Source organism: Achromobacter deleyi, from assembly GCF_902859705.1.
Lineage (GTDB): Bacteria > Pseudomonadota > Gammaproteobacteria > Burkholderiales > Burkholderiaceae_B > Achromobacter > Achromobacter deleyi.
In genome coordinates this window covers 109219-297100 of record NZ_CADIJO010000006.1, presented here as the reverse complement: position 1 = coordinate 297100, position 187882 = coordinate 109219, and the positions used below count along the sequence as shown (strand labels likewise).

General features: G+C 66.9%; 167 protein-coding genes, 1 tRNA gene and 1 pseudogene (1 of these 169 cut by a window edge). 100 read left to right on the top strand and 69 right to left on the bottom strand.

Annotated elements, in window-relative coordinates; all coding sequences use genetic code 11:
• Together HV798_RS12020 and HV798_RS12015 are read left to right on the top strand one after the other, a co-directional pair.
• Positions 1-107, top strand: a pseudogene (locus HV798_RS12020) (amino acid ABC transporter ATP-binding protein); the annotation flags it as partial.
• A 166-nt stretch (positions 108-273) separates the two neighbouring features.
• On the top strand, positions 274-1290 hold the full coding sequence (locus HV798_RS12015; RefSeq protein ID WP_175196279.1) for a Bug family tripartite tricarboxylate transporter substrate binding protein: 1017 nt from the start codon (positions 274-276) through the stop codon (positions 1288-1290).
• Between the two features lie 126 nt (positions 1291-1416).
• Here HV798_RS12015 and HV798_RS12010 read toward each other — a convergent pair whose 3' ends face one another.
• Positions 1417-1776, bottom strand: coding sequence for a hypothetical protein (locus tag HV798_RS12010; protein ID WP_175196277.1), 360 nt, complete (start codon positions 1774-1776; stop codon positions 1417-1419).
• Positions 1777-1870: 94 nt separating this feature from the next.
• Between HV798_RS12010 and HV798_RS12005 the strand changes: the two genes are divergently transcribed.
• Positions 1871-2233, top strand: coding sequence for a glyoxalase superfamily protein (locus HV798_RS12005; RefSeq protein ID WP_175196274.1), 363 nt, complete (start codon positions 1871-1873; stop codon positions 2231-2233).
• 3 nt (positions 2234-2236) lie between these two features.
• On the opposite strand, the gene HV798_RS12000 is transcribed toward HV798_RS12005, so the two are convergent.
• The 8 genes from HV798_RS12000 to gtdA form a co-directional block, all read right to left on the bottom strand.
• Positions 2237-3412, bottom strand: coding sequence for an ABC transporter substrate-binding protein (locus tag HV798_RS12000; protein ID WP_175196272.1), 1176 nt, complete (start codon positions 3410-3412; stop codon positions 2237-2239).
• Positions 3413-3440: 28 nt separating this feature from the next.
• Positions 3441-4664 (bottom strand): 3-hydroxybenzoate 6-monooxygenase, encoded by a 1224-nt coding sequence (locus HV798_RS11995; RefSeq protein WP_175196270.1) that lies wholly within the window; start codon positions 4662-4664, stop codon positions 3441-3443.
• Between the two features lie 19 nt (positions 4665-4683).
• The gene (locus tag HV798_RS11990) at positions 4684-6036 is read right to left on the bottom strand and encodes an FAD-dependent oxidoreductase (RefSeq protein WP_175196268.1); all 1353 of its coding nucleotides are present in this window, start codon (positions 6034-6036) and stop codon (positions 4684-4686) included.
• Between the two features lie 20 nt (positions 6037-6056).
• Positions 6057-7061 carry a Bug family tripartite tricarboxylate transporter substrate binding protein gene (locus HV798_RS11985; protein WP_175196266.1) on the bottom strand — a complete coding sequence of 335 codons (1005 nt, stop codon included), beginning with the start codon at positions 7059-7061 and terminating at the stop codon, positions 6057-6059.
• A complete protein-coding gene (locus HV798_RS11980) occupies positions 7054-7452 on the bottom strand; it encodes a chorismate mutase (protein ID WP_175196264.1) in 399 nt (132 codons plus the stop codon). Before HV798_RS11980 ends, HV798_RS11985 begins: the two co-directional genes overlap by 8 nt.
• Positions 7449-8087 carry a maleylacetoacetate isomerase gene (maiA, locus tag HV798_RS11975; protein ID WP_175196262.1) on the bottom strand — a complete coding sequence of 213 codons (639 nt, stop codon included), beginning with the start codon at positions 8085-8087 and terminating at the stop codon, positions 7449-7451. The genes HV798_RS11980 and maiA overlap by 4 nt, the downstream gene beginning before the upstream one ends.
• Positions 8088-8099: 12 nt before the next feature.
• Positions 8100-8798, bottom strand: coding sequence for a fumarylacetoacetate hydrolase family protein (locus HV798_RS11970; RefSeq protein ID WP_175196260.1), 699 nt, complete (start codon positions 8796-8798; stop codon positions 8100-8102).
• A 74-nt stretch (positions 8799-8872) separates the two neighbouring features.
• Positions 8873-9925 (bottom strand): gentisate 1,2-dioxygenase, encoded by a 1053-nt coding sequence (gene gtdA, locus HV798_RS11965; RefSeq protein ID WP_175196257.1) that lies wholly within the window; start codon positions 9923-9925, stop codon positions 8873-8875.
• 212 nt (positions 9926-10137) lie between these two features.
• Between gtdA and HV798_RS11960 the strand changes: the two genes are divergently transcribed.
• Complete coding sequence (locus HV798_RS11960) at positions 10138-11073, top strand: LysR family transcriptional regulator (RefSeq protein ID WP_025137213.1); 936 nt, start codon at positions 10138-10140, stop codon at positions 11071-11073.
• Positions 11073-11663, top strand: coding sequence for a hypothetical protein (locus HV798_RS11955; RefSeq protein ID WP_175196255.1), 591 nt, complete (start codon positions 11073-11075; stop codon positions 11661-11663). Before HV798_RS11960 ends, HV798_RS11955 begins: the two co-directional genes overlap by 1 nt.
• Before the next feature lie 16 nt (positions 11664-11679).
• Here the strand turns inward: HV798_RS11955 and glpK are convergent, their stop codons facing one another.
• Both glpK and HV798_RS11945 read right to left on the bottom strand, forming a co-directional pair.
• Positions 11680-13203, bottom strand: a complete 1524-nt coding sequence (gene glpK / locus HV798_RS11950) for a glycerol kinase GlpK (protein ID WP_175216411.1) — start codon at positions 13201-13203, stop codon at positions 11680-11682.
• Positions 13190-14644 (bottom strand): DHA2 family efflux MFS transporter permease subunit, encoded by a 1455-nt coding sequence (locus HV798_RS11945; RefSeq protein ID WP_175196251.1) that lies wholly within the window; start codon positions 14642-14644, stop codon positions 13190-13192. The genes glpK and HV798_RS11945 overlap by 14 nt, the downstream gene beginning before the upstream one ends.
• 98 nt (positions 14645-14742) lie before the next feature.
• Here HV798_RS11945 and HV798_RS11940 point away from each other — a divergent pair, with 98 nt between their 5' ends.
• The 4 genes from HV798_RS11940 to HV798_RS31840 all read left to right on the top strand — a co-directional run bounded on the left by HV798_RS11940 (position 14743) and on the right by HV798_RS31840 (position 17422).
• Positions 14743-14931, top strand: coding sequence for a DUF3460 family protein (locus tag HV798_RS11940; RefSeq protein WP_025137217.1), 189 nt, complete (start codon positions 14743-14745; stop codon positions 14929-14931).
• A gap of 16 nt (positions 14932-14947) precedes the next feature.
• Positions 14948-15838, top strand: a complete 891-nt coding sequence (locus HV798_RS11935; RefSeq protein WP_025137218.1) for a segregation and condensation protein A — start codon at positions 14948-14950, stop codon at positions 15836-15838.
• Between the two features lie 63 nt (positions 15839-15901).
• Positions 15902-16756 carry a pantoate--beta-alanine ligase gene (gene panC, locus HV798_RS11930; RefSeq protein ID WP_175196249.1) on the top strand — a complete coding sequence of 285 codons (855 nt, stop codon included), beginning with the start codon at positions 15902-15904 and terminating at the stop codon, positions 16754-16756.
• A 108-nt stretch (positions 16757-16864) separates the two neighbouring features.
• Complete coding sequence (locus tag HV798_RS31840; RefSeq protein WP_281360852.1) at positions 16865-17422, top strand: response regulator transcription factor; 558 nt, start codon at positions 16865-16867, stop codon at positions 17420-17422.
• 140 nt (positions 17423-17562) lie between these two features.
• On the opposite strand, the gene HV798_RS11920 is transcribed toward HV798_RS31840, so the two are convergent.
• Positions 17563-18351: a copper resistance protein NlpE N-terminal domain-containing protein gene (locus tag HV798_RS11920; RefSeq protein ID WP_175196247.1), complete on the bottom strand. Its 789-nt coding sequence runs from the start codon at positions 18349-18351 to the stop codon at positions 17563-17565.
• A gap of 193 nt (positions 18352-18544) precedes the next feature.
• On the opposite strand from HV798_RS11920, the gene HV798_RS11915 reads away from it, so the two are divergent.
• The 8 genes from HV798_RS11915 to HV798_RS11880 all read left to right on the top strand — a co-directional run bounded on the left by HV798_RS11915 (position 18545) and on the right by HV798_RS11880 (position 31433).
• Entirely contained in the window at positions 18545-19402 is an 858-nt protein-coding gene (locus HV798_RS11915) for a prepilin peptidase (protein ID WP_175196245.1), read from the top strand.
• 106 nt (positions 19403-19508) lie between these two features.
• The gene (gene coaE / locus HV798_RS11910; protein ID WP_175196243.1) at positions 19509-20156 is read left to right on the top strand and encodes a dephospho-CoA kinase; all 648 of its coding nucleotides are present in this window, start codon (positions 19509-19511) and stop codon (positions 20154-20156) included.
• 42 nt (positions 20157-20198) lie between these two features.
• Entirely contained in the window at positions 20199-20951 is a 753-nt protein-coding gene (zapD, locus tag HV798_RS11905) for a cell division protein ZapD (RefSeq protein WP_025137224.1), read from the top strand.
• A gap of 165 nt (positions 20952-21116) precedes the next feature.
• On the top strand, positions 21117-22385 hold the full coding sequence (locus HV798_RS11900) for an MdtA/MuxA family multidrug efflux RND transporter periplasmic adaptor subunit (RefSeq protein ID WP_025137225.1): 1269 nt from the start codon (positions 21117-21119) through the stop codon (positions 22383-22385).
• 15 nt (positions 22386-22400) lie between these two features.
• Positions 22401-25499 carry an MdtB/MuxB family multidrug efflux RND transporter permease subunit gene (locus tag HV798_RS11895; protein WP_175196241.1) on the top strand — a complete coding sequence of 1033 codons (3099 nt, stop codon included), beginning with the start codon at positions 22401-22403 and terminating at the stop codon, positions 25497-25499.
• The gene (locus HV798_RS11890; protein ID WP_175196239.1) at positions 25496-28609 is read left to right on the top strand and encodes a multidrug efflux RND transporter permease subunit; all 3114 of its coding nucleotides are present in this window, start codon (positions 25496-25498) and stop codon (positions 28607-28609) included. The genes HV798_RS11895 and HV798_RS11890 overlap by 4 nt, the downstream gene beginning before the upstream one ends.
• Positions 28606-30219 carry an efflux transporter outer membrane subunit gene (locus HV798_RS11885; RefSeq protein WP_175196237.1) on the top strand — a complete coding sequence of 538 codons (1614 nt, stop codon included), beginning with the start codon at positions 28606-28608 and terminating at the stop codon, positions 30217-30219. Before HV798_RS11890 ends, HV798_RS11885 begins: the two co-directional genes overlap by 4 nt.
• A gap of 203 nt (positions 30220-30422) precedes the next feature.
• Positions 30423-31433, top strand: a complete 1011-nt coding sequence (locus HV798_RS11880; protein ID WP_246288716.1) for a Bug family tripartite tricarboxylate transporter substrate binding protein — start codon at positions 30423-30425, stop codon at positions 31431-31433.
• 33 nt (positions 31434-31466) lie between these two features.
• Here the strand turns inward: HV798_RS11880 and HV798_RS11875 are convergent, their stop codons facing one another.
• From HV798_RS11875 to HV798_RS11815, 13 genes are all read right to left on the bottom strand, one after another.
• Entirely contained in the window at positions 31467-32720 is a 1254-nt protein-coding gene (locus HV798_RS11875; protein ID WP_175196235.1) for a D-amino acid dehydrogenase, read from the bottom strand.
• An 85-nt stretch (positions 32721-32805) separates the two neighbouring features.
• The gene (locus tag HV798_RS11870) at positions 32806-34341 is read right to left on the bottom strand and encodes an N-acyl-D-amino-acid deacylase family protein (RefSeq protein ID WP_175196233.1); all 1536 of its coding nucleotides are present in this window, start codon (positions 34339-34341) and stop codon (positions 32806-32808) included.
• Positions 34342-34349: 8 nt separating this feature from the next.
• Entirely contained in the window at positions 34350-35015 is a 666-nt protein-coding gene (locus HV798_RS11865; protein ID WP_175196230.1) for a TetR/AcrR family transcriptional regulator, read from the bottom strand.
• Positions 35002-35931 (bottom strand): DUF6963 family protein, encoded by a 930-nt coding sequence (locus HV798_RS11860; RefSeq protein WP_175196228.1) that lies wholly within the window; start codon positions 35929-35931, stop codon positions 35002-35004. The genes HV798_RS11865 and HV798_RS11860 overlap by 14 nt, the downstream gene beginning before the upstream one ends.
• Positions 35932-35958: 27 nt before the next feature.
• Positions 35959-36858 (bottom strand): carbohydrate ABC transporter permease, encoded by a 900-nt coding sequence (locus HV798_RS11855; protein ID WP_175196226.1) that lies wholly within the window; start codon positions 36856-36858, stop codon positions 35959-35961.
• Positions 36851-37792, bottom strand: coding sequence for a carbohydrate ABC transporter permease (locus HV798_RS11850; RefSeq protein ID WP_246288714.1), 942 nt, complete (start codon positions 37790-37792; stop codon positions 36851-36853). The genes HV798_RS11855 and HV798_RS11850 overlap by 8 nt, the downstream gene beginning before the upstream one ends.
• Positions 37789-38910 (bottom strand): ABC transporter ATP-binding protein, encoded by a 1122-nt coding sequence (locus HV798_RS11845; protein ID WP_175196224.1) that lies wholly within the window; start codon positions 38908-38910, stop codon positions 37789-37791. Before HV798_RS11845 ends, HV798_RS11850 begins: the two co-directional genes overlap by 4 nt.
• 1 nt (position 38911) lies before the next feature.
• Positions 38912-40363 (bottom strand): ABC transporter substrate-binding protein, encoded by a 1452-nt coding sequence (locus tag HV798_RS11840; RefSeq protein ID WP_175216410.1) that lies wholly within the window; start codon positions 40361-40363, stop codon positions 38912-38914.
• A 304-nt stretch (positions 40364-40667) separates the two neighbouring features.
• Positions 40668-41630 (bottom strand): Nudix family hydrolase, encoded by a 963-nt coding sequence (locus HV798_RS11835; RefSeq protein ID WP_175193450.1) that lies wholly within the window; start codon positions 41628-41630, stop codon positions 40668-40670.
• Entirely contained in the window at positions 41623-42489 is an 867-nt protein-coding gene (locus HV798_RS11830; RefSeq protein ID WP_025137239.1) for an ATP-binding protein, read from the bottom strand. Before HV798_RS11830 ends, HV798_RS11835 begins: the two co-directional genes overlap by 8 nt.
• A 264-nt stretch (positions 42490-42753) precedes the next feature.
• Positions 42754-43980, bottom strand: coding sequence for a bifunctional glutamate N-acetyltransferase/amino-acid acetyltransferase ArgJ (argJ, locus tag HV798_RS11825; protein ID WP_175193449.1), 1227 nt, complete (start codon positions 43978-43980; stop codon positions 42754-42756).
• Between the two features lie 121 nt (positions 43981-44101).
• A complete protein-coding gene (locus HV798_RS11820) occupies positions 44102-45142 on the bottom strand; it encodes a hypothetical protein (RefSeq protein ID WP_175193448.1) in 1041 nt (346 codons plus the stop codon).
• A 106-nt stretch (positions 45143-45248) separates the two neighbouring features.
• On the bottom strand, positions 45249-45743 hold the full coding sequence (locus tag HV798_RS11815; RefSeq protein ID WP_025137242.1) for a MarR family winged helix-turn-helix transcriptional regulator: 495 nt from the start codon (positions 45741-45743) through the stop codon (positions 45249-45251).
• 307 nt (positions 45744-46050) lie between these two features.
• Here HV798_RS11815 and HV798_RS11810 point away from each other — a divergent pair, with 307 nt between their 5' ends.
• The 18 genes from HV798_RS11810 to HV798_RS11725 all read left to right on the top strand — a co-directional run bounded on the left by HV798_RS11810 (position 46051) and on the right by HV798_RS11725 (position 66320).
• Positions 46051-47214: an ABC transporter substrate-binding protein gene (locus HV798_RS11810; protein ID WP_025137243.1), complete on the top strand. Its 1164-nt coding sequence runs from the start codon at positions 46051-46053 to the stop codon at positions 47212-47214.
• 169 nt (positions 47215-47383) lie between these two features.
• A complete protein-coding gene (locus HV798_RS11805; protein WP_025137244.1) occupies positions 47384-48304 on the top strand; it encodes a branched-chain amino acid ABC transporter permease in 921 nt (306 codons plus the stop codon).
• A gap of 2 nt (positions 48305-48306) precedes the next feature.
• On the top strand, positions 48307-49275 hold the full coding sequence (locus HV798_RS11800; protein WP_029953742.1) for a branched-chain amino acid ABC transporter permease: 969 nt from the start codon (positions 48307-48309) through the stop codon (positions 49273-49275).
• Positions 49272-50078: an ABC transporter ATP-binding protein gene (locus HV798_RS11795; RefSeq protein ID WP_175193447.1), complete on the top strand. Its 807-nt coding sequence runs from the start codon at positions 49272-49274 to the stop codon at positions 50076-50078. The genes HV798_RS11800 and HV798_RS11795 overlap by 4 nt, the downstream gene beginning before the upstream one ends.
• Positions 50078-50782 (top strand): ABC transporter ATP-binding protein, encoded by a 705-nt coding sequence (locus HV798_RS11790; protein ID WP_025137247.1) that lies wholly within the window; start codon positions 50078-50080, stop codon positions 50780-50782. The genes HV798_RS11795 and HV798_RS11790 overlap by 1 nt, the downstream gene beginning before the upstream one ends.
• Positions 50783-51024: 242 nt before the next feature.
• Positions 51025-53019: a biofilm regulation protein phosphatase SiaA gene (gene siaA, locus HV798_RS11785; RefSeq protein WP_217481165.1), complete on the top strand. Its 1995-nt coding sequence runs from the start codon at positions 51025-51027 to the stop codon at positions 53017-53019.
• A gap of 23 nt (positions 53020-53042) precedes the next feature.
• The gene (siaB, locus tag HV798_RS11780; protein ID WP_025137249.1) at positions 53043-53582 is read left to right on the top strand and encodes a biofilm regulation protein kinase SiaB; all 540 of its coding nucleotides are present in this window, start codon (positions 53043-53045) and stop codon (positions 53580-53582) included.
• Between the two features lie 36 nt (positions 53583-53618).
• Entirely contained in the window at positions 53619-53996 is a 378-nt protein-coding gene (gene siaC / locus HV798_RS11775; protein ID WP_025137250.1) for a biofilm regulation phosphoprotein SiaC, read from the top strand.
• Entirely contained in the window at positions 53993-54790 is a 798-nt protein-coding gene (gene siaD, locus HV798_RS11770; protein WP_025137251.1) for a biofilm regulation diguanylate cyclase SiaD, read from the top strand. The genes siaC and siaD overlap by 4 nt, the downstream gene beginning before the upstream one ends.
• Before the next feature lie 40 nt (positions 54791-54830).
• The gene (locus HV798_RS11765) at positions 54831-57407 is read left to right on the top strand and encodes a sensor domain-containing protein (protein ID WP_175193446.1); all 2577 of its coding nucleotides are present in this window, start codon (positions 54831-54833) and stop codon (positions 57405-57407) included.
• 424 nt (positions 57408-57831) lie between these two features.
• The gene (locus HV798_RS11760; RefSeq protein ID WP_175193445.1) at positions 57832-57993 is read left to right on the top strand and encodes a hypothetical protein; all 162 of its coding nucleotides are present in this window, start codon (positions 57832-57834) and stop codon (positions 57991-57993) included.
• A gap of 514 nt (positions 57994-58507) precedes the next feature.
• Positions 58508-60859: a bifunctional salicylyl-CoA 5-hydroxylase/oxidoreductase gene (locus HV798_RS11755; RefSeq protein ID WP_175193444.1), complete on the top strand. Its 2352-nt coding sequence runs from the start codon at positions 58508-58510 to the stop codon at positions 60857-60859.
• A complete protein-coding gene (locus tag HV798_RS11750; RefSeq protein WP_175193443.1) occupies positions 60856-61647 on the top strand; it encodes an SDR family NAD(P)-dependent oxidoreductase in 792 nt (263 codons plus the stop codon). Before HV798_RS11755 ends, HV798_RS11750 begins: the two co-directional genes overlap by 4 nt.
• A 38-nt stretch (positions 61648-61685) precedes the next feature.
• Positions 61686-62543, top strand: a complete 858-nt coding sequence (locus HV798_RS11745) for an enoyl-CoA hydratase family protein (protein WP_175193442.1) — start codon at positions 61686-61688, stop codon at positions 62541-62543.
• Between the two features lie 2 nt (positions 62544-62545).
• Positions 62546-63715, top strand: a complete 1170-nt coding sequence (locus tag HV798_RS11740; protein WP_175193441.1) for an acyl-CoA dehydrogenase family protein — start codon at positions 62546-62548, stop codon at positions 63713-63715.
• 63 nt (positions 63716-63778) lie between these two features.
• On the top strand, positions 63779-65419 hold the full coding sequence (locus HV798_RS11735; protein WP_175193440.1) for an AMP-binding protein: 1641 nt from the start codon (positions 63779-63781) through the stop codon (positions 65417-65419).
• 30 nt (positions 65420-65449) lie between these two features.
• Positions 65450-65875 (top strand): acyl-CoA thioesterase, encoded by a 426-nt coding sequence (locus HV798_RS11730; RefSeq protein ID WP_025137258.1) that lies wholly within the window; start codon positions 65450-65452, stop codon positions 65873-65875.
• A 40-nt stretch (positions 65876-65915) separates the two neighbouring features.
• Positions 65916-66320 carry a RidA family protein gene (locus HV798_RS11725; protein ID WP_175193439.1) on the top strand — a complete coding sequence of 135 codons (405 nt, stop codon included), beginning with the start codon at positions 65916-65918 and terminating at the stop codon, positions 66318-66320.
• An 868-nt stretch (positions 66321-67188) separates the two neighbouring features.
• Here the strand turns inward: HV798_RS11725 and HV798_RS11720 are convergent.
• A complete protein-coding gene (locus tag HV798_RS11720) occupies positions 67189-68175 on the bottom strand; it encodes an AraC family transcriptional regulator (RefSeq protein WP_175193438.1) in 987 nt (328 codons plus the stop codon).
• A 262-nt stretch (positions 68176-68437) separates the two neighbouring features.
• On the opposite strand from HV798_RS11720, the gene HV798_RS11715 reads away from it, so the two are divergent.
• Genes HV798_RS11715 through HV798_RS11690 form a run of 6 tightly spaced genes read left to right on the top strand, consistent with a single transcriptional unit; the run spans position 68438 to position 74197 of the window.
• Positions 68438-69616: an ABC transporter substrate-binding protein gene (locus HV798_RS11715; protein WP_025137947.1), complete on the top strand. Its 1179-nt coding sequence runs from the start codon at positions 68438-68440 to the stop codon at positions 69614-69616.
• 31 nt (positions 69617-69647) lie between these two features.
• Positions 69648-70892, top strand: a complete 1245-nt coding sequence (locus tag HV798_RS11710; protein ID WP_175193437.1) for a dienelactone hydrolase family protein — start codon at positions 69648-69650, stop codon at positions 70890-70892.
• Positions 70893-70901: 9 nt separating this feature from the next.
• The gene (locus tag HV798_RS11705; protein ID WP_175193436.1) at positions 70902-72245 is read left to right on the top strand and encodes an aromatic ring-hydroxylating dioxygenase subunit alpha; all 1344 of its coding nucleotides are present in this window, start codon (positions 70902-70904) and stop codon (positions 72243-72245) included.
• Positions 72236-72769 (top strand): aromatic-ring-hydroxylating dioxygenase subunit beta, encoded by a 534-nt coding sequence (locus tag HV798_RS11700; protein ID WP_175193435.1) that lies wholly within the window; start codon positions 72236-72238, stop codon positions 72767-72769. Before HV798_RS11705 ends, HV798_RS11700 begins: the two co-directional genes overlap by 10 nt.
• Positions 72766-73377, top strand: a complete 612-nt coding sequence (locus HV798_RS11695; protein WP_175193434.1) for a cysteine hydrolase family protein — start codon at positions 72766-72768, stop codon at positions 73375-73377. Before HV798_RS11700 ends, HV798_RS11695 begins: the two co-directional genes overlap by 4 nt.
• A 13-nt stretch (positions 73378-73390) precedes the next feature.
• Complete coding sequence (locus HV798_RS11690) at positions 73391-74197, top strand: SDR family oxidoreductase (protein ID WP_175193433.1); 807 nt, start codon at positions 73391-73393, stop codon at positions 74195-74197.
• A 109-nt stretch (positions 74198-74306) separates the two neighbouring features.
• Here HV798_RS11690 and HV798_RS11685 read toward each other — a convergent pair whose 3' ends face one another.
• Positions 74307-76046 (bottom strand): flagellar assembly protein A, encoded by a 1740-nt coding sequence (locus tag HV798_RS11685; protein WP_175193432.1) that lies wholly within the window; start codon positions 76044-76046, stop codon positions 74307-74309.
• Between the two features lie 303 nt (positions 76047-76349).
• Between HV798_RS11685 and HV798_RS11680 the strand changes: the two genes are divergently transcribed.
• Positions 76350-77096 (top strand): lytic transglycosylase domain-containing protein, encoded by a 747-nt coding sequence (locus HV798_RS11680; RefSeq protein ID WP_025137954.1) that lies wholly within the window; start codon positions 76350-76352, stop codon positions 77094-77096.
• 75 nt (positions 77097-77171) lie between these two features.
• Here HV798_RS11680 and hemL read toward each other — a convergent pair whose 3' ends face one another.
• Genes hemL through HV798_RS11665 form a run of 3 tightly spaced genes read right to left on the bottom strand, consistent with a single transcriptional unit; the run spans position 77172 to position 79926 of the window.
• The gene (gene hemL, locus HV798_RS11675) at positions 77172-78449 is read right to left on the bottom strand and encodes a glutamate-1-semialdehyde 2,1-aminomutase (RefSeq protein WP_175193431.1); all 1278 of its coding nucleotides are present in this window, start codon (positions 78447-78449) and stop codon (positions 77172-77174) included.
• A gap of 5 nt (positions 78450-78454) precedes the next feature.
• Positions 78455-79120: a thiamine phosphate synthase gene (thiE, locus tag HV798_RS11670; protein WP_175193430.1), complete on the bottom strand. Its 666-nt coding sequence runs from the start codon at positions 79118-79120 to the stop codon at positions 78455-78457.
• Positions 79117-79926 carry a bifunctional hydroxymethylpyrimidine kinase/phosphomethylpyrimidine kinase gene (locus HV798_RS11665; RefSeq protein WP_175193429.1) on the bottom strand — a complete coding sequence of 270 codons (810 nt, stop codon included), beginning with the start codon at positions 79924-79926 and terminating at the stop codon, positions 79117-79119. Before HV798_RS11665 ends, thiE begins: the two co-directional genes overlap by 4 nt.
• Positions 79927-80083: 157 nt before the next feature.
• On the opposite strand from HV798_RS11665, the gene HV798_RS11660 reads away from it, so the two are divergent.
• Genes HV798_RS11660 through HV798_RS11635 form a run of 6 tightly spaced genes read left to right on the top strand, consistent with a single transcriptional unit; the run spans position 80084 to position 84372 of the window.
• The gene (locus HV798_RS11660) at positions 80084-80248 is read left to right on the top strand and encodes a rubredoxin (RefSeq protein WP_003814980.1); all 165 of its coding nucleotides are present in this window, start codon (positions 80084-80086) and stop codon (positions 80246-80248) included.
• A gap of 39 nt (positions 80249-80287) precedes the next feature.
• Entirely contained in the window at positions 80288-80875 is a 588-nt protein-coding gene (locus HV798_RS11655) for a YqgE/AlgH family protein (RefSeq protein WP_025137958.1), read from the top strand.
• Entirely contained in the window at positions 80868-81269 is a 402-nt protein-coding gene (ruvX, locus tag HV798_RS11650) for a Holliday junction resolvase RuvX (RefSeq protein WP_025137959.1), read from the top strand. Before HV798_RS11655 ends, ruvX begins: the two co-directional genes overlap by 8 nt.
• A 21-nt stretch (positions 81270-81290) precedes the next feature.
• Positions 81291-82265, top strand: coding sequence for an aspartate carbamoyltransferase (locus tag HV798_RS11645; protein WP_175193428.1), 975 nt, complete (start codon positions 81291-81293; stop codon positions 82263-82265).
• The gene (locus tag HV798_RS11640; protein WP_175193427.1) at positions 82262-83635 is read left to right on the top strand and encodes a dihydroorotase; all 1374 of its coding nucleotides are present in this window, start codon (positions 82262-82264) and stop codon (positions 83633-83635) included. Before HV798_RS11645 ends, HV798_RS11640 begins: the two co-directional genes overlap by 4 nt.
• Entirely contained in the window at positions 83632-84372 is a 741-nt protein-coding gene (locus HV798_RS11635) for a lysophospholipid acyltransferase family protein (protein WP_175193426.1), read from the top strand. The genes HV798_RS11640 and HV798_RS11635 overlap by 4 nt, the downstream gene beginning before the upstream one ends.
• Before the next feature lie 895 nt (positions 84373-85267).
• Here the strand turns inward: HV798_RS11635 and HV798_RS11630 are convergent.
• Entirely contained in the window at positions 85268-86167 is a 900-nt protein-coding gene (locus HV798_RS11630; RefSeq protein WP_175193425.1) for a LysR family transcriptional regulator, read from the bottom strand.
• A gap of 166 nt (positions 86168-86333) precedes the next feature.
• On the opposite strand from HV798_RS11630, the gene HV798_RS11625 reads away from it, so the two are divergent.
• The 6 genes from HV798_RS11625 (at position 86334) to HV798_RS11600 (ending at position 91622) form a co-directional block, all read left to right on the top strand.
• On the top strand, positions 86334-87008 hold the full coding sequence (locus tag HV798_RS11625) for an RraA family protein (RefSeq protein WP_175193424.1): 675 nt from the start codon (positions 86334-86336) through the stop codon (positions 87006-87008).
• A complete protein-coding gene (locus tag HV798_RS11620) occupies positions 87005-88222 on the top strand; it encodes an aminotransferase class I/II-fold pyridoxal phosphate-dependent enzyme (RefSeq protein WP_175193423.1) in 1218 nt (405 codons plus the stop codon). Before HV798_RS11625 ends, HV798_RS11620 begins: the two co-directional genes overlap by 4 nt.
• A 404-nt stretch (positions 88223-88626) precedes the next feature.
• The gene (locus HV798_RS11615; RefSeq protein ID WP_175193422.1) at positions 88627-89454 is read left to right on the top strand and encodes an ABC transporter substrate-binding protein; all 828 of its coding nucleotides are present in this window, start codon (positions 88627-88629) and stop codon (positions 89452-89454) included.
• 27 nt (positions 89455-89481) lie between these two features.
• Positions 89482-90183: an amino acid ABC transporter permease gene (locus HV798_RS11610; RefSeq protein ID WP_175193421.1), complete on the top strand. Its 702-nt coding sequence runs from the start codon at positions 89482-89484 to the stop codon at positions 90181-90183.
• Positions 90184-90900, top strand: a complete 717-nt coding sequence (locus HV798_RS11605) for an amino acid ABC transporter permease (RefSeq protein ID WP_175193420.1) — start codon at positions 90184-90186, stop codon at positions 90898-90900. It begins immediately after the preceding gene.
• The gene (locus tag HV798_RS11600; protein WP_175193419.1) at positions 90897-91622 is read left to right on the top strand and encodes an amino acid ABC transporter ATP-binding protein; all 726 of its coding nucleotides are present in this window, start codon (positions 90897-90899) and stop codon (positions 91620-91622) included. The genes HV798_RS11605 and HV798_RS11600 overlap by 4 nt, the downstream gene beginning before the upstream one ends.
• Before the next feature lie 934 nt (positions 91623-92556).
• On the opposite strand, the gene HV798_RS11595 is transcribed toward HV798_RS11600, so the two are convergent.
• From HV798_RS11595 to mpl, 13 genes are all read right to left on the bottom strand, one after another.
• Positions 92557-93390, bottom strand: a complete 834-nt coding sequence (locus tag HV798_RS11595) for a symmetrical bis(5'-nucleosyl)-tetraphosphatase (protein WP_175193418.1) — start codon at positions 93388-93390, stop codon at positions 92557-92559.
• Positions 93387-94565 carry an LPS export ABC transporter permease LptG gene (gene lptG / locus HV798_RS11590; protein ID WP_175193417.1) on the bottom strand — a complete coding sequence of 393 codons (1179 nt, stop codon included), beginning with the start codon at positions 94563-94565 and terminating at the stop codon, positions 93387-93389. The genes HV798_RS11595 and lptG overlap by 4 nt, the downstream gene beginning before the upstream one ends.
• Before the next feature lie 93 nt (positions 94566-94658).
• Positions 94659-95393, bottom strand: a complete 735-nt coding sequence (gene mtgA, locus HV798_RS11585; protein WP_175193416.1) for a monofunctional biosynthetic peptidoglycan transglycosylase — start codon at positions 95391-95393, stop codon at positions 94659-94661.
• Between the two features lie 4 nt (positions 95394-95397).
• A complete protein-coding gene (gene aroE / locus HV798_RS11580) occupies positions 95398-96261 on the bottom strand; it encodes a shikimate dehydrogenase (protein WP_175193415.1) in 864 nt (287 codons plus the stop codon).
• Complete coding sequence (locus HV798_RS11575) at positions 96258-97157, bottom strand: TonB family protein (RefSeq protein ID WP_175193414.1); 900 nt, start codon at positions 97155-97157, stop codon at positions 96258-96260. The genes aroE and HV798_RS11575 overlap by 4 nt, the downstream gene beginning before the upstream one ends.
• 56 nt (positions 97158-97213) lie before the next feature.
• Complete coding sequence (locus HV798_RS11570; protein ID WP_175193413.1) at positions 97214-98302, bottom strand: ABC transporter ATP-binding protein; 1089 nt, start codon at positions 98300-98302, stop codon at positions 97214-97216.
• The gene (locus HV798_RS11565) at positions 98295-100073 is read right to left on the bottom strand and encodes an ABC transporter permease (RefSeq protein WP_175193412.1); all 1779 of its coding nucleotides are present in this window, start codon (positions 100071-100073) and stop codon (positions 98295-98297) included. The genes HV798_RS11570 and HV798_RS11565 overlap by 8 nt, the downstream gene beginning before the upstream one ends.
• Positions 100074-100235: 162 nt before the next feature.
• Positions 100236-101333, bottom strand: coding sequence for an ABC transporter substrate-binding protein (locus HV798_RS11560; RefSeq protein ID WP_175193411.1), 1098 nt, complete (start codon positions 101331-101333; stop codon positions 100236-100238).
• Positions 101334-101505: 172 nt separating this feature from the next.
• Complete coding sequence (locus tag HV798_RS11555; protein ID WP_175193410.1) at positions 101506-104001, bottom strand: sensor histidine kinase; 2496 nt, start codon at positions 103999-104001, stop codon at positions 101506-101508.
• Positions 103988-104659 (bottom strand): response regulator transcription factor, encoded by a 672-nt coding sequence (locus tag HV798_RS11550; protein WP_025137632.1) that lies wholly within the window; start codon positions 104657-104659, stop codon positions 103988-103990. Before HV798_RS11550 ends, HV798_RS11555 begins: the two co-directional genes overlap by 14 nt.
• A gap of 1124 nt (positions 104660-105783) precedes the next feature.
• Entirely contained in the window at positions 105784-107712 is a 1929-nt protein-coding gene (locus HV798_RS11545; protein WP_175193409.1) for a ribonuclease catalytic domain-containing protein, read from the bottom strand.
• Positions 107713-107784: 72 nt separating this feature from the next.
• Positions 107785-108387: a YqiA/YcfP family alpha/beta fold hydrolase gene (locus tag HV798_RS11540; RefSeq protein ID WP_175193408.1), complete on the bottom strand. Its 603-nt coding sequence runs from the start codon at positions 108385-108387 to the stop codon at positions 107785-107787.
• A 32-nt stretch (positions 108388-108419) separates the two neighbouring features.
• Positions 108420-109790: a UDP-N-acetylmuramate:L-alanyl-gamma-D-glutamyl-meso-diaminopimelate ligase gene (mpl, locus tag HV798_RS11535; protein ID WP_175193407.1), complete on the bottom strand. Its 1371-nt coding sequence runs from the start codon at positions 109788-109790 to the stop codon at positions 108420-108422.
• A gap of 109 nt (positions 109791-109899) precedes the next feature.
• Between mpl and HV798_RS11530 the strand changes: the two genes are divergently transcribed.
• The 13 genes from HV798_RS11530 (at position 109900) to HV798_RS11470 (ending at position 121549) form a co-directional block, all read left to right on the top strand.
• A complete protein-coding gene (locus tag HV798_RS11530) occupies positions 109900-110433 on the top strand; it encodes a TlpA family protein disulfide reductase (protein WP_025137628.1) in 534 nt (177 codons plus the stop codon).
• 89 nt (positions 110434-110522) lie between these two features.
• Positions 110523-110957 (top strand): type II 3-dehydroquinate dehydratase, encoded by a 435-nt coding sequence (gene aroQ, locus HV798_RS11525; RefSeq protein ID WP_025137627.1) that lies wholly within the window; start codon positions 110523-110525, stop codon positions 110955-110957.
• An 88-nt stretch (positions 110958-111045) separates the two neighbouring features.
• On the top strand, positions 111046-111504 hold the full coding sequence (gene accB, locus HV798_RS11520) for an acetyl-CoA carboxylase biotin carboxyl carrier protein (protein ID WP_025137626.1): 459 nt from the start codon (positions 111046-111048) through the stop codon (positions 111502-111504).
• A 9-nt stretch (positions 111505-111513) separates the two neighbouring features.
• Entirely contained in the window at positions 111514-112860 is a 1347-nt protein-coding gene (accC, locus tag HV798_RS11515) for an acetyl-CoA carboxylase biotin carboxylase subunit (protein WP_025137625.1), read from the top strand.
• A 114-nt stretch (positions 112861-112974) separates the two neighbouring features.
• Positions 112975-113901 carry a 50S ribosomal protein L11 methyltransferase gene (gene prmA, locus HV798_RS11510; RefSeq protein ID WP_175193406.1) on the top strand — a complete coding sequence of 309 codons (927 nt, stop codon included), beginning with the start codon at positions 112975-112977 and terminating at the stop codon, positions 113899-113901.
• 23 nt (positions 113902-113924) lie between these two features.
• Complete coding sequence (locus HV798_RS11505; protein ID WP_175193405.1) at positions 113925-115259, top strand: DUF3426 domain-containing protein; 1335 nt, start codon at positions 113925-113927, stop codon at positions 115257-115259.
• A 12-nt stretch (positions 115260-115271) separates the two neighbouring features.
• Positions 115272-116213 carry a carbohydrate kinase family protein gene (locus HV798_RS11500; RefSeq protein ID WP_175193404.1) on the top strand — a complete coding sequence of 314 codons (942 nt, stop codon included), beginning with the start codon at positions 115272-115274 and terminating at the stop codon, positions 116211-116213.
• A 224-nt stretch (positions 116214-116437) separates the two neighbouring features.
• A complete protein-coding gene (locus tag HV798_RS11495; protein WP_025137621.1) occupies positions 116438-116941 on the top strand; it encodes an outer membrane lipoprotein in 504 nt (167 codons plus the stop codon).
• Between the two features lie 409 nt (positions 116942-117350).
• Positions 117351-117590 (top strand): acyl carrier protein, encoded by a 240-nt coding sequence (locus tag HV798_RS11490; protein ID WP_025137620.1) that lies wholly within the window; start codon positions 117351-117353, stop codon positions 117588-117590.
• Complete coding sequence (locus HV798_RS11485; protein WP_175193403.1) at positions 117568-118746, top strand: D-alanyl-lipoteichoic acid biosynthesis protein DltD; 1179 nt, start codon at positions 117568-117570, stop codon at positions 118744-118746. The genes HV798_RS11490 and HV798_RS11485 overlap by 23 nt, the downstream gene beginning before the upstream one ends.
• Positions 118743-118949 (top strand): hypothetical protein, encoded by a 207-nt coding sequence (locus HV798_RS11480; RefSeq protein WP_025137618.1) that lies wholly within the window; start codon positions 118743-118745, stop codon positions 118947-118949. Before HV798_RS11485 ends, HV798_RS11480 begins: the two co-directional genes overlap by 4 nt.
• A gap of 7 nt (positions 118950-118956) precedes the next feature.
• A complete protein-coding gene (locus HV798_RS11475; RefSeq protein WP_025137617.1) occupies positions 118957-120084 on the top strand; it encodes an MBOAT family O-acyltransferase in 1128 nt (375 codons plus the stop codon).
• A gap of 16 nt (positions 120085-120100) precedes the next feature.
• Complete coding sequence (locus HV798_RS11470; RefSeq protein WP_175193402.1) at positions 120101-121549, top strand: D-alanine--poly(phosphoribitol) ligase; 1449 nt, start codon at positions 120101-120103, stop codon at positions 121547-121549.
• 124 nt (positions 121550-121673) lie between these two features.
• On the opposite strand, the gene HV798_RS11465 is transcribed toward HV798_RS11470, so the two are convergent.
• The 5 genes from HV798_RS11465 to HV798_RS11445 all read right to left on the bottom strand — a co-directional run bounded on the left by HV798_RS11465 (position 121674) and on the right by HV798_RS11445 (position 131378).
• Positions 121674-122234: a YggT family protein gene (locus HV798_RS11465; protein WP_175193401.1), complete on the bottom strand. Its 561-nt coding sequence runs from the start codon at positions 122232-122234 to the stop codon at positions 121674-121676.
• A gap of 181 nt (positions 122235-122415) precedes the next feature.
• Positions 122416-123075: a histone H1-like DNA-binding protein gene (locus HV798_RS11460; RefSeq protein WP_025137614.1), complete on the bottom strand. Its 660-nt coding sequence runs from the start codon at positions 123073-123075 to the stop codon at positions 122416-122418.
• Positions 123076-123416: 341 nt separating this feature from the next.
• Positions 123417-124616: a ribonucleotide-diphosphate reductase subunit beta gene (locus HV798_RS11455; protein WP_175193400.1), complete on the bottom strand. Its 1200-nt coding sequence runs from the start codon at positions 124614-124616 to the stop codon at positions 123417-123419.
• Positions 124617-124637: 21 nt separating this feature from the next.
• Positions 124638-127568: a ribonucleoside-diphosphate reductase subunit alpha gene (locus HV798_RS11450; protein ID WP_175193399.1), complete on the bottom strand. Its 2931-nt coding sequence runs from the start codon at positions 127566-127568 to the stop codon at positions 124638-124640.
• Between the two features lie 303 nt (positions 127569-127871).
• Complete coding sequence (locus HV798_RS11445) at positions 127872-131378, bottom strand: indolepyruvate ferredoxin oxidoreductase family protein (RefSeq protein ID WP_175193398.1); 3507 nt, start codon at positions 131376-131378, stop codon at positions 127872-127874.
• Positions 131379-131516: 138 nt separating this feature from the next.
• On the opposite strand from HV798_RS11445, the gene HV798_RS11440 reads away from it, so the two are divergent.
• A complete protein-coding gene (locus HV798_RS11440) occupies positions 131517-131966 on the top strand; it encodes an Lrp/AsnC family transcriptional regulator (RefSeq protein ID WP_025137610.1) in 450 nt (149 codons plus the stop codon).
• 480 nt (positions 131967-132446) lie between these two features.
• On the opposite strand, the gene HV798_RS11435 is transcribed toward HV798_RS11440, so the two are convergent.
• Both HV798_RS11435 and HV798_RS11430 read right to left on the bottom strand, forming a co-directional pair.
• Complete coding sequence (locus tag HV798_RS11435) at positions 132447-133445, bottom strand: Bug family tripartite tricarboxylate transporter substrate binding protein (RefSeq protein ID WP_246288710.1); 999 nt, start codon at positions 133443-133445, stop codon at positions 132447-132449.
• 130 nt (positions 133446-133575) lie between these two features.
• Positions 133576-134502 carry an alpha/beta fold hydrolase gene (locus HV798_RS11430; protein WP_246288707.1) on the bottom strand — a complete coding sequence of 309 codons (927 nt, stop codon included), beginning with the start codon at positions 134500-134502 and terminating at the stop codon, positions 133576-133578.
• Positions 134503-134586: 84 nt separating this feature from the next.
• Between HV798_RS11430 and HV798_RS11425 the strand changes: the two genes are divergently transcribed.
• The 3 genes from HV798_RS11425 to HV798_RS11415 all read left to right on the top strand — a co-directional run bounded on the left by HV798_RS11425 (position 134587) and on the right by HV798_RS11415 (position 137440).
• Entirely contained in the window at positions 134587-135486 is a 900-nt protein-coding gene (locus tag HV798_RS11425) for a LysR family transcriptional regulator (protein WP_175193396.1), read from the top strand.
• Between the two features lie 189 nt (positions 135487-135675).
• On the top strand, positions 135676-136182 hold the full coding sequence (locus tag HV798_RS11420) for a hypothetical protein (RefSeq protein ID WP_025137607.1): 507 nt from the start codon (positions 135676-135678) through the stop codon (positions 136180-136182).
• Positions 136183-136246: 64 nt separating this feature from the next.
• Positions 136247-137440, top strand: coding sequence for an MFS transporter (locus tag HV798_RS11415; protein ID WP_175193395.1), 1194 nt, complete (start codon positions 136247-136249; stop codon positions 137438-137440).
• A 99-nt stretch (positions 137441-137539) separates the two neighbouring features.
• Here HV798_RS11415 and gltX read toward each other — a convergent pair whose 3' ends face one another.
• On the bottom strand, positions 137540-138946 hold the full coding sequence (gene gltX / locus HV798_RS11410; protein ID WP_025137605.1) for a glutamate--tRNA ligase: 1407 nt from the start codon (positions 138944-138946) through the stop codon (positions 137540-137542).
• Positions 138947-139066: 120 nt separating this feature from the next.
• On the opposite strand from gltX, the gene HV798_RS11405 reads away from it, so the two are divergent.
• The gene (locus HV798_RS11405; RefSeq protein WP_175193394.1) at positions 139067-141508 is read left to right on the top strand and encodes a bifunctional acetate--CoA ligase family protein/GNAT family N-acetyltransferase; all 2442 of its coding nucleotides are present in this window, start codon (positions 139067-139069) and stop codon (positions 141506-141508) included.
• A 46-nt stretch (positions 141509-141554) separates the two neighbouring features.
• On the opposite strand, the gene HV798_RS11400 is transcribed toward HV798_RS11405, so the two are convergent.
• From HV798_RS11400 to yjgA, 6 genes are all read right to left on the bottom strand, one after another.
• The gene (locus HV798_RS11400) at positions 141555-142247 is read right to left on the bottom strand and encodes a cysteine hydrolase family protein (protein WP_175193393.1); all 693 of its coding nucleotides are present in this window, start codon (positions 142245-142247) and stop codon (positions 141555-141557) included.
• A gap of 9 nt (positions 142248-142256) precedes the next feature.
• A complete protein-coding gene (locus HV798_RS11395) occupies positions 142257-143093 on the bottom strand; it encodes an ABC transporter permease (RefSeq protein ID WP_175193392.1) in 837 nt (278 codons plus the stop codon).
• Positions 143094-143096: 3 nt separating this feature from the next.
• Positions 143097-143909 (bottom strand): ABC transporter ATP-binding protein, encoded by an 813-nt coding sequence (locus tag HV798_RS11390; protein WP_025137601.1) that lies wholly within the window; start codon positions 143907-143909, stop codon positions 143097-143099.
• Positions 143909-144925, bottom strand: coding sequence for an ABC transporter substrate-binding protein (locus HV798_RS11385; RefSeq protein ID WP_175193391.1), 1017 nt, complete (start codon positions 144923-144925; stop codon positions 143909-143911). The genes HV798_RS11390 and HV798_RS11385 overlap by 1 nt, the downstream gene beginning before the upstream one ends.
• 304 nt (positions 144926-145229) lie before the next feature.
• Complete coding sequence (locus tag HV798_RS11380) at positions 145230-145910, bottom strand: alpha/beta hydrolase (RefSeq protein WP_175193390.1); 681 nt, start codon at positions 145908-145910, stop codon at positions 145230-145232.
• A 16-nt stretch (positions 145911-145926) separates the two neighbouring features.
• On the bottom strand, positions 145927-146478 hold the full coding sequence (yjgA, locus tag HV798_RS11375) for a ribosome biogenesis factor YjgA (RefSeq protein WP_175193389.1): 552 nt from the start codon (positions 146476-146478) through the stop codon (positions 145927-145929).
• A gap of 58 nt (positions 146479-146536) precedes the next feature.
• Between yjgA and pmbA the strand changes: the two genes are divergently transcribed.
• The 14 genes from pmbA (at position 146537) to erpA (ending at position 158514) form a co-directional block, all read left to right on the top strand.
• Positions 146537-147901, top strand: a complete 1365-nt coding sequence (gene pmbA, locus HV798_RS11370) for a metalloprotease PmbA (RefSeq protein WP_175193388.1) — start codon at positions 146537-146539, stop codon at positions 147899-147901.
• Positions 147902-148087: 186 nt separating this feature from the next.
• Positions 148088-149185, top strand: a complete 1098-nt coding sequence (locus HV798_RS11365) for a twin-arginine translocation signal domain-containing protein (RefSeq protein WP_025137596.1) — start codon at positions 148088-148090, stop codon at positions 149183-149185.
• A gap of 266 nt (positions 149186-149451) precedes the next feature.
• Positions 149452-150606 carry an ABC transporter substrate-binding protein gene (locus HV798_RS11360; RefSeq protein WP_175193387.1) on the top strand — a complete coding sequence of 385 codons (1155 nt, stop codon included), beginning with the start codon at positions 149452-149454 and terminating at the stop codon, positions 150604-150606.
• Positions 150607-150690: 84 nt separating this feature from the next.
• Positions 150691-151572 carry a branched-chain amino acid ABC transporter permease gene (locus HV798_RS11355; protein WP_025137594.1) on the top strand — a complete coding sequence of 294 codons (882 nt, stop codon included), beginning with the start codon at positions 150691-150693 and terminating at the stop codon, positions 151570-151572.
• A gap of 3 nt (positions 151573-151575) precedes the next feature.
• Positions 151576-152451, top strand: coding sequence for a branched-chain amino acid ABC transporter permease (locus HV798_RS11350; RefSeq protein ID WP_175193386.1), 876 nt, complete (start codon positions 151576-151578; stop codon positions 152449-152451).
• The gene (locus HV798_RS11345) at positions 152444-153232 is read left to right on the top strand and encodes an ABC transporter ATP-binding protein (protein WP_025137592.1); all 789 of its coding nucleotides are present in this window, start codon (positions 152444-152446) and stop codon (positions 153230-153232) included. The genes HV798_RS11350 and HV798_RS11345 overlap by 8 nt, the downstream gene beginning before the upstream one ends.
• A complete protein-coding gene (locus tag HV798_RS11340) occupies positions 153229-153942 on the top strand; it encodes an ABC transporter ATP-binding protein (RefSeq protein WP_025137591.1) in 714 nt (237 codons plus the stop codon). The genes HV798_RS11345 and HV798_RS11340 overlap by 4 nt, the downstream gene beginning before the upstream one ends.
• Before the next feature lie 329 nt (positions 153943-154271).
• Positions 154272-154700 (top strand): 50S ribosomal protein L13, encoded by a 429-nt coding sequence (gene rplM / locus HV798_RS11335; protein WP_006217309.1) that lies wholly within the window; start codon positions 154272-154274, stop codon positions 154698-154700.
• A gap of 9 nt (positions 154701-154709) precedes the next feature.
• A complete protein-coding gene (gene rpsI / locus HV798_RS11330; RefSeq protein WP_006388641.1) occupies positions 154710-155102 on the top strand; it encodes a 30S ribosomal protein S9 in 393 nt (130 codons plus the stop codon).
• A 135-nt stretch (positions 155103-155237) separates the two neighbouring features.
• Positions 155238-155534, top strand: a complete 297-nt coding sequence (locus HV798_RS11325; protein WP_175193385.1) for a hypothetical protein — start codon at positions 155238-155240, stop codon at positions 155532-155534.
• 7 nt (positions 155535-155541) lie between these two features.
• The gene (locus HV798_RS11320; RefSeq protein WP_175193384.1) at positions 155542-156156 is read left to right on the top strand and encodes a hypothetical protein; all 615 of its coding nucleotides are present in this window, start codon (positions 155542-155544) and stop codon (positions 156154-156156) included.
• A 48-nt stretch (positions 156157-156204) separates the two neighbouring features.
• Positions 156205-157269, top strand: coding sequence for an N-acetyl-gamma-glutamyl-phosphate reductase (gene argC / locus HV798_RS11315; protein WP_175193383.1), 1065 nt, complete (start codon positions 156205-156207; stop codon positions 157267-157269).
• Positions 157270-157309: 40 nt separating this feature from the next.
• Positions 157310-158056, top strand: a complete 747-nt coding sequence (locus HV798_RS11310) for a DUF6776 family protein (RefSeq protein WP_175193382.1) — start codon at positions 157310-157312, stop codon at positions 158054-158056.
• Positions 158057-158142: 86 nt separating this feature from the next.
• On the top strand, positions 158143-158514 hold the full coding sequence (erpA, locus tag HV798_RS11305) for an iron-sulfur cluster insertion protein ErpA (protein ID WP_006388644.1): 372 nt from the start codon (positions 158143-158145) through the stop codon (positions 158512-158514).
• Positions 158515-158647: 133 nt separating this feature from the next.
• Here the strand turns inward: erpA and HV798_RS11300 are convergent, their stop codons facing one another.
• Together HV798_RS11300 and HV798_RS11295 are read right to left on the bottom strand one after the other, a co-directional pair.
• The gene (locus HV798_RS11300; protein WP_175193381.1) at positions 158648-159820 is read right to left on the bottom strand and encodes an anhydro-N-acetylmuramic acid kinase; all 1173 of its coding nucleotides are present in this window, start codon (positions 159818-159820) and stop codon (positions 158648-158650) included.
• Positions 159821-159902: 82 nt separating this feature from the next.
• Positions 159903-161312: a M23 family metallopeptidase gene (locus HV798_RS11295; RefSeq protein WP_175193380.1), complete on the bottom strand. Its 1410-nt coding sequence runs from the start codon at positions 161310-161312 to the stop codon at positions 159903-159905.
• Between the two features lie 260 nt (positions 161313-161572).
• On the opposite strand from HV798_RS11295, the gene tyrS reads away from it, so the two are divergent.
• Both tyrS and HV798_RS11285 read left to right on the top strand, forming a co-directional pair.
• Entirely contained in the window at positions 161573-162802 is a 1230-nt protein-coding gene (gene tyrS, locus HV798_RS11290) for a tyrosine--tRNA ligase (protein WP_175193379.1), read from the top strand.
• Between the two features lie 97 nt (positions 162803-162899).
• A complete protein-coding gene (locus HV798_RS11285; protein WP_175193378.1) occupies positions 162900-163556 on the top strand; it encodes a YbhB/YbcL family Raf kinase inhibitor-like protein in 657 nt (218 codons plus the stop codon).
• Between the two features lie 71 nt (positions 163557-163627).
• Here the strand turns inward: HV798_RS11285 and HV798_RS11280 are convergent, their stop codons facing one another.
• Positions 163628-164266: a LysE family translocator gene (locus tag HV798_RS11280; protein ID WP_175193377.1), complete on the bottom strand. Its 639-nt coding sequence runs from the start codon at positions 164264-164266 to the stop codon at positions 163628-163630.
• 206 nt (positions 164267-164472) lie between these two features.
• Between HV798_RS11280 and glyA the strand changes: the two genes are divergently transcribed.
• Complete coding sequence (glyA, locus tag HV798_RS11275) at positions 164473-165723, top strand: serine hydroxymethyltransferase (RefSeq protein ID WP_175193376.1); 1251 nt, start codon at positions 164473-164475, stop codon at positions 165721-165723.
• Between the two features lie 129 nt (positions 165724-165852).
• Positions 165853-166332 (top strand): transcriptional regulator NrdR, encoded by a 480-nt coding sequence (gene nrdR / locus HV798_RS11270; protein ID WP_025137582.1) that lies wholly within the window; start codon positions 165853-165855, stop codon positions 166330-166332.
• A 13-nt stretch (positions 166333-166345) separates the two neighbouring features.
• Here the strand turns inward: nrdR and HV798_RS11265 are convergent, their stop codons facing one another.
• Both HV798_RS11265 and HV798_RS11260 read right to left on the bottom strand, forming a co-directional pair.
• Complete coding sequence (locus HV798_RS11265) at positions 166346-167305, bottom strand: GlxA family transcriptional regulator (RefSeq protein WP_175193375.1); 960 nt, start codon at positions 167303-167305, stop codon at positions 166346-166348.
• Positions 167306-167331: 26 nt separating this feature from the next.
• Positions 167332-167898 (bottom strand): cysteine hydrolase family protein, encoded by a 567-nt coding sequence (locus HV798_RS11260; protein WP_175193374.1) that lies wholly within the window; start codon positions 167896-167898, stop codon positions 167332-167334.
• Between the two features lie 214 nt (positions 167899-168112).
• Here HV798_RS11260 and ribD point away from each other — a divergent pair, with 214 nt between their 5' ends.
• On the top strand, positions 168113-169264 hold the full coding sequence (ribD, locus tag HV798_RS11255; protein ID WP_281360846.1) for a bifunctional diaminohydroxyphosphoribosylaminopyrimidine deaminase/5-amino-6-(5-phosphoribosylamino)uracil reductase RibD: 1152 nt from the start codon (positions 168113-168115) through the stop codon (positions 169262-169264).
• A gap of 72 nt (positions 169265-169336) precedes the next feature.
• Here ribD and HV798_RS11250 read toward each other — a convergent pair whose 3' ends face one another.
• Together HV798_RS11250 and HV798_RS11245 are read right to left on the bottom strand one after the other, a co-directional pair.
• On the bottom strand, positions 169337-171853 hold the full coding sequence (locus tag HV798_RS11250; protein ID WP_175193373.1) for a hypothetical protein: 2517 nt from the start codon (positions 171851-171853) through the stop codon (positions 169337-169339).
• The gene (locus HV798_RS11245; RefSeq protein WP_246288703.1) at positions 171840-172916 is read right to left on the bottom strand and encodes a DUF3142 domain-containing protein; all 1077 of its coding nucleotides are present in this window, start codon (positions 172914-172916) and stop codon (positions 171840-171842) included. Before HV798_RS11245 ends, HV798_RS11250 begins: the two co-directional genes overlap by 14 nt.
• 1023 nt (positions 172917-173939) lie before the next feature.
• Between HV798_RS11245 and HV798_RS11240 the strand changes: the two genes are divergently transcribed.
• The 4 genes from HV798_RS11240 (at position 173940) to HV798_RS11225 (ending at position 178928) form a co-directional block, all read left to right on the top strand.
• The gene (locus tag HV798_RS11240; protein WP_369797668.1) at positions 173940-175856 is read left to right on the top strand and encodes a PrkA family serine protein kinase; all 1917 of its coding nucleotides are present in this window, start codon (positions 173940-173942) and stop codon (positions 175854-175856) included.
• A gap of 12 nt (positions 175857-175868) precedes the next feature.
• Positions 175869-177128, top strand: a complete 1260-nt coding sequence (locus HV798_RS11235) for a YeaH/YhbH family protein (protein WP_025137575.1) — start codon at positions 175869-175871, stop codon at positions 177126-177128.
• A complete protein-coding gene (locus tag HV798_RS11230; RefSeq protein WP_175193371.1) occupies positions 177125-178678 on the top strand; it encodes a SpoVR family protein in 1554 nt (517 codons plus the stop codon). Before HV798_RS11235 ends, HV798_RS11230 begins: the two co-directional genes overlap by 4 nt.
• 159 nt (positions 178679-178837) lie before the next feature.
• Positions 178838-178928: transfer RNA gene (locus HV798_RS11225), tRNA-Ser, on the top strand.
• Between the two features lie 136 nt (positions 178929-179064).
• Here HV798_RS11225 and HV798_RS11220 read toward each other — a convergent pair.
• A complete protein-coding gene (locus HV798_RS11220) occupies positions 179065-179559 on the bottom strand; it encodes a hypothetical protein (protein WP_175193370.1) in 495 nt (164 codons plus the stop codon).
• Between the two features lie 213 nt (positions 179560-179772).
• Between HV798_RS11220 and HV798_RS11215 the strand changes: the two genes are divergently transcribed.
• Positions 179773-180549: a putative nucleotide-diphospho-sugar transferase gene (locus tag HV798_RS11215; RefSeq protein WP_025137573.1), complete on the top strand. Its 777-nt coding sequence runs from the start codon at positions 179773-179775 to the stop codon at positions 180547-180549.
• Here the strand turns inward: HV798_RS11215 and HV798_RS11210 are convergent.
• Entirely contained in the window at positions 180509-181246 is a 738-nt protein-coding gene (locus tag HV798_RS11210) for a GNAT family N-acetyltransferase (protein ID WP_175193369.1), read from the bottom strand. The two genes, HV798_RS11215 and HV798_RS11210, sit on opposite strands and share 41 nt — an antisense overlap.
• Positions 181247-181379: 133 nt before the next feature.
• Here HV798_RS11210 and HV798_RS11205 point away from each other — a divergent pair, with 133 nt between their 5' ends.
• Both HV798_RS11205 and HV798_RS11200 read left to right on the top strand, forming a co-directional pair.
• Complete coding sequence (locus HV798_RS11205) at positions 181380-182345, top strand: GlxA family transcriptional regulator (RefSeq protein WP_175193368.1); 966 nt, start codon at positions 181380-181382, stop codon at positions 182343-182345.
• A 78-nt stretch (positions 182346-182423) separates the two neighbouring features.
• The gene (locus HV798_RS11200; RefSeq protein WP_175193367.1) at positions 182424-183074 is read left to right on the top strand and encodes a DsbA family oxidoreductase; all 651 of its coding nucleotides are present in this window, start codon (positions 182424-182426) and stop codon (positions 183072-183074) included.
• Positions 183075-183161: 87 nt separating this feature from the next.
• On the opposite strand, the gene HV798_RS11195 is transcribed toward HV798_RS11200, so the two are convergent.
• Positions 183162-184436, bottom strand: coding sequence for a hypothetical protein (locus tag HV798_RS11195; RefSeq protein ID WP_175193366.1), 1275 nt, complete (start codon positions 184434-184436; stop codon positions 183162-183164).
• Between the two features lie 23 nt (positions 184437-184459).
• The gene (locus HV798_RS11190; RefSeq protein ID WP_175193365.1) at positions 184460-185452 is read right to left on the bottom strand and encodes a Bug family tripartite tricarboxylate transporter substrate binding protein; all 993 of its coding nucleotides are present in this window, start codon (positions 185450-185452) and stop codon (positions 184460-184462) included.
• Between the two features lie 141 nt (positions 185453-185593).
• Between HV798_RS11190 and HV798_RS11185 the strand changes: the two genes are divergently transcribed.
• On the top strand, positions 185594-186499 hold the full coding sequence (locus HV798_RS11185; protein WP_175193364.1) for a LysR substrate-binding domain-containing protein: 906 nt from the start codon (positions 185594-185596) through the stop codon (positions 186497-186499).
• 90 nt (positions 186500-186589) lie between these two features.
• On the top strand, positions 186590-187882 hold the 5' portion of the coding sequence (locus HV798_RS11180) for a glutamate-cysteine ligase family protein (protein ID WP_175193363.1). It continues 180 nt past the right edge of the window; the window shows 1293 of its 1473 coding nt (coding positions 1-1293); it begins with the start codon at positions 186590-186592; the stop codon falls past the right edge of the window.

The following is a 187882-nucleotide window of genomic DNA, read 5'->3' as shown; positions in this document are numbered from 1 at the left end:
TCTTCATGGACCGCGGCGAGATCATCGAGCAGAACAGCCCGGACGAGTTCTTCGACAATCCGCAGAACGAACGCACCAAGCTGTTCCTGAGCCAGATCCTGCATTGATCTGAATCGCGGGCGCTGCACCGTCGATCCCAGGCCGCCTTCCTCTGAAGGCGGCTTTTCTTTTGGTCGAATTCGAGCCGCTTTCGGCGGTAGCCCTTTGTTACGCTGTTCTTCTCGCTGCGGTATGCTACCGACCGCCAATGATGCATCGAGAGGAGAACACGAGATGAAACAGACCCCCCGTAGCGCCCTGCGCCGCGCCTTGCTGGGCGGCGCCGCAGCCCTGGCCGCCACGCTGGCCTTTTCCGCGCCCGTGCTGGCCCAGGCCACCGATTTCCCCACCAAGCCGCTGCGCTTCGTGGTGCCTTACCCGCCCGGCGGCCCGCTGGACACCATGGCCCGCATGCTGGCCGAAAAGGTGCGCGGCTCGCTTGGCCAGCCCGTGATCGTGGAAAACCGCTCGGGCGCGGGCGGCAACATCGGCGCCGACCTGGTGGCCAAGGCCCCGCCCGACGGCTACACCCTGGTGATGGGCGCCGTGGCCACCCACGCCATCAATCCCTGGCTGTTCGCCAACCTGCCTTATGACCCGGTGAAGGACTTCGCGCCCATCACCATCGTGACGTCGGTGCCGAACGTGCTGGTCATGAACGTCGAATTCGCCACCAAGAACAAGATCCAGACGCTGGCCGACCTGATCGACTACGCCAAGAAGAACCCGGGCAAGCTGAACTACGGTTCGGGCGGCAACGGCAGCGCGGGCCATCTGTCGGGCGAACTGCTCAAGGCGCGCGCCGGCATCAACGTCGAGCACATCCCCTACCAGGGCGCCGCACCCGCACAGCTGGCGCTGCTGTCGGGCCAGTCGGACTTCATGTTCGACAACCTGGCGGCCTCGGCACCGCTGATCAAGGACGGCAAGGTCAAGGCGCTGGCCGTGACCACGGCCAAGCGCTCGTCGCTGCTGGCCGATGTGCCCACCGTGGAAGAGTCCGGCATCAAGGGCTTTGACCTGGGCACCTGGTTCGGCGTGTTCGCCACGGGCGGCACGCCCGCGCCGGTGGTGGCCAAGCTGCACAAGGCCTTCGCCGACGCGATGGAACTGCCGGATGTGAAGCAGCGCTCGCTGCTGATGGGCTCGGAAGTGGGTCCGATGACGCCCGAAGCGTTCGCCGAATTCGTCAAGAACGAAAAGGCCAAGTACCAGGAGATCGTGAAGATCTCCGGCGCCAGCCTGAATTGAACGCAGGCGCCTGACGCGTGCGTGCCGGCGATAGGCCGTCGGCTACGTGAGCCTGATGCAAGCCGCGCCCCAGGGCGCGGCTTTTTCCTGGACCGGCCAGATTGCATACGTGGCCGGCCGATGGCGTTACGCCACGGGCGCGGCCAGCAGGTTGTCGACCAGCCGCAGCAGCAGCTTGCGGTCGGTTTCCAGGTCGGTGCAGCCGTACTGGTCGGTCTCGCGATTGACCCAGGCATTGCTCGCGTGCCATTGCTCGCCTTGCGGCTGCAAGGTCACGGCGTAGATCCAGATGCCGGTCCAGCTGCGGTGAAAGCGCAGCACGCCGTCTTCCAGGTAGATGAACCACTTGTCTTCCATTTCCTGCGGTATTCGGCCTTGGCGCAGGCGGGCGTACTGTTCGGCTGTATAGACGGCATCAAAGGGCAGGGCAGTGCGCTTTTTCGGCGCGGGCAGGTGCTTCCAGGAAGCGGCTTGGGCGTCGGGCATGGGGGAGATTTGATTTATGCTTGGGCAGGCGCGTGCGGTTTTCGCGGCGCACCGGTAGTCCTGTGCGCGACCCTTCGTATACTAAGGCCAGACCATGCATTTGTCCCCCGCCATTCCCATCCTGCGTATCTTTTCGGAAGAAAAGGCGCGCGAGTTCTATCTGGATTTTCTGGGCTTTGAATGGGACTGGGAACACCGCTTTGAACCCGGCCTGCCGCTGTACGCGCAGGTGCACCGCGGTGACCTGGTGCTGCACCTCAGCGAGCATCATGGCGACGCCACGCCCGGCTCTGCGATCTTCGTGCGTACGCAGGGCGTGGATGCCTACCAGGCCGAATTGATCGCCAAGCAATACGGCTATGCGCGCCCCGGCATCGAAGACGCGCCCTGGGGCCGGCTGCTGCAGGTCACCGACCCCTTCGGCAACCGGCTGACGTTCTGCGAATCGCGGGATTAGGGCCTACATCTTGCAGTCGGCCGCATGCACGTCGGTGTGGTCGCGCGCAATCACCTTGAGGTTCTTGTAGACCAGCTTGCCGTCGGGGCCGGTCTCGATGTGCAGCAGGTACCAGTCCTGCACGGGATGCTGGTTGGGGCCGAACTTGAACTTGCCGCGCACGCTGGGGAAGTCGGCGCGGCGCAGTGCGTCGCGGAAGGCGTCGGGCTTGCCGGCGATGTCGCCGCCCGCGGCCTTCAGGGCCGTGCCGATCAGGTTGGCGGTGTCGTAGGCCTGCGCGGCATAGGCGGTGGGCGCGCGGTTGTAGGCCTGGGTGAAGGCCTGGACGAAATGCTTGTTCTGCGGGTTGTCCAGGTCTGCGCTCCACAGCGAACTCAGGTAAAAGCCCTTGCCCGCGGTGCCGGTGGCGGCCAGCATGCGCTCGTCCATCGAATAGATCGGGGTGATCATCTTGATCTTGCCGTCCAGCCCGGAATTGGCGAACTGCTTGGTCAGGTTGATGCCCGCGCCGCCCGGGTGGAACTGGAAGATGGCGTCGGGCGCCAGCGACCGTACGCGCGCCAGTTCGACCGAGAAATCGGCCTGGTCCAGCTTGGTGTAGATCTCTTCGGCGATCTCGCCCTTGTAGGTGCGCTTGAAGCCCGCCACGGCGTCGCGCCCGGCCTGGTAGTTGGGCGCCATGACGACGACGCGCTTGGCGCCCAATTCGTTGGCGGCCATGCCGGCGGTGTCGGCGTACGAATCGTTCTGGAACGACACCGAGAAGTAGTTGGGGTTGCAGGCCTTGCCGGCGTAGTTGGATGGCCCGGCGTTCAGGCTGACATAGAAGCCGCCGGCGTTGAGCACGGTGGGTGCCACCGCGGCCAGCACGTTGGAGAAATTGACGCCTGTGAACAGGCGCACGCCGCCCTGCACCATCTTGTCGGCGATCTGCTTGGCATTGGCCGGCTTGAGCGCGTCGTCTTCGACCCGCACGTTTACCGGCACGCCGCCCAGCTTGCCGCCGCCTTCCTTGACGGCCAGCATGAAGGCGTCGCGCTCGTCCTCGCCGATATAGCCGGCGGGCGTGGACAGCGTGCCGATGAAGCCGATGTCCACGGGCTTTTGCTGGGCCTGGGCGGCCAGGGCTGCCGTTGCCAGCAGCGCCGCGGCGGCGCCGCGGATGGTGGGGTGTGTCATGGTTGTCTCCTCCTTGCCTGCCGTTTTTCTACGGCTCGATGGGTCCCGCGAGACAGTTCTCCACTTTCCAGCCATAGAGCCACTGCAACGCGTCGTAGAACTGGGACTGGCTGCGGCCGGTCCACAGCATGTTGCGCACGGTGCGTTCGACGCCCCGCGCGTGATACAGGCGGCCCATTTCGCGGGTCGACCAGACCACGCGCGCGCTGCGCGGAATGCGCACCGATTCGTACAGGCGGAAAGCGGCTTCCAGATCGTGATCGCAGCGCTTGACGGCTTCGCCCAGCGTCACCGCATCTTCCAGCGCCATGCAGGCGCCCTGGGCCATGTATTGCGTCATCGGATGGGCGGCGTCGCCCAGGATCGTGACGCGGCCCTGGCCCCAGTGTTCGACCGGCTCGCGGTCGGCGGTGGCCCAGCGTTTCCATGACGTGGGGCGGTCCAGCATCTGGTGCGGCCGCGGGTGGATGCCCTGGAAGTACGACAGCACTTCTTCCTTGCTGCCTTCGCGCACGCCCCATTGTTCTTCTTCGCGGCTGTGGAAGGTCACGACCAGGTTGTATTGCTGGCCGCCGCGCAAGGGGTAGTGCACCAGATGGCAGTGCGGCCCGGCCCACAGCACCGGCGCGTTGATGCGCAGTTCCTCGGGCATGTTGTCGCGTTCCACCACGGCGCGGTAGACCACGTGGCCGGTCACGCGCGCCGGATCGCCGATCAGGCGTTCGCGGATGACGGACTTCACGCCATCGGCGCCCACCACGGCATCGGCCTGGTAGCGGTTGCCGTCGGTGTCGACCACTTCGACCCGCCGGCCGTCCTGGGACACGCTGGATATCTGGGTCGAGGTGCGAAAGCGGATCAGCGGATTCTGCTGCACGGCTTCCAGGATGGACAGGTGGATGTCCGCGCGGTGAATCACGGCATAGGGGCCGTTGAAGCGCTCGCGAAACGCCGCGCCGGTGTCGATGCGCACCACTTCGCGGGCATCGACCGCGTCCATCATGATGATGTGGTCGGTGAATACCGCCCGCTGGCGCGCGGTGGCGCCCACGCCCAGCGCGTCCAGCGCGGCAAAGGCGTTGGGGCCCAGCTGGATGCCGGCGCCGATTTCGCCGATGTGCGCGGCTTGTTCCAGCAACTGCACCGCGATGCCCTGGCGGGTCAGCGCCAGCGCGGCGGCCAGGCCGCCGATGCCGCCGCCCACGACGATCACGGATTGCGGGGAAGTAGAGACTGCCGGTGTTGCGTTCATTGCCAAGTTCCTTGCAGGTTCATTCCTGGCGGCCCAGGAAGGCGCCCTGGCTTTCCAGCTGCGTCTGCAGCGCCGCCACGGGCACGTCGGCCGGCGCGATGCCGGCGCGCAGCGCCATCGCCGATGCCGTGCCGGCCGCTTCGCCCATGACGAAGCAGCTGCCGCTGACACGCGCCGCCGACTGGCCTTCGTGCGTCATCGAGGCGCAGCGCCCGGCCACCAGCACGTTGCCGGCCACGCCCGCGCCGCGGCGCGGCACCATCATGCGAAACGGCAGCTGGTTGTAGCCGCGCGATTCGGGAATGGGCGGCCACATCCATTGCACGTCGCCGGCCGTGTGCATTTCCAGCGGCCAGCCGTTCACGCCGATGCTGTCTTCGAAATCGGCGCAGCCGAGGACGTCCTCCTTGGTCAGCACGGCTTCGCCGACGATACGGCGGGTTTCGCGGATGCCCAGTTGCGGGGCGATGTCCAGCACATAGGCCTGCTCGAAACCCGGCACCTTGGCGCGCAGGAAGGCCAGGTACTGCGTGATCTGGCGGCGGCCTTCCAGTTCGCCGGCCGACAGCGACGCGGCGTCGGTGCCGTCGGCCGCGCTGCCGTCGGCGTTGGCCAGTTGCGTGACGTTGACGCGCCATTCGTAGTCATGCTTTTGCGGCCGCACGATGGCGCCGCGCCGCGGAAAGGTGAACTCGCCGCTGGCCGCGGCCTGGTCCATCAGCAGCGGAATCGTCTTCCAGGCTTCCTGGGCGCGGACGCCGTCGACGTTGCCGACCTTGAACATCAGCGTGGGGTAGAGCATGTGCCCCTGGGCATCGCCTTTCTCGAAGGGCAGGCCGCCCCACTGGGCGATGTCGGCATCGCCCGAGCAGTCGATGAAGACCTTGCCGCGCACCGCGCAGCGGCCCGACTTGGTTTCCAGGAACAGCGCGTCGACATTGCCCGCCGCGTCGCGCGTCAGGCCGGTGGCCAGGGCGTGGAACAGGATCTGCGCGCCGCTGTCCTGCACCATGCCGTCGGCCGCGCACTTGAAGGCCGAGATGTCGTAGGCCTGGGCGTGGATCTTGCCCAGGATCAGGTGCGGGTCGTTCAGGCCGTCCAGCGCGCGCATGCGGTCCAGCAGCTCGTCGGTCATGCCGTGCACCACCTGGCGGATGTCGCCGTGGATGTTGGCATGCAGGCCGCAGAAGTTGGACACCCCCGCGGCCGTGCCCATGCCGCCCAGAAAGCCGTAGCGCTCCACCAGCAGCACGCGGGCGCCGTTGCGGGCGGCGCTGGCGGCCGCGAGAATGCCGGCGGGGCCGCCGCCCAGCACCACGACGTCGTATTCGCCGTACAGCGGGATCTGGCGGGCGGGTTCGGTAATGCTCATGCTTGTCTCCTTGCGCAACGCTATTGGCCCTTGATGCCGAGCTTCTTGATCAGGGGCTCCCAGCGCTTGAGTTCGTCGTCCATGTAGGCGCGGAATTCAGCCGGGCTGCTGCCCACGGGGTCCATGAATTGCGCTTGCAGGCGCTTGACGACTTCCGGGTCGCGGATCGCCTGGATCAGCGCGTCGGACAGCTTTTTCTGGATGTCGGCCGGCACCTTGGACGAGATCACGAAACCGATCCAGGCCGAGCCTTCGATGCCCGGCACGCCGGCTTCGGCCAGCGTGGGAATCTCGGGCAAGAGGCCCGAGCGCTTGGACGACGTGACGGCCAGCGCCTTCAGGCGGCCATCCTTGACCATCGGCATCACGGCGATGGGCGGCAGCGCGGCGAACTGCGTGTCGCCCGACAGCAGCGAGGTCAGCGCGGCGGGCGACGACGGATAGGGCACGTGCGTGGCGCGCGCGCCGATCTGCTGCAGCAGCAGTTCCACGGCCAGGTGCGACACGGTGCCGGCGCCCGGCGAGGGGAAGTTGTACTTGTCCGGGTTCTTCTTCAGTGCCTCCAGCAATTGGCCGACGTTGGCAATGCCGGCGGTGGCCGGCACCACCAGCACGTTGGGCTGGTGCACCGCCAGCGTCAGGGGCGCCAGGTCGGTGGCCGGCGCATAGGGCAGCTTGTCGAACAGCAGCGTGTTGTTCACCAGGGGGCCGGTGATGGACACGCCGAAGGTGTAGCCGTCGGGCTTGGCGTTGGCGATGGCGAAGGTGCCGATGTTGCCGCTGGCGCCGGGCTTGTTTTCCACCACCACGGTCTGGCCCAGGATGGCGCCGGCCTTCTCGCCGACGATGCGCGCCACCTGGTCGGGGCTGGAGCCCGGGCCGAACGGCACGATGGCCTTGAGCGGCTGCGTCGGCCAGGCATCGGCGGCCTGCGCCGCGCCCAGCGGCGCCAGCGCGATCAGGCCCAGGGCCAGGGCGCGTGCCGCGGCACCGCGCGCTCGGGTCAGGGGGGTGAAATCACGCATGCTTGTCTCCCACGATTCTCATGGTGTTGAAATAGGTTTGTTCATTGGCGATGAAGGCCGCGACCATCGCGCGGTAGGCGGCGTCCACCACCTGGTCCAGGTTCTCGAAGCCGCGGTCGTGGCGTTCGGCCAGGCGCCGCACCTTCTCGAAGACCTCGGCCTGGCGGGCCGGGGCGCTGACCTGGAAGGCGTCGCGCTTGAAGCGCGCGGCGTCTTTCACGTACATGGCGCGTTCGGCCATCAGCCGCACGATCTCGTCATCGAGCCGATCGATGTTGGCGCGTACCTCGGACAGGGTCGCGCACAGGGGCCGGTAGGCGGGGTCGGTGTACTCGCGCAGCGGTGCGCCCTGGGGGTCGGGCTCCTGGCCCGGGGTGGCTTGGCGGCTCATTTGACGTAGTCCGGCTGGTTGGCGGGCGCGGCCTGCTGGAAGGCGGGCTGGGCGGTGCAATGCGCATAGACGCGCAGCGCGTTCGGGTAGGCCGACAGGTCGCAGCCCATGCGCTGGGCGTTGGCCACTTGCGGCACCAGGCAGCAGTCGGCCAGCGTCGGCGCATCGCCAAAGCAATAGGCGCCGTGGCCGTGGCGGGCCAGCAGGGTCTCGACCGCCGTCAGGCCTTCGCGGATCCAGTGGTGGTACCAGGCGTTCTTCTGGGCCTCGGTGGCGCCCAGTTCTTCCTGCAGGTAGCGCAGGATGCGCATGTTGTTGACCGGATGGATATCGCAGGCAATGGCGTCGGACAGTTCCAGCACGCGGGCGCGCTCGCGCGCATCCTGCGGAATCAGGCGCGGGGTGGGGTGCGTGGCGTCCAGGTAGTCGATGATGGCCAGCGACTGCGACAGCGAGAAATCGCCGTCGGTCAAGAGCGGCACGCCGGCCGACGGGTTGATGGCGACGTAGTCGGCGGCGCGCTGTTCCTGCTTGCGCAGGTTGATGGGCAGCACCTCGAACGCCACGCCCTTCAGGGCCAGCGCGATGCGCACGCGGTACGAGGTGGAGCTGTTGAAGAAGCTGTGCAGTTGCATGGGGCCTCCGGCTCAGTCGATGCGCACGCTGAGCGTGCCCAGGCCGTCCACGCCGCCGACCATCGTGTCGCCGCGCACCACCGGGCCCACGCCTTCGGGGGTGCCGGTGTAGATCAGGTCGCCGGCTTCCAGGCGGAAGTACCTGGACAGGTAGGCGATGGTTTCGGCGACCGACCAGATCAGCTTGCCGATGTCGCTGCGTTGCTTGTCCTTGCCGTTGACCTGCAGCCAGATGGCCGCCTGGTGTATGCCGGCGACGTCGGCCGCGCGGTGCAGCGGGCCGATCGGGGCGCTTTGGTCGAAGGCCTTGCCCAGTTCCCACGGGCGGCCGGCTTCGCGCATCTTCATCTGCAGGTCGCGGCGGGTCATGTCCAGGCCGACGGCATAGCCCCACACGTGTTGCAGTGCCGCTTCGACGGCAATGTTCGCGCCGCCTTGGCCGATGGCCGCGACCAGTTCGATCTCGTAGTGCAGGTTGGCGGTTTCGGGCGGGTAGGGCAGCGACAGCGTGGTGTCCGGGGCCACCGGCACCACGGCGTCGGCCGGCTTGCAGAAGAAGAAGGGCGGTTCGCGGTCGGGGTCGAAGCCCATCTCGCGGGCATGGGCGGCGTAGTTGCGGCCCACGCAGTAGACGCGGCGCACGGGGAAGCGGTCGGCGCTGCCGGCGACGGGCACGGCAACGGGAGCGGCGGGATCAAAGACAAAAGACATGGGTCACCTTGTAGGAATGCGGGGCCGGCGCCCGCGCGGGTGCCGGCCGAAATGAGGCGGGGAACGCGGGGCGTTCAGGCGATGCGTTCTTCGCGCCACAGGCCCAGGGCGTCCTGCACCGGGCGGTCGGAATAGCTGAACAGCGTGGCGTCGTCCAGCGCCGCCAGCTGCACCGGCAGCCACGACGGCGCCACGAACACGTCGCGCGGGCCGAAGTGGAATTCGGCGTCGCCGATGCGCGCCGTGCCACGGCCTTCGACCACGCTGTAGACGGTGGAGTCGGTGCTGCGAAATGGCTTGCCCTGAAAGCCCGCGGGCAGCAGCTGCATGAAGGTGGCCATGGTGGGCATGGGGTAGCCGCCGGTGCCCGGGTTCAGGTAGCGCAGCTTCACGCCATCCCAGGGGTCGAGCTCGCCGTGGCGGTAGAGCGAATCCAGGGCTTCGCGGCTGCGCTCGTAGGGGTAGTTGAAGATCGGCGAGGTGCCGCCGGCCGCGCGATGCCGCACGGGCGCCATGTTGTGGCCAAAGCGCGCCATGCTGTCGCCTTCGGGGCGCGTGACGGGCTGCGTGGCCGACGGGTAGTTCTCGGCAAAGCCCGCGTCCAGGAAGCGCAGCAGCGGAATGTCCAGGCCGTCCAGCCACACCACGGGTTCGCCGCCGTCGACCGTTTCGGCGTTGCCGTGGTCGTGCCAGGTCCAGGACGGCGTGATGATGAAGTCGCCCGGGTGCATGGTGGTGCGTTCGCCGTTGACCGCGGTGTAGGCGCCGCGGCCTTCGACGATGAAACGCAGGGCCGACTGGGTGTGGCGATGGCTGGGCGCGATTTCGCCGGGCAGGATCAGCTGCAGGCCGGCGTACAGGCTTTGCGTGATGCTGGCCTGGCCGGGCAGGCCGGGGTTCTCCAGGATCAGCACGCGGCGCACGGCCTCTTCGGCGGTGATGAGCGAGCCCGAGGCCAGCACGTCATCGCGCACGTCGTCGTATTTCCAGATGGCGGGCACGCAGCGCGGCGCTGGGTGGCGCGGCACCAGGTTGTGCAGCGATTCCCACAGGGGAGCCATGTGTTTCTGCGCGATGCGCGCGTAATAGGCGGCGCGGTCCGCGCCGGTGGAATGGCTGTCGGGCATGCTTGTCTCCTGTGGAGCCGGCATCGAGGCCAACTCTCTTCTAGGCATGGCCCGCCGCTGCAAGGGGCGCGGCGGGTCCTGATGTGGAGACGATTATGCGGAACGAGCTATGTGTTTAATAATGAAATTATCTTATTATCCATACCAATAACCATATACGTACGGCGCCGCCCGGCCCACGTACGACACCTCACAAGAGACAAGAGGGCGCCATGGACTGGACCCACCGCCTGCGCCTGCGCAACCTGAAAATGTTGCTCAGCCTGGCCCAGACCCGCAACATCAGCCACTCGGCCGCCATGCTCAACACGACCCAGCCGGGCCTGTCGAAATGGCTGAAGGACCTGGAAGACGATATCGGCCTGCCGCTGTTCGAGCGCCATGCGCGCGGCCTGCGGCCCACGCCGCATGGCGACGTGCTGATCGCGCATGCGCAGCGGGTCGAGGCGCAGCTGGACCGCGCCAGCGCCGACATGGCCGCGCTGCGCGAAGGCGGCGGCGGTCGGGTGGTGATCGGCGCGTCGGGCGCTTCCGCGTCCGACACCGTGCCGCTGGCGGTGATGAAACTGTTGGAACGCATGCCGCAGGCGCGCGTGAAGCTGGTGGAAGGCACCACCGACCGCCTGTTGGCGCAACTGGCCCAGGGCGACCTGGACATCGTGGTGGGCCGTTCGGCGCCCGAGCACCACGACCCCGCCATCCGCTTCGAAGCCCTGTACCTTGAACCGATCCACCTGGTGGCGCGGCCGCGCCATCCGCTGTTCGCGCTGGAACAGCCGGGCTGGCCGGACCTGCTGTCGTACCGCTGGATCCTCTGGCCCAAGGGCACTCCCATCCGCAACGCGGTCGACGCCGCGCTGGCCGCGGCCGGGCAGGCGCCGCCCGCGGATCACGTGGAATCCAACTCGGTCACCATCAACCTCACCTTGATCAACAACAGCGACATGATCGGCGTGGCCTCGCATCGCGCCGCGCTGCGCTTCGCGCAGATGAAGGCGATGCGCATCATCCCGGTGCGGCTGTCGGGCTTCGGTTCCGTGGCGATGTACTGGCGCGAAGACGCCTTTCGCCCGGCCGCCGTGCAGGAAGCCATGGCGGCGCTGCGCAAGACGGTGGCCGAACACGCCCCGGGCGTGACGAGGCTGTGATGGCCGCCAGCCCGGGCCTGAACGCGCTGATCGCGCAGTGCCGCAAGCTGGAAGCGGCGCTGCGGGACGAGGCCGGGCGCGAGGATGGCGCGGCGCCGGAACGGGAGCGCCGCGCTGCCGCCACGTCCACCGCCATGCATCGCTTCATCGCCGACATGGACGCGCGCCAGACGCCGCCCGGTCTGTGGTCGCCGCTGGTGCTGGCGGTGTTGACGATGGTCGGGGGCATCGGCGTGGGCATCGGCCTGTTGAGCCTGCTGCTGCGCCCCGCGGGGCCGGCGTTGGCGGCCTTTGCGCTGGTGCTGGCCTGCGCGGTCACCGCGCTGGCGCTGGCCATCGGCGTGGTGGCTTTCATGGGCGGCCACGCGTTCGGTCTGGTGCTGCTCAAGCGCACCGCACTGACCCTGGCGGCCAGCGGCACCCTGGGGCTGATCGCCTGGTCGCAGGGGGATATGCGGGCCGTGGGCCCGGTGGTCGCCTTGCTCGGCGGCGCGGGCGCCTGGCTGCTGATGAACAGCAATGCGTTCTATGTGTTCGCGGGCTACCAGATGGCGCGGCGCGTGATGCAGGCGCAGGCGCGGCGGCGTTAGCCGCCGTCCGGCTGACCTAGTTGGCGGTGTTGGACCAGCCCTTGGACAGTTCCACCGCCTGGCGCCAGCGTTTCATGCGGGCGTCGCGCACCGATTGCGGCCAGGACGGTTCGAACGTGCGTTCGGCCTGCCACTTGGAGGCGAATTCGTCCTGATCGGACCAGAAGCCGACCGCCAGCCCGGCCAGGCCGGCCGCGCCCAGCGCGGTGGATTCCGGCACCCGCGGGCGCACCACGGGCACGCCCAGCAGGTCGGCCTGCATCTGCATCAGCAGGTCGTTGCGGGCGGCGCCGCCGTCCACCCGTAGCTCGGTCAGCGCGATGCCGCTGTCGCCGTTCATGCAGGTGAGCAGTTCGGCGCTTTGCAGCGCGATGGATTCGAGCGTGGCGCGGGCGATGTGGGCGCGGGTGGTGCCGCGCGTCAGGCCCACCAGCGTGCCTCGGGCGTAAGGGTCCCAGTGCGGCGCGCCCAGGCCGGCAAAGGCCGGCACCATGAAGACGTCGTCGGTGTCGGCCACGCTGGCGGCCAGCGATTCGATTTCCTCGGACCGCTGGATGATGCCCAGCCCGTCGCGCAGCCACTGCACCGCGGCGCCGGCCACGAACACGCCGCCTTCCAGCATGTAGGTGGGGCGCCAGGCGTCCTGGCCCTGGGCCGGCAGGCCCCAGCCGACGGTGGACAGGAGGTGGTTATGCGACTGCACCGGCTGGTCGCCGACGTTCATCAGCATGAAGCACCCGGTGCCGTAGGTGTTCTTGGCCATGCCCGGCTTGAAGCAGGCCTGGCCGAAGGTGGCGGCCTGCTGGTCGCCCGCCACGCCGGCGATGGGAATGGACCCGCCCAGCCATTCGGGCAGCGCCTCGCCCACCACCGCGCTGCTGGGCGCGATGGCCGGCAGCACGCTGCGCGGAATGTTGAGCAGCGCCAGGATCTCGTCGTTCCAGTCTTGCGTATGCAGGTCGAACAGCATCGTGCGCGACGCGTTGCTGGGGTCGGTGCTGTGTACCGCGCCGCCCGTCAGCTGCCACACCAGCCAGGTGTCGACGGTGCCGAAGGCCAGTTCGCCGCGCTCGGCCTTCTGGCGCGCGCCGGGCACGTGGTCCAGCAGCCAGGCCAGCTTGGTGCCCGAGAAATAGGCGTCCAGCACCAGGCCCGTGCGTGCCTGCAGGAAGTCGGCGTGGCCGTCCGCGCGCAGCTGGTCGCACAGCGGCGCCGTGCGGCGGTCCTGCCAGACGATGGCGCGGGCCAGCGGGCGGCCGGTGGCGCGTTCCCAGATCAGGGTGGTTTCACGCTGGTTGGTGATGCCGATGGCGGCCACGTCGGCGGCGCTGGCGGCGGCGTTGCGCAAGGCTTCGCGGGCCACGTCCAGCTGGCTGTGCCAGATTTCGCCGGGGTCGTGCTCGACCCAGCCCGGCCGCGGGTAGTGCTGGCGGAATTCGCGTTGGCCGATGCCGCGCACCACGCCGTCGCGATCGAACACGATGGCGCGGGAGCTGGTGGTGCCCTGGTCCAGGGCTAGGACAAATTCATTCGTCGTCACTTTGTTTGGCGCCGTTCAGGTGTGCCCCGGCCAGAGGATCGAGGCGTCTAAAGGAAAAGACCGAGGCCGCGCACAGCAGGCCGATGACGATGAAGCCGGCGATGACGTCGCCGACCGCCAGTGTTTCGGCGCCGCGCAGCGTCATGCTGATGTTCAGCGTGACGGCGGCCACACCCACGCCAAGGCTGATGCCCAGTTGCTGCGCCATGGCGGCGAAGCTGCTGGCGCGGCTCATCTTGGCAGGGGGGATGTCGGCATAGGTTAGCGTATTTACCCCGGTGAACTGCAGCGACCGGAAGAAGCCGCCGACCAGCAGGATGGCGATCAGCAGCCACACCGGCGTGGCGGGCGTGAACGTGGCGCACACCATGATGAAGGTGCCGGTCAGCACCGCGTTCACGGTCAGCACCCGGCGAAAGCCGAAGTGGCGCACGATGGGCGTGGCGACGAATTTCATCAGCAGGGCGCCGGCCGCGCTGGCAAAGGTGATCAGGCCGGCCGAGAACGGCGACAGGCCGAAGCCCACCTGCAGCAGCATCGCCAGCAGGAAGGGCGTGGCGCCCACGGCGAAGCGGCACAGATTGCCGCCCAGGGTCGAGATGGCGAAGGTGGGAATGCGCATCAGCGACAGGTCGATGATGGCGTAGTCGATGCGCCGCGCGTGCCAGGCATAGGCCAGGCCGCAGGCCGCGCCCAGCGCGATCAGGCCCAGCAGGGCGGGCAGCGGCATCACGTCGCGGCCGATGGCCTCGAAGCCGCTGACCAGCGCGGCCAGGCACACGGCGCTGAGCAGAAAGCCCAGCCAGTCCAGGCGCGGCGCGGTCTCTTCCTTGATTTCGGCCACGAAGCGCAGCACCAGGGCGATGCCCAGCACGCCGATGGGGATGTTGATCAGGAAGATCCAGTGCCACGACATGTAGGTGACCATGAAGCCGCCCAGCGGCGGCCCGATCACCGGCCCCAGCAGCGCCGGGATCGACAGGAACGACATGGCCTTGAGCAGGTCCTGCTTGGGCACGGTGCGCAGGAGGATGATGCGCCCCACCGGCACCATCATGGCCCCGGCCATGCCCTGGATGACCCGGGCGATGACCAGCTGGGGCAGGTCCTGCGACAGGGCGCAGGCCACCGAACTGAGCGTGAACAGGCCGATCGCGGCCACGAACACCCGGCGCGCGCCGTAGCGGTCGGCCGCCCAGCCGCTGACCGGCACGAACACGGCCACCGACAGCAGGTAGGAGGTAATGGCCACGTTCAGGCGCACCGGGGTCGATCCCAGGGCCCGGGCCATGGCCGGCAGGGCGGTGGCCACGACGGTGGCGTCCAGCATCTGCATGAACAGCGCGCAGCCCACGATGAAGGGGATCATTCGCGCCGCGCGTGCCGCGTCCGGGGTCGAGGGGGGAGCGGGATTGGCTGCGGCTGCGGATTCTGCGGACATGGCGGGAGGGGGCGTTGGGAGCCAAAAGATTGTAACGCCGGGGCCCGGTCCCGCGTGAAGTAAACTCCGGGTATCCGAAACCCAATGAAATTGGTGCCATGGCGACCAACTACGAATCCGAGATCACCCTTTTCCTGAAAGACTTCAAGCAGTCGCATCCTGGCACCGAAGAACGCCAGCGCGAAGGCCGTGCCCGTCTTTGGGACAAGCCGCAAGACGCGGAGCTGCTGGAAGGCTTCCGCGCGGCCCGCGTGCCGCAAAAGCCGTACGTGTATCAGGCCGACTGATCTCGTTGCGGCAACCATGGCCCACCCCCCCTCCGTCCCGGGCGATGCCCTGGCCGCGCTAGTGGAACCGCCCGTCGACAGCACCCCCGACACGATAGACAGCGTCGCTTTCGCGCGTCTGTACGGCGAGCCGCTGTTCCAGATGCCGACGGACCTGTACATTCCGCCGGACGCGCTGGAGATCTTCCTCGAGGCGTTCGAGGGGCCGCTGGACCTCTTGCTCTACCTGATCCGCAAACAGAACTTCAATGTGCTGGACATCCCCATGGCGGATGTCACGCGGCAGTATCTGTCCTATGTCGACCAGATCCGCATCCACAACCTTGAGCTGGCGGCTGAATACCTGCTCATGGCGGCGATGCTGATCGAGATCAAGTCGCGCATGCTGCTGCCGGTGAAAAAGACCGACACCGGCGAAGAACCCGAAGATCCGCGCGCCGAACTCGTGCGCCGCCTGCTCGAATACGAGCAGATGAAGCTGGCCGCCCAGAAGCTGGACGCCATGCCCCAGCTGGGCCGCGACTTCGTCAGCAGCCACGCCGTGGCCGACCTGAGCGTCGAGCGCATGCTGCCCGAAGTCAGTGTCGATGACCTGCGCGAAGCCTGGGCCGACATCATGAAGCGGGCCAAGCTCAACCAGCACCACCACATCACGCGCGAGCAATTGTCGGTGCGCGACCACATGACGCACATCCTGCGGCGCCTGAATGACGTGCGCTTCATGGAATTCGGCGACCTGTTCATGGAACGCGTGCGCGAAGGCGCGCCCGCCGCCGTCGTCGTGGTGCACTTCATCGCCATGCTGGAACTGGCCCGTGAATCCTTGCTGGAAATCACGCAGGCCGAACCCTATGCTCCCATCTACGTGCGCCTGGCCTATACCAGCGTCGCGGCGGTCGCGGCCTAGGCCCAGCCTTTCGTCAACAGGCCCTGAACCTGACCGGGCTGCCGCCATCCCCGGAGAATTCCCTTGAAAGTCGTACACACCATCCAGGAATTGCGCGATCAACTGCGCGGCCAGAACCGCGTGTCGTTCGTGCCCACCATGGGCAACCTGCACGAAGGCCATCTGGCGCTGATGAAACTGGCGCGCCAGCATGGCGACCCGGTCGTGGCCAGCATCTTCGTGAACCGCCTGCAATTCGGGCCCAACGAAGACTTCGACCAGTATCCGCGCACCCTGGCGGCCGACATCGAAAAGCTGGAACGCGAGCGCGACGTCTATGTGCTGTTCGCGCCCAACGAGCGCGAGATGTATCCCGAGCCGCAGAATTACCGCGTGCAGCCGCCCGACGACCTGGGCGACATCCTGGAAGGCGAGTTCCGCCCGGGCTTTTTCGCTGGCGTCAGCACCGTGGTGCTCAAGCTGTTTTCCTGCGTGCAGCCGCGCGTGGCCGTGTTCGGCAAGAAGGACTACCAACAGCTGATGGTGGTGCGCAACATGTGCCGCCAGTTCCAGCTGCCCGTCGAGGTGCTGGCGCACGAAACGGTGCGCGCCGACGACGGTCTGGCCCTGTCGTCGCGCAACCGCTACCTGACCGAGGGCGAACGCGCCGAAGCCCCGGCGTTGTACGCGCAATTGCAGACGATCGGCCAGCGCCTGGCCGCGGGCGAACGCGATGCGGCCGCCCTGGAACGCGATGCCACCCAGGCCCTGACTGCCCGTGGCTGGCAGGTGGACTACATTGCCCTGCGCCGCCAGCGCGACCTCAAGCGCCCGGAAGCCGCCGACCTGCAGGCCGGCGAGCCGGTGGTGGTGCTGGCCGCCGCCAAGCTCGGCGCAACCCGCCTGATCGACAATCTGGAACTGTCCTACGCCGCGTAGGGCACTGCCTGGGAGGGGCGGGCACCCCTATCAGAATTGCCAGCTTACGGTGCCGTCGGGCGCGGGGCAGACTCACTGCAATCCTTCATTGCAGAGTTGAGTCTTCCCATGCAGACACCCCGTCCCGACCTCGATGCCGTCCTGTCCGCCCTGACCCCGCGCGAGCGGCAAATCGTCGCCTACGTCGCGGCGGGCCGCCCCAACAAGGTCATCGCCATCGACCTGGGCATTTCCCTGCGCACCGTGGAATCCCACCGCGCCCGCATTTTCACCAAGCTGCGGGCGCGCAATGCCATGCAACTGGCCTGCCGCTTGTGCGCCCATGGCCGTTCGGGCGCATCGCCGGTGCTGGGCATCACACGCGAAGACCCCCTGGCGCCGTCCTTGCCGCCAAGGCCCGGGTCACTGTCCAGGCCACTTCACCAGGCATCCCCGGAGTTCCCCCATGGTTGGGCCGCGGCTCAATCGGCGGCGTACCAACTGCATGAACCGCAAGACGCGACAGCGGGGTACGCCACCCGGCCAGCGCCGGCGGCGGTTGACACGGAGGCGGGTGGCACAAAAGGTGCCGGCATAGATGCCGGTGGCATGGACGCCGATGATGCAGAGAATGGTGATGCAGAGAACGGTGATGCAGAGCCCGGTCATTTCCCTGAGCCCTTCTAAATCGGTGCTTTGGAAGTAAGTGTGTGCTTACATACAAACGGCGTCTGCCCAAAATTCAGGGCCTGGCGAACACAAGGTTCGGCAGGCCCTGGATGGGAACCGCTCTGCTCAGGCCGGGGCGAACCCCCCGCCCGTCAGGTTCAGGGGCACTGGGGCGCGTTGGCCTTGGCCAGTTCGTCGATCGGGTCCAGATCCGGCTGGCGGGTCAGGTTGTAGTTCAGGTTGGGCGTCTGGCCGCCGATGGAACGCACGCGCAGCACGTTGTTGGCGGCCACCAGGAATTCCACCCGCACATTGCCCTGGCCGTCCAGCAGGATGACGCGCGGCGGGCGTTCGTCGGTGGCGTCCCAGCAGCCTTGTTCCACCACCGGGGCGGCCTTCTTGGCGGCGTCTTCCAGGTAGGCCGTGCGGCCGCGCCAGCGGCCGTTGGGCGCCAGGGTCAGCGTGACGCGCTGCGCCGTGCATTGCATGGCGGGCGAGAAACACGGCAGGGTGCCCATATAGGTTTGCGGTTGCGGCACCAGGCTGTTGGCCGTGGCGCTTTGGGTCGCACCGCCCGCGGGAGCGGTGACCGGTGCGGGCGCCGAACCGGCCGACGATGCCGAAGCGCTTTCCGTGCCTTCCGGCACGGCCTGGCCGTCTTCGGTGATGCTGCCGCCCTGGGCGGGCTGGCCGGATTGGGCCTGAGTTTTCTTCTGGTCGGGCTTGAGCGCGATCTGCACTTGCGAAGGCGCGCGCAGCACGGTGCGGTAGCCGGCGCCCGAACCCTGGTATTGGGCGTCGGTAACCGTGCTTTCGACCGGCGGGTCGTAGTAGCCTTCGGTGCGTTGCTGGGCGCAGCCGGCAGCGCCCAGTACCGTGCCCGCTAACAGCAGCCCCACGATGCTGAGTTTGCGGGGGCGGGAGAGGATATCGACGCGCGCGGCCATGGCAGCTGATCCGTAAGTTGAGTCTGTCTCCGATTTTACGCACTTATGCGAAGATTCGATACGTTCCCCCACACCCCGAAAGACACTGTTCGCCCTTTATGCACAAATTACGACACGGTCCCTGGCGGCAAGCCTGCCGTTTTGCCGAAAATGCCGGATGTTCGGCAGGGCAGGCCGCGTCGCGGGGCCCCGCATGACCTCCTTGTGGCATGTCTTTCCGATCCCCCTGGCGGGGTTCATCGGCCTGGCGGCGCTGGTCGGCCTGTTCGTGGGCGGCTGGCTGACCCGGCTGACCTACCGGCTGCCGCGCATGATGGAACGCGAATGGCAGGCGCAGTGCCTGGACGCCGTGGGCAAGGCCCGGCCGCCGGCCGATTACGGCTTGCTGGCCCCGCCTTCGCACTGCCCGCATTGCGAAGCTCCCGTGGCCGGCTGGCGGCGGCTGCCGCTCGTGGGCTGGCTGGCGCTGCGGGGCCGCTGCGGCGCCTGTCATGGCGCAATCGGCTGGCGCTATCCCGCCATTGAACTGACCACGTGCGTGCTGTTTGCCGCGTGCGCCTGGCGCTTCGGCGCCACGCCCATCGCGCTGTGCGCCATGGGCCTGTCGGCTGCGCTGGTGGCGTTGGCCTGGATCGACCTGGAATCCACCCTGCTGCCCGATTCGATCACGCTGCCGCTGGCCTGGGCCGGCTTGCTGGTGAACCTGTTCGACGCCTTCACCACGTTGCAGCTGGCGGTGGTGGGCGCGGTGGCCGGCTATCTGTTCCTGTGGGTTATCTTTCATGCATTCCGCCTGCTGACCGGGCGCGAGGGCATGGGCTTTGGCGATTTCAAGCTGCTGGCCGCGCTGGGCGCCTGGTTTGGCGTGGGCGCCTTGCCGATGCTGCTGCTGGGCGCGTCGGTGGTGGGCGTGGTGATCGGCGGCGCGCAAACGCTCAGCGGCCGCGCCAGCCGCGGGCAGGCCCTGCCGTTCGGGCCATACCTGGCGCTGGCTGGCGTGGTGGTGTTGTTGCTGGGCGGCGAGCAGGGCATGGGATGGTTGCTGCGCTGAGGCCCGCCGCAAGGCGTACGCCGGTCGCCCGGTCGATGTCGGCCCCGTCGATGCCATCCGCGGCCGTTGCAGGCCCTATCGTTCAAGTAAGCAAGGAATGACGCACATGTTCAATATCGGCCTGACAGGCGGCATCGGTTCCGGCAAATCGCGCGTGGCCGACATGCTGGGGGAGTGGGGCGCATCGGTGGTCGACACCGACGAGATCGCACGCGCATTGACGGCGGCTGGCGGCGCCGCGATGCCCGCCATCGAACGCGAATTCGGCCCGGGCGCATTGACGGCCGACGGCGCCTTGAACCGCGACTGGATGCGCGAGCGCGCCTTTGCCGATCCGCAGGTTCGCCTGCGCCTGGAAGCCTTGCTGCACCCGGTCATCGGCCAGGAAACCGAACGCCAGGCCGCGGCCGCGCAAGGACCTTACCTGGTGTTCGTGGTGCCGCTGCTGGTCGAGTCGATCGACCGTTGGCGCAGCCGCGTCGACCGCATCTGCGTGGTCGATTGCGACCCGGAAACCCAAGTGGCGCGCGTGCGTTCGCGCAGCGGGCTGACGGACTCTGCCATCAGGCGTATCATGGCGGCACAGGCTGCGCGGGCAAGCCGGTTGGCCGTCGCCGATGACGTCATCAATAACGACGGTGCGACATCACCGGAACAATTGCGCGCGCAGGCGAAGACCCTGCATGATCGCTGGCTGGCACTGGCGGCCACGACGGGCCGGCAAGCCCAGGGCTTGGCCGGCACCCCTGAATAATCTCGGCCTTCAGGCCGACCTCTGATGGGCCTGTTTACAAGCGTGATTGTTTACGAATATCCCTTCAATGAGCGCATCCGCGCTTACCTGCGGCTTGAATACCTGTTCGACAGGTTGTTCTTCTTTGCCCGCGAGGGAGACTCACGCCAGCACCAGGTCGCCGTCACCTCGTTGTTCGATCTGCTCGACGCGTGCGAACGCACCGACGTCAAGGGCGCCGTGCTGCAAGACCTGGAACGCCAACGCGTGGCCCTGATGGGCCTGCGCGACCACCCCGGCGTGGCGCAGGATGCGCTGGAAGGCATGCTGCGCGAACTTGAAAAAGTCTCTGCGGCCCTGGCCGCGCCCGGCAAGACCGGCCAATCGCTGCGCGAAAACGAGTGGCTGACCAGCCTGCGCGGCCGCCTGTCGGTGCCCGGTGGCGCCACGCAGGTCGACATGCCGTCCTACTACGCCTGGCAGCACAAGTCCGAAGCCGCGCGCTGCGCCGACCTGCAAGCCTGGCTGGCGCCTTTCGGACCGCTCTACGACGGCCTGACGCTGGCGCTGCGGCTGTTGCGCGAGTCCGGCCGCAAGACCGACATCGTGGCCGAACAGGGCGCCTACCAGCAGATGCTGGCCGGCAAGCAGTTCCAGCTGCTGCGCGTGTGGGTCGACCCGACCCAGGGCGCGTTCCCCGAGATCAGCGCCAATAAGTACATGATCTGGATCCGCTTTTCGACGCAGGACGGCGAATTCAAGCCCCAGCAGGTCGCCCGCGACGTCCCGTTCCAGATGACGCTCTGCAATTCCTGACCTGAAGGGCCGGCCCCGGATGGCCGTACCCCGGATGGCCGGACCCTAGCCCCATCGTGCCCCGATTCCTGTTGCGCTCTATTTCAGTCGTAACGGCCAATCGCTGAAAAGACGCCTGTCTAGTACACAATACGGCTTTCTCCGTCAGTGCCGGAACCGTTTCCCATGTCCGATAGCCGTCCCGTTTCCCCGACCTCCCGCTGGACCCGCCGCAGAATCATCGGTTTAGGGGTGCTTTTGCTGGTGGTGGCCGGCATTGCCTGGGTGGCGCTGCGGCCGGCGGCCAAGCCGGGCGGCGCGGGCGGCGGACGCCCCGGCGGCGGGCGGCCCAACATGGCGGCGGCCATGGCCAACCTGGCCGTGCCGGTGCGGGTAGCCACCGCTGTCACGCAGGACATCGACATCTTCCTGAAGTCGCTGGGCACCGTGACCGCCTACAACACCGTCACCGTGCGCAGCCGCGTCAGCGGCGAACTGGTGGACGTGCCGTTCCAGGAAGGCCAGATGGTCAAGGCCGGCGACCTGCTGGCGCAGGTGGACCCGCGTGCATTCCAGGTGGCGCTGGATCAGGCCCGCGGCACCCAGATGCAGAACCTGGCGCTGCTCGAGAACGCGCGCCGCGACCTGCAACGCTACCAGGCCCTGTTCAAGCAGGATTCCATCGCCAAGCAGCAGGTCGACACCCAGGCCGCGCTGGTGCGCCAATACGAGGGCACCATCAAGAGCGACCAGGCCAATGTCGACAATGCGCGCCTGCAGCTGGATTACGCCCGCATCACCGCGCCCATCAGCGGCCGCCTGGGCCTGCGCCAGGTCGATCGCGGCAATCTGGTGTCCAGCTCGGACACCAACGGCCTGGTGGTGATTACCCAGACCCAGCCGATTTCGGTGGTGTTCACGCTGCCCGAAACCCAGCTGCCCGAAGTGCGCGCCGAACTGGCCCAGGGCAAGACGCTGGCGGTCGAGGCCTATGACCGCGCCGACACCCGGCGCATTGCGGCCGGCAAGCTGGAAACGCTGGACAACCAGATCGACGTCACGACCGGCACGCTCAAGCTGAAGGCCAAGTTCGACAACCAGGACGACGCGCTGTTTCCCAACCAGTTCGTCAATGTGCGCCTGCACGTGCTGACGCGCAAGGACGTCACCGCGATTCCCACGGCGGCGATCCAGCAGGGATCGGCCGGCGCCTTCGTGTTCCAGGTGCAGGCCGACAACACCGTGCAGGTCAAGCAGGTCAAGCTGGGCGCGATCAACAATGGCATGGTGGCCGTGAACGAAGGGCTGCAGCCCGGCGACCGCGTCGTGACCGAGGGCACTGACCGTCTGCGCGCTGGCGCCAAGGTCGAGGTCGTGGGCGGCGCCGAGGTGATTCCCAAGGACAAGTCGCTGGGCGGCGGCGCCCCGGCGGGCACCACGCCGGCCACCCGGTAAGCCAGGGATATCGCCGTGAGCCCGTCGCGCCTGTTCATCCTGCGGCCCGTGGCCACCACGCTGTCGATGGTGGCCATCCTGATCGCCGGCTTCATCGCCTACCGCCTGCTGCCGGTCTCGGCCCTGCCCGAAGTCGATTACCCCACCATCCAGGTGACCACGCTGTACCCGGGCGCCAGCCCGGACGTGATGACCTCGCTGGTGACCTCGCCACTGGAACGGCAATTCGGCCAGATGCCGGGGCTGAACCAGATGTCGTCCACCAGTTCGGGCGGCGCGTCGGTCATCACCATGCAGTTCAACCTGACGCTGCCGCTGGACGTGGCCGAGCAGCAGGTGCAGGCGGCCATCAATGCCGCGTCGAACCTGCTGCCCAGCGACCTGCCGGTGCCGCCGACCTACAACAAGGTCAACCCGGCCGATGCCGCGGTGCTGACCCTGGCGATCACCTCGCCGACCATGCCGCTGCCGCAGGTGCGCGACCTGGTCGATACGCGGGTGGCGCAGAAGCTGTCGCAGATTCCCGGCGTGGGGCTGGTCAGCGTGGCGGGCGGTCAGCGCCCGGCGGTGCGGGTGCAGGTCAATCCGCAGGCGCTGGCGGCCAACGGCCTGGGGCTGACGGACCTGCGCACCGCGGTGGTGGGCGCCAACGTCAACCAGCCCAAGGGCAACCTGGACGGGCCGCTGCGCTCGACCACCATCAACGCCAATGACCAGCTCAAGTCGCCCACCGACTACAACGACCTGATCATTGCCTACAAAAACAACGCGCCCCTGCGCCTGTCGGATGTGGCGCGCGCCGTGGAAGGCGCCGAAGACACGCGCCAGGCGGCCTGGGCGGGCGACAAGCCGGCCATCTTGCTGAACATCCAGCGCCAGCCGGGCGCCAACGTCATCGACGTGGTCAATCGCATCCAGACGCTGCTGCCGCAGCTGCGCGCCGCGCTGCCGGCCACGCTGGATGTGACGGTGGTGTCTGACCGCACCCAGACCATCCGCGATTCGGTGGCCGACGTGCAGTTCGAAATGCTGCTGGCCGTGGCGCTGGTGGTGATGGTGACCTTCGTTTTCCTGCGCAGCCTGACGGCCACGTTGATTCCCAGCGTGGTGGTGCCGCTGTCGTTGGTGGGCACGTTCGGCATCATGTACCTGGCCGGGTTCTCGATCAACAACCTGACGCTGATGGCGCTGACGATTGCCACCGGCTTCGTGGTGGACGACGCCATCGTCATGATCGAGAACATCGCGCGCCACATCGAAGAAGGCGAAACGCCGCTGCAGGCCGCGCTCAAGGGTGCCTCGCAGATCGGTTTCACGCTGATCTCGCTGACGTTCTCGCTGATCGCGGTGCTGATTCCGCTGCTGTTCATGACCGAGGTCGTGGGGCGGCTGTTCCGCGAGTTCGCCATCACGCTGGCGGTGTCGATCCTGATTTCGCTGGTGGTCTCGCTGACGTTGACGCCGATGATGTGCGCACGCCTGCTGCGCGCCGAGTCCGAGCAGAAGCACGGCCGTTTCCACCAGGCCACCGGCGCCTTCATCGACCGCATCATCGCCGCCTACGACCGCATGCTGCAGAAGGTGCTGCGCCACCAGCCGCTGACCCTGCTGGTGGCCCTGGCGACCTTCGCGCTGACGGTGCTGCTGTATATCCTGGTGCCCAAGGGCTTTTTCCCGCAGCAGGACACCGGCCTGATCCAGGCCATCACCCAGGCGCCGCAATCCATTTCGTTCACCGCCATGGCCGACCGCCAGCAGGCCGCCGCGCGGTTGGCGCTGGAAGATCCGGACGTGCAGGCGGTGTCCTCGTTCATCGGCGTGGATGGCAGCAACGCCACGCTCAGCGCGGGCCGCATGCAGATCGCGCTCAAGCCGCAGGCCGAGCGCAATGGCGACCTGGCCACCGTGATGGCGCGGTTGCAGCAGTCGTTTGCCAAGCAGGACGGCCTGACGGTGTACATGCAGCCGGTGCAGGACCTGACGATCGAAGACCGGGTCAGCCGCACGCAGTACCAGATGACGGTGTCCAACCCCGACCTGGCGGTGCTGAGCGAATGGACCCCCAAGCTGATCGACCGCCTGCGCCAGGTGCCGGGCTTGAAAGACGTGACCGACGACCTGCAGGACGACGGCCTGCAGACCTGGGTCGAGATCGACCGCGATGCGGCCTCGCGCCTGGGCATCACGGCGGCGGTAGTGGACGAGGCGCTGTACGACGCCTTTGGCCAGCGCCTGATCTCCACCATCTTCACCCAGTCCAACCAGTACCGCGTGGTGCTGGAAGTGCAGCCGCAATTCCAGATGAACCCGGCCTCGCTGGGGCAGATCCACGTGCCGACCTCGACCGGGGCGCAGGTGCCGCTGTCGTCGATTGCGCGCATCACGGAAGGCAAGACGGTGCTGGCCGTGAACCGGCTGGATCAGTTCCCGATGGTGACGGTGTCGTTCAACCTGGCGCGCGGCGCATCGCTGTCGGCGGCGGTCGAGGCCATCACGGCGGCCGAGGCCGAGATCGGCATGCCGGCCAGCGTCGAGACGCGCTTCCAGGGCGCCGCGCTGGCGTTCCAGAATTCGCTGACCAGCACGCTGTGGCTGATCCTGGCGGCGATCGTCACCATGTACATCGTGCTGGGCGTGCTGTACGAAAGCTACATCCATCCCATCACCATCCTGTCGACGCTGCCGTCGGCCGGCGTGGGGGCGTTGCTGGCGCTGTTGATCAGCGGCACCGAGCTGGACATGATCGGCATCATCGGCATCATCCTGCTGATCGGTATCGTCAAGAAGAACGCGATCATGATGATCGACTTCGCGCTGGACGCCGAGCGCAAGCGCGGCCTGTCGCCGCGCGCGGCGATCCATGAGGCGGCGCTGCTGCGGTTCCGGCCCATTCTGATGACCACGCTGGCCGCGCTGTTCGGCGCGCTGCCGCTGATGCTGTCGTCGGGCACCGGCGCTGAACTGCGCCAGCCGCTGGGTCTGGTGATGGTGGGCGGCCTGCTGCTCAGCCAGGTGCTGACGCTGTTCACCACGCCCGTGATCTACCTGATGTTCGACCGCATGTCGCGGCGCTGGCGCGGCATGCGCGAGGCCCGCGCCGGGGACGCGCGATGATCCTGTCGGCCCCCTTCATCGTCCGGCCGGTAGCGACCACGCTGCTGTCGCTGGCGGTCGTGCTGGCGGGCATGCTGTCGTTTTTCCTGCTGCCGGTGGCGCCGCTGCCGCAGGTGGATATTCCCACCATCTCGGTGTCGGCCAGCCTGCCGGGGGCCAGCCCCGAGACCATGGCGTCCAGCGTGGCCACGCCGCTGGAACGTTCGCTGGGCAGCATCGCGGGCGTGACCGAAATGACCTCCAGCAGTACGCAGGGCTCGACCCGCGTGACGCTGCAGTTCGATCTGTCGCGCGACATCAACGGCGCGGCGCGCGACGTGCAGGCAGCCATCAACGCCGCCCGTTCGCTGTTGCCCACCAGCCTGCGCAGCAACCCCACGTATCACAAGTCCAACCCGTCGGACGCGCCCATCATGACCCTGGCGCTGACGTCCGACACGCTCAGCCAGGGCAAGATGTACGACCTGGCATCCACCATCGTGGCGCAGAAGCTGTCGCAGGTGGACGGCGTGGGCGAAGTGACGGTGGGCGGCAGTTCGCTGCCGGCGGTGCGCGTGACCGTGCTGCCGGGCGCGCTGGCCAACCGCGGCGTGTCGCTGGACGACGTGCGTACCGCGCTGGCCAATGCCAACGCCAACCGGCCCAAGGGCGTGCTGGAAAACGACCGCTATCACTGGCAGGTCATGGTCAACGACCAGCTCAGCCGCGCCGAGCAATATCGGCCGCTGATCGTGGCCTGGCGTGACGGCGCGCCGGTGCGCGTGTCGGACGTCGCCAAGGTCGAGGATTCGGTCGAAGACCTGTACCAGACCGGCTTCTACAACGAACGCAATGCCATCCTGATGATCGTGCGGCGCCAGGCCGACGCCAACATCATCGAGACGGTGGACGCGGTGCGGGCGCAACTGCCCGTGCTGCTGGCGCTGATGCCGGCCGACGTGCAACTGACCGTGGCCCAGGACCGCACGCCCAGCATCCGCGCGTCGCTGCACGAGGCCGAGCTGACGCTGATCATCGCGGTGGGCCTGGTGGTGCTGGTGGTGCTGCTGTTCCTGCGGCGCTGGCGGGCGGCCATCATTCCCAGCATTGCGGTGCCGGTATCGTTGATCGGCACCTTCTGCATCATGTACCTGTGTGGGTTCACGCTGAACACCATTTCGCTGATGGCGCTGATTGTCGCCACCGGCTTCGTGGTGGACGATGCCATCGTGGTGCTCGAAAACATCATGCGCCACGTCGAGAACGGCATGTCGCCCATGCGGGCGGCGCTGCGCGGTTCGCGCGAGGTCGGCTTTACCGTGCTGTCGATGAGCCTGTCGCTGGTGGCGGTGTTCATTCCCATCCTGTTGATGGGCGGGGTGGTGGGGCGGCTGTTCCGCGAGTTCGCCGTGACGCTGTCGGCGTCCATCATGGTGTCGCTGGTGGTGTCGCTGACCTTGACGCCCATGATGTGCGCCCGCCTGCTCAAACCCGAACCCAAGGAACCCGAGCCGCCCGGCCGGCTGGCGCGCTGGGCCGAAAGCGGCTTTGCCTGGATGCAGGACGGCTACCGCCGCAGCCTGGCCTGGGCGCTGGCGCACAGCCGCCTGATGATGGTGATACTGGCCGCGGCGGTGGGCCTGAACGTCTACCTGTACACCGTCGTGCCCAAGGGCTTTTTCCCGCAGCAGGACACCGGCCAGCTGCTGGGCTTTTTCCGGGTCGACCAGGGCACGTCGTTCCAGGCCACGATCCCGAAACTGGATGCGCTGCGCAAGATCGTGCTGGCGGACCCGGCCGTGCAAAGCATGACCGGCTATGCCGGCGGCCGCGGCGGCAGCAACAGCAGCTTCATGCAGATCCAGCTCAAGCCGCTGGGCGAACGCCAGGTGTCGGCCGACCAGGTCATCAACCGCCTGCGCGCCCGGCTGCAGAACATGCCCGGGGCGCGCATGTTCCTGGTGTCGCAGCAGGACATCCGCATCGGCGGGCGCCAGAGCCAGGGCTCGTACGACTACACGCTGATGTCGGGCGACCTGCAACTGCTGCGCACCTGGATGCCCAAGGTGCAGCTGGCGATGTCGAAGGTGCCCGAGATCACCGACGTGGATACCGACGTCGAGGACAAGGGCCGCGAGATCAACCTGGTGATCGACCGCGAGGCCGCCACGCGGCTGGGCGTGAGCATGTCGACGATTTCGACGGTGCTGAACAATTCGTTCAGCCAGCGCCAGGTGTCGGTGATGTACGGGCCGCTGAACCAGTACCACGTGGTGCTGGGGGTGGATGCGAAATTCGCGCAGGACATCGAATCGCTCAAGCAGGTGGAAGTGATCACCTCGACCGGCGCGCGCGTGCCGATGGCGGCGTTTGCCCGCTTCGAGAACGCCAATGCGCCGCTGAGCGTGCAGCACCAGGGGCTGTTCGTGGCCGACACGGTGTCGTTCAGCCTGGCGCCCGGCGTGTCGCTGGGGCAGGCCACGGCGGCCATCGATGCGGCCGTGGCGCGCATCGGCCTGCCGTCGGACCAGATCCAGGCCGGCTTCCAGGGGACGGCGGCGGCGTTGCAGCAGACGCTGGCGCAGCAGCCGTGGCTGATCCTGGCCGCGCTGGTCACCATGTACATCGTGCTGGGCATCCTGTACGAAAGCTTCGTGCATCCGCTGACGATTCTGTCGACCTTGCCGTCGGCAGGGCTGGGCGCGCTGCTGGCGCTGCTGCTGGTGCGCACCGACTTCACCTTGATCGCGCTGATCGGGGTGTTTCTGTTGATCGGCATCGTCAAGAAGAACGCCATCATGATGGTGGACTTTGCGCTGGATGCCGAGCGCAACCAGGGCATGGCGCCGCGCGAGGCCATCTTCCAGGCCTGCCTGACGCGTTTTCGCCCGATCATGATGACCACCATGGCGGCGATCTTCGGCGCGCTGCCGCTGGTGGTGGCCACCGGCGCCGGCGTCGAGATGCGCCAGCCGCTGGGCATTACCATCGTGGGCGGGCTGGTGCTGAGCCAGATCCTGACGCTGTACACCACCCCCGTGGTTTATCTTTACCTAGACCGTTTCCGTCTCTGGGCCGCGCGCGGGCGCACCCGGCGATCGGGCGGCGACGCTTCCATAGAACAAATATGATCCGCAACGCCAAGCCTTCTTCTTACGCAATCCTGCCGCGCGCGGGCGTGGTGCTGGCGCTGTGCGCCGTGCTGAGCGCCTGCGCCGTCGGCCCCGATTACCAGCGCCCCGCGCTGGACGTGGGCGCGACCTACAAGGAAGGGCAGGTCGAGGTGCCGGGCTGGAAGCTGGCCCAGCCGCGCGACGACGCCGACCGCGGCCAGTGGTGGCGCGTGTACGACGATGCCACGCTGAACGACCTGGTGACGCGCCTGAACGCGTCGAACCAGACCATCGCGCAGGCCGAGGCCAATTACCGGCAGGCGCTGGGCCTGGTGCGCGGGGCGCGCGCGGGCTTCTTCCCGACGGTGGGCGCGGGCGCGGGCCTGACGCGCTCGGGCAGCGGCGGGGGCAGCGGTTCGTCTTCGTCGTCATCGGGGGGCAACGGCGGCAGCAATGTGTCGAACCAGTATTCGCTGACCGGCAATGTCAGCTGGGAGCTGGACGTGTGGGGCCGCGTGCGCCGCAGCGTCGAGTCGTCCGAGGCCAGCGCCGCGGCCAGCCTGGCTGACCTGGCTGCCACGCGCCTGAGCGCGCAGGCCGCGCTGGTGCAGGCCTACCTGCAACTGCGCGTGCTGGATGAACAGAAACGCCTGCTCGATGCCACCGTGGCGGCCTACGAGAAATCGCTGCAGCTGACGCAGAACCGCTACAACGTCGGCGTGGTGGGGCAGTCGGACGTGGCCGTGGCCCGCACGCAGGTGGAAAGCACCCGCGCGCAGTCCATCGACCTGGACTGGCAGCGTGGCCAATACGAGCACGCCATTGCCGTGCTGATGGGCCAGGCGCCGTCGCATTTCACGTTGCCGCCCGCGACCTTCAACGTGCAGCTGCCGCAGATTCCGGTGGGCCTGCCGTCCGAACTGCTCGAGCGCCGGCCCGACGTGGCCGCCGCCGAGCGCCGTGCGGCCGCGGCCAATGCGCAGATCGGCGTGGCGCAGGCGGCCTGGTTCCCCAGCCTGACCCTGTCGGCCGATGGCGGTTTCCGCAACGGCCAGTTTGCCGAGCTGCTGACGGCGCCGGCACGCTTCTGGTCCTTGGGTCCGGCGCTGGCGCTGACCATTTTCGACGGCGGCGCGCGCGAGGCCCAAGTCGAACAGGCACGGGCCTCGTACGACGCCCAGGCGGCGGCTTATCGGCAGGCCGCGCTGGTCGGGCTGCGCGAGGTCGAGGACTACCTGATCCAGCTGCGCGTGATGGAAAGCGAGCAGACGGTGCAGCGCCGTGCGCTGGAATCGGCGCGCGAATCGCTGCGCCTGATCCAGAACCAGTACAAGGCCGGCCTGGTCGACTACCTGAGCGTGGCGGTGGTGGATGCCACCGCGCTCAGCAACGAGCGCAGCGCGCTGAGCCTGTACGGCAACCGCCTGGTGGCCAGCGTGAACCTGATCGTGGCGCTGGGCGGCGGGTGGGACGGGCTGGGGGCGGTGTCCGGCACGGCCACAGCACCCGCGTCGCCGGGCGCGACGGCCACTGACGCCACTGCGCCCGCTGCGGGGGCCAGCCCGGCGCCTGTGCCCGCGGCAACTCCCGCGACTATCCCCGCAACTACCCCCGCAGCCCAGCCCTAGGGATAACGCCTAACCTCTCCTTCCCCCGATTGACAAGCCAGGGCCGCGGGTTCCTAATGCGTCAAAAGTGACCAACTGGTCACGCTGGGCTTGCCGCCCGGGACGCGCTTTGTGCCACGCCTGGCCGGCCCGTCCGCATCGCGAAGTACCGTGGCGCCGGATTCCGTTTGATCAATCGAACACTTCTTGTGAAGGGGAAGAGGATGGGCAGGTTTTTTCGTGCAAATGCGGGCGGCGCGTCCGCTCGCCTGGCCGTCGCCGGCATGGCCGTGGCGGCAGGCGCCATGGCGGTCTGCGCACCCGCGGCCGCGGCCTGGCCCGAGCGGCCCATCACCCTGATCGTGCCGTTCCCGCCGGGCGGCACCACCGACATCTTCGCCCGCACCATCGCGGAGCACATGCGGCCGGCGCTGGGCCAGTCCATCGTGGTCGAGAACAAGCCGGGCGCGGCCGGCAACCTGGGCGTGGCCGCGGCAACGCGCGCGCAGCCGGACGGCTACACCATCGTGCTGGGCTCGGTGGGTACCCAGAGCGTCAATCAATTCCTGTACAGCAACATCGGTTTCAACCCCGCCACCGACCTGGTGCCGCTGGGCATGATCGCATCCACGCCCAATGTGATGGCGGTGGCGGCGGGTTCGCCCTGGCGCACGCTGGACGACGTGATGAAGGCGGTGAAGAAGGACCCGGGCAAGTATTCGTATGCGTCGCCGGGCATCGGCTCGTCGGTGCACCTGACCGGCGCGTATTTCGAGTCGATGGCGGGTCTGCAGATGCTGCACGTGCCGTTCAAGGGCTCGTCGGCCGCGATCCCCGCGGTGATCGGCGGGCAGGTCGATATCCTGATGGACAACCTGCCCAGCTCGATGGCGGCGCTGAAGGCGGGCGACCGGCTGCGCGGCATTGCGGTCACGTCGGCCGAACGCAGCCCCGCCGCCCCTGATCTGCCCACCATGGCCGAGGCCGGGCTGCCGGGCTTCGAGGTCACCGCGTGGTCCGGCTTGTATGCGCCGCGCGGCACGCCCGCGCCGGTGGTGGACAAGCTGATCGCGGCGATGAAAGAGGCGCTGCAATCGCCCGCGCTGAAGCAGTCGCTGGCGCAAGGCGGCGCCACGCCCGGCAACCTGTTCGGCGCGGATCTCGCGGCCTTCGAGGTGAAGGAACGCGACAAGTGGGGCAAGCTGATCCAGAGCCGGGGGATCAAGGCCGATTGAGGTCGGGCGGGGCCGGCAATCGGCCCCGCGCCGTCATGCCGCCAGCGCGAACGCCGCCGGATCGACCGCCGGACGGCGGCCCCGCATCAAGTCCGCCAGCATGCGCGCACTGCCCGCGGCCAGCGTGAAGCCCAGGCCGCCATGGCCCGCGTTCAGCCATAGATTGCGCCACGGGGTCGCGCCGATGAGCGGCTTGCCGTCGGGCCGCGCGGGGCGCAGGCCCGCCCAGGCCTGGGGCGCACCCGCAGGATTCAAGCGGGGAAAGAACCGCGCCACGTCGTCGCGCAGGCTTTGCACGCGGCGCGGGTCGATATGCGCGTCTTGCGCGCCAATGTCGACCATGCCGGCCACGCGCAGGCGCTGGCCCAGCCGCGCATACACCACCTTGCGGCCGATATCGCTGATGCTGGAAACGGGCGCGACACTGTCGGGCGTCAGGTCGTAGGTCAGGCTGTAGCCCTTGAGCGGATAGATGCGCAGGTCCAGCCCGATGCGCCGCGCCAGTGCCTGCGCGCCGGTGCCGCCGGCCAGCACGTAGTGATCGGCCTGCAGGTCGCCGTCGGGCGTGGACAGCGCGACGATACGGCCGTTCTCGGTGCGCAGGGCCGACACCGGGGTATTGAAGTGAAAGCGCGCCGGGCCGGGCGCGGCGCGCAGGATGCGGGCCAGTTCATCGCACAGCCGCAGGCAGTCGCCGGCATCTTCGGTGGGCGTATAGATGGCGCCGGCGATGCTGGCGCCGATGTCGGCCAGCGCGGGTTCCAGGTCCAGGCAGGCCTGGCGGTCCAGCGCACGCTGCTCGCAGCCCAGCGACGCCTGGTAGTCCATCTGCGCCAGCGCGCGGCTGTAGCTGGCGGCATCCTGGTAGACCAGCAGCTTGCCGGCCGAACTGAAATCGAACGCCGGCCGTTCCTGGCCGACCAGCTCATGCACGCACAAGCGGCTGTACAGGCCCAGCGCCAGCAGCTCGCGCGTGGTGGCGCGGCTTTGGGCGCGGGTGCAGGCGCGCAGGAAGTCCAGGCACCAGCGCCATTGCGCCGGGTCCAGCCGCGGACGCCAGCGCAGGGGCGTGTCGCGGCCCAGCAGCCAGGCGGGCAGCTTGGGCAGCACGGCGGGGTCGGCCAGCGGCGCCACGAAGCTGTAGCTGAGCTGGGCGCCGTTGGCCCGGCTGGTGCCCAGGCCCGGGCCGGGGCCGGCGTCCACCACGCTGACCTGGTGGCCTTCGCGATGCAGGGTGTAGGCAGTGGCCATGCCGACCACGCCCGCGCCGATGACGATAGTGTGCATGATGCTCCGGGGAAAGGGCGCCGCCCGCGGGGTGGCGCCGGATGGCAGGGAGGCCGCGCGGCGGCGCCGCGCGATGCAAAAGGGATCAGGCGGCAGGCCGGTCCGAAGAGGCTGGCGTGCCGGGGCCGGCCCAGGCGGGCGTGTCAAAGCCCGGCGCCGCGCGATCGTCGCCGCGCAACAGGCGGCCTGGCCGTGCCCCGGTGGGCGCGCCGTGTTCTTCGACCAGCTGGCCGTTGACCAGCACCGCCTGGATACCGGCGGACGGCTGCAAGGGGTCGGCGAAGGTGGCCAGGTCGACCACGGCGGCCGGGTCGAACACCACCACGTCGGCGTAGCAGCCGGCGCGCAGCACGCCGCGGTCGCGCAAGCCGAATTGCGCGGCGGTCAGGCTGGTCATGCGGCGGATGGCCTGTTCCATGCCCAGCACGCGCATTTCGCGCACATAACGGCCCAGCACCCGCGAAAACGCGCCCCACAGCCGCGGGTGCGGCCGCTGGTCATGCGGCAGGCCGTCGGACCCGATCATCACGTTGTCGTGGCCGATGACGCGCTTGACGTCGTCTTCGTCCATCGAGAAATAGATGGCGCCGCCCGGCGACAGTTCTTCGGCCAGGCGCTGCGGGTCCTTGCCTTCGCGGGCGGCCAGTTCGCGCAGGTCCACGCCCTGGATCTCGGGCCGCGTCTGCGACCAGGTGACGATGATCTTTTCACCGGCCGGCACCCGGCGCGGCTCCAGAATGGTGGACGAGGCCGCATAGGGATACACATCCATGCCCACCGGCTGGTCGGCGCGCACGCGGTCGTACAGCGCCAGCGTCTCGGCGGTGCGGCCGTGGTTGTGCTTGCCGGTGACCTTGTGGTGCGACAGGATGGCCGGCACGTCGGCCGCGCGGCCGATCAGAAAGGCCTCTTCCATGGACTCGCAGACGTGGTCGGCCTCGTCGCGCAGGTGGGTGGTGTACAGGCCCTGCCAGGCGGCCAGCGGTGCCGCCACGCCGATCACCTCTTCGGTGCTGGCGTGCATGGCGGTGGGGTAGTACAGGCCGGTGGACAGGCCCGCCGCGCCCGCGGCCATGGCCTGGTCCAGCGCATGGCGCATGGCGGCGATTTCCTTCTTGTCGGCGGGCCGGTCCAGCCGGTCCATGGCCGACACGCGCAGGCTGGAATGGCCGACCAGCGCCAGGCTGTTGACGGCGGCGGGGTTGGCGTCCAGCGCGGCGGCGTAGTCCTGCATGCGGGCATACAGCTCGCCGGTGTGCTGGGCCAGCAGGTTCAGCGGCGGGGGCACGATGTTGCCTGGCGCACGCACCGGCGCCAGGCTGATGCCGCAGTTGCCCGTCACCACGGTGGTGACGCCCTGGCTGACCTTGGGGCGCATCAGCGGCGACCCCAGCAGGGCGCGGTCATCGTGGGTGTGGCAGTCGATGAAGCCCGGCGCCACCACCTTGCCGGTGGCGTCCAGGCGGCGCGGGGCGGTCCAGCCGGCGCCGTCGCCGATGGCGGCGATGCGTTGGCCCGTGATGGCCAGGTCGGCGCGGCGGGCCGGGCCGCCCAGGCCGTCGGCGATCAGGCCGCCGCTGATGATGAGGTCGTAGTCCTGCGGGTGGGGATGCGCTGGCATAGAGGGGTTCAGGTGTCGGTGTCGGCGGGCGGCCGGGTTTTCTTGCGGCGCGCCTCCAGGGTGGCGAGGGATTCGGTATTGAGCGGTTCGGGAAAGCCGTGCTTGACCAGGTGTTCCAGCGCGCCGTTGATGCGGTCCCAGCCTTCCGGGGTACGCAGCGGCACGCCCAGGAAGTGGCTTTCGGTCTTGGCGCGCAGCATCAGGTACAGCACGCCGGCCAGCATCACACTGACGACGGCGGGGGCGTCCATGTCGGCGGTCAGGCCGTCGACGCGGTCGATGAAGCCGCGTGCGGCGCGCTCGCGGCGCTCGGCCAGCGGGGCGGACACGTCGTTGCGTTCGATCAGTTCCCAGCGGCGCACTTCACGCAGCGACTCGTTGCCGGCCAGCGCGTCGATCTGGGCGCGCAGCATGGACAGCACCAGGTCGCCGGGGCTGCGCTGGCTGGATTCGTCGGCCGCCAGCAGGTCGGGGTTGCGGGTCCAGAAGTCCTGTTCCTGCATCCAGGCCAGCATCAGGCCGGGCATGCCGTCGAAATAGCGGTAGATGAGTTCCTTGCTGACCCCGGCGCGCTTGGCGATGGCGTTGATGCCCACGCCCTGCATGCCGGTTTCCTTGATCTGGTCTTCCAGGGCTTGCAGGATCTGGCGCTCGGTGTTTTCACGTCGGGACATGGGCCGATTCCTTCATGAGGATGAGGGAGCGGGCGGGGTCCGGCAGACCGAACACCCGGCCGTCGGCCATGTCGACGACTAGCTCGCTGACGGTATGGCCGATATGCCTGCCATCTTGCCAGACTTCGCTGCCCAGGTAGACGGCATTGGCGCGTCTGCGGGCGGTGGGAAACGACGGATCGGCCTGCTCGATGGCGGTGACGCGCAGGCGGGCATCGACGTGCACCCGGTCGTGCGGCCCCGGCTGGATCGCCACCGGCGCCCGCAGGCTCAGGGCCCGCCAGGCGCAGGCCTCCCCCGTCAGTGCATGCCAGGCCAGGTCGGCCATGGCCTGGGCCAGCGGCGGGCAGGGAAAGATCGAGTTGTGCAGCAGCGCCAGCCGGCAGGCGCCGTTGTCGCGGGCGGCCTGGCCCTGGTCGGGGCGGCGTGCCACCCGGTCGGTGTTGCCCCAGGCCAGGCGCCCATCGGCGGACAGGGCGATCAGGCCGGCGTCGATTTCAGGGTGCGCCCGCAGCACCTCGGCCACGGCGGTGTCTGGCGCCTGCCCGGCGGCCAGGCGCCGCAGCACCGCCTGGTTCAGCGGCGCGCCGTCCGCGCCGGGCCGGTTGGGCAGGCGGTGCCCGGTCACCAGCCCCACGCCGTCGGCGCCCGGCAGGAATTGCACCAGCGGCTCGGGGCGGTCGGGGCCGCTTTCGATCAGGGCCGCGTGGCGCGCGCGCAGCCAGGCCGGCGGCAGGTCCAGCGCCGTCACGCCGCCGCGCTGAATGGTGGCATGCTGCACCCGGCCATCGTCGTCCAGCACGGCGAACACCGCGAAGCCGCCGATGGCGCCGTGGCCCAGCAGTTCGGCGGCCAGAGCGGCGGCGCGCACGGCAGCGCCGGCATGGGGGCCGTGGGCAGCAACGCCGATGGTCATGCGGGATTCCTGGTTGCGGGCATGGCGTCAGTCCGTGTTGCTCGTCACCGGGTCGACGATGTTCAGGTTGGTGATGAAGCGCTGGAACAGCATGGCCAGCGCCAGCGGTGGCAGGGCGGCCAGCATGCTGGCCGCGGCGAACAGGCCCAGGTCGGCCCGAAAGCCCGGCATCAGCGGCGACAGCCCCAGCAGCGCCGCCGACAGCGTCTGCGCCGCCGTGCCGCCCGTCAGCACGATGGCGAACAGCAGGTCGTTCCAGCCCACCAGGAAGGCGATGATGAAGGCCGCGGCAATGCCGGGCAGCGCCATCGGCAGGGTCACGTGGCGCAGCATCTGCCAGCGGGTGCAGCCGTCCATCCGCGCGGCGCGTTCGATTTCCACCGGCAGCGATGCGAAGTAGCCCATCAACACCCACGACAGCAGCGGAATGACGGCGGTCAGGTAGACGATCCACAGCCCGAACAGGCTGCCGGCCAGGCCGATGGCGGCAAAGAACACGTAGTACGGAATCAGCAGGGCAATCGGCGGCAGCGTGCGCGAGGCCAGCAGCACATACAGCAGCGGCCCCTTGAACGGAAACTCGAAACGCCCCAGCACGTAGCCCGCCAGCGTGGCGATGGCGGTGCCGGCCGCCGCCGCGGGCAACGCCACCAGCGCGCTGTTGACGAAGCCGGCCATGATGGCGCGGGTCTGTCCGCCGAAGATCGAATCGGAACTGGATAGGCCGAGCACGCGCAGGTAGTTGTCGACGGTATAGCCGCCCGCGTTGTGCGCCACGCCCATGATGATGGCCGACTCGTCCATGAACGAGGCCTTCAGCGTCCAGTACAGCGGGAACAGGCACCAGAACGCCACGGCTGCCACGCCGGCCCCGACCAGCCAGGGGCGCCAGCCTTCGCCGGCCGCTCGTGCGGTTTCACTACGCATGGCTGGCTCCTTGCGGACGCTTCTTGCGGATCAACATGAAGTACGCCGTGGCCAGCAGCAGCGACAGCACCGTCAGCAGGAAGGCGGCGGCCGACGCCAGGCCGTACTTCGAGAATTCGAAGTTGTAGCGGAAGATCAAGAGCGGCAGGATCTGTGTGGACGTGCCGGGTCCGCCGCGCGTCAGCGAGAACAGCAGGTCGAACTGGCGGACGGCTTCTACCGTCATCACCACCAGCACGATCAGCGTGGTGTGCTTCAAGTGGGGCAGCGTGATGTGGCGAAAGCGCGCCAGGGGGCCGGCGCCGTCTACCCGCGCGGCGCGGTACAGGTCGCGCGGAATGGTCTGCAAGGCAGCCAGGTAGAAGAAGCTGCCCAGCGGCGCGATGTGCCACACGAAGGCCAGCGCCACCCAGAACAGCGCCCAGTCGCTGCCCAGCCAGACCGTGCTCGGGCCGGCCAGCCCCAACGGCGTCAACAGGCCCGTCAGTGCGCCGAAGCTGGGATTGAGCAGGAAGGAAAACACCGTGGCCGTCACCACCTGCGACATGGCCCAGGGCAGCAATGCCAAGCCGCGCACCAGGCCGCGCAGCGGCATTTCTTCGTTCAGTACCAGCGCAATGCCCAGCGCCGCCACGAACGACCCCACCACGCACATCGCCACGAAACCCAGGCTGCGCCAGATGGCGTCGGTGACGGCGGGGTCGGTCAGCACTTCGCCGTAGAGATCGGCGCCGACGAATTCCTCTGTGCGCAGGATGGCATTGGTGTCGTGCAGGCTGAGCCAGAACGAATAGCCCAGCGGCACGCCGATGATGAGCGTGTTCAGCGCATACACGGCGATGATGACCGTCAGCGCAAAGCTCAGGTCCGACATCTCTTTGCCGCCGGGGGCGGCGCGCGGCGCGGACGCCTGCGGCAGGCTGGCGGCGCTCATGTGCGCGGCTCCTCGCCGCCATGCACGCGCAGGCCGGCGGCGTCGAACAGGTACAGGCGGGCTTCGGGCAGGGCCAGCGCGATGGGGGCGCCGACCTCGTAGCGACGCTCCGGCGGCAGGCGGGCGCGCAGCCGCGGGCCGTCTTCGCCGGCCGTGGCCACGTCCACGAACTGATCCGGGCCCACCGGTTCCACCGCCCAGATCTGGCCTTGCAGCAGCAGGCCGTTGCCGGCCAGCGGCGCGGGCGCCATGGCTTCGGGGCGGATGCCCAGGGCCGCCTGGCTGCCGGTGGGCAATGCGCGTGCGGCAGCGGCCAGCGCGGGCGGCAGCGCATAGACGCCGCCCGCGGTGCGCAGGGCCGGCGCGCCGTCCTGGGGCTCCAGCGTGCCGCGCAGGAAGTTCATGCCGGGGTTGCCGATGAAGTCCGCCACTTCCATGCTGGCCGGGCGGCGATAGATGGTGTCAGGGTCGGCGAACTGCAACAGGTTGCCGCCCGACATCACCGCGATGCGGTCGGCCAGCGTCATGGCCTCGACTTGGTCGTGGGTGACGTAGATGAAGGTTGCGTTCAGGCTGCGGTGCAGGCGCTTGAGTTCGACCCGCATGTCGGTGCGCAGCTTGGCGTCCAGGCTGGACAGCGGCTCGTCGAACAGGAACAGGTCGGGGTCGCGCACCACGGCGCGGCCGATGGCCACGCGCTGGCGCTGGCCGCCCGACAATTGGTAGGGCTTGCGGTCCAGCATCGATTCGACCCGCAGCAGCGCGGCCGCGCGGTCGACCCGGCTGCGCACCTCGGCCGCCGGCATCTTCTGCATGCGCAGCGGAAAGCCGATGTTCTCGCGCACGGTCATGTGCGGATACAGCGCGATGCTCTGGAACACCATGGCCACGTTGCGCCGGTGCGGCGGCACCTGGTCCACCCGCCGGTCGTCGATGCGGATCTGGCCCCCGGTGGGCGTGTCCAGCCCGGCGATCATGTTCAGCGTGGTGGTCTTGCCGCAGCCCGACGGCCCCAGCAGCACCACGAATTCGCCATCGCGGATGTCCAGGTCCAGCGAGCGCACCGCCGTGAAGCGCGTGTACGACTTCTGTATGCCTTGCAGGGAAACGCTGGCCATGTCAGCTCCGCTTCAAGATCTTGGCGTACTTCTTGTACAGGCCGTCCCAACGGGCCCGCAGCTCGGTGGCGACCTGCACGGGCGTGCGGGTGCCTTTGATCAGCATGTCCTGCGCGATCATCTCGTGCATGCCGGTGTCCCATTCCTGGTACCAGGGCGCCTTCAGGATGTTGGCGGCCACGGCTTTCTCGCGGCCTTCGAACAGCCACTGGTAGACCTGTTCCTTGTAGGCCGGGTACATCCATTTCATGATGGCGGCGCGGCTGTCGGCATCGCGGTACAGCTCGGGAAACGGCACTTCCAGGTTGGCCTTGGCGATCCAGTTCTTGTGCGTGGTCAGCTGGCCCGCGCGGTCGCGGTAGCCGAAGTACTTCACCAGTTCCCACAGCGCGGCCTGCTCGGCGTCGCTGCGCTTGCGGGTCGACATGCACAGCAAGGCATGGCCCACCAGCACCGTGTCGTGGGTGGCGCCGGGCACCACCGGGTTGTAGCTGGAATACTCGGCGATCTGGCTCTTGGCCGGATCGTTGTAGTTGAAGCTGTAGTAGTCGATGTTCAGGTGGAAGGCGTGCTGGCCTTTCATCCACGAGCTGGACGTCTCGGTGCCTGACCAGGTCAGCACGGCGCGTTGCACCAGCTCGTCGTCCCACCAGCGCTTCCAGTCGGACAGCACCTTCACCAGCGGCGTGTCGGGGCCGAAGGTGGCGCGCAGTTCGCCGTCGACAAAGCGTTCGCCTTCGGCAAAGCACTGCGCGATCAGCGCCCACGGCAGGCCGGTCCACGCGTTGTACCAGGGCATCAGCATGGGGTGCTCGGCCAGGCCCTTTTTCTTGATCTCGCGCGCCTGCTTCTCGACCGTGGCCCAGTCCTGCGGGTAGTCGGCGGCGTTGGCGGTGCCGCCGAAGCCCGCCTCGCCCAGCATCTTTTCATTGCGGAACAGCGCGTAGGGGCCGCCGTTGTAATAGGTCAGGCCCAGATAGCGGCCGTCGGTGGCGCGGGCGTCTTCGACGATGCCGGGAAACATCTGCTTCTGGATGTCGGCCAGGCCGGGCATGTCGTCGATCGGCCGGATCCACCCCGCCGCGTACCAGCGCGATGCCTGGCCGCGCTGGGCGTAGAACAGGTCCAGCGGCGCCTTGGCGGCCAGCTGGGTTTCCAGCACCGCGGCGTAGTCGCCGGGAATGGGCGACAGGTTCACCGGCACGCCGCTTTCCTGGGTGAAGCGCGCCGCGCCTTGCTGCACGATTTCGCTGCCCCAGGGCCAGAAGGCGAAGGTCAGCGGCGCAGCCTGCTGCGCCAGCGCCCGCAGCGGCCAGCCGCCGGCTGCCAGCCCGGCCGCGCCGGCCAGGCCCGCGGCGCCGCGCAGGAGAAAGTCGCGGCGGTCCAGGCCGGCGCGGCCGGACGACGCCAGGCCCGGGTGGGGGCGGCCATCAGGAAAGGGGGGCAGGGGCATGCTGGACTTCCTTGTTGTGGGAACGACGACAAAGAAACGGTGCAGCAAAAGCGGGTGCAGCAAAAGCGGGTGCAGCAAAAGCGGGTGCAGCAAAGGCGGTGGGGCAAAAGCGATGTGACTGCATGGTCACATCAGGGATGAAGATATTGCTTTCGCGTCCGGGGCAGCAAGGGGGGAGTTTCCCTAACGGGAGGCGCTGGCGCCTTGGCCTGTACGCGACGGGTGTTATGCCATGGAGGTTTTGCGGGCGGGCGCGCAGCCCGGCAGGAATGGCCGGCGCGCCGCGGCGCCGGCCCTGGGGCCGTCAGATCAGCCCGCGAATCCCGGCGATGCCATGCGCGCCATGGCGCAAGGCCTGCGACACGGTCTGGGTGGATTGCCCGCCCAGCGCGAACACCGGAATGCCGGCGTCGCGGTTGCCTTCGACAAAGCCTTCCCAACCCAGCGTCGGGGCGCCGGGGTGGCTGGGGGTGTCCAGCACCGGACCCAGCACGGCAAAGTCGGCGCCCAGTTCACGCGCATGCACCACCTGCGCGTTGTCGTGGGCGGACACGCCGACCAGCGCGCCGGCCGGCAGCTCGGGGCGGGCCGTCAGGCGGGCAGCATCCGCGCTGCGCAGATGCACGCCGTCGGCCTCGCGCCACCACGCGGCCGGGTGGGCGCTGTTGACCAGCACGCGTGCGCCCGCGGCGCGGCAGCGCTTGACGATCTGCTGCAATGCCTCGTGCAGCGAGGCCGAGGCCACGCCGTCCGGCCATTGCGGCTCGCGCAGCTGCACCAGCTTGACGCCGCGCGCCAGCGCCGCATCCAGCCGGCCCAGGAAGGCCGCAAGCCCCGCCCGCGAGCCGATGGAACTGATGCCGTAGGCCGTGGGCAGTTGCAGCCAGCGCAGGGGCGGCAGCGTGGCGGGCAAAAGGTCGCCCACCGACGCGGCGTTGGCCGGGTCGACCCATTCCAGGCGCTGGTTTTCCAGGCTGCGTGGTTCGCCTTCCCACGCCGTGACGTGGCAGAACGCCAGGCGCACCGTGGTGTGGGGGTAGACGTGCACGTAGGTCACCCACGGACGTGATTGCGTCACGCGGATGCCGATTTCTTCCTGCAATTCGCGCGCCAGAGCCTGCAGCACGGTTTCGCCGGGTTCCAGCTTGCCGCCCGGCAGTTCCCACCAGCCCGACCAGGGCTTGCCTTCGGGGCGCTGCCCCAACAGCAGCATGCCGTCCGGGCGCAGGATGAGGCCGGCGGCGACGTCGATGATCTTGTCAGACATGGCGGGCCGCCCAGTCGCGCGCGAATTGGTAGGCGACGCGGCCCGAACGCGAGCCGCGTTCGATGGTCCATTGCAGCGCTTCGGTGCGCGACGGCTCGATCTGCGCCTCGGGGCAGCCCAGCTCGCGCAGCCAGTGGTAGACGATGTCCAGGTAGTCGTCCTGCTTGAAGGGGTAGAACGACAGCCACAGGCCGAAGCGCTCGGACAGCGAAATCTTTTCTTCCACGGTTTCGCCGGGGTGGATCTCGCCGTCGGGCTGGTGCTTGGCCTGCAGGTTCTCGCTCATGTATTCCGGCATCAGGTGGCGCCGGTTGGACGTGGCGTAGATCAGCACGTTGTCGCCCGACGCGGATACCGAGCCGTCCAGTACCGACTTCAGCGCCTTGTAGCCCGCTTCGCCTTCCTCGAACGACAGGTCGTCGCAGAACACGATGAAGCGTTCGGGGCGCGAGGCCACCAGTTCGACGATGTCGGCCAGGTCGCCCAGGTCGGACTTGTCGACTTCGATCAGGCGCAGGCCGCGGTCGCCGTAGGCAGCCAGCATGGCCTTGACCAGCGAGCTCTTGCCGGTGCCGCGCGCACCGGTCATCAGCACGTTGTTGGCCGGCTTCTTGTCGATGAACTGCTGGGTGTTGCGGTCGATGATGCCCTTCTGGCGCTCGATGTGCTGCAGGTCCTGCAGGTCGATGGTGGCCACGTGGCGCACGGCGTCCAGCCAGCCGCGCGAGCCGCGCTTGCGCCAGCGGAACGCATGCGCGCTCCAGTTGATTTCGGGCGGGGCCGGGGGCAGCCAGGCTTCAAGCTGCGCCAGCACGCGTTCGGCGCGCTGGATGAGGGTGGTGAATTCGTTTGCGGTCACGGTGTAGTCCTGGGAGAGCGAACGGGCGGGCCCTGGCGTCGGGCCCGCAGCGCATTCGCGGGCATCGTCGGATGAGGGGGCGCGTTCCGCCGCAAGGCGTCCTGGAACACGCGCCGCTCAACGGTTGTCACCGGCCGGGGCCGCAGTGATGCCGCGGGCCGCCGGGGGGGCAGTGACAGGCGATGGGTAAGGCACAGCCACTGGAGTTCACTGCTGCCGCCTGCCGCACCGGGGTCAGCCGGGCGGCGGGCGAGGGTCAAGCGATCAGGAACGATAGTCGGCGTTGATCGTCACGTACTCGTGCGAGAAGTCGCAGGTGTAGACGGTGTCGCTGACCTGGCCGCGGCCCAGCGCGATGCGGACCGTGATCTCGGCCTGCTTCATGACGCGTTGGCCATCGGCTTCCTGGTAGTCGGGGTTGCGGCCGCCGCCCGTGGCCACCAGCACGTCGTCCAGCCACAGGCGGATGCGCGACACGTCCATGTCGTCGATGCCGGCGTAGCCCACGGCGGCCAGGATGCGGCCCAGGTTGGGGTCCGACGCGAAGAAGGCGGTCTTGACCAGCGGCGAGTGCGCCACGGCGTAGGCCACCTTCAGGGCTTCTTCGGTGCTGCCGGCTTCTTCGACGCGTACCGTCATGAACTTGGTGGCGCCTTCGGCGTCGCGCACGATCTTCTGTGCCAGTTCCAGGGCGGCGGCCGACAGGGCCTCGCGTACGGCGGCGTAGTCGGCGTCGGTTTCGGCGTTGATTTCCACGCCCGACTTGCCGGTGGCGGCGATGATGAACGAGTCGTTGGTGGAAGTGTCGCCGTCAACCGTGATGCGGTTGAACGAGGCGTCGGCGATTTCGACGGCCAGCTTGCGCAACAGCGGCTGGGCGATGCCGGCGTCGGTGGCCAGGAAGCTGAGCATGGTCGCCATGTTGGGGCGGATCATGCCGGCGCCCTTGCTGATGCCGGTGAAGGTGACGGTCTTGCCGCCGATCTGGACGCGGCGCGACGAGATCTTGGGCAGGGTGTCGGTGGTCATGATGCCGTGCGCGGCGCTGGACCAGTGGTCGGCGCCCAGGTCGGCGATGGCGCCGGGCAGGCCGGCGAACAGGCGGTCCAGGGGCAGCGGCTCGAGAATCACGCCGGTCGAGAAGGGCAGCACCTGCGCGGCGGGCACGCCCAGCAGGCGGCCGAGTTCGACGCAGGTGTCCTGGGCTTTCTTCAGGCCTTCGGCGCCGGTGCCGGCGTTGGCATTGCCGGTGTTGATGACCAGGGCGCTGATCGGGCCGCCGGCGGCCAGGTGGGCCTGGCAGACCTGCACGGGCGCGGCGCAGAAGCGGTTGCGGGTGAACACGCCGGCGACGCTGGTGCCTTCGGCCAGGCGGAAGACCGTCAGGTCGCGTCGGTTGGCTTTGCGGATGCCGGCCTCGGTGACGCCGATTTCAACGCCGGCAACAGGGAAAATTTCGGACTCGGAGGGGATCTGCAGGTTAACGGCCATGACTTCGTCTCATGAATGAGAAGGACGGAATCGCCGCCTGGGCCAGGCGGCGCGCGAGGGAAAGCTTCGTATTATCCCACTGCTTTGCGACAGGCCAAGGCGGGCGGCTGAAAGCCGGCTGTCAGGGAGCGGTCCGCATGGCCGCCACGTCCAGCACGCCGGCATCGCGGTTGGACAGGATGCTGCGCACGGTGCCGTCCGGCGCCTGCAGCACCGACATGCCGGCGGCGATTTCGCGGCCGTCGGCCTGGCGCGCCGAGCGGCCGCGCGACGGCGAAAACAGCAGGTCGCCGGCCTGCACGCCGGGCACGCGCGGGCCGGCGGTCAGCATGCGGGTGCCGGTGGGGTAGGTGATGCCGCCCAGCGCGCTTTCGCGCGCCAGCAGGCCTTCGAATGCCAGCAGGCGGCGCTGGGCGTCCAGCGTCATGTCCACCTTCAAGAGCGGCATGCCGGCCACGGTCAGGGGTTCGCTGCCTTCGGCGCTCAGCCGCCAGCGCGGCGCCGGGCTGGCCGGGTCGGGGGCGTTGCCGCGGGCGGCCTCGTCGACCTTGATCCAGGCGCCCGCGGGCACCGGCTGCTGGTTCAGGGTGTTGCCGATGGCCAGGTGGCAGCTGGCAAAGCGCGGCTGGCCACCCAGCATCACGAATTCCAGGCGGTGGCCGTGGGCACAGAGCCAGCCGTCCTGGGCCTGGTCGCGGGCGATCTCGACCGACAGGGTTTCGGGCTGGCGGGCGGTGGCGGGGTAATGGAACAGGCGGGTCGCGCTGACCCCCTGCACCGAGGCCAGGTGGCCCTCGGGAAAGGTGGCGCGGTCGAACGAGGCCGGGTCGCCCGGGGCGGTGACGCGCAGCACCGTGCCGGCGGGCATGTCCACCCCGGCCAGCCGGGTGGGCTGGGGCAGCGTCATGTTCAGGCTGGCGTTCTGGCGGGCTTCACGCTGGGCGGCCAGCCATTGGCTCAGTTGCTGGTAGGGGAAGATGCCGCCGATTACGGCCAAGAGCGCCATCAGGATCGCGCCGCCGCGCCGGTGTTCGCCCAGCCACAGCCTGGCGCCGCGGCTGGTGGCCAGCACGGCCAGCCAGGTGAGCAGCGTGGACAGGCAGGCCAGCGAGACCACCATCAACACGTAGAAATTACCGCCAGGAAGAGATACCGGAATCATGGCGGCAATTATGCGCCAAACCGATGCCGTTTTCCGGCGCGGGCGTGGGGATTTCGAGCCGGAGAAAACGGCTGTGCGGATGGCGCCTGCCGCCCGTGGCCGTTGCCTAGTCCTTGGCCGCGGCCGAACGCGTGGCCACCACCTGCAGCTTCAGTTCGCCCAGCGCCTGAAAGAGCGCATTGCGGCTGGCCTCGGGCAGCTCGCCGAACATGGATTTCACCCAGGACTCGTGCGCCCGCGCCATCTTGGCGAAGCTTTTCTTGCCCTGCGGCGTCAGCTTGATGAGCGAACTGCGGCGGTCGGATTCGACCTTGGTGCGCACCACCAGGCCTTCTTTTTCGAGCTGGTCGGTGATGCCGGTGATATTGCCGTTGGTCACCATCATGTGGCGCGACAGTTCGCCCATCTTCATGCCCTTGGGGGCGCGCTGCAATTGCGCCATCAGGTCGAAACGGGGCAGGGTGGTGTCGAATTCGTTGCGCAGCCGGCTGCGGATCTCGCCTTCGATGAGATTGGCGCAGGTCAGCATGCGCAGCCACAGGCGCAGCGCATGGTGGTCGTCGGGCGCGGCGCGGGATTCCAGGTCGGGAGCGTCTGTCATGGTCGGGAAGGTTACCGGGAATACAGGGTGAAGGTCGGTTTTCGACGGGCGGATTTCTTGAGTATCCGCCGGATGTCGGGTAATGTCCGCGCGGGGCTGGTGAAAACCCTAGACTTGTTTTGGCGAATACTTTAAACCTAAACTATGAACCACGCCAGTTCTCCCCATGCCGCATCACGGGATCGGCTGCTGCGGGCGCCGGTCTGACGGCCGCCTAACCAGGCCGGCGGGCCGGGCATAGAAGTCCTTCGAATCGCAATTCCAAAAACAACACCCTCTGCGCGGCTCGCGCACGGAGCACACCACCATGCGTTTGATCACTTCCCTCGTTGCCGCCGCCGCGCTGGTTCCGGCACTGGCTTGCGCCGACCCGGTCAAGGTCGGCATCGCAAACGATATTTCCGGCCCGTTCTCGGCGCTGGGCGCCGAAGCCCGCGACGGCTTCAACCTGGCCATCAAGCAGCTGGGCAGCAAGCTGGGCGGCCAGCCCGCCGAATTCCTGCAGACCGACATGGGCGGCAACCCCGACCAGGCCCGCCAGCTGGTCACGCGCTACATCCAGCGCGACAAGGTCGATTTCTTCACTGGCCCGATCGGCTCGAACGTGGCGCTGGCCGTCGGCCCCGCGCTGTTCGCCGCCAAGGTGCCGTACCTGTCGAACAACCCTGGCCCCAGCCAGTTCGCCGGCGCCCAGTGCAATAACTACTGGTTCGGTTCGTCGTACCAGAACGACGCTTTCCACGAGGCCGCCGGCAAGGTCGCCGCCGACCGCGGTTTCAAGAAGATGTTCATCATGGCGCCGGACTACCCGGCGGGCAAGGACGCCCTGACCGGCTTCAAGCGCGGCTACAAGACCGCCCCGGGCGATGAGGTCTACACCAAGCTCGGCCAGATCGACTACGCCGCCGAAATCGCCCAGATCCGCGCCGCCAAGCCGGACGCCGTCTATATCTTCCTGCCGGGCGGCATGGGCATCAACTTCGTCAAGCAGTTCGTCTCGGCCGGCCTGTCGCAAAGCGTCAAGCTGATCGGTCCGGGCTTCTCGGCCGACGAAGACGTGATCCAGGCCGTGGGCGAACCCATGCTGGGCATGTACAACACCGCGCAGTGGGCGCACGACCTGGACGTGCCGCAGAACAAGGCCTTCGTCGAGGCCTTCCGCAAGGAATACAACGGCCGCTACCCGTCGGTGTATGCCGCCCAGGCCTATGACGTCATCATGGCCATGGACGCCGCCGTCAAGCAGGCCGGTGGCAAGGCCGCCGACCGCGATGCCATCGTCAAGGCCCTGGAAAAGGCCGACTACCCCTCGGTGCGCGGCAGCTACACCTACGGCAAGAACCACTACCCGATCCAGGCCTACTACCTGCGCGTCGTCGACAAGGACGCCAGCGGCCGCATCACCAACAAGCTGGTGGGCAAGGTCTTCGACAAGTATCAAGACGTCTACGTCGGCGACTGCAAGCTTTAAAACGTACGGCCACACGATAAAGCCCGGCCCCGCTGCGTCGCAGGGGGCCGGCATTGCCGGTTCGATGCCTGACCCAGCTGGGTCGCACGCATCCGGCTTTGCTGGTCCGTAGCGATGTCCCTTTCAGGGGGAGCAGCACTTCGGGGTGGGCACACAGCAGGGGATTTTCATGACGTTCACGCTCATCGTCGAGCAATTGCTGAACGGTCTGCAGTTTGGGTTGATGTTGTTTCTGATCGCGGCCGGGCTGACCCTGGTGTTCGGCATCATGGACATCATGAATCTGGCGCACGGCTCGCTCTATATGGCAGGCGCCTATGTCGCCGCCGAAACCATGCAACGCACGGGCTCGTTCACGGCCGCGGTGCTGGTCGCAGCGGTCGCCACCGGCCTGGTCGGCGTGGCGCTGGAACTCACGCTGATCCGCCGCCTGGCGCTGCGCGACCACCTGGCCCAGGTACTGGGCACCTACGCCATCATTCTCATCGCCAACGACCTGGTCAAGATGATCTGGGGCCCGGCCCCCGTCATGCTCAACATGCCTGCGGTGCTGTCCGGCCCGGTGCGGCTCCTGCCCGACCTGCTCTATCCCGCCTACCGCCTGATGATCATCGTCTTCGGCGTGGCCTCGGCCGTGGGCTTGTACTGGTTCGTCACGCGCACCCGTGCCGGCGTGCTGGTGCGGGCCGGCGCCTCGAATCGCCAGATGGCCACGCTGATGGGCGTGCGCGTGCCGCTGTTGTTCCTGGGCGTGTTCGTGCTGGGCGCCATGCTGGCGGCCGTGGCCGGCGCGCTGCTGGGCCCGATCACTTCGGTGCAGGTCGGCATGGGCGAGGAAATCCTGATCCTGGTGCTGGTGTGCATCGTCATCGGCGGCATCGGCTCGATCCGCGGCGCCTTTGTCGGGGCGCTGCTGGTGGGCATGGTGGATACCGCCGGGCGGGCCTTCCTGCCGATGCTGCTGCGCCAGGTGTTTTCGCCTGCCGTGGCTTCCAGCGTCGGCCCCACGCTGGCCGCGATCGCCATCTATGTGCTGATGGCGGCGGTGCTGGTGTTCCGGCCTTCCGGCCTGTTTCCGGCGCGAGGCTGAGCATGCGAATTTCGTCGACTCTCTGGACCGTGGCCCTGCTGGCCCTGCTGGCGGCGTTTCCGCTGGTGGCGCCGGCGCTGGGCCTGGACTTCTATATTTCCTTCGTGCGCCGTGTGCTGATCTACGCGCTGGCCGCGACCAGCCTGAACCTGATCCTGGGCTATGGCGGCATGGTGGCGCTGGGCCACGCGGCCTTCTTCGGCGCGGGCGCCTACGCGGTGGGCATCCTGGCCATGTCGGGCGTGACCTCGGCGCTGGTGTCCTGGCCGGTGGCGATGGGGCTGGCGGGGCTGCTGGCCTGCATCACGGGCGCGATCTCGCTGCGCACCCGCGGTGTGTACTTCATCATGATCACGCTGGCGTTCGCCCAGATGCTGTTCTACATCTTCATCTCGCTGCGCCAGTATGGCGGTGAAGACGGCCTGAACCTGCCGGGCTATTCCACGCTGCCCGGCATCGACCTGGCCAACGACGTGTCGTTCTATTACCTGGTGCTGGCGCTGTTCGCGGTGGCGATGTGGCTGTTCGGCCGGGTGGTGGCCTCGCGGTTCGGCACGGCGCTGCAAGGCATCCGCGAAAACGAGTCGCGCATGGAATCGCTGGGCTACCCCGTCTACCGCATCAAGCTCACGGCGTTCACGCTGAGCGGCGCGGCGGCCGGGCTGGCGGGCGCGCTGCTGGCCAACCACAACCTGTTCATCTCGCCCAGCCTGATGCACTGGACCCAGTCGGCCAACCTGCTGATCATGGTGCTGGTGGGCGGCATCGGCCTGCGCTACGGCGGCGTGGCCGGCGCCGTGGTGATGCTGGTGCTGGAAGAAGTGCTGCGCCAATGGACCGAATATTGGCATCTGCCCCTGGGCGTGCTGCTGCTGTGCGTGGTGTTCGGCGCGCCGCGCGGCCTGGTGGGCCTGTTCGGCCCGCTGTTCGGCGGCGCCAAGGCAGCATCAACCGGCAAGGCGGGATCATGAGCCAACCCCAATCCCCATCGCAGTCCAACGCGCCTGCGCTGCAGGCGAGCAACCTGGTGCGCCGCTTTGGCGCGCTGGTCGCCACCGACAATGTCTCGATCTCGCTGAACCCTGGCGAAATCCACGCCCTGATCGGCCCCAACGGCGCCGGCAAGTCCACACTGATCCACCTGCTGTCCGGCACCCTGGCGGCAGACTCGGGCACGCTGGCCGTGGGCGGGCGTGACGTCACTGCCCTGAACGCGCACCAGCGCGTGGCGGCGGGCCTGTCGCGTTCGTACCAGATCACCAACATCTTCAAGCAGTCCAGCGTGCTGGACAACCTGGTGCTGGCCGTGCAGGCGCACGCCGGCAGCAGCTTCCGCTTCTGGCGGCCGCGCGCCGCCGAAGCGGCCCTGTACGAGCAGGCCCGCGAACTGGCGCACGAATGCGCCATCGACCCGGCGCTGCTGGGGCGCGCCGCCGGCACGCTGCCGCACGGCGAGCAGCGCAAGGTGGAATTCGCGCTGGCCCTGGCCGCGCGGCCCAGCGTGCTGCTGCTGGACGAACCCATGGCCGGCATGGGGCCCGACGAGACCCTGCGCCTGACCGAACTGATCGAAGCCCTGCGCGGCCGCGCCGCGATGCTGCTGGTCGAACACGACATGCAGGCCGTGTTCCGGCTGGCCGACCGCATCTCGGTGCTGGTCTATGGCCGCGTGATCGCCACCGGCACGCCCGACGAGATCCGCGCCAATCCGGACGTGCGCCAGGCCTACCTGGGCGATGACGAGACGGCGCCCGCGCGCCAGGAGACAGCCTGATGCTCAGCATTGAATCGGCCCAGAGCGGCTACGGCGCCAGCCAGGTGCTGTTCGGCGTGGACCTGCAGATCGGCGCCGGCCAGGTGGTGACCTTGCTGGGCCGCAACGGCATGGGCAAGACCACGCTGCTGCGCACGCTGTTCGGCCAGTTGCCGCTGCGCGGCGGCAAGATCAGCTTCGCCGGCCAGGACATCAGCGGCTGGAGCCCCGACCGCATCGCGCGCACCGGCATGGCGATCGTGCCGGAAGGGCGCCAGTGTTTTCCCAACCTGACCGTGCGCGAGCACCTGACGGCCTTCGTGGCCGCGCGCAACCCGTCCATCGGCGAGCCCTGGACGCCCGAACGCGTGTTCGAACTGTTTCCCCGGCTGGGCGAACGCGCCCGCAACATGGGCAACCAGCTGTCGGGCGGCGAACAGCAGATGCTGGCCATCGGCCGCGCGCTGGTCACCAACCCGCGCCTGTTGATCCTGGACGAGGCCACCGAAGGCCTGGCGCCCAAGATCCGCGAGGAAATCTGGCACTGCCTGGCGCGCCTGCGGCAGGCCGGCCAGACGATCCTGGTGATCGACAAATACGTCGAACGCCTGCTCAGCCTGGCCGACCGGCACGTCATCCTGGAACGCGGCAAGGTGGTCTGGAACGGCGACTCCGCCGCGCTGGACGCCGACCGCGGCCTGTGGGAACGCTACCTGGGCGTGTAGCGCGAAAGCCGCAGCCCCGGTGCGGGCGGCGGCTTTTCTTTCGATATAAAACGCAATAAACCTGTCGATCGGCGCGGCCTGTGCAAAACAGGCTGACCTTTGGCAAATTCGCGCGTTTACGCCTGTTTCAATTCATCCCGCTGTTCTCTACACTTAGCGCGCCGTGCGATCCCGCGTGGATGCGTCACGTCTCAAACAGGGCCTTAGGCATCGGCAGGCCCGGACTGTCAGGAAGACTTCGCATGGCGAAATGGGGTTTGCGCAAAAAATCATTGATGGCGCTGTTGCTGGCGTGCCTGGTCGCCTTGGCGCCGGCTGCGCTGATAGGTTGGCAGGTGCTGGATGGGGTTCGCGACCACTTCGGCCGCGCGTTCTCCGACAATTTCACGCAGTTGAACCGCCAGCGCATCCTGGCGCCCGTGTCGCGCGAACTGGCACTGTCGCAGCGCCTGGCCGACAGCGAAGTCACGCGCCGCTGGCTACGCAACGAAAGCGATCCGGCCGCACGCGAGCTGTTTTTCCGCGAGGCCGACGGCTACCGGCGCGACCTCCTGGGCCGCGCCTATTTCATCGCCAGCGCCGCCACCGGCCACTACTACTTCAACGATGACCAGCCCCTGTCCGAGGCGCCGCGTTATACGCTCAGCCGCGAGGCCGCCGACGACGGCTGGTTCTACAGCACGCTCAAGTCGCCCAACCGTTACAACATCAACGTCAATCCTGACCTGAAGCTCAAGACCACGCGCGTCTGGATCAACGTGCAGGTGCGCGACGGCGACAAGGTCATCGGCCTGACCGGCGCCGGCCTGGACGTGGGCGGCTTCCTGCGCGACTTCGTCAACAGCGGCCAGCCGGGCGTAACCCCCATCATCGTCGACGAAGACGGCGCCATCCAGGCGCACATGGACCCCACCCTGATCGCCTACAACTCGGGCGCGGGCGGGGCCGGCGGCAAGGACGGCCATGGCCTGGTGTTCAACCTGGTCGACGCCGGCCACGGCCGCGACGAGCTGCGCGCGGCGCTGCACGCCGCCCAGGCCGACCCGCAGTCGGTGCAGTCGGCGTGGGTGGCCATCGACGGCGTGCGCCAGCTGGTGTCGGTGGCCTACATGCCCGAGTTGCGCTGGCACGTGCTGACCGTGGTGGACCTGGGCGCCGCCCGGGTGCTGGACACCGACTGGCTGTGGCCCGCGGCCATCGGCCTGGTGCTGCTGTTTGCCGCGCTGCTGCTCTGTTTCGGCTACGCCATCGAACGCCTGATGCTGCGGCCGCTGCGCCGCCTGCAGCAGTCCGCTCGCGCCATTGCCAACGGCAGCTACGACGTGCGCCTGCCGCCTGGCGGCCAGGACGAGATCGGCGACCTGAGCCGCGCCTTCGGCGTGATGGCCGACAAGGTGCGCCAGCACACCGCCGAACTCGAGACCAAGGTGCGCGAACGCACCTCCGAGCTGGAAGACGCCAACCGCGCCATGGCCGCGGCCCACAAGAAGATCGGCGATTCCATCGACTACGCCAGCCTGATCCAGCGCGCCATCCTGCCCGACCGCCAGCTGACCCAGTCGCTGGGCGCACACCACTTCGTGCTGTGGAAGCCGCGCGACGTGGTCGGCGGCGATTTCTACGTGTTCCGTTCCGATGGCAACAATTGCCTGCTGGGCATCATGGACTGCGCCGGCCACGGCGTGCCGGGCGCGCTGATGACCATGCTGGCCCGCGCCGCCATCGACCTGGCCATCACCGAGGCCGGCCCGGCCGATCCGGCCGGCATCCTGGCGCGCACCGACAGCGCGATCCGGGCCATGCTTGCGGATGCGCAACTGCCTCGCGCCCTGGCCACCAATACTGACGCGGGCCTGGTATATATTGACCGCGAATCCGGCAGCTTGCGGTATGCCGGCGCCAAGATCAGCCTGTACGCCAGCGACGGCCGGACCCTGCGCGAAGTGCCCGGCGGCAAGCGCGCGTTGGGCGACAAGCGCACCGGGGTTTACCAGAACATCGAACTGCGCATGGAGCCCGGCTGGACCTATTACCTGGCCACCGACGGCTTCCTGGACCAGGCGGGCGGCGAGCACGGTTTCGGTTTTGGCAACACGCGTTTTGCCGAAATGCTCAAGAGACACGCGCAGCAGCCGTTAACCGACCAGGCGGCCGCTTTTTCCGAAGCCTTGGCCCAGTATCAAGGCGGACGGCCGCAGCGCGACGACATTACCTTGCTGTCTTTCCGTTTCGAATAATCGTTATCAGGGCGGTAACTCCCATGAATGCCTCCGATCTCTACGCATTGGGCGAGCGGTTCGACCAGAACCGCACCCTGCTGTGCTTCAACGGGCCGATCTCCCGTAGCCTGATCGAGGAAATCGGCAATGCGCTGAAGAACTACCTGAACGCCGAGCATGCCCGGCCGGCGGAAGCCATGGACGTGTTCTCGGTCTATATCGAGATGATCCAGAACATCCGCCAGTACGCCGCGCAGAACGGCGATGCCGATGCCGCCGCCACGGTCGTGATCGGCCGCCGCGACGAAAGCCGCTACGTCGTGTCGGCCGGCAACCTGGTCAAGGCCGAAGACGGCCGCCACCTGGTGGACCGCATCCAGCAACTGGCCGCGCTGGACAAGGCGGCCCTGAAAGCCGAATACAAGGCCCAGCTGCACAAGCCGCGCACCCCGGGCACTGCCTCGGGCGCCGGCCTGGGGCTGATCGACATCGCGCGCCGGGCGGGCGCACCGCTGGAAGCCAGCCTGACGCCCGCAGCGGGCGAGGGCAAGGCGTTCTTCAGCCTGAGCGTCGTGATCTGACCGCCGCCCGCGCACAGACCCTTTTCGGAGTGATTGATGAAAGACCTGAATATTCCCGGGACCCAGTCCACGCCCGCCATCACCGCCGACTTCGCTGCCGGCGTGCTGGCGATGCGCGGCGATTCCTACCCCGAGAATTCCTTCGAGCTGTTCGGCCCGGTCATCGAGTGGGTCGAGGCCTACCTGCAAAGCGGCGCCGCGCCGCTGAACCTGGAGCTTGAGCTGCTGTACCTGAACACCAGCAGCATCAAGTCCGTCATGGACATCTTCGACCTGCTCGAAGCCGCCCATGGCAAGGGCCGCAACGTCAGCGTGACCTGGTTCTACGACATGCGCAACGAGCGCGTGGGCGAGCTGGCCGAGGAATTCAAGGAAGACTGCACCTTCCCGTTCTCGGTCGTCGGCCGCCAATGAAGCCCGGCAACGCCGAGCTGGACGAACGCATCGGCCGCCTGCTGGCGGACCCGGCCTACGCCGGACACCCCCTGCGCGAGGCGCTCCAGGACCTGTGGCGGCACACGGCCGAGCAGATGGCGCGGATCGAGCGCGTCACGCACCTGTCCGACGCCTACCAGTCCATGGCGCACCAGCGCGAAATGGGCCTGTGCGAACAGTTCGACCGGCAGTTGCGCCGCCTTGCCCGCATCGCCCGTATCTCCGACCATTACCAGAGCATGATGCGCGACCTGAACGCGGCGCTGGAAGAGACCTCCAGCCGCGATCCCCTGACGGGCCTCTTGAACCGGCGCGCCCTGATGGAAATGATCAAGCAGGAAGTCCAGCGCGCCGCCCGCGGCGGCCAGGCCTTCGTCGTCGCCATGCTGGACGTGGATCACTTCAAGTCGGTCAACGACCGCTATGGCCACGAAATCGGCGACCGCGCCCTGGTCGAGCTGGCCGGCGCCATGCGCGACAGCGTGCGTGAATACGACCTGTGCGGCCGCTGGGGGGGCGAAGAATTCCTGGTGCTGCTGCCCGCGACCCCGCCGGAAACGGCACAAGGCGTGATGGACCGCCTGGTGGGCGCGGTGCGCGGCCTGGCGATCGATGTCGGCGCGGACGTGCTGCGCCTGACCGTCAGCATCGGCATGGCGTATCACCAGCTCGGAGAAACTTTTTCAGAAACGCTCAGCCGGGCGGACCAGGCGCTGTACCTGGCCAAGCAGGACGGACGCGATCGCGTCGCGCTTGGATTCCCCCGGCCCTGAAATGACCCCGGAATCGCAGTCTTCCGGTATGGAGCCCCTTATGCTTGATTCTCATCCAGGTGGTTCAAGCGCGGCCCCGCAGGGCGCCGCGTGGCAGGTGGACAACTACCTGGCGTCGATGGACCGGGCGCTGCTGCTGTTCGATTTCGACGCGGCTGGCTCCCTCTTGCACGCGAATGACAACTTCCTGGCCGCCGTGGGCTATACCCGCGACGACATCGCCGGCCTGCGCCACGACCTGCTGTGCGACAGCATGGACGAAGGCAAGGGCATCGCCAGCGCCGAACACCTCTGGGCCCGGCTGCGCCGCGGCGACTTCTTTTCCGGCACCTGCCGCTACCGCAGGCAGGATGGTGGGTCCCTCTGGATCGAAGCCACCTACCTGCCGATGCGCGACGACACCGGCGAGGTGCGCCGCATTTCGGTCATTTCCCGCAAATCCATCGCCGATGCCGAACGCCAGGAAGAAATCCGCCTGCTGCTGCTGGGCATCAACGAAACCGGCAACGCCGTGGCGGTCTCGGGCCGCGACGGCCGCATCGTCTACGTCAACGACGGCTTCCAGCGCATGCTGGGCTTTGCCCGCGGCGACGCGCTGAACCAGGAACTGGGCGAACTGCTGGCCGGCGGCCGCCCCGACGGCGGCACCCGCGAAGAACTCGACCGCCGCATCGCCTGCCGCGAGGGCTACCACAAGGACGTACTGGTCTACGACCGCGGCGGCAAGCCGCTGTGGGTCTCGGTGATGGCCAACTCCGTGTTCGATGAGCGCGGCTCGCTGGTCAACATCGTCGACGTGCTGACCGACATCACGCCCACCAAGGTGCACGAGGTGCTGCAGCGCCGGGTGCTGCAGGCCATGGTGAACGAGGCCTCGGTGGTGGAAGTGATGAACATGGTGTGCCGCGAGGTCGAGCGCCTGGCGCCCGAAGTGGCGGCGACCGTACTGCGTGTGGACGAGGCCGGCAAGCTGCGCCCGCTGGCAGCCCCCAGCCTGCCGTCGGCCTACGCCGACGCGCTGGACGGCGAAGCCATCGGCCCGCAATCCGGCGCCTGCGGCACCGCCGCCTTCCTGGGCCGCCCGGTGATCGTGCCGGACATCGCCACCGATCCGCTGTGGGACGGCTACCGCCACCTGCCGCTGCCGGAAGACATCAAGGCCTGCTGGTCCTCGCCCATCAAGTCCAGCGACGGCCGGGTGATCGGCACGTTCGGCTTCTATTTCCGCGAACGCCGCCTGCCCGACGATTTTCACCACCGCCTGGTCGACGTCTGCGTCTACCTGTGCGCGCTGGCGCTGGAACGCGAAGAAGCCCGCGCCCGCATCCGCCAGCTGGCGTTCTATGACGAGCTGACGGGCCTGCCCAACCGCAACCTGCTGCTGGCCCAGGCCGAACAGGCCATCGCCCGCGCCGAACCCGAACGCAAGCGCGTGGCGGTGCTGTTCCTGGACCTGGACCGCTTCAAACAGGTCAACGACACGCTAGGCCACCCCATCGGCGACGCGCTGCTGCGCGACATCGCCCAGCGCCTGCGCCGCCTGGCCCGCGCCACCGACATCGTCGGCCGCCTGTCGGGCGACGAGTTCGTGATGTTGATGCCCGATTTCGAGCACGGCCGCCTGACCGCCGCCGCCGAACACATCCTGGTGGCCCTGGCGCAACCCTTCGTGGTGGGCGGCATCACGCTGAACCCGTCGGTGAGCATCGGCATCAGCGTGTTCCCGGAAAACGGCCGCGACATGGATACGCTGCTGCGCCATGCGGACATGGCGATGTACCAGGCCAAGACCGCGGGCCGCAACCGCATTTCCTTCTTCAGCGCCGAAATGAACCGCCAGGCCCAGGAACGCCTGGCCCTGGAAGCCGCCCTGCGCGACGCCCTGGAAGGCCGCGCGCTGCGCCTGCACTACCAACCCCAGGTCGGCCTGAAGAACGGCAGCCTGTACGGGGTCGAGGCGCTGGCCCGCTGGCGCCACCCCACGCTGGGCGACATTTCCCCCGCGCGTTTCGTGCCCCTGGCCGAAGAATGCGGCCTGATCGGCGACCTGGGCGACTGGGCGGTGCGCGAAGCCTGCTCGCAACTCTCGATCTGGCGCCACAACGGCCTGCGCGTCCCTTCGGTATCGGTGAACCTGTCAGCCACCAATTTCCACAACCTGAACCTGCCCCGCATGATCGCGGCGACCCTGGCCGAGTTCGGCCTGGCCGCCCAGGACCTGATGCTGGAAATCACGGAAGGCGTGGTCCTGGACGCCACGGCCGGCACGCTGCGCACGATCGCTGAACTCCACCGCCTGGGCGTACGCCTGTCGATGGACGATTTCGGGACGGGCTATTCAAGCCTGGGGCATTTGAGGCGCTTGATCGTCGATGAACTGAAGCTGGATCGCAGTTTCGTTCAGGGGCTGGAGAGCGACGATGCGGCTCGGGCGCTGACAAGCGCTGTGATTCGGATCGGGGAGAGTCTGAGCTTGCCGGTTGTTGCGGAGGGGATCGAGAATGAGGAGCAGCGGCGGTTTTTGATCGAGCAAGGGTGTGCAGCAGGACAAGGGTTCTTGTTTTCGCCGCCGTTGCCGGCGGGGGATCTTGAGGAATGGTTGAGAGCTAGGGGGTGATTGTTTTTGTTTTCGTGCGGGCGGTTGTCGTTCTTTAGCCGCGCTTGGCGGTGTCGGCGGGCATAGGGCGGGGCTACGATTGCGGTCCGGAGCCTTCGCTCCGGACTGCCCCGTCGTCATCGTCGTCCGCCTTCGGCTCCCTTCCGATTCCCTCGGGCGCATCTAACGCCCCGCCCTATGCCCGCCGACACCGCCAAGCGCTCACGATGAGGATTCGCCTCGGTCGTCGGGGAGGGCGGTGTGCTTGGCGTGATAGCGACGGTCGGAGTGGGGTGGGCGGGGTAGGGCGTTGCCCGCTTCGTGCCGGCCGCGCGGGCGGCCTTACGAAGCTTACGCGGCGTCTTGCGTGCGCCGATGCCGCTCTCGCGTGTGGGTGGCGGTGCTGGTGGCGCCAAGATGTCGCTCTTGCGTGTGAGCGAAGCAGATGGCATCAGAATCGCTGGTGGTCTGTAGCGGCGCGGATGCCGTGGCGTTCGACATGAATGTGCAGCGCCCGATGGGCGGCGCGCGAGACAGTCAGCATGCGCAAGCAGGACCCCGCCGCGCCGCCCATCACCGCCCCACCCCCAACATGACGGACCACTAGAAAGCCGATCTCCAACAGCGCGCAGCGCACCCGCAACACATTCCAGCAACGCAATGCCAAACGTGGCCGCCCGCGCGGCCGCGGCTTGGCGACCCTGTAGATCTCATGCCCTGACCACAGGTCTAACAGCGCGACGAACCCAGACGCGCGTAGTCCCTCGCGGCGGTGGCATGCGGGGCGGGCAACCTCGATGCGCCCGAGGGAATCTGAAGGAGGGGCCGTAGGCCCGGACGAAGATGACGAAGGGGAAGTCCGGAGCGAACGCTCCGGACCGCAATCGTGGGCGCCCGCCCCGCATGCCACCGCCGCGAGGGACGACCCACGAAGACCACCCTCCGCCAGCCCCCAAACCAACCCCCGCAAAAAACCCAAACACCCCGTCCCCATTTCAACTAAACGTTTCCCCCATTTGCGATCCTCCCCATCCAGGTATATATTTCAAGCCTAAACTATCAAGACCTAAAAAGCCGCGATCCCGTCATTCGCAGATCGCCCTTCATGGAGCATTACGGCAATGAAAATAGTCTGCATTGGTGGGGGTCCCGCCGGCTTGTATTTTGGTCTGCTCATGAAGTTGCAAGACCCCGCCAACGAAGTTACCGTCATCGAGCGCAACCGGCCGTATGACACCTTTGGTTGGGGCGTCGTGTTTTCCGATGCCACCATGCAGAACCTGCGCGAAGCGGACCCGGTTTCCGCGCAGACCATTGGCGATGCCTTCAATCATTGGGATGATATTGACATCCACTTCAAGGGCCGCAGCATTCGCAGCGGCGGCCACGGCTTCATCGGCATTGGCCGCAAGAAGCTGTTGAATATTTTGCAGGCGCGCTGCGAAGACGTCGGCGTCAAGCTGGTCTTCGAGAACTTCGTCCAGGACGACCAGGCCATTGCCCGTGAATACGATGCCGATCTCGTCATCGCGTCCGACGGCATCAACAGCCAGATTCGCACCCGCTACACCGACACCTTCCATCCCGACATCGACCAGCGCCGCTGCCGCTTCGTCTGGCTGGGCACCAAGAAAGTCTTCGACGCCTTCACCTTTGCCTTTGTCCAGACCGAGCATGGCTGGTTCCAGGCCCATGCCTATCGGTATGAAGACGGCATGTCGACCTTTATCGTCGAAACGCCCGAAGAAACCTGGCAGGCCGCCGGCATCGAACAGATGAGCCAGGAAGAGGGCATCGCCTACTGCGAAAAGCTGTTCGCGCCCTGGCTGGATGGCAATGCGCTCATCAGCAACGCCTCGCACCTGCGCGGCTCGGCCATCTGGATTCGCTTTCCGCGCGTCATCTGCAACACCTGGGTGCATTGGAACCAGCTTGAAACCGCCCGCGGCAAGCGCGCCGTCCCCGTCGTGCTGATGGGCGATGCCGCCCATACCGCCCACTTCTCCATCGGCTCCGGCACCAAGCTCGCGCTGGAAGACGCCATCGAACTGGCGCGCTGCCTGAGCGGCGCCGAAGGCAGTGTCGAGCGCGGCCTCAAGCACTACGAAGACGTGCGCAGCGTGGAAGTGCTGAAAATCCAGAACGCCGCTCGCAACTCCACCGAGTGGTTCGAAAACGTCGAGCGTTATGCAGAACTCGAACCCGAACAATTCGCCTACTCGCTGCTCACCCGTTCGCAGCGCATCTCGCACGAAAACCTGCGCCTGCGCGATCCGGCCTGGCTCGAAGGCTTCGAGCGCTGGATCGCCGAACATGCCGGCACCCCGGCACCGGCCGGCCAGCGGCCCCCGCTGCCCATGCTGACGCCCTACCAGGCGCGCGGCGTGCGGCTCAAGAACCGCATCCTGGTGTCGCCCATGGCCATGTACTCGTGCACCGACGGCGTGCCGGGCGACTTCCACCTGGTGCACCTGGGCGCGCGCGCCATGGGTGGCGCCGGGCTGGTCATGGTCGAAATGACCTGCGTGTCGCCTGACGCCCGCATCACCCCGGGGTGCCCGGGGCTGTGGAACGACGCGCAGCAGCAGGCCTTTGCCCGCATCGTCGGCTTCGTGCATGGCAACAGCGATGCGCGCATTGGCGTGCAGATCGGCCATGCTGGCCGCAAGGGTTCCACCCAGCTGGGCTGGCAGAAGATCGACCACCCGCTGGCCGAAGGCAACTGGCCGCTGCTGTCGGCGTCGGCCTTGCCTTATATCGAAGGCGTGTCGGACACGCCGCGCGCCATGACGCGCGCCGATATGGATCAGGTGCGCGATAACTTCGTGGCCGCCGCCCGCCGTGCGCAGGCCGCCGGTTTCGACTGGCTGGAACTGCACTGCGCCCACGGCTACCTGTTGTCCAGCTTCATCTCGCCGCTGACCAACCTGCGCGACGACGAATACGGCGGCAGCCTGGAAAACCGCCTGCGCTTCCCGCTGGAAGTGTTCCACGCCGTGCGCGCCGTCTGGCCCGAAGACAAGCCCATGTCGGTGCGTATCTCGGCCAGCGACTGGGTCGAGGGCGGCATCACCGCCGACGACGCCGTCGAGATCGCCCGCCACTTCAAGGCCGCCGGCGCCGACATGATCGACTGCTCGTCGGGCCAGGTCAGCAAGGAAGAAAAGCCCGTCTACGGCCGCATGTTCCAGACCCCGTTCGCCGACCGCGTGCGCAACGAAGCCGGCATTCCCACCATCGCGGTGGGCGCCATCTTCGAGGCCGACCACGCCAACGCCATCATCGCCTCGGGTCGCGCCGACCTGTGCGCCCTGGCGCGGCCGCACCTGGCCGACGCTTCGTGGACGCTGCGCGAATCGGCGCGCGTGGGCTACCGCGACGTGGCCTGGCCCAGCCAGTACTTCGCCGGCAAGCGCCAGCTGGAAACCAACTTCGAGCGCGCCGCCGCCATGGCGCAACTGGACATCAAATGAGTACGTCCGCACTCCCCCTGGCAGGCCGCCACGCCCTGGTGACGGGTGGCGCCCGCGGCATTGGCCTGGCCAGTGCCCGCGCGCTGCTGGCGCGCGGTGCCCGCGTCACGCTGCTGGGCCGCGACGGCGGTGCGCTGGAAGCCGCCGTCGACAGCCTGGCCAGCCTGGGCCAGGTGCAGGCGGTCAGCGCCGACATCGCCGACGAGGCCTCGGTCCGCCAGGCCTTCGCCCAGGCCGAGGCCGAACTCGGCCCCGTGCTGGTGCTGGTCAACAACGCCGGCCAGGCCGTCAGCCAGCGCTTTGACCGCACCGACGCCGCCCTGTGGCAGTCGATGCTGGCAGTCAACCTGACCGGCACTTTCCATTGCATCCAGGCCGCCTTGCCCGGCATGCTGGCCGCCAGGTGGGGCCGCGTCATCAACGTGGCCAGCACCGCGGGCCTGATCGGCTATGCCTACGTCAGCGCCTATTGCGCGGCCAAGCACGGCGTCATCGGCCTGACCCGCTCGCTGGCGCTGGAAACCGCGCAGAAGGGCGTCACCGTCAACGCCGTCTGCCCCGGCTATACCGAAACCGACATCGTGCGCGGCGCGGTGGCCAATATCGTCGACAAGACCGGCATGACGCCGGAAGCCGCGCGCGCCAAGCTGGCCGAACGCAACCCGCAGGGCCGCCTGGTGCAGCCCGAAGAAGTGGCCGAGACGGTCGCCTGGCTGGCCTTGCCGGCATCGGCATCGATCAACGGCCAGGCCATCGCCGTGGACGGCGGTGAAGTGATGACCGGCTGAGCCGGCCCCCATCCCCAGCATTCATGAACGGAGACACCATGAGCACCCAGCCCGAAGAGCACACCATGAAACACCACAAGCGCCCGCTGGCCGGTTACCAGGCCCGGACGTTCCTGTGGCAGGTGTCGGCCGACGGCAAGATCGGCACCATCACGCTCAACCGCCCCGAGCGCAAGAACCCGCTGACCTTCGATTCCTACGCCGAGCTGCGCGACCTGTTCCGCGCCCTGGTGTACGCGACCGACATCAAGGTGGTGGTGGTGACGGGCGCTGGCGGCAACTTCTGCTCGGGCGGCGACGTGCACGAGATCATCGGGCCGCTCACCAAGATGAGCATGCCTGAACTGCTGGACTTCACCCGCATGACGGGCGACCTGGTCAAGGCCATGCGCGCCTGCCCGCAGCCCATCGTGGCAGCGGTGGACGGCATCTGCGCCGGCGCTGGCGCGATGGTGGCGCTGGCGTCCGACATGCGCCTGGGCACGCCGGCCTCGCGCACCGCGTTCCTGTTCACGCGGGTGGGCCTGGCGGGCGCCGACATGGGCGCCTGCACGCTGCTGCCGCGCATGATCGGCCAGGGCCGCGCCTCTGAATTGCTGTACACCGGCCGCGCCATGACGGCTGAAGAGGGCGCCAGCTGGGGCTTCTTCAACGCGCTGCATGAGTCCGGCGAACTGATGGAAGCCGCCGCCAAGCTGGCCGCGCAACTGGCCGCCGGCCCCACCTTTGCCCACGGCGTGACCAAGAAGCTGCTGCACCAGGAATGGAACATGGGCGTGGACGAGGCCATCGAGGCCGAAGCCGAGGCCCAGGCCATCTGCATGCAGACGCGCGACTTCCATCGCGCCTACGAGGCCTTCGTGGCCAAGCAAAAGCCCGTTTTCGAAGGGAATTGATGATGCGCGACGCAAGCTGGCTGGTCTGGCCCTTTTTCGACGAGACCCATCGCCAGTTGGCGCACGAGGTCGACGCCTGGTGCGAGGGCGCGCTGGGCGACGTGGACCACCACGATGCCGACGCGGCCTGCAAGAAGCTGGTCAAGGCCATGGGCCAGGCCGGCTGGCTGCGCTACGCGGTGGCGGGCGGCCCGGGCGGCGCCTGGGGCGGCGCTTTGCCGGAAGTCGATTCGCGCGCGGTCTGCATCCTGCGCGAAACCCTGGCACGCCACGAAGGCCTGGCCGACTTCGCTTTCGCCATGCAAGGCCTGGGCAGCGGCGCGATTTCGCTGATGGGCTCTGACGAATTGCGCCAGCGCTACCTGCCGCGCGTGGCCCGCGGCGAGGCCATCGCCGCCTTTGCGCTATCCGAACCCGATGCCGGTTCCGACGTGGCCGCGCTGGCCTGCGAGGCCCGCCTGGATGGCGACGCCTATGTGCTGAACGGCGCCAAGACCTGGATTTCCAACGGCGGCATCGCCGACTTCTATTGCGTCTTCGCCCGCACCGGCGAGGCCCCGGGCGCGCGCGGCATCAGCGCCTTCGTGGTGGATGCCGATACTCCGGGCTTCGAGGTCTCGGAGCGCATCGAGCTGATCGCGCCGCACCCGCTGGCCACCATCACGTTCGACAACTGCCGCGTGCCGGTGTCGCACCGGCTGGGCGATGCGGGGCAGGGCTTCAAGCTGGCCATGATGACGCTGGACATCTTCCGCGCCTCGGTGGCCGCCGCCGCGCTGGGCTTTGCCCGCCGCGCGCTGGACGAAGGCCTGGCGCGTTCGAAGTCGCGCCGCATGTTCGGCCAGACGCTGGCCGACCTGCAACTGACGCAGGCCGCGCTGGGCGACATGGCCACCGCCATCGATGCCTCGGCGCTGTTGACGTACCGCGCCGCGTGGATGCGCGACGTGCAGAAAGTACGCACCACGCGCGAAGCGGCCATGGCCAAGATGACGGCCACCGAATCGGCGCAGACCGTGATCGACCGCGCGTTGCAGATGTTCGGCGGCGCGGGCGTGGTGTCGGGGATGCCGGTGGAGAAGCTTTACAGGGAAATCAGAGCGCTGCGTATCTACGAAGGCGCCACCGAAGTGCAGAAGTTGATCATCGCCCGCGAACTGCTGAAGGCGTAAAGAGGCCATCGAGCCTTCCGCCTTCCGCATAGTCAACCACACCGCAGCAGCAAGGGGAATTTCATGGAAGTATCCGCCCACATCGACACCTTTGCCCGGGACAACCTGCCCCCGGGCGAACAATGGCCAGAATTCCTGCTGGACGGCCCCGACGTGGCCTATCCCAAGCGCTTCAATTGCGCGGTGGAACTGGTGGACGCCATGGTCGAGCGCGGCCATGGCGAGCGCATCGCGCTGCGCTGGCCGCAGGACGGCAAGCAGGCCACCATGACCTATCGCGAATTGGCGGCGCTGACCAACCGCATTGCCCGCGTGCTGGCCGAAGACATGAAGTTGGTGCCCGGCAACCGTCTGCTGCTGCGCGGCCCCAACAACCCCATGATGGCCGCTGCCTGGCTGGCCGCCATCAAGGCGGGCCTGGTCACCGTGCCGACCATGCCGCTGCTGCGTGCCAAGGAACTCAAGCAGATCATCGAAAAGGCGCAGATCCAGGCGGTGCTGTGCGATGCGCGCCTGAAAGAAGAAGCCGAGTTCTGCGCCCAGCCCGGCCACGAACATCACTGCGCCGAACTGGCGCAGATCATGTACTTCAATGACACCGCGCCCGATGCGCTGGACGCGCTGGCCGCGGCCAAACCCGACGACTTCACGGCCTGCGACACGGCCGCCGACGACGTCTGCCTGATCGCCTTCACCAGCGGCACGACGGGCGCGCCCAAGGGATGCATGCACTTTCACCGCGACGTGCTGGCGATGTGCGACCTGTTCCCCAAGCACGTCATCAAGCCGGGCCCGGACGACATCTTCTGCGGCACGCCGCCGCTGGCGTTCACGTTCGGGCTGGGCGGGCTGCTGTGCTTTCCGCTGCGCGTGGGCGCCAGCACCGTGCTGGCCGAACGCCTGACGCCGGAAAGCCTGTTGCAGCTGATCCAGGACTTCCGCGCCACCATCGTGTTCACCGCGCCCACGTTCTACCGCCAGATGTCGGCGCTGGTCGGCAAGTTCGACCTGTCGTCGCTGAAGAAAAGCGTGTCGGCCGGCGAAGCCCTGCCCGACGCCACCCGCCAACTCTGGAAGGAAGCGAGCGGCATCGAGATGATCGACGGCATCGGCGGCACGGAAATGATCCACGTGTTCGTGTCCAGCCCGCCCGAGTCGGTGCGCCGCGGCGCCATCGGCCGCGTGGTGCCCGGCTACATCGCGCAGATCGTGGACGACGACATGAACCCGGTGCCCAACGGCACGGTGGGCCGCCTGGCGATCAAGGGCCCCACCGGCTGCCGCTACCTGGCCGACGAGCGCCAGCGCCGTTTCGTGCAGAAGGGCTGGAACCTGCCGGGCGATACGTTCCTGCAGGACGACGAAGGCTACCTTTTCTACCAGGCCCGCAACGACGACATGATTGTGTCGGCCGGCTACAACATCGCGGGCCCCGAGGTCGAGGACGCGCTGCTGCGCCACGAGGCGGTGGCCGAGTGCGGGGTGGTGGGCGCGGCGGACGAGGAGCGCGGCCAGCTGGTGAAGGCGTTCGTGGTGCTCAAGCCGGGTTTCGAACCGGGCGACGCGCTGGTGGCGGCGCTGCAGCAGTTCGTCAAGGCCAGCATCGCACCCTACAAGTATCCCCGCGCCATCGAGTTCGTGTCGGCATTGCCGCGCACGGAAACGGGCAAGCTGCAACGCTTTGCGCTGCGCAAGATGGCGTGAGCCCGTATTAAGGAATCACAAGGAAATCCCATGGCAGCCCCTTTCATCAGCCAGGTCGAAGTCCGCTTTCGTCATTGCGACCCGGCGGGCATCGTTTTCTATCCTCGCTATTTCGAGATGATCAATGACTTTGTCGAGGAATGGTTCGACAAGGGCATGGGGTTGCCTTTTCATGCACTGCACGTGGACCGCCATATCGGCACGCCGATGGCGTCGGTGACGTGCGATTTCAGCGCACCGAGCCGTTGGCACGAGAAGCTGCGCCAGACGTTGCAGGTGCAGCGTATCGGCGGGGCGTCGTTCAAGGCGCTGGTGCGTTTCGAGGGGCCGGACGGCCAATTGCGGCTGTCGGCGACGCTGACGATCGTGACGGTGGATCTGCGGACGATGAAGTCGATGCCGCTGCCGGACGATCTGCGTGAACGGATGCAGGCTTATCTGGTCGCCGCGGAGTGACTCCGCGCTATTTGTTTTTTTGATAATAGGATGAGACGTTATGAAGATTCTGCAACCGCCGGATTGGATGGCGCCGCGGGGCTATTCGAATGGAATCCTGACCGAGATGACGGTGGGGAGCAAGCTGGTGTTCGTGGGGGGGCAGGTCGGCTGGAACGGGCAGCAGCAGTTTGAATCGGATGATCTGGCTGATCAGGTTCGGCAGACGTTGGCCAATATCGTTGCGATTTTGGCTGAGGGTGGGGCGAAGCCTGAGCATATTGTGCGGATGACTTGGTATGTGACCGACAAGGATGCTTATGTGGCGGCTTATCCGGAGATCGGGAAGCATTATCGGGAGCTGATTGGAAGGCATTTTCCGGCTATGACGGCGGTGGAGGTGGCTGATCTGGTTGAGGATCGGGCTAAGGTTGAGATTGAAGTTACGGCTGTTGTGCCGGGGTAGGTTTTGATTGCTGCGGGTTGAGTTCTTTAGCCGCGCTTGGCGGTGTCGGCGGGCATAGGGCGGGGCTACGATTGCGGTCCGGAGCCTTCGCTCCGGACTGCCCCTTCGTCATCGTCGTCCGCCTTCGGCTCCCTTCCGATTCCCTCGGGCGCATCTAACGCCCCGCCCTATGCCCACCGACACCGCCAAGCGCTCATGATTAGGATCAATCTCGGGCGCTGGGGCGGGCGGTGTGCTTGGCGTTTTTCTCACGGTCGGTGGGGGTGGGCGGGGTAGGGCGTTGCCCGCCTCGTGCCGGCCGCGCGGGCGGCCTTACGAGGCTTACGCGGCGTCTTGCGTGCGTCGATGACGCTCTCGCGTGTAGGTGAGGATGTTGTTTTCTAGCGGCGCGGATGCCGTGGCGTTTCACGTCAGTGTGCAGCGCCTGATGGGCGGCGCGCGAGACGGTCAGCATGCGCAAGCAAGAGTCTGCCGCGCCGCCCATCACCGCCCCTCCCTCTTGACTGCGAACCATTAGAAAACCAGTCTTCATCAGCGCGAAGCGCACTCGCAACACTTTCCAGCAACGCAATGCCAAACGTGGCCGCCCGCGCGGCCGCGGCTTGGCGGCCCTGTAGATTCCATTCCCTGAACACGGGTCCAGCAGCGCGACAAACCTCGAAAACCGTAGCCCGGTGCGGGGGTGGCTTGCGGAGTGGGCAACCTCGATGCGCCCGAGGGAATCTGAAGGCAGTCGCCGAAGGCGACAACGAAGATGACGAAGGGGGAGTCCGGAGCGAAGGCTCCGGACCGCAATCGTGGGCGCCCACTCCGCAAGCCACCCCCGCGCCGGGCGACCTACGAAGAACAATAAACGCCAACGAGCCGCTCAACTCCGATGCTGAAACGTCTCTCGCGGCAGTTCACCGAAACGTTCTCGGTAGTACTCCGAGAATCTTCCCAGGTGTCCGATTCCTACGGATACCGCTACTTCCGTCACGCTTGCGCAGGAGCCTTGCTGTAAGCGTTCTCGTGCGGCGTCCAGGCGTAGCGTTCTCAGCGCTTGCATCGGGGTTGTGCCGCGATGTTCCTGGAACAGCCGTGTCAGCGCGCTTGCGCTGGCGCCTGCGCCGCGGGCGATTTCTGTCAGCGTTAGCGGGGCTGACAGGTTCTTTCTCATGTATGACTCGGCTTGGGCCAGCCTGCGCGGTTGCGCTGGGGCTTGCGTCGCGCCGCTTTGCCAAGTGTTCGGCTGGTTGTACAGCAGGTGCAGCACCAACGTGTCTTCCAGGTGTTCCAGCCATGCCGCAGGCGGGCGGGGGGCGCCGTCGTCCAGGGTGGGGAGCAGGTGGATCAGGCCGGTGACCATGCTGCGCCAGGCGGCGCCGATGGGGGTGTCCAGGCGTAGCGCGGGGGTGAAGTCCAGGGGGCGGGTGGCGGCGTCGCCGAAGATGCGGCGGCCGATGGTTTCCAGTTTGCCGCGGGGGATCTTCAACAGCAGTTGTTCGCAGCCGGCTTCCCAGTGCAGTTTCAGGGCGCGGTTGGGGGCGATGACGGCGGCGCAGTCGGGGTGGGTGTCTACGCTGTCGGCGCCGCATTCGATGCGGGCGCGGCCGTGCAGGGGGACCTGGACCAGCATGAAGTCTTGCAGGCGGTCGGGTTCGATGTGGACTTCGGCGCCGTAGCGCAGTGTACAGACGCTGAGGGCGCCGAAGCGGCCGCGGTTCAGTTCGGCGTCGACGCGGCCGCCTTTCCAGGTCAGGCGGTGTTCTTTCAGCGCTTCGGACACGCGTTCGCGCGTTTCCGCCGGCTGGGTGGAACTGAACACGCGCCTTTTGAGCAATGGCGCCAGCTCGATGCGGGACCAGCCGTGCATGGGAGTCTCCGGGACGGGAACGCTCCCGTATTGCCGACCAGCGTAAAGCAATCGGCCTGCCGTGGGAATTAAGTGAATCCCGGATAAGCGTGGGCGGAATCGGATAGAGCGGCGGGGCGGGCGGGCCTACTCTGGGGGTTGTTGGAAGGCGGCGCCGCGGCGCGTAAGCTGGCGATTTTCAGGGCGGCTTGCGGTAACCGACGGCAGACGGATTCTGTCAGCATCGCGCCGGCGGCGTCGGCGGACACATACGGGGTGGCTCATGAATGGAAAACAATGGGGTCGGCGCGCGCTGGCGGCGCTGGTTTGCATGACGGCTGCGGCCGGGGTGTCGGCCGAGGAAAAGATCAAGGTCGGGCTGTTGACGACGCTGTCCGGGCCGGGCGCGGCGCTGGGCAATGAAATCCGTGATGGTTTCAATCTTGCGTTGCAGCATACCGGTGGCAAGCTGGGCGGACTGCCCGCCGAAGTGGTGGTGGCCGATGACCAGCAGAAGGCCGACACCGGCCGCCAGGCGGTCGAGCGCCTGCTCAAGCGCGACAAGGTCGACATCATGACCGGCATCGTGTTTTCCAATGTGCTGCTGCCGGTGATGCCGGCCATTTTGCAGTCGGGCACTATCTATCTCAGCACCAATACCGGGCCCGAGAATTATGCGGGCGTGGGCTGTAATCCGAATTTCTTCGCGGTGGCCTGGCAGAACGAGGATATTCCCGCCGCCATGGGAAAGTACGCCGCGGACCAGGGTTTCAAGCGCGTGGCGCTGATCGCGCCGGATTATCCGGGCGGACGCGAGTCGCTCAACGGCTTCAAGCGCCTGTACAAGGGCGGCCTGTCCGAAGAGATCTATACCCAGCTGGGCCAGCTGGACTATGGCGTGGAAATCACGCGGCTGCGCGCCAGCAAGCCGGATGCGGTGTTCTTCTTTCTGCCGGGCGGCATGGGCGTGAATTTCATCAAGCAGTTCAACGGCGCGGGCCTGGGCAAGGACATCGTGCTGCTGGCGCCGGGCTTCTCGGGCGATGAAGACACCATCGGCGCCGTGGGCGCGCCGATCGAGGGCCTGCGCAATACCTCGCAGTGGGCGGTGGATCTGGACAATCCGGCCAACCGCCAATTCGTGGCCGACTTCAAGAAGGCCTACAACCGCAGCCCCACGCTATATGCGTCGCAGGGCTACGACGCCGCCATGCTGCTGGACAGCGCAGTGCGCCAGACGGGCGGCAAGCTCGGCGCCGATGCGTTGCGGCCGGCGTTGCGCCGCGCGGACTTCAAGTCGGTGCGTGGCGATTTCAAATTCAATCGCAACCAATATCCCATCCAGAACTACTACCTGCGCACCATCGAGAAGGGCGCGGACGGCAAGCTGGCCAACAAGTTGTCGGGCACGGTGCTGACGCAGTACCAGGACCCGTTCGCCGCCGCCTGCCAGATGAAGTAGGCGCGGCAACGACCGCAAAGGAGCTTTACGCATGACAGCGACTATCTCGACCCGCGAGGTCACCATTGCCTCGCACGACGGCCAGTCTTTCGGCGCCTACCTGGCCGTGCCGGCCGCGGGCCACGGACCGGGCCTGGTGCTGTGCCAGGAAATCTTCGGCATCAACGATTTCATGCGCCGCACGGCGCAGGCCCTGGCCGAGGAAGGCTATGTGGTGCTGGCGCCCGATCTGTTCTGGCGCCAGCAGCCCGGCATCCAGCTGACCGACGGCCCGGCCGACATGCCGCGCGCCTTCGAGCTGTACCAGCGCTTTGACGTGGACCTGGGCATCAAGGACATCGCCTCGACCCTCGCGGCGCTGCGAGCGCTGCCCGAGCAGCAGGGCGGCGCCGGCGTGCTGGGCTATTGCCTGGGCGGCAAGCTGGCCTATCTGGCCGCCTGCCGTACCGATGCGGACGTGGCCATCGGCTACTACGGCGTGGGCATCGAAGACAGCCTGGACGAAGCCGCGAACCTGCGCGGCCGGCTGGTGCTGCACATCGCCGAGCAGGATGGCTTCTGTCCGCCGCCCGCGCGCCAGCGCATTCTCGAGGCGCTGGGCGGCAAGCCGGGCGTCGAGCTGTACGTCTACCCCGGCATGGATCACGCCTTTGCCCGCACGGGCGGCGCGCATTACGACAAGCCGTCGGCGCTGATGGCGCACCAGCGCAGCATGGCCGCGCTGCAACGCGTGATCGGCCCGCAGTTCGACTATTCGTACCTGTGGGACAAGCACTGCGAATACGAATTCGGCACCCGCGACGTGGCCGCCACCATGGCCACCATGGTGGCCGAGCCTTACGTCAACCACATTCCCACCATGACGGGCGGGGTGGGCTACCGCGAGTTGTCGCGCTTCTACCAGCATCATTTCGTCAACAGCAATCCGCCCGACACCCGGCTGGTGCCGCTGTCGCGCACCGTGGGGGCCACGCAGATCGTGGACGAAGTGCTGTTCTGCTTCACCCACACCACCGAAATCGACTGGATGCTGCCGGGCGTGCCGCCCACGGGCAAGTATGTCGAGATTCCGCTGGTGGCCATCGTGAAGTTCCGCGGCGACAAGCTCTGCCACGAACACATCTATTGGGACCAGGCCAGCGTGCTGGTGCAGATCGGCGTGCTGGACCCCAAGGGCCTGCCGGTGGCCGGCCGTGACACCGCGCGCAAGCTGCTGGACGAGACGCTGCCGTCCAACACGCTGATGGCGCGCTGGCAAGACAGCGAGAACAAGTAGGAGACCGCCATGTCGTACAGCGATCAACAATTGGGCCAGATGGTGCGCGGCGACAGCGTGCACCGCAGCCTGTATACCGACCCGGCCATTTTCGACCTGGAGATGCAGCGCATCTACGGTCGCGCCTGGGTCTATGTGGGCCATGAAAGCCAGGTGCCCAAGACGGGCGACTATCACACCACCCGCCTGGGCGACCAGGACGTGCTGATGGTGCGCGCCACCGATGGCCGCGTGCACGTGCTGTACAACCGCTGCCCGCACAAGGGCGCCAAGGTGGTGGCCGACGGCGACGGCTGCGTGGGCAAGTTCTTCCGCTGCCCGTATCACGCCTGGACCTTCAAGCTGGACGGCAGCCACCTGGGCGTGCCGCTCAAGCAAGGGCTTGAAGGCACGTCCTATGACCCCACCGATCCCAGCTTTTCGATGCGGCGCCTGCCGCGCGTGGAAAGCTATCGCGGCTTCGTGTTCGCCAGCCAGGCGCGCGATGGCCAGGGCCTGGAAGCGTTCCTGGGTGGTGCGCGCTCGTCCATCGACAACCTCTGCGACCGTTCGCCGGTGGGCGAGGTGGAAGTGGCCGGCGGCATCTTCCGCGTGATGCAGCGGTCAAACTGGAAGGTGTTCTACGAGAACCTGCACGACACCATGCATGCCCGCGTGACGCATGAATCGTCGTTCGCCGCGGCCCGCGACGAGGCCAAGGAAATCGGCGAGATGCCGTTCGAGCTGCACATCATGGATGGCAACGGCGAGCCCTACGAGTTCTGGGAAAAGCTGGAACTGCGCGCCTACGACAACGGCCATGGCTACATGGAGGGCATCTTCAACCCCGGCGCGGCCGAGCGCGATCCGATCTCGCGCGAGCACTTCGAGACGCTGTCCGCCGCCTACGGGCCGGACCGCGCCCGCGAGATCCTGGGCATGAACCGCCACAACACCGTCATCTACGGCAGCGGCTCGCCCCACACCGTGTTCCAGCAGTTCCGCGTCATACGTCCGATCGCTGTTGACCGCACGCTGATCGAGATCCAGACGTTCCGCTGCAAGGGCGCGCCCGACGGCGTGTTCAAGCGCGCCATGCTGTATGCCAACGTGATCAACTCGCCGTCGTCCAACGTCATGCCGGACGATATCGAACTCTACAACCGCTGCCAGGAAGGCAACGCCACGCGCGGCGGTGAATGGGTCAGCATGCACCGCTACCACGGCACCGACCGCAGCGATGCCGACGGCATGGTGTCGGTCAACGGCACCAGCGAACTGCCGATGCGCAACCAGTTCCGCGCCTGGAAGCAATACATGGAAGCGGGCGCGGTGGCGCAGGCCCCGGCCCAAGGAGAAGGCGCATGCTGCTAGACCTGGAATTCGACGTCTCGACCGATCAACTGGCGCCGGCCGACGTGCCGGCCGAGGCCTACCACCGCATCGCCCAGTTCCTGTACCGCGAGGCCCGCCTGCTGGACGAACGCCGCTACGACGACTGGCAGTCGCTGTGGACCGACGACGGCATGTACTGGATGCCGCGCGAACCGGGCCAGGCCAACCCCTACGACCACATCTCGCTGTTCTGGGAAGACCGCATGCTGCGCGACGTGCGCATCCGCCGCCTTGAGCACCCGCGCAACTGGTCGCAGCAGCCGCCCACGCGCAGCGTGCGGCTGGTGGGCGGCGTGCAGGTCGAAGGCGTGGACGCGGGCGGCAACCTGGTCGTGCATTCCGCGTTTCAGATGACCGAATGGCGGAAGCGCCAGCCGCGCCAGCTGGCCGGGCGCTACACCCACAAGCTGGCGGCCGACGGCGACAGCTGGCGCATCCGCATGAAGCGCGTGGACCTGGTCAATTGCGACGATGCCCACGACGTGTTCGAGGTGTTCGTGTGAGCGCGGCCGACGCCGCGGTGCTGGCGCTGCACTACCAGAACGACGTGCTGCATCCGGAAGGCAAGATCCGCGTCGGGCTGGATGCCGACGGCGGCGTGCGCCAGCGGCTGCTGCGCGGCGCTGCGACGCTGCTGGACAGCGCCCGCGCCCAGGGGCTGCCCATCGTGCACGTGCGCATTGCCTTTCGGCCCGACTACGCGGACCTGCTGCCTAACTGCGATATCTTTCGCAACGTGGCCAGCATCGGCGCGGTGGCCGAAGGGCAGTGGGGCAGCGATTTCTACGAAGGGCTGCAACCGCTGGCCGGCAGCACGCGCGAGTTCGTGGTCAAGCACACCCGCATCAGCGCGTTCTACGGCACGCCGCTGGAGGAAACGCTGCGGGTGCTGGGCGCGCGTCGCCTGGTGGTGGCGGGCGTGGCTACGCATTCGGTGGTCGAAGGCACGGTGCGGCACGCGGCCGATATCGGCTTTCACGTGATGGTGGCTGAAGATGCCTGCGCCTCGGCCGACCCGGCCGTGCACGACGCCTCGCTGGCCAGCATGCGCCTGATTGCGCAGACCGGTTCGGTGGCGCAAGCTGTGCGCTGGGCCACGGCGCCGCACTGATCAAGGATTTTCCATGGATTTTTCAGGCTTTCCCGGCTTGGCCGGCAAGACCGCCATCATTACCGGCAGCACGCAGGGCCTGGGCGCCGACATCGCACGCGGCCTGGCCGCGGCCGGCGCCAACGTGGTGCTGGTGGGGCGCAACGCGCAGGCCGGCCTGGCGCTGGCCGCTGAACTGGGCGACGCGGCGCTGTTCTGCGAAACCGACATCGGCCAGGACAGCCAGATCCAGCGCTGCCTGGACGCGGCGCAGGCGCGCTTCGGCCGGGTCGACATCCTGGTCAACAACGCCTGCCAGTACGCCGACCGCGGCCTGGCATCCACCCGCGAAGAATGGCATGCCACGCTGGACACCAACCTGGTGTCGGCGGCGATCTTCACGCAGATGGCGGCGCCGCGGATGCCGCGCGGCGGCGCGGTGATCAACCTGGGCAGTACCGGCGGCAAGTTCGGCGCGGCCGGGCGTGCGCTGTATCCGGCGTCCAAGGCGGCGTTGTTGCAGATCACCAAGAATTTCGCGGTGGAACTGGCGCCCGCCGGCATCCGCGTGCTGGCGGTGTCGCCCGCCTGGACCTGGTCGCCGTCGGTCGAACAACTGGCGGGCGGCTCGCGCGAAGCCGCCGATGCCGTGGGCGCGCATTTCCATCCGCTGGGGCGGGTGGGGTCGGGCGAAGAGATCGCCGCGGCGGTGTGCTTTGCGTGTTCGGACGCGGCGTCCTGGATGACCGGGGTGGATATTCCGGTGGACGGCGGCTTTTCGATCCTGGGCCCGGACCGCGGTATTTCGCCGCGCGAGTGGTTCAAGCAACTGGCGCCCTGACGCGGGTGTCCTGGTCCGGGCGCGGGGGCCAGGCTGGCACCGCGCTGCGTGCATCGGCATGGGCCAGCGCAGACGCACACGGCGCCCGGCGAGACGCCGCCGCCCGTCGTCAGCGAATGACGATCTGGCCTTCTTCCAGTGCGGCCTTGCCGCCCACCTGGTCTTCCAGGAATTCCTGCTGCTTGTTGCCCACCTGAATCTTCGCGCCGCCGCAAAAGCGTCGCGCGGCGATGATGGTGGCTTCGTGCAGGGGTTGCAGGTCGCGGATCAGTTGGGCTTCTTCCTCGTCCAGCTGGATCAGGTCGCGGCCCAGCTTGGTGTGGGTGTTGCGGGCACGCTCGACCACGTCGCCGGTGGCGCGTTCGGGGTGCGAGTGCAGGAACAGCAGCAGTTGTTCCAGCTTGGCCTTTTCCTCGTTCATCTTCAGCCGCTTGCGCGTCAGCGCCGACCGCTTGATGTCGGCATGCGGGTCCAGCCCGGCCTGCACCAGCGTGGGTACGCCGGCCGGCGAGCCGATGGTGCCGGCGCGCACCGACTTCAGGGCGCGGGTGTGGCCGCCGGTGATGGCGGTCTGCTGGCTGTTGGGCGCGCCGACGTTGACGCTGCCGCCCGCGGCGATGCTGCTCTGGCGAATTTCGCGTTCCACCTCGACGTTCTGGCCGGCGCTGATGATCGAGTTCGCGATGAAGCGGGCCTTCAGGTCGCCGCCACAGACGATGTGCGCGGTGCGTGCGGTGGCGGCCGCGGCGCCGGCGTTGTCCTGCATGGCCTCGGCCATGCCGATGATGCCGCCCTTGACCGTGACGTTGCCGCCGGCCTCGACCAGCGCGGCTTCCATGGTGCCGTTGACGACCACGTCGCCCGTCACCCGCACTTCCATGGTGGCGCTGATGTCGCCGCGCACCTGCAGCGAGCCTTCGAAGTTGATGTTGCCCGTGGACAGGTCCACGGCGTCCACCTCGACCACCGGATTGACCTGGGCGCCTTGGTGGATCAGCTTGGGCGAACCGGCGATGCTGGCGCGCAGCAGGTTCGGGTCTTCGGGGTCGACTTCGACGCCGGACATGTCCTTGGAAAACGGGGTGTCGGGCAGTTCGTCCGGCAGCACCGGCTGGCCCAGCACGTCACAGCCGTCGATGCCCGGCAACGGCGGCACCCGGCGCATCAGCGGCGTGCCGGCCGTGACCAGCAAGAGGCTGCCCAGGTCGCGGTAGTCCACCTGGGCGAGTTCGTCGATTTCCTGGGCGCGGGGCTTCAGGCGGTCCAGCAGGCTTTCGAAGCGGGTGGGGGTGCCGCGGGTGGGCGGCGTACCCTGGGCGATCAGCACCGTCTGGCTGCCGCCGCGTTCCACGGCGTCGGCCAGTTCCTGTTCTAGTACGCCATGCACGATGCCCTGGTCGGCCACGGCCTGGCGCAGCACGGCCAGCGCTACCGGCTTGCCGCCCTTGGGCGGGTGCAGGGTCACCAGGGCCGACATGCAGCTGGCGTCCACTTCCAGGTCGAACGAACCGTCCACCACCTTGCCCACGGGGGCCTCCACGGGTTCCGTGGCCTCGCGGCACAGGTCGATGAAGGTGATGACGGCGTGGTTGTCCAGCGCCTCGGTGGACCAGCCCTGGGCCGCGGCCAGCGCGGCCAGGGAATCCCAGCTGGGCAGGTCGGTGCGGGTGGGGGCGGGGGCCAGGGCGGTGTCGCCTTGCTGCGCGGCGGCGTCGGCGTCCTGGGCCGTATCGATGGCGGGCGCCATGGCGTTATCGGCGGCGTCGGGAACGGGCGGCGGTACGTACACCGCCGTCAGGACGTTGGTATTCGCATCCAGCACTAGCTGGAGCTTGTGGTCTGCGCCCATCTGTCGCCTCTCCCGCCCGGCGATCTCCGCCGAGTTCATTCATTTAGTAATTAAACGAAATATTGCGACATATGTTAACCCATGAACCTTGGGCTACTGCGTAGTAGCGACAGGGAAACTCAACCAAAAGTTGTAATGCCGTCCCTTATTTCAGCCCGGGAACCTGTAACGAATGGGATACACGCCGGCGGGCAGCGTAATGGGATAGGTCTTAGGACATAGGCACGAGCGACAAAGCGTCGCGGCCGGCTCAGCATAGGCGTTCGATTACGCGTCTCTGGACGCCGCCGGAGCGCCCACCCCATGTTCCGCCTTGCCTACTTCCTGCCCCCCGCGCCTGGCGCCGCCTGGGCGCGTGCAGCCGGCCTGGCGCTGGCCGTTGCCCTGGCCGGGATCGCGGGCACGCTGCTACCTGCCGGCGCCGCTCATGCCGACGAGATCTACCGTTACAAAGACCCGTTCGGCGTCTGGCGCGCCATGAAGGTGCCCAACGGCTACGCCAAGTACTACAAGCGGGCCCAGGTGCGCACCGCGCTGCGCGGCAATCGCATCAAGGTCTGCCTGGATTGCGAGCCGCAGTCGGGCGATGGCGCCAGCGTGCTGGCGCTGGGCAACCGGGTGCTGCGCTGGGGCCCGGTGCCGCCATCCACGGCGCACGACGGGCTGATCGCGCAGGCGGCCAAGGATTCTGGGGTGGACCAGGCGCTGATCACCGCGGTCATCGCGGTGGAGTCGGGTTTTCGCAGCGATGCGCGCTCGCCCAAGGGCGCGCTGGGTCTGATGCAGCTGATGCCGGCCACGGCCGCCACGCTGCTGGCGTCCGACGATATCGAACGCGCGCTGGTGGACCCGGCGACCAATGTGAAGGCGGGTTCCAGCCTGCTGCGCCGGCTGATCGACCAGTATCCCGGCCGGCTCGACCTGGCACTGGCGGCCTACAACGCGGGCGAGGGGGCGGTGCGCAAGTACGACGCCGTGCCGCCCTATGCGGAAACGCAGCAGTACGTGCGTGATGTGACGGCGCTGTACAAGCACTACAAGGCGCCCTGAGGGGGAGCGGGCTGCCGGATCGTCCCTCTGGGGCGGTCCGGCGGGTGCCGCCTGGCGGCAGCTCTTACGCTGGCCTCAGATCGAGGCGAAGACCTTTTCGGCGATGTCCAGCGTCGACTGGATGACGGCGTCGTCGTGGGTGGCCGAGACGAAGCCGGCCTCGAAGGCCGACGGCGCGAAATGCACGCCATGGTCCAGCATGGCATGGAAGAAGCGGTTGAAGCGCGCAGTGTCGCAGGTCGAGACCTCGGCGAACGACGCCGGCACCGTGTCGCTGAAGTAGATGCCGAACATGCCGCCCACCGAGTCGGCCGAGAAGGCCAGGCCGGCTGCGCGGGCGCGTTCCTGCAGGCCCTGGGCCAGCTTGGCGGTTTGGGCCGACAGCTTCTCGTAGAAGCCGGGCGCGGCGATGAGACGCAGCGTGGCCAGGCCCGCGGCCACGGCCACCGGGTTGCCCGACAGCGTGCCTGCCTGGTACACGCCGCCCAGCGGGGCGATGTGCTTCATGATCTCGGCGCTGCCGCCGAAGGCGCCCACCGGCATGCCGCCGCCGATCACCTTGGCCAGCGTGGTCAGGTCGGGCTTGACGCCCGACAGGCCCTGCACGCCCTGCGGACCCACGCGGAAACCGGTCATGACTTCGTCGAAGATCAGCAGCGCGCCGTGCTGCGTGCAGACCTCGCGCAGGCCTTCCAGGAAGCCGGGGGCGGGCTTGATCAGGTTCATGTTGCCGGCGATCGGCTCGACGATGATGCAGGCGATGTCGGCGCCGTGCTGGGCGAAGGCTTCGCGCACGGCGTCCAGGTTGTTGTATTCCAGGGTCAGCGTGTGCGAGACGAATTCGGGTGGCACACCTGCCGAGCTGGGGTTGCCGAACGTCAGCAGGCCCGAGCCGGCCTTGACCAGCAGGCTGTCGGAATGGCCGTGGTAGCAACCTTCGAATTTCACGATCTTGGCGCGGCCGGTGGCGCCGCGCGCCAGCCGGATGGCCGTCATGGTGGCCTCGGTGCCCGAGCTGACCAGGCGCACCTGTTCCAGCGACGGCAGGCGGGCGATCAGCGTTTCGGCCAGTTCGATCTCGGCTTCGGTGGGGGCGCCGAACGACAGGCCGTTGACGGCGGCTTCCTGCACCGCGCGCACCACTTCCGGGTGCGAGTGGCCCAGGATGGCGGGGCCCCACGAACCGACGTAGTCGATGTACTGCTTCTCTTCGGCGTCCCAGACGTACGGGCCTTGCGCGCGCTTGATGAAGCGCGGCGTGCCGCCCACGGAGCGGAAGGCGCGGACGGGCGAATTGACGCCGCCGGGAATGCTGCGGCAGGCGCGTTCGAAAAGCTGAGCGTTACGGGACATGGCGGTCAAGGCTTCTGGTTGCGGTTAACGGAGTAAGGCGCCGAGCAGGCGGCCGCGGCGGCGCGGATAGCGGGCGCCTCGAACAGGCCGGTGATCACGGCGATGGAATCGGCGCCGGCGGCAGCGACCAGCGCCGCGTTGTCGGGCGTGATGCCGCCGATGGCGACCACGGCCGGACGGGGCGCGTCGCGCTCTTCGACCAGCGCGCGGGCTTCGGTCAGCACCGACAGCGGCGCACGCACCGTGTCGGGTTTGACCTGCGAGGCGAACATCGCGCCGAAGGCGATGTAGTCGGCGCCGGCGTCCAGCAGTTCGCGGGCGCGGGCCAGGTCGTCGTAGCTGGAGCCGCCCAGGATCAGGTCGGGGCCGACTTCGGCGCGGATGCGGGCCAGGCTGTCGTCGTCGCGGCCGACGTGGGCGCCGTCGGCGCCGACCTCGAGCGCCAGGCGCCAGTCGTCATTGATGAGAAACACCACGCCCAGTTCGCGGCACAGCGGCGCCAGGGCGCGTGCCTGCTCGGCGCGCACGGCGTCGGGCACGTTCTTGCGGCGCAGCTGCAGCGCCCGCATGCCGCCGTCGGCGGCCTGGCGCACCGCGCGCATCAGGCGCTCGGTGTCGTCCCATTCGGGGGTGACGCCGTACAGGCCGGCGGGAAAACGCAGGGCTTTCATTGCGGTTGGATCCGGTTGGGAATGCGCCGGCCCATGCCGGGCAGGAAGCTGGCAGCCACCGCCGAATCGGCGTGCGCCAGGCCCTGGCGCACGGCCTCGGGCATTTCCAGGCCGCGGGCCAGCAAGGCGGTGATGGCGGTGGCGGCCAGGCCGCCGGCATCGCCGTTGCGGTCGGGCGGCGCCTGCCAGGGCAGGGTGGTGGTCTGGCCGTTGGGGCCCAGCAGCACGTTGGCGTAGTGGCCAGGGCGTTGCGGGCTGCCCAGCACCAGCACCCATTCGGCGCCGGCCGCGACCAGGGCGTGCATGGGCGACGGTGCGTCCCCGATATCGATGTCGCCGTCGGCGTGCCACTGCGCCAGGCGCAGGTGCTCGATGACCAGCAGGTCGGTCTGCGGCAGCACCAGTTCCAGCGTGGCGGCCAGCAGGTCGTCGGCGTCGTCCTCGTCGGCGGCGTCGGCCGGCACCTGGGCGCGCTGGCCCAGGTGCAGCACCAGCGGCACCTGGCTGTAATCGGCGGCCACCTGGGCGGCTACGCTTGCCGTTTCGGCGGTGTATAGTCCGCCCACCTTGATTGCCTGCACGGACATGTCTTCGAGCAGGCAGCGCGCCTGGTCGTCCAGCAGGTCAGGCGATACGGGATGGATTTCTTCGATGCCGGCGGTGTCCTGCACGGTCAGCGCCGTGACGGCCGCCAGGCCATGACAGCCCAGCCGGGCGCAGGTAACGGCGTCCGCGGGCAAACCGTCGGCGCCCGAGGGGTCGAGCGGGCCGAAGACCAAAACGAGAGGGGGAGTAACGGAGGCCACGTGGACAGCGCTTGAGTGAGGGCGCCCCGTGACTCATTTGCGGTGAATCAGGGGAACCCCTATTGGGTTTCGGTAAGATTGTCCCCATTCTAATGGATGCCTTCCGCCTTTGCCCCATCACGGGGAAGACGGCGGGGAATTGATGTAAGAGAGAACTATGCGTACTTGGATGTGTCTGATTTGTGGCTGGGTCTACGACGAAGAAGCCGGCCTGCCCGACGAAGGCATCGCACCCGGCACCCGCTGGGAAGATGTGCCCCCGAACTGGGTCTGTCCTGAATGCGGCGCCCGCAAAGAGGACTTCGAGCTGATGGAAATCTGATCGGTCGCACCGACCCGTTCCGCCAATAAAGGGGTTGCCATGACGGAAAAACACCACGAAGACCCCAAGACCCAGTCGGCCAACTTCGCCAACCAGTTCCTGATCGCCATGCCCGGCATGGTCGAAGGCAGCCTGGCGGGTTCGGTCATCTACGTCTGCGAACACACCGAGCGCGGCGCGCTGGGCCTGGTCATCAACCGCCCCACCGACCTGACGCTGGGCACGCTGTTCGAACGCATCGACCTGGCGCTGGAAATCGGCCCGGTCAAGGACACGCTGGTGTTCTTTGGCGGCCCGGTCCAGACCGACCGCGGCTTCGTGCTGCACGCGCCTGCCGGTGACTACAGCTCGAGCATCAAGCTGGGCGGCATGGCGCTGACCACCTCGCGCGACGTGCTGCAGGCCGTGGCCGACGGCAACGGCCCCGCCCGCATGCTGGTCACGCTGGGCTACGCCGGCTGGGGCGCCGGCCAGCTCGAAAGCGAAATGGGCCAGAACGCCTGGCTGTCGGTCGGCGCCGACGATCACATCATCTTCGACGTGCCGCCCGAAGATCGCTACCCCGCGGCCCTCAAGCTGCTGGGCATCGATCCCGTGATGCTGGCCGGTGATGCGGGCCATGCCTGAAGAAACCCTGCTTGCCTTCGATTTCGGCGAGAAAAAGCTCGGCATCGCCATCGGCAATACGCTGACGCGCCACGCGCGGCCCCTGGAAATCATTTTCAGCGAGGTCCGCGACGTGCGCTTCTCGCGCATCGCCGCGCTGCTTGCGGAATGGCAGCCGCACCGCGTGGTGGTCGGCCTGGCGCTGGACGCCGATGGCGGCGAACAGCCCGCCACCGCGCGCTGCCGCCGCTTCGCCAACCAACTGCACGGCCGCTTCGGTGTCACCGTCGAGCTGGTCGACGAACGCGGGTCCAGCATGGAAGCCCAGCGCCTGCTGGGCACCCACGAGGCCGACGACGCCATGGCCGCCGCCGTCATCCTGCAACGCTACCTGGATAAACTGCCGGCGCCCTGACGCCCGCCCTCCGGTCCGCCCATGCTCAATCCCCAACTCGACCGCCGCGGCGAACTCATCCACCTGCTCACCACGGAAGGGCTGCCGCGCCGCCACGTCGAACGGCTGCTGGACGCGGCCGCGGGGTTTGCGCAGGAGGATGGGGCGGCCGCCAATGCCAGCGCCGCAACACCCGCTACGACGTCAGGAACCTTCGTGGCATCGTCCGCCGCGCCTCTGGACCTGCCGTTGTATCTGGGCGTGCCTGCCGATGACGCCGATCTGCGCCGGGCCTACGAGTCCGCCGGCCAGCGGCTGGGCTTGCGGCCGATCCCGCTGGATGACGACCTGCCTGCGGGGAATCTCCCCGCGCCCGCCGCCGGCCTGCCTCCCGGCATCCTGGTACTGCGCCACGCCGCCAGCGGCGCCGCCGTCAGCGCGGCGGCGGCTGCGCCGTCCGGCCTGCGCATTCTCAATGCCGGCGACGGCATCCATGCCGATCCCTTGCCCGCCCTGGCGCGGGTGGCGGCGATGCTGCGCGCCAAGCAAGACCTGACCAACCTGGCGGTCGCCCTGGTCGGCGACATCCGCCATAGCGCCGTCGCCCGCAGCCTGATCCACGCATTCACCACGCTGGGCGTGCCCGAAGTGCGCGCCGCCGCGCCGCGCACCTTGCTGCCCGACGGCCTGCCGCAACTGGGGGTGCGCGCCTGCGCCACCTTGCAGGAATGCCTGGCCGACGCCGACGTGGTGATCGTCCTGCCGCTGCATATCGAATCCTTGAGCGGCGCGCTGCTGCCCTCGGCCCGCGAATACACCGCCGTCTACGGCCTGACGCCGGCCCGCCTGGCCGCCGCCAAGCCCGACGCGCTGCTGCTGCCCGCGGGCCGCTTGACCCCCGGCATCGAGGTCGACGGCGATCTGGCCGCCGGCCTGACTGCCGTCGATGCGCAACTGGCCGACACCGAACAGCATCTGCGCCTGGCGGCGCTGACCGTTCTGGGGGCCGCGCCATGAGACTGCACATCGCCAACGGCCGCGTGATCGATCCGGCCAGCGGCCACGACGGCCCGCAAGACCTCTACATCGCCGACGGCCGCATCGTCGCCGCCGGCCAGTCCCCGGACGGCTTCCAGGCCGATCGCCGGCTGGACGCCACGGGCCTGGCCGTGCTGCCCGGCCTGGTGGACCTGTCGGCCCGGGTGTTGCGGGATCCGGCGGCCAGCCATGGCGCGGCCGCGATGGCCGCTGCGCCCGCGCATGCCGACCCGCTTGCGCCAGGGTCGCGCATCGCCCCATCCGACCCGCAGTTCGCCCCGGCCGAACTGCGCGCCGCGCTGGCCGGGGGCGTGACCACGCTGGTCCTGCCGCCGCAGCCCGACACGCCGCTGGACGAACCCGCCAAGCTCGACGCATTGCTGCGCCAGGCCCTGGCCGGCCAGCCCCGCATCCTGCCGCTGGGCGCGCTGACGGTCGGCCTGCGCGGTGACACCCTGGCCGAGATGGCGCTCTTGTCCCAGGCCGGCGCCATCGCGTTTTCGCAAGGCAACGCCGGCATTGCCGACACCCGCGTGCTGTGGGGCGCTATGCGCTACGCCAGCGGGCAGGGCCTGACGCTATGGCTGCACCCGCAAGACCCCTGGCTGGCCCAGGGCGCAGTGGTGGCGGCCGGCGCCTACGCCGACCGCCTGGGCCTGCCAGGCCTGCCGCCGCAGGCTGAAACATTGGCATTGCAGACGATCTTCGAGCTGCAACGCGCCACGGGCGCCCGTGTGCACCTGTCGCGCCTGTCGACCGCCGCGGGCCTGGAGCTGCTGCGCGCCGCACGCCGCGAAGGCCTGCCGGTCAGCGCCGACGTGTCGGCGCACAGCCTGCTGCTGACGGATGTGGACATCGGCTATTTCGATACGAATTTCCACCTGACGCCGCCGCTGCGCGGCCAACGCGACCGCGAGGCGATCCAGGCGGCGCTGCGCGACGGACTGGTGGACGCGCTGTGCTCGGACCACACGCCGGTGGACGCCGCCGGCAAGGCCGCGCCATTCCCGCTGTCCCAACCCGGCGCCACGGGGCTGGAACTATTGCTGTCGCTGACGCTGAAATGGGCCCGCGACAGCCGGATTCCGCTGTCGCAGGCGCTGGCCCGCGTCACGACCGGCCCGGCGGCGGTGCTGCGCGGCCTGTCGCCGTCGCAGTCCGCCCGAGGTGACCTGGCGGTGGGCGCCCCGGCAGACCTGTGTCTGGTGGACCTGGAAGCGGAATGGCTGGTGGCCCCGCCGGCGCTGCAAAGCCACAGCCGCCATACGCCGTTCGCGGGTATGATGCTGCCCGGTCGTGTCCGCGCCACCCTGGTGGGTGGCAGCCCGGCCTGGGAGACCCCTGCTTGAAGCTGCTGCGCTTTGTCCTCCGGCTTTTTCTCGTCGTGCCTTTGATCCTCTTCGGCCTGTTGTGCGTGGGCCTGGTGTATCCGCTGCTGCGTCCCAAGTCGCGCGCCTGGCTGAACCGGACGTGGTCACGCTGCCTGATGGCGGCCTGTGGGCTGCGGGTCGTCTTCAAGGGCGAACCGCGCATGACAGGCCCGGTGCTGCTGGTGGCGAACCACGTCTCCTGGATCGACATTTTCGTACTCAACTCGGCCCGCGCGACGTCGTTCGTGGCCAAGAGCGAGATCCGCAGCTGGCCGGTGATCGGCTGGCTGGTGGCGGGCGCGGGCACACTCTTCATCGAACGCGGCCAACGCCACGCAGTCCACGCAATGGGCGAGTCGATGCAAGCCCGCTTCAAGCTGGGCGACGCGGTGGGCCTGTTCCCCGAAGGCACCACCAGCGAAGGCTTCGACCTGCGCCCCTTCCACGCGAGCCTGTTCGAACCGGCCAGGTCAGCCGCGATCGAAATCCAACCGGTAGCCCTACGCTTTCTAAAAGACGGCGAACGCAGCGGCTTCGCAGCATTTGTGGGCGAGGAGACGCTGGTGGCTAATCTTTGGAAGGTGATGGGGTCTACGGGGTTGGCTGTGGAAGTGGTGTTTTTGCCGGCTTTGGCGGCTAAGCATGCTGATGGGACGTTGCCTACTCGGTTGGAGTTGTCGCATCAGGCTCGGGATGCTATTCGGGCTGTGCTTTGATTCTTTGATTCTTTGATTCTTTGATCGGTTGATCAGTTGATCGGGTGAGCTGTGCTTCGTAGGTCGTCCCTCGCGGCGGTGGCATGCGGGGCGGGCGCCCACGATTGCGGTCCGGAGCGTTCGCTCCGGACTTCCCCGTCGTCATCTTCGTCCGCCTTCGGCTCCCTTCAGATTCCCTCGGGCGCATCGAGGTTGCCCGCCCCGCATGCCACCGCCGCGAGGGACTACGCGTGTCTCGGGTCGTTGCGCTGTTAGACCTGTGGTCAGGGCATGAGATCTACAGGGTCGCCAAGCCGCGGCCGCGCGGGCGGCCACGTTTGGCGTTCGTGTTGTTGACAGTGTTGCTGTGGCGCTTCGCGCTGTTGTAGATGGGTTTTCTAATGGGTCGCACATCGTGGGGGTGGGGCGGTGATGGGCGGCGCGGCAGACTCTTGCTTGCGCATGTAAACCATCTCGCGCGCCGCCCATCAGGCGCTGCACACTGACGTGAAACGCCACGGCATCCGCGCCGCTAGAAAACAGCACCGCTACCTACACGCGAGAGCGGCATCGGTGCACGCAAGACGCCGCGTAAGCTTCGTAAGGCCGCCCGCGCGGCCGGCACGAAGCGGGCACCGTCCCACCCCGCCCCCCCCACTGACCGTGAGAAAAACGCCAAACACACCACTCGTCCCAGCGCCCGAGATTGATCCTAATCGTGAGCGCTTGGCGGTGTCGGCGGGTGGAGGGCGGGGCGTGTAGATGCGCCCGACGGAATCCGTAGGGAAGGCCGAAGGCCTGGACGAGGATGAGGACGGGGAAGTCCGGAGCGAAGGCTCCGGACCGCAATCGTAGCCCCGCCCTCCACCCGCCGACCCCGCCAAGCGCGGCTTAAGAATGACGCCTCCCGCACACTTCAATGCCTCCCCCCAGAAGCAGAAAAATCACAACAACTCAACGCCAACTCCGCAACACTCTCACAAAACGCCACATCAGCATCACGTCTGAACATCGCGCAATACACTGATTGCGGCGCCGCAATGCTCGTCCGAGCAATCACCAACTGCCGCCCGCTCACCATCTCCGCAAAATAATCTCGCGGCAGACAACTCACCCCGAATCCGGCTGCGGTCAGGCCGGCCATGGCGATCAGGCTGTTGATCGTGAACAGGTTGTTTGCGGGGGTGTGGGGCTTTAGCCAGCCGTCGTAGATCATGTTCAGGCCCGACTCGCGGCTTTGGCGCAGGAGCGGTAGTGCGGCGATGTCGGCGGGCGTGTATACGCGGCTCGGGTCGATCAGGTCGGGGCTGCCCATCCAGGCGAATTCCAGGCGTTGCAGCGCCACCACTTGCAGGCCGGGTTCCGCGAACTCGCCGTGCAGGAAGGCCATGTCCAGTTGGCCCGCCTGCAAGCGCTTTTGCAGGTCTGCGCCCAGGTCGATGTGCGGCTCCAGCGTAATGCGGGGGTAGTGGGCGCGCAGCAGGCGGATCAGGGCTGGCAGCCACGTCATCGCCGTGATTTCCGTGATGCCGAATCGGAACGTGCCGGTCAGCGTGTGCTGGCCCTTCAGCCTTACCAGCAGGCGGTCGCGGTGGCCCAGCATTTCTTCGGCCAGCGCGTAGACCTCGTGGCCGCGCGCCGTCAGTTCCGCGCGGTGGCCCGAGCGGTCGAACAGCGCCACGTCGAAGTCTGCCTCCAGTTCCTGGATGCGCTTGGTGATGGCCGATTGTGTCGTGTGCAGCTTCTGCGCCGACGCTGCAAACGTGCCCAGGCGCACCGTCCAGTACAGCGCCTCGATCTGTTTGAACGTCAGCATGGCGGCAGGGGATAGGCAGGTAAGTTCATTCCGAAATTTCCTTTAAGGGCTAACCCTTATATTCCTGAAAGAGATGAAGTTCGTGGAAATTTAATCCCTTTTTCCCGGCGCGGAAAGCGCCCACCATGCGGTCTGACCCATTTGACTCAGGACTACGCAGATCGCCATGGCCACCCTTACTACCGGCGCCCGCCTCTTGCCCGCCGCGCCCGTTGCCGACGCTGCCTTGCTGCAAGCGCTGGCCGGCATCGTCACCCCGCACCTCAGCGACAACCTGGCGCGCCGCGAAGGCATTGCCGGCCTGCATCGCTACAACCGCAGCGGCAAGCTGGTCGGCACCGCGCTCACCGTCAAGACCCGGCCGGGCGACAACCTCATGATCTACAAGGCCATGATGCAGGTGCAGCCGGGCCACGTGCTGGTGGTGGACGCGGGCGGTGACCTTACCAATGCCGTGCTGGGCGAGATCATGAAGCGCTACCTGCAGGCGCACGGCTGCGCCGGCGTGGTGGTGGACGGCGCCATCCGCGACGTCGGCGCGTTCGAGGCCGATACCTTTCCCTGCTATGCGCGCGGCCACATCCATCGCGGCCCGTACAAGGACGGCCCGGGCGAGGTCAACGTGCCCGTGTCCATCGGCGGCCAGGTGATTCATCCCGGCGACATCATCGTTGGCGACGAAGACGGCCTGGTCAGCTTTGCAGCCGATGAGGCGCCGGCCCTGATCGCCGCGGCGCGTGCCCATGCCGAGAAAGAAGCACGCATCATGGCCGAGATCGATCGCGGCGACAGGACCCAGAGCTGGATGCAGGCCGCCTTTGCCGCCAAGGGGCTGGCATGAGCGCCGTCGACACCGCCTTCCTGGCGGCGCGTGCCCGCGCCATCAAGCCCTCGCCCAGCATGGCGGCCAAGAGCCGGGTCGACCAGTTGCGCGCCGAGGGGCGCGACATCATCGACTTCACTGTGGGCGAACCCGATCTGCCCACACCCGCCCACATCGTGCAGGCCGGCATCGATGCGCTGCGCAGCGGCGACATCCGCTACACGGCATCCACCGGCGCCCGCCCGCTGCTCGACGCCGTGCGCGCCAAGTTCGCGCGTGAAAATGGCCTGGACTATGCGCTGGACGAACTGATCGTCGGCGTGGGCGCCAAGCAGATTCTCTACACCGCCCTGGCCGCCACCGTGCAGGCCGGCGACGAAGTCATCATTCCCGCGCCCTACTGGGTCTCGTACCCGGACATGGTGCTGGTCAACGACGGCGTGCCCGTGGTGGTGCCGTGTCCCGAGGCCGATGGCTTCAAGCTCACGCCGCACGCGCTGGAACGCGCCATCACGCCGCGCACCAAGTGGCTGTTGCTGAACAGCCCCAGCAATCCCACCGGCGCCATGTACAGCGCCGCCGAGCTGCGTGCCCTGGGCGAGGTACTGACGCGCCATCCGCACGTCTGGCTGATGACCGACGAGATCTACGAACACCTGGCTTATGGCGACCAACGCCACGTCTCGCCGGCCGCCGCCGTGCCCGAGCTGGCCGGCCGCACGCTGACCGTCAATGGCGTTTCCAAGGCCTATGCCATGACCGGCTGGCGGCTGGGCTATGCCGGCGGCCCCAAGGCTCTGATCAAGGCCATGGCCACGTTGATCTCGCAAAGCACCAGCTGCGTCAGCGCCATCAGCCAGGCCGCCGCACGCGTCGCGCTGACCGCCGACCAGACCTGCGTGGCCGAAGCCGCGGCCCTGTTCCATGCGCGCCGCGACCGCATCGTGGCGGGCCTGAACGAGGCGCCCGGCATCCGCTGCCCGCAACCACAGGGCGCGTTCTACGTGTATCCCAGCGTCGCCGGCCTGCTGGGCCGCCGCAGCCCCGCCGGCCACCTGCTGCAAAGCGACCTGGACGTCGTCCTGTTCCTGCTCGACGAAGCCGGCGTGGCCGTGCTGGACGGCGCGGCCTACGGCCTGTCGCCGTACCTGCGGCTGAGTTTCGCGACCTCGATGGAGAACATCGAAGAAGGCTGCCGGCGCATCTTCCAGGCTTGTGGCCGGCTGACGTGACGTTGCGCCCGTCGTGAGCCTGCCGCGCGCACGGGCGTCATACCTGAGACGCCCGTGTGTGCCGTGAGCGACACGCCATCAGGCAGCGAGCACCCAGCAACGAGCATCAAGCAGCGAGGACCAAGCAGCTAGCACCAAGCAGCTAGCACCAAGCAGCGAACAGCAAGAAGCGAACAGCAAGAAGCGAACACCAAGCAAGTTCAAGCAACAGGCAACCCGCAGCAGATAGCACCCCGCAGGCATTTGGCAGCACGCATCAAGCAGCACGCATCAAGCAGCACCCATCAAGCAGCACCCAACAAGCAGCATCCAACAAGCAGTACCCCATAAGCAGCACCCCACAAGCGGCACCGCCGATGTCTCGCCGGATAAGCCGCCTCATACCGATATTTCAAGGGAACGACATGAAGCAACGCCTCCTCACTTTCACGGCCGCCCTCGGCCTGGTCGCCGCCTTGGCGCCGGCCGCCCACGCCGACACGCTGCAAGACATCAAGGCGCGCGGCAAATTCATCTGCGGCACCATGGGCACCGCCGAGCCCTTCAGTTTCCAGGACCCCAAGACGCGCGCCATCGTCGGCTACGAAGTCGACATGTGCCAGGCCGTGGCCGACAGCCTGGGCGTGCCGCTCGAACTCAAGCTCATCGCCGTCGAAGCCCGCATTCCCGAGCTGATCGCCGGCCGCGTCGACGTCGTTGCCGCCAACCTGGGCTGGAGCCCCGAACGGGCCCAGCAGATCGACTATTCCCACCAGCACTTCGTGAGCCTGCAGAAAGTGCTGGCACGCGACTCGGACAAGGACCTGAAGGCCCCCGCCGACCTGGCCGGCAAGCGCGTGAGCGCCGTGCGCGGCTCGTCGTCGGAGCAGGGCGCCCGCAAGTTCATCCCCAATGTCGAACCCGTCACCTTCAAAGACCCCAGCGGCGCCTTCCTGGCCCTGCAACAGGGCAAGGTCGCCGGCTTCGTCGGATCGGAACTGATGCTGGTCAAGCTCAAGCAGCAGGCCGCCGCCAGCGCCGTGCCCGCCAAGATCCTGGAGCCTGCGCTGTTCGTCGAACCCTGGGGCATGGGCGTGCGCCGTGGCGACAGCGCCATGCTGGGCCAGGTCAATAAAGTGCTGGACGGGCTGGAAGCCTCGGGCAAGGCCGCGCAGATCTTCGACAAGTGGTTCGGCGCCGGCACGCCGTTCAACATGAAGCGCGACTTCCGCATCGAAGCGATCAAGGGCTGACGCCCCGCGCGCCGGAGCCTGTCGCCGATGCATTACGTCTTCGACTTCTCTGCCATCTTCCAGGGCGAATATCCGGCCTGGCTGCTCCGGGGGGTCATCACCACCCTGGCGCTGGCCGGCTTCGCCTGGCTGCTGGCCTTCCTGGTGGGCAGCCTGCTGGCGGTCATCCGCCTGACCGGCTCGCCCGTGGCCAACGCGGTGATCGCCCTGTACGTGGCCTTTCACCGCAACGTGCCCATGCTGGTGCACATCCTGTTCTGGTATTTCGGCGTGCCGGCCCTGCTGCCGCAGGCCGCCACCGACTGGCTCAACAGCCACGGCAGCGAATTCATCCTGTCGTGCATCGCCATCGGCCTGGTGATGTCCGCCTACGTCTGCGAAGACCTGCGCAGCGCCATCCGCGCCATCCCGCCCGGCCAGGTCGAGGCCGCGCGGGCGCTGGGCCTGGGCTTCCTGCGCACCATGCGCTGCGTCGTCCTGCCGCAGGCTTTTCGCATCGCCATCCCGCCGCTGCTCAACCAGACCCTGCTGCTGGTCAAGAACACCAGCCTGGCCATGGCCATCGGCGTGGCGGAACTGACGGCCGCGGGCCGCGAAATAGAGAACTACACGTTCCGCACCTTCGAGGCCTACGCCGTGGTGACGGCGATCTACCTGGCGCTGTCGTGCCTGATCATGGGCGGCGGCGCGCTGCTGCAGCGGCGCTACCGGCCGCTGGGAGGCCATTGAATGTGGGACATCCTGAAAGACAACTGGCTGCTGCTGCTCATCGGCCAATACCCGCACGGCCCCATCGGCGGCCTGGCCGCCACGCTGGGCCTGGCGGCCATCAGCCTGGCGCTGGCCCTGCCGTGCGGCATCCTGCTGGCACTGGGCCGCATCAGTCCCTACAGGCTGCTGCGCTGGCCCGCCTCGGCCATGGTGTACCTGGTGCGCGGCCTGCCGCTCTTGATGTTCATCTTCTGGGCCTACTTCTTCGTGCCGCTCATCATCGGCCGCCCGGTGGCCGGCACCACCACGATGGTGGTGGCCCTGGTCTGCTACGAAAGCGCCTATCTGGCCGAAATCATCCGCGCCGGCATCCAGGCGCTGCCCCCCGGCCAGCAAGAGGCCAGCCGCGCGCTGGGCTTGTCTTACCTGCAGACCATGCGCCGCGTGATCCTGCCACAAGCGCTCTACAACATGCTGCCCAGCATGCTCAGCCAGTTCGTTTCCACGGTCAAGGAAACGTCGCTGGCCTACGTGATCAGCGTGCAGGAACTGACCTACGCCGCCAACCAGATCAACAGCGTGCTGCTGACGCGTCCCTTCGAGGTCTTCGCGCTGCTGGCGCTGACCTATTTCATCCTGAACTTTGGCCTGAGTTCGCTGGTGCACCTGACCGAGCGACGCATCGGCAGACGCCGCGCCGGACTCGCGCCCGCAACCAAGGTGGTGCCCACATGATCCGATTCACCGACGTCCAGAAGTGGTACGGCGACTACCAGGCTCTGGCCGACGTCTCGGCCCAGGTGAAGCAGGGCGAAGTCGTCGTGGTCTGCGGCCCGTCAGGCTCAGGCAAATCGACCCTGATCCGCACCGTGAACCGCCTGGAACCGATCCAGCAAGGCAAGATCGAGGTAGACGGCCAGGACATCTACGGCAGCAAGATCCACCTGGACACGCTGCGCAGCCACATCGGTTTCGTGTTCCAGCAGTTCAACCTGTTCCCCCACCTGTCCGTCCTGGAAAACCTGACCCTGGCCCCCCTGCAACTCAAGCGCGCCCGCCGCCCCGAAGCCCGCGACCGCGCCCTGCAACTGCTGGACAGGGTCGGCCTGTCCCACAAGGCCGACGCCTACCCCGCCCAACTCTCCGGCGGCCAACAACAACGCGTGGCCATCGCCCGCGCCCTGGCAATGAACCCGCCCGTCATGCTGTTCGACGAACCGACCAGCGCGCTGGACCCCGAAATGGTAGGCGAGGTCCTGCAAGTGATGAAGACGCTGGCCAAGGACGGCATGACCATGGTCTGCGTCACCCACGAAATGGGTTTCGCGAGGGAGGTAGCTGACACTGTTTGGTTTATGGATGCCGGGAGGATTGTGGAGGTGGGGGGGCCGGAGGATTTCTTTTGTCGGCCTGGGAGTGAGAGGGCGAAGAAGTTCTTGGCGGAGATACGGAGGTAGAGGGGGTCGTGGTTTGGTTGGCGGGTGGAGTTCTTGAGCCGCGCTTGGCGGTGTCGGTGTGGGGTGGGCGGGGCTACGATTGCGGTCCGGAGCCTTCGCTCCGGACTTGCCTAGGCGGCCCCCCCCTTCGTCATCGTCGTCCGCCTTCGGCTCCCTTCCGATTCCCTCGGGCGCATCTAACGCCCCGCCCACCCCACACCGACACCGCCAAGCGCTCATGATGAAGATTAGTCACGGGCGCTGGGGCGGGCGGTGTGCTTGGCGTTTTTCTCACGGTCAGTGGGGGTGGGCGGGGTAGGGCGTTGCCCGCTTCGTGCCGGCCGCGCGGGCGGCCTTACGAAGCTTACGCGGCGTCTTGCGTGCGCCGATGCCGCTCTCGCGTGTAGGTGAAGATGCAGTTTTTTCTAGCGGCGCGGATGCCGTGGCGTTCGACAGGAATGTGCAGCGCCCGATGGGCGGCGCGCGAGATGGTCAACATGCGCAAGCAGGACTCTGCCGCGCCGCCCATCACCGCCCCACCCCCACGATGTGCGACCCAATAGAAAACCCATCTACAACAGCGCGAAGCGCACCCGCAACACTGTCAGCAACACGAATGCCAAACGTGGCCGCCCGCGCGGCCGCGGCTTGGCGACCCTGTAGATCTCATGCCCAGACCACAGGTCTAGCAGCGCGACAAATCTCAAAGGACGTAGCTTGGCGCGGGGGGCACTTGTGGAGTGGGCAACCTCGATGCGCCCGAGGGAATCTGAAGGGAGCCGAAGGCGGACGAAGATGACGAAGGGGAAGGCCGGAGCGAAGGCTCCGGACCGCAATCGTGGGCGCCCACTCCACAAGTGCCCCCCGCGCCGAGCGACCTACGAAGCCCAACCGCCGCAAGCAAGCAAACGGCAAGCAACACCCAGTCAGCCACCCTCAAAAATCAGAAGAAACTTCACTCCGACATCGGATCCTGAAACTGCGAACACTTGATCTGCACCAGCTTCCGATCCTGCAACCGCAACGCCGTCAACGCCCCACCCCATACGCAACCCGTATCCAGGCAGATCACATCCGGCCGCTGCATCAGCCCCAGCGTAGACCAATGTCCGAATACCGTCGTGATATTGCGCGTCGCCCTGTTAGGGACATCGAACCACGGGACTAGTCCGGCCGGCCATGCGCCCGGCGTTACCTTCGTGGCGAACTCCATGTGGCCGTTCGGCGTGCACAGGCGGATGCGCGTCAGTGCGTTGATGATCACCCGCATCCGCTTGCTGCCCTTGTGGTCTTCCTTCCACGTCGACGGCTCGTTGCCGTACATCTTTTGCAGTGCCTTCTGCCAGTTCGGGCCGCGCAGCGCGTCCTGTACCTCGGCCGCCAGCGACAGCGTCTTGGCCACGTCCCATTTTGCCAACGTGCCTGCGTGCACCATCAGGTGATCGTGCTCGAAATGGGCCAGCGGGCGCGAGCGCAGCCAGTCGATCAGCGCGGCCGAATCCGGCGCGCGAAGAATCTCGTCGAGCGTGTCTGATTTTGACGGCTTGCGTACGCCCGCGGCCGCTGCCAAGAGGTGCAGGTCATGGTTGCCCAGCACCACCGTGGCGCGGTCGTCCAGGTCGATGATGCGGCGCAGCGTTGCCAGCGACTGCGGGCCGCGGTTGACCAGATCCCCGGCGAACCAGAAACGCGACTTCGGGTCGCCGACCAGTTCGGGATGGGACAGCAAGCGATCCAGCGGCGAGCAGCAACCTTGCACGTCGCCGATCATCCAGATACTGCTGTTCATGCGGGACTCTTACTCCAGGGCCAACGTTGTTGGACGATACGGGTAATGGTGTGGCGGTATTCCATGTAGCTCATGGCGCCCAGCGCCAAGGCCATGGCCCCGATATTCGGGCCCAGGGCCGTCAGCCAGGGCGGCCACTTGCCCAGCATGCCTACGTTCAGCGCCAGCTGGTTCAGCATGAAAAAGCCCACGCCCAGCAGGATGCCGATAAAGACCTTGGCGCCCACGCCGCCGCGGCGCGTCTGCATCAGCCCGATGGGGGCCGCGATGGTGATCATCACCAGCAGCGTGAACGGATATGCCAGTTTGCGCCACAACGCGACAACCTGTCGACCATATTGCAGCTGGTTGTTGCGCAAATAATCCACATAGTCGAGCAGCGTCACGATCGACATGCGCTCGGGGGTCAGCACCCGGGCCAGCAGGCGTTCGGCGCTGAGCGTGGTGTCCACCGTGCGTTCGGGCACCTTCACTACCGTGGCGGGGGGATTCTTCGGCGGGCGGGCGTTGGCCAGCGCCTCGGCGGCCTCGTCGTCCAGGCGGGTTTCGGCCACGTCTTTCAGCACCAGGTCGCCGTGGGCGAACAGGCCCGTGGGCGCCGTAGACAGCACCGACAGCGTCAGGTCTTTCTTGAACTCGTACAGCGTCACGCCCGTGACCTGGCCGTCGCCCTTGAGTTCAGCGATATTGATGATGCGGGTGCCGCCGTTGGCCGTGGGTTCCTTGAACCAGTAGCCGCTGTTCAGGCGGTCGCCGCCGGCCCGGCCGCGAAATTGCAGGTTGGCTTCGCCAGACTTGATTTCGGCCCAGGGCGTGACGTATTCGGACAGCAGGGCCGCGCCGATCATCAGCGGAATGGTCACGATCCAGAGCATGCGCAGCAGCCGCATGCCGCTGACGCCCGAAACCCGCAAGATGACCAGTTCGTTACGCTGGGCCAGGCCCGCCAGCGCCAGGATCGCGCCGATCAGAAGGCCGATCGGCAGCAGGTCGTACAGGCGGGTGGGAATGGCCAACGCCTGCATGTACAGCAGGGCCAGCATGGAGAACTTGTCGCCCACGTTGTCCAGGTCGTCCACCAGCGCGAAAAACGTGAAAAGGCCCAGCAGGGCCATAAGGACCACTGCACAAGAGCGATAGATCTCGCGGGCCAGGTAGCGACGTGCGGTACGCATGAAAAGGGACGAGTGAGCGCGTAAACGTGAAAGCTTAACAAATCCCGCCGTTCAAGGTGGGCGCAAGCCTTGGAAATCAGTCGGTTTCTGGTGTCAGGGGATGTCCACCATCTGCATCCGGCGGGTCAGGGTGTAGACGCGGGAGTTCAGGTAGTTGGAATTGCGGTGGCTGTCATAGAAGCGCGGGTTGGGCAGCATGGCCGCCAGCCGGGCCGACTGGCTGGCCCCCAGGTTGGCCGCCGGCACATTGAAATAATGCTTGGCCGCCGCCTGGGCGCCGAAGACGCCCACGCCCCATTCCGCCACGTTCAGGTACAGCTCCAGGATGCGTTCCTTGGTCATGACGTGTTCGATCATGTAGGTCAGCACCAGTTCCTGGCCCTTGCGCACGTAGCTGCGGGAACTGGACAGGAACAGGTTCTTGGCCAGCTGCTGGGTGATGGTCGAGCCGCCGCGCATCTTGCTGCGGCCGGCTTCTTCCTGTTTCTGGTTGTATTCCCAGGCCTTGCGGATGGCGTCCCATTCGACGCCGTCATGTTCGGTGAAATTGGAGTCTTCGGATGCCACCACCGCCAGCTTCAGGCTGCGGTTGATCTTGTCGTAGGGCACCCATTCGTATTTCAGGCGGAAATCGACATTGCCGTCCTGCAGGCGGGCCAGTTCCTCGCGCATCACGGCGCTACTGCCCGGGTTCTGGTACTTGTACCAGACCACCAGCCCGAACAGCCAGAACTGGTACAGCAGCACCGCGCACACCAGCGCCATCAGCACGCCGGTGATGATCCGGAACCAGGAACGGCGCTTGCCGCTCTTGCCGCGGGCGGCCATCGGGTCAGCTTCCGGCCATCAGCGCCTCGCGCAGCGCCGCCAGCACGGGGGCCGGATCGGGCCGTACGCCGTGCCAGATGAAGAAACTTTCAGCCGCCTGGCCCACCAGCATGCCCAGGCCGTCGGCGGTCAGGGCGGCGCCATCCCGGCGGGCCTGCCGCATGAAGGCGGTGGGCTGGGCGCCGTACATCATGTCGTAGCCAGCCGCGCCCTCGGCGTACAGGCCGGCGGGCAGGTCGGGGGCGGCGTCCTGCAGGCCGCTGGCCGTGGCGTTGACCACCAGGTTCCAGCCGCCCGGCTGGGCGGCGTCGGCCAGGCCCCCGGCGGTGACGCGGGTCTGGGGTTCGGCGCCGGTTTCGCGCCAGCCTTCGGCCAGCTCCAGCGCCCGGGCGGCGGTGCGGTTGACGATGTGGATGCGGGCGCAGCCGGCCTGGGCCAGCGGTTGCAGTACCCCGCGGGCGGCGCCGCCCGCGCCCACCAGCAGGACGGACGCGCCGGTCAGGCGCACGCCCAGGCGCAGCAGGTCGGACACCAGGCCGACGCCGTCGGTGTTGCAGCCGTGCCAGGCGCCGTCGCGCCACGACAGGGTGTTGACCGCCCCGGCCAGCCGGGCGCGGCTGGACAGGTGGCCCGAGGCCAGCGCGTAGGCGTCCTGCTTGAACGGCACCGTGACATTCAGGCCCAGCCCGCCCTCGGCGGCAAAGGCGGCCACCGCGGCGCCGAAACCGTCCACCGGCGCCAGCAGGCGCTCGTAGGTCAGCGGCTTGCCGGTCTGCTGCGAGAACAGGGCGTGGATCTGGGGCGAACGGCTGTGCGCAATGGGGTTGCCGATGACGGCGTAGCGGGCAAGAGGAGGCGCCTCGGTCATGGGGCTTCGGTTTCCAGGGTGTCGTTGACGAAATGCCAGGTGCGGGTGATGACCAGCACGTCGGTGTCGCGGGCGATGTCGGGCGGGAACGGCGGGAACGGCGCGGCCAGCTGCACGATGCGGCGGGCGGCCTGGTTCAGCACGGCGTGGGGCGAGGGCTGGTCGATGTCGACCGCCGCGATGCTGCCGTCGGCGCGCACCGACACGGTGATGCGCAGCGACCCATAGATGCGGCCGCGGGCTTCGTCCGGGTAATGCTGGGTGCCGACGGATTCGATGCGGGTGCGCCAGGCATCCAGATAGGCGGCAAAGCGCGAGGCCTCGGCCGAGGGCGCCACGAACTGCTTGCGCGGCTCGGCGCTGTATTGCTGGACCTTGGCGGCCAGGGCTGCGACCTGGGCGTTCTGGATGACGCTGGCCTGGTCCTGGGCGTCCTGGCCGCGGTCGTTGCCGTCGGGCCAGGGGTTGACCGCCTGGCGCTCGGCGCCGGCCTTGTCGGCCGCGCGCAGCTGGGTCATCAGGCGGGCCTGTTCGGCTTCCAGCTGCACCTGGCGGCGGCGCATGGCTTCCAGCACGATGGTCTCGGCCGACGCGCCGGTCTGGGGCAGGGGGGTGGTGGACAGGCCGCGTTCGGCGTTGCCGCCGCCGCTCATCTGGTTCTGCGCCTGGGCCCGGGGGGTATCGGGCGGCGTTTCGCTGCGGGCGTTCAGCAGCACCACTTCGAGGCTGGTCGCCGGGGGGCGGGACAGCGCGGGCGCACCGAAGCGCCACGCCAGGGCGCCGGCGTGCACCAACAGCGAAATCGCGATGCCGATGCGCAGGTAGTGCTGGGCGGGGGCGCCCAGCCACCACAGCAGACGGCTCAGCGGAGAGGGGGAATCAGCAAGGCGTTGCACGCACGCATTGTAGAGCCAGTCCGCCCGCCGCCGTCACCTGTGGCTGCCCGCGGGGCTTACTTCGAGGGCCGGGGGAAGACCCAGACCTTGCTGGCCGGCAGGGCCAGGCGGCAGGGGCCGGGCTCACGGCCTTCGGGGCCGTAGGCGCGCAGCGCCAGCGTGTTGGCCGGGTCCGCGTCCGGGGTGCGGAACAGGTATTCCCAGCGGTCGCCCAGGTACATGCTGGTCAGAAGCGGCATGTCCAGGTGGTTGCCGTCGGGATCGTCCGCCAGGCGGACCTGTTCGACCCGGATCACCGCAGTGGCGTCCTGGCCCTGGGTCACGCCCTCGCCAGCCTTGCCCCACAGTGCCCAGCCGTGGCCCTCGATGCGGGCGCGGCCATCGCGCACTTCCGTGACCTTGCCGTCCAGCCGGTTGTTGCTGCCCATGAACTCGGCGGTGAACAGCGTGGACGGCGAGCCGTACATTTCCTGTGGCGTGCCTTGCTGCTCGATCTTGCCGTTGTTCAGCAGCAGGATGCGGTCGGAAATGGCCATGGCTTCGCTCTGGTCATGCGTCACCATCAAGGCCGACAGCCCCAGGCGGATGATCAGTTCGCGCAGGAAGGCGCGGGCCTCTTCGCGCAGCTTGGCATCCAGGTTGGACAGCGGCTCGTCCAGCAGGATGACGGGCGGGCTGTACACCAGCGCCCGGCCGATGGCCACGCGCTGCTGCTGGCCGCCGGACAGCGCGTGCGGATGGCGCTGGCCCAGCTTGCCCAGGCCCAGCTGGTCCAGCACGGCCTGCACGCGTTCGCGCACTTCGGTGGACGGCACCTTGCGCAGCTTCAGCGGGTAGGCGACGTTCTCGAACACGGTCTTGTGCGGCCACAGGGCATACGACTGGAACACCAGGCCCAGGTTGCGCTCTTCGGCCGGGATTTCCTTGCGGGCCCCGCCGTCGTAGACCACGCGGTCGCCGATGGTGATGCGGCCGCGCTTGGGGCCTTCCAGGCCCGCCACGGCGCGCAGCAGCGTGGTCTTGCCGCTGCCCGACGGGCCCAGCAGGGACACCACTTCGCCTTGGCGCAGTTGCATGGACACGCCCTTGAGCACCGGGTTGTCGCCGTAATCCAGGTGCAGGTCTTCTACAGAAAGCTCAATCATGAAGTTTGACTCCGAATCGCAGGGCGATGCCCAGGCCGATCACGACCAGAACGATATTGATGAAGGAAAGCGCGGCCACGATGTCGATGGCGCCGGACGCCCACAGCGACACCAGCATGGACCCGATGGTCTCGGTGCCGGGCGACAGCAGGTAGACGCCGGTGGAGTATTCGCGCTCGAAGATCAGGAACATCAGCAACCACGAACCGATCAGGCCGTACTTGGCCAGCGGCACGGTGACGTGGCGGGTGACCTGGCCGCGGCGCGCGCCGGCGCTGCGGGCGGCCTCTTCCAGTTCAGGCCCCACCTGCAGCAGCGTCGACGAGATCAGGCGCAGGCCGTAGGCCATCCAGACCACCGTGTAGGCCAGCCACACGCTGAAGATGGTGCTGCGCATGGCACGCAGCCATTCGATGAAGTTCTCGCGCAGCCATTCGGCGAACGGCAGGCCCGACAGCCAGCCGCCCAGGTCCGGATCCAGCGCGTTGTCCAGCCACATCGGCACGAACAGGAACACCCACAGGAACGCCAGGCCTGCCAGCAGGCCGGGCACCGCGCGCGGCACCAGCACGCTGTAGTCCATGAAGCGGGTGACGTTGTCCGGCTTGCGGTGCATCGCCAGGCCCACGAACATGTAGCACATCACGGCCAGCGCACCGCCGAACACGCCGATGGCAACCGAGTTGACGATGGCGCGCATCAGGTTCGGTTGCGCGAACACGGTGCGGAAGGCGTCCAGCGACAGCACGTCGAACAGCGACACGCCCATGCCCCAGTTGGACACGAACGCGCGCAGCAGCACGCCCATCAGCGGCACCACGATGGTGACCAGCAGCCAGAACGCCACCACGCCGCCCGCCACCCAGCGCCACTTGCCCAGCGGCAGCGGACGGGCGCGCGAGGCCTTGCCCTTGACGGTGACGAAACGGTTGGCGGTACGCATCAGGCGGCGCTGCAGCATCACCAGCGGAATCGTCATGCAGATCAGCACCACGGCCACGGCGGCCATCAGGTGGTACGACGGAATGCCGAGCTTGTTGGTCAGCTTGTACAGATAGGTGGCCAACACCAGGTTGCCTTCCGGATCGCCCAGCACCAGCACCAGGCCGAACACTTCCAGGCCCAGGAAGAACAGCAGCACGGTGGCGTACAGCATGGCCGGGCGCACCATCGGCAGGCTCACCGACACCATCACGCGCAGCGGCGAGGCGCCGGTGACGCGGGCCGCTTCTTCCACGTCCGAACCCATGCTGCGCAGGGCCGACGAGATGTACAGGTAGGCGTGCGGCACGTGCGTGAGGCCGGCGATGATGACGATGCTGGTCAGCGAATACACGTTCCAGGGCACGAAGCCCAGGATGTTCTGCGCCCAGATCGAGAAGAAGCCGACCGGGCCGGCCGCCACCACGTAGCCAAAGCCCAGCACCATCGGCGACACGAACACCGGCACCAGGATCAGGGGCTCGATCCAGCGCCGGCCGGGCAGGTCGGTGCGGATCATCAGGAAAGCCAGCATGCCGCCCAGAGGGATGGCGATGACGGCCAGCCCGAAGGCCAGGATGAAGCCGCTTTTCAGCGCCTTGTAGAAATCAGGGTCCGCGAAGATGAAGCGGAACGCGTCCAGGCTGAAGACCTTGGACGGCGAAAAGAAGGGCGCGGACAGGAAGCTCTGGATGATGATGAACGACAGCGGCACGTAGATGGCCAAGGCTGTGATCAGCACCACCACGCCGCGCGGCAGGGACTGCCATTTTCTGCGCAATGACTGCATGGGGAAATCCTGTTGATTCGATAGACGCGGGGGGCGCCCGCTGGCGATCACCCGCCGGCATTCACCCGCAGGTGAATGTCCGGCCGGCGGGTGGGGGGCATGCCGCCCTCCCGCGTGCTGGCGGCCGGGGGCGGATGCGTTGCCCCCGTGGCGCCGTCAGCCTTACTTGCCTGCGGCAGCGCGCCAGTCCTTGATGAACTGCAGGCGCTTGTTCTGCTCCAGGTAGTCCAGCAGCGTCTCGTTGACCGGAATCGGCTTGAGCGAGGCGCCCAGCTTCTTGGTCATGCCGTCCACATCGTTGTCGCCTTCGATGTCGTCGCGCACCGAGGCCAGGTCAGCCTGGTTGGCCATGATTTCCTGGCCCTTCTGCGACAGCAGGTAGTCCATCCACAGCTTGGCCGCATTGCGGTTCTTGGCCTTCTTGCTGATGAACGCCACGCGCGAGAGCACCAGCGCGTAGTCGGTCGGGTACGCCACGCCCAGCGACGGATCGGTCTTGGCGCGGGTTTCGGCGTACGAGCCCAGGATGTTGTAGCCGATCAGGTTTTCACCCGACGACACGCGTTCCATCATGGTGCCGGTGGACGACTGCACGATCAGGCCGCCCTTGGCGATGTCCTTGAGCGTGTCGAAGTACTTGGGGTCGTTGGCCTTGTCCTGCACGGCCAGCATGAAGCCCACGGCCGACTTCTCGATGTCGTAGGTGGTGACCTTGTTCTTGAATTTGTCCGGCTGGCTGGCGATCAGCTTGGCCAGGGCGCCGTGCGTGGTCGGCACTTCGTTGGCCGGAATCAGGCGCTTGTTGTAGATGAACACGGCCGGCTCGTAGGTCGTGCCGTAGGCCGAGTCCTTCCATACGGCCCAGGCCGGCAGCTTGGCGATCTCGGGCGACTTGTACTGCAGCGCGTAGTCGGTGGCCAGCTTCAGGGCCGAGTCCATCGACGAGCTCCAGACGATGTCGCCGCTGCTGCCACCGGCTGCCTGTTCGCTGATGTAGCGGTTGTACAGCTCGGTGCTGTTCATGTCGTTGTATTCGACCTTGACGCCCGGGTACAGCGCTTCGAAGCCCTTGATGATGGGGCCGGCGGCCTTGGTGTCGGTGGTCGAATAGATCACGACCTTGCCTTCCTTCTTGGCGCCGTCGAGAATCTTCTGGTAATCGGCCGGGTAGCCCGCGGGTACGGATTGGGCGTAGGCGCTGCCGGCGGCGATGGCGAATGCGGCGGCGCAGGCGGCCGCCAGTCTGGACTTGGCAAGCATGGGTCTTGTCTCCGTTGGAATTAGTATCGACAGGCGTCAAGCCTGTTCGCCCGCATCTTAGGGGCCGGCGTCTGTCGTCGTCCTGTCATGGGGGGCGGGGTGGGATAGGGGTAATCCCGGTATCGGGGACAAGGCCACCGGCGCAGCCAGGCTTCAGGCCACGCCGGTTTTCTCAGGGACGTTCCGGCGTATCGGTGACCAGCCGAATCCAGTTCTGCACGAAGCGCGAATGGCGCCGCTGGTCCAGCCCCACCAGCAGCGCGGGCGACAGCACCACCGGCTGCACGATGCCCTGCGAACGCGCCAGCACGGCTTCCGAGGTCCAGCGCCCCGGCGTGTCTTCCATGATCGAGCCCAGCGCCGCGTGGCTGGATGCCACCTGCTGTCCAGCCGGCGACAGCAGCCAGTCGACCAGCGCGCGGCCCAGGTCCGGATTGGGGGCCTTGCGGGCGATCAGCACCGAACGCGCCAGCACCAGCACGTAGTCCTGCGGAAACACGATGCCGATCTTGCTGCCTGCCGCCTGGCGCGACAGCGCATAGGACCCCAGGATGTTGTAGCCCAGGTCCATCTCGTCGTTCTCGATCGCGTCCAGCAGTTCCGCGCTGGTGGCCGACAGCCGTACGCCGACCTGGCCGAAGGCGTTGGCCAGCCCCCAGAAATTCGACGACACCAGCTCGTCCTGCTCGGCCATCAGGTAGCCCACGCTGCTGCGCGAAATGTCGTAGGTGCCCACCCGGCCATGCAGCCGCACGCGGTCGTGTTCCAGCGTGCGCAGCAGGTCCTGGCGCGAGCGCGGCACGGTGGCTTCGGTGTAGCGCTTGGGGTTGTAGACGATCACCGCTGGCTCGAAGGTGAAGCCGTAGACCTCGTTGCGCCACACCGCCCACGACGGCAGCTTGGCCGCATAGGGCGAGGTATAGCGCTGCGCGTAGCCGTCGTTGGCCAGCCGGATCTGCAGGTCCGAGGCCGAGCTCATCAGCACGTCCACGTCCTTCAGCTGGTTCTCGATGGCCGCCTCGTACAGTTCGCGGCTGCCCATCTCCCGGTACACCACCGTGACGTCGGGCCGCTGCGCCTGAAAGCCCAGGATCAGCGGCGCCACCACCGGCGTGTCGGTCGGCCCGGCGATGGTCAGCACGCGCGACGACGGCTGCGGCGCCGGATAGCGGGTGACGATCTCGGGAATGTCGGCGGCACGCACGTCGGCCGGGGCAGCCACCAGCAACAGGGCCGCCGCGAACGCGGCGCCCAGCCAGCCGGCCAGCGTGCGCCCGCCGGCCCCGCTGCGCTGGCGCGCGAGCGGCAGGATCACCCGCGCCGACAGGCCGCCGCCGGGGCGGTCCTGCAGCCACAGCGACCCGCCATGCGCCACCGCCACCGACCGCACGATGGCCAGGCCCAGCCCGGAACCGGGCTGCGATTCGCCGGTTCGTCCGCGTATGAAGCGCTGCTGCACGGCATCCTTTTCGTCATCGGCAATGCCCGGCCCGCGGTCGGACACGGTCAGCGCCACCCGGAATCCCGCCACGGGCGTGGCCTGGATGTCCACGGTGCCGTCCGGCGCATAGCGCAGCGCGTTGTCCACCAGGTTGCGCAGCATTTCACGCAAGGCCACGCGATCGCCCGCGATGCGCGCCCGCCGCACCTGCGGCGCGATCTCGATGCGCAGCCGCTGGGCCTCCAGCGGTCCGATGCGGCGCCGCGTTTCATTGATGGTCTCGGCCACGCCCACCGGCGCCCGCGACCCCTTGCCCAGCCGGTGCGTGATGGTGGCGTCCATCAGCAACTGATTGATGAGCTGGCTGGCATGCATGGCGTTCAAGTGGATGCGCCCCAGTCGCTCGTGCAGGCGCTTGGGATCGGTTTCGTCCAGCGCCACCTCGGCCTGCGCCCGCAGCGAAGCCAGCGGTGTGCGCACCTGGTGCGCCGCGTCGGCGACCAGCGTGTTCAGCGTATCCATCAGCCCGGACAGCCGCTGCATGAACGCATTGAGCGCCTCGACCAGCCGCCGCACTTCGGTGGGCACGGGCGTGACCAGCGGCGCCAGGTCATCCGGCGCCCGCCGCCGCAGCTCGCGTTCCACCACGGCCAGCGGCGCAAAGGCCCGCTGCACCCCAAACCACAAGAGGCCCAGCGCCACCAGTGACACCACGATCAACGGCAACACGCTGCGCCCCAATATCTCGTCGGCCAGTTCTTCGCGCGACCCAAGCGTTTCCGCCACCCGCACGGTCACCCAACCCGCATGCTGGCTGGCCGACACCAGCCGCCCCACCGTCGCTACGCGCACGGGTTCATCGTGATAGCTCAGATACGTGAAGACAGGCGTGGCCGACTGCGCCAGCGGCAGCCCCGGCGCCAGGTCTGCATACCCGGTGATGAGCCGGCCGTTGGACGTGCGGGCTTCGTAGAACACCCGCTCGCTGCCCGACAGCATGGCCAGCGACGACACCGGCGGCTCAACGGTGACGCCGTTGTCCTCGATCTGCACCGACCCCGCAATCGTCAACGCCGACGCCGCCAGCAACCGGTCAAACGCCTGCTCGGCGGCCCGCTGCGCATAGCCGCGCAAAAAGAAGACCAGCCCCAACAAGGCGCAGGCCAGCAAGACGGCGCCCAACGTGAAGACGCGCCGCCGAATCGAGAAGCTGTCAGGAAGGCTCATGGCTGCGGGCCTGATACCCCACGCCCCGTACGGTGACGATATCGATGGACGCGCCCGCCAATTTCTTGCGTAGCCGCGAAATCAGCAATTCCAGCGCATTGAGCGACCCATCATCCAGGTCGAACAACTGGTTCATCAACCGCTCCTTGGCCACGGTCTGCCCCAATTTGCCGAGCAGAATCTCCAGCAACCGAAATTCACGCCGCCCCAGTTCCAGCGGCGTCCCGGCCAACACGACATGCCGATTGGCCATGTCCAGGCTCAGGTTGCCATAGGTGGTGACGCTGGTGGTCTGCCCCGCGGGCCGCCGCAGCAAGGCCCGCAACCGCGCCTCAAGCTCGCGCAGGTCAAAGGGCTTGACGAGATAATCATCAGCGCCCAGGTCCAGCATGTCGATCTTGTCTTCAATCTCGGACCGCGCAGTGACGACGAGCACGGGCGCTTCGAGCCCGGCGGCCCGCAATTCCCGAATAACGGTAAACCCATCTTTGCCAGGCAGGTTGATGTCGAGCACCAAGGCATCCCAAGTCTCGTCCAACCCCCACCGCAACGCCTCCACCCCATTACGCACCCACTGCACGCTATGGCCGGCCGAGCGCAGTTTGCTCTCCACGGCATCGCCCAGGTCAAGGTTGTCCTCGACGAGCAAAATGCGCATGTTTGTTCTCCAATGTTGTTGTGGTTTTTTGGGGGAGTTTAACGGGAGGCTGTGCGTTTTAGTGGGCGGTCAGATCTTCGACGGCCGCCCGCGGCGTTGGCGGTCTCCCGTGCGCGGGGCAACGATTGCGGTCCGGAGCCTTCGCTCCGGACTTGCCTAGGCGGCCCCCCCCCTCGTCATCTTCGTTGTCGCCTTCGGCGACTGCCTTCAGATTCCCTCGGGCGCATCGACGCCCCGCGCACGGGAGACCGCCAACGCCGCGGGCTCCACTGCAGCATCTTGACCGCCGCTGGGGCGGGCAGTGTGCTTGGCGTTCTTGGGAAACGCTTCCTCGGCAATGGAAGATCTTGCGGGGACGCCAAAAGCGGCCGCGCGGGCGGCCTTCTTTGGCTTATGGGGAGTGGTCGGTTGAAGGGGGGAGGAGAGTTGTAGGAAAGGGGGAGTGCGACTCGGGGTGGGGGGAAGAGAAAAACAAGCGCGGTCGGTGGAGGGGTGCGCGATGAACCGACGGCCCTTCAAACGAGCATTGGTAGGTACGAACGTCGGCCCGTTGAAAGAGCGCCAGTGGCAAGAATCGTCGCTGCGACATGAACCGATGCGGCAAAAGCGACCTGGTCTGTCAAAAACCGATGTGGCAAATGCCCAGTTCCAAAAGAACCCTATTCGGCAAGAACCCCAGCCCCCACAAAGATGGGCGGCGCGCCACCGCCCGTCAAACGCAAACCACCCGCCACCGCGCCGCCCATCACCGCCCACCCCAAAGTGGGGGAGGCCCCCAAGCAAGCAACTGACAAAACGCGCGCAAGCGTCATCAAGCAAACCAAGACACCGCGTAAGCCGCTGGCGGCCGCCCGCGCGGCCGTCATCGGCGGGCAGCAGCAACGTCATCCCTGACCACAGGTCTAGCAGCGCAACGACCCAAGACGCACGTAGCCCCTGGCGGGGGTGGCATGCGGAGTGGGCAACCTCGATGCGCCCGAGGGAATCTGAAGGAGGGGCCGTAGGCCCGGACGAAGATGACGAAGGGGAAGTCCGGAGCGAAGGCTCCGGACCGCAATCGTGGGCGCCCACTCCGCATGCCACCCCCGCCAGGGGCGACCTACGAAGAAGACGCGAAGAAACAATCAGCTACCCGAACCCTCAGCAGCAGAATCAGCAGAAGAAGCAGAAATACTGACCTCCCCCACATACCGGCAATCGAGTTCCAGAGACAACTCATCCATCCCCAGAATCTCGACTTCCACCGCCGTCCCCCGCTCCAACTCAGGCATCCCCCCAATCCGAGTCACCAACGGACAATTCGCAAACCGGATCAAATCCTCGCGCAGCACATGCGCCACCGTCCGCGTAATGTGGTTCTGCTTCAACCAGCGCAGGCACCAGTAACGCTCCATCGCGCTCTGGAACTCCGCCCATGCCGCATACTGCGCGTCGAACGCCCCGATGATCGCGAACAGGTCTGCGTCGCGTGGCTTGAATGGGGCCACCAGGCGGGCCGATACCCCGTGCTCCACCGCGGCAATCAGCTGCCATTGGTTCACCAGGTCAACATAGCGGCGCAGCGGCGACGTGCTCCACGCGTATTGGGGGACCCCGATCGCTTCGTGCGGCAGCGCCTGCGTGCTCATGCGCACCCGGCCGGCCTGTTGCGAACGGTAGATTCCCGGAACGCCGTGCTGGTTCAGCAGGCCGCCCCACAGATTGTTCGCCAGGATCATGTATTCGGCCACCATCCGGTCCAGCGGCGCATTGCGCTGGCGCGGCACCAGGCGTACCGGCGTGTCCGGGTCGTCCGGATTGCCGTCCAGGTAGAAGCTGTACTCCACCCGTGAATTGTTTTCCGGCTTGCCGCGCACGTTTTCGCGTTGCGCCGACAGCGCCTGCGCCAGCTTCCACAGCGGGCGCAGCCAGTGGCCGTACGGCAGGTCCGCCGCCGGATCGGACAGGCTTTCTTCCGTGACTTGCGTGTCCAGCATGTTGTGGCGCAGGTTTTCGCGCACCACCACGCGTTCCAGACGCGTTTCGGACTCAATCACCTCGCCCGTTTCCGGGTTGGCCGTCACGTACAGCGACAGCACCGGCACCTCGCGGCCCGCGTCCAGCGAGAACGCGCGGATCACGTTGTCCGGCTGCATCGGGATCTTGTCGCCCGGCATGTACACCGTCGACAGGCGGGCGCGCGCCAGCTTGTCGAACTCGCTGTCGCGGGTCACCGACAGGCCGGGGGCCGCCACGTGCACGCCGACTCGCAGATTGCCGTCAGGCAGCGTCGACACCGACAGCGCGTCGTCGATTTCCGTCGTGGTCACGTCGTCCACCGAATAGATCTCGGCGTCGGACAGCGGCAGGTCGCGGTCGATCGGCGGCAGTTCCAGGTCGGGGAAGGCCAGTCCGCGCGGGAAATTCACCGCCAGGAAGCGGCGCTTGTGCAGCGCCAGCGCGTGCGGCCACGCGCCCAGTTCCAGCAGCAGGCGGTCCGGGCTTTTGCCCAGTTTGGCGCAGGCGGCGTCCAGCGCCTTCCATTGCTGCGAATTCTTGTCCGGGCGGATCAGCAGCGACTCGGCGGCCTGGGCGATCGGCTCGGGCAGGCGGCCCGCGGCCATTTCGTCGACCCATTCCTGCTGCTGCTCGGCCTGGCGCTGTTTCTTGTCCAGCGCGGCCAGCGCGGCGGCCAGGATATCGGGCGGGGCAGGGCGGTAGCGGCCCTTGCCGCGGCGGTGGAAATAGGCCGGCGCGCCGTGCAGGCGCATCAGCAGCGCGGCCTGCTCGACCGGGGTGGGGGCGTGACCGAAATAGTCCGCCGCCAGCGTCGGCGTGTCGAACTCTTCCTGCGGCGCGCATTCCCACAGGAATTGCAGGTCCAGGGTGTCGGCGGTCGCGGCCGCCTGGCTCATCAGCGCCGCCGGTTCGGGCGCGGCGAAGTTGAACAGGGTGTTGGCGCGCTTGATCTTGCTGCGCTTGCCCGATTCCGATTCCACCTGCAGGCTGGCGTCGGTTTCAGACAGGATATGGCCGGCCTTGAAGCTGCCGTCGTCTTCGTAAAACACATACATGGTGAGGGTCATCCTGGGCGGCGCGCACGCGCCGCCTTGCGCAGCTATATATAGAGTGTTGAGTACTGGGGACTATCTGGGGCCATCCGGCTGGGGGCCAAGGGCGAAATCAAGCACCTCGGGCAGCCAGGTGGCAAAGTCGGACAAGCCGTGGTCGCTGCCTTGCACGATACGCTGGCGGCAGCCCGCATAGCGATCGCGCATTTCCTGCCAATCCAGCACCTCGTCGCCCGTGGCCGCCACCAGGAAGTAGCGGTCCGGCCGGATGATGCGGGGCACGTGCAGGGCGGCCAGTTCGTCGACATAGGCGGGCAGGAACACGAACGGCGCGTCGGAATGATACATGCGGTGCTCGCCCACCTGGGTCGCCAGGTCGCGCGCCGCCTCGACGGCGGGGTTCAGCAGCACGGCCTTGCAGCCCAGCTGTTCGGCCAGCCAGGTGGCGTAGAACCCGCCCAGCGACGAGCCCACCACGGTCAGCGCCAGGGGATCGGCCGCCTGGGCCAATTGGCGGCGGGCGATGCCCAGCGCCAGCTCGGCGGCTTCGCGCGGGCTGGCCGGCAGTTGCGGGCAGGCCCAGTCCGCTGCCAGGCCGCGTTCGGCCATGGCGTCGGCCATCATGCGGGCCTTGAACGAGGTCGGCGACGAACGGAAACCGTGCAGATAGAGAATCATGGGGTGCCTTTCTGTAGCCGGTAGGCGGGGCCTCAGCCGCGCGGCTCCAGGGCGGCGAGCAGCTTGCCGTGGATGCCGCCGAACCCGCCGTTGCTCATGACCAGCACCTGGTCGCCGGGCCGGGCGGCCTGCGCCACGGCCGCCACCAGGGCGTCGATGTCATCGTAACTGGAAGCGCGCTCGCCCAGGGGCGCCAGCACTTCGGCCGGGTTCCAGCCCAGGGCGTGCTTGCCGGCGCGGGCGCCAAAGCAGAACACCAGGTCGGCATCAGCCAGCGATTCGGGCAGGCGGGCCGCCATGGCGCCCAGCTTCATGGTGTTGGAACGCGGTTCCAGCACGGCCAGGATGCGGGCCGATCCCACCTGGCGGCGCAGGCCTTCCAGGGTGGTGGCGATGGCGGTCGGGTGGTGCGCGAAATCGTCGTAGACCTTGACGCCGTTGACCGTGCCGCGCAGTTCCATGCGGCGCTTGACGCCGCCAAAGCGGCCCAGCGCCTCGATGCCTTGGGCGGGCGGCACGCCGATATGCTCGGCTGCAGCCAGCGCCGCCAGCGCGTTCATGCGATTGTGCTCGCCGGTCAGCGCCCAGCGCACGGTGCCCAGGGGGGCGCCGCCCCGCAGCACCTCGAAGGCGCCATCGGCATCGGGGGCGCCGGCCTGCCAGGCGCCATCGGGGCCGAACGTGACGGTTTCCGACCAGCATCCGCGCGCAATCACGCGATCCAGCGCATCGGAATGGGCCGGGCGCAGAATGCGCCCCGACGCCGGAATCGTACGCACGAGGTGATGGAATTGGGTTTCGATGGCCGCCAGATCCGGGAAGATGTCGGCGTGATCGTATTCCAGGTTGTTCAGGATGGCCGTGCGGGGGCGGTAATGCACGAACTTGGACCGCTTGTCGAAGAACGCAGTGTCGTATTCGTCCGCCTCGATCACGAAGGGGCGGCGCGCCGGGTCGTAGCGGGCCGATACCTGCAGGTCGGGGGCCACGCCGCCGATCAGGAAGTTGGGCGCCATGCCCGCGGCTTCCAGGATCCAGGCCAGCATCGAGCTGGTGGTGGTCTTGCCATGGGTGCCGGCTACCGCCAGCACGTGCGCGCCGGGCAGGATGTTGTCGCCCAGCCATTGCGGACCGGACACATAGCGGGCGCCGGACTCCAGAATGGCTTCCATCAGCGGATTGCCGCGGCTGACCACGTTGCCGATCACGTACAGGTCGGGCTTGAGCGCCATCTGTTCGGGGCCGAAGCCCTCGATCAGCTCGATTCCCTGTTCGGACAGCTGGGTGCTCATCGGCGGGTAGACGCCCGCGTCGCAACCGGTGACCTTGTGGCCGGCAGCGCGCGCGATCAACGCCAGGCCGCCCATGAACGTACCGCAGATGCCAAGAATGTGCAGGTGCATTGAAAACTCTCCTGCCCTGCATTGTATATATAGGCAGCGGCTGTATCGGCGCGCCGGGCCGCCCGGCGCGGTTGCGGCGCAAACCGGCCGCAACGGTTATGATCGCGCCATGAATCGACGCCTACTCCTTTCCGCCGGCGTGGCCATAGCCGCCACGGTCGCGGGCGGCTACACGCTTCTGGGCCGCAACAAGCCCCAGCCCGCTCCGGCACCCGCCGCCGACGATCCCGTCGCCGGGCTGATGCAGCTGCAACTGCCCGACCTGAACGGCGCGACCCATTCGCTGGCCGCCTGGAAGGGCCAGCCCATCGTGGTCAATTTCTGGGCAACCTGGTGCGCCCCGTGCGTCAAGGAAATGCCCGAACTCGACGCCTTGCAGAAAAAATATCCGCAAATCCGCTTTGTCGGCATCGGCGTCGATTCCGCCGCCAACATGCAAAAATTTGTCGAGAAAGTACAGGTTTCCTATCCGCTGTGGGTCATCGGGGCGGGTGCCATCGATACCCTGCGTAAACTGGGTAATCCCAGCGGCGGCCTGCCATTTACCATCGTTTTCAATGCAGATGGCAGCATTAACCGGAAAATACTGGGTGAAATCCAGCCCGACGACCTGAATCAAACGCTATCCGGCCTCAAGGCGTAAGTCTGTTGGACAAATAATAGGAATTGGCGTAAAAAGCTGGTTTATCGGCTGTTTTGCCAACAATTGGCAATCCACTCATTGGCAAGCGCATGGCGCAAAACATACTGGTATTGCATGGCCCGAATCTGAACCTGCTAGGCACCCGGGAACCTCACATCTACGGCAGCCTCACGCTGTCCCAGATCAATGAGGGGCTTGAGTTGCTGGCGGGCGAATTGGGCGCCACGCTGACGGCGTGGCAAGGCAATCACGAAGGTGCGCTGGTTGACCGCATCCAGGCGGCCCGGCAAGACGGCACGGACTTCATCATCATCAACGCGGCGGCATATACGCACACCAGCGTCGCGATCCGCGATGCGCTGGCCGGGGTCGCGATCCCATTTATTGAAGTACATTTGTCCAACCTGTATAAGCGAGAGCCCTTCAGGCATCACTCATATCTGTCCGACTTGGCAGTAGGCCTTATCAGTGGCCTGGGCGCGGACGGCTACGAAGCGGCTCTGCGTTACGCAGTGCGGCACTGATCTCGCACCAACTCACCGCTTTTACATCTTATATGGCGCGAACCCGAACACCGGGACGTTGCCGACACTATCTCGGGAAGCAGCTTCTATGGACCTCCGAAAACTCAAAACCCTGATCGACCTGGTGGCTGAATCGGGTATCGCCGAGCTGGAAATCACCGAAGGCGAAGGCAAGGTTCGCATCGTCAAGTTCTCGCAGACCTTGCAGCCGGTGGCCTACCACCAGCCCGAAGCCGGCGTGCACGCCGCGCCGGTGGCTGCCGCCGCCCCGGCCGCCGCAGCCCCGGCTGCCGAAGCCGCGCCGGTGATCCAGGGCCACGTGGTCAAGGCCCCCATGGTCGGCACGTTCTACCGTTCGCCGAACCCGGGCGCCGCGCCCTTCATCGACGTGGGTTCCACCGTCAAGGAAGGCGACCCCCTCTGCATCATTGAAGCCATGAAGCTGCTCAATGAAATCGAAGCCGACAAGTCCGGCGTCATCAAAGAAATCCTGGTCGAAAACGGTGAGCCCGTCGAGTACGGTCAACCCCTGTTCGTCATTGGCTGATAGCTGAAAATGTTCGAAAAAATCCTGATCGCCAATCGGGGCGAAATCGCCCTGCGCATTCAGCGCGCTTGCCGCGAGCTGGGCATCAAAACCGTGGTGGTGCACTCCGAGGCCGACCGCGAAGCCAAGTACGTGCGCCTGGCCGATGAATCCGTGTGCATCGGGCCTGCGCCGTCTCGCGACAGCTACCTGAACATGCCCGCCATCATTTCGGCGGCTGAAGTCACGGATTCCGAGGCCATTCACCCGGGTTACGGGTTCTTGTCCGAAAATGCCGACTTTGCCGATCGCGTCGAAAAGAGCGGCTTCGTGTTCATCGGCCCGCGCCCCGACACCATTCGCCTGATGGGCGACAAGGTCAGCGCCAAGCGCGCCATGATCGAAGCCGGCGTGCCGGTGGTGCCGGGTTCCGAGGGCGCGTTGCCCGACGATCCGCAGGAAATCATCCGCACCGCGCGCGAAGTGGGCTACCCGGTCATCATCAAGGCCGCTGGCGGCGGTGGTGGCCGCGGCATGCGCGTGGTGTACACCGAGGCCGCGCTGCTGAACGCCGTCACCATGACGCGTTCGGAAGCGGGCGCCGCGTTCAACAACCCCGAAGTCTATATGGAGAAGTTCCTCGAGAACCCGCGCCATGTGGAAATCCAGGTGCTGGCCGACGGCGGACGCAACGCCGTGTGGCTGGGCGAACGCGACTGCTCCATGCAGCGCCGTCACCAGAAGGTCATCGAAGAAGCGCCGGCCCCGGGCATCGCCCGCCGCCTGATCGAGCGCATCGGCGACCGCTGCGCCGACGCCTGCCGCAAGATGGGCTACCGCGGCGCCGGCACGTTCGAATTCCTGTATGAAAACGGCGAGTTCTATTTCATCGAAATGAACACCCGCATCCAGGTCGAACACCCGGTCACCGAACTGATCACCGGCATCGACCTGGTGCAGCAGCAGATCCTGATCGCCGCGGGCGAGAAGTTCACGTTGCGCCAGCGCGATATCGTCTTCAAGGGCCATGCGATCGAATGCCGCATCAACGCCGAAGATCCGTTCCGCTTCGTGCCCAGCCCCGGTCGCATCACCAACTGGCACACCCCGGGCGGTCCGGGCGTGCGCATCGATTCGCACGCGTTCAACGGCTATTTCGTGCCGCCGAACTATGATTCGATGATTGCCAAGGTCATTACCTATGGCGACACGCGCGACCAGGCGCTGGCCCGCATGCGCACGGCGCTGTCGGAAATGGTGGTGGAAGGCATTTCCACCAACATCCCGCTGCACCGCGAGCTGCTGCAGGATGCCCGCTTCGTCGAAGGCGGCACCAGCATCCACTATCTGGAAAACAAGCTGGCGCAGCGTCCCTGACCAGCAGAAGGGGCCTCGCGCCCCTTTTTTACCGCCTTGAACAAGGCGTTGCCTTAACCGGCTGACCGGGCCGCGGCTTTTGCCGCGGCCCGTTGGCCAGATGGAAGAATCATCATGCGTGAACTCGTGCTCCACTGCCAGGAGGCGCAAGCCGAGGCCCTGTCCGACGCGCTGCTTGAAGCCGGCGTGCTGTCGGTGTCCGTCGAAGATGCCGACCTGGGCACCGACGACGAGCGGCCCCTGTTCGGCGAGCCGGGCACCGAGCCCGACGTGCAGGCCTGGGAGCGCAATCGCGTCGTGGCCCTGCTGCCCGACGGAGCCGATCCCACGCAGATCATGGAAGAAGCCACCGCCGCGGGCGAACTGGATCCGGCGCTGTTCGCCGGCTGGAGCCTGCGCGACGTGCCGGACGCCGACTGGGTGCGCCTGACGCAATCGCAATTCGGTCCGATCCACATCGCCGAGCGCCTCTGGATCGTGCCCAGCTGGCACCGCGACAGCCCGGATGTGCCGGGGCTGCAAACGCCTGCGGCCGATGATGGCGCCATCCATATCGAACTCGATCCGGGCCTGGCCTTCGGCACCGGCAGCCATCCCACCACGCACCTGTGCCTGGCCTGGCTGGAAGCCGAACTGCCGCGCGGCGCGACCGTGCTGGATTACGGCTGCGGTTCGGGCATCCTGGCCATCGCCGCGCGCAAGCTCGGCGCCGGCCCCACGCAGGCGGTCGACATCGACGCGCAGGCCGTGCAAAGCACGGTCTTCAACGCCGACGTCAACCACGTCCAATTGCAGGCCATGCTGCCCGACGGCCTGGCCGACGGCACCTTCCAGGTGGTCGTGGCCAACATCCTGTCCAACCCGCTCAAGGTGCTGGCGCCGATGCTGGCCGGCCGCGTCGCCGCGGGCGGCCATCTGGTGCTGTCCGGCGTGCTGGAACGCCAGGCTGAAGAAGTGGCCGCCGCCTACGCGCCCTGGATCGCCATGTCGGTCTGGCGCGCCCGCGACGGCTGGGTCTGCCTGCACGGCCAGAAGGCCTGAGCCGGGTTGCGCAGGATCGCACCATGGCCCTGACCACCCGCTGCCCGCAATGCGGCACGTCATTCAAGGTCGTGCCCGACCAACTGCGCGTCCGTAACGGCCTGGTCCGTTGCGGCGCCTGCGCCACGGTGTTCGATGGCCGCGCCTGCCTGTTGCCCGAATCGGGCGCGGCGCCAGCGGATGTATCCGCGGTCGCGCCGCCTCAGCCTGCGGGGGCCACGCCCTCGGTGACCGTGCCCGCCATGGCGGTGCCGTCGGCACCGGCGCCGTTCTCGGCCAACGCGGTCGCCGCGCCTGTATTGGCGACCCCCGTTGCGCCGCCGCCCCTGGCACGCGCCGACGAGGCGCCCGTGGTGCAGCGGCCGTCCACCGAACCTGCGTCGCCGCCTGCCGTGCTGCGCGGTCGCGACGACATTCGCCGCCGCATCGAACCCGACGCCGTCCTGGCGGAAGAGGGCGATGACGACGAAGACGAAAACGAAGACCTGGACCGGTACGACGACGCGCCCGCGCCGCGCAGGCAGGAACCGGCTGCACCGCCCTGGTGCGACGAACCCATCGTGGCGGTTCGCGACAATCCGCCCGCCGCGCGGTGGAATGCCCCGCGCAGTCCGGCGCCCGCCGAGCCGGTTTTCGTGGTGCGGGATGACCTGCGAGATGACCCGTACGACGACCCGCACGACGACCTGCGCCATGATTCGCACGATGGCCACGCCATCGACGCCGACCTCGACGCACAAGACGATCCGGATGCCGATCCCCGCGAGCCGATCCTGGGTGACGCGCGCACCCGCTACTCCAGCGCGACCGACGTCGGCCGCGCGCCGCCCGAATTTCTCGACCAGGACCGGCAGGAACGCCGCGGCCTCATGCGCAAGGTCTGGGGCTACGCCTGCCTGGCCGGCTTGATCTTGCTGGGCCTGCAACTGCTGTACGTGTACCGCGTGGACATCGCCAATTCCGTGCCCGTGCTGCGGCCGGCGCTCGAAGCCGTCTGCAAGCCCATGGGCTGCACGGTCGGTTACGCCCGCCGCCTCGAACGCATCGCCATTTCATCGTCGTCGCTGCAGCCGCCCACGGGCGCCGCTGCCATCGACGACGGCCGCACGCGGCTCGTCCTGAACCTGGTGCTGCGCAATCGCTACGACAAGCCGCAGCATTGGCCCGCGCTGGTGCTGGACCTGACCGACCTGTCGGACACGGTGGTGGTGCGCCGCGTGCTCATGCCCGAGAACTACCTGACGCCTGAGCAGTTGCAGGGCCCCTTCGGCCCTGCGGGCGAACTCAAGATTTCCGTGCCGATTGAAGTGACCGGTGTTCAAGTCAACGGCTACCAACTCGACAAATTCTTTCCGTAAAGGATGACATTCATGGTGACCCCCGTTCTGGTCTGCGGTTCGATGGCGTTCGACACCATCGCGGTGTTCGAAGGCCGCTTCAAAGAGCACATCCTGGCCGATCGCATCCAATCGCTGAGCGTCTCGTTCCTGGTGCCCAGCATGCGCAAGGAATACGGCGGTTGCTCGGGCAACATCGCCTACAACATGAACCTGCTGGGCGGCAAGCCGGTGCCGGTGGCCACCGTGGGCGAAGACGCCGGTGAATACCTGGAACGCCTGACGGGCCTGGGCATCGACGTCAGCCGCGTCAAGGTCGTGAAAGACACCTTCACCGCCCAGTGCTTCATCACCACCGACCTGGACGACAACCAGATCACCGCCTTCCACCCGGGCGCCATGTCGTTCTCGGCCACCAACGACCTGAGCGACGCCGACGCGGCCTGGGGCATCGTGGCCCCGGACGCCAAGGAAGGCATGTTCGCCCACGCCGAGCGCCTGCATAAGCGTGGCATTCCGTTCATTTTCGACCTGGGCCAGGCCATGCCGCTGTTCGACGGCGCCGACCTGGAACGCATGCTGGGCCTGGCCCAGGCGCTGACCGTCAACGACTACGAAGCCGGCGTGGTGGAACAACGCACGGGCCGCAGCATGGCCGACATCGCCACCAAGCTGCAGGCTGTCGTCGTCACGCGCGGCGCCGAAGGCGCCACGCTGTTGACCGAAGGCAAGACCATCCAGATCGCGCCGGTGCGCGCCACCCAGGTGGTCGATCCCACCGGCTGCGGCGATGCACAGCGCGGCGGCCTGCTCTATGGCCTGACCAGCGGCTGGAGCTGGGAAGACAGCTGCCGCCTGGGCAACGTCATGGGCGCCATCAAGATCGCCTCACGCGGTCCGCAGAACCACGCGCCGTCGCGCGCCGAAATCGACGCCGTGCTGCATGCCACCTACGGCATTCACCTGCCGGTCTGAACGCCGTTCGAGCGGGCCCGGGGACCTTCGGGAACCTGAGCGCGCCAGCACGGTCGAATAGCCGTCTATTCACCCGGCCGCCGCGGCTTTTTTCCGCCGCGGCCGGTTTCGCAAGTGGCTTTTCCGCCCGTGGCGGTGCGTTTCAGTGTGTTGCACGTTAGGCTTTCGCCCTATGTGGGCGGAGTATGATCAGTTCGTCGGCAGTGCCCGAACGAGGAGTCCAAATGAACCAAAGCAAAACCCTTTCCCTGTTGACGCCGCGTACTGGCCGGTGGCTGGCCGTGGCTGCTGTCGTGACCTCGATGGCCGTCTTGGGCGGTTGCGCCAATCCCAGCGCCTCCAGCGGCGTCTATAGCTATGACCAGGCCCAGCGCGAGCAGATCGTTCGCACGGGTACGGTTACGGGCGTGCGCCCGATCGTCATCCAGAACGACAAGTCCAGCGGTGTCGGCATGCTTGCCGGCGGTGCGCTGGGCGGCGTGGCTGGCAATGCGGTCGGCGGCGGCACGGGCCGCACCATCGCCACCGTCGGCGGCGCCATCCTGGGCGCCCTGGCAGGCAATGCAGTGGAAAACCGCGTGGGCAAGAATTCCGGCTACGAAATCACGGTGCGCCTGGATAACGGCGAAACCCGCGTCGTGGCCCAGGAAGCCGATGTGCCGATCAGCGTCGGCCAGCGCGTCCAGGTCATCAGCGGCGCCGGCCCGACCCGCGTCACGCCGATGTAAGCCGGTTGGCATGCCCCTGGCAGCAAAAAGCCCGCGCAAGCGGGCTTTTTTTCGTCTCGGCGGCGGGTTCAGCAACCGGGGGCGGATTTAGCCCCTGGTCAGGAAGGTAAGAATCTGTCGCTCCGCTGCAACGCAGCACCCGGTATTTACCCGCAGGCGTAACGTTTACGAGCCTTTTATAGCGAATTGGTCTGTAAGTTTCATGGCGATTCAACGTTTGAAGTGCCATGATTGCACCCGTGAGCGATCTCGACGCGCAATTTTCATGTAACCAAGTGCGTCGGCGGGTCGGTCCAAGTGGCGGTAGAAGTCAGTCGATTTTCAACCGTTTTTTTGTATACTCGCCGTCCTATATCTCGGGGCGGGGAATATTTTGCCGACGAGGCAACGCGTAACGCCGCACTTATTTATGCATACCGAGCAAGAACTCCACACCAAGATCGGCGAGATCGTCGAGTCGATCGTCCTGAAGAAAGTCACTCCCGACACTCAACTGATTGCCACCGGCCTGGTCGACTCGCTCGCCGCCGTGGACATCACGCTGGCGGTCGAGGCGGAGTACGGCTGCAGCATTCCGGCTCCCGAGATCGCAGAGCATCTGCAGTCGGTCCGCACGCTCGCCGGCTATGTCGCTGCCAATCTTTCGTAATACCCGCCTGCTGTCCCACGTTGCGGCCGCCACCACGGCGGTGGCCCTGGCGTACGGAGCCTACTGCGGCGCGGATGACCTGCTGACCCGCATCGTCCACCCGGTATCGACGGTGGCGTCGGACAAAAGCAACTATCTGCCCAATCTGGGGCCGGATTGGGGCACGCAGCACGTCAACCTGACCCGGCTGGGCAATGCGCTCAGCGACGGCACACTGGTCGTGCTGGGGTCGTCCGAATTGTCCAGCCACGACCTGCGTTTCGTGCCTTACCGCTTCTTCCCCGAAGAGCTCAAGGTGCCGACGCTGGCCTATGGCCACGCCATGTTCCAGTCGTACGGCATCGTCAGCGTGCTGGAATCGGTGGCGGATTCGCTCACGCCGAACACGCGGCTGGTGATCATGGTGTCGCCGGCCTGGTTCGCCTCGGGCGGGCAGCTGCCGCGCAGCGCATTTGCCGAACACGTGACCGGCCCGGTCTGGGACCGCCTCTGGGAAAAACCCAGCACGCGCGAGCAGATGCAGAACTGGATCACCGACAACGCCAATTGGGGCTTGCTGTGGCTGATCGCCAATGGCCAGGTCTCCGAGCTGAAAGACAAGCTGTCGCTGTGGTGGAACACGCGCAAGGAACCCGCGCCCGATCGCCCGCGCAGCAAGCTGTCGGTCCCGGCGCACCGTTTCGTGTCATGGCCATCGTCGGCGCGGCTGAATTCCGGGCAGTGGTCGCGCCTGACGCATGAGGCGCGCGAGGTCGAGCACGAACTGGGCAGCAACAATCCCTACGACGTGCGCGACGACTACTACAAGCAGTACCTGGCGTCGCTGTATTCGCCGGCCCGCAACGAATTCGCCAACGTCGACCCGATCACCCGCACCGAGCTGGGCGACCTGTCGCGCGTCATGGCCTTGCTGCAAAAGCGCAAGGTCAAGGCCTACTTCGTGATCCAGCCGTTCAACCCCAAGCTCATCCTCGACGTCGAACGCTTCGACCCGGTGGTGGCCGCCATTACCGGCATGTGCACGCGCTACCAGATGGGTTGCCTGGACCTGTACAGCATTCCCTTCGAACCCGGCATGGTGCGTGATGACATGCATTTGGCCGAGCTCGGTTGGGCGATGGCGGACCAAGGCATTGCGGAGTACTTTTCCCGATGAAACTCTTTCGTAAAGCCGATCCGGCTGCCGGCGACGGCGCCCAGGATCAGGGCGCCCGCAAGTCGGGCATGGCATGGGGCCGGCGTTTCTTCTGGCATCTGTGCCTGTATATCGGGGTGATCCTGGTGTTCGTGCTGCAAGCGCAGCCCACCACGGGTAGCGGCGGACCTATCAAGGTCGAATTCCAATACCAACAGTTCTGACCGCAGCATGGAATTGTTCGCAAGCTTGAGCTTTTTCGGCGGCGCCCTGTGCGGCGGGCTGGGTCTTTTGGCCTACCGTTCCTTCGGCATGCCGCTGCGCATCGGCTATCGCCACGTCATCGGCGTGATCTGCCTGGGCGTCTGGATGGCGGTGTTCTGGGCGCGCCCCTACCAGCCGCTGGCGCTGCTGGCCATTTCGGGCACGGCGTTGTGGGCCGTACGCCGCAACTACATCCCCACCTGGCTGGCCGTCATCATCACGATGACGCCGCTGCTGCTGGTCAAGACCGGGGTATCGCACCTGGGCGCCATGCTGGGGCTGTCGTTCGCCACCTTCCGCGCCATCGACGTGCTGCTGTTTGCCCAGCGCAACGAACGCATCTCGCCGCTCGACTATTTCATCTACCTGTTCTTCCCGCTGACGCTGCTGGCCGGGCCGATGTATCGCTGGCGCAGTTTCCAGGCCGATTTGAAACGCGGTTATGAAGGCGTGAATCTCAATACCTGGCTGACCGGCCTGGAATTGATCATGCTGGGCGTGATCCAGAAATTCGGCCTGGCCGAATTGATCTGGCGCTACGGCCTGGCGACGCTGGATGCGCACGATTATTCGTTCACCGGCGTGGCGCTCAACGCCTCGCTCTACAGTGCCTACCTGTTCTTCGATTTCGCCGGCTATTCCACCATGGCCATCGGTATCGGCATGCTGTTCGGCTTCACGCTGCCGATCAACTTCCGCAACCCGCTGGCCACGCTCAATCCGCAGGACTTCTGGCGCCGTTGGCACATCAGCCTGTCCGAGTGGCTGCGCGACGTCGTGTTCATGCCGATCTACAAGGCGCTGAGCAAGACCCCGTTCTTCGCGCGCCACCGCATGGCGGCGCAGAACATCGGCATCTTTGCCACGCTGCTGGCCATGGGCGTCTGGAACGGGCTGTCGGTGCACTACATCGTCAGCGGCCTGATGTTCGGGGCGTATTCGGTGGGCCATAACCTGCTGATCAACGCTGCCCGCACGCGGCCGGCGCTGCAGGCCACGCTGGCGCGTCCCGTCATGCGCTTTCTCGGGCGCGTTCTCACCCTGATTCTCGCTGCCCTGGCGCTGTACGTGTTCAGCGGCCGCAGCCCCATCTGATGCCCGGAGTTTCGGCATGCGTTTCGACCTGAAGACCTTCCAGTTCGTTGACTCTGCCCGCGCGCCCGACGCGCTGGCGGTGGTCGCGGCCGACCGCAGCCTGACCTGGGCGCAGTTGCGCGACGAAGCCGTGGCGTGGGCCGACCAGGCCCGCGAGCACGGCGCGGCTCCCGATGTGCCCGTGGCCATCTACGGCCACAAAGAGGCCTCTTTCTTCGTCGCCATGGTGGGCGCTTTGCTGATCGGCGCGCCGTTCGTGCCGGTCGACACCATCTACCCGCCCGAACGCCTGCGCCGCATCGTCGAGATCGTGCGCGCCGCCGCGGTGTACGACACCGCGGCCCGGGGCTTCGAACCGGGTGACGGCGCCGAGCTGGCCGAGCGCGGCCTGGCCTACGTCATGTTCACGTCCGGCAGCACGGGCGACCCCAAGGGCGTGCAGATCGGCCGCGAAAGCGTCGGCCTGCTCGGCGACTGGATGCTGGGCAGCTTCGGCCTGGGCGATGCGCCAGTCTTCATGAACCAGGCGCCGTTCAGCTTCGACCTGTCGATGTACGAAGTGTTCGCCACGCTGGCCGCCGGCGGCACCTGCGTGCTGAATTCGCGCGAACAGATCGGCGCGGCGGCCACCTGGATGCCGCGGCTGGCGGCCAATGGCATCACGGTATGGGTGTCGACGCCGTCGTTTGCGCACCAGCAGCTGGCCAACCGCGATTTCTCGCCGGCCACGTTGCCCACGCTGCGCACTTTCCTGTTCTGCGGCGAGCCCTTGCCCGCGGCGCTGGCCAAGAAGCTGCGCCAGCGCTTCCCGGACGCCGTGATCCTGAACACCTACGGCCCGACCGAAGCCACCGTGGCCACGACCTGGATCGACATCACCGACGCCGTGCTGGCGGTGCACGATCCGCTGCCGGTGGGCTACGCCAAGCCCGATTGCGAACTGCGGGTGCAGGACGGCGAAATCTGCATCGTGGGCGACCACGTCATGCGCGGCTACCTGAACCGCCCGGACCTGAACGAGGCCAAGCTGTTCGTGGCCGAAGACGGCCGCCGCGGCTTTCGCACGGGCGATCTGGGCCAGATGGAGGCCGACGGGCTGCTGTTCTGCCGCGGCCGCATGGACGACCAGATCAAGCTGAATGGCTATCGCATCGAGCTGGCCGAGATCGACGAAGCGCTGCATGGCTTGCCGGGCGTGGAAGGCGGCGCCTGCGCGGTCCTGCGCCGGCCGGATGGCACGGCAGTGCGCCTGATCGGCTTCGTGGCGGGCGGCGAAACGGGCGAGGCCGATGCACGCTTTCTGCAGCCGGATGCGCTGTCGGGCTGGAAAGACCGGCTGGCCCAGCGCCTGCCGCCCTACATGGTGCCGTCCGAGCTGGTGGCCTGCCCCGCGCTGCCGATGTCGAACAATCACAAGATCGACCGCAAGAAGCTGATCGACATCTACGCCACGATTCCGGCGTGATGACGAGCGGGCAGGGCGCGAGCCTGCAGCCCGCTCGGAACCAAAAAAAGCCCAGGCGGAAATGCCTGGGCTTTTTTGTCAGTGCCCGCTGGCGCCTTGCCAGCGGCTGTCTATCGGGTGCGCGTCAGACGCCCACCACGTTGTAGCTCAGGCGGGCCAGCACCATCAGCACGATCTGGGCCACGATCAAGAGCACCAGCGGCGAGAAGTCGATCGAGGTGCGCGGCAGCAGCCGGCGAACCGGGTCCAGCAGCGGGGCGGTCAGGGCCTGCAGCAGCGGCATCATGGGGGCCATCGGGTTGACCCAGGACAGCACGGCCTGGATCAGGGTCAGCCACACGACCAGGTTCAACGCCCACTTGGCCGCCATGAACACGGCGCCCAGCAGGAACTTGGGCAGCAGCACGGCCGGCAGCAGGGCGCCCAGCGCGACCATCCAGATCAGCACCAGATAGGCCAGCGCCGCCAGCCAGGCGGCCACGATGCTGGTCCAGTCGATCTTGTTGCCGGCGGGGATGATCTTGCGCAGCGGCAGCACCAGCCAGTTGGTGGCCTGGTAGATGACGCGTGCCAGCGGATTGAAGGGGTGCAGTCGTATCGCGTGCATCCAGGCGCGGGCGATCAGGGCCGCGCCGAACAGCGTGAATGCGATTTCGAGCAGGAAGCGAAGGATTTCACCGAGCATGGACGCGATCTACCAAATAAAGACGGCTTTTATTGTCTCACGCCAATGGCGCTACGGTAGTGTCCGGATGAGGCGATCGCCGGGGCGGACGGCGCAAAAGGGGGAACCCTCGGGGCAATAAAAAACCGCCTGGCCAGGGCCAGGCGGCTTGAGGTGCTGCTACCGATGTGGACCGGTCCGATTACGGACGGCCACCCGTCGGGAACGGCCACGACGCGGCGGGGTTCAGCGCGGTCTTCGCGCCCGGCGCAGCAGCCGTGGACGGCGGCGTAGCGGGCTTCTTCGGAGCGGCTTTCTTCGCAGCGGGCTTCTTGGCAGCGGCGGGCTTCTTGGCAGCAGCCGGCTTGGCAGCGGCAGGCTTTGCAGCAGCGGGCTTCTTGGCAGCCGGAGCCTTCTTGGCTACGACTTTCTTGGCAACCGCCTTCTTGGCAGCGGGGGCCTTCTTGGCAACCGCCTTCTTGGCGACGGCCTTCTTGGCTACCGCTTTCTTGGCGACGACCTTCTTGGCTACCGCTTTCTTGGCGACGGCCTTTTTGGCGACGGCCTTCTTGGCAACCGCCTTCTTGGCGACGACCTTCTTGGCCACTGCCTTCTTGGCTACCGGCTTCTTGGCCGCGACTTTCTTGGCGACGGCCTTCTTGGCTACCGCTTTCTTTGCGACCTTCTTGGCTGCCGGCTTCTTGGCGGCAACCTTCTTCACTGCAGGTTTCTTGGCGGCGACTTTCTTGACTGCTACCTTCTTGACAGCGGCTTTCTTGGCCGGAGCGGCCTTCTTCGCTACTGCCTTCTTGGCGGCGGGCTTCTTCACCGCTTTCTTTACGGCTTTCTTGGCTGTTGCCATGGTCATGCTCCTTAGGTTCAGGGGTCCCAGAACTTAAACCCGTGCCCCGACTCGCCAACAAGGCGAACCGTGCCCGGGCTATTCATCGGCGCATGCCGCTGTTCTGTGCGAGCAACAGCTACTACGGTTTGCGCTAATGAATTCGGCACAGCCATTTGATATGGCCCCCGCTCCTTTGGCGCGAGCCATTTCAAATGGCGCCGGTGGGCAGTCTGATCACAGACCGCCTACCGCTTGTTCTACGTGTTCGAAAACACCCTGACCTGGGAGATCGCCGTCAGGCCTGGCGCGAACGCGACGCTCTTTGAGCGTGCCCGCGCCGGACCTGATGGCGAACTACGTTACTCCCAGCTCAGCGTGCCACCAGTTTGGTATTCGATCACGCGAGTTTCAAAAAAGTTGCGTTCCTTCTTAAGATCGATCATTTCCGCCATCCACGGGAAGGGATTTTCTTCCTGCGGGTACAGCGGTTCGATACCGATTTGCTGGCAACGACGGTTGGCGATGAAGCGCAGGTAGGATTTGAACATGGGTGCGTTCAAGCCCAACACGCCGCGCGGCATCGTGTCTTCGGCGTAAGCGTATTCGAGTTCGACCGCTTTGCGGAAGAGTTCTCGTATTTCTTCGCGGAATTCCGGCGTCCAGAGGTGCGGATTCTCGAGTTTGACGGTGTTGATCAGGTCGATGCCGAAATTGCAGTGCATGGATTCATCGCGCAGGATGTACATGTACTGCTCGGCCGCGCCGGTCATCTTGTTCTGGCGGCCCAGCGCCAGGATCTGCGTAAAGCCAACGTAGAAGAACAGGCCTTCCATCAGGCAAGCGAAGACGATCAGGGACTTGAGCAGCGTCTGGTCGGCTTCGGGCGTGCCCGTCTTGAAGTTGGGGTCCGCGATCGCGTCGATGAACGGGATCAGGAACTCGTCCTTGGCGCGGATGGACGGCACTTCGTTGTAAGCGTTGAAGATCTCCGCTTCGTCCAGGTCCAGGCTTTCGACGATGTATTGATAGGCGTGCGTGTGGATGGCTTCTTCGAAGGCCTGGCGCAGCAGGAACTGGCGGCATTCAGGCGCCGTGATGTGGCGGTAGGTGCCCAGCACGATGTTGTTCGCGGCCAGCGAGTCGGCCGTGACGAAGAAACCCAGGTTGCGCTTGACGATGCGGCGCTCGTCCTCGGTGAGCCCGTTGGGGTTCTTCCAGAGGGCGATGTCGCGCGACATGTTGATTTCTTGCGGCATCCAGTGGTTGGCGCAAGTGGCCAGGTACTTTTCCCAAGCCCACTTGTACTTGAACGGCACCAGCTGGTTGACGTCGGTTTCGCCGTTGATGATGCGCTTGTCTGCAACCTTCACGCGCTGCGAGGTGGCGGCGCCGCTGGCCGCCAGGCCTGCCGCGTGTTCAGGCGCGGCGGGCGTGGGCAGGGCGGTGTCGCCGAACACGCCGGTCGCCGCCCGGACTTCGGGCGCAGCCTGCCCACCCGCCGCGGGTGCGGGGGCTTGTGCAGGTTGCGTGGCGAGGGTGTCGTCTTCCCAATTAATCATGATTCATTCTCCGGAGGCGGTTTATTGGCAGGCTTCGCACTCTTCGAAGCCGGGGTCACCCGGCCGCATGGTGCAAACCGCCCCGAGAACTTCGGGTTCCGGCAAAACAGGTGCAGCGGACACGGGGGCGGCGGTGGATTGACCGCCAGCAGTGACGGCGTTCAGTTCGCCGCCGCGTCCCGTGGACTTCTCGGCGCTGGTGGCGCCAAGGGTACGCAGGTAGTAGGTCGTCTTCAGGCCACGCTTCCAAGCCAGCTTGTAGGTGTCGTCGAGTTTCTTGCCCGATGCGCCAGCCATGTAGATGTTCAGGGACTGTGCCTGGTCGATCCACTTCTGGCGACGCGACGCGCATTCAACCAGCCAGCTCGGTTCGACTTCGAACGCGGTGGCGTAGAGTTCGCGGAGTTCGGAAGGTACGCGATCGATGCGGGACAGGCTGCCGTCGAAGTACTTGAGGTCGGCGACCATGACTTCGTCCCAGAGACCGAGTTTCTTCAGGTCACGCACGAGGTAATCGTTAACGACCGTGAACTCGCCGGAGAGATTCGATTTAACGTACAAGTTCTGGAAAGTGGGTTCGATGCACGCAGATACACCAATGATATTGGAAATAGTCGCGGTTGGGGCGATTGCGATGCAATTGGAGTTGCGCATGCCGTGTTGTTTGATGCGCGCGCGCAACGTATCCCAATCGAGCGTGCTCGATTCATCGACCTCGACATGACCACCGCGTTCATCACGCAGCATCTTCAACGTGTCTTGCGGCAAGATGCCACGCGACCACAGCGAGCCTTCGTACGATTGATAGCGACCGCGCTCTTCAGCCAGCAGGCTCGAGGCCCAGTAGGCGTGATAGCACACCGCTTCCATCGAGCGATCCGCGAATTCAACGGCGTCTTGCGAGGCGTACGGCACGCGCATCATCTGCAGGCAATCCTGGAAGCCCATGATGCCCATGCCCACCGGACGGTGGCGCGCATTGGAGTTGCGGGCCTTCTCGACGGCGTAGTAGTTGATGTCGATGACGTTGTCGAGCATGCGCATGGCGATGCTGACCGTGCGCTTGATCTTGTCGTGGTCGAGTTCGAAACCGCCGCCGGCTGCCGGCTTCATGTGGGCGACCAGGTTCACGGAACCCAGGTTGCACACCGCGATTTCGGATTCGTTGGTGTTCAGGGTGATCTCGGTGCACAGGTTCGAGCTGTGGACCACGCCGACGTGCTGCTGCGGCGAACGGATGTTGCAAGGATCCTTGAACGTGATCCAGGGGTGGCCGGTTTCGAACAGCATCGACAGCATCTTGCGCCACAGGTTCAGCGCAGGCATCTTCTTGAACAGCTTCAGTTCGCCGCTGGCAACGCGTGCTTCGTAGCCGACGTAGGCTTCTTCGAATGCGCGGCCGTACTTGTCGTGCAGGTCGGGGCAGTCGGACGGCGAGAACAGCGTCCATTCACCGCCTTCCATGACGCGCTTCATGAACAGGTCGGGAATCCAGTTCGCCGTGTTCATGTCGTGCGTGCGGCGGCGTTCGTCGCCGGTGTTCTTGCGCAGTTCCAGGAATTCTTCGATGTCCAGGTGCCACGATTCCAGGTACGTGCAGACCGCGCCCTTGCGCTTGCCGCCCTGGTTCACCGCCACGGCGGTGTCGTTGACGACCTTCAGGAACGGGACCACGCCCTGGCTTTCGCCGTTGGTGCCCTTGATGTGGCTGCGCAGCGCGCGCACCGGGGTCCAGTCGTTGCCCAGGCCGCCGGCGTACTTGGCCAGCAGTGCGTTTTCCTTGATGGCGTCGTAGATGCCTTCCAGATCGTCGGAGACGGTGGTCAGGTAGCACGACGACAGCTGCGAGTGCAGGGTGCCCGAGTTGAACAGCGTCGGGGTCGAGCTCATGAAGTCGAACGACGACAGGATCTCGTAGAACTCGATCGCGCGGGTTTCGCGGTCGGTTTCGCGCAGCGCCAGGCCCATGGCCACGCGCATGAAGAACACCTGCGGCAGTTCGATGCGGGTGCCGCGGATGTGCAGGAAGTAGCGGTCGTACAGGGTCTGCAGGCCGAGGTAGCCGAATTGCAGGTCGCGCTTGGCGTTCAGCGCCTTGCCGAGCTTGGTCAGGTCATAGCTGGCCAGGTCGGGCGACAGCAGGCCGCCTTCGATGCCGCGGGCGATGAACGTGGGGAAGTATTCGGCGTAGCGAGCGCCCATGCCGTCTTGCGAGACTTCTTCGCCCAGCACTTCCTTGCGGATCGTGTGCAGCAGGAGGCGAGCGGTGACCTGGCTGTAGGCCGGGTCCTTTTCGACCAGCGCGCGCGCCGACAGGATGGCGGACTTGTAGACCTCGTCGACGGGGATGCCGTCGTACAGGTTCTTGACCGTTTCCTTCAGGATGGCTTCCGAATCGATGAATTCGGCCAGGCCCTCGCCAGCGGCGACGATGGTGGCGCGCAGTTCGGCGATGTCCAGCGGACGGCGGACACCCGCGTCCGTGACGTTCAGCACGTGTTCCTGCGGCGCGGCGTCAGCCTTCTGCTGGCCTTCGGCAGCAGCAGCGGCGGCGCGTTCCTGGGTGCGCTTTTCGCGGTAGAGCACATAGGCGCGGGCAACGTCGTGCTGGCCCGAGCGCATCAGGGCCAGTTCGACCTGGTCCTGGATGTCTTCAATATGGAAGGTGCCGCCACCGGGGCGGTTGCGCACCAGCGCGTTGACGGCCTGGGACGTCAGCTGTTCCACCAGTTCGCGCACGCGGGCCGAGGCTGCGCCCTGGCCGCCGTTGACGGCCAGGAAGGCCTTGGTCATGGCGATGGCGATCTTGCTGGGTTCGAACCCGACCACCGAGCCATTGCGGCGAATGATGTTGTAGCTGGCCCATTGCCCGCCATTGGCGTCGGCCGGGGAATCGGTTTGAGAGGGCGGCACGGCCGAGGGCCGGGTCACAGAGGCGATCGTAGTCTGCATGGAAGCTCCTGTGCGAAAAGCGCGTAGATAGCGACATGACGACGTCATGTCAGGTACGAAATTGGATCTTATTGAGGGGGTCGCAACGCTTGGACGGACGTATCCGTGTGGCGTGGCCGACGAGAATCAGCGGTTAGGCGACCACAACATATAGTGTAGCACCCCTCGTTGGACACTAATTCTAGTGATCGAGTACGACACCCACAAGAAGAAGATAGGACCAAGTTCCCAAAAGATTGTTACCAAATGCACCGGGCGCGCCTGCTAAGGCGCGCCCGGGACAGGACCGCTCAACGCGAGTGTTTATGCGGTTTTCCGCAGGGGTACATCGCGCGGGGCAGGCGCCGTATAGCTTTGCATCAAGCGAGCCAACTCTGTCCGGTACTTCTCGACGTTGGCTGCCTTGACGTGGCCGAAGCCGCGTATGGTTTCTGCAAGGGCGGCGATTGTAGCCGCTTGGGCGAGCGTGTCGCGATTCAACCCTGCGAGCAACCGGTCTATGGTCTGGCGGTACTCGCCGACCAGGGCGCGCTCCATCTTGCGCTCGGCCGTGTGGCCGAACGGATCGAACCAGGTGCCGCGCAGGCGCTTGAAGCGGGTCAGCAGCTTCAGTGCCGTCATGGTGCGCGGGCCCAGCGTGACCTTGCGCGGTATGCCGGTGCGCGGGTCCTTGCGGGCGAAGATCGGCGGGGCCATGTGAAAGCGCAGGCTGTAGTCGCCTTCGAACTGGCCTTGCAGCTGCGCCTGGAAGGCCTCGCCGGTGTAGAGCCGCGCAACTTCGTATTCGTCCTTGTAGGCCATCAGCTTGAACAGGCTGCGCGCCACGGCCAGGGCCAGGCGCGGGGTCTTGGCATCGGGGGCCAGCTCGCGTTCGCGGGCCGCGACGCGTTCGACGACGTCGCGGTACTGGCTGGCGTAGGCGGCGTCCTGGTAGGCGGTCAGGTCGTCGACGCGGCGGGCCACGGCGCGCTCGAACGTTTCGGGCACATGCAGTTGCACGACTTGAGCGCGGGGGCGCAGCGCGCCGTCCAGGGCGTCGGGCTGGTGCGCGGCCAGGCGGCCGCTGTCGAAGGCGGCCCGGTTGGCGGCCACCGCCACGCCGTTCAGTTCGATGGCGCGGTTGATAGCGGCCTGCGACAGCGGCACGCCGCCGCGCTGCCAGGCATAGCCCAGCATGAACATGTTGGACAGGATGCTGTCGCCGAACAGGGCCAGCGCGGCCTCGTGCGCGTCGATGGCGGCAGTGTTGGCCTCGCCCGCGGCGTGGCGGATCTTGGCCAGCAGGGCCTCGGGGCGCATGGCGGCGTCGGGGTTGCGGGTGAAGTCGGACACCGGCGCGACGTAGGTGTTGACGGTGACGCGGGTGTGGCCGCGGCGCAGCGCGCCCAGCGAATCCGGCGCGACGGAGGCGACCGGGTCGCACAGGATCGCGGCGTCGGCCTGCTGCCAGTCCAGCCGCACGGGGCCGGCGGCAGCGCCAGCCGGCGCCAGCCGGATATGGCTGACGACGGTGCCGCCTTTTTGCGCCAGGCCGGTCAGGTCCAGCACGGCGGCCGACAGGCCTTCCAGGTGGGCGGCCATCGAGACGATCGCGCCGATGGTGATGACGCCGGTGCCGCCCATGCCCGCGACCAGCAGGCGATAGGGGCGGTCCAGCGCGGGCAACTGCGGCAACGGCAGTTGCTGGATCAGTTGCTGCAGGTGTTCCTGGTCGGCCTTGGGGGCGGCGCTCTTGCGAGGTTTGCCGCCCATGACGGACACAAAGCTGGGGCAGAAGCCTTCGGCGCAGGAATAGTCCTTGTTGCAGCTGGATTGGTCGATGGCGCGCTTGCGGCCGTAGGGCGTTTCCAGCGGCACCACCGACAGGCAGTTCGATTTCACGCCGCAGTCGCCGCAGCCTTCGCAGACCGCGCTGTTGATCAGCATGCGGCGCGCCGGGTCGGGGAACTGGTTCTTCTTGCGGCGGCGGCGCTTTTCGGCGGCGCAGGTCTGGTCGTGGATGAGCACGGTGACGCCGGCGATCTCGCGCAGTTCGCGTTGCAGGGCGTCAAGCTCGCGGCGATGGTGCACCTTGATGCCGGGGCCCAGGTCCACGCCCTGGTACTTTTCGGGCTCGTCGCTGGTGACGACGATGCGGGCGACGTTCTCGCCGCGCAGCTGCTGGCAGATCTGCGGCACCGAGATCGGGCCGTCCACCGGCTGGCCGCCCGTCATGGCGACCGCGTCGTTGAACAGGATCTTGTAGGTGATGTTGGCCTTGGCGGCCACGGCCTGGCGAATGGCCAGGTAGCCGGAGTGGTAGTAGGTGCCTTCTCCCATGTTCTGGAAGATGTGCGGCATCTTGGTATAGCGCGACAGGCCGATCCAGTCGACCCCTTCGCCGCCCATCTGGGTCAGGCCGCCGGTGTCGCGGTCCATCCAGGCGGCCATGTAGTGGCAGCCCACGCCGGACAGCGCCTGGCTGCCTTCTGGCACCTTGGTCGAGGTGCTGTGCGGACAGCCCGAACAGAAGTAGGGGCGGCGGCGCATGCCGTCGGCATCGTTGGACAGGGTGTCCTGGCACTCGAAGCCGGTCAGGTCGGTGCCGGTCTGCAAGCCGGCGGTGCGCGACAGCCAGGCGGCCAGCGGGCGGGCCAGCAGCGAGGGCCGCAATTGGCCGGCCGACGGCACCACGAGTTCGCCGTCAAAGCCCTTCTTGCCGATGACGGTGGCGCGCTCGGGCAGGTTGAACAGCAGGTCCTTGAGCTGGGTCTCGACGACGGCGCCTTTTTCCTCGATGACGAGGATGTGCGACAGGCCGCGCGCGAATTCCAGCATGCGTTCGGCATCGAGCGGCCAGGTCAGGCCGGGCTTGTAGATGCGCACGGGCGCGTTGGCGGTGACGGTGTCCACGCCCAGCCGCGTCAGCGCTTCCATGGCGTCCAGGTGGGCCTTGCCGACGGTGACGATGCCGACGGTGGCGCGCGGCGCCGGACAGGTCAGGCGGTCGATGCTGTGGCGGCGTGCGAAGGCGGTGACGGCCTTCATGCGCAGGTTCATGCGGGTTTCGACGGCCAGCGACAGGAAGTCGCGGGCGGAATATTCCAGCGCTTCGGGCGGCAGGTCGGGGTCGGCCGGCATGTCGTAGGCGACGACGGGCGCGGGCGTGAAGGAATGGCCGCTTTCGATGGTTTCGGAGACCGCCTTGAAGGCGACCCAGGTGCCGGCATGGCGCGACAGGGCCCAGCCCCACAGGGCGAAGGTTTCGTATTCGTCGATGGAGGACGGATGCACGATGGGCATCTGCCAGCCGATGAGGGACGCTTCGCTGGCGTGCGGAATGGACGAGGACACGGCGGTGTGGTCGTCGCCGACGACGACCAGCACGCCGCCGTTTCGCGACGCGCCGGCGGCGTTGCCGTGGTGCAGGGCGTCGCCCGCGCGGTCGACGCCGGGGCCTTTGCCGTACCACATGGCGAATACGCCATCGACATTGCGGTCGGCGCGCACGCCGGCCTGCTGGGTGCCCATGACGGCGGTGGCGGCCATGTCTTCGTTGATGCCGGGCAGGAACGAGATCTGGTTGGCGTCCAGCGCTTTCTGCGCTTTCCACATGGCCATGTCGACGCCGCCCAGGGGCGAGCCGCGGTAGCCGGACACGAAGCCGGCGGTGTTCAGGCCGCGCTCGCGGTCGATGCGGCGCTGGGTGAGCATGATGCGCACCAGGGCCTGGGTGCCGGTGAGAAAGATGCGGCCGGTCTCGCGAGTGAGGTTGTCGGCGAGCTGGTAGTCAAGGTCCAGCTGGGGCTCGGCGGCGGGGGTACCGTCCATCGTGAATACTCCTGTAGTCGGCACCATGATAGGTTCGCGCAGCATCAGGTTTATTGCGTTTTTGGATCGTGCTATCCCTATAATTCGCAATGAATATTTCGTGTTCGCGGAATTTCGACCCAAACAGGAGACAAAACGATGGACAAGACCGATATCGGCATCCTCAAGGCCCTGCAGGAGGACGGCCGGGCTTCGGCGCAGCAGTTGTCTGAAAAGGTGGGGCTGTCGGCGGCGCCGGTGTGGCGGCGGGTGAAGGCGCTGGAGGCGAGCGGGGTGATCCAGGGCTATAGCGCGCAGGTGGATCGCAGCAAGGTGGGGCTGGGGTGCATGTTCGCGCAGATCAGCCTGGAGCGGCATTCGGCGAATACGGTGGAAAACTTCGAGCGGTCAGTGCGGGATGCGCCGGAGATTCTTGAGTGCTATGCGGTGACGGGGGATTCTGATTTTCTGTTGAAGATCCTGGTTGAGAGTCCTGAGGCCTATGATCGGTTTTTGCATCGGTTTTTGTTCAATATGCCAGGGATTCGGCAGACTCGGACGATTGTGGCTTTGCGTGAGATTAAGCATGAGTTGAGGTTGCCGCTTTGAGTTCTTAAGGCGCGCGTGACGGGGCAGGCGGGTGAGGGCGGGGCTACGATTGCGGTCCGGAGCCTTCGCTCCGGACTGCCCCGTTGTCATCCTCGTACAGGCCTTCGGCCTTCCCTACGGATTCCCTCGGGCGCAATCTACACGCCCCGCCCTCACCCGCCTGCCCCGTCACGCGCTCTTGATGTGCATTACTGCCGGCCGTTGGGGCGGGCGGTGTGCTTGGCGTGGTGGCCACGATCGTTTTGGGGGAGGAGGAGGGGGCGGGGTCGCCAAAGCGGCCGCGCGGGCGGCCTTCTTTGGCGTTGGGGTGTCTTGCGAGCGGCGATGCCGCTGCGCGCTTGCGCGGGGTAGGCGTTGCGCTGGGGCGGTGGTGTCGCTGCGCGCTTGCGTGGGCGTTGCTTGTGTTGGGCCAACTGCTTTTGGGGCAGTTGGCCTTTCTTTTTGGATCGTCTCTATATAGAGAGCGTTTTTTGTGCGTCTTTATTGGGGTTGTATGCCCGAGATCTTGATCCATTCCTTCCAGCGGGCGGTGTCTTCCTTGACGAAGGTGTCGAAGCGGGGGGTGTCCATGGCTTCGGGGGTCAGGCCCAGGGCGCGGAGTTTGTCGGCGGTGGGGGTGTCTTTTACCGCGGCTTGGGTGGCGGCGTTCATTTTGGCGACGATGTCGGGCGGGGTGCCTGCGGGGGCGGAGATGCCTAGCCAGCCGGCGACGATGAAGTCGGGGTAGTAGGTGGACATGGTGGGGACGTCGGGCCAGGCGGGGTGGCGTTTGTCGGCGGTGACGGCCAGGGGGGCGAGGCCTTTGCCGTCGATCTGGCCCATGGCGGTGAGGTAGTCGACGAAGGCGAAGCCGATCTGTTTGCCGCGCAGGTCGGTGATGATCTGGGTGATGTTCTTGTAGCCGGCGGCGCCGATGTCGATGCCGGCGCGTTTCTTGAAGAGTTCGGCGGGGACCTGGGAGGACGAGCTGTAGTAGCCGAAGAAGACTTCGCCGGGGTGTTTCTTGGCGTAGTCGACGAGTTCGGGAACGGTGCGGTAGGGGCTGTCGGGGGCGACGATGCCGACGGTGCCGAAGGTGCCGAGCATGCCGATCTGGACGAAGTCTTTCTGGGCGTCGTAGGGCAGGCTCTTGTACAGGAACTGGTTGGCGGCGTGGGTGGAGTTGGTGGACAAGAGGAAGGTGTAGCCGTCGGCGGCAGCGTTCTTGGCGGCGTTGGTGCCGACGATGCCGCCAGCGCCGGGGCGGTCTTCGACGATGACGGTCTGGCCGGTCTGCTTGCCCAGGAACTGGGCGAAGGTGCGGGCGGTGAGGTCGGCGGCGCCGCCTGCTGCGGACGGGACGATGAGGGTGATGGGTTTTTCGGGCCAGCCGGCAGCGTGGGCGGCGCCGGCCAGCAGCAGGGTGGCGCTGGCGAGCAGGGCGCGCAGGGCGGGGCGGCGCAGTGTGGCCGTGGCGGGATGGGATGGGGTGCGGGTCATGCTTGTCTCCTGGCGGCGCCGATGGGCGCCGTTATTGTTTTGTGCTGGGGCGGTGAGGCTGTGCTGCGGGCGGGTTGGGCTTTGGGGCTTGGTGGGGGAGGTGTCAGTGGCGTCGGCGCCTTGTTCGGGGTTAGCCGAATTGCTGGCGGTGCCAGTCCAGGACGGCCGCGGCGCTGGCTTGCCAGTGGTCGCCGTACATCATGCAGTGCGGCTGCCCGGCAAGGACGGCGTGGGCGAAGCCATACAGGCGGGCGATGGCTTGGTCTTGTCCGGGCGGGTGGCGGTCGTGCGAGTCCAGGCCGGCTTCCAGGCACAGGCCGGGGGCGGTGATGGCGGCGGGGTCGACGGGCACGCGCAGCAGGTAGCGGTCGTTGAGCACCTGGGGGCTTTCGGGGCTGAGGCGGCGCATCACGGCGCTGACGTCGCGGTCGGGTGCGGTGGCGAGAAATCGGGCGCGGACTTCGGTGTCGGCGGGCGGCTGGCGGACGACGCCTTCGGGGACGGGGGGCAGCGCCCGCGCACCGGGCAGGTTGCCGGGCGGGGAGGGCGCCATGAGGATGATGCCGGCGACGGATCGCCGGGTGGCGGCGAGCAGGGTGGGCAGGGCGCCCACGCTGTGGCCGACGACGACGGTGGGGCCGTCCAGCGCATCGAGCGCGGCGATGACGTCCTGGGCCAGGTCGGCGATGTGGGCGTGGATGAAATCGGCGCCTTGCGGCAGCGGGCCGTGGCCGCGGACATCCACGGCGGCGCAGGGCAGGCCGGCGCGAGCGAAGTAATCCAGGTAGTGCGCGTAGCACCAGGCGCCGTGGTAGCCGCCCGGCACGAACAACAGGCCGGGGCGAGCAGGTGATTGTGATGCGGCAGCGTCGCCCAGGCGCGTGGCCGGGGCGGATGCGGCGGCCGAGTGTGGCTTGGCAGGGATGCCGGATGCGGCGGCCGGGCCGATCAGCAGCCGGCCTCTTCCGACGGAACGGGTGGCAAGACGGTCGGCCAGGCTGAAGTCCAGCGGATCGACATCGTAGGAAGCAGCGGGGGCAAGGGTCGCGGTAGTCATTGCGGCCATGTTACGGGGCGGCCTATGATGAGAAAACTTTATTTTTCCTATAAATCGATAAGTTCTACAAAATCAGACTGATCCATGCCCGCGCTGCCCGAACTGTCGATCACGCACTACCGCCACTTCCTGCTGGTGGCCGAATTGCGCAGCTTCCGCGCGGCGGCGGCGCGGGCGTTCCGCTCGCAGCCGGCGCTGTCGCTGTCGATCCGCGAGATGGAGCAGCGCCTGGGCCAGCCGCTGTTCGAGCGCGGCAACGGCAACGCGTTGACGCGGTTCGGGCAGGACTGCCTGCCGCTGGCGCGTGAACTGGTCGAGCACCATGACCGGGTGGCCGGCACCTTGTCGGGGCTGGCCAGCAACCAGGCCGGCACGCTGACGATGGCGTCGGTAGCGACGGTGGCGACGCATTGGCTGCCCGAACTGGTGGCGACGTACCGCGAACGCTATCCGGCGGTGGCGCTGCGCCTGTTCGACGACAACTCGGAAGGTGTGGAACGCATGGTGCTGGCGGGCGAGGTGGAACTGGGCGTGTGCAGCCCGGTGCTGCGCGACCGGCGCCTGTCGTTCGAGCCGCTGTTGCGCGATGCGTTCGGGCTGGTCTGCCATCGCGGCCATCCGCTGGCGAGCCGCAAGTCGGTGACCTGGCGCGAGATCGCCACCCTGCCGCTGGTGGGCACGGTGGCCCATCGGCAATTGGCCGATTACCCGCAGGCGGCCTTCATGATGGAGCGGCAGGTGTTCGTGTCCAACATGATGTCGCTGCTGGCGATGCTGGAACGCGGCGTGGGCGTGACGGTGCTGGCGCAGCTGGGCGTGCCGCCGGATTCCCCGGAACTGGCCTTCGTGCCGCTGGCGCGGCCGCGCATCGAACGCGAGCTGGGTATCACGCGATTGGCGGGCCGCAGCCTGTCGCCGGCGGCGGCGCGCATGGAAGAAATGCTGCGCGAAAAGGCCGCGCGCGGCGGCCGCACTGTCGTGTGAAACCAACGCATTTTTGCGTGTTAGCGCGGTAAAGCGGGCGCTTTGCACGACGGACTGTTGCGCAATTGCACTTGGCGCGGATCGTCGTTGATTCTTCATGGACGCCTCTTTAGAGTGCGTGATGTTTGCTGCGCGAGGGGCGCGCCGATCTGAGCGGCGCGACGCGTCGACAGACGTGTTGAGGAAGTCATGAGCAGTGTGTATTTGCGTACGGCGGGCGTGGTCTGCGCCGTTCTGATCCTGGGCGGCTGTGTCGCCCGCAAACCCGCCTCCATTACCGAGGCTCAGCCGGAAGGGCCGCCCAAGCCGATGGCCTGCGTGCCGGCCAAGAGCGGCGATCCCATGGTCGGCACCTGGTATTCGAATTCGAAGCCGCGCGGCGTCAGCGGCGATTTCCAGGCCTTGACCGTGCTGTACGCCGACGGCCGCATGGCCTACGAAACGCAGCTCAAGATCGGCCGCAAGACGCGTCCGGCCCTGCGTGAAACCGGCTGCTGGAGCGTCGTCGACGGCATCTACACCATGCAGACCACGCAATCGAACGGCGAAATCGTCGACGCCGCCGACCCGATCTACGTCAACCGCTACCGCGTCGAAAAGGTCGAGCAGGCCAAGCTGACGCTGCGCGAACTGAAAAGCGGCGGCCAGGTCGTGACCGCGCGCCGCATGCCGCAGGGTTACCGCCTGCCGTATTGATGACGGCTTCTGGCCGGGTAGGGTAAGGTGCGAACTTCGCCTTCCCTCCCGCCGCCGGTCTTTCATGCCTGCCCTTTCCTCTGAAGCGCGAGCCATCGCGCTCCTGGCCCTGGCCGCTTTCGTCAGCGCCAGCGCCTTTCGCATCTGTGATCCCATGTTGCCGCAACTGGCGGCCGAATTCGGCGCCACCACCGGGCAGGCCGCGCGCGCGGTGACCGCGTTCGCCGTGGCCTACGGCGTGCTGCAGATGTTCTTCGGGCCGGTCGGCGACCGCTATGGCAAATACCGCGTTGTCAGCGTGGCGACCTTTGCCTGTGCGGTGGGCAGCGCCGGGGCCGTCGCGGCCGAGACGCTGGACATGCTGGTGGTCTGCCGCGCCCTGTCCGGGGCGGCGGGGGCGGGCATCGTGCCGCTGTCGATGGCCTGGATCGGCGACACCGTGCCCTACGAGCGGCGCCAGGCGACGCTGGCGCGTTTTCTGACGGGCACCATCCTGGGCATGGCGACAGGCCAGTTGGCCGGCGGCCTGTTCGCCGACACGCTGGGCTGGCGCTGGGCCTTTGCCGCCCTGGTGTGCGGCTATCTGGCGGTGGGCGTGCTGCTGCACCTGGAAGTGCGGCGCCAGCGCCGCGCCGGGATGGGCGTGGTGGATCCGAACGCGCCCCGCCAGGGTTTCGTGGCGCAGGCGCGCCAGGTGCTGGGCACGCCCTGGGCGCGGGTGGTGCTGGCCACGGTGTTCATCGAAGGCCTGCTGGTCTTTGGCGCGTTGGCCTTCGCGCCCTCGTATCTGCACGAACGCTTCGATATCTCGCTGACCGCCGCCGGTGCGCTGGTGGCGGTGTATGCGGTGGGCGGGCTGCTCTACACGGTGGTGGCGGGCCGCATTCTCAAGCGCCTGGGCGAACGCGGCCTGGCGGTCGCGGGCGGGCTGGTGCTGGGCGTGGCCTTCCTGTCGTACCTGCTGGGGCCGGTGTGGCTCTGGAGCCTGCTGGCCAGCGTGCTGGCCGGCTTTGGCTACTACCTGCTGCACGCCACCTTGCAGACCAACGCCACGCAGATGGTGCCGTCCGCGCGCGGCACGGCGGTGGCATGGTTCGCGTCGTGCCTGTTCATGGGCCAGGCGGCCGGCGTGGCGCTGGCCGGCGCGGTGGTGGACGAGGTCGGCGCGGCGGTGCTGTTCGGCGGCTCGGCCGTGCTGCTGCCGCTGTTGGGCGCGTTTTTCTCGCGTGCGTTGAAATCCCGGCCCCAGGCGGCGTAGCGGCGCCGAGGCCTCGCGCCATGGAAAAAGCCCCGTCCGGCTACGCCGTTCGGGGCTTTTTTTTGGGGCCTGTGCCCGGCACGGGGCCGGGCGCGGCGATCAGATCGCGGCCAGGCGCTTTTGCACGGTGTCCTTGCCCAGCAGCGCCAGCACGGCGTCCACGGCCGGCGTCTGGGTCTGGCCCGTCACGGCCACGCGCAGCGGAATCGCCAGTTGCGGCATTTTCAGGCCGCGGTCGGCCAGCACGGCCTTGATCAGCGCCGAGATGGCTTCGCGGGTCCAGTCGGTGCCGGCGGCGCGCTGGGCGAAGTCGGCCAGTGCCTCGCGGGCGGCGGCGGTCAGGTGCTGCTCGACCAGTTCGGGGGCGGCCGGCTTGAATTCGCCGCAGAACAGCATGGCGCCGTCGGCCAGCTGCTCAAGCGTTTCGGCACGGTCTTTCAAGAGGCCCATGACGCCCGGCAGGTCGATCTTTTCCGGATGGCCGCCGCGGTTGGCCACGCGCGGGGCCACGCGTTCGGCCAGCTCGGCGTTGTCCATCTGCTTGATGTAGTGGGCGTTGACCCAGTTCAGCTTCTTGGGGTCCCACTGCGAAGCGGACTTGGACAGGTGGCGGGTGTCGAACCACTGCACCAGCTGTTCGCGGCTGAAGAGTTCGTCGTCGCCGTGGCTCCAGCCCAGGCGGGCCAGGTAGTTGATCATGGCCTCGGGCAGGTAGCCCTCGTTGTCGTATTCCATGACGTTGACCGCGCCGTGGCGCTTGGACAGCTTTTCGCCGTCCGGGCCGAGAATCATGGGCACGTGGCCGTATTCGGGCAGGGTGGCGCCCAGCGCGCGCAGGATGTTGATCTGGCGCGGGGTGTTGTTGACGTGGTCATCGCCGCGCAGCACGTGGGTGATGCCCATGTCCCAGTCGTCGACCACCACGCAGAAGTTGTAGGTGGGGGTGCCGTCCGGGCGGGCGATGATCAGGTCGTCGAGCTCGGTGTTGTCAAAGCTGATGGTGCCCTTGACCATGTCGTTCCAGGACGTGGCGCCTTCCTGCGGGTTCTTGAAGCGCACCACGGGCTGGCGGCCGGCCGGGATGGCGGGCAGCGTCTTGCCGGGCTCGGGGCGCCAGGTGCCGTCGTAGCGCGGCTTGTCGCCGCGGGCGCGGGCGGCCTCGCGCATGGCTTCCACTTCCTCGGGCGAGCTGTAGCAGTGGTAGGCGGTACCGGCGGCCAGCATCTGCGCCACGACCTCGCGGTAGCGGTCCATGCGCTGCATCTGGTAGAAGGGGCCTTCGTCGGGCTGCATGCCCAGCCAGTCCATGCTGTCCAGGATGGCCTGCACCGCTTCCGGCGTGGAGCGTTCGACGTCGGTGTCTTCGATGCGCAGGACGAAGGTGCCCTGGTGGTGGCGCGCGAAGGCCCAGGAGAACAGCGCGGTACGGGCGCCGCCCAGGTGCAGGAAGCCCGTCGGCGAAGGCGCGAAGCGGGTACGGATGGGGGAAGAGGCGTTGGAAGTCATAGGTGGCAATGATAGCGGCTGCGGCGCCACAAAGCGGCGTCGGGCAGGGTCCGCGTCAAGCGGACGGCGGGGTTGTCTTGTTACGATGAACGGTATTTTAGATTAGCGCCCGCCCACGACATGCTGCGACACGCTCTTGCCCCGATGTTCGAACCCAGTTCGCTGGTGATCGTTGCCGACCGGCCCCTGCCGGCGGCGGGCTCGTTGTCGCCAGCGCTCAAGGCCCGCACCACCGTCGTGGCTTGCGAAACCGGCGCCGCACCCGACCTGCCCGAGGCCCTGCAAGGCCTGGCCGCGGGTGAACGCCCCGATCTGGCCCTGGTTTGCGTGTCGCCGGCCGTGCTACCCGAAACCCTGCGCCGCCTGTCGCCGCTGGCGCCGCGTTCGGTCATCCTGCTGCCGCACGAACTGCCCGATCCGTATCCGCGCGGCACGTTGGCGCTGTGCCGCGCCTGGGCCGAAGAAAACCGCTGCGAACTGCTGGGCCCGCGCTCGTTCGGCGCCCAGCGGCCCCATGCCGGCCTGAATCTCAGCCAGCATCCGGTGCTGGCGCGCGCCGGCCGGGTGGCGCTGCTGGCGCAGTCGCGGTCCATCATGGCAGCCGTGATGGACTGGGCCGAAGACGTGCACATCGGTTTTTCCACCGCCGTGTCGCTGGGCGACGAGGCGGTGGTGGGCCTGTCCAAGGTGCTGGACTACCTGGCCAGCGACCCGCGCACCGACAGCATCGTGCTCTACCTGGAAGACGTCGGGCCGGCGCGCGAATTCATGAGCACCCTGCGGGCCGCGGCCAGCGTCAAGCCGGTCATCGTGCTCAAGGCGGGCCGGGCGGACACCGACAGCGCCGACGCCATCTTCGACGCCGCCCTGCGCCGTGCCGGCGCCGTGCGGGTGCGCTACTTCGTGCAGTTGTTCTCGGCCGTGAAGGTGCTGGGCTATACCCGTCGCCCCAAGGGCCGGCGGGTGGCGCTGATCTCCAACGGCAGCGGCCCCCCGCAATTGGCCATGGACCTGATCGGCCCGGACGCCGCCGTGCTGCGCGCCGACCTGGCGCCGGCTACGCAGCGTGCGCTGGCGGCGATGCTGGAACCCGACGCGGCCAGCGCCAACCCGGTCATCACCTACACCCCGCTGACGCCGGAGCGCATCCGCGCCATCCTGGACACCGTGCTGGACGATGCCGGCGTGGACGGCGTGCTGGTGCTGCTGGCGCCCGATGCGCTGGCCGACATGCCCGCCGTGGCGCGGGAACTGGCGCTGATCGCGCCCAAGGCCAAGAAGCCTGTGGTCACGTGTTTCATGGGCGACGCCGGCATGCGGCCGCTGCGGCGCATGCTGGACGATGCCGGCACGTCCGCGTTCCGTACGCCCGAATCGGCCGCCGACGCCTTCGGCGTGCTGGCCTCGCACCATTACAACCAGCAGCTGCTGCTGCAGACCCAGCCGCCCGAACCGGCCACCCACGTGCCCGACCTGGCCGCCGCGCGCGACATCCTGGCGCGGGTGCGGGCCGATTGCCGGCGCGAACTCAATACGTCCGAAGTCCGCGCGCTGCTGGCCCTGTTCTACGTGCCGCTGCGCGACATGCCGGTGGACGTGGCGCTGGGCGAACCGGAATCCCGTCCCATGGCGATCCGGGTGCGGCGCGATCCGCAGTTCGGCCCGGTCGTGCGTTTTGGCGCGGGCGGCCCGGACGCCGTGCTGTCGCAGTCCGACCGCGGCATGGACCTGCCGCCGCTGAACGGCTTCCTGGCGCGCCAGCTGATCGAACGCAGCCGCCTGTGGCGCAAGGTGCTGGCGCCGCGCGTCGGCCACCTGGCCGCCGAAGCCTTGCAGCAGGCGCTGGTGCTGGTGTCTGAACTGGTGTCCGAACTGCCCGACATCGAAACGCTGGACATCGATCCGCTCTACGCCGGTGAAACCCATCTGCGCGCCGGTGGCCTGCGCATGACGCTGACCGAAAAGCCGGGCTGCGAATCACCACAGACCGCCGGCTATCCGCACATGGCGATTCACCCGTATCCGGCGCGCCTGGTGCAGGTGCGCCGCTTTGCCGACGGCATTCCGTGGGTGCTGCGGCCGATCCGCCCCGAAGACGCGCAGCCCTTGCAGGAATTCATCCGCGGCCTGTCCGAACGCTCGCGCTACATGCGCTTCGTGTCGATGATGCGCGAGCTGACTCCGCGCATGGTGTCGCGCTACACCCAGGTGGACTACCACCGCGAGCTGGCCCTGGTGGCCGCCACGCAGGTGCCCAACCCGGCCAACCGCGGCCATCCGCGCGAGGTCCTGGTCGGTTTCGCGCATTATTTGCGCAACCCGGACGGGCGCGGCGCGGAATACGCGCTGGTGATCGGCGACGACTGGCAGCGCCGCGGCCTGGGCCGCCAGCTGATGACGGCGCTGATCGACGCGGCGCGCGAGCAGGGGCTGGAATACATCGACGGGCTGGTGCTGTCGACCAACCGGCCCATGCTGTCGCTGATGACCAGCCTGGGCTTCACCAACGACGCCGACCCCGAAGACCCAACCATGCGGCGGGTCTGGCTGAACCTGGACTGACGCACGGGGGCTGCCCCCGTACGCAGGCCGGGTGGGTGCGGCTTCGTCAGGCGGTCTTGCGCGCCGCCTGCGCAGGCTTGAGCCGCGCCACCGTTTCATCCACCGACAGCACGTCGCCAAAGAACAGCAGCCAGCCGTGCAGCGCGTGCTCGTGCTCGGCCGGCGTCACCGCGGCCAGCGCGTCGTCGACCATGATGGTGCGAAAGTCGCGCATCATCGCGTCGCGGGCGGTGGACTCGCAGCACACGTTGGTGACCGTGCCGGCGATCAGCAAGGTATCCACGCCACGCCCGCGCAGCAGCGGTTCCAGTTCGGACGAACCCGGCGCCATGGCGCTGTAGAAGCGCTTGGTCACCCGCAGGTCGCCGGCATCGGGCCGCAGGTCCGGATGCAGCGCGTAGCCGGGCGAATCGCGCCGCAGGGTTTCCAGGCGCCGCGCGCTGCGCTCGGGCGTCAGCATCACGCCGTGGTGGTGCGACCAGAAGGCGTCGGCGTTGTCGGACGCGGTCTGCACCCACACCACCGTGCCGCCGGCCGCGCGCACTGCGTCGCACAGGCGGTTCACCGGCTCGATGATGCCGCGCGCGGCGGCGCATTCGCCCTGGTAGCCGGGCAGGGTGAAATACTGCTGCATGTCGATCACCACCACGGCGCAGCGCGCGCCCGGCAGCGTGTCATAGGGGTGCAGGCAGCCCTGGCGAGCAATGACGCGGTCCTGGACCCATTGCGGAATCTGCATGGCGGCTCCTTATCCGTAGCGCCGCGCCACCGCGGCTTCGATGCGGTACACCACCAGGTACATCACGCTGGAAATCAGCGCCAGCATGGTGATGGCGGTCATGACGATATTCAGCTTGAAGACCTGGCTGCCGTTCATGATGAGAAAGCCCAGGCCCGAATCGGCCGACTGGAATTCGCCCACGATGACGCCCACCAGCGCCAGGCCGATGTTCATCTTCACCGCGGCGATCAACGTCGGTACGCTGCCGGGCAGCACCACCTTGACCAGCACCTGCCAGCGGCTGGCCCCGAAAGTGCGCGCCAGCTTGACCTTGTTGAGGTCGATGCCCCGAAAGCCCGCATACACCACCATGATGGTCACGAACACGGCGATCGCCACGGCCATGCCGTACACCGCATAGTCCGAGCCCAGCCACAGGTAGAAGATGGGCACGAAGGCGATCTTGGGCATGGCGTTGGCCACCACCAGGAACGGGTCCAGCACCTTGTACAGGAAGTCCGACCACCACAGCGCCGCGGCCACCACGATGCCGATCACCATGCTGAGCGTAAAGCCCACCAGCGTGGCCGACAGCGTGGTCAGGATGTGGTGCGCCAGGTTGCCGTTGGCCCACAGGTCGATGAACGTGGGCCACAGCGCGCTGGGGTAGCTGGTCAAGAGCGGGTTCAGGATGTGCATCCGCGGCAGGATCTCCCAGGCGCACAGGAATACGACGAGCAGCAGCGCCTGGGCCAGGCGGATATTGCGGCGGCGGGCGCGGTCGCGCCGCAGGTAGTCCTGGTATTTCTGGCTGGGCGCGGGCACGGCGCGCAGCGGCACGGTGTTGGCGATGGGTGCATTCATGGCTCAACCCTCCACGTGGACGTCCAGCTCGTCCCAGAGCTGTTTGAAGTAGGCGTTGAATTCCGGCCGCGAACGCGCCTGGAATGGCGTGGGGCGCGCGCCGTCGCCGTAATGGATGCGGTACTGGCTTTTCAGGCGGCCGGGCCGACGCGACAGCACGATCACTCGGTCGGTCATCGCGATGGCCTCGCCGATGTCGTGCGTCACCAGCACCACCGTCTTGCCTTCGCGCCGCAGAATGTCGACCACCTCGTCGGAAATGGCCAGCCGGGTCTGCGAATCCAGCGCGGAAAAGGGTTCGTCCAGCAAGATCACATCGGGCTCGGTGACCAGCGTGCGCGCCAGCGCGGCGCGTTGCCGCATGCCGCCGGACAGCTGGCGCGGCGTGTGCGTCAGAAAGGCGCCCAGCCCGCATTTTTCCAGCAGATGCACGGCGCGCGCTTCGCTGCGGGCATCGCGCCGGCCCTGTATTTCGGCGCCCAGCATCACGTTGTCCAGAATGGTGCGCCATTCAAACAGGTAGTCCTGCTGCAGCATGTAGCCGATCCGCGGGTTCGGCTCGGTGACCGCCTGGCCGTCGATCATCACGGCGCCCGAGGTCGGCGTGATCAGGCCGGCAATCAACGACAGCAGCGTGCTCTTGCCGCAACCGCTTTGCCCGATCAGGCTGACGAATTCGCCTGGCGCCAGCGCGAACGACACCTGCGACAGGGCCTCGGTCTCGCCTTCCGGCGTGAAATAGCTGAGACAGACGTCGCGCAGCTCGATCTTCGCCGTGGCCGCTTCCGGTTTCAGGTTATGGACGACGGCGCTCATCACGGGGCCTTCCTGGCAAAGTCGGCCACCACCACGTCTTCGTATTTGACGCGGGCGCCTTCCTTCATGACCGCGCTGGCGATCAGCATGTCCTGCAGCTGGTTCATCGCGTCGGCCGTGACCAGCGGCGAGGTCTTCCAGATCTGGTATTGCTTGTAGCGGTCGATCGCATCAGTCACGGCCGCCGCGTCCATGCCGGGAAAGTACGTCATGATCTGCGGCGCCAGCGTGGCGGCCGGTGTGTCCTTCACGTACTTCTCGGCGCGCGCCACCACGTCGGTCCAGGCCTGGATCACCTTGGGGTTGTCGCGAATGTATTTGTCGGTGGCGGTGAATACCGTGTAGTCCACCTGGCCCACTTCATGGCCCACCGAGGCCACGATGTAGCCCTTGCCGTTGCGTACCAGCTCGCCGGCCTCGGGCTCCAGGAAGATGCCGTATTCGCCCTGGCCGGCCATCCAGGCGCCGGCGCGCGCCGGAATGCCGATGTTGTTCAGCAGCTTCACGTCCTTCTGCGGGTCCAGCCCGTGCTTGCGCAGCGCGGTTTCCAGGAACACGATGGGATTGGACCCGGGCCGAAAGCCGATCACCTCTTTGCCCTTGAGCATGCTCCAGTCGAATTTCTCGACCGGCTTGCGCGCCAGCAGGAAAAAGCCGTCGGTGGCCGTCAAGCCGGCAAAGATCTTCGGCTTGACCGGCGATTCGCTGTTCTGCACATAGATCGACGCCTCGGGGCCGATCAGCACGATGTCCGCGCTGCCCGACAGCAGGGCGGTCATGCCCTTGTCGGTGCCTTGGGAGGTCTTCATCGAGACGTCCAGCCCGGCGTCCTTGAAGTAGCCCTGCGACAGGGCCACGTACTTGGGCACGTAGAGAATGGAGCGCACCACCTCTTCGTAGCGGACCTTCACGGGGGGATTGAGCGCTTCGCCGTGGGCGGCGAAAGGGATGAGCGCGGGCGCCAGCGCGACAAGCAGCGCCGCGACTGCCCGGCGGGGCAATGGCAAGGGCTTCACGGGACTTTCTCCTGCGTCTGTATGCCTCGCCGAAACCCGGCGCGACACGGCCAATGGGATGGATCGACTGCAACAACAGGGAAGCCCGAACAGAGATCGCCCGGGCCGATACGGCGTGGTTTGAATACTATATTCAATACCAAGGGGCGACAAGGATTTTGGGATTGGCGTTTTTCCCTAGGAAAGGGCGCCTGTCAGCTTCCGAAGAACCGGAGCTGGAATACCACTTGGTATACAGAAAAGGGATGGCGGCCTGGGGATGGCAGCCGGGCAATCCCGGCGGATCGCCCGCGGCGGGCGGGCGTTATCCCGCCAGCACGTCGTTCAAAAAGCGCGAGATATCCGCCACTTCTTCCGCGCAGACCGAGTGCGGCATCGGGTACGTGTGCCAGCGCACGTCGTAACCCAGGCGTTCCAGTTCGGCCAGCGAGGCCTGGGCGCGCGGCAGCGACACCACCGGGTCGTATTGGCCGTGGGCCAGGAAGATGGGCGTGCGCTGGTTGGCCGGGGCGCGTTCGGCCTCGGCGGTGCCCAGCAGGGGCAGGTAACCCGACAGCCCGATCATGCCAGCCAGCTTTTCCTGCAGGCGCAGGCCTGTGTGCAGGGTCATGGCGCAACCCTGCGAAAACCCCGCCAGCACGATGTTGGAGGTGGGAATGCCACGCGCGTTCTCACGGGCGATGAGCTTTTTGATGGCGGCTTCGGACGCGCGGATGCCGTTGGCGTCCTCGACCCGCACCAGGTCCATGACCAGGATGTCGTACCACGACCGCATCGCCATGCCGTTGTTGATGGTGACGCGCTGCACCGGGGCGTTCGGGAAGACGAAGCGCACCGCGGCGCCGGCCGGCAGGTCCAGTTCGGGCACGATGGGCGCGAAATCGTTGCCGTCCGCGCCCAGGCCGTGCAGCCAGATGACGGCGTGCGTGGGGGTGGGGGCGGTTTCGATCTCGATGCAATCGAGCAGGTCGGTCGGTGCGTTCATGGACGGCGGGGGGAAATCAGAGGGTTAGGGTCTTGAGCGCCTGGAACAGCGCGCGATAGTGCTTCTTTTGCGGATCCTGGCCTTGCAGCAGGGCGGCGTTGGCCGTTTTTTCCTTGCGGGCGGCGCGGATCAGGGCGCGCAATTGCTGCACGTCGGCCTGCGGATTGTCGTGCAGCAGCTTGGTCAGGGCGTCGTCGTCGTCCAGCAGGCGATCGCGCAGGGTTTCCAGGCGGTGCATGGCGGCGGTTTCTTCGCGCGAGCCGTTTTCCCAGACATCGAGCTGGGCGCGGATTTCGTCCGCGGGGGCGTCGCGCATCAGCTTGCCCACGAAGTGCACCTGGCGGCGCAGGCCTTCGCGGCCGGTGGTGCGCTGCGCCATGCGAATGGCTTCGTACAGGCGTTCAGCCAGGGGCAACTGCTTGAGGCGTTCGGGAGACAGGGCGATCAACTGCTTGCCCAGGTCCAGCAGCGCATGCATTTCGCGCTTGATCTGGGACTTGCTGGGGCGGTCGTAGCCGTTCTCGTCGTAGCCTTCGTCGACGGATTCTTCTTCGGTATGGGAATTCATGGAAAACTGCGCAATGACAGACTTGGCTATGATAACCGTCTCTGCAAATTGGACAGCAATGGTCAAATCCTCCTCCTCCTTGCCGCTGGCGGCCAATCACGCGCGTTTTTCCGAATTGGTCGAGCAAACGCTGGCGTACGCCCGCCAGATTGGCGCCTCGGACGCCGCGGCCGAAGTCTCTGAAAGCCTGGGCCTGTCGGTATCGGTGCGCAAGAACGACATCGAAACCGTCGAACAGACCCGCGACCGCTCGCTGGACCTCACCGTCTACGCCGGCCAGAGCCGCGGGTCCGCCTCGACCTCCGACTTTTCTGAGGCGGCCCTGCGCCAGACCGTCGAAGCGGCCTGGCACATCGCACGCCACACCGCCGCCGACCCGGCCGCCGGCCTGCCCGACGCCGACCAGCTGGCCACCGAATTCCCCGACCTGGACCTGCATCGGGCCTGGACGGTCTCGACCGAAGAAGCCGCCGAGCTGGCCCTGCGCGCCGAACGCGCGGCCCGCGAGGTCGATTCGCGCATCACCAATACCGATGGCGCCACGGTGGGCACCTACGAAGGCCAGTTCGTCATGGGCAACACCCGCGGCTTCCTGGGCGGCTATCCGTATTCGCGCCACAGCCTGTCGGTGGCGCCGATCGCCGGCCGCGGCAACGGCATGCAGCGCGACTACTGGTACACGTCCGAGCGCGATCCGGGCAAGATGGCCTCGCCCGAGGCCGTGGGCCGCTACGCCGCCGAACGCACGCTGTCGCGCCTGTCGGCCCGCCGCATCCGCACCGGCAAGTTCCCGGTGCTGTTCGAGGCTCCGCTGGCCCTGGGCCTGGTTGGCGCCCTGACGCAGGCCGCCAACGGCGGCGCGCTGTACCGCAAGGCCAGCTTCCTGCTCGACGCCCTGGGCAAGCCCATCTTCCCGGACCACATCAACCTGACCGAAGACCCGCACATCCGCGGCGGCATGGGCAGTTCGCCGTTCGACGACGAAGGCGTGCGCACCCGCAAGCGCAGCGTGGTCACCGCGGGCGTGCTCGAAGGCTACTTCCTGTCTTCGTACACCGCCCGCAAGCTGGGCATGCAGACCACCGGCAACGCCGGCGGCTCGCACAACCTGACCTTCTCGTCCACGCTCACCCGCCGCGGCGACGACTTCGAAGCCATGCTCAAGAAAATGGGCACGGGCTTCCTGGTCACCGAGCTCATCGGCCAGGGCGTGAACTACGTCACGGGCGATTATTCCCGCGGCGCGTTCGGTTACTGGGTCGAAAACGGCCAGATCCAGCACGCCGTGCAGGAAATCACCATCGCCGGCAACCTGGCGGACATGTTCCGCCAGATCGTCGCGGTGGGCGCGGACACCATCTCGCGCGGCACCAAGACCACCGGCTCGATCCTGATCGAGCAAATGGCCATCGCGGGCACCTGATCCGCCGCGACGCCATGCGACGCCCGCCGGGGCGGGGCCCTGCAAGGCCCTGGCCGGCGGGCGTCGCCGTTTGTGTCTTTGCAATCCTTGATCGCTGGGGATTTCCTCTAGCCGTCCCGGGCCATGCCAGCGTGTAATATCCGGCGGGTATTGCTCAAACTAGTATCGCGGCAGAGGAGCAAAGAGATGCAACGACGTTCATTCTTGAAGCAGGCCGGCCTGGGCGCCGTGGCGGCGGGCGCGGCGGTCAGTGCGCCGGCCCTGGCGCAGGATTCCCCCTCTCTCAGCTGGCGCCTGGCGTCCGGCTTTCCCGGCGCGCTGGACCTGCGGGTCGGCGCTGGCCAGGCGTTCTGCAAATTCGTGTCCGACGCCACCGGCGGCAAGTTCACCATCCGCCAGCAGGCCGATGGCGAGATCGCGCCCGCGGCCGACCTGATGGACGCCGTCGGCGCCGCCAAGGTCGAATGCGCCCACGTGTCATCCAGCCTGTACTTCGCCAAAAACCCCGCCTTCTGCTTCGATTCGGCCGTGCCGTTCGGGCTGGACGCCAGCCGCATGAACGCCTGGATGCTCGAAGGCGACGGCCTGCGCCTGACGCGCGAGCTGTTCAAGGCGCAGAAGATCGTCAACTTCCCGCTGGGCAACACCGGCCCGCAGATGGGCGGCTGGTCCAAGCGCGAAATCAAGCGCGCCACCGACCTGAAAGACCTGAAGATGCGGGTCGACGGCCTGGCCGGGCAGGTGCTGGCCCACCTGGGCGTGGCGCCGCAGCAGGCTGACCTGGCCAAGCTGGCCGAAGCCGTCGAGAAAGACGGACTGGAAGCTGTGGCCGGCACCGGCGCCGCCGAGGACGCCAAGCTGGGCCTGAACAAGGTCGGCAAGTTCTATTACGGCCCCAGCTGGTGGGCCGCCAGCGAACAGTTGTCGCTCTACATCAACGAAGACGCCTGGACCAAGCTGCCCAAGCACTACCAGGCGGTGGTCGAGGCCGCCGCCCTGGCCGTGCACGTCAAGACCACGGCGGCCTTCGATGCCCGCAACCCCGCCGCGCTGGCCCAATTGGCCGCTGCTGGCGCGCAGGTGCGCGCTTTCCCGCGGTCGGTCATGGACGCCGCCTTCGAGGCCGCCCAGCAGGTCTACAAGGAATTGAACGAGAAAGACGCCAAGTTCAAGGCCATCCACGACAGCTATATGGGCTTTCGCGACAACGGCATGCCGTGGTTCCGGCTGACCGAAGGCGCCTACGACCAGTATCTGGGCGTGGCGCTGTCCGCCCGTAGCTAGCTTCCCGAAGGCAGGATCCGGATGCCGAATGGCATTCGGCTGGAGGTGGGGTTTTCGCTGATAACCCCGGTTTTTTTACAAAAAAGTGGGCGGTTTTGATCCTTTTGTTGAACGGCATTCGAGTTTCCGCCTGATACAAAGGAGTAATATCCCGGGTCTTGACGCGCAAACATGACGCCTTCAGGCGGCATTGGACGTCAATCCGGCGGGATCACTCCAGCCCGGATAACCAACATTCCGAGACAGACTTTAAGGTGGTATCAACCATGCAATCCAAGACCAAGAAGCTGCTGGCCGCGCTGATCGCTGCCGGCATCGTCCCGGCTGCGCACGCGGCTGACATCAAGCTGGGCGTGGCTGAAGCCCTGTCCGGCGGCGCCGCCCAGTACGGCGTCTCGATCCGCAACGGCTTCCAGCTGGCGGCCGACGAGATCAACGCCGCAGGCGGGATCAACGGCAACAAGATCGTGCTCGTGGTCGAGGACGAACAAGGCAAGAAAGAAGAAGCGATCAACGTCTTCAAGAAGCTGATCTTCAAGGACAACGTCCTGATGGTCTTCGGCCCGACGCTGTCGAACTCGGCCCAGGCCGCCGACCCGATTGCCCAGGCTGCCAAGACGGTCGCCTTCGGCACGTCCAACACCGCGGACGGCATCACGTCCATCGGCAACTACGTGTTCCGCAACTCGGTCACCGAAGCCGACGTGCTGCCGGCCACCATCTCCACCGTCAAGGCCAAGACCGGCCTGAAGAACGTGGCGGTGCTCTATGGCAACGACGACGTCTTCACCAAGAGCGGCTACGACAACTTCAAGAAGGCCCTGGAAGACCAGAAGATCCCGGTCACCACCACGGAAACCTTCGCCAAGGGCGACGTCGACTTCAAGGCTCAGCTGACCAAGATCAAGGGCACCAACCCCGACGCCATCGTGCTGTCCGCACTGCTGGCCGAAGGCGCCCCGATCATGGTGCAGGCTCGCCAACTGGGCATCAACGTGCCCGTCATCGGCGGCAACGGCATGAACTCGGTCAAGATTTTCGACCTGGCCCCTGGCGGCGCGTCGAACAATCTCTGGATCGGCAGCCCGTGGTCGATCGAGAACAAGGCCCCTGAGAACGTCAAGTTCATCGACGCCTACAAGGCCAAGTTCAACGGTTCGCCCGACCAGTTCGCCGCCCAGTCCTACGACGCCATGTACATCGTCGCCCAGGGCCTGAAGAACACCAAGCTCTCCGGCGACCTCACCAAGGACCGCGCTGCCCTGCGCGACGCCTTGCCCGCCGTGACGTGGACCGGCGCCACCGGCGCCTTCAAGTTCCGTCAGGCCACCGACCGTGCTGGCAAGCCCGCCGGCTACGACGCCGACCAGGCGCCGATCGTCAGCGTGACCAAAGACGGCAAGTACGTCATCGAGAAGTAAGCGCTACGCATCCCCGCGCGGGGGGATGCGCCTTGCGGACGGCCCGGCCGTCCGCAGGGCGCTTTTGATTTGGAAAGTCCCATCATGTTCGAACAACAATTCGTCAATGCCTTGTCGCTGGGCTGTGTGTATGCACTGTTCGCGCTGGGCTTCACGCTGATCTTCGGCGTGCTCGGGGTGATCAACCTGGCGCATGGCGCCGTCTTCATGGTTGGCGCCTACGCGGCACTGTTCGTGGTCCAGCAATTCGGCCTGCCCCTGTGGGCGGCGCTGATGGTCGCCTTTTTCGTGGCCGGCTTCACCGGGGTCATCATCGACTACCTGGTGCTCAAGCCGCTGCGCAAGCGCAACGCGCCCCACCTGATCCCCATGATCGCCACGATTGGCGTGGGCATCATCCTGAACAACGGCGCCCAGAGCATCTTCGGCGCCAGCAACCTGCGCTTCCCGCACGGCACCGTGCCTGAAGATGTCATCGAAATCGCCGGGTTGCACCTGACCGTCATCGAACTGGGCATCATCTTCCTGTCGTTCGCCCTGATGGCCGTGCTGATGTTCGTCATGCGCCGCACGCAGTTCGGCCGCGCCCTGCGCGCCATCGCCGAATCGCCCAAGGCCGCCTGGCTGCTGGGGATCAACGTCGAAAAGTTGTTCGTCACGACCTCGTTCGCCGCCGCCGCCCTGGGGGGTGTTGCCGGCGTGCTGATCGGCCTGTACTCGAACGCGCTGTTCCCGCTGATGGGCCAGCCGATGCTGCACAAGGGCATCGCGGTCATCATCCTGGGCGGCATGGGCGACATTCGCGGCGCCATGCTGGGCGGTCTCTTCCTGGGGTTCGCGGAAGTGCTGTCGGTGGCCTACATCGGCTCCACCATGCGAGACGCGGTGGCTTTCGGCCTGCTGTTCCTGATCCTGCTGGTGCGCCCGCAAGGTCTGTTCGGCAAAGTGGTTCAACGCAAGGCTTAAAGAATGAGCGGATTCGAAAACTTCTGGGCCATCTACGGCAACCTGGTGCTCACGCTGGGCACCAACGCGTTGCTGGCCCTCTCCATCTGGCTGACCCTGGCCTGCGGCATGCTGGCCATGGCCAACGCCGCCTTCATGGGCATCGGGGCGTACACCGCCGCGCTGCTCACCATGAACTACGACGTCTCGTTCCCGGTCGCGATCGCCGGCGGCATGGCGGCGCCCGCCCTGGTGGCGGCGCTGATCGGATTGCCGACCTTGCGCTTGTCGGGGGTCTATCTGGCCATGGCCACGCTGGGCTTTGGCGAAGTCGTCCGCGTGACCATCCTGAACACCGAGTCCCTCACCGGCGGCGCGCTGGGCCTTAACGGCATCCCGCAACTGACGCAGTGGTGGCACGTGGTGCTGGCGGTCGTCATCGTCCTGTTCGTGCTGTGGCGTGTCCGTGCCTCCAAGATCGGACGCTCGTTCGACGCCATTCGCGGCGACGAAACGGCGGCCGGCCTGATGGGCATCGACGTGCGTGCCAACAAGATGCTGGCCTTCGTGGCCGGCGCGATGATCGCGGGCCTGGCCGGCGCCTTGAATGCGCACCTGACCTTTTTCATCGGCCCCAACGAATACGGCTTTGATCGTGGCGTTGAAATCCTGACCATGGCGATCCTGGGCGGCATCGGCGGTTTGGCCGGTCCCGTGCTGGGCAGCTTCATCATTACCGTGCTGCCCGAATTGCTGCGCGGTTTTGCGGACCTGCGCCTGATCGCGAACGGAGTGATCCTGGTGGTGATTGTGTTGTTCCTGCCGCAAGGCATCTGGGATCCGGCGCGCTTCAAGCGCTGGATGCGTCAAGGTCGCCAAGGAGGCAAGCGCCATGCTTGAACTTTCCTCCGTCTCCAAGAGCTTCGGCGGCCTGCATGTGCTGCATGACGTCAGCCTGTCCGTGCCCCAAGGTTCCATCTTCGGCCTGATCGGCCCGAACGGCGCCGGCAAGACCACGGTGTTCAACCTGATCACCGGGCTGCTGCCGCCCAGCGGCGGCACCATCACGTTCAACGGCGAAAGCGTCCTGAACAGGAAGCCGCACGCGATCACCCGCATGGGCATCGCCCGCACCTTCCAGAACATCCGTCTTTTCAAGGAAATGACGCTGCTGGAAAACGTGGTGGTGGGCGCCTATCGCCACATGAACTACGGCTTCCCCAGCCTGCTGCTGGGCCTGCCGGGTTACCGCGAGCACGAAAAGCGGGCCCGCGAACGCGCTCACGAGCTCCTGACCTGGATGCGCCTGGACCACAAGGCTAACGACCTGGCCGACAACCTGTCCTACGGCGAACAGCGCCGCCTGGAGCTGGCGCGCGCGCTGGCCACCGAGCCCAAGCTGCTGCTGCTGGACGAACCCGTGGCGGGCATGAACACCGGCGAACGCGCCGAGCTCATGCGCGAAATCCTGGCCATCCGCGACCGCGGCTACACCATCCTCATGATCGAGCACGACATGCGCTTCGTCATGGGGTTGTGCGAGCGCATCGCGGTGCTCAACTTCGGCAAGATCATCGCCTGCGGCGGACCTGAAGAGATCCGCAACAACGAGCAGGTCATCGAGGCCTACCTGGGTCGCGAAGACGAAGACGACACCGAACAAGCGGAGGCCGCAAAATGAGCAGCGCCATGCTGGAAGTCCGCGGACTCGAGGTCAACTACGGCCACATCGAAGCTGTCCGCGGCATCGACCTGGACCTGGAAGCCAAGGAAATCACCGCCCTGGTCGGCGCCAACGGCGCCGGCAAGTCGACCACGCTGCTGGCGCTGTCGGGCCTGTTGCCCAAGGCGCGCGGCAAGATCCTCTTCGAAGGCGAAGACATCACCAACCTGGCGCCGCACCAGCTGGTCGCGCGCGGCATCGTCCAGGTGCCGGAAGGCCGGGCCATCCTCACCACCATGACCGTGCTGGAAAACCTCGAGCTGGGCGCCTACCGCCGCGGCTTGAAGAACGTCGGCAACGATCTGGAATACGTGTTCAACCTGTTCCCGCGCCTGAAAGAACGCATCACGGGCATCGCCGGCAACCTGTCGGGCGGCGAACAGCAGATGCTGGCGATCGGCCGGGCCTTGATGGCCAAGCCGCGCCTGTTGCTGCTGGACGAGCCGTCGATGGGCCTGGCGCCCATCGTGGTGCAGGAAATCTTCCGGTCGCTGCGCGCCATCAATGCCGACGGCCTGACCCTGTTCCTGGTCGAACAGAACGTGCGCCAGGCGCTGAAGATCGCCCAGCACGGTTACGTGCTGGAAAACGGCGCCATGGCGCTGGCCGGCACCGGCCGCGGCCTGCTCGGCCACCCGCGCGTGCTCGAAGCCTACCTGGGCGCCTGATCGGCGCCGCCAGGGCAGGGGGCGGAAAACAGGGCCGGCAGGCTTGTTTTGCGTCCCCGATTAAAAATGCAACGGCTGTCCCCTGGGGCGGCCGTCGTCCAGCCTGAAATCTGCCCGGTCTGCCCAATTTTTGAGCATCCGTGGTAGAATTTCAGGCTTTCCCTCATTTTGACCATTGCACGGGCGGGTAATAACGCTTAGGCGGGACGTCGATAGGGGCCTGAGAAGTCCGGGGTTTGCCTCGGGTTTTTCGCGGCCTAGTGTTTGGGAAAAGGAAAACAGCCTGGCTGGATAGTCCTGCCAGATACCATTTTTATCTAGGAACCATCATGAAGACCTTTGTGGCCAAGCCGCATGAAGTCCAACGTGACTGGTTTGTGATCGACGCCAAGGGCAAAGTCCTCGGTCGTGTGGCCAGCGAAGTCGCACGTCGTCTGCGTGGCAAGCACAAACCTGAATTCACGCCGCACGTTGATACCGGCGATTACATCGTCATCATCAACGCTTCCGATATCGTCGTTACCGGTACCAAGGCGAAGGACAAGAAGTACTTCCGCCACACCACGTACCCGGGCGGTATCCGCGAAACGAACTTCGAGAAAATGCAAGAGCGTTTTCCCGGTCGCGCCATTCAGAAGGCCGTCAAGGGCATGCTGCCCAAGGGTCCTCTGGGCTACGCCATGATCAAGAAGCTGAAGGTCTATGCTGGTGCCGAGCACCCGCACACCGCCCAGCAGCCCAAGACGCTGGATATCTAAGGAAACGCCATGATCGGTAACTGGAATTACGGAACCGGCCGTCGCAAAACTTCGGTGGCTCGCGTTTTCATCAAGAAGGGCACCGGCAAGATCGTCGTCAACGGCAAGCCCGTCGACGAGTTCTTCGCTCGTGAAACCGGCCGCATGGTCGTGCGCCAGCCGCTGGAACTGACCGGCCACCTGGAATCGTTCGACATCAAGGTCAACGTGCACGGCGGCGGTGAAACCGGCCAGGCCGGCGCAGTTCGTCACGGCATCACGCGTGCCCTGATCGACTACGACGCGACCCTGAAGCCCGCACTGTCGCAAGCTGGTTTTGTGACCCGCGATGCCCGCGAAGTCGAACGCAAGAAGGTCGGCTTCCGCAAGGCACGTCGTCGCAAGCAGTTCAGCAAGCGTTAATCGCTGCGAAAAAAGCCCGCTTTCGAGCGGGCTTTTTTTTATCCGGCAATTTCATTCTGCGGCAACTACGTCGTTGACGCTTCTGTACTTCGATTAATACGATGAGTGTCGTATAATTCAAGTCGGGAGCCCGAGATGGCGCAGCCGCAGGGATTCAAGGCGGTCAAGCGGGCCATCTTGGCCGCGCTTCATAGCGGTGATTACCAGCACGAGGCTCGTGACCACATCAATGTCAAGAACCTGCTGGCTACCGGTGAGGTCAGCGCGGAGGACGTCGCCGGCATCATTCGCGGCAGTGATGGTGCAAGTTACGCGTGCAGCCGATTGCATGCTGATCTGGCGATCGACTGCCACGTCATACGGTCCCGCGGTTGGTATGTGAAGTTTTACTTCGCAAATCCTTCCACCATATTCATCAGTGTTCATCGTTGAGCGTGTCATGAAAATCTTTCTGGAAGGCGATAAGGGCACCGCGGTCTGCCATGACTGCGCCGCACTGGTGAAGACGACGTTCCTGCGCCGTGACGTGCCGTTCAGTGATGGTTCCGGGGCGGCAAGGAATATTCTGGTGGGCGTGTGTGATCGTTGCGGGCGGACGGTGTCTCTTCCCGCGCAATCCACGCCCGCGATCAGCAAGGCGCGCAAACAGGCCCTGGAATCGATCGAAACGAATCTGCCCGCTGTGTACGTGGATATCCTGGATTACGCCGTGCACACGATCGATAATCGGGCGTCGACCGATTTCCGTCGCGTGTTGCTGTCCTATTTCATGCACAAGGCCGCTCAGAGCGACAAGGCCCCGCAATTGCTGAGAGCCGCGTTTGACAAGGCCGCCGCCCGGTTTCCCGAAAGGCGCGGAGCCCCGCGGCGCCGCTTGTCCATGAAGGTGCCTGCCCGGGTAGGCGAAGCGTTGCGTCGCCTGGAGGCCAGTACGGCGTTAAACAAGACGGACCTCATCAAGTCTGTCGTCCTGGATATCCAGGATAAGGTGCTGGACCAGCCCAGGCCAGGCCTGCTGGAAGAATTGAGAGCCCTGTCCGCCATCTCGGCGTGATACGAGCGATACAATCCATTTTCGTTCTACGAAGAGTTCATACCTATCATGGCCCAAGCATCGAACACCCGTATCAAGGTTGGCATCGTCGGCGGCACCGGTTATACCGGCGTCGAACTGCTGCGTCTCTTGTCGCAACATCCCAATGTGGAACTGACCGCCATCACCTCCCGCAAGGAAGACGGGCTGCCGGTGGCCGACATGTATCCGAACCTGCGCGGCCGCGTGAAGATCGCGTTTTCCTCGCCGGAAAAAGCCACGCTGACCGATTGCGACGTGGTGTTCTTCGCCACCCCCCATGGCGTGGCCATGGCCCAGGCGCAGGAACTCATCGCCGCCGGCACCCGTGTCATTGACCTGGCCGCCGACTTCCGCCTGCAGGACATCCCCACGTTCGAGCGCTGGTACAAGATTCCCCATACTTGCCCGGACATCCTGGCCGAATCCCAGTACGGCCTGGTCGAACTGAACCGCGAAGCCATCTCCAAGGCCCGCGTCATCGGCAACCCTGGCTGCTACCCCACCACCGTGCTGCTCGGGCTGGCCCCGCTGCTCGAAGGCGGCAAGCAACTGGTCGATGCACAAACCCTGATCGCCGATTGCAAGTCGGGCGTGTCGGGTGCCGGCCGCAAAGCCGAAGTCAGCTCGCTGTTCTCTGAAGCGTCCGACAACTTCAAGGCCTATGGCGTGGCCGGCCACCGCCACCACCCCGAAATCGTCGCCCAGCTCGAGAAGATCGCTGGCGGCAAGGTCGGCCTGACCTTCGTGCCGCATCTGGTGCCGATGATCCGCGGCATGTTCTCGACCATCTACGCCCGCATCCTGCCCGAGGCGCGCGACACCGACTTCCAGGCGCTGTTCGAAGCGCGCTACGCCGACGAAGCCTTCGTCGACGTCATGCCTGCCGGCAGCCTGCCCGAAACGCGCTCGGTGCGCGCCTCGAACAACCTGCGCATTGCGCTGTCGCGCCCGGGCGGCGGCGACCAGCTCATCATCATGGTCGTGCAGGACAACCTGGTGAAGGGCGCGGCCGGCCAGGCCGTGCAGAACATGAACCTGATGTTCGGCATCGCCGAAACCACGGGCCTGGACCAGGTCGCGATCCTGCCGTGACGCCTTGCCGGGCCGGCGGCTAGCCGCCGGCCCGCTTCCCATGTCCAACGAAACGTCCGCAACACCTCGACCTTCCCGCGCCGGTTCCGGCCTGCGCGTGGCTGCCGGTATCGTGGCGGGCGTGGCGCTGGGCCTGGCGGCGGGTTACTTCTACGCCCGCGGCGTGTACCAGCCCAAGGACGCGGTGGTGCTCAGCGCCGAGCAGGTCGAAGCGCGCGACGAGGCTATGCGCCAGCAGGCGGTGCAGTTGCGCTACATCCGTGGCCAGCTCGATACCGCGGATGGCGAACTGGTCATCGAGCGTTCCGCCCGCCAGGAACTCGAAACCCAGCTGCATGCCGCCCAGGCCGAAGTCGGGCGCGTGCGCGATCAGCTGGCTTTCTACGAACAGTTGCTGCCCCCCGGCCCCGAGGGCTCGGTGGATATCCGCGGCGCCCAGATCGAGCGCGACGGCGCCGGCCTGCGCTACAAGGTGCTGCTGATGCGCAGCGGCCGCAATGGCGCGGCCGCGTTTGCCGGCACATTGCGCTTCCAGGCCACGGGTACGCTCAAGGGTGAAACCGTCACGGTGGATCTGGCCCCCATGCAGGTCAAGGCCGAAAGCGGCCCGGTGCCCGCCACCGGCGAAACCACTACGGCAGCGTCGCTGGCGTTGCAGTTCGATCAATACCAGCGCAGCCAGGGAGTCCTGGCTGTGCCCGAGGGATTTGTCCCCGAAAGCGTCACCATCAGCGTCCTCGAAGGCGACACCGTCCGCGCCTCGCGCAGCGTCAAGCTTGAACTTTGAGTCTGGGCAGGGCCTGCGCTATAGTGGATGTATACGAGCGGCGACGCCGCTCACCGGAATACGGCCGAACCGGCCAGGAGTGAATCATGAATGCAGTGACCGAAACCGTCGACCTGCAGGCCGCCCCGCCTGCTCCCCTGGTGTTCACCGACTCGGCAGCCGCCAAGGTCAAGGACCTGCTGGCCGAAGAAGGCAACCCCGAACTGAAGCTGCGCGTCTTCGTGCAGGGCGGGGGCTGTTCGGGTTTCCAGTACGGTTTCACGTTTGACGAAGTCGTCAACGAAGACGACACCGTGCTGGACAAGGCCGGCGTGCAATTGCTGGTCGACCCGATGAGCTTCCAGTACCTGGTCGGCGCCGAGATCGACTACAAGGAAGACCTGGAAGGCGCCCAGTTCGTCATCCGCAACCCCAACGCCAGCACCACCTGCGGCTGCGGTTCGTCGTTCTCGGTGTAAGCCGGTAGCGATCGCGTCAGGTTCGCTTAGGCGGGCCGCCGCGATGTCGGGTGCGTGCGCCTGAGCGACAAAAAAAGCCCTTCGGCATGCCGAAGGGCTTTTTGTTTGGGCCGGTTGTCCAGGCGGCCTGATGTCAGGCCGGATACCGCGCGCCCAGGATACGCGGGCCGCGGGCGCCCGTGACCTCGGGCACGCCCGCCGGCCTGCCCGTCAGGAACGCCTGCGCCAGCCACGCAAAGGCCAGGGCTTCGACTTGCTGCGCCGGCACGCCCAGGGCGTCGGTGGCGTGCACCGGGCGCTGCAGGCAATACGCCAGCTCACGCATCAGCCCCGCGTTGTACGCGCCGCCGCCGCAGACATAGACCTCGCGCGTATCGGCAGCGGCCGCATCGATGGCGTTGGCAACGGTGCGGGCCGTCAGGCGTTGCAGGGTCGCCTGCACGTCTTGCGGGGCAGGGGCTGGGCCGTCGTAGGCTGCCAGCCGGTCGTCCAGCCAGCGCAGGTTGAAGAGGTCGCGGCCGGTCGACTTGGGCGGCGGCAGCGCGAACCACGGCTCGCTGGCAATCAGTTGTTCGAGCAGCGGCGCCAGCACCTGGCCGGTGGCGGCCCAGTGGCCGTCCTTGTCGTAGGGCTGGCCCAGGTGGCGCTGGCACCAGGCGTCCAGGAACACGTTGGCGGGGCCTGTATCGAAGCCACGGGGCGGCTGGCCCGGCGTCAGCAGCGTCACGTTGGCGATGCCGCCCAGGTTCAGCACGGCGCGGCCCTGCGGGGCGCCGAAGATGGCGGCATGGAACGGCGGAACCAACGGCGCGCCCTGACCGCCCGCGGCCACGTCGCGGCTGCGGAAGTCGGCGATCACGTCGATGCCGGTCAGTTCGGCCAGGAGGGCAGGCGCATTCAATTGCAGCGTATAGCCGCGGTCGGGCCGATGGCGCACGGTCTGTCCATGGGCGCCGACGGCGGCGATATCCTGCGCTTGCAGGCCAGTCTGAGCGAGCAGGTCGGCCACGGTTTGAGCATACAGCCGGGCCAGTTCGTTGGCGGCCAACGCGCCGCGGGCCAGCTCGTCATCGCCGGGCACGTTCAGCGCCAGCAGTTCGGTGCGCAGGGCTGCCGGCATCGGCAGGCTGGCGCTGGCCAGCACCTGCGGCGGTTGGCCGTCCGGCAGGCGAACCAGCACGCCATCGACGCCATCGACACTGGTACCTGACATCAGTCCGATGAAGAGTGGCCCCCCCGCCTTGGGGCGGCCCTGCGGCGAAGCGGTCTCTGCCGAGGGGAGCTGGGCGTTTGGAGATGCAGTCATGAATAGATCCGCCTAAGTAAAAAGCGGCCCGGCATCGAGATGCGCGGGCCGCCTTGCGGGTGCGTCATGCAGACAGGGCTGCTTAGCGGCTGGCCACGTTGGTCAGCGCGTCGGGCAGGGTCTGCTGGAATTCGGTCAGCAGCTGGATCTGCTGCTTGTACGGACCCACGGCCTGGTTGAACGCGCGGATTTCGGCGGGTTCGAGGGCGCGGGCAACAGGCAGGTCCACCGACAGCGGGTCGATGGGCTGGTTGTCGACGCGGAATTCGTAGTGCAGGTGCGGGCCGGTGGCCCAGCCGGTGGCGCCCACGTAACCCAGCAACTGGCCCTGGGAAATCTTGGCGCCCTTGGTGATGCCTTCGGCGATACGGCTCTGGTGCGCGTACAGCGTCGAGTACTTGCCGTAATGCTTGACGATGACCACGTTGCCGTAGCCGTTCTGCCAGCCCGAGAATTCCACCGTGCCATCCGCCGTGGAGTGGATCGGCGTGCCCGAGGGGGCCGCGTAGTCCACGCCCTTGTGTCCCGTCCAGGTCTTGTGGATGGGGTGCATGCGCATGCCGAAGGTGGAGCTGATGCGGCTGAACTTCAGCGCGGTGCGCAGGAACGCGCCGCGCAGGCTGGTGCCGTCGAAGTCGTAGTAAGAACCCGTCTTGTTGTCGGCGCTGAACCAGACGGCGGTGTGGGTCTTGCCGCCGTTGATGAATTCCAGGGCCAGCACGCGGCCGGCGCCCGCGTAGCGGCCGTCGTGCGAGCGCACTTCGTAGACCACGCGGAACTGGTCGCCCTGGCGCAGGTCGCGCAGGAAGTCGATCTTGGAGCTGAGGATGTCGGCCATCTGCATGGTGACCGAATCCGGGATGCCGGCAGCATCGGTGGCGCCGAACAGCGACGAACGGATCGTGCCCACGGCAACGCGGGTCTGGCGATCGGTGTTCTCGGTGATTTCTTCGGCCTTGTAGCCGTCGCCGGTGCGCGCCACGTGCAGCATGCGAGTGACGACCTGGCCGTCAGCTTCGTTGCCGGGAGTGTGGATGTAACGCAGCCAGATCAGGTTGCCTTCCGCGTCGGTCGCGGCCTGCACGGAACGGCCCGGGTACAGCTTGTAGATGCTGCGCGCGCTGGCGTCGTGGGTCAGGAAGGTCTGCAGGTCGGGCGAATCGAGTTCCAGGCGTTGCAGCACGGCGGCCAGCGTGTCGCCCGCGCGGATGCGGGTTTCGCTGATGTACGGCGCGGCGCTGGGCGTGCTGACTTCAACCTGTTCGGTGGTCAGCGGCAGAACGCTCTGGATGATGCGGGACGGGGGGATTTCGCTGCGGTCGGGTTGCTGCACCATGCCCAGGGCGGCGGCGCCGGCAAACAGGCCGATGGCGGTGACAAGGAGAGTGCGGCGGAAAAGTCCCGAGCGGTGGGGCTTGGGCTCGACGGGCGCAAACACGGCAGCAACTTTGCGCTTGATGCTACTCGCCAGGTCGTGGAGGCCACGATTCATCGTGAAGATACCCTCTCAGGTGGCTTGAGCTCGCAGGGTGCGTGACACGAACGGCCCCCGCGCGCCACGTTTTCCGGGGCAAGGGCTGGCGCGGGGCGCAACTTGTGAACAAACGGGTGGTAGACCGGACAGCAACTGCGTATATATGACAGTTGCGTATGATTAGGGCGGTATCCTAGCTGATTCGGCTAGAATTTTCGATAGTTTTCGTCACTTTTTACACCTTTTTATCGGCTAAAGCCGTCGCGGCCCCCCAAAAAATGTCTCCCTCCGAAGCCCCCATCACCCCCGAAGTCGAAGCCGATCTGCGTATTGCCAAACGCGGATGCGATGAGCTGCTGGTCGAATCCGAATTCGCCCGCAAGCTGGCCCGAAGCCGCGCCACCGGCGTGCCGCTGCGCATCAAGCTGGGGCTGGACCCGACGGCGCCGGACATCCACCTGGGTCACACCGTGGTGCTCAACAAGATGCGCCAGCTGCAGGACCTGGGCCACGAAGTCATTTTCCTGATCGGCGACTTCACCTCGACCATCGGCGACCCCAGCGGCCGCAACAGCACCCGTCCGCCGCTCACCCGCGAGCAGATCGAGGCCAATGCCAAGACCTACTATGCGCAGGCCAGCCTGGTGCTGGACCCGGCCCGGACCGAGATCCGTTACAACTCCGAGTGGTGCGATCCGCTGGGCGCGCGCGGCATGATCCAGCTGGCCTCGCGCTATACGGTGGCCCGCATGATGGAGCGCGAGGATTTCACCAAGCGCTTCAAGGGCGGCATCCCGATCTCGGTGCACGAATTCCTGTATCCGCTGATGCAGGGCTATGACTCGGTGGCGCTGAAGTCCGATCTGGAGCTGGGGGGCACCGATCAGAAGTTCAACCTGCTGGTCGGCCGCGAGTTGCAGAAGGAATATGGGCAAGAGCCGCAGTGCATCCTGACGATGCCGCTGCTGGTGGGGACCGACGGCGTCGAGAAGATGTCCAAGTCCAAGGGCAACTACATCGGCATCTCGGAAGCGCCCGATTCGATGTTCGGCAAGCTGATGTCGATTTCCGACACGCTGATGTGGCGTTATTTCGAGCTGCTGTCGTTCCGCTCGCTGGAAGACATCGCCGCGCTCAAGCAGTCCATCGACGAGGGCCGCAACCCGCGCGACGCCAAGGTCATGCTGGCCCAGGAAATCATCACGCGCTTCCATTCGGCCAAGGCAGCCGAAGAGGCCCTGGCGTCGTTCGAGGCGCGGTTCCGCGACGGCGCCATTCCGGAAGACATGCCCGAGGTCACCCTGGGCGGCGCGCCGGTCGGCATCCTGAAGCTGCTGCGCGAAGCCGGGCTGGTGGCGTCCGGGTCGGAAGCCCAGCGCAACGTCGAGCAAGGCGGCGTGCGCGTCAATGGCGACCGGGTCGAAGACAAATCGTTGCAACTGCCGGCGGGCACCTATGTCGTGCAGGTCGGCAAGCGCAAATTCGCGCGTGTTACCGTGAATGCGTGATTGCGAACTTTTGTGAACCCATCATCGCAAAGTTTTTGATACGCTGGAGGCATGGTCAGGGGCAGGGACGCCTTTGCGGCACTTCAAGGAGCACGACATGAAACTTTCGAGTTTGTCTTTTTCCGATAACGAGTCGATTCCGGAGCGCTACGCCTTCGGCAAGATCGATGCGCAATCGCACGTCGCGCTGGCAGACAACTTCAACCCGCAGTTTTCCTGGGACGACGTCCCGGCGGGGACGCAGTCGTTTGCCTTGATCTGCCACGATCCGGACGTGCCCTCCAAGCCCGACGACGTCAACCAGGAAGGCCGCGAAGTGCCGGCTGACCTGCCGCGCGTGGATTTCTTCCACTGGGTGCTGGTGGACCTGTCCGCCGACATGCGCGACATCGAAGAGGGCGCCTTTTCCAACGGCATCACGCCGCGTGGCAAGGGCGGCCCGCTGGCGCCGCTGGATGCCCGCCAGGGCATCAACTCGTATTCGTCCTGGTTCGCCAACGACCACGACATGAGCGGCGACTACTTCGGCTACGACGGCCCGTGCCCGCCCTGGAACGACGCGCTGGTGCACCGCTATGTGTTCACGCTGTACGCGCTGGATGTGCATACGCTGAACCTGCAGGGCGCCTTCACCGGTGAAGATGCGCTGCGGGCGTTGCAGAAGCACGTGCTGGCCCAGGCGTCGCTGACGGGCACCTACACGCTCAACCCGAAGCTGGCGCCCAAGCAGATCGGCGCAACCTCGGCGTCCTGATCGACGCAGGGGTACAAAAAAAGGGCCGCTTGAATGCGGCCCTTTTTATTGGCTGGCGGCAGGGGCGTCCGTCAACCGGTCGCGCGTTTCAGGCGCAGCAGTGCCACGCCGAAGGCGACGAACACCGAACCCACCGCGCGGTTGATCCACAGCACGGCGCGCGGTTGCTGGAACAGGCGCCGGGCGCGCCGCGCCAGAAGGCCGTAGGCCAGCAGCGAGGGCAGCGACATGCCCATGAAGATGCCGGTCAGGATGAAGAACTGCGGCAAGAGCGGCTCGGCGGCGTTCAGGAATTGCGGGAACAGCGCGGTGAAGAACAGGATGGGCTTGGGGTTCAGGCCGGCCACGAAGGTGGCTTCCAGGTAGAGCGCCCAGGCGCCGCGGGGCGGGCGCCCCTGGGGGTCGGGCGGCGGCGCGGCCACGCTGCTGCGGCCCAGCAGATGGCGCAGGCCCAGGTAGATCAGGTAGGCGGCGCCGGCGATCTTGAGCGCCGCGAACAGCAGCGCCGACGATTGCAGCACCACACCCAGGCCCAGCATGGCGGCGGCCGACAGCAGGAACAGGCCGGTGACGTTGCCCAACGACGACGGCAGCACCGCGCGCAGGCCGCCGGCCGCGCCATTGCGCATGGCCAGGATGCTGGCGGGGCCGGGGGTGACGACGCTGACGGCGGCGACCAGGGTGTAGGCGATCAAGGTCTGGGTTTGCATGAAAGTTTCTCAAGTCGGGATGAGCGCGTTTTCCCGGTGTGGGGAAATGTCAGATATTTCGCGTCCATGCCGGGAATTTTGCCGCCATTCGGGGCATTTTGGCGACAAGGGAATCGAGATGACGCGGTAAACTATTCGTCATTATCCGGGTTTACCCGCCCGGGCGCAGTTTCCTCCTCTCTTACCCGCTTCAGGAACCTCCCGTCATGTTTGACCGCAACCTCACCCTCTCCAAGGCTGACCCGGACGTCTGGGCCGCCATCCAGAAGGAAGACGTACGCCAAGAGCAGCACATCGAGCTGATCGCTTCGGAGAACTACGCCAGCCCGGCCGTCATGGAAGCCCAGGGCACGCAGCTCACGAACAAGTACGCCGAAGGCTATCCGGGCAAGCGCTACTACGGCGGTTGCGAATACGTCGACGTGGTCGAGCAACTGGCCATCGACCGCCTGAAGCAGATTTTCGGCGCCGAAGCCGCCAACGTGCAGCCCAACTCGGGCTCGCAAGCCAACCAGGGCGTGTACATGGCCGTCCTGAAGCCGGGTGACACCGTGCTGGGCATGAGCCTGGCCGAAGGCGGCCACCTGACCCACGGCGCATCGGTCAACGCTTCGGGCAAGCTGTACAACTTCATCTCGTACGGCCTGGACGAAAACGAAGTCCTGAACTACGCCCAGGTCGAGCAACTGGCCCGCGAACACAAGCCCAAGCTGATCGTGGCTGGCGCTTCGGCCTACGCCCTGCACATCGATTTCGAGCGCATGGCCCGCATCGCCCATGAAAACGGCGCGCTGTTCATGGTCGACATCGCCCACTACGCCGGCCTGGTGGCGGGCGGCGCCTACCCCAACCCGGTGCCCCATGCCGACTTCGTCACCTCGACCACGCACAAGTCGCTGCGCGGCCCGCGCGGCGGCGTCATCATGATGAAGGCCGAATACGAAAAGATCGTCAACTCGGCGATCTTCCCCGGCATCCAGGGCGGTCCGCTGATGCACGTCATCGCAGGCAAGGCCGTGGCCTTCAAGGAAGCGCTGGAACCCGAATTCAAGACCTACGCGCAACAAGTCGTCAAGAACGCCAAGGTGCTGGCCGACACGCTGGTCAAGCGTGGCCTGCGCATCGTGTCGGGCCGTACCGAAAGCCACGTCATGCTGGTGGACCTGCGTTCCAAGGGCATCACTGGCAAGGAAGCCGAAGCCGTGCTGGGCCAGGCCCACATCACGGTCAACAAGAACGCCATCCCGAACGATCCGGAAAAGCCTTTCGTGACCAGCGGCATCCGCCTGGGCACCCCGGCCATGACCACCCGCGGTTTCACCGAAGCCGAAGCGGAACTGACCGCCAACCTGATCGCCGACGTGCTGGACAACCCGCGTGACGAGGCCAACATCGCTGCCGTGCGCGCCCGCGTCAACGAACTGACCTCGCGCCTGCCGGTCTACGGCAAGAAGTAAAACGGCGCCGTGGCGGCGTCAGCCGCCCGGCCCGCGCAAAGGACGGCTCCGCAAGGGGCCGTCCTTTTGTTTGTTTCATCGTTACAATGTCGACGAATTATTGCCTTTCCGTGTTTTCAGGGATCACACATGCGGTGTCCATTTTGCGGCAATTCCGAAACGCAGGTCGTCGACAGCCGTGTCTCGGAAGAGGGCGACGCCATCCGCCGCCGGCGCCGCTGCCAGTCCTGTGACAAGCGATTCACCACGTACGAACGGGTGGAGCTTGCCATGCCGTCGGTCGTCAAGCGCAACGGCAGCCGTAGCGAATACGACCCGGCCAAGCTGCGCGCCAGCCTGAGCCTGGCGCTGCGCAAGCGGCCGGTCAGCACCGAAGACGTAGACGGGGCCGTGGCCCGCATCGAAGAACAGCTGCTGGCCAGCGGCTTGCGTGAAGTGCCCACCGAACATATCGGCGAACTGGTCATGACCGAGCTGCGCAAGCTCGACAAGGTGGCCTACGTGCGGTTCGCGTCGGTCTACAAGAGCTTCGAGGACATCGGCGAATTCGTCGAGGCCATCCGCGAAATGCAGGGGCCGCTGCTGCCGGGCAAGCTGCGCAAGGAATGACGGCGCGCGCCGTCTATTGAGGTTCCGCCCGCGCCATGCTTGGCGTCTGCGGCTGGAACCGGCGCCATACGCGGCGCAGATGCTGGGCCGAACCAAAGCCCGATTTTTCCGCCACCAGTTCCAGGTTCAAGCGCGTTTCGCGCAGCATGTCGCGCGCCAGCGCGACGCGGATCTGATACAGATAGTCCATCGGCGTGCAGCCCGCGTGCTCGCGGAACAGCCGCGTGAGATGCCGCGCGCTGGTGTGGGCCTGCTCGGCCAGCGATTGCGCCGACCAGGCTGCGGCCGGATTGCGCACCACGGCGTCCTGCACGCGGTGCACGCCGGGATGCATGTGATTGCGGTGTTCCAGCCACGGCGACAGCGCCGAATCGGTGCCCGCGCGGCGCTGGTAGACCACCATGTCGCGCGCCACCTCGCTGGCCACGCGCGGCCCGCAATGCCGCGACACCATGTGCAGCGCCAGGTCGATGCCGGCGGTGATGCCGGCGCTGCTGACCAGGTTGCCGTCTTCGACGAAGATGCGGTTGTCGTGCAGCCGGGCGGTGGGATCCATGGCGGCAAGCTGCGCCAGGCAGCTGTGGTGCGTGGTGCAGTCGCGCTGGCGTGTCAGGCCGGCCGCGGCGGCGAACAATGCCCCGGCGCAGACGGTCATCAGCGTGAAGCCATCGGCCGGATGCCGTACCGCCAGCCAGTCGATGATGCGGCGCGCCTCGGGTTCGTCCAGGCGGGTGGGTTTGCCGACCACGCCCGAGACGATCACCAGGGCTTCGGGCGGCAGGCTGTCGGGCAGCGGCTGGATGCGCGCCAGGTGCAGGCCGGGAATGCCGCTTTCGATTTCCGTGGACGGGCCGCAGAAGTGCTGCGTGAACGCGTCGGGGCACAGCTTGTTGGCGACCCGAAAGGCCTCGGCTGGGCCCGCCACGTCCAGCAGCACGATGCCCCGGGGCAGTACGAAGTGCACGGGAATCATTGCGGCTCGTATCCGAAGGCGCCCGATCAGGCGCTGGCGAAGGCGTCGGCCGCGCGCGCGATGCGGGCAAAGCGTCCTTGCAGCACGAGTTCGGTGCGGTCGCGGATTTCCGCGGGGGTGTAGTGCTGGCCCGACGGGCTTTGCATGGCGAAGGTCAGCGTGGCGTCGGTCGGGAACACGACCTTGTAGCCGGCGTCGCTGGCGTGCCGGGTGGTGGTTTCGCAGCACTGTTCGGTGCGGATGCCGCTGACGATCACGCCTTCGATGCCGTTCGCGGCCAGCCAGTCCTGCAGGGTCGAGCCGTCGGCGCCCTTGGCATACAGCGACGAATGCACCGTCTTGTGGAACACGGCATCAGGCGAAATGCGGATTTCGTCCAGCGTCTTGACGTGGCCGGAGGCCAGGGAAAACGGATTGGCGGCATCGTTGGCGGCGCTGATGTGGAACACCTGCAGCACCGGAATGCCGCGCGCCACGGCCGAATCGATCAGGCCCTGGAGTTGCGAGACGAATGCCGGGTATTCGGATTCGTCCCAAAACGGACGTTGCCGGAAGGAATCCTGGACGTCAATGACTATCAGTGCTTGTTTCATGGTTCCGGGCTCCGTGCCGTGGAATTTCAGGGGGGTATGGCAGGCATTGTCGCCCTGGCGAGCCCCCTGGGCGAGGCCGCTCCAGACCAGCGTCGGCCCAAAACGGACATGCTGAAACGCCCCTTGTGAGGATCATAGCGCGGCAGGGCGCGGGGTGTTCGCCGACCGGCCGCCCTGGGTGCTTGCGGCGGGCGGCGGACATACAATCGCAGGCATGACGCACCCCTACGACTCCGACGACCTTACCTGGATGCGGCGCGCCCTGGCGCTGGCGCAGACCGTCATGTACACCACGGCCCCCAATCCGCGGGTGGGCTGCGTGATCGTGCGCGATGGGCGGGTGCTGGGCGAAGGCGCGACCCAGCCGCCGGGCGGCCCGCACGCCGAGGTCGGCGCGCTGCGCGATGCGCAGGCACGGGGTGAATCGGTGGCCGGCGCCACGGTGTATGTCACGCTGGAGCCGTGCAGCCATTTCGGCCGTACGCCGCCTTGCGTGGACGCCTTGCTGGCCGCCAGGCCGGCCCGGGTGGTGGTGGCGTTGGGCGACCCCAATCCCCTGGTCAATGGCCGGGGCCTGGCGCGGCTGCGCGAGGCCGGCATTGCCGTCACCACAGGTGTGTGCCGCGACGAGGCGCTGGCCATCAACGCGGGTTTCATGTCGCGGATGAGTCGCGGGCTGCCCTGGACCTGGCTGAAGATGGCCACGTCGCTGGACGGCCGCAGCGCGCTGCATAACGGCGTATCACAGTGGATCACCGGCCCCGAGGCGCGCGCCGACGGACACCGCTGGCGCGCGCGCAGCTGCGTGGTCCTGACCGGCATCGGCACCGTACTGAAAGACGACCCGCAACTGACCGTGCGCAGCGTGGCCACACCGCGCCAGCCGCGCCGGGCAGTGGTCGACGGCCGCTTCGAGCTGCCGGAAGACGCGCGCCTGATCGATGGCGGCGAGGTCATCGTGTTCACGGCCCGCGCCGATGCCGCCAAAGCCGCGCGGTTGGCGGCCAGGAATGTGCGGGTGGTCGAGCTGCCTGGGCAGGAGCCCCACCGGGTCGACCTGCCGGCGATGATGCGCTGGTTCGCTGCCGAGCAGTTCAACGAAGTCCATGTCGAGGCGGGCGCCGGCCTGAGCGGCGCATTGGTGGCGGCCGGTTGCATCGACGAACTGCTGGTCTACCTGGCGCCGATGCTGCTGGGCGAGGCCGCCGGCCTGGTCAAGCTGCCGCTGCTGGAGCGGCTGGAGGCCGCCCCACGGTACGAATTCATTGACGCCGAGCGCGTGGGCGCCGACCTGCGGGTGCGCGCCCGGGTGGCGGACCACTGGCGCGAGCTGATGCGCCGGGTCGAGCTGCCGACGCTGTCCTAGGGGCCGCGTCCGAGCGATCTTCTTTCCGAGCGCTCTTCTTTATTAGCAGCCCCGCTTTTAGGCAGACCCCGCTCAGGGTTTGCTGCCTCGCGGCCGCCAGGCCCAGATGCCCGCGCCCAGCGCCGCCAATACCAGCAGGCCGCCGGCCAAGAGCAGCCCCGGATGCTGATGGCGCACGCGTTCCCACGCCTTCCAGGCCTGGATGTAGTGAAAGCGCGAGGCGGATTGGAAGTCCGGCTCGGGGCATTCACGGCCGAAGGTGTCGCTGAATGGCACCTGGGCGCCCTGGTCCACATAGCGCAGGTAGATGGCGGTGGCGCGATCCGGCGTGTCGTCGATGACGTAGCGCGCGCCGCGGCAAAGCACGGCGGCGAAGGCCTGCGAGCGGGTCGGCAACTGGTCGGCAGCTTTCAGCGCGTAGTCAGCGGCGATCTGGCGGTAGTGGTAGCGCACGTCGGGCTTGGCTTCGCTGGCGGCGTAGCGCACCCGTTCTTCCTGCGTCACGAACGGGCCGGGCAGGTCGGCTTCGGCGCGTTGCAATGGCGTATCCAGCGGTTGGCCGGCATTGGCGCGGGCTTCCCGCCACCAGGGATTGGCCTCACGGCCGGCGCCGGCTGCGTAGCTGCCGTCGTACACGGCGTAATCGGGGCCCTGTTCGTAACCCATGATCCGCATGCCGTCACGACGCGCCAAGGTGGCGGCGGCGTACCAGGCCTGCGCGCGCGAGGTGCGGCCCCAGGCGTTGCCGGCGGCCAGCAGCGCATCGCCGTACTCGGCGGCGCGCTGGCGCACGTTGGATTCCACGATCTTCCAGTCGCCATCCTGGTAGGCCAGGGACGCGAAGCGCGGGTCGGCGTCGGCCGGGAAATAGGGCAGTGCCTCGTCTACCCGGCCCTCGCGCACCAGCCTGCGCGCCAGCAGTTGGCGCAGGCGGTCGTGCACGGGCGGCTGGTGCAGGCGGCTCCATTCGTAGAACTGGTCGGTGGTGTAGCGGCTGAAGCCGGGCGGTCGCGATGGCGGCGGCGAGGCCGGGGCCTGGCGGTCGACATAGGCCTTGAGTTCGTCCGTAGTCAGCACGCGTTCGGCCACGTAGGCGGCGTCGTTCCAGTACGGCGACAGGGGCCAGCCTTCTTCGGGCGGCGCTTCGCCGTCGCGATGGGCGGCGGCGCGATAGAGCTGGTCAAGCGCTTCGACATATTGGCCGCGCGACAAGGACAACACGCCTTGTTCAGCCTTGAGCAGTGCGCCCGCGTTGGGTTCCAGGCTGCCGTCCGCACGCGGAAATGCCGCCAGGGCCTGCGTGTAGGCGTGCGCGGCGCGTTCGGTGTCGCCCTGGCGCACGGCCAGCTTGGCGCGCACCCACCAGGCCAGCGCCGTATCGAGCCGCTCGGCCAGCGCCTGCGCCAGGTCGTAGCGGCCCACGCGATACGCCAGCGCGGCCACCCGGTCGGCATCGGCGATGCGCTGCGGGTCCTGCGTCTGCAAGGCGGCCACCAGCGATTGCAGCGCGGGATTGGGGGTGAGGTCGGGCCGGCCGGTGGCGGCATCGGCCAGGCCAAGTCGGCCGGTCGCGTCGAAGGTAGCCCAGACATCGTTGGCGCTGTCCGGGTTGCCGTCGACGATGTCGCCCACGCGGGCCAGCCCGTAGGCCACCAGCAGGCGCTGGCCGATCGGGTCGGCGACCAGGCGCGCGGCGCGGCCTGGGGCGGTCAACGCCCAGTTGGCGAGCAGGCGCAGCGATGCGAGGCCGCTGCCGGAACCGCGGGCGGCCTGGTCGGCGTACAGGCGTACGGCAAGCTTCAGGTCGGCGGGCGTGATGGCGTCCATGCAGGCCGTGGTGTTGATCAGATCGTCGTACGTGCAAGGGCCTTGGGCGCCGGTCAGGTACAGGCGGGCTTGCTGGCCGTAGCTGGCCACCGCCAGGCCCAGCGGATCGGCGTCGCCGCGCAGCGCCAGCGCGCGAACGCGGACGTAGGCCTCGGCGTCTTGGGCGCGCCAGGCGTGCGCATCGTGGCTGGCTTCATGCGAATGCTCGTCGGGCGGGCCATATGCGGCTTCGTCGTCTCCCATTTCCGCCAGCAGATAGGCCGCCCAGACGCTGCGCGACGCGGCCTGCGCCGCGGGCAATGCCAATAGGGCGTGCAGCCTTTTGCGGGCACGGTCCAGGCGCATGTCGCCCTGGCCTTGCGCGGCCGTCCGGTAGTCCACCGCGGCCGCGACATACAGGCGTACGGCCTCAGGCAGGCCTGGACCGGCCGCATAGGCTTGATCGCCGTCGGGCTTGGCGCGCATGGCGCGGATCTGCTCGCGTTGCTTGGGGCTGAGCGCCGGATCGAAATCTTCCGGCGTGGCGTCGGACCGGTAGGTGCCGTCGGGCAGCAGCGCCGATTCGCTGGCGCGCAGCGCGTCGGTGGCCGGCGTCAGCCGCGCGGCCTCGTAGGCGAAGGAATTGGCGGGCGTGCCTTGCAGGGTGCCGGCGCGATCATCCAGCAGTTGCGGCGGGAATTCCGGGCCGCAGGCGATGACGATGCCCACGCCCGCGGCGCAGGCCAACAGTAGCGCGGCAGCAAGCGATTTACGGTTGTACATGAAGGCTCGGGGTTGCGGATTCACAGCGTATCCATCCAATGGCGCGCTCGGCGCCGGCACGCAAAAGCCCATCTTGCGCGCGGCGAAGATACAGGCCCTGGCGATCGTATTCAAGGGTGTAGCCGTTGATGCCATCCGCCGTGCGGCAGGCAGCATCGATCCGGATGGCAAACGGCAGCGGCGCATCGCTGTTGCCGCGGTTGGCCAGCAGCACGTTGCGCGCGCCGCCGGGGCCCGCGGTTTGCGCCGCGACGGCCACATCGGCGTTCAAGGGCTGGCGCGCAAGCACGGCGCGCCACGTCGGCAGGCTCCAGGCGCGCGTGTCGGCGGATGTCGGCAAGCGGAACCAGACGATGCCCGCCAGGCCCGCAGGCCGGTCGCGGTCCAGCGCGGCGACAAACGCCGCCATGTCGGCCGGAGCGACCAGGAGTTCGGCCGAGCGGCCCCCGGGCATCAGCGCGGGGCGCTCGCTTTCGACGGTGGCGATGCGGCCGTTGTCGTCCCAGGCGACGCGGCTGCCGTATGTGGGCAGCGCCACGCGCCAAGGCCGGCCGGTCTGGCGCGCGTAGGCATCCAGCCAGGTGCGCGCGCGCTTGGCGTTGAACAGCCCCAGCGCGGGGTCCTGCACGGCATGGACCTGCAGCACGGTTTCGTCGGGCACGGTAAGCAGCGCGGCCAGCGCGGGGCTGTTCAGCCAGGTGGGCAAGGCGGTGATCGACAGCGCCACGCCAGGTGCCAGCCGGCGCTTCAGGTCGGTCAGCATGGCGGTGTAGGCGGGCAACTGCGAGGTGGCGCAGTCGTAGTCGATTTCAAGTGCGGCGGGGGTAACGCCGGCATTGCGCCATGCCGCCAGCGTGGCGGTGGCGCGCGCGATGATGTCGTCGGGCCGTAGCGCGCCCACGCGGCCATCCAGCCGCAGCACCGCCACCACCGGCCGCTGGGTTGCGGCCAGCGCCGCGAGATCAGGCGCGGCGTCGAACCAGACGCCGTCGGCGCGCATTTCCGCCGCCAGCACGCGCCAGGACCGCACGGATTCGGCGCCATCGGCCAGCGCGCCGGTCACGGCCGGTGTCCAGCGCCGTTGCCACACGTAAGCATCATTGGGAAGCGCACCGCCCGCTTGCTTGGTACCGGCAGGTTCGCAGCCGGTCAGGAGAAGCAGGCCGCAAAGCACCGCAAGCCAGGGCCGGCGCCGTCGGGCGTTGGCGATGCGAAACCCCGATATGGCGGGTCGCGAACGGTGCGGCATGATGCGGTCGAAGGCTTTGAAAAGAGAGCGCGGGCTGGGAATGAAGGATGCGTGATTCTATCCTTGATGCCGCAAGGGGTATTAGCACTCTCGCCATGCGGCTGCCAACGAAAGGCTGCGATAGCCGCAGTCCATCGCCCGCATAGCGTTTACCGGTGCGGCTTGCAGCCGAATCGCAGCAAGTTTGGGAGCGATTTGCACGTGAACGGCGTTCGCGTTCTCCCTAACATTTTCTGCTGCGTTTTTTTGCGCATCGGTGCAAATGAATTGCCACAAAATCGTCAAATCGGCTTAAGCTAAGGCCATGACTTGGCGCTACGCGCGCATGGCTTGCTCCACCGCCCGCAACGCGCCCTCGTCACCACGGATTCCAGTGTCGCGTACCGGCGCTTTCAACAACCGGACCGACACGTCGCTGAACCAGGCCGCACATTGCGCCGTTCAGACCGTTCGCTGCCATCGTTCAGCGAACGCACCGGGCCTTACGCCCGGATCATAAGAATCCACCGGGATATCGCTCATCCCTTCAAATCATTGCTGACCATTTCATATGCGGCCGCATCATGCGCCCGTTCTACAGCGATATGCTGAAGGCGTACGAGTGAACTTATTCACGTTAGTTGCAATCCCTGACGGAACTTGTGTCCGAAGGGTGCAGCCTAAACGGAAAGGGCCCGATCGTGCTCTTGGTTGATGTGTGGCGAAAGCAACATACGACCGTGCCGAAAATGCTTATGGCGAGATTATCTAGTCACGCATAAGCACAGAGGCACACAATGGGGACACGTAGGGACGTCATGGCTTTTTCGCGTGTTGTAGGAGGTTTCCGTGCAAAACATCGTCGAAGGCTTCAAGTCGCAGTATGCAAGAGAGCAGGAATCAGAACTTTCCCTTGAGGAATATCTGAACCTCGCCAAACGCGATCCGATGGCATACGCCAGCCCCGCTGAGCGCATGCTGGCCGCGATTGGCGAACCTGAAATCGTGGATACGCGCAACGACCCACGTCTTTCCCGTTTGTTTTCCAACCGGACCATCCGGCGCTATCCAGCGTTTCAGGAGTTCTACGGCATGGAGGACGTCATCGGGCAGATCGTGGCGTTCTTCAAGCACGCCGCGCAGGGACTGGAAGAGCGCAAGCAAATCCTCTATCTGCTGGGGCCTGTGGGCGGCGGTAAGTCGTCCATCGCAGAACGCCTGAAGGTCCTGATGGAGAGCTATCCCATCTACGCGCTCAAGGGTTCGCCCGTGAACGAGTCGCCGCTGGGCCTGTTCCATCCGGAACGCTTCGGCGACACGCTCGAAAAGGAATACGGCATTCCGCGCCGTTACCTCACGGGCATCATGTCGCCGTGGGCGGTCAAGCGCCTGAAGGAATTCGATGGCGACATCTCGCAATTCCGCGTGGTGCGCCTGAATCCGTCGGTGCTGCGCCAGGTGGCCATCGCCAAGACCGAACCGGGCGACGAGAACAACCAGGACATCTCGTCGCTGGTGGGCAAGGTCGATATCCGCAAGCTCGACCGCCACTCGCAGGACGACCCGGACGCCTACAGCTATTCCGGCGGCCTGTGCCTGGCCAACCAGGGGCTGCTCGAGTTCGTCGAGATGTTCAAGGCGCCGATCAAGATGCTGCATCCGCTGCTCACGGCGACCCAGGAAGGCAACTTCAAGGGCACCGAGGGGTTCTCGGCGATTCCGTTCAACGGCAGCATCCTGGCGCACTCGAACGAGTCGGAATGGCAGACCTTCCGCAACAACAAGCACAACGAGGCTTTCCTTGACCGTATCTATATCGTCAAGGTGCCTTACTGCCTGCAGGTGTCGGAAGAAGTCCGCATCTACGAAAAGCTGCTGCATCACAGCTCGCTGTCCAAGGCGCCGTGCGCGCCCGGAACGCTGGACATGATGGCGCAGTTCTCGGTGCTGACCCGCCTGAAAGAGCCCGAGAATTCCAGCATCTATTCCAAGCTGCGCGTCTACGACGGCGAAAGCCTGAAGGACGTCGACCCCAAGGCCAAGGCGTTGCAGGAATACAAGGACTACGCCGGTACCGACGAAGGCATGAACGGGGTGTCCACGCGTTTCGCGTACAAGATCCTGTCCAGCGTCTTCAACTACGACCAGACCGAAGTCGCCGCAAACCCGGTGCACTTGATGTACGTGCTCGAGCAGCGCATCGGCCGCGAGGACTACCCCGAGGAAATCCGCCGCCGCTACCTGGAGTTCATCAAGGGCTTCCTGGCGCCCCGCTACGCGGAATTCATCGGCAAGGAAATCCAGACCGCCTATCTCGAGTCGTACTCCGAGTACGGCCAGAACATCTTTGACCGCTACGTCACGTTTGCCGACTGCTGGATCCAGGACGAGGAATTCCGCGACCCGGAAACCGGCGAAAGCTTCGACCGCAGCGCCTTGAACGATGAGCTGGAAAAGATCGAGAAGCCGGCCGGCATCGCCAACCCGAAGGACTTCCGCAACGAGATCGTGAACTTCGTGCTGCGGGCGCGCGCCAACAACAACGGCCGCAACCCGACCTGGACCAGCTATGAAAAGCTGCGCGAAGTGATCGAGAAGAAGATGTTCTCGAACACGGAAGACCTGCTGCCGGTGATTTCGTTTAACGCCAAGGCCTCGGCCGAGGACAAGTCGAAGCACCAGAGCTTTGTCGACCGGATGGTGGAAAAGGGCTACACGGAAAAGCAGGTCAGGCTGCTGTGCGAGTGGTACCTCCGCGTGAGGAAGTCTTCCTGAGCGAGGTGAATCATGAATTCACTGATCGATCGCCGTCTTAACGGGCGCAACAAAAGCGCTGTCAACCGGGAGCGCTTTCTTCGGCGTTACAAGGACCAGATCCGCAAGGCGGTCCATGGGATGATCCGCGACCGCTCGATCCAGGACATGGATCAGGGCGGCGAGATCAACCTGCCCGCCCGCGATATTTCCGAGCCGACTTTCCGGCACGGCGCGGGCGGCGACCGGGAAATGGTGCATCCGGGCAACCGCGAATTCGCCAAGGGCGACGCCATCGACCGGCCGCAAGGAGGAGAAGGCCAGGGCGGCAACGAGCCCGGCGAAGGCGAGGCGGTCGATCAGTTCACCTTCAGCCTGTCGCGCGCCGAATTTTTGAACCTGTTCTTCGAAGACCTGGAACTGCCGCACCTGGCGCGCAATCAGCTGGGCGAGGTCAGCCAGAAGAAATGGCAGCGCGCGGGCTACACCACCACCGGTTCGCCCAGCATGCTCAGCATCAGCCGCACGCTGAAGTCGTCGCTGGCGCGGCGGGTGGCGCTGAGCGTGAAGGCGCGCGCCGACCTGGAAGACGCCGAAGAACGCCTGGCCAAGGCCTTGTCGGCGGGTGCGCCCGCTGACGAGATCCGGACGCTGGAGCAGGACGTCGAAGACTGCCGCGAGCGCCTGGCCCGCGTGCCGTTCCTGGACGACCTGGACCTGCGCTACCGCAACCGCGTGTCGGTATCCATTCCGATGGCGCGCGCGGTCATGTTCTGCCTGATGGACGTGTCCGGGTCCATGGACGAGGGCAAGAAAGACCTGGCCAAGCGCTTTTTCACGCTGCTGTACCTGTTCCTGTCGCGCAAGTACGAGCACGTGGACCTGGTCTTCATCCGCCACACCGACAATGCCGAGGAAGTGGACGAGCAGACCTTCTTCTACGATCCCAAGAGCGGCGGCACCATCGTGCTGTCGGCGCTGGAGCTGATGCGCGAGATCGTCGAGAAGCGCTATCCGCCCACGGCCTGGAACGTGTACGCGGCGCAGGCCAGCGACGGCGATTCGTTTGGCGCCGACGCCGGCAAGAGCGCGCGCTTCCTGGCCGAACACCTGCTGCCGGCCTCGCGCTACTTCGCCTATATCGAGATCCCCGACTCGCAGGAAGCCCGCAAGAGCAGCCTGTGGGCGGAGTATGAACAGAAACTGGAGCCGCATTTCGTGATGCGGCGCATCTGCGAACGCGGGGAGATCTATCCCGTGTTCCATGACCTGTTCAAGAAGGAAACCGCATGAATGCCATCGTGGGCGCACTCGTAGAGCCGGAATCGGTCGGCGGCAGCCCCCGGCCATTGTCGCAAGGTTCCGAATGGACGTTCGAGCTGATCCAGTCCTATGACGACGCGATCTCGCAGGTCGCGCGCGAGTACGGGCTGGACACCTACCCGAACCAGATCGAGGTCATCACCTCGGAACAGATGCTGGACGCGTATGCGTCGGCCGGCCTGCCGATTGGCTATCCGCACTGGTCCTACGGCAAGGAATTCATCCGCAACGAGCAGTACTACCGTCGCGGCATGCAAGGCCTGGCGTACGAGATCGTGATCAACTCCAACCCCTGCATTGCGTATCTCATGGAAGAAAACTCCATGACGATGCAGGCGCTGGTGATTGCGCATGCCTGCTACGGCCACAACTCGTTCTTCAAGGGCAATTACCTGTTTCGCCAGTGGACCGATGCCGACGGCGTGCTGGACTACCTGGTGTTCGCCCGCAAGTACGTGATGGACTGCGAAGACCGCTATGGCATCGACGCGGTGGAAGCGCTGCTCGATTCCTGCCACGCGCTGTCTCATCACGGCGTGGACCGCTACAAGCGGCCCACCCCCATCTCGTACAAGGAAGAATCCGCCCGCCAGGCCGAACGCCAAGAGCATGCGCGCCTGCAATACAACGACCTGTGGCGCACGCTGCCGCGGCTGGAAGCCGACAAGGACCCGCGCGCGGCCGCCGTGGTGTTTCCGCCCGAACCCGAGGAAAACCTGCTGTACTTCATCGAGAAGTACTCGCCCAAGCTGGCGCCGTGGCAGAAGGAGCTGGTACGCATCGTGCGCAAGGTGGCGCAGTACTTCTACCCGCAGACGCAGACCAAGGTCATGAACGAGGGCTGGGCCACGTTCTGGCACTACACCATCCTGAACCGCCTGCACGAAAAGGGGCTGGTCAACGACGGCTTCATGATGGAGTTCCTGCAAAGCCATACCAACGTCGTCAGCCAGCGCGGCTTTGACGAACGCGGCTATGGCGGCATCAACCCGTACGCCCTGGGCTTCGCGATGATGTCGGACATCCGCCGCATTTGCGAAAAGCCCACGCCCGAAGACCGCCGCTGGTTCCCGGACATCGCGGGCGGCGACTGGCTGAAGACGCTGGACTTCGCCATGCGCAACTTCAAGGACGAGTCCTTCATTTCGCAATACCTGTCGCCGCGCCTGATCCGCGAGTTCCGCTTCTTTGCGATCTCGGACCACCAGGCCAACCCCAAGCTGGAAGTCGCCGCCATCCACGACGATGAAGGCTACCGCGACATCCGCCGCCTGCTGGCCGCGCAGCACAACCGCGACAACCAGGTGCCGGACATCCAGGTCACGCGTTTCAACCGCGACACCGACCGGTCGCTGGTGCTGCGCCACCTGAAGAGCCGCGGCCGGCCGCTGGCGGCCGAGGATGCCGAGCAAGTCATGAAGCACCTGGCGCGTCTGTGGGGTTTCCGGGTGCGGCTGGAAGAAACCGAGCCGGACGGCACGGTCAGTTCCTACCGCGAACAGGACCCGCCGCCGGTGTAACGTCTGGCCGACCCCGGGGCGCCTTGTGGGGGCAGACCCGGGGAAGGACCGGGGGGACGCAATCGCGTCCCCTTTTTCTTTTTGCTGGCGGGCGCTGCAGCATTCTTTCCAATCTGCTAGAATCGCGGATTCGCATTTTTCGGAATGCGTACCAGATCAGGACAGGTGGCCGAGCGGTTGAAGGCGCACGCCTGGAAAGCGTGTATACGTCAAAAGCGTATCGGGGGTTCGAATCCCCCTCTGTCCGCCAAGAATTTCTGTAAGAAAGCTCAGGTCTGAAAGCTGAAGTCCGAAAGCTCAGACCCGAAACCCGCAAGCCGCGATGGCCTTGCGGGTTTTTTTACGTGTGGCGCCGGTGTGGCTACGGTTCTTCTGGTGTTTCGGGATCAACACTGGTCGGCCAGCGTCGGGAGGTAGGGCCAATCACTCTGACGAGGAAGCGCCCTTTGGGCGGCAGCCGCCTCTTCTGGGGTGAGAAAGAGGGCGCCAAGCTCGTTGCCGCCATTGATGGCGTAGAGCTGTACGCCCGTGCCATCCAGTTGCCTGTTGACGGCGAGGAAGAAAAAATAGGTCGCTCTTGCCCAGCTTGCAGCCTCGGTATCTGGCTCATCGGCGGAATAGATGAGGTATTCCTGGCCGTCGCATTGAATCTTGTAGGTGGGGGCATTGTCATCGAGGACTTCCGTGAGAGTCGCGGGCTGGTCGATGTACCGGCCGAGTTCGGGCACGAGTTGCTCGTAGGCGCTGGCAATGCCCTGTTCCGCGAGATTTTCAGCATCCAGCAAGATCATCTTTTCGTAGTCGAGCGGCGGCGTTGGCGCTTCGGCAGGTTTTGTCTGCGGCGCGGCTTTGCGGAACAAGGCGGAAAAAAGGGAACCCATGGATATTCTCCAGTATGAGTCGATGCTGCCCCAGTTGGTCTCCTTAGTGTAACGACCGCATGCGGCGCAGAGCGGATCGCTTTTTGCCGCAATTCATATTTCGATCGGTTGCAACACAGTGACCCGTATTTCTGCCGGTTGCAACGGCCCCCTGCCTGAAAACGCCGCTCCTACACTCCGCCTGAATTCTTCAGTCTTGATAGGCGGCCCATCATGTTCGAGTGGTTTCAACGCAAGTTTTCGGCCTGGTCGCCGGAGCATCGGCGCGTGGTGGCGCGTTTTCCGGGGGCGGATGGGCGCGCGGAGCCTGCGGTTCGCCCCTTGGCCACCGGCATGACGGTGGCTTTCTATACGAAGGACAGCGTCTACGAGGCCGAGAAGAACCGCCTGGTGCGATCCGCCGAACGGCTGGGGCTGCCGGTGGATGCCGAGGCGATCGATTCCACGGGGTCGTGGGTGCGCAATGCGTCGATGAAGGCCGGGGTGTTGGTTGCCATGCGCAAGAAGCACGTCGGGCCGATGCTGTATGTGGACGTGGACGCGGTGTTTCATCGCGATCCGTGGCCGGCGCTGGCGGGGATGGATTGCGATATCGGCGCCTACTTCGAGCCGGATGGGCACCTGCTGAGCGGGACGCTGTTCATCAACCATACGCCGGCCGCCACCGAGCTGTTGCAGGCGTGGGCCGATGCCTGCGCGGCGTCGCCGGACGAGTGGGACCAGTTGGTGCTGGAACGCATTCTGGCTGACGATGCCGCGTCAGCTGCGCCGCGCTTTCGGCTGGGTATCCTGCCGGTGTCCTATTGCTGGATCTTCGACAAGACCGACAATGCGCTGGGCGGCGAGGTGTTCATCGAACACCTGCAGGCCAGCCGCGAGGCCAAACAGAAAAAGCGCGCGTTCGGCCGGGTGGGGCGGGCGGTCCGGCGTCGCCGGGACCGGGTGCGAGTCATCGAGAAGATCCTGTTTGGGCGGGTAACCCCGGGGTAGGCGCTTCGTCCTGCCGTCCGATCTGATGCAGCAGGAAGGTCTGGCGTTTGGTGAAACCCAGGCGTTCATACAGCGCGATGGCTGCCGCATTGTTGTCGCGCACATGCAGAAAGGCCGTGTCGCCGCGTTCCGCGATATCGCGGCGCAGGACATTCATGAGCCTGCCGGCCAGGCCGCGTCCGCGATGCGCCTCGTCCACGCACACCGCGCTGATTTCCACATAGCCGTCCAGCCGCATGCGTTCGCCCGCCATGGCGATCAGGCGTCCGTCTTGCCGCAGGCCGATGTAGCGCCCGGTTTCGATGGTACGCGGGCCGAAAGGGCCGGGCCGCGTTTGCCGGGCCAGGGCGAGCATGTCGGCGCTGTCTGCGGGGCCTAATGACAGGATGCCGCCGTCGTCGGCCTCCGGCGCGGGCGCGGCATCCACCATCTGAAAGAACGAGAACAGGGTTTCAGTACGCAGGCCGTCGACGGGCGGCACATCGAACAGGGTCTGCAGCAACGCCTGGCTGCCGGGCGGGATGAGGCGTTGCAGGGCGTCGAACGCCTCACGTGTGGTGTTGCGCAGCGCGGCGAACGGGGCGACATCCGGGTGATAGCGCAGGGCGAGGCCTTCGCCTTGGCACAGCGCCTGCTGGCGGGAGGTCAACGCGAACCATGCCGGGTTGTCGAGCTGGCTTTGATCGGAGTGTTGCATCGCGGGTCTCGCTGAAATGTTGAGGGTGCGTGGGCCGGGCGGGGCGGAACCGGCGGGGGATCGAAGGCATTCTAGACATTGCCCCAGCCAGGGATCTATAGTCGTAAATGACAATAATCAGGTCATTTACGACATGAGAATCTGCATCTACGCGCTGGATGGCGCCTTCGATACCGGCCTGACGGCGCTGCTGGATACGTTCGACACGGCCAACGAGCTGGCCGCGCTGAGCGGGGGCGGCGCGGCGCCGTTCGAGGTGACGGTGGTGGGGGCGGGCCGGCGTATCCGCACGGCGCTGGGCATGTCGATGGCCGTGCAGCCGGCGGACGACGTCCCGCGGCCGGACTGGGCGGTGGTGCCGGCGTTGAATGCCAAGACGCCGCCCAAGCTGGTGGCGGCGCTGGGCCGGCGCGACGTGGCTCGGGCCAAGGCGCAGTTGCAGGCGTGGCGGGCGCAAGGCGTGGGCATCGCGGCCGCGTGTATCGGCACCTTCGTGCTGGCCGACAGCGGCTTGCTGGACGGGCACGAAGCCACCACCACGTGGTCGCTGGCGCCGCTGTTTCGCGAACGCTATCCGGCGGTGCGGCTGGATGACACGCGCATGATCGTCAGTTCCCATGGTGTGGTGACGGCGGGCGCCGCGATGGGGCACCTGGATCTTGCGCTGTGGCTGATGCGCCAGGCCAGCCCGGAACTGGCGGCGACGGTGGCGAAGTTTCTGCTGATCGACAACCGGTCGTCGCAAGCGCAATACATCATCCCGGATTTCCTGGCCCATGCCGATCCGCTGGTCGAGCGTTTCGAGCGCTGGGTGCGCGGCAATCTGTCCCGGGGCTTTTCCTTGCAGGACGCGGCGGCGGCGTTGCAGGTGCATGCGCGCACCTTGCAGCGGCGCACCGAGAGAGTGCTGGGCAAATCGCCGTTGGCGTTCGTGCAGGACCTGCGGGTGCAGCGGGCGCAGCAGCTGGTGTCCAACGGCTGCGATCTGGACCGCGTGGCGGCCGAGGTAGGCTATGCGGACACGTCGACCTTGCGCAGCCTGCTGCGGCGCAAGCTGGGGCATGGCGTGCGCGAATTGCGGCCGCAGGGCGGCGGCTGATCCCCTGGCGCACCCAGGGCCTTTTCAACCCGCCGTGCGGGTTTGATCTACGCTGCAAGCTTGTTCCCGGAGATTTCCATGTCCAAAGTCACTATCGATTTCGTGTCCGACGTTGCCTGCCCCTGGTGTGCGGTAGGCCTGGGCGGCCTGCTGACCGCGATGGAGCGGGTGAAAGGCGAGGCCGACGTCGAGCTGCGGTTCCGGCCGTTCGAGCTCAATCCCGACATGCCCAAGGGCGGGCAGAACACTATCGAGCGCCTGATGGCCAAGTATGGCTACGACCGCGAGCAGGTGCAGGCCAACCGCAAGGTCATCACCGAGCGTGCGGCGGCGGTTGGCATGCGGATGCGCATGGCCGAGGACAACCGCTCGTTCAATACCTTTGACGCGCATCGCCTGCTGCACTGGGCCGGATTGCAGGGCCAGGCCAGCCAGACGGCGCTGAAGAAGCGCCTGCTGGAAACCTATCACTACGACAACCAGGACACGGCGGATGCCGACGTGCTGGCGCGCGCGGCCGCGGATGCGGGGCTGGACGAAGCCGAGGCCCGCGAGGTGCTGGCCTCGGGCCGCTATGCCGACGAGGTGCGCAAGGAAGAGGCCGAATGGCGCGACCGCGGCATCACGTCGGTGCCGTCGGTGATCCTGAACGGCAAGTACCTGGTGTCGGGCGGACAGCCGGCGGACGTGTTCGAGCAGGCGTTGCGGCAAGTGGCGCAAGAAGGCTGACGCCGGGGCGGTCCGACCCGGGTCCTGCGTACGCGTTACGCATCGCCTGTCGAAAAAAGTGGGGCCGCCTTGAGCGGCCCCGTTCTTTTATCCCTTCACGATCGGCGCGACGTCCAGCACATACATCTGGCGTTCGCCTTCGTGCACCGAGTCGATGCAGACCTGCGTGCCGTCGCGGCTCCAGCGCGGGTGCAGGTCGCAGCGGTTTTCCTTGGACAGTGTGGGGTCGGCGTAGAAGCTGCCCAGGTCGTGGCGTTGGCCCGTCTGCATGTCGTACAGGAACAGGATGCGTTCGTGCGTGACGGGGTCGGGATAGGTGTCGCTGAGCAGCCAGCGGGTATCGACGGGCGAGAAGGTCATGTGGCCGTTCTCGGTCAGCACGCCATCGCCCACCACCTGCACGGCGCCGCCGGGGGCATCTTCATACAGGTGGTAGTGGATGCTGCCGTCGTGCGGACCCCAGACAATGATCGAGCGGTCGTCGCGCCAGAGCGGATGCGAGATCTGGTATTCGGACTTTTCGTAGTCGAAGGTGCCGACCGCGCTGGGGTCGAAGTCGTCGGCCAGTTGCGGCAGCGGATGGTCGGAACACTCCAGCAGGCGCATGTCGCTGCCGTCCGGGTTCATGGTGATGAGCCGGTGCAGGAAGCAGGTTTCGTCCTTGACGCGTTCGGTCCAGCGGTGCAGGAACAGGATGCGGGTGGACGACGGGTTGACCTCGATGTGGCTGACCCAATGGATGGCGCGTTGCATCGAGGCGCGCGGGTGAAAGGCGGCCAGGTCCGCGTAGCTGACCAGCAGGCGGTGTGCGCCGCTGTCCAGGTCCAGCGTGTGGATGCCGTCGTCGGCGGGCGCATTGGCAACGGGGCCGGGCGCATGTTCGCTGTAGCCGATGGTCTGGTGCGTGATGTACAGGCGCCGGTAGTCCACGCACAGCGCGTAGCGGCTGCTGGGCGCGGCGACGTAGATCGGCAGCGGCAGATAGCGGGTTTCACCGGTGATGACGTTGTGCACGGCCGAGCGGAAACCGGGATAGAAACCGCTGTCGTCGTCGCGGCGGCAGTTGTAGATCAGCTGCGGTTCGGCCTTGCCGTCCAGCCATTGCAGCTGGCAGCCCATCTGCCAGTTCCAGGCGGTGGTGGCGCCGACGGCGTGATAGCGGTCGCCCTGCTGCAGGTCGAAGTAGCCGACCTCGGCGCGCAGGTCGGGCGTCAGCACGGCGTCCTTGACCGGCGTGCGGTTGGCCAGCAGATAGCGGCCGCCGCGGTGCCAGACGGTCTTGTTGTAGTAGCCGAAGAAGTGGTGGCCCGGTGGGGCCCCCAGGCGGCGGCAGGCAATGTCGGATTGGGGCATGCGGTTCATCAAGTGTTGAGAGAGAAAAAGGGTCAGCCTGCGCTGATGTGCTCGGTTTCGATGACCTTGTTCCAGCGGGCGCGTTCGCGTTCGACGAACTCGCGCGCCTCGGCGGGGCTGTTGCCCACGGGCGTCATGCCCAGGCGTTCCAGTCCGGCGCGGAAGGCGGGGTCGGCGTAGACGCGGCGCAGGTCGGCGCTGATCTTCTGGATAAGCGCGTCGGGCACGTCCTTGCTGGCGGCCAGCGTGGTCCACGAGGTGACCGTCAGGCCGGGCAGGCCGGCCTCGGCGGCGGTGGGCACGTTGGGCAGCGCGGGCGAGCGGGTGGCGCCGGTGATGGCCAGGGCACGCAGCTTGCCGGTCTGGATGTAGCCGATGGTGGTGGGCACGTTCTCGAACAGCAGCTGGATCTGGCCGCCGAGCAGGTCGTTGGTGGCTGCCGAGCTGCCGCGGTAGGGAATGTGCACGATCGGCGCCTGGGCGGCCATCTTGTACAGTTCGCCTACCATATGCACCGACGAGCCGACGCCGGCCGAGCCGAAGTGGATGGTGTCCGGCTTGGCGCGGGCCAGGGCCGTCAGTTCACCCAGGGTGCTGGCGGGCAGGTCGGGGTTGGCGACCACCACGTGCGGCATCTCGGCGACGATGGTGATCAGTTTCAGGTCGTCGGCGGGGCGGTAGTTCAGGGTCTTGTAGACGCCGTAGGTGGCATGCAGGCCGATGGAGCCGAGCAGCAGGGTGTAGCCGTCGGGCCCGGAGTCGGCCACGTATTTGCCGCCGATGTGGCCGCCGGCGCCGGGGCGGTTTTCCACCACGACGGATTGGCCGTAGAGTTTGCCCAGGTGTTCGGCCAGCAGGCGCCCCTGGATATCCGAGCTGCCGCCGGCCGTGAACGGCACGATGATCCGTAACGGTCGGTCCGGATAATTGGCTTGGGCATGGGCGGCAAACGGCAGGGCGGAGCCGGCCAGGGTCAGGCAAAGGGCTTGCAGGACGCGGCGGCGCCAGGGACGGCATGCATTCATGGTGTTTCCCTACAGCGGTTGGATTTCAAGGACGGCGCCGGTCACGGCACCTTGGGAGCCACGAGTGTAGGAGTCGCCATGTATTTGAAAAAATTCTTTTTTCGGCATAGCCTATGCAGATTTGCCATACCCTGTGAGCCCATGAGCCGACCGCTGAATTTCCGTCAGATCGAAGCCTTCCACGCGGTAATGTTGACCGGCACGACGACCGGCGCCGCGCAGATGCTGCGCACCACGCAACCGTCCATCAGCCGACTGCTGTCGCAGGCGCAGCAGGCCAGCGGCCTGAAGCTGTTCGACATGGAGCGCGGCCGCCTGCGGCCCACGCGCGAGGCCAAGGACCTGTTCGATACCGTCAAGCGGCATTTCGTCGGCCTGGAACGCATCGAAGACCGCGTGGCTGCCATGCGCCGCAGCGGCAGCGGCGTGCTGCGGCTGGCCTGCACGCCGGCATTGGGCCTGGGCATGCTGCCGGGCGCGGTCGAGGAATTCGCGCAGCGCTACCCCGATGTACACATCAATATGCAGACCGTGGGCAGCCAGTACCTGCGCGAAGGGCTGCTGCACGGCACCTACGACGTGGTGGTGACGACGGTGCCTCTGGAAGGCGCGCATCTGTCCTTGACCAGCCTGCACGAAAGCGCGGCCGTGTGCGTGATGCGGCCGGACCATCCGCTGGCAGAACTGGCATCCATCGGCATTGCCGACCTGAACGAGCGCCGTTTGCTGGTGTTGAATGCCGACGACGATGTCTACTTGCAGTTGCGCGGCGCGATGCTGGCGCACCAGGTGCAGCCGGTGTCCGAAATCGAAACCACGTATTCGTCGACGATCTGCGCGCTGGCCGCGGCGGGCACGGGGCTGGGCATCGTCAACCCGTATATCGCGGACGTGTTCGCGCAGCAGTTGGCGATTCGACCGTTCACGCCCAAACTGCCGGTGCGGGTGTGCATGGCCTACCCCGCGCAGACCGCGCCGTCGGTCGTGACCGAGGCGTTCGTCGACATCCTGACGCGGCGTCTGCAGACGATGGCGGCGCTGGCCTGATACGTTGCGCGTGGAACGGCCACGGACCAGGCGTTACCAAGCGGGCAGCGCGCAGGGCGGGTTCGAGATGACAACAAGGAGACCGTAGTGATGGGGGCGGGGCAGACACTGGGGCTGGAGATGGAAATGGCCGTGGCGCACCGTGCGACCGGCGCAAGCCATCCGGTAGCCGGCTATTTCGATGCGCTGGCCGGCATCAAGGCGGCGCGCGGCGAGGCGCCGGAACTGGTGCATATCGGCACACGAGCGGTGGGCGTCTCGGTCGCGGCCGGTGAAAGCGGCCTGGACAACGGCTTCAATCTGCTCGAGACCGCATTTGCGCCGGTATCCGATGCCGAAGGCGGCCTGAACGAGCTGGCGCGGCGCGTGTCGCGCGAGCTGCACGATGCCAGCGCGGCGCTGGCCTTTGAAGACGCGGTGGTGCTGAATGCGTCCGAGCATCCGCAGTGCACGCTGGACCCGACCTGGTACGCGTCGGTGCATGTGCCGCGGCCGATCTACCGCGAACTGGTGGGCCACCGCGAATGGCTGCACCGCGTGGGCATCGATGCCAAGGCGCAGAACAGCCCGTGCACGTCGGTGGACGTGACGCAAGCGGCGCGCGCATTGAACGTGGTGCTGGCGCTGGCGCCGGCCGGCATCGCCATTTTTGCCAACAGCCCGCTGGAAGGCGGCCGTGCCACCGGCCTGAAGGAAAACCGGTTGACGGTCTGGGACCGCATGTTCCGCCATTCACGCTATGCCGGCGACCATTACCTGCAACGCCTGCCCGAGCGGCCATTCGTGGACCTGGGCGACTATTTCCGCTGGATGTTCGCGCCGGGCACCGCCAGCCGCTGCCTGCCGCTGGCGGTGGAGGACGGCTACAAGTCGGCCACCGGCGTGCATCTGGCAGGCTCGCCGTCGCTGTCCGAATTCCTGGCGTCCGGCGGTTGGCCGGGACGGCGAACGGATACCGGCGAGGCGGTGACGATTGCGCCGCAAGGCGGCCATTTTGAATATTCGCAGTTCGCGCATTTCCTGGATGCGCGTTGGCGCTACCGCCTGGCCGAGCCGCCGTCGCTGGAGGCATTGCGCGCGGCCTGGCGGCGGCCGGGCGGGATTGAAGAACTCTACGCCGGCCTGGGAGCCAGCGGCTATATCGAAGGCCGTGGCCCGGGGGCGGGTTTTGCCGACGCCCAGTTGATCGACGAGGCCGGCCAATCGGTGGCGGCAACGCTGGTGATGGCGCCGTCGGCGTTGCAACTGGGCCTGATGCGCAACCTGGCGCAAGCCGAAGACCTGCTGCGCTCGTGGGGCTGGCTGCGGCTGCGCGCGATGCGCGCCGACGCCATGCGCGATGCCCTGGACGACGACGCCGTGCGCGCGCTGGCGAGCGAGGTG

What these genes read in the sequence shown, in the direction of transcription:
- accB (WP_025137626.1), top strand. Translation starts at nt 111,046, where the DNA reads ATGGACCTCCGAAAACTCAAAACCCTGATCGACCTGGTGGCTGAATCG.
- HV798_RS11790 (WP_025137247.1), top strand. Translation starts at nt 50,078, where the DNA reads ATGCTCAGCATTGAATCGGCCCAGAGCGGCTACGGCGCCAGCCAGGTG.
- siaD (WP_025137251.1), top strand. Translation starts at nt 53,993, where the DNA reads ATGAAGCCCGGCAACGCCGAGCTGGACGAACGCATCGGCCGCCTGCTG.
- HV798_RS11815 (WP_025137242.1), bottom strand. Translation starts at nt 45,743, where the DNA reads ATGACAGACGCTCCCGACCTGGAATCCCGCGCCGCGCCCGACGACCAC.
- HV798_RS11205 (WP_175193368.1), top strand. Translation starts at nt 181,380, where the DNA reads ATGAGAATCTGCATCTACGCGCTGGATGGCGCCTTCGATACCGGCCTG.
- HV798_RS11490 (WP_025137620.1), top strand. Translation starts at nt 117,351, where the DNA reads ATGCATACCGAGCAAGAACTCCACACCAAGATCGGCGAGATCGTCGAG.
- HV798_RS12015 (WP_175196279.1), top strand. Translation starts at nt 274, where the DNA reads ATGAAACAGACCCCCCGTAGCGCCCTGCGCCGCGCCTTGCTGGGCGGC.
- HV798_RS11940 (WP_025137217.1), top strand. Translation starts at nt 14,743, where the DNA reads ATGGCGACCAACTACGAATCCGAGATCACCCTTTTCCTGAAAGACTTC.
- HV798_RS11740 (WP_175193441.1), top strand. Translation starts at nt 62,546, where the DNA reads ATGCGCGACGCAAGCTGGCTGGTCTGGCCCTTTTTCGACGAGACCCAT.
- HV798_RS11680 (WP_025137954.1), top strand. Translation starts at nt 76,350, where the DNA reads ATGTTCCGCCTTGCCTACTTCCTGCCCCCCGCGCCTGGCGCCGCCTGG.
- HV798_RS11600 (WP_175193419.1), top strand. Translation starts at nt 90,897, where the DNA reads ATGATCCGATTCACCGACGTCCAGAAGTGGTACGGCGACTACCAGGCT.
- HV798_RS11560 (WP_175193411.1), bottom strand. Translation starts at nt 101,333, where the DNA reads ATGCTTGCCAAGTCCAGACTGGCGGCCGCCTGCGCCGCCGCATTCGCC.
- ruvX (WP_025137959.1), top strand. Translation starts at nt 80,868, where the DNA reads ATGCCTGAAGAAACCCTGCTTGCCTTCGATTTCGGCGAGAAAAAGCTC.
- HV798_RS11885 (WP_175196237.1), top strand. Translation starts at nt 28,606, where the DNA reads ATGATCCGCAACGCCAAGCCTTCTTCTTACGCAATCCTGCCGCGCGCG.
- HV798_RS11645 (WP_175193428.1), top strand. Translation starts at nt 81,291, where the DNA reads ATGCTCAATCCCCAACTCGACCGCCGCGGCGAACTCATCCACCTGCTC.
- HV798_RS11690 (WP_175193433.1), top strand. Translation starts at nt 73,391, where the DNA reads ATGGATTTTTCAGGCTTTCCCGGCTTGGCCGGCAAGACCGCCATCATT.
- HV798_RS11295 (WP_175193380.1), bottom strand. Translation starts at nt 161,312, where the DNA reads ATGAATCGTGGCCTCCACGACCTGGCGAGTAGCATCAAGCGCAAAGTT.
- HV798_RS11300 (WP_175193381.1), bottom strand. Translation starts at nt 159,820, where the DNA reads ATGACTGCATCTCCAAACGCCCAGCTCCCCTCGGCAGAGACCGCTTCG.
- HV798_RS11800 (WP_029953742.1), top strand. Translation starts at nt 48,307, where the DNA reads ATGCGAATTTCGTCGACTCTCTGGACCGTGGCCCTGCTGGCCCTGCTG.
- gtdA (WP_175196257.1), bottom strand. Translation starts at nt 9,925, where the DNA reads ATGCCCGACAGCCATTCCACCGGCGCGGACCGCGCCGCCTATTACGCG.
- HV798_RS11805 (WP_025137244.1), top strand. Translation starts at nt 47,384, where the DNA reads ATGACGTTCACGCTCATCGTCGAGCAATTGCTGAACGGTCTGCAGTTT.
- HV798_RS11765 (WP_175193446.1), top strand. Translation starts at nt 54,831, where the DNA reads ATGCTTGATTCTCATCCAGGTGGTTCAAGCGCGGCCCCGCAGGGCGCC.
- HV798_RS11260 (WP_175193374.1), bottom strand. Translation starts at nt 167,898, where the DNA reads ATGAAACAAGCACTGATAGTCATTGACGTCCAGGATTCCTTCCGGCAA.
- HV798_RS11325 (WP_175193385.1), top strand. Translation starts at nt 155,238, where the DNA reads ATGGCGCAGCCGCAGGGATTCAAGGCGGTCAAGCGGGCCATCTTGGCC.
- HV798_RS11450 (WP_175193399.1), bottom strand. Translation starts at nt 127,568, where the DNA reads ATGCAGACTACGATCGCCTCTGTGACCCGGCCCTCGGCCGTGCCGCCC.
- HV798_RS11655 (WP_025137958.1), top strand. Translation starts at nt 80,288, where the DNA reads ATGACGGAAAAACACCACGAAGACCCCAAGACCCAGTCGGCCAACTTC.
- HV798_RS11565 (WP_175193412.1), bottom strand. Translation starts at nt 100,073, where the DNA reads ATGCAGTCATTGCGCAGAAAATGGCAGTCCCTGCCGCGCGGCGTGGTG.
- HV798_RS11460 (WP_025137614.1), bottom strand. Translation starts at nt 123,075, where the DNA reads ATGGCAACAGCCAAGAAAGCCGTAAAGAAAGCGGTGAAGAAGCCCGCC.
- HV798_RS11850 (WP_246288714.1), bottom strand. Translation starts at nt 37,792, where the DNA reads ATGAGCGCCGCCAGCCTGCCGCAGGCGTCCGCGCCGCGCGCCGCCCCC.
- HV798_RS11445 (WP_175193398.1), bottom strand. Translation starts at nt 131,378, where the DNA reads ATGGACGGTACCCCCGCCGCCGAGCCCCAGCTGGACCTTGACTACCAG.
- aroQ (WP_025137627.1), top strand. Translation starts at nt 110,523, where the DNA reads ATGGCGCAAAACATACTGGTATTGCATGGCCCGAATCTGAACCTGCTA.
- HV798_RS11955 (WP_175196255.1), top strand. Translation starts at nt 11,073, where the DNA reads ATGGCCGCCAGCCCGGGCCTGAACGCGCTGATCGCGCAGTGCCGCAAG.
- HV798_RS11360 (WP_175193387.1), top strand. Translation starts at nt 149,452, where the DNA reads ATGCAATCCAAGACCAAGAAGCTGCTGGCCGCGCTGATCGCTGCCGGC.
- HV798_RS11430 (WP_246288707.1), bottom strand. Translation starts at nt 134,502, where the DNA reads ATGACTACCGCGACCCTTGCCCCCGCTGCTTCCTACGATGTCGATCCG.
- HV798_RS11235 (WP_025137575.1), top strand. Translation starts at nt 175,869, where the DNA reads ATGAATTCACTGATCGATCGCCGTCTTAACGGGCGCAACAAAAGCGCT.
- mpl (WP_175193407.1), bottom strand. Translation starts at nt 109,790, where the DNA reads ATGCACCTGCACATTCTTGGCATCTGCGGTACGTTCATGGGCGGCCTG.
- HV798_RS11625 (WP_175193424.1), top strand. Translation starts at nt 86,334, where the DNA reads ATGGCCACCCTTACTACCGGCGCCCGCCTCTTGCCCGCCGCGCCCGTT.
- HV798_RS11720 (WP_175193438.1), bottom strand. Translation starts at nt 68,175, where the DNA reads ATGCACGGCTGGTCCCGCATCGAGCTGGCGCCATTGCTCAAAAGGCGC.
- HV798_RS11365 (WP_025137596.1), top strand. Translation starts at nt 148,088, where the DNA reads ATGCAACGACGTTCATTCTTGAAGCAGGCCGGCCTGGGCGCCGTGGCG.
- HV798_RS11985 (WP_175196266.1), bottom strand. Translation starts at nt 7,061, where the DNA reads ATGCGTGATTTCACCCCCCTGACCCGAGCGCGCGGTGCCGCGGCACGC.
- lptG (WP_175193417.1), bottom strand. Translation starts at nt 94,565, where the DNA reads ATGCGTACCGCACGTCGCTACCTGGCCCGCGAGATCTATCGCTCTTGT.
- HV798_RS11875 (WP_175196235.1), bottom strand. Translation starts at nt 32,720, where the DNA reads ATGCACACTATCGTCATCGGCGCGGGCGTGGTCGGCATGGCCACTGCC.
- HV798_RS11915 (WP_175196245.1), top strand. Translation starts at nt 18,545, where the DNA reads ATGACCTCCTTGTGGCATGTCTTTCCGATCCCCCTGGCGGGGTTCATC.
- HV798_RS11700 (WP_175193435.1), top strand. Translation starts at nt 72,236, where the DNA reads ATGCTGCTAGACCTGGAATTCGACGTCTCGACCGATCAACTGGCGCCG.
- HV798_RS11355 (WP_025137594.1), top strand. Translation starts at nt 150,691, where the DNA reads ATGTTCGAACAACAATTCGTCAATGCCTTGTCGCTGGGCTGTGTGTAT.
- accC (WP_025137625.1), top strand. Translation starts at nt 111,514, where the DNA reads ATGTTCGAAAAAATCCTGATCGCCAATCGGGGCGAAATCGCCCTGCGC.
- HV798_RS11480 (WP_025137618.1), top strand. Translation starts at nt 118,743, where the DNA reads ATGAAACTCTTTCGTAAAGCCGATCCGGCTGCCGGCGACGGCGCCCAG.
- HV798_RS11195 (WP_175193366.1), bottom strand. Translation starts at nt 184,436, where the DNA reads ATGAACCGCATGCCCCAATCCGACATTGCCTGCCGCCGCCTGGGGGCC.
- HV798_RS11185 (WP_175193364.1), top strand. Translation starts at nt 185,594, where the DNA reads ATGAGCCGACCGCTGAATTTCCGTCAGATCGAAGCCTTCCACGCGGTA.
- HV798_RS11820 (WP_175193448.1), bottom strand. Translation starts at nt 45,142, where the DNA reads ATGATTCCGGTATCTCTTCCTGGCGGTAATTTCTACGTGTTGATGGTG.
- HV798_RS12010 (WP_175196277.1), bottom strand. Translation starts at nt 1,776, where the DNA reads ATGCCCGACGCCCAAGCCGCTTCCTGGAAGCACCTGCCCGCGCCGAAA.
- HV798_RS11760 (WP_175193445.1), top strand. Translation starts at nt 57,832, where the DNA reads ATGGCATCAGAATCGCTGGTGGTCTGTAGCGGCGCGGATGCCGTGGCG.
- HV798_RS11265 (WP_175193375.1), bottom strand. Translation starts at nt 167,305, where the DNA reads ATGATTCCCGTGCACTTCGTACTGCCCCGGGGCATCGTGCTGCTGGAC.
- HV798_RS11970 (WP_175196260.1), bottom strand. Translation starts at nt 8,798, where the DNA reads ATGTCTTTTGTCTTTGATCCCGCCGCTCCCGTTGCCGTGCCCGTCGCC.
- HV798_RS11865 (WP_175196230.1), bottom strand. Translation starts at nt 35,015, where the DNA reads ATGTCCCGACGTGAAAACACCGAGCGCCAGATCCTGCAAGCCCTGGAA.
- coaE (WP_175196243.1), top strand. Translation starts at nt 19,509, where the DNA reads ATGTTCAATATCGGCCTGACAGGCGGCATCGGTTCCGGCAAATCGCGC.
- rpsI (WP_006388641.1), top strand. Translation starts at nt 154,710, where the DNA reads ATGATCGGTAACTGGAATTACGGAACCGGCCGTCGCAAAACTTCGGTG.
- siaB (WP_025137249.1), top strand. Translation starts at nt 53,043, where the DNA reads ATGAATGCCTCCGATCTCTACGCATTGGGCGAGCGGTTCGACCAGAAC.
- HV798_RS11715 (WP_025137947.1), top strand. Translation starts at nt 68,438, where the DNA reads ATGAATGGAAAACAATGGGGTCGGCGCGCGCTGGCGGCGCTGGTTTGC.
- HV798_RS11425 (WP_175193396.1), top strand. Translation starts at nt 134,587, where the DNA reads ATGCCCGCGCTGCCCGAACTGTCGATCACGCACTACCGCCACTTCCTG.
- siaA (WP_217481165.1), top strand. Translation starts at nt 51,025, where the DNA reads ATGGCGAAATGGGGTTTGCGCAAAAAATCATTGATGGCGCTGTTGCTG.
- HV798_RS11230 (WP_175193371.1), top strand. Translation starts at nt 177,125, where the DNA reads ATGAATGCCATCGTGGGCGCACTCGTAGAGCCGGAATCGGTCGGCGGC.
- HV798_RS11200 (WP_175193367.1), top strand. Translation starts at nt 182,424, where the DNA reads ATGTCCAAAGTCACTATCGATTTCGTGTCCGACGTTGCCTGCCCCTGG.
- HV798_RS11570 (WP_175193413.1), bottom strand. Translation starts at nt 98,302, where the DNA reads ATGATTGAGCTTTCTGTAGAAGACCTGCACCTGGATTACGGCGACAAC.
- HV798_RS11615 (WP_175193422.1), top strand. Translation starts at nt 88,627, where the DNA reads ATGAAGCAACGCCTCCTCACTTTCACGGCCGCCCTCGGCCTGGTCGCC.
- HV798_RS11980 (WP_175196264.1), bottom strand. Translation starts at nt 7,452, where the DNA reads ATGAGCCGCCAAGCCACCCCGGGCCAGGAGCCCGACCCCCAGGGCGCA.
- HV798_RS11835 (WP_175193450.1), bottom strand. Translation starts at nt 41,630, where the DNA reads ATGTCTGACAAGATCATCGACGTCGCCGCCGGCCTCATCCTGCGCCCG.
- aroE (WP_175193415.1), bottom strand. Translation starts at nt 96,261, where the DNA reads ATGACCGAGGCGCCTCCTCTTGCCCGCTACGCCGTCATCGGCAACCCC.
- HV798_RS11605 (WP_175193420.1), top strand. Translation starts at nt 90,184, where the DNA reads ATGTGGGACATCCTGAAAGACAACTGGCTGCTGCTGCTCATCGGCCAA.
- HV798_RS11845 (WP_175196224.1), bottom strand. Translation starts at nt 38,910, where the DNA reads ATGGCCAGCGTTTCCCTGCAAGGCATACAGAAGTCGTACACGCGCTTC.
- HV798_RS11540 (WP_175193408.1), bottom strand. Translation starts at nt 108,387, where the DNA reads ATGATTCTCTATCTGCACGGTTTCCGTTCGTCGCCGACCTCGTTCAAG.
- HV798_RS11495 (WP_025137621.1), top strand. Translation starts at nt 116,438, where the DNA reads ATGAACCAAAGCAAAACCCTTTCCCTGTTGACGCCGCGTACTGGCCGG.
- HV798_RS11475 (WP_025137617.1), top strand. Translation starts at nt 118,957, where the DNA reads ATGGAATTGTTCGCAAGCTTGAGCTTTTTCGGCGGCGCCCTGTGCGGC.
- HV798_RS12000 (WP_175196272.1), bottom strand. Translation starts at nt 3,412, where the DNA reads ATGACACACCCCACCATCCGCGGCGCCGCCGCGGCGCTGCTGGCAACG.
- HV798_RS11455 (WP_175193400.1), bottom strand. Translation starts at nt 124,616, where the DNA reads ATGATTAATTGGGAAGACGACACCCTCGCCACGCAACCTGCACAAGCC.
- HV798_RS11710 (WP_175193437.1), top strand. Translation starts at nt 69,648, where the DNA reads ATGACAGCGACTATCTCGACCCGCGAGGTCACCATTGCCTCGCACGAC.
- HV798_RS11210 (WP_175193369.1), bottom strand. Translation starts at nt 181,246, where the DNA reads ATGCAACACTCCGATCAAAGCCAGCTCGACAACCCGGCATGGTTCGCG.
- HV798_RS11190 (WP_175193365.1), bottom strand. Translation starts at nt 185,452, where the DNA reads ATGAATGCATGCCGTCCCTGGCGCCGCCGCGTCCTGCAAGCCCTTTGC.
- HV798_RS11390 (WP_025137601.1), bottom strand. Translation starts at nt 143,909, where the DNA reads ATGAGCGCCGTCGTCCATAACCTGAAACCGGAAGCGGCCACGGCGAAG.
- HV798_RS11215 (WP_025137573.1), top strand. Translation starts at nt 179,773, where the DNA reads ATGTTCGAGTGGTTTCAACGCAAGTTTTCGGCCTGGTCGCCGGAGCAT.
- argC (WP_175193383.1), top strand. Translation starts at nt 156,205, where the DNA reads ATGGCCCAAGCATCGAACACCCGTATCAAGGTTGGCATCGTCGGCGGC.
- HV798_RS11310 (WP_175193382.1), top strand. Translation starts at nt 157,310, where the DNA reads ATGTCCAACGAAACGTCCGCAACACCTCGACCTTCCCGCGCCGGTTCC.
- HV798_RS11920 (WP_175196247.1), bottom strand. Translation starts at nt 18,351, where the DNA reads ATGGCCGCGCGCGTCGATATCCTCTCCCGCCCCCGCAAACTCAGCATC.
- HV798_RS11995 (WP_175196270.1), bottom strand. Translation starts at nt 4,664, where the DNA reads ATGAACGCAACACCGGCAGTCTCTACTTCCCCGCAATCCGTGATCGTC.
- HV798_RS11470 (WP_175193402.1), top strand. Translation starts at nt 120,101, where the DNA reads ATGCGTTTCGACCTGAAGACCTTCCAGTTCGTTGACTCTGCCCGCGCG.
- HV798_RS11500 (WP_175193404.1), top strand. Translation starts at nt 115,272, where the DNA reads ATGGTGACCCCCGTTCTGGTCTGCGGTTCGATGGCGTTCGACACCATC.
- HV798_RS11745 (WP_175193442.1), top strand. Translation starts at nt 61,686, where the DNA reads ATGAGCACCCAGCCCGAAGAGCACACCATGAAACACCACAAGCGCCCG.
- HV798_RS11855 (WP_175196226.1), bottom strand. Translation starts at nt 36,858, where the DNA reads ATGCGTAGTGAAACCGCACGAGCGGCCGGCGAAGGCTGGCGCCCCTGG.
- HV798_RS11750 (WP_175193443.1), top strand. Translation starts at nt 60,856, where the DNA reads ATGAGTACGTCCGCACTCCCCCTGGCAGGCCGCCACGCCCTGGTGACG.
- nrdR (WP_025137582.1), top strand. Translation starts at nt 165,853, where the DNA reads ATGCGGTGTCCATTTTGCGGCAATTCCGAAACGCAGGTCGTCGACAGC.
- HV798_RS11340 (WP_025137591.1), top strand. Translation starts at nt 153,229, where the DNA reads ATGAGCAGCGCCATGCTGGAAGTCCGCGGACTCGAGGTCAACTACGGC.
- HV798_RS11840 (WP_175216410.1), bottom strand. Translation starts at nt 40,363, where the DNA reads ATGCCCCTGCCCCCCTTTCCTGATGGCCGCCCCCACCCGGGCCTGGCG.
- erpA (WP_006388644.1), top strand. Translation starts at nt 158,143, where the DNA reads ATGAATGCAGTGACCGAAACCGTCGACCTGCAGGCCGCCCCGCCTGCT.
- tyrS (WP_175193379.1), top strand. Translation starts at nt 161,573, where the DNA reads ATGTCTCCCTCCGAAGCCCCCATCACCCCCGAAGTCGAAGCCGATCTG.
- HV798_RS11735 (WP_175193440.1), top strand. Translation starts at nt 63,779, where the DNA reads ATGGAAGTATCCGCCCACATCGACACCTTTGCCCGGGACAACCTGCCC.
- HV798_RS11890 (WP_175196239.1), top strand. Translation starts at nt 25,496, where the DNA reads ATGATCCTGTCGGCCCCCTTCATCGTCCGGCCGGTAGCGACCACGCTG.
- HV798_RS11380 (WP_175193390.1), bottom strand. Translation starts at nt 145,910, where the DNA reads ATGAACGCACCGACCGACCTGCTCGATTGCATCGAGATCGAAACCGCC.
- HV798_RS11640 (WP_175193427.1), top strand. Translation starts at nt 82,262, where the DNA reads ATGAGACTGCACATCGCCAACGGCCGCGTGATCGATCCGGCCAGCGGC.
- ribD (WP_281360846.1), top strand. Translation starts at nt 168,113, where the DNA reads ATGACGCACCCCTACGACTCCGACGACCTTACCTGGATGCGGCGCGCC.
- HV798_RS11550 (WP_025137632.1), bottom strand. Translation starts at nt 104,659, where the DNA reads ATGCGCATTTTGCTCGTCGAGGACAACCTTGACCTGGGCGATGCCGTG.
- mtgA (WP_175193416.1), bottom strand. Translation starts at nt 95,393, where the DNA reads ATGGCCGCCCGCGGCAAGAGCGGCAAGCGCCGTTCCTGGTTCCGGATC.
- HV798_RS11320 (WP_175193384.1), top strand. Translation starts at nt 155,542, where the DNA reads ATGAAAATCTTTCTGGAAGGCGATAAGGGCACCGCGGTCTGCCATGAC.
- HV798_RS11250 (WP_175193373.1), bottom strand. Translation starts at nt 171,853, where the DNA reads ATGTACAACCGTAAATCGCTTGCTGCCGCGCTACTGTTGGCCTGCGCC.
- HV798_RS11220 (WP_175193370.1), bottom strand. Translation starts at nt 179,559, where the DNA reads ATGGGTTCCCTTTTTTCCGCCTTGTTCCGCAAAGCCGCGCCGCAGACA.
- HV798_RS11400 (WP_175193393.1), bottom strand. Translation starts at nt 142,247, where the DNA reads ATGCAGATTCCGCAATGGGTCCAGGACCGCGTCATTGCTCGCCAGGGC.
- yjgA (WP_175193389.1), bottom strand. Translation starts at nt 146,478, where the DNA reads ATGAATTCCCATACCGAAGAAGAATCCGTCGACGAAGGCTACGACGAG.
- HV798_RS11795 (WP_175193447.1), top strand. Translation starts at nt 49,272, where the DNA reads ATGAGCCAACCCCAATCCCCATCGCAGTCCAACGCGCCTGCGCTGCAG.
- HV798_RS11395 (WP_175193392.1), bottom strand. Translation starts at nt 143,093, where the DNA reads ATGAATGCACCCATCGCCAACACCGTGCCGCTGCGCGCCGTGCCCGCG.
- HV798_RS11505 (WP_175193405.1), top strand. Translation starts at nt 113,925, where the DNA reads ATGGCCCTGACCACCCGCTGCCCGCAATGCGGCACGTCATTCAAGGTC.
- HV798_RS11945 (WP_175196251.1), bottom strand. Translation starts at nt 14,644, where the DNA reads ATGTCCGCAGAATCCGCAGCCGCAGCCAATCCCGCTCCCCCCTCGACC.
- HV798_RS11900 (WP_025137225.1), top strand. Translation starts at nt 21,117, where the DNA reads ATGTCCGATAGCCGTCCCGTTTCCCCGACCTCCCGCTGGACCCGCCGC.
- HV798_RS11485 (WP_175193403.1), top strand. Translation starts at nt 117,568, where the DNA reads ATGTCGCTGCCAATCTTTCGTAATACCCGCCTGCTGTCCCACGTTGCG.
- maiA (WP_175196262.1), bottom strand. Translation starts at nt 8,087, where the DNA reads ATGCAACTGCACAGCTTCTTCAACAGCTCCACCTCGTACCGCGTGCGC.
- HV798_RS11350 (WP_175193386.1), top strand. Translation starts at nt 151,576, where the DNA reads ATGAGCGGATTCGAAAACTTCTGGGCCATCTACGGCAACCTGGTGCTC.
- HV798_RS11555 (WP_175193410.1), bottom strand. Translation starts at nt 104,001, where the DNA reads ATGAGCCTTCCTGACAGCTTCTCGATTCGGCGGCGCGTCTTCACGTTG.
- thiE (WP_175193430.1), bottom strand. Translation starts at nt 79,120, where the DNA reads ATGAAAGCCCTGCGTTTTCCCGCCGGCCTGTACGGCGTCACCCCCGAA.
- HV798_RS11960 (WP_025137213.1), top strand. Translation starts at nt 10,138, where the DNA reads ATGGACTGGACCCACCGCCTGCGCCTGCGCAACCTGAAAATGTTGCTC.
- HV798_RS11620 (WP_175193423.1), top strand. Translation starts at nt 87,005, where the DNA reads ATGAGCGCCGTCGACACCGCCTTCCTGGCGGCGCGTGCCCGCGCCATC.
- HV798_RS11345 (WP_025137592.1), top strand. Translation starts at nt 152,444, where the DNA reads ATGCTTGAACTTTCCTCCGTCTCCAAGAGCTTCGGCGGCCTGCATGTG.
- HV798_RS12005 (WP_175196274.1), top strand. Translation starts at nt 1,871, where the DNA reads ATGCATTTGTCCCCCGCCATTCCCATCCTGCGTATCTTTTCGGAAGAA.
- HV798_RS11630 (WP_175193425.1), bottom strand. Translation starts at nt 86,167, where the DNA reads ATGCTGACGTTCAAACAGATCGAGGCGCTGTACTGGACGGTGCGCCTG.
- HV798_RS11880 (WP_246288716.1), top strand. Translation starts at nt 30,423, where the DNA reads ATGGGCAGGTTTTTTCGTGCAAATGCGGGCGGCGCGTCCGCTCGCCTG.
- HV798_RS11405 (WP_175193394.1), top strand. Translation starts at nt 139,067, where the DNA reads ATGCTGCGACACGCTCTTGCCCCGATGTTCGAACCCAGTTCGCTGGTG.
- HV798_RS11285 (WP_175193378.1), top strand. Translation starts at nt 162,900, where the DNA reads ATGAAACTTTCGAGTTTGTCTTTTTCCGATAACGAGTCGATTCCGGAG.
- HV798_RS31840 (WP_281360852.1), top strand. Translation starts at nt 16,865, where the DNA reads ATGCAGACACCCCGTCCCGACCTCGATGCCGTCCTGTCCGCCCTGACC.
- HV798_RS11465 (WP_175193401.1), bottom strand. Translation starts at nt 122,234, where the DNA reads ATGCTCGGTGAAATCCTTCGCTTCCTGCTCGAAATCGCATTCACGCTG.
- HV798_RS11870 (WP_175196233.1), bottom strand. Translation starts at nt 34,341, where the DNA reads ATGCCAGCGCATCCCCACCCGCAGGACTACGACCTCATCATCAGCGGC.
- HV798_RS11990 (WP_175196268.1), bottom strand. Translation starts at nt 6,036, where the DNA reads ATGAGCATTACCGAACCCGCCCGCCAGATCCCGCTGTACGGCGAATAC.
- HV798_RS11545 (WP_175193409.1), bottom strand. Translation starts at nt 107,712, where the DNA reads ATGTATGTGTTTTACGAAGACGACGGCAGCTTCAAGGCCGGCCATATC.
- HV798_RS11610 (WP_175193421.1), top strand. Translation starts at nt 89,482, where the DNA reads ATGCATTACGTCTTCGACTTCTCTGCCATCTTCCAGGGCGAATATCCG.
- HV798_RS11415 (WP_175193395.1), top strand. Translation starts at nt 136,247, where the DNA reads ATGCCTGCCCTTTCCTCTGAAGCGCGAGCCATCGCGCTCCTGGCCCTG.
- HV798_RS11440 (WP_025137610.1), top strand. Translation starts at nt 131,517, where the DNA reads ATGGACAAGACCGATATCGGCATCCTCAAGGCCCTGCAGGAGGACGGC.
- rplM (WP_006217309.1), top strand. Translation starts at nt 154,272, where the DNA reads ATGAAGACCTTTGTGGCCAAGCCGCATGAAGTCCAACGTGACTGGTTT.
- HV798_RS11660 (WP_003814980.1), top strand. Translation starts at nt 80,084, where the DNA reads ATGCGTACTTGGATGTGTCTGATTTGTGGCTGGGTCTACGACGAAGAA.
- hemL (WP_175193431.1), bottom strand. Translation starts at nt 78,449, where the DNA reads ATGTCCCGTAACGCTCAGCTTTTCGAACGCGCCTGCCGCAGCATTCCC.
- HV798_RS11705 (WP_175193436.1), top strand. Translation starts at nt 70,902, where the DNA reads ATGTCGTACAGCGATCAACAATTGGGCCAGATGGTGCGCGGCGACAGC.
- siaC (WP_025137250.1), top strand. Translation starts at nt 53,619, where the DNA reads ATGAAAGACCTGAATATTCCCGGGACCCAGTCCACGCCCGCCATCACC.
- HV798_RS11530 (WP_025137628.1), top strand. Translation starts at nt 109,900, where the DNA reads ATGAATCGACGCCTACTCCTTTCCGCCGGCGTGGCCATAGCCGCCACG.
- pmbA (WP_175193388.1), top strand. Translation starts at nt 146,537, where the DNA reads ATGGTCAAATCCTCCTCCTCCTTGCCGCTGGCGGCCAATCACGCGCGT.
- argJ (WP_175193449.1), bottom strand. Translation starts at nt 43,980, where the DNA reads ATGGCCGTTAACCTGCAGATCCCCTCCGAGTCCGAAATTTTCCCTGTT.
- HV798_RS11435 (WP_246288710.1), bottom strand. Translation starts at nt 133,445, where the DNA reads ATGACCCGCACCCCATCCCATCCCGCCACGGCCACACTGCGCCGCCCC.
- HV798_RS11860 (WP_175196228.1), bottom strand. Translation starts at nt 35,931, where the DNA reads ATGACCATCGGCGTTGCTGCCCACGGCCCCCATGCCGGCGCTGCCGTG.
- HV798_RS11685 (WP_175193432.1), bottom strand. Translation starts at nt 76,046, where the DNA reads ATGGGCGCAGACCACAAGCTCCAGCTAGTGCTGGATGCGAATACCAAC.
- HV798_RS11725 (WP_175193439.1), top strand. Translation starts at nt 65,916, where the DNA reads ATGAAGATTCTGCAACCGCCGGATTGGATGGCGCCGCGGGGCTATTCG.
- HV798_RS11935 (WP_025137218.1), top strand. Translation starts at nt 14,948, where the DNA reads ATGGCCCACCCCCCCTCCGTCCCGGGCGATGCCCTGGCCGCGCTAGTG.
- HV798_RS11280 (WP_175193377.1), bottom strand. Translation starts at nt 164,266, where the DNA reads ATGCAAACCCAGACCTTGATCGCCTACACCCTGGTCGCCGCCGTCAGC.
- HV798_RS11420 (WP_025137607.1), top strand. Translation starts at nt 135,676, where the DNA reads ATGAGCAGTGTGTATTTGCGTACGGCGGGCGTGGTCTGCGCCGTTCTG.
- HV798_RS11595 (WP_175193418.1), bottom strand. Translation starts at nt 93,390, where the DNA reads ATGAACAGCAGTATCTGGATGATCGGCGACGTGCAAGGTTGCTGCTCG.
- gltX (WP_025137605.1), bottom strand. Translation starts at nt 138,946, where the DNA reads ATGACTTCCAACGCCTCTTCCCCCATCCGTACCCGCTTCGCGCCTTCG.
- HV798_RS11755 (WP_175193444.1), top strand. Translation starts at nt 58,508, where the DNA reads ATGAAAATAGTCTGCATTGGTGGGGGTCCCGCCGGCTTGTATTTTGGT.
- glyA (WP_175193376.1), top strand. Translation starts at nt 164,473, where the DNA reads ATGTTTGACCGCAACCTCACCCTCTCCAAGGCTGACCCGGACGTCTGG.
- HV798_RS11730 (WP_025137258.1), top strand. Translation starts at nt 65,450, where the DNA reads ATGGCAGCCCCTTTCATCAGCCAGGTCGAAGTCCGCTTTCGTCATTGC.
- HV798_RS11810 (WP_025137243.1), top strand. Translation starts at nt 46,051, where the DNA reads ATGCGTTTGATCACTTCCCTCGTTGCCGCCGCCGCGCTGGTTCCGGCA.
- prmA (WP_175193406.1), top strand. Translation starts at nt 112,975, where the DNA reads ATGCGTGAACTCGTGCTCCACTGCCAGGAGGCGCAAGCCGAGGCCCTG.